Below are 225624 nucleotides of genomic sequence, written 5' to 3'. Positions count from 1 at the left end.
TAGCATTTCGGTTTCGGGACGAGGGATCAACACATCTGGTGTAACAATAAAATCTCGGCCATAAAACTCCTTTTTACCTGTTAAATAGGCAATCGGAATGTTGTGCGAGCGCAGTTTTATGAGCTCATCGAATTTTTGCGACATTTTCGCATTGACCTCAAAATTAGGGTTTGCTAAGATCCAGGCGCGATTTTTATTCAAAATAAACTCTGCCAAAACCAAAGTATCTAGGCGAGCAGTTGCAATGTTCGCCTGTTCAAGCTTAGACTGAGCTTGTTTAAGCTTGTTCAGCAGCGTGGGCTTTGAGTTCTCGCTCATAAGCTTGTAGATTCTCGATTAAATCGTCGATATCGCCGTTTAAGGCGCCGGGAATATTACTGCGGCTAAAACCAATTCGGTGGTCGGTAATACGATCTTGAGGGAAGTTATAGGTGCGGATTTTCTCTGATCGATCGCCAGAACCGATTAAGCTGCGGCGTTCTGCTGTTAGTTTGGCTTGTTCTTCTTCGATTTTTTTGGCAAGCAAACGACTTCGCAAAACGTTCATCGCTTTATCTTTGTTTTTAAGCTGCGATTTTTCGTCTTGGCAAATTACAACTAAACCAGTAGGCAAGTGTGTGATGCGCACGGCACTATCAGTTGTGTTAACACTTTGACCACCATTACCGCCCGATCGGAATACATCAATACGCAAGTCGTTAGGATTGATCTGTACGTCGGCTTCTTCGGCTTCGGGCAATACAGCTACAGTGATTGTGCTAGTGTGGATCCGACCTTGACTTTCGGTTGCCGGCACGCGCTGCACGCGGTGAACGCCAGACTCGAATTTAAGTGTACTGTAAACGTCGGCGCCCTTAACCGCAAAAGTTACCTCTTTAAAGCCACCGGCTTCTGATGAACTTTCGTTTATGAGTTCGGTTTTAAGGCCTCGTCGCTCTGCAAAGCGTTGATACATTCTAAAAACTTCGGCCGCAAATAAACTGGCTTCGTCGCCACCTGCGCCAGCCCGAATTTCTACAATTACGTTCTTTTCATCATTTGGATCTTTGGGAGTTAGGCGCTCAAAAAGTTTATTGTCTAGGTCTTCGTATTCTTTTTCTAGTGCCGGAACTTCTTCTTTTGCAAGCTCTGCTAACTCGTCATCGCCGCGCGCTAGTTCAATTGCTTCGGCAAGTTGTTTGCTAACTTGCTCTTGCCGCAAGCCAAGCTCAATGATTTCGTCGAGTTCGTTTAAACGACGAGTTTTTTTGGCGTACTCGGGATCGCTAAATGCGTCAGGACGCGACAAAAAATCCGTAAGTTGAGTCTTTTCGGCTTGTAAATGATCTAAATTAAGATTTATTTTTCCCATTAACTCACCCCCAAATTGTTGTCAGCCTGAAGTTACTTAGTTTCGGATTCTTCGGCTTTTTTAGCTGCGCGTGCAACAGTTTTTTTAGCTTTGCTTGCAAGAGCCTCGCGGCGAGCAGCAGCAGCTTCGGCACGAGCCTTAAAGCGGTCAACACGACCCTCGGTGTCGATCAAAGATTCTTTGCCGGTAAAGAACGGGTGAGAAGCGCTACTGATGTAGACTTCTAGCAATGGGTATTCGTTGCCGTCTTCCCATTTGATGGTTTTATCGGTTTTAGCGGTAGATTTAGTTAAAAACGCAAAATTTGCGCTTGGGTCCTGCACAACAACAGGACGGTAGTCGTTAGGGTGTAGTTCTTTTTTCATAATTACCAGTATTATATCTGTTTGATCTGTAAATGTCAAAGGTTTGGTTTTAAATTGCTCGCAACACGTTTGCTGTGTCGTTTGCTCCACCAAATCGCTATAGCGATGAACGCTAAGCCTAAGCTTCCAACAAACCACTCCGAAAGTTCAATATGATAGAGCTTTAGCAGCATAATTAGGCCCAAGAAAGCGATTGCCCAGTGTGCACCGTGCTCAAGAAATATGTATTTGCTGAGGGTTTTCGCTTTTACCAAATGTATGGTCATTGCGCGCACCCAAACTGCGCCAGCGCCCAGGCCTAGCATGATCAATAGAATACTGCTTGTTAGGGCAAATGCGCCGATTACGCCATCTAATGAAAACGAAGCGTCTAAGACTTCGAGATACAAGAAAGTTGCAAATGCTGCGGCACCGACTTTATGCTTGATGTCGAGTGATTTTTTACGAGTGTTTTCGAACGTAGCGCTCAAAAGTTCCAGCCCAATATGTAGGGCAATCGCCATTACAGATGCGATTAAAACCGCCGCCTGATGTTCGGCACCAACTGTAAAGTAAATTGCTATAGCAGAAAGTAGCATTACAAAAGTAGTGATGTTGTCGAAGCGGCCCAGGCGACCCAGGAGCTTTTCCAAAAAGCCTAACCAGTGGGTCTTTTTTTCGTAATCAATAAAGTAGCTTAGTGCGATCATAATTAAGAACGTACCGCCGAAGGCGCTGATCATTGGTTCGGCTTTTGCTAACTCGATTTCATAGGCATGAGTGTCGTTGATTGCTAAGTTTATAACTTCGGTCAAACCTAAGCCGGCAGTTGCCATAACTATTAAAATTGGCGCAAAGAATCGCACCACAAACACGGCGATAAAAATACCAACCGTCATAAAAAGTTTTTGCCAAAACGGCGATAGCGTGACGATAATTTTGCTGTTAACAACGGCGTTGTCGGCGCTAAATGTGGTTTCGAGTAAAGTTAGCACTATTACAGTAAAAAGCGCTTGCCAGCCTCCAAACGCGAAAGATAGTATCCAGATTACTGCAGTTGCGGTTATTGCAAACCAGTAGATTTTTAAGAGTTCTTTTATGTTCATAGGCTAATACTATATACCAGTTTGCGGCCATAGAAAAAGCCCGCGGAAGCCGCGGCCGGAGCCAGATGTTATCTTGGCTTCCGTGGGCTTTTTCGCGGGCTGTCAGCTCTCAAGCGTTGTGACCTGAAGTGCTCGGATCACGTCCTTGCGCAGCGTGAGTGCGCTCTCGAAGGTTGCCTCCCTCAGGTCGACGACCTCCAGGATGCGACCATAGGTCACGCAGGCGAGAGCAGCACAGCCCTCGACCGAGTGATCCTGCACGAGTGTTGCCGCGTAGATCGTCCGAAGGATTCGGAAGATCCGAACGAGTTGCTGCGTGACTTCGAGCTTGGTGCTGATGTTGGAGAGTGCCTGATCGGCGTCCACGATCCTCGGAATCGGGGACTCTTCGTCGAGCCCCAGCGAGGTTTCGCGAACGATTGCACCGAGATCCGGGGGGATGGTCTGAGACAGTTCGCGAACCATGTCGCCGATTCGACGATGGTCCAGTACTGAGCTCAGAAGTTCGTGAGTGCCGTTCCTTCTGGACAGTCCACTGAGTTCTCGCCTCAGGGTGTCCATCAGCAGACCGGCGACGAGGCTTCCTTGCCTTCGGTAGATCGCCGAGTCGGACTGTGGGTCGGTCTCAGTCACGATCTTCTCCTTCCGTTGTAGGCTACAAATTTATACCACAACTTGGTTAACTACACAATACATGCGTATACTGGACACAACAGATTAAGTTTGATAGAATACATCTGTAACAAATTTTAATGAAACAGTTTGTGTAAAAATCCTCCCATAAGGGCAGCGCACAAACAAAGATAAAGGATTAATCATGGCAGTATCAGTAGATATTAAGGCCTTGCTCGCGTCTGGCGCGCATTTTGGTCACAAAACAAGCCGTTGGCACCCAAAAATGGCCAAATACATTCACAGCAAACGAGCTGGAAGCCACATTATTGATTTAACAAAAACTGTTGAAGGTCTAGAAAAAGCTCTTCCGTTTTTGACCAAAACAGCAGCCGAAGGCAAGCAAATTTTATTTGTAAGCACAAAGCGCCAAGCTCGCGATATTGTTAAACAAGCTGCGCTTGAAACCAAGATGCCTTACATCACCGAGCGTTGGATGGGCGGAATGCTTACTAACACTAAAACTGTTAACGAACGCATCAAGCATTTGAAGCAGCTTGAAACCAAAATGGCGGCGGGCGAACTTGCTGGTCGTTATAACAAGCTAGAAGTTCAGCGCTTCCAAGAGGAAATTGACAGTTTAAACTTTAAGTACGGCGGTATTAAAGAGCTTAATGGTCGCCCAGGTGCAATGTTTGTTGTAGATGTTGTCGTCGAAGAAAACGCGATCAAAGAAGCTCGTCGTCTAGATATCCCTGTTGTTGCTATTGTTGACAGTAATGCAAACCCAGACTTGATTGACTACGTTATTCCTGCAAACGACGATGCAATTAAAGGTATTCAGTTAATTGTTGACTACGTAAAACAAGCTGTTGAAGAAGGCATCGCCGGGCGCAAGAGCTCTGATAAGAAGGGTGAATAAAATGGCAAACGTATCTTTAGATGAAGTAAAACGACTTAAAGATTTAACCGGCGTTGGTTTAACCGATGCAAAACAAGCTTTGGTCGACGCTGATGGCGACTTTGACAAGGCATTGAGCGAAATGCGCAAAAAAGGCTTGACCAAAGCCGAAAAGCGCGGCGAACGTGAAGCTAGCCAAGGTTTGGTAGAAAGCTATGTTCACAGTGGCCGAATTGGCGTTTTAGTAGAAGTTAACTGCGAAACCGACTTTGTGGCTCGCACTGACGACTTTAAAAACTTGGTGCACGACCTTGCAATGCATATTGCGGCAAGCGCGCCACTTTACGTTAACATCGAAGACGTTCCGGCCGACGTTCGCGAAGCAAAAGCTGCTGAATTTACTGAAAAAGTGAAAAACGAAGGCAAGCCAGAGGCAATGGTTCCAAAAATTGTTGAAGGCATGATCACCAAACACTTTGGCGAACTTTGCTTAATGGAACAACCATTCATCAAAAACCCAGACGAAAAAGTTGGCGACTTAGTAAAAAGTCATATCTCGAAATTAGGTGAAAATATCGTTGTGCGCCGCATGGCGCGATTTGAACTTGGTGTAAGCGAATAAGACGCTTAAAAATACCTAAGAAATAACCCCCCTAACAGGGGTTATTTCTATATTTAAGCATAAGCTCTAACATTGACTTTTTAAACTACTTATGTTATTATTACATTACCGTCCAAAAAGACGGCCTGCCAATCGGCAGAACCACGTACTTTGGAGTGATCATGAACGTTCTCGCGACGAACCCCTTCGGTAACGACCCGGCATTCGGCGTCGATGCTCCTCAGATGAGTGGCATGGCGTTCCTGCTGGCCGTCTTCGGGATTCTCAGCGCCGGCTTCTTTGCGTACCGCGCTACTATGCGCGCTCTGCCCCAGGAGCTCATCGGAAGCACGTCCAAGCGGGTCTTCACCCGAGACGACTTCCTGATCAACGTGATCAACCTTTTCTTCGCAACGGTCGGTATCAACATCCTGGCCTTCGCGTTCACGATCGACGGCTACCTCAACGTGGCGCAGGTCGTGAGCATCACCACCGGCTACGCCATCGTGCACAGCCTGCTGGCGATGATCGCCTGGGTCGCAACCGCCAACCCGAAGAAGATCTGAACAAAGTACCAACACAAACCCCCATGATGGGCCTGAATTCACGAGATGCAGGAGCCCCTCAGGGGGTTTCGCATGCCAAAAAGTTTTACTTCTGTTATTATAAAATTATGTTTGATACTAAAAAATACGAAGAACGCTTGCAACTAGCTTTGTTGCATTTTGAAGACGAGATTAAAAAAATCCGCACTGGCCGCGCTAACCCTGGAATGCTTGATGGCATCATGGTAGAAGCCTACGGCGCAAAAATGCCGCTCATCCAGGTGGCGACCATAACAGTGCCAGAACCACAACTTTTGCAGATCTCGCCATTTGACATGGCGAATTTACAAGCTGTCGTTAAAGCCATTCGCGACGACCAGAGTCTTGGCTTTAATCCGTCGGATGACGGGCGAGTAGTGCGTGTAAACGTGCCGCCGCTTACCACCGAGCGTCGCCAGCAAATTGTTAAACAGCTTGGCGAAAAAGTCGAAGATTGCCGCGTGGCTATGCGCAACGTTCGTCATGATGCGCTAAAAGACGCGAAAGCACAAAAAGACGCCAAAGCAATGTCCGAAGATGATGTCAAACGAGCGGAAAAATCCCTCGACGCAGCCATGGCTAGCGCGCAAACTAAGTTAGATACTCTTGCGAAGGCCAAAGAGCAAGAAATTATGACAATTTAGGACGGTTAAAAGCCGGCCGCCAGGACAACCTTGCTAACTGTTTTGTTTTTGGCTCCCAGCAGTTATAATTGCTGTAATGGAAATTGCATTACTTATTTTTGGTTTGATTTTATTCGTGGGGCTTATTATCGTACACGAGCTTGGCCATGCTATTGCCGCTAAACGTAACGGTGTCGAGGTAGAAGAATTCGGGATTGGTTTTCCACCCCGAGCATTCGCTAAAAAGCTTAAAAATGGCGTTCTTTTTAGCATTAACTGGCTGCCGATCGGCGGCTTTGTAAAGTTAAAAGGTGAACATGACGCAGCTAGTGGCGATGGCACGTACGGCGGCGCAACTCTATGGGCGAAAACCAAAATTCTGCTTGCCGGAGTTGCGATAAACTGGCTTGTTGCAGTGTTTATCTTCACTATTTTGGCGTTGGTTGGTCTTCCTAAAGTTTTTCCAAATCAGTTTACAATCCCGTCAGACACCGTAGTAGTTAGTTCTGATGTAAAAGTAGCGGTATTGGACGATTCGCCGGCGGCAAAGGCGGGCCTGCAATCGGGTGACATTATTAAAAGTGTCGCCGGCCAAACTGTTACGTCCGAAGCTCAGCTTACAGATTTAACAAAGGCTAGCGCTGGCCAAACCGTTCCAATTGTTTATGAGCGCAAAGGCCAAATAAATGAAACGGAAGCCACACTTAATGCCGAAAAAACAGATCAAGGTTATTTGGGTGTTGCCCCAACTACGCAAACTGCGCAGCGATCTACTTGGTCGGCGCCAATTGTCGGCGTAGGGGTAACCGTTCAGTTTACCTACGAAACAATAAAGGGTTTGTTTGATGTAGTAAAAAGCTTATTTAAAGCCGATTTTGCTACAGCTGGTGCAAGCGTGGCGGGCCCGGTTGGAATTTTCGGCATCCTAAAAGATAGTAGCGAGTCAGGTATAGTTCCAGTGCTATTCTTAATAGGAGTAATTTCGCTAACACTTGCTGTTATGAACGCGCTGCCAATACCTGCACTAGACGGTGGTCGGTTGTTTGTGACTTTAGTTTTTAAAGCGTTAAATAAACCACTTACCAAAGAGCGAGAAGAAGCTTTTCAGGCAGGCGGATTTATATTCCTGATGGTTTTAATTGTGGTTGTGACAGTTGTAGATGTTAGACGATTCTTCTAAAAAATCACAAGACGTTGCGTCAAGTCCAAAACAGCGAAAGCTGGGAATTGCCGGTGCACTTTTTTGGGGAGTGTTGATTTTTACGGCCCCAGCCGTAGTACTGGCATTTATCGCCCCTTTAGTCACGCAGCTAGACATTAGCGGTAACTTTAAAAACTTCATTGCTGCGCTTATTTATGAACTCTTGCTTATAGCTGGCGTCGCAGCAGTTCTAAAGTTCTATAAATTAGATTTTAAAGCGATCGGTTTTAGTGATTTTAACCTCAAATACCTAAAGACCGCTGGCTTGGCATTTTTAGCCTACATGCCGCTTTCGATTTTGTTTTTGGGCGTGATGAGCTTGCTTTTTCCGATCAACATGGAGGAATCCCAAGATGTTGGATTTGCGAATTTGGTCGGTGCTGAATATCTACTGACATTTTTTGTATTGGTAATTTTAACGCCATTCGCCGAAGAGTTTTTATTTAGAGGCCTAATTTTTACGGGTTTTCGCAACAAACTGCCATTTTGGTTTGCTGCCGTCTTGGTGAGTGTTTTTTTTGCAGCAGCACACTGGCAACTAAATGTGGCTATAGATGTTTTCGTAATGAGTATGATCAGTTGTTTCATCCGCGAAAAAAGCGGCAGTCTGTGGCCATCTATATTTTTGCATGTATTTAAAAACTCAGTAGCTTTTTTGCTGTTGTTTGTTTTTAAGGTTAGCTAGGTGTGGTATTATGTTGACAGATATGAAATTTGTTTTAAGCTACAAACCCCAGATTCCGGCTTGCCGGTAAATTTGTTTTAAACTAGCTTTTACAACTTAATCTTGGAACTTATATGAGTGAAAAAAAATTACTTCCTAAAAAAACTGGTGATCTTTCGGACTGGTATACAACGCTAATTCAACTAGCCGACTTAGCTGATTACGGTCCAAGTAAGGGATCGATGATCATTAAGCCTTACGGATACGCGATTTGGGAGCTTGCCCAAAAAGCCTTAGACGAAAAGTTCAAGGAGCACGGCGTGGAAAACGGATATTTTCCATTGTTTATTCCAATGTCTTTCTTGGAAAAAGAAAAGAATCACGTTGAAGGTTTTTCGCCGGAGCTTGCGGTCGTAACGCATGGCGGCGGTGAAAAACTCGAAGAGCCTTTAGTGGTTCGCCCAACCAGCGAAACAATTATCAACGATTCATTTAGCAAGTGGGTGCAGTCTTGGCGTGATTTGCCGATTCTGTTTAACCAGTGGTGTAACGTGGTGCGTTGGGAAAAACGTACTATGCCCTTTTTGCGCACTAGCGAGTTTTTATGGCAAGAAGGCCACACAGCTCATGCGACTCACAGCGAGGCAATAGAAACTCAAAAATGGGCGCTGGGCGTTTATAAACAAATTTACGAAGATTATTTTGCACTTTACGGATATCAGGGTCATAAATCTACATCAGAGCGGTTTGCGGGCGCTGACGACACTTTAACTCTTGAGCATCTTATGCCAAGCGGTAAAGCACTCCAAAGCTGTACGTCGCATGATTTAGGCCAGAACTTTGCCAAAGCCTTTGATATTAGTTTTCAGAACAAAGACGGCGAACAGGCATATGTTTGGCAGACTAGCTGGGGGCTTTCCACTAGATCAATCGGTGGTTTGATTTTGGCTCATGGAGACGACAACGGATTACGACTACCTCCTAAACTTGCGCCGATCCAGATTGTTATTTTGCCTGTGATTGCAAATGATGAGCTGGTTGATTTTTCCAGGAACCTTGAGAAATCTCTTAAATCTAAAGGTCTTAGGGTAAAAGTTGATGATCGCGACGACGAGCGCCTAGGGTTTAAGATTAATAAATGGGAAGTTAAAGGTGTACCGATTCGTATAGAAGTCGGCAAGCGCGAACTTGAAAACAATCAGGTTACCGTTGTTCGTCGATGGGACGGCAAAAAAGAGACGATAACAGTTGAAGAATTCGTTCAATCTGTTGAATCCCGCTTAGACGATATTCAAAAGAATATGCTTAAAGGTGCAAAAACTTTGGTAGAGCAACGAACTAGAGTTGCTAAAAATTACGAAGAGTTCAAACAGCTTATGACTCAAGAAGACAAAGGCTTTATTGAAGTCTATTGGAACGACAATAAAGAAATTGAAGCTAAAATCAAAGAAGAAACCAAGGCGTCGAGTCGCTGTATGATCGGCGAAGGCGAGGGAACCGACTTTTACACAGGCGAACCGAGTAAAACTAAATGGGTTTTTGCGCAATCTTACTAGATGTGTACCCTGTAGGTAAGAACTTGCAACAAAAAAACTAGGTTGCTATACTGGTCAAGTTGATTGAAAAGCGGCGCAGGCCAGGATAGCCGGTTTCAATTATCTTTAAAGAGACAATTTAGGAAAGAGAGTAATATGAAGAAAGCCTATCAGATAACGGCTGCTGGTAAGTTAGATTTAGAAAAAGAGCTTGAAGAGCTTAAGGCTCGTCGCGGTGAAGTTGCACAAAAAATTGCCGATGCACGTGACTACGGTGATTTGAGTGAAAATGCTGAATATGCCGAAGCACGTAACGAACAAGGTCAACTAGAAGGCCGGATTGCTGAAATCGAAGATATTTTGCAAAACGCAAGCATAATTAAAGCTCGTACAAGCAGCACTGTCGGCGTTGGAAGCAAAGTTACGCTTAAACACGATAGCGGTAAAAAAGTTGAGTATACAGTTGTTGGATCTGTTGAAGCTGACCCGCTAGCAGGCAAAATTAGCGACGAATCTCCAATTGGCCAGGCATTATTGGGTAAAAAAGTGGGCGACAAAGCCAGCATAAAAACGCCGAGTGGCGAGGTAAGTTATAGTATCGTAGCTATTGGATAATCTATCCGACCGAAAAAACCGCCACTCTTTAAAACCAAGTGGCGGTTTTTTGTTGGAACAGATATAATAATCAAAAAGGTGAAGTAAATATGGCAACTCTAAAAGATTTTCGCGACGAACGTATACGCAAACTTGAAGACTTAAAAAAGCTCGGCGTAAATCCTTACCCTGCTCATGCCGGTCGTACTCATGAGCTTGGCTTGATTACAGATAATTTTACCGAGCTTGAAGGTAAAAAAGTTACTGTTGTGGGTAGGATTTTGAATATACGTAAGTTTGGCAAAATCGCGTTTATAGTTGCCAAAGACGCTTCGGGAACATTGCAGCTGTTTTTAAGTGCCACTAAAATTAAACCGTTAGATGCCCAAAATAGTCAGCTCGGTATGGATCAGTTGCCACTTTTGGACACTGGTGATTTTATCGAGGCCACTGGCTATGTCGGCAAAACTAAAACCGGCGAGATCTCGGTAGAAGTCGAATCTTTACGCTTGCTTACAAAAGCATTGCGTCCGTTACCAAACGCCAATGAGGGTTTTACTAACAAAGAAGAACGCTTGCGACGTCGCTACGTTGATACTAATGTTAACCAGGATGTGTACGAGCGATTTTTGCGTCGTAGTGCTTTTTGGCAGTCCACGCGTAACTTTTTGTTGAGCGAAGGTTTTGTAGAAATTAATATTCCCGTGCTCGAGAACACAACCGGTGGTGCTGATGCTAATCCGTTTGTAACGCATATGCAAGCGCTCGACCAAGAATTTTATCTACGCATTAGTCACGAACTACCGCTTAAGCGTTTACTGGTTGGCGGTTACGAAAAAGTTTTTGATATCGGGCCGCGCTTTCGCAATGAAAACTATAGCGACGAACATTTACCAGAACACATTGCAATGGAGTGGTATTGGGCCTACGCCGATTGGCAGATGGGCATGAAACTAACAGAGGCGATGGTACGAAAAGTCGCTGACGAAACTTGGGGAAAGCGACAGTTTAAGCTTGCAAACGGCCAGGAGGTTGATTTGGGTCTGGATGGCGAGGATTGGCCGCGTATTAGTTTTGTACAGATCATTAAGGATCATTACGGTCTAGATGTATTTAGTTCAACTCTGGATGAAGTTAAAGAACAGCTTAAAAAACATAAAATCGAAGTTGAAAAGACCGAAAATCGATCGCGTGGAATTGACAAGCTGTGGAAGAAAGTTCGCGTAACTTTGCCGGGTCCAGCTTTTTTGGTGGATATCCCAACCTTTTTGCAGCCTTTGGCTAAGACCCAGCCTAAACACCCCGAGCTTACTGAGCAGTTTAACTTAATTTTGGGTGGCACAGAAGTTTGCAAGGCATACACCGAGCTTAACGATCCAATCGATCAGTTGGATCGCTTTAAAGAGCAACAACAGATGCGCGATGCCGGCGACGCTGAAGCAATGATGATGGATATAGATTATGTTGAGGCGCTTGAATATGCCATGCCGCCAGCCTGCGGGTACGGAAATAGTGAACGTTTGTTTTGGATGTTAGAGGGTGTGACGGCACGTGAAGGTGTGATTTTTCCTCAGTTGCGCCGCGAAACCGATGAAGTTACAAAAGCGATCTATAGCGACATTGATTTTACCAAAGACGTTGCTGACGGTATGAGGTAATAATTACAATACGTATTGCATGAGTACCCAACTAGGAGTATTGTTACTTTTAGTTTAAAGGAATTCTCTCATGGATTTAATTGGCGCGCTAGCCGCTTTAGTTTTTTGCTCTGGATATTTTTTGATTGCACTTGAGCAGAGATTTAATACTCATAAGTCAGCCATAGCGCTGATAATGGCAGGTATTTTATGGCTACTTGCAGCAATTCAAGGTGGCGAACACTTCGATGAGGTTGTAACTCATAACGCAGTCGATGTTTTAGGCGTAGTTGCGTTCTCGCTTGCATCAATGGCGTTGATCGAAATACTAGCGCACTACAGATTCTTTGACTGGATAAGAATGCAGCTAATGAAGCTTCACCTTGACGATAAGGGTCAGTTCATTTTAATGATGGCAATGACCTTTTTCCTGTCCGGCTTTTTGGATAACATTAGTTTAACTATCTCGATGATTCTGGTGGCGCGTAAGTTCTTTCAGGGCAAAAACTTACTTATTGCAGCCGCAGCAGTTGTAATCGCGGCAAACGGTGGTGGAGCCTGGTCACCAATTGGCGATGTTACGTCGTTACTTTTGTGGATTAGCGGTAAAGTTACCGCATGGCAGCTGATATCTACTGCATTTATTCCTACTGCAGCACTTGTGGCAACGGCCGGATTTTTACTATATCGCCAGCTTAGTCCTGCCGATTTTATTGAACACGACAAAGATGAAAAAGTTACTCTTGGTTTAAGTGAGAAAGTTATTATTGGCTCAGCGCTAATAAGCTTTATTTTGCCATTGGCTTTTAACTCGATCGGGGTACAGGCGTTTATTGGGCGACTATTTGGCCTGGGTATAACTTGGGCCTTGATCGAGCTCGCGAAGTCTAAGTTTACAAAACGCGAAAGCCACATGTCTGCAAATATCGAAAAAATCATTCAATCGATTGATATTTCGTCGTTAACTTTTATCATGGGTATTTTGCTGAGCGTTGGAGCACTGACGTCTATAGGAGTGCTATCTTACTTGTCGAGTATTGCCGTAGGCGCAAATCCAAGCCACGAATGGATAGTGTTCTTAGGGTCAGTGCTTGGACTGGCATCGGGGATAGTTGATAACTCGGCACTTATGGCAATTTCTTTACAAGTATTTCCGATTACAGATCCGTCACTTTGGGGTTTGATAGCAATTACAACTGGTACGGGAGGCTCGCTGCTCATTTTTGCTAGCGCGGCTGGCGTTGTTGCAATGGGTAGTCTAAAACAGCTCGATGTAAAAACGTATTTAAAAATCGGATCTTTGCCGGCCATGGCAGGCCTCGCTGTGGCAATTATAGTTTGGATTATTCAGGATCGCATAGTTAATATGTGATATAGTTAAAGAAGAATGAGATACCATTCTTCTGAACATAGTTCTCGAGGTTGGATATCTTTGTTGCGGCGTACGGGGATCTACTTTTTACTCGCGTCGTCAAGTCTGGCGGTTATAGGCGGCTTGGTTTATAAAATTGTAATTAGTTAAAGTTAGATCAATGAGAAAGCTCGTTACTCTAGTCTTTGTGATTTTATTAACTTTGCCACAAGGGGTTTTTGCGGCAAACGTTCAAGATTTTAAAATACCGAGGTTCGAGGCCGACTATTATTTAAGCTCTGACAAAGAAGCTGTGTCGGAACTCAGGGTAGAAGAGCGGATCACGGCGATTTTTCCAAACTTTAACCAAAATCACGGAATTTTGCGAGCTATACCTGAATCGTACGATGGCCATGGGCTAGAGCTTAGCATTATTAGCGTTAAAAATGCGCAAGATCAGAACGTACCCTACGAGACATACAGTGAAAATGGTAATTTGGTTTTGCAAATCGGTGAGGCAGATACATATGTGCATGGAGAGCAGATCTACAAAATTAGTTATCTAATGCGTGGAGTTACCCTAAACTTAGATGACCATGATGAGTTATATTGGGATGTCAACGGCGATCAATGGCAGCAGCAAATGACTAATGTTGAGGCTCGGGTTCATTTAACGCCTGAGCTTGCCGCTAAGCTGCAAGACCAAAAATTTTGTTTTACTGGTAGTTTTGGAGAAACCAATCAGTTTTGCGATATAACAACGAACGACTCTTTAAGTGGTAAAACCATTACAGTAAAGAGTGATACAGCTCTTGATGCTGGCCAAACTCTAACCTTTGCGCTGCTGTTCAATTCTGATGCGTTTGTAGCTTATAAGCCAAGTGCCAAAGTTGTTCTAAGGTGGGTTGCAATCGCGGCAGTGGTTGTTCTTCCGCCGGTTATAGCACTAATTATAGTAGTACGCAATTGGCGTCGTTACGGTCGAGACCCCAAGGGAAGAGGCATTATTGTGCCGGAGTATTTGCCGCCAAAGAATATTACGGTTTTGGAGTCCAACGCACTTTTAACTGAAAGATTTGAATCAAAGGCTATCTCAGCGCAAATTATTGATCTTGCAGTTCGCCATTTTATAAAAATCTACGAAATCAAAGAGAATAAGCTGATTGGGCACAAGACAGACTACGAGATTGAATACAACAGAGATGGTGAGCTCGCAAAAGAGGAGCGCGAGGTTTTAAGTTTGATTTTTGGTAGTCAGAATCCGCGCAAAGGCGACAAAGTAAAGCTTGGTAGTATTAGTAAAACTTTGGCGACTAAAGTTCAAAAGCTTGGCAAAGATATAAATTCTAACTTGGCGACAAAAGGCTACTTTAGGGTCGCGCCTGAAAAGGCAAAAACACCGTATATTGTGGTCGGAGCTATGCTGATGGTCGTGGGTTTTGTGTTTGTTCCATGGACTATCGGATTAATTTTGGCGGGACTTATTGTAATGATTGCTAGTGGTACGATGCCGGCACGCACTGCGTTGGGTGTTGAAAAACGTGATCATTTGCTCGGCTTAAAAATGTACATGCAACTGGCCGAAGCAGAGCGAATTAAAGTTTTGCAAAGTCCCCAAGGAACTTTAACCGAAAAAGTAAACGTTGACGATAAAAAGCAATTAGTAAAACTTTACGAACGACTACTGCCATACGCAATGTTATTTGGGATTGAAAAGGAATGGGCAAAACAACTGGCGCACTTATATGAACAGGAGCCGAGCTGGTATAGTGGATCAACGACGTTTAACTCGGTGGTTTTTGCAAGTACACTTTCGAGCTTCGAGTCGGCGAGCGCTGCGAGTTTCGCGCCTCCGAGTTCTGGCGGCAGCGGCGGCTCGGGTGGGTTCTCGGGCGGCGGTGGTGGAGGTGGCGGCGGAGGGGGCTGGTAATTGTTTGTTTCGCAGCAAAATCGGAGTACTATTAGTTCAGCAAAAGGAGAGTTATGTTAGAAACCGCTCAGCAAAATATTCGTGAGGCCGCGACTCGCTTGGGGTACAGCGAACAAAAAATTCAGGCGTTGCTGGAGGCCGAAGCTGAGCATATTTTTGAAATTGAACTTAAAAATGGCAAAAAATTTACAGCCTATAGAGTGCAGCATAGTAATAAGTTGGGGCCGTTCAAGGGCGGAGTCAGGTTTCATAAACAGGTAAACTTAGATGAAGTTCGCGCACTCGCAACTTTAATGAGTTTAAAAACCGCCGCAGTTGGACTGCCGCTTGGCGGAGGCAAGGGCGGGGTTGTTGTTGACCCTAAGACTCTGAGCGCAGATGAAATCGAAGAATTATCGCGAGCTTATGCCCGGCACTTGGCGCCACATATAGGATCGGACAAAGATGTTCCGGCGCCAGATGTTAATACTAATGCGCAAATCATAGACTGGATGGTAGATGAGTTTGAGAAAACCATCGGCAAAAAAGATGCGGCAAGTTTTACGGGTAAATCAACTAAGTACGGGGGCAGCGAAGGGCGCGAAGCCGCTACTGGCTTGGGTGGTGCGATAAGCCTGCGTGAATTTTTAAAGAGCAAGAATTTGCTAAACTCGCCGCTAACGGTCGCCTTGCAAGGCTTTGGGAATGTGGGCTATTTTTTTGCGGAATCGATCAAGAAAGTCGCGCCAAATTTAAAACTTATTGCTATAGCAAACAGTAAAAACACATGGGTTAATTCCGATGGCATAAATGTTGAGGGTCGTCAAAAAAGCATACCGCAGCCAGAAGATTTAGATGATTTAAAAAATGCCAAGATTTTACCAAGCAGCGAGATTATCGGTGTGCAAGCCGATATCTTGGTTTTGGCCGCGCTTGAGGATGCAGTTACAAAAGAGAATGTCGATAAAGTTAGGGCAGATTTTATCGTTGAACTTGCAAATGGCCCGATTAGCAAGCAGGCTGAGGACACCTTAATTGAGCGTAAAAAGGTAATTTTGCCAGATGTAATTGCAAATGCTGGTGGCGTTACTGTGTCTTGCTTGGAATGGCAGCAAAACCTGGCTGGCGAGACTTGGACGGAGCTATCAGTTAACCAAAAATTAGATGAAGTCATTTCGGCAGCTACTCAAAAGACTATAAGATACGCCAGTAAAAATAATGTCAGTTTAAAGCAAGCGGCGTTTGAAATTGCGTTAAAAAAATTGCTTGACTAGTTGGTGTGCGAGGGGTGGCCACGAGATTTCGGGCCGCCCCTCGCAGGGTTTTTACGGGTAGAAGGGGAATGGGTTTCGGATCGCCGTCATGATGTGTGTGACGATCGCGAGCGGAGATACTCCGAGTTCTTTGAGGGACAGGGGGTAGGCATTACTGGATGGGTCGTCCAACAGCTCCAGCAGGTGGACTGTCAGGTTGTTGATGGTCGTGTGTACGACCTCGCCGAACCGCGGCCAGCCTTGCTGTCGAACTGCGTTGTAGTTGGCGCTCAGGTAGGCTGCCAGCTTCTCGCGCGACTGAGGTTCAAGCGCACGCTGCAGTCCATCGAGTCCTCCGCGGTTAAAGTGGAGCTCGACGTAGTTCATGAACGAATCTCCCACGAACTTGCGGAAGACGTTCACGTTCTCCTCGATGCCCTCGGCCTTTTCGGTCATTCATCCTCCCGATGTAGTACCTAAAAAAAATTATATAATTTTATTTGCAAAAAGCAAACATTTATAACACAAGCATTTTTACTTATAATAAGATGTATGAGCAAACGAGCGCGCAAAAAACCATTACTAAAAAAGCTCAATAAGTGGTGGCTCGGCTATGAATACAAGCATTCAACTTTAGCCATGCTGGTAATTATATTATTTATTCTGCTTCTAGACAGCGTATTCTTAAGCAGTATTTTTAGCTATATAGAAAGTTTTGGTTATCTTGGAGGCTTTATTGCGGGTCTACTTTCGGTGTCGTTTTTTACCGCCGCTCCAGCCATAGTTTTGATGATAGATCTTTCCAGTAAATACGAGCCGTACCTTTTGGCATTAGTAATCGCCACTGGGTCAACAGCAGGCGACTGGATTGCGCTAAAATTTTATGACGAAAAAGTTTTTGCCGAGCTACGACCATTATTCAAAAAGTTTCGAGTTCCAAGCTTGGTTAAAGTCATGCGACACCGATTTACTACGTGGATCTTATTTTTAATCGGTGCCTTTATAATTGCTACGCCAATCCCCGACGAAGTTGGCTTAAGTCTGATGGGAATTTCGCGTTTTAAGCGCCGTTATATCTTGTTCATCTGTTTTCTACTTAACATAATCGGCGTACTGGCTGTTATACTAGCAGCAAGAGCATTACGGTGATTTAATTAATATATGAATAAACAAACAGCAATTTTAGCAGCCGGCTGCTTTTGGGGAGTCCAGGCTTATTTTGATCAAGTTCCCGGGGTAATGGAAACCGAGGTTGGGTACACTGGCGGTCATACTAAAAATCCAACCTACGATCAAGTTTGTCAGCACGATACTGGACATGCTGAAGCCGTCAAAATTGACTTTGACGCTAACAAGATTAGCTATAAAGATATTTTGCGGCAATTCTTTAGAATGCACGATCCAACGCAAGTCGATGGTCAGGGCCCAGACATCGGCGATAATTATCGTAGCGCAATATTTTACATAAATGATGATCAGAAAAATGTCGCAGAACAAGTAAAAGCAATGGTTCAAAAAGATTTTAAAGTGCCCCTGGCTACCGAGATTACAAAAGCTAGTGAGTTTTATCGAGCCGAAGAATATCACCAAAAATACACCGAAAAAACTGGGCTAGGCGCTTGTCACGTGCCATACTCGGAGCTGCCAAGGTTGTAAATGATTCCTAAACTCCTTAAATCATAGTATAATTAACCCCATGCTAGACATCCGTTATATTCGCGAGCACGCCGAAGAAGTGCAAAAAAAGTCTGAACAAAAAGGCTATAAAGTAGACGTTAAACATTTACTTAAGCTAGATAGTTCGCGTCGCGAATTGAGCGCAAAAATAGAAACTCTACGCAAAAAACGTAATGAACATGCTGCTACGTTAAAACAAGGTAAGCCAACAGAGGAGCAATTAACCGAAGGCCGCGAGCTTAAGAATCAGCTTTCAAAACTCGAGGACGAATTTACAGTTTTAGATAAAGAGTTTTTGGTAGAGCTTAAAAAAGTTCCAAACATGCCGCTTGCGGACGTTCCGGTCGGCGCGAGCGAAGACGAAAACGTAATTACAAAAACCGTAGGCGAACCGACTAAATTTGATTTTGAACCTAAAAACCACAACGAAATTGGCGTGGCTAAAGGTTGGATCGACAAAGAACGTGCCGCAAAAGTTGCAGGAAGCCGCTTTGCGTATGTAAAAGGTGACCTTGTTAAGCTTCAGCGCGCAGTTGTTGACTGGGCGATTGATGTGATGACTGACGAGGTGGTTATTAAAAAAATTGTTGAGCAGAATGGCCTAAGAGTTTCGACCAAACCGTTTACGCCAGTTATGCCACCGGCGGTGATCAAAACTGACGTATACGAAGCCACTGGTCGATTAAATGCCGAGGAAACAACTTACAAACTTGCCGATGATGAAATTTGGCTGAACGCTAGCGCCGAGCACAGCATGTGCCCAATGTACATGGACGAAATCTTGCCTGAGGCCGAGTTACCGATCCGTTATATCGCATATTCAACTTCTTTTAGGCGTGAGGCTGGAACTTATGGCAAAGATATGGAAGGAATCTTCCGCTTACATCAGTTTGATAAGCTAGAAGCCGAAAGTTTTACGACCGCCGAAACCGGCCTTGAAGAGCATAAGCTCATGGTTGCAATCCAGGAGTATCTAATACAGCAACTGAAGCTGCCTTATCGCGTGGTGCAAAAATGCACCTACGATATTGGTGGACCGAACGCGACAGGTGTCGATATCGACTGCTGGCTACCCGGCCAGAACAAATATCGTGAAACTCACACCGCCGACTATATTACAGATTTTCAGGCTCGAAGCTTGCAAACTCGCGTCCGCCTAAAAAATGGCGACGTCGAGCTTGTTCATACTAACGATGCTACAGTTTTGTCGATGCGCCCACTGATTGCGATAATCGAAAACAACCAAGACAAAGATGGCAACGTAGCCGTACCGGAAGTTTTACGACCTTACATGGGCGGCAAAACTAAAATTTAAAGGGGAATATGCTAACACAAATCGAAATTACTGGGGTTAACCTAGATTTGGGCGCGGATATTAAAAAATATGCTCGCAAAAAAATTGGCTCACTCGATAAGTATTTGCCGCGACATGCTCGCAAAACCGCTCATGCAGAGGTTAAATTGCGCCAAACCAATAATCGTTTGGGCAATAAATACGAATGCGAAATTGTTGTGACCGTTCCCGATAAGCAAATTGCCGCCAAAGAATCGACAATGAATATGTTTGCCGCTGTAGATATAGTTGAACAGAAAATAAAAAATCAGTTCGTAAAGTATAAACAAGAGCATGTGGCTCATTTAAAAACTACTCATCCTAATATTTTGCGAAGATTACGAGCAAGATTTTTGGGGTAGCTGTGGCGTAGAAATGCTCAATTATGCCCCGTAATCTATTAGGCGGCTATTGTTGGCAGACCATTCCATTCAGTGCTAAATGTGGGTATACTATTAAGGATTCTTCCCTTTAACTTGGAGACAAATATGCGACAGTTTTTGACAAAAATTTTTGGAGACCCACAAGCTAAAATTTTGCGCCGTTTGCGTAAGAAGGTTGCGACGATTAATTCGTTAAGTAGTAAATACGAAAAGCTTAACGACAGCGATCTTAAAAAGCAAACTAAGGTTTTAAAAGAGCAGCTTGCCAAAAATAAAACCCTAGAAGACATTTTGCCAGACGCCTTCGCTACAGTGCGCGAGGCCTCTAGTCGCACGCTTAAAATGCGCCATTTTGACGTGCAATTAATAGGTGGAATGGCCTTGCACGAGGGCAACGTCGCAGAAATGAAAACTGGTGAAGGTAAGACTTTAGTTGCCACTTTGCCAACCTACTTAAACGCACTAACCGGTAAAGGTGTCCACGTTGTAACCGTAAACGATTACTTGGCGCAACGTGACGCTGGCTGGATGGGTCCGGTTTACGATTTTTTGGGTATGAGCGTAGCGGTGGTTATACCAGATCAGTCATTTATTTACGATCCTACGTTTGAAAACGAAGCCCACGACGACCCAAGGATGAAAAAACTTCGCCCTTGCACTCGTAAAGAAGCCTACGCCGCAGATATTACCTACGGCACAAATAACGAGTTTGGTTTTGATTATCTGCGCGACAACATGGTTAACGAAGTTGATGAGCTGCGTCAGCGCGAACTAAACTTTGCGATCGTGGATGAGGTTGACAGCATTTTAATCGATGAAGCTCGGACGCCGCTAATTATCAGCGCGCCATCCAGCGACAGTGGCAATAACTACGCAAGCTTTGCGGCGATTGCGAAAAAACTTGTACCGGCTGACTACGTTTTGGACGAAAAGCGCCACGCAGTAAACCTGACCGACGAAGGCGTAGAAAAGGTAGAGAAATTGCTTGGAATAGCTAACTTTTACGCGCCCGAGAACGTTCGCGCGGTTTATCACATGAACCAGGCGCTGCGAGCGCAAACTTTATTTAAGCGCGACAAAAACTACGTTGTAACAGTAGAAAAAGAGGTCGTAATTGTAGATGAATTTACCGGTCGTTTAATGCATGGCCGTAGGTACAACGAAGGGTTGCACCAGGCTATCGAGGCTAAAGAAGGTGTGCCAGTTTTGCAGGAAAGCATGACTTTGGCGACGATCAGCTTCCAGAACTACTTTAGACTTTACAACAAACTTTCGGGAATGACAGGAACGGCTTACACCGAGGCTGAAGAATTTCAGCAGATTTATGGTCTTGATGTGATTCAGATTCCGGCCAACAAACCCGTGATCCGCGAAGATAAAACCGACATGATTTTTAAAACCGAAGTTGGTAAGTTTAAGGCGATTGTTGAGACTGTAAAAGAGTACAATAAACTGGGGCGACCGGTGTTAATTGGATCTGTTTCGATCGAAAAGAACGAAGCTCTTAGCAAGGCGCTCACAAAAGCTGGGGTCGTACATCAAACATTGAACGCCAAAAACAACGAGAGCGAAGCCTCGATCATTGCTAAAGCTGGTCAAAGAGGTGCCGTGACTTTGGCGACTAACATTGCCGGCCGCGGAACGGATATCGTGCTTGCGCCGGAAGTTAAAGAACTAGGTGGTTTGGTCGTCATCGGGTCAGAGCGTCACGAATCGCGCCGAATTGACAATCAGTTGCGTGGACGTTGTGGTCGTCAGGGTGACCCCGGTTTGACTCAATTCTACGTTTCGACAGAAGACGATTTGATGCGAATTTTCCAGGGTGAGCGAATCCGCACACTGATGGATAGATTAGGTGTAGATGAGGAAACGCCAATTCAAAACAAAGCCGTGAGCAAAACTTTAGAGAATGCGCAAAAAAAGGTTGAAGGCTTTAACTTTGATGCTCGCAAAAACGTAGTGCAATATGACAATGTTATGAATCGTCATAGGCGCGCGGTTTACACAATCAGGCGCAATATTTTGCTGGGCGGCGATATATCTGAAGAAGTTAAGCAGATGGTTAGGGATGAAGCTAACTTTTTGGCGGCGTTTGGACCAAAAGAAAACCCAAGTTTTGCGGGAGAGTTTGAGGCTGTAATTCCGGTCGCGAATGAAATTCTCAAAAAAATGGAAGCTGCCAAAAAAGACAAAGAGCGCACAGATGTAGCCGAAGAGGAGGCCTTAAATCTTTATCAAAACAAAGAAGCCGAAGTGGGCGAAGAATTAATGCGTAAAGTTGAGCGTGAGGTTTACCTGCAAGTTTTGGATACTTTGTGGATGCGTCACCTAGAGAACATGCAACATTTACGCGAAGGAATTCACTTGCGTGGAATCGGCCAGCGCGATCCGTTGGTAGAATATCGTCAGGAATCTCAACGATTGTTTGAGGAATTACAAGGAACAAAACGCCAGGAAGTGGTGCGAGCGCTACTGCATTTAACTAAACGTGATACCGCGAGTGTTCAGGACGACAGTTTTGATACTGAGCTTACGCGTGCGGCCGAAAACTCGGTCGAGCAGGGTGTAAATGAACTTGGTAAACCACAAAAAGAGGTTAAGTTCGAAACTGCAAGCGAGTCAAAGCAGATGGTTGATGATTCTAAAAAGAAAAAGAGTGACCTTCGTAAAAAACGCAAAAAAGAACGCAAAAATCGTCACAAAAAACATTAGTTTATAGCGTCGCACATTGCGGCGCTAACGAATTTATATTGTAAAGCATAGCTTATTATTTTATAATTCATCAGATCATCCGCTTGCTGCAGAAGTTCTGCGGCGGCTCGAAGGGAGAGCAATGATCTGGGGTGCAAGATCTGACAATTTCCTCCGATTTGAGGTGATTTGTCGGCTAACCGGGGCTTTGGCATTGCCGGAGCCTGAGATTCCAGCAGTGGCGGCGCGATTGGACTTGAAGACCGACTTCGAGTCTGCCGTGGACGCTTACGTGATGGACCGCGACCTCGCGGATCTCATTCACGCCGGCAAGTACAGAGCCGAGGACTATGCTGATGTGGTGGGGAAGGCCGTTTCGCTCGGCCGCCCTCAGTTCGGCTACCGCGGCATGGTCGTACTGGACCTGTACGAGGGTCCAGACGAGAGTGATCCGTTCGGGATCGCAACCCTGACCGCTGGCGGCATTCACCTTGTGCCGCGCGGCGATGGGTTCGATACGAACAACTCGCTTCATGTGGCGGTTGTGCTCATGGCTGGTCGCGGCGATGCGGTTTTCTTCGGCGACCGGGGAGACTCCGATCCCGATCACAGCGACATCGCTGAAGCACTGTTCCGCATCATCGCCGCGTGCAACCCAGACAACGACACGCTTCGGGCTCTGGTGGCTCATCCAGACTTCGGCGTGCAGCTGTCGATTCCACACCTGATGGACGCCCTCAAAATCTGGACGATCGGCCGTGAATTCGGCACGGGTTCGTTGGATGAGGACGAGTTCGTCAAGACGGCGTTCCTGGCTCGCTTCGGCGAGCTCGCCTGGCAAGAGGAGGTCGTAGGCGCCTCGAGCAAGAATCGGGTCTGGATGTCCGAGGCCTTCTCTGACTTCCGCGTCTCAGGCCTGGATGTTCGCTATCCCGATCAGGAAAGCGGCGCCTTCGTCGATGATTAAACCGTCGTCAGTCGGTCAAAACTGACAGCGCCCGGGCAGTGTTCACTTTGCTGTCCGGGCGCATCCCAAAGTTCCCGGGCGACATCTCGCTCCAGGATGGATGTAAGAGAACTTATCAATGGGCGAAGTGCTATAAAAATGTTACGATAGTAAAAGCATTTAACTGGACTCGCCCGATGAAACACACACCCGAAGAAGTAGTTTTAAACAATGGTAGTCGTGGGCTTTTGATTCACGTTCCTAACGCCACCGTAATGAGTTTCGATTTTGAATTTAGAGCAGGCTACGATTATTGTACAAGTGAACAAATCTACGAAACTCCGCACATTATGGAGCACATGGTTCTAGGCGCAAACGAGGATTTTCCGAACTCACGTCAGTTTAACGCCGAACTCGAAAAAAACGGCGCCTACAGTAACGCTAGTACTAGCCCAGCCAGCCTACGATATAATGCCGACTGCGCCGATTTTGAATGGGACCGCGTTTTAAACTTACTGCGTCTCGCAATTACAAAGCCACTTTTTTTGCCAAGTGAATTCGACGCCGAGTACGGCAACGTTAAAGAAGAGCTAACAGGCTACCTGAATAACTATTCGCGCGTGCTATGGCAGCGGATTGGTCAAGAAAGTGGCGAACGCTTTTTTACTGATGAAGAACGCGTAAAACTAATGCCCAAAGTTAAATTAAAAGACATAAAAGAGCATTACAAACGAACTCACACAACCGATAACTTACGTTTTATAATTGTGGGAAACTTAAAAGAAGACCGCAAACAACAGATTTTAAAGTTGCTCGAAAAATGGGATTTACCACGTGGCGAGCGTTACGGATTAAAGCGTGAAGAGCTTGTGGGTGCTGTGCAACCAATTCATATTGTGCGCAAAGATGTAGAAAATATTATGTTTGGGCTAAGTATTCAGGCGAACTGGCGCTTGCCCGACAACGAACTCGATGCCATGAGTGCGTTAAATCATATGCAAACTGGGACTTTGCACTCAGCGATCTTGGGACGCGCACGCGAAAAAGGTTTGGTTTATTCAATGTGGTCAGATTTTGTAGTTAGCGACTCAGCTAGCGAATGGGACTTTGGTGGTCAGGTCAGCATAAAAAATGCGCCCAAGCTTTTTGACATTGTAAAAGAAGAAATTAATAAAGTTTTAGACGGAAGCCTTCCTCAGGCGGATATCGAAGCCGCTAAAAAGTTTGCGCTAGGCAAACATCAGATGGGTTGTCAAACAGTTAGCTCGATCGCAAGTTGGTATGCGCGTCGCTATTATTTTGATGGTTATATTGATGACTATAGTAATCGTCCGCAAGCGATTGCCGCAGTCGACAAGCCGACAATTATAAAAGCTACCGAAGATATGATTGGTGGTAAGCGTTGGGCGTTTGGCGGTCTTGGAAGTGTTTCTGAAAGCCAACTTAAAGATTTGCATAACCAGCTCGGAGGGTTATTTGAATGAAAGTAGCGATCGTCGGTTACGGAGTAGAAGGCGAGAGCGCTTATAAATATTGGGATGCCAAAGGCGCAGATATTACGATTTTCGACGAAAGCGACAACCCAAAGCTTTCTGTGCCCGATGGAGTAACTTTGATAGCCGGTAAAGGTGCACTAAGCCAACTTCATGGCTACGATATTATTATGCGAGTGCCAGCTTTGCGGCCCAGTAAGATAAAAACCGATGGTCAAATAACTTCGGCAACTCGTGAATTTTTTAAAGTTTGCCCGGCGCCAATAATTGGCGTCACGGGCACTAAAGGCAAGGGCACGACATCTACCTTAATTTATGATTTACTGCAAAAGGCTGGAATAAAAACTCACCTGGCGGGCAATATTGGTATGCCAATGTTAGATTTGTTGCCTGACATAAAAAGCGATCATGTTGTAGTTTTAGAACTGAGCAGTTTTCAACTTTGGGACTTAAATATTAGTCCGCACATTGCTGTTGTTTTGATGATAGAGCCTGAGCATCTTGATGTTCACAAAGATTTTGAAGAATACATGACCGCCAAAGCCAATATTGCAAAATGGCAAAAACCTGATGATGTTGTTATTTACAATCCTAAAAACGATGTTTCAGAGCGAATTGCAAATATGTCGGCGGGCAAAAAGATTGCTTACGGATCGATGCAGGCAGCGCATGTGAAGGGTGATGATATTTTTGTTGGCCAAACTTTTATTTGCAAGCTGGGCGACGTAAAAGTTCCCGGCAAGCACAACATAGAAAATATTTGCGCTGCCCTGACGGCTAGTTGGCAAATTGTTCAAAATGCTACTGCGCTTAAACAGGCGATTCAAGATTTTACAGGGCTGCCGCATAGGATAGAGCTGGTCCGCGAAGTGGGTGGGGTTAAATACTACGACGATAGTTTTTCGTCGGCTCCGGGCGCGGCAGTTGTAGCTGCTCAAGCTTTTAGCGAGCCAAAAGTTATGGTGTTGGGAGGTTTCGACAGAAACCTTAGCTTAGATGGAATGGCCCAACGAGTTTTAAAATCTGGTTTGAAAAAGGCTTTGTTGATCGGCCATACTTCGGCTAAATTGCAAAAAATTTTTGCCGACCAAGGCGCGACCAACAAAATTGAAGTTTTGGGCGACAAAGTTACAATGGCGCAAATTGTAAAAAAATGTAGCGAAAGCGCTCAACCTGGCGATGTGGTTATTTTGTCGCCCGGCGCGCCGAGTTTTGATATGTTCAAAGATTTTACAGACAGGGGCGAACAATTTAAGCGTGAGGTAGAATTGTTATGAATTTTGATCCAAAAAATATAACTGAATGTGTTTATTCTTCTTACGATTTTGATTTTGTTACTGGCCAACTAAACTTAAACTACAGTTTAGTCGCTGATCAGGCAAAATGGGATTTTACCGAAGTATTTATCTTTCCGAATATCGAAAATGCAAAAGACTCTAAAGTGCGCCGTGCAGTAGAAAAAGCTGCCGGTTTATTATTTTTGGCGGCCGGCCTAAGCTACTATAAAGCAGCAGCTCCGCCAGTTTTAACCGTGCTAACACCAGTAGCCGAGCAAGAGATTATATTTTTAAAGAAACTTATCAAAAATGGTTTGACTGAGTTTGCATATGTCAATAAACTTTTAAGTTCGTTAGAACCAAAGATTGTTGCCAAAAAAATTGTCGAACTTGACTCGGTAGCGCTATCCGATTTTAAAAATGGACCAATCGTGCCTGTGGGTGGTGGCAAAGATTCTATAGTCACTCTTGAAGCTTTAAAATCGGCAGGCTTTAAGCCTACTTTATTTTCAGTAAATTCTTTTGAACCGATAACTAAAACGGTAGAGACCGCTCAATTGCCTTACGTGCTTGTGACGCGCAAGATCAGCTCAGAATTAGTCAAGATTAACAGGGACGGTGGTCTTAACGGCCACGTACCGGTTACGGCTATAAATTCTTGTGCAGCGCTGATATCGGCAATTTTGAACGGTTCTGCGAGTGTGGTTTTTTCTAACGAGCGTTCGGCGTCGGTCGGAAACGTTATTTGGGAAGGCATAGACGTTAACCATCAATGGTCAAAAAGTTTAACAGCCGAAAAGCTAATTAGCGAAACTATCAGGCAGGTTGTTTCGCCTAATATTAAATATTTTTCGCTACTTAGGCCGTTTTCGGAACTACGCGTGGTTAGAAAGTTTTCTGAACTTTTAAAATACCATAGTGTTTTTACAAGTTGTAATCGTGCGTTTTTTCTAGATCCTGCGCGACGTCGAACTTGGTGTGGTGAGTGCGATAAATGCCGATTCGTGTTTTTAATGCTGGCGCCGTATATGTCGGATCGTCAGTTAGAAAGCATTTTTAAAAAGAATTTATTTGACGACGAAACTCAGCTTGATGGTTTTAGGGAATTATTAGGGATAAAAGGCCATAAGCCACTGGAGTGTGTGGGCGAGATAGAAGAATCACGCACGGCGTTACTATTGGCTGCCAAAAAGTCCGATTGGCAGAATACACCAGTTGTAGTTAATATGTTGGCCGAAATACCGGAATCAGCTCTACCGACAAAGTCTCAGCAGGAGTATGTGTTTTCTAAGAGCAAAAACCACCTAGTACCTACCGAATTTGACGCTGCCGCTGATTTTATAGATTAGCGTATAATTATTTTATGGACGAGATCGAAAAACAGGCCGCCGAGCTTTTAAAAAATATTGACATTGCTTTTAAAAAGCTTGATTTAAATGAACGTCAGATCGAGTTAGAGGAGCTGCGCGAACTAATTGCTGAGCCAGATTTTTGGCAAGATAACTTAAAAGCGCAAGAAGTTACTAAGCGATTGGCAAAAATTAAGGATCAAATTGAACCATGGGTCAAGCTTAAAAACGACGTGCAAGAAATCGTGGAGCTTGCAAAAGAAGATGACCAAACGATAAAACAAGAACTTAAACAGCAACTTGTGTCTGCACAAACAGACTATAAAAAATTACAGTTCACTTTGCAGTTTTCAGGCAAATATGATGATCGTGATGCAATTTTGCGTTTGAGTGCCGGTGCTGGCGGAACAGATGCCCAAGACTGGACGCAAATGCTCGAACGCATGTATTTGCGTTGGGGTGAGCATTCAGGTATGAAGACTGAACTAATCGAAGAATCGCCCGGCGAAGAGGCTGGTTTAAAAAGCGCAACTATAAGTGTTAGTGGGCCTTATGCTTACGGAAAACTAAAAGGCGAACACGGCGTTCATAGATTAGTGCGTTTGAGCCCATTTAACTCTGATAATTTACGCCAGACAAGTTTTGCGTTAGTTGAGGTCTTGCCCCAGATCGACACCCCCGAAGAAGTCCATATCGACGATTCCGATCTTAGGATAGATGTTTATAGATCTGGCGGCAAAGGTGGTCAAAGTGTTAATACAACTGATAGCGCAGTGAGAGTTACACACATCCCAACTGGAATTGTTGTCGCAATCCAAAACGAGCGCAGCCAGTTGCAAAACAAAGACACTGCACTTAAAATTCTGCGCTCCAAGCTTGCTCAACTACAGATCGAACAGCATAATAAAAAGCTCAATGAGCTTAAAGGTCCGACAAAATCTGCCGAATGGGGGGCGCAGATTCGTAATTATGTCCTACATCCGTACACGTTGGTGAAAGACACTCGTAACGGCCACGAAGAACGGGATGCTCAAAAAGTCTTGGATGGCGAGATCGACGGGTTTATTGAGGCATATTTAAATCTGGGTTAGTAAGTCAGGCGAGAATTTAAAATCGTAATACATTAGTGTTTTTTAATGTATACTAATTATATCTTATGACTTACGCTCCAGAATCAGTAGGAAGCATCATGGCCACAAAATTGCCTACATGTGGTTTGGGTGACTCAAGAACAGATATTATAAAAATGCTTTCGGGCAAAAAGTGGGACAGTACTCACAACGTTTATGTTGTAGATTCTAAGAATAAATTGCGCGGTGTTGTGCACATGTGGGCGCTTTTTAGGGCTGGACCAGCAACAAAAGCTAGCGAAATCATGTTGCCGGCAAGCTATACTCTAAACCCTAAAGATGATCAGGAAAAAGCCGTCTACCACGCGATAAAAGAGGATGTAATTTCGATCCCAGTAGTCGATAATCAAGGCCAACTTATGGGCGTCGTGACGGCTCACAGCATAATCGATGTCATGCATGACGAGCATGTCGAGGATACCTTAATCACGGCAGGTATTCGCAGTAAAGGTTCTGGCATTATCAAGCTCGCGACAGAGCGAACTTTCAGAGTGGTTAAGTCGCGAGCTCCTTGGCTACTTTTTGGCTTATCGGTGGGCTTGGGGTTGGGTTTTATAACCAGTTTGTTCGAAGAGTCGCTTAAAACCAATGTTGCTATTGCGTTCTTCGTGCCGGTAATAGCATATATCGCTGATTCGGTAGGAACGCAGTCTGAAACCATTGCAATCAGAGCGATAGCCACTTTAAAAATTGACTTTAGAATGTACTTGTTACGCGAACTTTCAGTAGGAATTGTTCTTGGTGCGATGGTTGGAGTCTTGGGCGGAGTGGGCGCTAGTTTAATCGCGCACTCATTGCAGGTTGGTATTGTTGTTGCAACGGCCTTGTTTTTGGCAAGCTCAATTGCTGCAGTTTTGGCAACAATTATTCCTATTATATTTAAGAGGCTCGGTAAAGATCCGGCCCTTGGGAGCGGCCCTTTGGCGACGGCCTTTCAAGATGCGATTAGCGTTACTGTCTATTTGCTACTGGCGCTTTGGCTGCTATAAAGTTTACGCTTAAGCTAAGCAGGTGATACAATAATTACTAATGATTTTGTTAGACAGGGTAACTAAGGTATTCGGCAAAGATAGCAAGCAGCCGGCAATAAGTAGGGTGAGCTTGCATATTGAGCCAAAAGAATTCGTGATTATAGTTGGTACTAGTGGCGCCGGCAAGTCTACTTTGCTCAAACTTTTGACCCGCGAAGAAAAGCCAACTAGCGGTAAAATTGTGGTTGGGGGAATAGACTACGATACCTTGCGCGATCGCGATGTGCCACTTTTGCGTCGCAAAATAGGGGTGGTTTTTCAGGATTTTAAGCTACTGAGCCAACGCACTGTCTTTGAAAATGTTGCTTTTGCGCTAGAAATTGCCGGTATGAGTAATCGTGAAATCAAAAACACAGTGCCTAAGGTGATCGAATTGGTAGGCCTAAAGGGTAAAGAAGATAAATTTCCGGGTGAACTCTCGGGTGGTGAGCGACAACGCGTTGCTATTGCACGCGCGGTTGTGCGGCAACCTAAAATCCTGCTTGCTGACGAACCGACTGGCAATCTTGACCCTAAGCACAGCTGGGATATTGTTCGACTACTAGAGAAAATTAATCGATACGGGACTACTGTAATTTTAACTACGCACAATCAAGAAATAGTAAATAAATTAAAGCGCCGTGTTATTACAATGGACTATGGCAAAGTTGTGGCTGATGTCGCTCAAGGCGCTTACCAACAGGGTAAATAATGAAAAGAAGCTGGATCACATTTTTAAGAATTTGCAGGTATGGCTTTAGTAGCTTTACACGTAACGCATGGTTGAGTACGGCAGCGACAATCGTAATGGTCGTAACTTTAATGATTTTACTTACAACTTTTACTGCGCGTATGGTCTTTAACGACACTTTGAGTAAAATTCGGGAAAAAATTGATGTTTCAGTTTATTTGTCTGACGAAATAACAGACGAGCAGCGTGATAATTTTGTTGCTGCTATTAAAGGGCTGGAAATCGTCACAAACGTTGACTATATAAGCAAAGCTCAAGCTCGCGACGTTTTTAAAGATCAAAACAAGGCCTACTTTGAGCAACTTGAAGCTCTGGGCGAACTGGGCGAAACTAATCCTTTCCCTGCAAGTTTACGTATTTATACAAATGATCCAGATCGACTGGATGAAATTAGCACACTAGTTAATAGTGTGGATTATACACCACTTCAGTCTGAGCCAGCTTCTATTTCGGGTGAGCGCCGGGCGGCTATAGATACAATTGCACGGGCGGCTAAGTTTTCGGAGATTGCCGGAATAGTGGCTTTGGTTGTGTTTGTTACGCTTTCAATTATGATAATTTTTAACACAATCCGTATGGCGATCTTCAATCGTCGTGACGAGATCGAAATTATGAAATTAATCGGTGCGAGCAAAAACTTTATTCGAGGTCCGTTCATCGTAGAGGCATCGCTATATGGCGTGTTTGCTGCAATAATTACAATAGTTTTAATGTACGGTGTGCTCCTAACTGTGGGACCCAACTTAACAAACTACGACATTGAGGTATCTCATACTTTGGCAGTTTTTGCTAACTGGCCAATTGTGATTTTCTCGGCCTTGTTAGGTGTGGGCATTATGATTGGCGTTATATCATCCTTCTTGGCGATAAGACGGTACTTAAAGCTTTAGTATGAGTGAATATCGTGGTGAAACGGGGATGTCCGATCGCGATAGGGCGATGATGGCGATCGATTCAAAGCCGCAGAATACTGGTTTTGATTTATTTCTTTAGTTCGACAGATTGCACTAAATAGTTCAAGTCGTTCGGGTGGCTTGACGTTCTTTAGATAAAAAGGATATGCTTAAACTGTGAATAGAAGATTTTTTATGCAAAAAATTTGGGCATTGTTTTTATTCGCCCTAGTCTTAAGTACTGTAGTACCAGTAAAAATGGTGGCAGCTGACAGCTTTGATGAGCAGATTAAGGCGTTAGAAAATGAAATTTCCGGTTACCAGGCGGAAGCTGGCCGTTTGCGTGAGACGTCGGACACACTGCAAAACGAAATCGGTGCATTGCAAGCCGAGCGAAACACGATTCAAAAACAGATTGAACTCAACGAAGCAGAGCTTGCCCGTTTACAAAACGAAATAGTTTTAACTGAGCAGCGTTTGCAGAATCAGATGAAGCTTTTAGCTGGCAATTTGCGATCGATGTACCTTGAGAGCTCAATTTCGCCACTCGAAATAGTCGCATCCTCAAAAAGTATTTCTGATTTTATTGATAAACAAGAATATCGCGAACAAATTAGGGCACAGGTTCAAAAAAATATCTCTAGTATTAGGGATCTACGTACTCAGTTAGACGGCCAAAAAGTTGCGGTTGAGCAGAAACTAGAAGACCAAAAAAAGCAAAAAGAGACACTTGTCGCGAAGGAACAGCAACAAGCACAGCTTTTGGCCCAAACTCAAGGCCAAGAGGCAGCATACCAGGAGCTTAGTAAGGAACGTAACTCTAGGATCGCCGAGCTTCGTGCTCAACAGGCGGCCGCCAACCGTAAAAATGTGGGTGGTAACATTGTTGCCGGGGATCCTGGCCGTGGTGGATATCCATCGGTTTGGCATAATGCTCCGATCGACAGCTTAGTGGATAGCTGGGGGATGTATAACCGCGAGTGCGTAAGCTATACCGCCTGGAAAGTCTATCAATCAGGGCGCTACATGCCTTATTGGGGTGGTCGTGGTAACGCTAACCAATGGCCATCTAGTGCAGCAGCCGACGGAATTGCAACTGGTAGCACGCCAAAGGCCGGAGCCGTGGCAATAAGTATGAGCGGTCCTTACGGCCACGCAATGTATGTTGAAGCCGTTCTTGATGGAGGCGCCAGTATTTACGTTAGTCAATATAACTATGGTTGGGCTGGTGAATACAGCGAAATGACATTATCTTCTTCGGGATTAGTCTACATATACTTCTAAAAAAATGTAAACGCGTGGTAGTATAGACACAGTTATTATAAACATTTTGGGAGCTTGAAGTGCAGCAAAAGGGCAAAAAATTGCGTGTGCCGAGATTCGTTTCGACATTAAAAAACACAAAAGTGGGCGTGGGCACGCTTGTAGTCGTAGTCCTTTTGGTTGCCTTTGGCGGCTTTATTGCTGGCACAAGAAGTTCCGAAATCGCAGCATTTATTGGCTTAAAACAAAGAACCGAAGTTATAGATTTCTCTAGTTTACAGAATGTCTACGAAGCATTAAGTAGCCAGTTTGATGGAAATATAGACAAACAAGCACTGATAGATGGCGCCAAAAAAGGATTAGTCGAGGCGGCTGGCGACCCATATACAGTATTTTTTACCGACAAAGAAGCTTCAGAATTTTTGCAAGAACTTGACGGAAGGTTCTCGGGGATTGGCGCTGAATTAGGTAAAAAAGATGATTTTATTACAATAGTATCCACGTTGGACGAATCGCCGGCTTTAAGGAGTGGTTTGCAACCGGGTGACTTTATAGTTAAGGTCAACGACCAAGACACAACTGGTTGGTCGATTGAAAAAGCTGTTTCACAGATTCGCGGCGAAAAGGGCACAACTGTAAAACTGACGGTTTTACGCGATCAACAGGTTAAAGATTTTTCGATTGTGCGTGAGGAAATTGTAAACCCTAGCGTAAAATATGAGATCACTCCAGATAACATTGGGTATCTAAGGATCTCGCGGTTCTCGGATTCAGATACGTTTAGGCTGGCTACGAAAGCAGCTAAAGAGTTTAAAGAAGCTGGCGTAAAGGGTGTGGTGCTTGATTTACGGGGTAACGGTGGCGGGTACTTGGGGGCTGCACAAGATATTTCGGGGCTCTGGCTGAAAGACAAAGTTGTAGTCGAAGAAAGAACCGGCGACAAGATTGTAGAGACTCTAAAAACTGATGGCAGCGCGATTTTATCTGGCGTGCCAACCGTAGTGCTAATCGATGGTGGAAGTGCCAGTGCTAGCGAAATTGTAGCTGGCGCACTAAACGACTACGATGCAGCTGTATTGCTTGGGACAAAAACATTTGGCAAGGGAAGTGTACAAACGATCGAGCCTATTGACGGCGGCGGACAGCTAAAAGTGACTGTTGCAAAATGGTACACTCCAAATGGTCGCAACATTAACAAAGAGGGAATCGAACCAGACGTAGTGGTAGAAGCCGGTGAAGACTTGACGAATGATGCACAAAAGTCGGCTGCATTTGAAAAGCTCCGCTAACTTAGCTAAACTGTAGGTAGTATGAACCCAAAAAAGAAGATTTTACTTGTAGAGGATGATAAAGCCCTAGCCTCGGTATATGTTTCCCGTTTGGAACTTGAAGGATTCGATGTACGGCATGTAGTTAATGGCGAAGAAGCGCTTTCGGCCGCGATAGAATATAAGCCAGACTTGATTGTGCTTGACGCTATGATGCCAAAGATCAGTGGTTTTGATGTGCTAGATATTTTGCGCAACACGCCAGAAACAAGCAATGTCCGCATTATTATGCTCACTGCGTTGAGCCAAGAAAAAGACAAGGAAATGGCCGAGAAACTCGGAGCCGATGATTACTTGGTGAAGTCTCAGGTTGTAATTGGTGATGTTGTAGATAGAATTAAACATCATCTAGGCATGAGTCTGTAATTTAGTAAACATAAGCTCATTGCATAATTGGCTTTTTTGTGTTACCGTAAATTTATTAGCAAAAATAAAAAAGAGATACAAAAATGAGTGAATTTGTTCCATTCGATCCTAACGACGAGCGTTTTAAACTTGAACCAAAGCCTGGATCTGGCGAGGAGGCAGAAGTTAGCAAGGAAGTCGAAGGTGAAGCGGATCTAGACCAGTCACACGCCGAAGAACTTGGGGCCGGAGGTGAGCAGCAAGAAGATCGACGAGAAGCTGACAGCAAGAATTATTCGTTTGAGAATGGCGTTCTACATGGTGAGGCAGCACCACCCCAAACTGCGCAGCGCATTGTTAACGAACCAGGTGGAATGCTTGGCGGGCAACCTAACCCTTACGCCGAGTCACCAAAGCCAACCGCAAACAGCACGGGAGTAATCGGAGCACCTACTGAATCTTCTTTACCTAATCAGCGTTGGACAGGAGGAGTAATAGGTGAGCAGGGAGCCGCACCAACAAGAAAAGTTGGCCCCAACACCCCAGGTGGAATAATCGGAAACTAACAAAAAACTCCCGAAAAATCGGGAGTTTTTATTTTTAACCAAAGACTTTTATTTAACAATCACTTGAGTGCGAGTGGTTGTTTTGCCTGTAAAGCGTTTGGTCTTTACTTTTGCAAAGCTTACAACGCCAGCTTTTGCGGCATGAATAGTAAAGTTACGAGCCATAAAAGTGCCAGGACCAGCAATTTTGGTCTGACCAACTTGACGAACCAAAACTTCGCCTTCGTTTACTTTTTGGCCGCCAAAGCGTTTAACACCAAGCCGTTGGCCGGGTGAATCGTGTACGTTCTTACTGGTTGCACCTGCTTTTACATGTGCCATGGGGTGTTACTCCTTAACTGATAAAACTAGCAATTCGCGGGCGACGATTTGGTCGGCGCGGTGGTAGATTAACTCTCCATTGCTAGAATGTTGAAATCTTAAACGATTATAGCCCAAACTCTCGAGGTGGTCAAGTGCTGGCAGGTGTTTAAATGATTTTCCATCAAACCAGGCTGGTACCGCAATGCAATGGCGCGATCCAGGTTTTAGCTGTGGACGCAAATTTTTTAAAAATTTCTCTGTTATTAGATTACAATTGCCGATAATTTCGCGGAGTTTCTCGGGCTTTGGTAATCCGGAAAGTGGTTGACCTAAGTAGGTTTCGCAAACCACATTTGTAAAATTAAAATCGCGCCATTCAAACTTCGTAGCATCTCCAACCTGAAGTTTGCCTAACATTTGTTTTATTTCGTATGATTTTTTAAGCCAATCCAAGTTTTCGGCGGTGTAGTCAATCATTTTTTGACTTAAATCTGTGCCTGCGACTTCAAATCCGGCAAGTAAAGCTTCTTGTAGGACTACGCCTGTGCCGCAAAAAGGGTCTAAAATCTTAGCGTTTTTTTGATCTCCAACTGCCAAGTTAACCATTGTCTGGGCAAGTTTAGGAGGTAGCATGCCTACGAATGCGTCACGTTTTGGCCTGCCAAAGTCGCGACGAGCGTAATCATCCACGTCTTGGACGGATACAGTCTTGGCGACAACTGTTTTGTAGTCATCTTTAATTAGACATAATTCAATACCAAGGTTACTTGTTAGTTGGTTGTGTAAAACCTGTGCGCTATTTAAAGCAGATCCAGCGCCGGGTATAAACCTTAGGCTGTGGCCGTTTTTACGTGCGATTTTTTTGAGTTCTAAGCCGGTCCTAAAAACTTGCTGCGAGTTAGCATTAATATCGTAAATACTAATACCAAGTTTGATCTTGCCGTTTTCTGGCATAGTGGCAACGTAGTTTAAAAAGTTTTTAATTAGTAGATCGCTAATTCGCCGCCAATCAGTGGATTGAAACTCATCTATTTGCTCGGCAACTTTAAGAGTTCCACCAAGCCTCGCAATGTTAATTTCATTGTTTACAAAAGCAGCCTGTTTTCCTACAGGGGTGACGTCGCTATAAATACTTTCGAGTTCTGCGATTCCGATTTTAGGTTGACGGCCGAGAAGTGCTATCATGTCTACAGTATAACTTTTTTACATGCGATCTCATAAAAAATTCAATTGGAAACTTTGGTTAAACTTATTCACGCTAGGGGCGCTAGTATTTTTGATCGTGTTTGCCTGGCCGGACATTGTTGACGCACTTCATAAGTCGCAAGGATTGAATATTTGGCCCCTCTTGGCGATGATTCCAATAAATATTGCTTTTTACTTTGGTCTGTCTGAATTTTTCTACCACTTTTTTTTGGTTCTTCGCTGTAGGGTCCAGCGCAGGATTTTGTTACCTGCGGTAGCGGAGCTGAACTTTGTTAACCATGTTTTTCCCAGCGGCGGGTTATCTGGTTTTTCGTATTTTACTTGGCGTCTAAAACCTTACGATGTGTCGACGGCTCGATCGACTTTGGCGCAAATCGGTAGGTTTGCATTCGGTTTTATAGTTCATATTATTTTAATGTTCATTTCGCTATTTTTGCTGGCGGCCGACGGTAAAGCTAATGCACTGGTTATTATAATCATAACTGTAGTTGTGGTGTCGCTAATGGGCCTGACGGGTCTAATAATATTCGTTATAGGTCAGCGTGATCGAATTATAAACTTTACAAAGACATTGGCAAATTTTATAAACCACATCTTACATAAGTTCGGAAAACGTCCCGAGGTTGTGCGAATCAAGAAAGTTGAACAAACCTTTCTTGAGCTACACGAAGATTACGTTATGATCAAAAATAATATTCTAGAAATGCGCGCTGCTGCATTTTGGATGGCGCTTGCAATATTTTTTGAGATGGCTCTGTTGTATGCGGTTTTTGTAGCACATGGGCAATGGGTTAATCCGGGGGTGGTGGTTGTGGCTTTGGTAATCTCGAGTGTGGCTGGCTTGATCGCTGCCTTGCCGGGGGGCTTGGGCGTTTTTGAGCCACTTATGACTGCTCTTTTTGTAAGTATGGGCATTTCGCCCGGATTAGCACTAAGCGTTACTCTGATTTTTAGGATAATAACTTTAGCATTAACATTGATTATGGGCTACCCAACGTATCAATTGGCGATAAACAGGTATGGAAAAACAGATCTACAGCGTAAGTGATTTAATAAGCGTAGTTAATCAGACGCTTGAGTTTGCTTACCCGACCGTGATAGTGGAAGGCGAAGTGGCATCATTTAAGGTTAGCAAAAATAAATTTGTGTTTTTTGACATTAAAGACAATGACGGCGTCATAGGCTGCTTTATGATGATTTACAGCTTAAGAATCCCGTTAGAAGATGGAATGAAAGTTAGACTAATTGCTCAGCCTAAGCTTACGCCTTGGGGAAAGTTTAGCTTATCTGTGCGCGAGGTCTTGCCAGTTGGCGAAGGGACTATAAAACGCGCATTCGAGATTCTTAAGGCAAAATTGCAAAGCGAGGGTTTGTTTGACTCATCGCGGAAACGCATTTTGCCAAAAATTCCAGGTCGCGTCGGCGTTATTGCATCGTCGGAATCGTCAGGCTACGCAGATTTCATTAAAATTATTAACCATCGGTGGCGTGGAATTCAGATTGAGGTTGCAGATGTGCAGGTTCAGGGTGTCGGTGCAGGTCAACAGATTATTAAAGCGATCGACTATTTTAATCAGCAGCCAAATTTAGTAGAAGTTCTAGTAATTATAAGGGGCGGGGGAAGCGCTGAGGACCTGGCTGTCTTCAACGAGGAGCCGCTTGTGCGAACGATTGCGGCAAGCCGTATTCCAACCTTAGTAGGTGTGGGGCACGAAACAGATACAAGTTTATGTGACTTAGTGGCTGATCTGCGGGCTGCCACTCCGAGCAATGCAGCGCAGCTCTTGACGCCCGATCGCGAGGCCGTGCTTCGTGAACTTAGCCAGCGCGAGCAAAGATTCTTGAGCCATATCCAAAGCTCGTTGCAAGCAAAAAAACTAAGAGCGTTGCAGGCGGTCGGGTTGATGTTTTCGAGTATTGACCAGACTCTAGAGCTGCGAATGCACCAGCTGCAAATGGCAAGCAGACTATTAAACCAGGTTAATCCTAGTGCGGTGCTAAGGCGGGGTTATTCCTTGGTTAGGCAAAACGGCGCCTTGCTAAAGAGTGGCTTAAAACTTAAAAAGGGCGACGAGCTGGTGATTGAACTTAGCGATACAATAATTAATGTAGGAGTGCAAGATGTCAAAAAATCTTAATGATCAATTTAAGGAACTTGACGAACTTTTAGCGTGGTTCGAGCGTCCTGACCTAGATGTAGAAGAAGCGCTAGCTAAATTCGAAGAAGGCGTTAAGCTGACCGACGAAATAAAAAAGCGAATAAGCGAGGCTGAGAACAAAATAACAATCTTAAAAGAAAAGTTCGCCGAGTAATGCTTTTGGCTCTGGTTGGTTTAGTAATTTTCATATTTTTTGGATTGGTGGTTTTTTTTGGTGCACCGTACGTACCGACGCATAAAAAGGTTTTGATCGAGATGTTCGACGAGCTGGCCCTTAAAAGAGGCAGCACTTTTGTAGATTTAGGCTCTGGCGACGGCAAGCTTTTAAAATTAGCTGCCCAAAAAGGATATAAAGCAGTCGGTTACGAAATAAATCCAATTTTGTGCGTTATAAGCTGGGTGCGTTGTTGGCGATATCGCGATGTAGTAAAAATTTATTTGCGCAATTTTTGGATCAGTGATTTACCGAAGCAAACAGATGTAGTTTTTGTGTTTTTGGCTGATATATTTATGCAAAAATTCAAGCAAAGAATGATTGATCAATCTAAAATTTTGAAGAAACCAATTCTAGTCGTGAGTAATGGATTTAAAATTCCGGGCACAAAGCCCGTCGGGTCGATAAAATCTCTGCAGATCTATAAAATAGGTTAGGCTTTACAAAAAACCCTAGAGTTTCTACTATATAAACATATGCATAACCAGAACGGTTCTCAGGTTTTACTTGTAATGACGATTGTTCTTTCTGTTTTGACTGTGGGTTTTGGCGGTTTTAGTGTTTGGGCATATCTAAATTATCAGGAACAAAAAAATAATGTAGACGGCATTGTGGCTGAATCCGTCGTCTTGGCACAAGAGCAACAAAAGGCGACCGATGAAGCAGGTTTTGTCGAAAGAGAAAAGCTTCCGACAAGGCAATTCGTTGGTCCGGCTGATCTCGGTCAAGTTACTTTTGATTTTCCTAAGACGTGGAGCTTATATATAGAGGCGGATGGCTCGGCGGGAACAGGTTATAATGCTTACTTTCACCCTGGTGCGGTTTCTAACCCAACCAGACAACAGCCATATGCACTGCGTGTAGTTATTTTAAATTCTACTTACGAAAACTCGCTTGCGGCTTTTCAGCAAGGGGTGCAGGACGGCACACTAAAAGCCTCGGCCATAACTGTTAACGGTCAGGTGGGCACACGATTTGATGGTAAGCTAGGTCAGAGTAACGGGTCGCTGGTCCTGCTTAAATCACGCGATAAATCAATCGAAATCTTTACAGAATCAGATGCATTTTTAGGCGATTTTAACAATATAATTTTGCCCTCACTTAAGTTTAATCCGTAGTGCTTGTGCTTAGCTGATTTTGTTTTGTTACACTGGTATTAATGAAAGGTGAACGGGTAGATTTAGTTGTTGCAGTAGCGCATGAGCTAAAAGCGCCGTTAGCTTTAATTAGGCATTTGTCGTACGACCTAAAAGAAACAGACCTCAGCCAAAACCAAAAGCAGGCAATAGAAAGAATAATAATTACTGCCGAGAGGAGTTTGCGCCTAGCGAGTCAGTTGACGAATAGTAGTCGTCTAGAAAACATAAGAAATCTGGATCTAATAAATACTCTTGAGCCTACCAACGTGCAGCTAGTTTGCGAGCAGGCTCTAAACGAAATGTTACCATTTGCGGCGAAGTTTGATCAGAAGCTGCATTTAATTAAGCGCAGATCTAGCAATCTGGCTTTGGCAAATAGGGAAGTTCTGCATGATGTAATCGTGAATCTACTGGATAACTCGGTGCGTCACAATCCACAGGGTGGCCTAGTTGAGCTGAGTATAGCTGAGACTAATGGTTTAGTCAGATTAAATGTTAAAGACAATGGACCTGGTATCGATGCGGTTGAGTTTAAAAGCGTGAGCAATACTATTGGTGAGCGACCGCAGCCATTTAGTGCTAGGCCAGGCACTAGCGGGCTAGGGCTATATGTCGCTGGTCGGCTTACGGCGGCAATGGGTGGCAGGCTGAGCTTAGGCAAGGCAAGGCAAGGTGCTAGTTTTTTTGTGGACCTCTTGCAGTCTAACCAGATGAGCTTTATTTATGAGTAGAATTCTGCTAGTCGAGGATGATATTTGGTCCAAAGATTGCTACGAAGGTTGGCTGCAAAATCACGATTGTGTTTGGGCAGGTGACGCCCAGCTGGCATTGAATAAGCTTGATGAGTCACAGATCGATCTGATTATTTTGGACATGTTTTTGCCAAATTCTAACGGGGTGCAGCTTTTAAATATTTTGGCGTCATATGATGACTTTTTAAAAATTCCTGTGATAATTTTAAGTACTTCGCCACCTAGTAAAAAAACCCTAAAGGCCTACGGCGTTAAAGACGTTTTAGATAAAACAACAATTACCAAAGTTGACTTTGTAAAGGCGGTGAATAATGCGCTACTTTAGGACCGAAGCGATAATATTGCGGCGCACAAATTATGGGGAAGCTGATAGAATTTTGAGCATTATTACTCCTGATCGCGGCAAAATCAGTGTGATTGCAAAGGGTGCGCGAAGGCCAAAGAGCAAACTAGCGGGCGGACTAGAGTTATTTGCAGTTTGTGATATTAACACAATTGAGGGTCGGGGTGATTTGGCGGTCGTAACTGGGGCGCAGATAAAACAATTTTATGGCGCAAAGATTCTGCAGGATTACGATCGAATGCAGTTTGCATACGAAATTTTAAAACAAATTAACAAAGCCAGCGAGACCGTGACAAGTCCGGAGTTTTACCAACTTTTAAAATCATCATTAGCATCACTAGAGGATTTAAGAATTAGCCATGGCTTAGTCGAGGTCTGGTTTAAGTTGAATCTAGGCCATTTGTTAGGCGAAGGAGTCAACTTAGAAACTGATTCGGATGGTGAATTGCTTAGTTCGGATCAAAAATATGACTATGATCAGTCAACAGTTACATTTTTTAAGAATTCCAACGGGAGATTTACAGGAGATCACATTAAATTTTTGCGACTAGCTCAGCAATATTCGCCACCAACATTACACAGAATTAGCGGCGTTGCGCAAATATTAAAAGATGTAAGTCTAATTTTTTACGGCAGCTCGTAAAGGGTGGAAAGCGGATAGGGCGCGGGGGCATTTAAAGTTGCAACTTTGGCGCTGCTTAGGTTAGAAAGATGTAAAAGATTATCTCGAGGGACCCCAGCTTCTTCTGCTGCTGCGCGGGCGCGATCCATGGACATGGCGGACATCGTCGGACTAAACGCGTAACAGATTCCGATTGTTCTCTGCGAGAAGTAAGTCAGGATAGGTTTTGCAGGATGTTCATCGGGGACCGCACCAACAATTTGGTCGACTTCATCCATTGTTTCTACTGGTAGGTGACCGTTTCTAACTCTCTGCACCTCTGTTGCTGTGCAAACAAGTGCAGCTTCGTAAATTTGTCTAACATCTGGCGATAACGTATCAATAAGCGAAATGGCAGCACGCATATCGGCCGACGCCGCTCCGACCGATTCAACCGTGGCAACCTGTAGGTTGGCTTCGGCTCGTAATTGCAGAGCTTGGGCGACTGCCGCACAGTTCTCGGGTGACCTGGCGTCCTCTAGGTTGATATGATCCAAAAATTTTAATGCAACTGTTAAATTCCCTCTCTTTAACGCATCTCGCGCTTTTTTGGCGTTATCAGGGTTGAATTTTGGTTTTTCTGGTTGATTCGGCCGTGCCGGAGAAACTTCAGGATTTTGACTCATACATACCTCGTGTTGATATTCTTACGCCTTTTGGTATAAAAATCAATGAGATTTACAGATGATTCTGGTATAATATTAAAAAGTATGAGCAAACAAGAGGTTACACTAGATTCTTTGGTTAGTCTTGCAAAAAGGCGAGGCTTTGTTTTTCAGGCTTCCGAAATTTACGGTGGATTAGCAGGGTTTTGGGATTTGGGGCCTTACGGCGTAGAGCTAGCCAATAACTTAAAAGCGTTTTGGTGGCAAAAATTTGTGCGCGAAAATCGCAATATTCATGGTATTGATGGTGCGATTATCCAAAATACAAAGCTTTGGAAGGCTAGTGGACATATTGATGGTTTTAATGATCCACTTGTAGAAGATTTAGTTACAAAAAAACGCTATCGCGCTGATCATTTGGCCGGTGTCGATACGAATGACATTGAAAAACTCAATGAGCTGCTAAAGGGCAAAAAGTCGCCAGACGGTAACCCTTTGGGCGAAGTGCGAACTTTTAACATGATGTTCAAGACGTATGTAGGTGCGCTTGAAGACGACGAGAGTGTGGCCTATTTGCGACCAGAAACAGCTGGAGCAATTTTTACAAATTACGAACTTGTGCGTGAGACCACTCGTAGCAAACTGCCTTTTGGTGTAGCCCAAATTGGTAAGGGTTTTCGTAACGAAATCAGCCCGCGAGAATTTTTGTTCCGTGTGCGAGAATTTGACATGATGGAAATGGAATACTTCACAAAGCCAGCAATGGCCGAAGCTGATTTGGATAAATGGAAAGAATTTTGTTGGAACTTTTTGGTAGAAGCGGGCGTTAAAAGAGAAAAAATGGTTTGGCATCAACACGGCGAAGACGAGCGTGCTCATTATGCTGCTGATAGTTGGGATATTCAATATGAGTTTTTTGGCGGTGAACCGCGAGAGCTTTGGGGTATTGCTAACCGAACAGACTTCGACTTAAAGGCGCACACAAAGGCAAGTGGCAAAGACTTGAGTTACTTTGACCCAGAAACAAACGAGCGCTATATGCCCTATGTTATCGAACCTGCGATCGGGCTGGGCCGTTTAATGACTGCAGTTCTCGATAGCGCCTACTGTGAGGAAAAAGTTGGCGACGAAACACGAATTGTACTCAAATTTAAGCCCGAAATCGCACCTGTGAAAGTTGCTGTTTTACCGTTGAGCAAAAAGCCAGAACTACAAGCCTTATCTGATAAAGTGTATAAACAAATTGTTCAGTCTACTGGTTGGAACGTTGAATACGATGAGACGCAAAGTATCGGTAAACGCTATCGCAGGCAAGACGAAATTGGCACGCCGTACTGTGTGACGATTGATTTTGAAAGTCTAAAAGACGACAGTGTGACCGTGCGCGAACGCGACACAATGAAACAGACTCGCGTTAAAATTAAGGATTTGCAAAGTGCCCTCGTTCTTTGAAACGTTAGGCAGAATCGTTAGTGGAAAGCCGGCCTTTGTTCCGGAAGATAGTTTACAGCCGCAAAATCCGCAAATCGCAGGCGGGATACCTGGTCAGGGCTCAACGCAAGCTGAACAACATATTCAAAGTGGGCCGAAGGTAATTAAAAAAGCGCATATTACCGAGGTTGAGTGCTACAACAACGGTGCAGGTTTTGAATGTTGGGCGTCGGTTCACAACGGTTCAAATGATAGGCTTGACCTAAACCAGCTAGAATTCTTGGGGCAAAGTACTGACTTGCAGACAATTTTAATGCCGGGCGAAGAGCGAAAGTTTAAAATTTACCAAGGTCCACATATTAGAAGTGCTAGTCAAACAGTTTGCAACTTAGAGTATATTGACTCAGTTGGTGATTATTTTGTAGCTAATCATAATGTTGAATTTCGTCAACTAGCAGATGGCACACATGAGGTAGATAGGATAAAATTTGTGCAAATCTGGGACAAGTAATGAGTGCTCGCACAGACGATCTTATTGATAAACTTCAAAAATTAGCAGATAGATCACCCGAGGATTTGCAGGTCTTGCAGAAGTTCTTTAGAACTGGCGAAGGTCAATATGCTGAGGGTGATGTCTTTATCGGTGTGCGAATGCCGAAAATTCGACTGGCTTGTAAAAAATATTCTGATCTAAAAATAAGTGAAATAGATGAGCTTTTGGAGTGTCCAGTCCACGAAGTTAGGATGGCTGCTTTGATAATTATGACGAACCAAGCGGCTAGTAAAAAAACACCTGAGTCTCAAAAAAAGAGTTTATTTGATCTATATTTGAAGCGAACAGACAAAATCGATAACTGGGATTTAGTTGACGTAAGTTGTCGCGATGTGGTTGGTGGATTCCTGGAGAATAAGCCGCGCGCTATTTTATATAAACTGGCAAAGTCAAAGAGTTTATGGGAGCGTCGAATTTCCATTGTCAGTACCTGGGCATTTATTAGAAAAGGCGACTTGGACGATACCTTTAGGATCAGCGAGATGTTGCTTGGCGATTCACATGATTTGATTCACAAAGCCACCGGTTGGATGTTACGAGAAGCAGGCAAAAAAGATCGCGATCAGCTCCTGGATTTTTTAGATAAACACTCTTCGGTAATGCCACGCACAGCTTTAAGGTACGCAATCGAGCATTTGAGTGTGGAGCAACGAATGCATTTTATGGCCCAAAAGGCCCAAAAAAGGACTAATAATGCCTAAACTTTCGGCTGGAATCTTGCTTTACAGGTGGACTAAAAACAAGCCAGAAGTTTTTCTGGTCCACCCAGGTGGTCCATTTTGGGCTAAAAAAGATACTGGCGCTTGGTCTATTCCAAAGGGTGAACATACAGAGAGTGAAGACTCGTTGCTTGCCGCGAAAAGAGAATTTAAAGAAGAAACTGGACGCAATTGCCCGGAAGGTGAGTATTTATTACTGGGCGAAGTTAAATATGGCAACAAAAAAGTTACAGCTTGGTTTACTGAGAATGACTTTGATAAAGATATAAGAAGTAATTTTTTTGAGATGGAATGGCCATTAAAGTCCGGTGAAAAACAACGCTTTCCAGAGGTAGACAGAGCTGGGTGGTTTAGTCTAGACGTTGCCCGCAGGAAACTGGTTAAGGGACAGACACCGTTCGTAGATATGCTTGCTGAGCAAGTTACGCAAAATCAGACGAGTTTATTTTAGTTTATTGTAAAATTTTTTGATTCTTGAGTATTTGCAAGAATGTCGTGCAAAAAGAAAACTTCGTAGTCAGATGTTGAGCCAAAATTGCGAATAAGGTAATTGCTAAAGGTACTTGGAGTTAGTGATTGTACTCTGTGGGCAAGCCTCGCAACAGCGGTAAATTCGCGTTGTTGAGTAGAACTTATGGTAGTAAACGGCTGACCCAAGTGAGCCATATGTTGAAAGGCTGACGTTATATGTAAGAACTCTTGAGGCGACCCCAAAAGTGTATCGAGCGCGTGATCGTTTGCGGCCAAGAAAACCGGACTCGAGTTAACTAGTTGCGAAGGAGTAATTTTAAATCTTTTTAAGAGTTGCAAAACGCTACTCCATTCGCGAAGTACTTCTGATTCTAGTTTACTTTTTGGCTTTAGTTGAAAATCGCTCATTGCCATGCCGACGTCGTAGTTGACGACTAATCCGTTATTCGATAATCCACCAAGGGCAAACTTTAAACTGCTAGGTTTGACCTTATCTAAAAGATAAATTGTATAGCAGTCCGGGGGCAGAATATTAAGCTCACCTGGGGTTATAAAATAGATACTGGCGGCCGTCGTTTCTTGTGGGGGCTTGGCGACAAAGGTCATCTTTTGCATATGCAAAATAGCATGAGTTAGTCGTAAAATCTCTTCGGCGTTTAGTGTGCTTGCACGCTGCTTGTGGATATTTCGCATTAGGTTAAGCCACTGTTTACGCACCACGCTCATGGTATTGGTGGGGGATTTACACACAATAAGCGCGGTGCCTAAATATTGGCGAACCTCGAGATGGCGCGCAACGTCGGATGCAATGCTAGTTGCTGGGTATTGGGGTGTGTGGCGAAGTTCGTAGTAATGGTTCACGGTATTCCTTTATATGATTAGATGTTTTTGCCTAAAACTAAAATGCTGCGTTTTGGTAACAATTATGTGATCATGCAAAGGGACCCCTAAAAGTTGACCCGCAGCAATTAATTGATTGGTTAACTCACAGTCTTTTGGGCTTGGATTGACATCGTTTGATGGGTGGTTATGCGCGACTATTACATAAGCGGCCCTATCAACTATAGGGTCCGAGAATATCTCTCGTGGATGCGCCAAAACTGTGTCGAGCGTGCCGATCGTAATAGTGCGTTGAGCGATCAAACGGTGGCCGCCGTCCATGCTTAAGCAAATAAAATGCTCCTGAGTTTTATCTCGGATTTCACCCAAACGACTAACAATTTCGGAAACAGTTTGCAGAGCAAGGTTGTCACGAACTAGGTGGCGTTTGGCGATTTCGAGCGAGGCCAGAATTCGGCTTGCGTGCGCCAAACTAACCCCAGTAAGTGCAGTTAACGAACTCATATTAAAATTGTGTACGCCGGTTTTAAGGACTTTCTGAATACTTCGGGCGATTGTGCCAACGTCGGCCTGGCCGTTTCCGCTACCTATTATGACTTCGAGTAACTCGAAGTCCGACAATGCGTGTGGCCCCTTGCGTTGCATTTTTTCGCGCGGTCGTTCGTGAAGTGGAATCTGTTGCATCCGTAATGCTTTTGACATGGCACGAGTCTATCAGACGCTGGGGTAAAAAATAAAGTAAATTCTGTAAAAGTTTTCCACAGACTAGTTTGTGGGTACAAATTCATTTGTCTCTAACATAAGGAGTGCGACGTCACACCACATGTTTTGCAAGTAGCTCCCGTGCTCGACTTTGGAATCTCGACCTTCGTGAGTCATGTGTCCGACCGCGACCGGACAACCCATGCGCGGTTCAATGTGAGCCATAAGATGCTTTGCTGGCAGTTCGTGATTAAACTTAATCTTAAGGTTCTTGTCTATGTCCCAGCAATTGGGCGATAACGCGATCTCGCCGTTGTAAATTTTCTTAATAGTTTGCGGGCTAGGGAACAGACTCTCTGCCTCGGTCATGTTTACGAGTTCGCGTAACAGATCAGCTTCGTCGGAATCATGTAAAAAGGCTAAAGGTTCAATTGCCTCAAAAGCATCACAAATAACGCGACAAGTTTGTAGTGCCGGAAGCTCAAGCGGGCGCAGCGCATTTTTTATACTTGTCATGTAAAGCAGAGTTAAAGCAAGCCCAATACTTTTATTGCGGATCATTTTTGCCTCAAAAGCGCTGTTGGTCTGCTCAAAAGTAGGTTTTATGGGTAGGTTTTCGTACGGCCAATCCTGGTTATAACGCCAGCTAACAAAGTTATGATTGTTAAAAACTGCTTGAGCCGATCTCTGCTGAACAGGGTTGTCGGTATGAAATGTGTCTTTAATCGAGTTAACTAGAATGCCCTCATACGTGTTGTATGCGCTAATAAAATCCTCTGGCGGATTCGTAAAAAGTTCGGATCGCTCTGGTCTGTTGTTGAAATTGTCGAATATTAAGTTGGTAGTCGGACGATAGGCTTTTAAATGAAGTTCACGTTTGGCGGTTCTTTGCTCACTGTGGTTGACTGATTTTTCCATAATAATCTGAATATGGATCTTCGAGGCCACATCTGTTAAACTGTTCTTCAAAATGGAAAACAATATTATTCATCAAAAGCTCGAGGCGCTAGGGCTGACACGCGACGAGATTAAGATATTCTTGAGCTTGGTTAGCGCGCCCCGAACACCGCTTGAGTTAAGTCGTGAAACGGGAATCGCCAGATCAAACGTTTACAGAATTGTCGATGTTTTAGCTGAAAAAGGCTTGGTTGGTCAGTTGACAACTAGTAACGATAAGCTTATCTCGGCCGCCTCGATTGAAAACTTGGAGCTCCTAGTTGTTGACCAAGAAGCAAAAGCGAGCCAGTTTCGTAGTAATTTTTTAGATCTAAATAGTTTGCTTGCAAGTTTTAAAAGCAAAGACGAAGGATTCGAGGTTAAAACTTTTAGCGGAATCGGCGGGCTTAAACAAATGCTTTGGAACGAACTTCACGCTACAAGTGAGGTTCTGTTATTCTCTGGTAAAACTCTTAATGCGCCGCTTGGAAAAGTCTGGGCTGAAAAGTTTCGAAACGAAGTTGTAATGCGTAAAATCCATTTGCGTAGTATAGAAAATATAGGAGTTAACCCGTTTGAGCTTTCTGACGACCCAGGGTATACAAAGTTTTACCGCGCCAAGTATATTTCTAAAGAAGTTTTGAATATTCAGGCCGAGCTGTCGATTTACGATAATACGATCGCGATTTATAATTCGTTCGGCCACGGCTTACATCTGGGGACAGAAGTGAAAAATCCATTTTTAGCCGCTTTTATGCGTCAGGTTTTTGAAAATTATTGGCATTTAGCTAAAACTGACAACGTTTTGTAAAAATTGATTAATATTTGCTGATATAATAGTTAAAGATGAAAAAAGACGAGGGTTTGCTTTTAAAGTTTCCGGGGCACTTTTTGTGGGGCGCAGCAAGTGCGGCACATCAGGTTGAGGGGTCAAACCATAATCAGTGGACTGTTTGGGAACTCGAACACGCTAAAATCCTGGCCGAGACAGCTAAATACCAGGCTAATTATTTGCCAAAGTGGGATCAAATTAAAGCTGATGCCACAAATCCGGCGAACTATGTCTCAGGCAAGGCAACAGATCATTATAACCGTTACCAAGAGGATTTTGCTTTAATAAAAAAGCTCAACATGAATGCTTGGCGCTTTAGTATTGAGTGGTCTCGTGTAGAGCCAGAAGAAGGTGCTTGGAACGCTGAAGCAATTGAACATTACCGCGTTTATCTAAAAAAGCTTGCAGCTATAGGAGTGGAACCAATTGTAACTCTGTGGCATTGGACTGTGCCGGTTTGGTTCGAGCAAAAAGGTGGCTTTACAAAACGTAGCAATATTGGCTATTTTTTACGGTTTGCCGAAAAAGTATTTGATGAACTTGGTCAAAATTTTCGGTATGTTATTACCTTGAACGAACCCGAAGTCTACGCCGCCAAGAGCTTTTTACTCGGGGAGTGGCCACCGCAACGGCGGAGCAAGACCGAGGCTTTGGTAGTTTTGCTGAACTTAATTTCGGTTCATAAAAAAGTTTACAAGGCCGCAAAAAAGAAAGGTCGCAAATATTTAATTAGCATTGCTAAAAATACGGCACATCACTACGCCGGAGACGATGCAGTTTTGTCGCAAACCACTGCCAAAGTTATGTCTTGGGTGGAAGACGGATTCTTGTTAGGGCGTATTAAAAAGTATCTGGATTTTATCGGCTTAAACTACTATTTTTCCAATCGTTACTATGGCTACAGGCAGCATAATGAAAACCTGCGTCGAAGTGATTTGGGCTGGGATATGCGCCCTGCCGATATCGAGATTGTTTTAAAACAACTTTATGATCAGTACAACCTGCCAATCATTATCACAGAAAATGGCTTGGCCGACCATGACGATGAATTTAGGAAATGGTGGCTGAGCCAGACGCTAATGGCCATGCATCGTGCGATTCAATCGGGGGTAAGGTTAGAAGGTTATTTACATTGGAGCTTGACCGACAACTTTGAGTGGTCCAGTGGTTTTTGGCCTCGATTTGGACTTGCCGAAGTCGATTACAAAACGAAAAAACGCACACTTAGACCAAGTGCAATCTGGTTTGGAAAAATCATTAAACAGATTAGGGGCTAAAAATGCAAAAAGTTGGCATGAAAGTCGTTGTAATTGGTGGTGGAACGGGTAGCTTTGCCGTTTTGAGCGGTTTAAAAAACTATTGCCGTGACATAACAGCGCTGGTTAGTATGGTTGACGATGGTGGGTCTACGGGGGAACTACGCGACGAACTTGGTGTTTTGCCTCCAGGCGATGTGCGCCAATGCCTAGTAGCGCTATCTGAAGATCCGAGTGTTACTCGCGAACTTTTTAACTATCGATTTGAGGACGGTAAGCTGAGCGGACATTCGTTTGGAAACTTGTTTTTAACAGCTCTCGAAAAGGTGACCGGTAATTTTGCTGAAGCTGTAGAAACCGCTAGTGAAGTTTTAAAGATCTCTGGCCGAGTTTTGCCAATGACTTTAGACAACGTGCATTTAGCGGTCAAACTAGACGATGGGACGCTTGTAAAAGGTGAGCATGCCGTCGACACCACAGATCTACGAAGGTTTGCGCCAAATCCGTGGTTGATACTTGAGCCAAACGCTGTTATAAATCCGGATGCAGATAAAGCAATTCGTGAAGCTGATTTAGTAGTAATTGCGCCGGGTGACTTATATACGTCTGTTGGAGCGGCATTAATTATTAAGGGAGTCAATCAGGCGCTCGAGGAAACAAAAGCAAAGGTTGTTTACGTATGTAACTTAGTTACGAAACCTGGCCAAACTACAGGCATGGGAGTTTACGAGCATGCCTCGGAAATTGAGCGATTTTGTGGTCGCAACCTTGATTTTGTACTATACAACACGTCTAAACCTGACGAAAATGTTTTTGAAAAATACGAGCGAGAAGGGGAGTTGCTGATTACTCCGCCCGCAAAAACCCAAAAAACCAACTATCTGGTTAAAGGCAGTGATCTGATTTTTAAGGGTGACATAAAACTTAAAAAAGGCGATAGGCTTGCAAAAACTCGGTCGTTTATAAGGCATGATCCGGATAGGGTTGCGCGCGCACTAATGAAAATATATTTTAGCTGATGAAAAAATGGTATTTAGATTTAGACGATACGCTTTACCGTACAACCTACGGATACAGCGAAATGTGTCGAGCGGTTTCGAAGCTTTACGATATTAAGTTGATGACATTTGCCATTAGAATGTTACGTCACCGCGTGAAGGGCGGAGGTAGCGCGCGTGGATATTTGCGTTTTTTTAAAACTTTGCAGTCGTTCGGGATCGATCCAACAGAGGCTCGCGAGCTTATTTTTAAAGAGCTAATCGGGAAAGATTTTTTGTACGATGATGCGCGTGAATTTTTAAGTTGGCTAGATAAACATGACTCAAAGCCTACGATTGTTACTTTTGGGGATCCAGAAACTCAAGAATTTAAAATCTCACTTTTGCCCGAACTGGCAGAGTTCGAAAAAGTGATCGTGCAACAGCCCAAGCAGATTTACTTGAATAATTTGCCACAACATGATGCAATAATAGTTGATGACAAACCTGTACTCGACTTGCCGACATGGTGTAGCGGGGTTTTGCTTGTCCGTAAACTTCCGGCAAAAGATTATAATGGACAGATAGTTAAGTCCCTAAAGGAGCTAATTAATGAGTAGCATAACAAAAGCGATTATTCCCGTCGCGGGTTACGGAACACGTCGACTGCCAATTACTAAGGCAGTAGAAAAGTGCATGTTGCCGATCGGAAATCGACCACTGGTTGACTACGTAGTTGAAGATTGTCTAAAAGCTGGAATTACTGACATTATTTTTGTTGTAAGCGAGCAGTTTGAGCAGCTGCAAAACTATTACGGCCGAAATCAGCTTTTAGAAGAATACCTAAAAGCCAAAGGCAAAACCGAGCAACTTCAAGAAGTTAAGCATTTGGCCAAAAAGGCAAACTTCCATTATGTGGTTCAGGATCAGCACCAGCCTTATGGTACTGCTGTTCCGGTTTCTCTTTGTGCCCACCTTATCAAAAAAAATGAACAGGTTTTAGTACTTATGGGTGATGATTTTATTTATCGTGCCGACGGTCGGTCGGAAGTCGCCGAACTAATTAAGGCTGCAGATGAATCAGGCGTTGGTGCTGGACTACTTGCCGTAAATGTTCCCCGCGATGACGTATTCCGTTATGGTGTGATCGAGACCGACGGCGAAAACGGTGTTAGCTTTTTTAAGCGCGTTATAGAACAGCCAAAAGTCGAAGATGCTCCCACGACCTTGATTAATATTAGTAAATATTTGTTTGACTACGAACTTATGGAGTGCGCAAAGCAAGTAATGCAGAATGCTCCAGCAGCAAACGGCGAGTACCAAATAACCGAAGCGTTAAATATGTACATTTCTAGCGGTAATAAAATGGTAGTTGTCCCGGCAAAAGGTGACTATATGGACGGGGGAACTGTCGAGGGTTGGCTTGCTGCTAATAACCGTGTAGTTGGCAAAGAATAAAAAATACTGAGCAAATTAAGAACTACTCGTAACGGGGTAGTTTTTAATTTGTCAAAAATAGTTTCCCACAGAACTGTGGATAAAACGCCTGCGTGGAGTGGACCCTGTGATTTATTTGAAATAAAGTACTTGCAGTGGGTAATGGTGGGTAGTAAACTTATGTCAGTGGGTAGCAGTGGGTAAGCCACCAAGCAATAACAAAAACCACTATTAAAAAAATGGCAACGGTAGACTACTTCGAACGCAAGCTGGATGATAAGCGAAGGCTGACAATTCCAGCCGAGCTTAGAGATGAGCTTGCAAGTGGAGTGGTTCTTACCAGAGGGTTCGATAAATATTTGCACCTGTACCCAAAATCGGTATGGGACGAATTGGTCGAGCCTGCATTAAACGGCGACATCTTAGATCAAAAGGTGGCTGATTTGAACGTACAGTTTCGTATGGGCAAAACATCAGCTGACCTTGATGCTAAGCAGGGTCGTATTAGTATCGAGCAGCATTTGCTAGATTTTTCGGGGATTACTCGTGATGTCGTAGCAGTCCGTGCTGGACGTTACTGGCGTTTAATGGCTAAGTAGGCACCTTAAAAATTCGGTGACACACACGCCAATGGCTTTTAAAACTACCGGAGTTTCTCCGTAGTCAGCTATTTGGCAGCCAGTGAGTGGGCCGAGGGCATTCCACTTAGCAAGCCCTAGCACCTTTCCCCTCCAAAAAACACCTCCCAAAAAACTCCACCTCACATAAGTCTCTCAAAGTTAATGGCTTTAACGGCGTTTCATTTTGAAATACCACCACAACAACTCCATTAACACACATTACAAAAACAAAAACATTTTACAAAAACAAAAACGCTGGCTGTCAAATAGGTGACTACGATATGAAAAAAATACCACCACAACAACTCCAACATGAACCGGTTTTATTACAAGCCGTGCTTGACGTACTCAAGCCGCAAAAAGGGGAGCGATACCTCGATTTAACGGCTGGCTATGGCGGGCATGCTAAAGCTGTAATCAATTTAATTGGTGCGGCTAATTTAGCTACGTTGGTTGATCGAGACGAAACGTCGATTAAAGCTTTGCAAGAGTTAAAGCAAGCTGGCGCCAACCTAATCAAAAGCGATTACGGAACGGCAGCCGAGCAGCTGCACGAGCAAGGTGAACAAGTCGACTTAATTTTAATCGATCTTGGTGTTTCGTCACCACAGCTAGACATACCCGAGCGCGGTTTTAGTTTTATGCGCGATGGACCACTAGATATGCGGATGGACCAACAAAATGGTTTATCGGCGGCCGAGTACCTTAACCAAATAAACCAAGATGAGCTTACGCAAATTTTGAGAGAATATGGCGAGGAACCCAAGGCAAAACAAGTGGCCCAGGCAATAATTGCCAATCGTCCATTTGCGACTACGGCTGAACTTGCGGGTGTTGTCGCAGATGTTTATCGTGGCCGAAGAGGTAAAACTCATCCGGCGACGCGCACATTTCAAGCAATCCGGATCGCGGTTAACGACGAGCTAGGACAGCTAAAAAAAGTGTTACCACTTATACCTGATTTATTAAAACCGGGTGGTAGGGTAGCAATAATTAGCTTCCATAGCCTAGAAGACCGTTTGGTTAAACGCTTCTTTAAAGAGCAGGCGGAATCTGGATATGAAGCCACACTTTCCCTAATTACCAAGCGACCAATTAGTGGGGCAACCGAAGATGTTTACAATCCACGTTCTCGTAGTGCAAAACTGCGAGGCGCTGTAAAAATAAAAAACAAAAGGGAATAACCTATGCCTATCAAGGTTCAGGGTACTTCTCGCCGATTTAAGGTTGCTGTAAGGCACCTTGAGCAGGCGCGCTAAAACCAAAAAAAAGACTAGTGTAGACGGTTAATAATCGTCTACACTAGGCCAGGATTTTAGCTCAAAATAAAAAGAAACAAAAATGTATCAGTACAATAATTCAGCAGCAATGCAGGGCCAAATTGCCGGCGGCAGATCATGGCGACGCAATCAAAATACGGTTAGGTTCAAGCCAAGCAAACGGCTAGGGCCCGTTAGTCATACGGTACTAGTGGCACTGATGCTTGCTGTGTTAGGCTTAATTTACCTTACGCAAATTACCAAAACAAGTACGTACGGATACGAGATAAACGATCTTAACAATCAAAAAGAACAGCTTTTAAGCGAACAGCGCGATCTCGAAGTTGAGACGGCAAGGTTGCAGGCGTTAGAGCGAGTTTCGCAAAGTGGCGTCGCTGCTCAGCTCGGTTCTCCAGCTCAAACTGATTTTGCACGAACTAATTAATTCCAATGGAAAAAACAGATGTAACTTTACATAGCCGGGTGCGGATTTTAATGGCTCTCATGTTTTTACTGGGAGCTATTTTTGTTGTGCGGCTTTTTTATGTTCAAGTTATCAGACACGACTATTACGAAGCCGAAGCCCTAAAAGAGCACACGGCCAAATTCTCGATTGCAGCGAGTAGAGGTGAGATTTATGCAAAAGATGGCTATGACAAGATAGCCCCACTCGTTTTAAATGAACCGAGCTATACTGTTTTCGCTGATCCACGATATGTGAAAGATGAGACGAAAGCTGCTGAGGTTTTGCGCAGAATCGCTGGCGGTAATTTAGTGGAGGGCTTTGAAGAAAGTTTGAAGAACAAGGATCGACAGTATGTTGTTTTAGCGAAGTTGTTGAACAAACAACAGGCTGATTTACTTAAAAAAGAGGAGTTAGCTGGAATTGGGCTTCAAGAAAGCGAAAAACGAACTTATCTTGAGGGAACGTTGGCGGCTCAGGTCTTGGGGTTTGTAAATGGAGAAGGTAAGGGGCAATACGGAATAGAACAAGGTTATAACGATCAACTTGCCGGAGTGGCAGGGCAGCTCAAGGCGATTACAGATGTGAATGGGATTCCGATCTCAGTTGGTGCGAATACAGTTCAGACACCAGCGCAAGATGGTGAAGACGTGGTCCTAAGTATAGATCGCAATATTCAATCATACGTAGAGAAGGCTTTAAAAGCGGGGCTGGAGCGGGTTCATGCTACAAAAGGGAGTGCTGTTGTAATTAACCCAAATAATGGACAAATCATGGCAATGGCAAGCTTGCCGACCTACAACCCAGGTGAATATCAAAAAGTCACAGATTACAACGCTTTTCAAAATCCGACGATCTCAGATCCGTACGAGCCGGGATCTGTAACTAAAACGTTTACAGTTGCCATGGGCCTTAACGAAGGTGTTATCCAGCCCGACACAACCTATGTGAATACTGGCTCGACAAAAGTCGCAGACGCAACAATCAAGAACCTTGGTAACGAACTTTTGGGTAATGTTAAGATGCTTGATGCGCTGCGATATTCTTACAACACTGGCATGGTACACATTTTGCGATTACTTGGTGGTGGCGACATTAATGATCAGGCAAAGGATAAATTTTATCAGTACTTAACAGATCGTTTTTTACTAAATGAGATTACTGGAATCCCCCTGGCCTTTGAGGCGGCTGGGCAGGTTATTTCACCTGACGACGAGCAAGGTGGTCCAGTTCGATATGCGAACATGACTTTTGGCCAGGGTATGACGATGACTATGCTGCAGGCAGTTTCAACATTCTCGGCACTAGTTAATGGCGGAACATATTACTCACCCCAGATTATTAGCGGAGTAGTGAATGAAAAGGGTGATGTAGTTGCTAAAGAGCCTATCGTGAAGAAAACAGGTGTGATTAGCGCAGATGCTTCCGAAAAGTTGCGAATGATGACTCACGAGATTAGGGCGGGAAGTTTGGGTAAGCTAGATAGACCGGGATATACAACAGGCGGCAAAACAGGGACTGCGCAGGTTTATGATCCAACGACCGGACAGTATAGCAAAACGAAAACCATCGGGGGGTATCTAGGCTATGGTGGTCAAAATCGGCCAGAATATGTGATAATGATAAGAGTGGATGATTCGGATCTCGGTGATTTCGCCGGCACTCAAGGTGCGGCGCCAATTTTTACCGATATCTCAAACTGGCTGCTAGATTATCTAAAAATTCAACCAAGGGGCTAAAATATGTACTCAATTCCGGCCGAGATTATTAACGAGGTAACAAGCTTGTTACTACTGGCGTTTATTGGCTTTGCCGTTAGTATGTTGGCGACTCCTATTTACACATTTTTTGCTTATAAATTTAAGTTTTGGAAAGTGCAGCGCACAACAAGCACTACGGGCGAGAAGGCAGCCGTTTTTGCAAAGCTACATGCCGAAAAGCATCAGCGGCACATTCCGACCATGGCTGGAATGGTGTTCGTTGCAGTCGTTGCTTTGATGACTCTTGCTTTTAATCTGAATAGGGCAGAAACATGGTTGCCACTTGCGGCGCTTATCGGGGGTGGAATCGTAGGCTTGATTGACGATGTTATTAATATCCGCGGTCTTGGCGGTGGTGTGCGTGGTTTACGGAGTGGTGTAAAATTTTTGCTAATCGCTTTGGTTGCAGCAGTTGCTGCTTGGTTTTTTTACTACAAGCTTGGGTTTACAAGTGTCCATATTCCGTATTTGCCGTTCGAGCTTGAGCTTGGCTGGCTGATTATACCTATATTTATTTTTGTGGTTGTTGCAATGGGTAATGCCGTAAACATCAGTGACGGCTTAGATGGCTTGGCTGGTGGACTAGCGGCAATCAGTTTTGGAACTTTTGGGATAATTGCAATGTTTCAGGGGCAGTCATACTTGGCTGCTTTTTGTTTTACAGTTGTGGGTGCGCTTACGGCTTACTTGTGGTTTAATATATATCCAGCCCGGTTTTTTATGGGGGATGTAGGGTCCTTTGCTTTAGGCACGGCATTGGGTGTTGTGGCAATGTTAACAAACACCTTGTTTTTACTGCCGATTATTGGTTTAGTCTTTGTGATCGAAGCCGGTTCAAGCTCGATTCAGCTACTAAGCAAAAAGTTTTTGGGAAGAAAGGTTTTTATATCTGCGCCCATTCACCACCACCTTGAGGCGACCGGTTGGCCAGAGACAAAAATTACGATGCGATTTTGGTTACTAGCGCAAATTTGTGCAGCAATCGGTTTGATTATATTTTTGACAGGCGGGTACGTTTAGGATGAACCCAAGCAGGGGAGGGCGGATCACTAGGTTTGTAGATGAGTTTGAGGGGATACGCAAACATCGTCCAGATATGCCATTAATCCTTTTCATCTGTACCTTGGTCCTTTTAGGGCTGATCGTTATTTATTCGATCAGCCCAGCGCTAATTGCGAGGATTAGCTCAAGTGAAACCGAGATTAGTCAACATTATTTTTTGTTTAGGCAATTAATTTACATTGCAATTGGCGGTGCGGCGTTTGCAATTGCTGCCTTTGTGCCGCTTGGCTGGTGGCGTAAAAATAGCCTAAACATTTTAATCGTAGGAATAATCTTAGGCACGTTGCCATTTCTACTTCAGGCAACCCCGTTAGCCCTTTGCGTTAATGGTGCTTGTCGTTGGCTTGATCTTGGGATAATTAGCTTTCAGCCAGCCGAGGTCATGAAGCTTGCGTTGCTAGTTTTCTTAGCCAGTTTTTTGGCCGCCAGAGTTGCACAGGGCGAATTAAACGACATTAAGCAAACTTTTGTTCCGTTGAGTGTTTTGCTAATCACTTCGACGATCGTTATTGTTGGTTTGCAAAAAGACTTGGGAACCGGCCTAACGTTATTTGCGATTGCGCTGATCATGCTTTTTATGGCTGGCGTCAAGCTAAAGTTTTTCGCAATGCTAATCGGTTTGGTGGTCGGGCTGGGTGTAATATTTATCTTGTTGGCTCCGCATCGAATGGAGCGAATCCTGACATATTTTAACCACAGTAGCTCTACTACGACTGACATGGGGTATCATGAAAATCAAGCGTTGATTGCGATCGGCAGCGGAGGTATGACTGGTAAGGGTTTAGGACGAAGCATTCAGGCGTTCGGTTATTTGCCCGAGGCGGCTAACGACTCAATTTTTGCAATTTTAGCCGAGAAGTTTGGATTTTTAGGGACAGTGGCGGTGCTAGGCCTCTTTGGTGGGATGTTCTGGCGGATGCTAAAAATTATGGATCAAACTTCGCAACTTTTCCCCAAGCTAGTAATTGCCGGCACCTTTGGTTGGGTGTTCTCGCATAGTATTATAAATGTGGGTGCAATGTTAGGAATTTTCCCGCTAACCGGCATAACATTACCGTTTGTAAGTTTTGGTGGCACAAGCTTGCTGTGTATGTTGGCCGCGCTTGGTTTAGTAATTCAGATTTCCAGATACACCAGACACAACCCAACTCAGTCAACACAAGGAGGAACTGATGACAATTTTGGCGGCCGGCGGCGGATCGGGCGGGCACGTAACACCGGTTTTAGCGGTACTGCGTGAGCTTAAAAAGCACGATAAAAACTTAAAAGCTTATTTTATAACCGACAAAGCTTTTGGACAGCAAGCCACGGGTATTATTGATACTCTTAATTTTAAAGTTCCAGTCAAAAAAATAAATGCCGGTAAGTTTCGCCGCTTTCATTCTGTGAGCGTATGGAAACAAATCTTCAATTTACCTATGACTTTTAAAAACATTGGAGATGTTTTCGTAACCGGTGTGGGATTATTACAGAGTGTTAGGTATTTACGAAAAGTTAAGCCCGATGTAGTTTTTACAAAAGGTGGCTTTGTTTGCTTGCCTGTGGGCTTAGCGGCGTCATTTTTAAAGATCCCTTTAGTTATTCATGATTCGGATTCATTGCCGGGTTTAACCAATAAACTGTTAGCAAAGCATGCGACAATAATTGCAACCGGTGCGCCGGTGGAAAACTACCCTTACCCCAGGGAAAAAACGCATTACGTTGGCGTTCCAGTAAGCGCTGCTTTTAGGCCAGTTACGCAGCAAGAAAAAGAAAAATGCAGATCCGTTTTAGGCATGGTAGATATTAAAAAGCCACTTGTAGTTGTGACTGGCGGAGGTTTGGGGGCGCGCAACTTAAATCGAGCGATCGTCAGTGTGGCTGAACCGTTGCTTAAAAAATGTTCCATTTTACATATAACAGGACAATCGAATTACAACGAAGTCATGCAACGCGCCCCTGAGAGCGCCGACTATGTTGTAAAGCCCTTTATAAACGGTTTGGCTTTGGCGTTTGGTGGCGCTGACGTGGTTGTCACACGTGCGGGCGCAACGACTACTAGTGAACTGGCAGCTATGGCAAAGCCGACTATAATCGTTCCAAACCCATATTTAACGGGCGGTCATCAGATCAAAAATGCTGAAGTTTTTGCCAAAGCTGGCGCTGCGATTGTGGTACAAGAGGATAAAATCGTAATGAATCCTGTCATCTTAAAGCTTGCAATCGAAAAGATTATTGATGACAAAAAAACAATGAACGATTTGTCCAAAGCTATTTATAAGTTTGCGAAGCCCGATTCTGCAATCGATATGGCCGAGTTGATCGTAAGTGCTGCATATAAAAATAAAGAGCGAGCCTAGCTAAATGAAGTGGTGGTTTAAAAAACAACAACCTAGGCAGCCCAATCTTATGGATGGGCAAAATGGCTATGTATTCAGACGCAGTAGAACTTTAACTGGTAGTACTTCCGAAAAGGTTGCTCCTACTGCCGAAAAAACCGGTCAGTTAAAAACTGATCGCCTTAAGAGCCATGAACGCAAAGCAAGACTTAAAACGTTCGCTAAATCAGCAGCATCATGGGCGGGAGTTTTTGCGATTTTAATGTATATGTTCGCAATGTATATCAAGAATCCGCAGATTGTTTTCGCGCCAGCCAGTAACATGCCGAATGTTGACGTTTATAAAAAAACAATAAACGATTTCATGGCCAAAACACCGCTACAGCATTTCGGTTTTACGATTTCCCAAGATGAAGTTAACGAATACGTCAAAAGCGCTCACAGCGAAGTTGATGATGTGTATGTTAATCGTAATTGGTATGGAGGGAACTTAGAGTTTGATCTTGAGTTCAGAAAGCCCTTGATTGTTTGGAAGGCTGGCAATCAGAACTTTTACGTAGACAAAGATGGTGAGGCTTTTATTTACAATCATTTCGAGGAACCTGGTTTGGTTGTTACGGATCAATCCGGCATAAGACCTGATGAGGGCGGCGGAGCGGTTGCCTCATCGCGTTTTATCAGGTTTTTAGGGCAACTTATTGGAGCTGTCGAGAGCTATGAATTGGGCAAGGTTACAGAGGTTGTAATCCCGCCATCTACGCGTGAGATTCATCTAAAGCTTGAGGGCAGGGAATATGCTATAAAAACGCACATCGACCGCGATCCGGTGGAGCAGGCTGAAGATATATATAATGCTATTAAGTATTTCGACGCAAAGGGAATCAAGCCTCAGTATCTCGATGTTCGCGTTGCGCATAAGGCATATTACAAATAGACACTACTCTCTCACTCTCTTTAGTTCGATTTTTGTTCTATTAATTTTTTCATGATCAACATCGCTAGAAAATATTTTTGATACTTATATTTAAAATAGAAAGTTTTGAGGCAGGGAATCAGGGTGGGGAGGTTGTGTGAAAAAATGTCTAAAAATGACAACAAAATGCATATTTTTAACATAGCCTGTGGAAAAGTCAAAATAACGCATACCTTATACCTAGATCCATTTATTAATCGGTAAACCTGATCGCATGACGCATAAGCAAAGGTTGTTTAGTAGAGTTTACATGAGTTTTATAGATATATTAGATACCCTACCTCTTAAAAGATGAATAAGTACATGTTTTTGATTTATACATGTAGTGTCGTAAAAGATATATTGTGCGACATAACATCTATCCCGATTATGCTTCCTGCATTACCTATAATCCCGTCTTTTTCACTGTTTTTTTCTTTAGTTTTTTAATTTGCCTACCTCTTCATTTTGCAGTAGATTTATTTCAATTAGCATATAAATAATAACTTCGTTACGGCCATGCATAATTTCCAATAGCCATGTTCGATTTTTGTTCTAGTGGTAGATAATTTTAGTAGGTTCAAATACGATTAGATGTCAAGTATCCGCAAGCTTCGCACGATTTAAAAGGGGATTCGCGTTCGGTCCGTCCGACAAACGCTTTTTACTCCTCGCCTGCTTTGATGATGACTAGGGCGAGTTCACTCTAATCAAGTTACCTTTTTAGCGCAGACTCAAAGACGAACTGTCATTGTGGGGCTCGGGGCCGGTTGTAACTTCACTCCCCTGTTTGCTCTTACTACGCTTTCTGCGTCGGCGCCGCTTTTTGCTGGCGCTTTCGGGCTCACTGGCGGCGGCAGTAAGCGCAGGTTCGCTCTGTGGTGCGGGTTGCTCTGCAGGTTTAGCTTGTTCTATTTTTGTTTCGTTAACTATCGGTAGTGGCTTAACCTCATCTGGCTTAGGCTCCTTCGGCTTGTTACTCGCGGTAACCGCCTGCTGATTATGGGTCGGATTAACATTCTGTTGGATCTCCGCTACAACGTCGTTAACGGGTCGTGCGTAATTTTGCCTGGTATTTTGAACAATCTGCTCGGTAAAGTTGGTTTGTGCTGGCGGCAATGTTAAAGTGCGAGCCGAGAACGAGGGTGTTTTTTCGCCGTTTATTACCATAGTAATTACAAAGTGCCGGTTTGCCATTTGCATGATGTCTTCAGGTAAAAATTGCGGCGCAAACTGTTTTCCCAGAATCTGAGAGTCATCTGGACTTACGCGGAAAGAAATGGTTGTTCCCACGTTACCAAATACTGCGTCGCGAACGGTTTCGCCCATTTGGCTGATGTACTGGTTGGCTACGGTCAAGTTAAGGCCGTACTTGCGTGCCTCGCTTAAAATAGTGGCAAACGAATCGGTCGCAAAGTTCTGGAACTCATCTACGTATAAATAGAACGGTCTGCGATCTTCGATGAGAGGAATATCGCTGCGGCTCATCGCAGCCAACTGAATCTTAGTCACAAGGAAAGACCCTAAGATTCCGGCGTTGTCTTCACCGATCAGACCTTTAGAAAGGTTAACCACCAAAATCTTGCCCTCGTCCATAATTTTGCGAATGTTAAATGTACTTTTTGGCTGACCAATGATATTACGAATAATTGGGTTGGCAGTGAAAGCTCCAACTTTGTTTAATACTGGGCTTATAGCTTCGGCTAAGAATTTGTCGTTCCAGCTAGCAAACTCAACATTCCAGAACTGACGAACCACAGTATCTTGGCAATTTTCTACTACAGCCTTGCGGAATTTTTTATCGGTTAGCATTCGGGTGATATCGAGGAGTGTTGTATTTGGGTAATCAAGCAAAGCTAAAATCGTGTAACGCAAAATATATTCCAAGCGCGGCCCCCAACTGTCGCCGAACATGCGTTTAAGGACGCCAATAACTTCGGAGCTGATATGGCTCTTCATGTTTGGATCGCTTACCTCCATTGGGTTGAAACCAATCGGGAACTGCATGTCGGCCGGGTTAAAGTAAACCACATCTTTTATGCGTGACGGTGGAATGAACTTAAGATTTGCCATTGCAAAATCACCGTGCGGGTCAATAATTGCATATCCTTGATTATGGAAAATATCACTTAGCGCCAAAAGCTCGAGCATTCCCGATTTACCGGTTCCAGTTTGACCAATTATATAAGCGTGCCTGCCTCGATCGCCTCGGAATAATCCAAATTGCTGGTTAATTCCTCTGAAGTTTGTTAAGCCGAATGCGCTTATCTCGTTATCTCTGTCCGTGCCAAGTATAATTGGTAGTTTTGCCGGTGGCTCGGCCGTTTTTGAGCTAGCCCAAACGATGTTCGGCGTCTCTACTGTTGTGTGCGGTAGGTGGTAAACGCTAGCGAGCTCTTCAATGTTTAAGATGTAGCCTTTGTCTATGAAAAAGCGCGCTCGGAATTTATCTATGCCCTCTTGGCCATACGCTGCACCTTTAATCTGAAATCCATTAAGGTTGGTGCTATTAAATTGCTTGAATGTTCCAACAATTGCCTGCATGCGTAGTTTTGCTGTTTTTTCGGTATTTCCCAGATATAAAATTCGCATTTTAACTTGGTAGCCAAGTTTTACGCTTTTCTTTTCGATTTCACTGATTCGGCTTTTGTCGCGTTCGCTAATCTCGGGTGCACTTGAATCTTTGGCCTCGGGCGGCTTAAAGAAGGCCTGGAGTAGTCCTAGTAGTAAGTGACCAACTCCGCTGTTAGCCTTCCCTTTTAGTTTATTGGCAAAACGGGTTGACTTAAAATGCCATCCATCTGACACTGGCCGAGCTAAAACCTGGATCCATATTTCTTCATTCTGTTCTTCGAGTTTGGCTAAGGTTGCTGTTACGGCAGCAAGCGGGTCAACTTCGAAGCTTTGAAAAGTCTTGATTGGTAACGCCTCGTTATCTGTTAAGGCTAACTCGGCCGAGTAAATTACCGGCTGTAAAATCTCGCGCTCAGTATAATCGCTGTCTGCTTTGTGGATCTGTACAGTTGGATACTGTGCGTAGATTTGGCCTTCTAGAAAGTTTTGCAAGTGAGTTGGCACCCAGACGTAAAACCTGATCTGCTTATCGATTGATGCAATTTCAAAACTAATATGTTCTTGGAGCCCACCTTGACTCAGTAGTTCCTTTTTATCACGCAAAATGCCATGTAAACTGGCGAACATCTGTTCGGCGGCTAATTCTTTTTTGTCGTTTGTTCGTGGAATTTCAAGAATCAATAGAGTATGTTCAGTATCGGCAACTGTTTTAGCGCGCAAATTATTGCGGAACGCAAGGTATGCAAAAACTGCGGCTATCGGAAGCCAAATATACCATTTGCTCAGAATTTCTAGTAAGAATGGGCCCATTTAATCTCTATTGTCTCTTATGTTGGCCGCAGGTGCAAATATTTGGGCTTACAATTTTTAGGCCAAGCCGTAGGTCGCTTTAGCGGTGCGCTTGAATTGCTTTTTACCCTGCAAGTTCAAAAGAATTGTAGTTTCTTTAACTTGTCGGTGTTTCAAAACGCGCTTAACGATTTCGTCGCGGTGAAGCGGGTTGCCTTCTTTTTTAAGAACGTCGACAATAATATCGGCGACTGTTCCTTTAGAATAACCCCAGTCTTTTAGGGCGTAAATTCCGCGACCGATCAAAACAAAGCGACTATCTTTGATTAGTTCGTTGTGAATCGCCTGAGTGGTAACATCTTTACGGCGGAAATCAGAACCTTTAATAGCCTTTGCGATCTCGTTAAAGTGCATAGGCTTGTCGTTTTCTTGTAGAATCACAAAAATCTTATCGCGAATGTTCTTTGGGTTTACACTTGGCCATTGAGTAAGACCCCACTTGCCCTTTAGGTTCGCAAGCTGTTTACTTAAACTAGCAAGCGCTTTAACGTGGCTTGGATGATCATGCGAAAGCTTTTCGTGTAGAGAATCGACCGTCACCGGAGAACCAGATTCTTTAATGGTTTTGATGATTTCGTCAACGTTCTTTTTAATTTTATCACTGTCGTGGAACTCACTTAAACCTACGCCCTGATGATAGCGATCATTCTCTTCTACTAAAGTTAGGCGTGGCGAAAGAGCTGCAATGAATGCAACATGTGCGCGGTCAAGTTCAGTGTCATTTTTGGTTACTAGGGCGCTAAGGTCATTTACCTTTGCAACTCGACCCAAGTCATGTAAGTGGCGAATAAATTGCTTTTCAAGCTCAGGAATCTGAGGAAGGTTACTCTCGGCAGCCATTTTTAGGCGGATCATAATAGCCTTCTCTAGTTGGCGAACGCGTTCGCGAGTAATGCCAAGTAGTTCGCCGACTTGTTCTAGGGTTTCTTTGCGATCGAATAAACCAAAACGACGCGAGATAATTTCGCGTTCACGGTCACGCTCGATCGTATTTAGGATGCCTTTGATAGACGCTGCTAAATCGACGGTGGCGGTTTCGGTAGATGAGTCGTGCATAATTTTTAGCTTCCCTAGTTTTTGGAGTTATTTATAAATATTTTGACATAAAATTTGATTTTAGTCAACATTATTCAATGTATATGTAAATTATAGCATTAATTAGACTATAAAGACATATTATACTGTGATACTGCTTATGTCTTGTGGATAACTAATATTGTTAAGGTCTTTATAAAAAAGAGGCCCCTGACCTCCCACGCAACATGTGCGCCGAGAGGCCAGGGGTGTATTTGGGGGCGACCCCGCCACCACGATGGTAGGCGGGCGGCGAGGTCGCCCTTGGTCGCTGCGGCCTAAGCGCGCATATGCGACCGGGGAACGGCACAACCGGCTACGGGGGCGGAGCCGTGAGATGTGCCGTGCGACACGGAGGAGGAGCGCGTCGCGAAGTTGGATTGCTGGAGCGGGGCTACACCCTGTGGGGTGCTTTGACTAGGGGGGTTATTTCCTGGTCTTTCCCCGTTCCAGCAGGATTGTGAGGCGCCGGGCGCGAGACTGTTGCTCATCGGCCGATTTACAAGTAAAAGCAATGCTGCAGCTCCATGCGCCTACAAAGTCGTGAGCTCTCCGTGTCACGACACCTGTCTGGTCAGACCCCGATGGGCCACCTACCAAACTTGGATAAACTCATTATTACATGTTTTTTAATATTATGCAAGCATTTTTATGAACGAACACGTCGTTTTCGTGCGGCTTTTGCGGGTGCTTTGCTCAGAATCTCCTGACAATCTTTTAAGGTCAGTTTTTTTGGATCTTGGTCTTTCGGAACCTTAATGTTCTTTTTCCCATCTGTTACGTATGGTCCAAATCGCCCGTTCAAAACTTTAATCCCCTGCTCATCAAAAACATGGATGGTCATTTTCGCCTTCTTGTCAGCATCGGCTTTTAATAATTCTTTTGCGGTTTTTAGGTCAATCTCGAGAGGGTCATTGCCTTTAATCGAAACATAGCTGCTACCAACTTTTATGTATGGTCCAAATCGCCCATTGTTAGCTTCGATATCTTTGCCGTCATCAGTTTGCCCAACAATTCGCGGTAATTTAAACAGCTCTAAAGCTTGCTCTAAAGTTATACTGTCGATAGTTTTACCAGCTGGGATCCCTGCAAACTTAGGTTTTTCTTCATCTTCGGCTGCGCCAATTTGTACCATAGGCCCAAAGCGCCCAAATCGTGCGCTTACTGGCTTACCGGTTTTGGGGTCTTTACCAAGAGGGCGCGATTGCATTGCCTCTGCTCTGCTAATGTCGCCGGATTTTTCTACGGTAGAATGAAACGGGTCGTAGAATTTTTGCAACATTGCCTGCCAGGCTAGTTTGCCCTCGGCTACGTCGTCGAACTTTTGTTCTACATCTTTTGTAAAGTCGTAGTCGATCGTATGCGGGAAATTTTTTACCAAAAAGTCAGTTACTACGTTGCCGATGTCGGTTGGCACTAATTTACCCTTGTCGGTTGGAATTGGCTCTGAGGCTTGGCGACGAGCCAGTGTAAAATGGCCGACCTTTTCGGAGGTGAGCTCGGTTTTTACTTGCTCCTCGGGTCCGGTATTCTCAGGCGCTTGATCGTTCGTGCTCAAAAACAAGCTTCCGAGAGCTTTGGGCGAAGCCTTGACCTTTGCAAGGGCTAATCTAACAACCTCTCGCTCACCACCCATTACGTCTGCTTTCTCTACGTAGCCGCGGGTTTGAATTGTGCTGATTGTTGGCGCGTACGTACTTGGGCGACCAATTCCTAGTTCTTCAAGTTTACGCACTAGGCTGGCCTCCGTATATCGCGAAGGAGCGCGTGAATAGGTTTGCTCGGCTGCAGCGCCCACTAGTATTAAAGGGTCTCCCTTGGCTACATCTGGCAATATGCCGTCTTCTTTTTTGCTCCCATAAACTTTTAAGAATCCAGCAAAGATTACGACTTCACCTTTTGCTTCTAGTTGATCCTTTGTTTTGCTGGCCGCAATTTTAATTGTGGTTTTCTCGACTTTTGCAGCGGCCATTTGACTAGCAACCGCACGGCGCCAAATTAACTGATAAAGCTTTTTTTGCTGAGAGTCTTTACCAACCTCTGTACGCTCAAAGTGCGTAGGGCGAATTGCCTCGTGGGCTTCTTGTGCACCGGCGGATTTTGTTGAGTACTTGCGAACTTGCAAATAATCTGGTCCAAACTCTTTTTTGATAAGTTCACTCATGGCGCCAATCGCCAAGCTGCTCAAGTTAAAAGAGTCGGTACGCATGTAAGTAATGTGACCTTCTTCGTAAAGGCGCTGCGCTAGCATCATGGTTTGCTTTGGGCTAAAACCGAGTTTGCGCGATGCTTCCTGTTGTAGTGTGCTGGTCGTAAAAGGTGCACTGGGGCTGCGTGTGCCTGGGGACTTTTCGATATCTGCGATAGTGCAGTCGCTCTCGGCCAAGTCAGTCAAAAACTTTTTAGCAGAGTCTTCGGTTTTGTATTTTGCTGCGCTTTCGGCTTTTAGTTCAGTGCCGTCTTTTAGATCAAAAACCGCACTCGCTTTGAATGCGCTTTCGGCTTTAAAGTTGATTATTTCGTTTTCGCGCTCCGATATTAAGCGAACCGCAACAGATTGCACGCGACCTGCACTCAGGCCTGGTCGGACTTTTCGCCACAAAACTGGACTAAGCTCGTATCCTACAATTCGGTCTAAAATTCTGCGTGCTTGTTGTGCGTCAACTAAATCTTTATCGAGCTCGCGCGGATTTTTAACCGCATTCTCGATTGCTGGTTTTGTGATTTCGTGGAATACAATGCGTTTTGTTTGAGCTGGCTTTAGCTTTAAAACTTCGCTTAGATGCCAAGCAATCGCCTCTCCTTCGCGGTCTTCATCCGATGCGAGCCAAACCGTTTCGGCTGATTTTGCTGCGCGCTTAAGTTCGGCGACTGTCTTTTTTTTGTCAGGGCTGACTTCGTAGGTGGGTTCAAATTTATGAGCAATATCTACGCTCATCCCCTTTTTTGGCAGATCACGGATGTGTCCAAAGCTACTTTTTACTTCAAAATCGCTACCTAAATATTTGGCGATGGTTTTTGCTTTGGCTGGTGACTCTACGATAACTAGATTTTTGCTCATAATGTTTGTGCTTAATGTTCTGAATATAGCTTAGTGATCTACATTACGCAAAATTAAAAATATTGCAAGTGTTCGTGCGGACTATCATAGATTTCCTGTAACCCATTTGCCTGCGCTAATCGACTTAATTTGGCCTGATATTTCTAGCATTGTTAGCGCTTGGTTAAGCTCCGCGGCACTAAGGCTGCTTTGTTTTTGAAGGTGTTCCGTTTGGTTAACTCCAGATGTGATGAGCTTTAGTATAATCTGTTCTTGAGGGTTTGAACCGACTGGTAGTGTTGTTTGAATAAGTTTTTTGAATCCAATTGCACTTAGAATATCGGCGGTTTCGGTTATGGCCACAGCTCCTTTTTTAATAAGGTTGTTACAACCCTCGCTCATTACGCTATTGATGTTGCCCGGAAGCGCCATGACCACTCTGCCCTGCCGCCGAGCAAACTCGGCTGTATGCATTGTGCCGCTTTTTGCGCCTGCCTCTATCACTAAAACTCCGTCAGCTATGCCAGATACAATTTGACTGCGCTGCACAAAACTCGATTTGTATGGGTGCGAATCTGGTTCGTATTTTGTAAGTAAACAGCCGCCATTTTCAACAATCCTATCTGCGAGTTTTGCGTTTCCCGATGGATAAATTCTATTTAAGCCGGATGGAAGTATAGCGATCGTTGTTCCGCCGGCATCTAGCGCCGCCTTATGGGCGATCGCATCAATTCCATAAGCTAGGCCGCTTACAATTACTATGCCCCGCTTTGCTAGTTCGTAAGCAAATTTATACGCAAATTCGGTGCCGTAATCTGTTGGTTTGCGTGTTCCGACTATAGAAACTGTTTTCACCCTATTTTTAGGTAAATTACCACTAAAATATAAGCTTTTTGGAAAACCTGCAATATTTGTTATGATCTGTAAGTATTCGCTCTGATCTGGTAAAACGCTATTGCTAATCATGATGATTTATGTAAAAAAGTATTGACATTTTAGCCTAGGCGTGTTAAATTAACACACGGTAAGCCTGTAAGGGCGAAACCGCACCTTATACCCCCAAAATTCTAACACTCTCTCCCCAGAGAGTTAAATGTTAGATTGCATACAACGTGCGTCTAAAGTTTTCTACCCTCCACTTTAAACGCAATTATAAGCGTTGTGTGCAAGCTAATCCCTTTAACCGGCGGACCTCTTGATTATGTGAGGTGGGTCACGCTAATGCCCGAAACGGGTGGGTTGAAGGGTAAAACGGCGCCAGGTGATGCCCACCCTTACCTGGCGCTTTTTTATTGCCTAAAGCTAGGGGTTTACACTAGTTTGCTCAAATTTATTCGTAACAAAATTGTTGATCATTTTTTTAGCTGAGTGCGCAATATCGGGCATTTTTTTCAACTCTTCACGAGTAAAATGTCCCAACACAAAATCAGCAGCGTCGGTTTTAGCTGTAAAATCGTTAGCTATCCCAATGCGCACCCTGGCGAAATCGGGCCCAAGTTGAGCTATTAAGCTTTTGATTCCGTTGTTGCCGGCGTCGCTGCCCTGATTACGAGTCCTGATTGCGCCAAACGGTAATGCGAGCTCATCATGTACCGCTAAAATGTTGCGCGCGTCTACTTTGTAAAAATTTTTTACAGCTATAACTGCATCGCCACTTAGGTTGTAGTATGTTTTAGGCTTTAACAAAATAACTTTTTCGCCACCTATATTGACTTCGGCGACAAATGATTTGAATTTGGGTCTGTCGTGCCAGTCGTCTGTTAGCGAATCTAATATAGCAAAACCCACGTTATGGCGAGTCCCATTAAAGTGTTCGCCAATGTTTCCTAAGCCAACTACAATCTTCATTATTTAAAGTATGCCATACTTTGCACAGAAGTTGTTCTTTAATTTTTGCTGGCTTATTTTTCGCTTTCGAGGCGTTCTTTCTTTTCTTCACGGAAGCTGAATTTTATCGATGTGCCTGTATAATCGTAGGCTTCACGAATTGCGTGCTCAAGGTAGCGCTTATAGCTCCAATGTAAGAACTTTAAGTGGCTGCCGTAAATTACGAACCAAGGTGGATTGACATCTGTCTGCACCATATAGCGCAACTTTGGATGAGTGTTTTTTAGCCCAGCTGGTGGGTGCTTTTCGATGCATTTTTGAAGAATTTTATTAAGCTCGCTGGTCTTGCGTTTGGTTTTTCGACGTTCGTAAATATCTAGTGCAAGGTCAAAGATTTTAGACACGTTTTGACCTGTTACGGCGCTAGTAAACAATAATGTGACCCACGGTGCAAACTGAAAGTTGTTAATTAGTTGCTTGGCAATTTCATCGCGGCTAAAAGGAGTCTTCTCTTCGTAGGTATCCCACTTACTAACTACTAAAATTAGGCCTTTGCCTGATTCCTTAATCATTCCGGCGAGTTTTTGATCAAGTGAAACGTGAAGATCGTTGACGTCAACTAAAAGCAAGCAAACATCGGCTTCCTCAATCGCTTGCAAGGTTCTAAGCACGCTGAACTTTTCGATTCCGGTTTCGATTTTACCGCTGCGACGAATGCCAGCTGTATCTAGAATTTCGATGTCTTGAGTTTTGTAGCGGGTGCGAACGCGGTTAATATCGCGGGTTGTGCCAGCAACGTTTGCCACGATCGCCTCTTGCTTGCCGCCCAAGGTGTTGAACAGATAAGATTTACCAACGTTTGGGCGACCAATAAACGCAATTCGCAAAATGTCGTCACGCGGGGTGTCTTTTGCCGTGGGGATATTCTTGGCAATTTCGTCTAACAGGGCACTAACTCCCCTGTTATGTTCGGCGCTGGTGCGGTTAATTTGCTTGATGCCAAGGCGCAAAAATTCTTCGGTTGGCAAAGATTCTTTTTTGTCGACTTTGTTTAGAATTAAAATTACGGGTTTGCGCGATTTTAAGGCTTTTTTTGCCACGCTTCGGTCGTCGTCGCTTGGCGGAATAGTGCTGTCTACGACAACTAAAATAAGATCTGCTGCCTCAGTTGCCTCGGTAATCTGCTCTTGGATACTTGCTTCGAACTCGTCAGACGGATCTTTCAAGCCGGCGGTGTCTACTAGCCAAAAGTTTTGACCATTATGCTCGACAATTCCAACGACTTTGTCGCGAGTTGTGCCGGCCTCGCGCGCAACAACTGCTTGCTGAAACCCAACCATTCTGTTAAACAGACTGGATTTTCCTACGTTAGTTTGGCCGACAACGGCAACAGTTGGTAATTTTTTACTCATAATTTCTATCTTTTATAATACATTATTCAAGCGCAGCACGCCTGCAGATCTAAATGATTATACAATAAAAAATAGTTTGTTTCAATTAGAGTGGACGGAACATGCCAAAGTGCAACGAATTAGAGTATCTTTGAGTTTTGGATTTGTTTTGAATGGGTTTGTCATTGGGTGGAGTTTAGCTTGTTTAGTCTAAAATGTAAACAGAACCAAATGTAGATATTAAGACGCCCCGGTCCAGTAGAATTGTCGCTGGATCGGGGAAGTCCGACTTAAAATTATTGTTCTATCTCTAGAATTTGCTTGCCATTTAACTGATCTAGCGAGTATTTTCCAAATGTTTTACGGCGCAGGCTTATAACCGTATAACCCAAGGCCAAAAAAGTCCGCCGTATTTGCCGGTTGCGGCCTTCGTGCATTGTAACTTGCCACGAGGTTTCATCTCCGTCGGTTAAACGCTCAAGCAAAAGCTTACTTTTGCCGTCGGGTAGATCTATGCCGATATCGCTGATCATCTGACGATGTAATGGTTCTAGTGGTTTGCTTAACTGAACATCGTAAGTTTTAACTTTTTTAAAACTCGGGTGTGTTAGCTGATGTGCCAGATCGCCGTTGTTAGTAAGTAGAATCAAGCCCGAAGAATCTTTATCTAGGCGACCCACGGTTTTTAGGTGATCGTACTTTTGTGGAAGCAGGCTGTAAATTGTTGGAACGTCGCCTTGCTGTCGCCGACTGCAGACGTAACCAACTGGCTTATCCATTAATACGTAAAGATAATTAGTTTTTACGCTATCGACCTTTTTGCCGTCGACCGTGACCTTGTCGCCGGCGTAAACGCGACTACCGAGCTCCGCTTTTTCGCCGTTAATTAAAACTTTGCCTTTTGCAATTAAATCATCGGCGGCTCGCCTACCAATTGCTAGGTGTGTGGCAATAAATTTATTTGCTCGTTGTGGAACGTCGTTTTGAGGATTCATTAATTTATTGCCTAGCAGGTGGGGCTATATCTGGACGCGTTGGCGCGGGCGCTATTGCTGGGCGACTCGTTGGGGCTTGAACTGGTTGCCAGGTTGCGCTTGGGGCAGAAACTGTTGGTTGAGTTGGCGGAACGCTACTAGACGTAGGCTGTTGCAACTGTTCATTAGATGGCTCAGCTGGTTGAATAGCTGGCTGCGGTTGAGTCGGAGCAAAAAAATCTCCGGCCTGCTGAATCTGGTCGTTTACGATTTGTTTTTCTTGATCAGTTGTACTGATCTGTGGAACTACTCCACCGCCTGCTTCTTTAGCTAGTTCGCGATTTAAAAGTTCGTTAATGTCAATTTTTTGCGACGGATCATTAATTGGCTGGATTATACGCTGTTTTGCAGCTGGCCTGGCAGGAGTAGTAGACATTGCGGGCGGCATTGTGTGTGGCTGAATTGGTTGAGCCTGATAAGGCTGTGGGGCTACCGGTTGCTGGACTGGTGACGGAGTAACAGCTACCTGCGGAGCCGGAGCTGCTGGATTTGGGTACATGCTTGGCGCAACTGCTGTTGGCTGGGCCTGAGGAGTTCCTGCAGGAGCAGCTGGAGCAGCAGGTTTATCTCCAAGTACGTCGTGGACAGTCTTAACTACATCCTCAATTCCCACTTGCGATTTTACTAAGTAGCGGTCAGCGCCAATTCGTTCGCCGCGCGCCCGCTGTTCCTCGCTGCTTAGAGCGGTCATCATGATAACTTTAATGTTGCGCGTCTCGGTTGTGGATTTTAGAATATCCAACATATCAAAACCGCTAATCTTTGGCATCATTACATCTGAAATAATAAGTGCAGGATGCTCTTTTATTGCAATCGCTAGAGCTTCTTCGCCATCGCTCGCAGTCACAATATCGTAGCCTTCTGCAAGTAAGCGTACCCCGTAAATTTCGCGTAGGCTTTTATCGTCTTCAACAAGTAAAATTTTGGTCATCTAAAATCATTGTACGAGACAAATATCAAAAATTCCAGTGCTTCTTATGCTTGATAACGTTTGTTTTATGAAGTAGTTTTATAAAATATGTCCGTAGAAGGCCTACACCAGGTTGAAAGATTTAAACAATATTATAAAACTCGCTTTACCTCCAAGCAGATGGTCCAGCGTGCTGCTGAATTTGACTTTTCGATTTTCTCGCAGGATCGCGGCGAAGTCACTCAGCCTACTTACGAATACAAAACATACGAGCGTTTATTTGCGCTAGGGATCGCGGAGTTTACAGGTTACGTTGATCCAACAGGAGAAATTGCGGCGATGGGCGGAATCATGACTGGGCCAGATCCAGAGGCCGAAGAATCGATGCTGCAAAATCTGAAACATGACACAGCTTATATGTGGGTTTTGGCGACTAGCCCCAAGTTTTCTGGCAACGGCTTAGGCGGTCAAGTTCTAAAAGATTCAATTGAGATCGCAAAAAAGGCTGGTAAAACAAAGATGATTACAACCGTGCATCCAAATAACTATAATTCTCTTTCGGCTTTTTTTAAAAATGGTTTTGTAGCGGTTGGAAGGGTTTGCAATTATTACAACATGACAGGCTCTGATGGAGAACGTTTAATTTTAATGAATGGCGATTTAGATAACGATCAGTGGGCTGATCAGATTACAGGACCCTACTCCGTATCTGTGGCGATTCCTGATTTTACGCTAGAGAAAATGGATGAAATCGAGTCCACGATTAACTTCTTTGGGTTTGAAATGGGCATGGCTAGCCGCGGTTGTTTTCGCCTTAACGAAAACACGGTTAGTTTGAAACCTTATAGGTACCTGGGCGATATCGTAGAAGTTGCAAAGCTCATTTACCCTTACGAATCCTTTGCGGAAGCTTATCTAAGTGCGCTGTCTCAGATCAAGAACATGAACTTGTTTGATAGAATCACTTTGGCTAATTTGCAGGCTTTTAGCGAAAGGATGAACGTTGGGGGGCAACCTGAGTCGCCGTTATTTGCAATACATAAAAGTCAAACTCATAAGCTTTTTATGCAATGGCTTTCAGATTACCGGTCGCACTATTTAAAATCTCCAACTAAGATCGATGATTTTGAAAGCAGTTTAGAAGCAGCTACAATGCAAAACGATTTACCTCTGGTTGAATTAATTTACATTTATTTAAGTGTCGAAAATAGTGTCGTGTTGAATCTTTTGGATATCAAAAAAACAAATCACGAGTACGCTCCGCCGCAGTTTGATGCTTATATTAAGATTGGCAATCGGCCTAACAATATGCGTGAGCGTGCTATTTTTAAAGATGCTTCAAAAGAGCTGCTTAGGCGGAACTTGCTAATGCACGCGGCGCTGGAGGCGACGATCCCTAAAACTGCTAAAGAAAAGATTAGGATGTTTGCCGCATCATTTAAAACCTAAACCAGTGGCACTGTTTTCGTTGCCTGCCCTTTTACTGCAGCCGCTTGCTCGTTGGCCATTCTTGGTAACCTTACGGTAAAAGTGCTGCCTTTGCCATACGTGCTCTCAACAGTTACATGACCATTATTAGCCTCAACTAACTGTCTGGCTATAAAAAGACCTAATCCAGTGCCGCCGATTTCGCGGGTATCAGTGTTATCGACGCGGTAGAATTTTTGGAACAGATGTACTGTATCTTCGGGTGGGATTCCAATACCAGTGTCGGTGATGCTAATTGCAACGTTTTGTTGGTCGCCAGTAACATCTACAGTTACGGATCCTTCTTTTGTGTATTTTATACCGTTGTCTACCAGGTTATTTAAAACTTCACGCATTTGGTCCGGATCAGCATAAACAAAGTATGCCGGCTGAACTTTTGTATCTATCACTTTGCCAGGCGTGTAAACTAAGCTTATATTCTTATCTTTTGCTTTCTGCTCTAAGCCTTCTACGATCTCTCGGGTAAAACTTATTATGTCCAGAACTGTCGGTTTAGTTTGCAGGCGGCCGTCTTCGGCGCGCGATACTGTGAGTAAATCTTGGAATAACCGGCCGAGGTGCTGCGTTGATTCGTACGCTTTTTGCAAGTAGCTTCGAGCTTTATCATCGATCACAGCGGTTTGCGGGTTCATGGCCAAACCTAAGTACCCCTCGATTGCCGCAACGGGCGTGCGCATTTCGTGGCTCGCAGTGCTGATAAATTCGGCACGTTGTCGCTCTTGCTCTTTTTCTTGTGTAATATCCCTAAAAACTAAAATCGCCCCTTCTGCACTCTGGTTGCCACTAACCGGTGAAACCAAAAGAGACATGCGCGCCGTTTTGCCGCTTTTTGTTAGTAGGCCGAAGTCATTGCTCGACATCGGCTTGTTAGATGCTAAAACTTGTTTAACTGGCGATAATTGTTCTTCGATCGGTTTGCCTTTTAAGTCTACAAGTTTTATCAGTGATCTGTAATCAAGCCCAATCGCATCTTGTTTACTCCAGCCTAAGATTGCTTGCGCGGATGGGTTTATAAGTTGAACCAGACCCGCCTTGTCTACTGCCACAACTCCATCGCCGATCGAATTTATCACAATTTCAGACTTGTTGGCCACCTGTGAAAGTTGTTGAGCAAGCGCATTGTAAGCTTTTTGGTTTGTTGGCTGCCCTGTTTCGGCGTGCCACAGTACAAAACTAGTTATCAGAGGTGCTTCGGCGATTAAAATGAGTTTAATAATTTGCTCTAGATCTGGTATTTCGCCGCCAAAAAATATCTCCCAAACTACACCGGCATTTGCAACAAAAAGCATTATTAGCCAAATCTGCCAGCCAAACATTGCGGCAAAAACCGCAACTAATAGCCACAACGCAATAAAAGCCGAATTCGAGCCACCGCTAAGAACAATTAGCGACGCTGTAGTCGCTGCAATTAACAGATAATTGGCCAATGCCATTCCAAAATGATACTTTTGTTGCTTTTGAACAATTAGCCCGGCCAGACTAACTAAAGTGCTGACACAGGCAAACCAAAAAGCCAGATCTGGAATCTGCAGCCAGGAACTTGTGCCAGCTCCTGGGGCAAAATGCGCTAAAAAATAAAGACAAACTAAAACTAACGAAACAAAAAAAGTGGCTTCGCAGATCCGTTTGTACCAAAACGGAGTGATTTCGCTTTTAAACGCGGCTATAATCACGCCCTCCCATTGCGCTTGTGGTTATTATGACTTAGATTCTAGGCTATCGCAAGCACTAATTTACGGTATTTATTGGCTTGCCACTCAAGCAAGATTCGAGTTTGCGGTGATGATCTCGGCGTCTTTGATGCGCTCGATGATTACACTATCATCGCTAGGCGTATCATCATACATTTGCACGCCCAGAGCTTGCAGCTTCTGTTTTGATGGTTCGTCTAAGTCAATTCGGTCGGGAAAAACTATTTTCATGCGTCAATTATATCCAAATCACTAACAATGTGAAATCTATCAACGGGTAGTTTACTAGTATTCCCAAAAATCACCGTCGTGAACAACTTTGATTTTGTTGCCGCTAACCAGGATCGCAGATTGATCGTTTATTCCGTACAGCTTATTTGCGATCGTAGCGGCATATTCTCTGTTACCTTTGTCGCTAACTTCGGTGGGAGTATGTGGTGATAGCTCGAAGTCTACTAGGTTTAATCCAGTTAAATCTTTGAGACCAGGAATATTGCGGTCACCATGATCGACAGACGCCGCGGCAATACTAGGTGTAGCCAAAATTGATCCAGCGCTTGAACCAACGTAGATTTTGCGGTCGATATTCTGCTTTAACCACTCGCCAAAACCAGAGTCGCGCGTTTGTTTTAATAAGTGAAAAGTGTTTCCACCAGATACAAAAATTATATCGGATTTGTTTAACCGACTTCGCCAATCATTTTCAGCAGCCGATGGATCTACAAAATCAATCTGATCAAACCCAAACTTACGCAAGTTATCAACTTGTTCTAAAAACCACGGGCCATTGGGCTCGGCATTGGCTGCAGTTGGCACAAAGGCTACCTTTTTGCCGCCCTGCCCTACTAGCTTGTTAAGTTCATCGGCAATTTTTTGGGTCGTGATGCCGCCGGAAGTGAGTAAAAGCTTCATAGATATATTGTACCTCTTTGCGGCCGAAAATATGATTTGTGTAACAATCCGCTGGCTTGTATCGTATGTAGGTTATGCAACAAAAAGATGAAGCCGAGCTCATAGCTCAAAGTTTAAGCGGCGATTCAGTTAGTTACGGCGAATTGGTCGACCGTTATAAAAACGCAATTTATCATCATTGTTTTGCAATTCTGCGCAGCGAGGACGCTGCCGAAGATATGGCTCAAGAAACTTTTATTGCAGCCTATTACAAACTAAAATCCTATAAAACAGATTACAAATTTAGCACCTGGCTTTTTAAAATTTCGACCAACAAATGCCTTGACCTCCTTAGGCGGCGAAAATACGAAGTTTTAGCAGATAACGAAGTATTTGCAACGATCGCGGCAAAGCAACCCGGCCCCGAAAAGTTAGCCCAATATGACGAGTTACATAGAGCTGTGCATAAATTAAAACCCCGGTATAAGGCGGCAATAAGTTTACACTACTGGCAAGGCCTGGGCTATGAGGAAATCGCCCTAGCGCTTTCTGCTCCAGTAGGTTCGGTTAAAGGGTGGATTAACAGAGCTAAGCGTGAACTAAAAAAGGAGTTGTCATGAAGGACATCGAAAATCTTTTAAAATCTAGCGCAAAACCCCAGCGACCGCTAAGCGCAGATTTTACTAACAAAATAGTTAACCACATTGCAGATCACCCCAAGCTGACTTGGCGTGAGCAATTTATGGAGAATTTTATGGAAAAAGTTTTAACTAAGCCGGCGATTGCCGTTGCAGCGTTTGTTTTTACAGTTCTTGCGGCAGGAACCTCTTACGCTACGGTTGCGGGCTGGCCAGCGATTAACGCGTTTTTTAACGGTGAAACACCTACAAGTGACGGACGAATCGTCGAAGTAAAAGCCGACAACTGTTACTTTCAGAATGCTTTTAATGTAGTTACTGGCGATAAAACTAACGATACGTTTTTCTACAAAGTTAAAAATGATTCTAAGTTAACAAACGAAGATGTCGTTAAAATCGTTAAGGGTAATTGTCAGCTAGAAGCTCAGATACAAGTTGACGGCAAAGCGATTGACGAAGCCCTGGCACGCAACCCACTTAACAAGGATAAAGTTGTTGGTGGCGCGTTCAGTGAAGTTGTTGCTGTATCTGAAAATAGCATCACATTAAAATCTGAAATGGGGACGACTATTGATGGCAAAGATGAAGTTAAAGTGTTCGAACAGACCTTTAATAACATCGCACCAGACGTATTTGTTTACGACAGCCCGCACCAAATTGGCATGCAAGGTTTGAAGGTCGGAGACAAAGTTACTTACAAGTATCGTGCAAGCGGTAAGGCTTTGACTCACTCGGAGAGCACCCCACCTTGGGATGTTAACCCAGATGAGCAAGTGATTGTTGTAATCCAGAAAACCCCGGATGCAATGGCCGAAGGCATGAAGTTCCAAAGGTATAACGGCCGCGAGTTTGAACAGGTTATACCCTGCGATCACACCGCAAACGGTTTTTGTACTGTTAGCGAGTACTATCAGCACAAACAATAATCTGCGTGCCGGTTGACAGCCCACCAACCGACAAGATTGCATAAAATAGCCCGACAAAAGTTGGGCTATTTTTTTGTAACTTCGGCGGCACGAAATTTGGTAATTTGAGCGATTAAATCATAAGGAACTGGCTTGGTTAACGGAAACCTTGCTGAGCCTTTTGACGTTACGTAAGGCTTAAGTTGTTCGACGAATTTTGCAGTCCCTGATGGAGTAGGATAAAAACCGATATGCTCTTTGAATGCTCCAAAATGAACCAGATGTTTTTTATTTAAATCAAAGGTCGCGAGGCCATAACTTATAGTCTCGGTGGCGTTTGGTTCGGCTTTATGAATAGTTTGGCGGATTTTCTGTAAAACCGTTTGCACGTCGGGTGAAAAACTTTTTATATAGTCGTCAATGTTTTTGTATGTGATCATGATTTGATTCTAACTCATTTATTTATAGGTATTTCAAACCAAAACGTACTACCCTTTCCTTCTTTGGAGGTAAAACCAATTGTTCCACCTTGCTGCTCTATAAAATATTTGGCGATTGCAAGTCCCACACCCGAGGCGTTGGGCTCAACTTTAAAGGCGTTCGAAGCTCTAAAAAAGCTTTCAAAAATATTGTAAGTCTCTCTACGATAGTTAGTTCAGCGTATGCTAGATTTTTTGTTGTTTTTATGGTATAAATTAGTTATTCGTCCAAACGTCGAAAGGCCGCAACATGAAGCTGTTCGAGTTGGTTGGAGATGCCTGGAGCTGGTTCTGGGGTGATCTGCTTGACCGCGTGCCGTTCCGCTCATTGCCGAACGTCCGTGTCTGGCTCATTCTGCTCTGGCTCGGGCCGTGGTTTTCCCCGATCAAAAACGCGCTGAGCGGCGAGCTCACCGTGCTGGACAAGATCGCCATGGTGGTCTTCCCTATTCTCGCTCTGAGCGTCGCCGTCCGCTGGATCCACACGGTTCGCAAGCGCCGCAAGCTGGTTACTGAGTACCTGGCCGACCTCACCAAGATGAGGGACGTCAGCCACACGGCCGGTTTTGTGAACTGGCTGAGCTCAGACGAGGCTAACCGCTGGTTCCACCGCAAGTTCCCCCGCGCCTCGCTCAACCGATTCATGCCGGAACGCGGTGTCTACGGCGTTCCGACCCAGGCGCTCGCCGAACGTGTCGCAACCTACGTGGTCTTCTGTCAAGAACGGGAGCTGCGCAGGCTGAGTCGCGCGGCGGCCAAGCAAGACAAGTAAGACGAACACTGACATCCGTCGGTCACCCGGGCTGCTCATGCAGTGGTCCGGGTTTGTTCGTTTAAACAAAAATAGCTCGCCACATGATTCGGGCGAGCTATTTACTTTATTAGAGTTTAGTTTATTGTTGGCTGACCTTTGCCGGTTTCAATCAACTCACGCAGGCTGGTGCTAATGTAAAAGCTCCATGCGCCTTTGCAGTCGTTAAAGCAGGCTAATTTTGGCGTAAGGCCGATATGCTCAAAACTTAGTTCAGTTTTGTCGCCTTTAGGAGTAATTTCGAAAACGATATCCGTTCCCCTCCACTCTTCCTTGTCAGACACAAAGTTAATTTGGCTGTCGGTTGTGTGCCAAACTACTTTTTTGCCAGGTTCGAAAACCGTAATTTTGTGGCTGCTAATATGATGCGGCAGCATTTTAAATGTAAACTCGCCACCTAGCTTGTCGGTATCGCCTTCGATTGTATTAGCCCACCACTTGCGCGGTTGAGTGATCGCTTCAAAAACTTCTTCAGGAGTTTTATCGACTGTAAATGATGTTTTAAAATCTTGCATTATTTTTCGTGCTTCGCCTCTGATTTAGTTTGCGCTTCGCCAACGTTGGGCTCACCCTTACCAGTTTCGATCAAGTCTTTTAGACTACCAAGGATGTAGTTTCCCCAACCTTCAGAACAGGCACCGTAGCATTCGTATTTTGGTGTCAAGCCAAAGTGGGTAAATTTAACTTCTGTTTTGTCACCTTTTTCGTTAATTTCGAAAACAATTTCGTCGCCCGTCCACTCTTTTTCGTCTTTTACAAAACTAAAGTGGTTGTAAAGTACGTGCCAAACTACTTTTTTGCTTGGCTGTAAATCTGCCACCTTAAGTACGCAGTTATGTAGGTCTTTGTAGTGGTAGTAAAAAACAGCGCCTTGTTTGTCAGTATCGCCTTCTACCTCTTGAGACCACCAGTCACGAACATTAGTAATTGCTTTGTAAACTTCGCTTGCAGGCTTGTTTACATTGATTGTTAGTGTAAAGTTTTGATCATTCATAAAGTAAATTATAACATAAAGTGATTGCATAATGCAAGTACTTTTGTTATAATATGATTATGAAAAAGCGAACAACCAGCGGCTGCCCAGTTGCGTTATCGTTAGACATGCTTGGTGACAAGTGGAGTTTAGTAATCTTGCGCGACATCGTGCTTGGTGGTAAAAGCCACTTTCGCGAACTTTTAGGATCGCCCGAAAAGATTTCGACCAATATTTTAAGCTCTCGCCTGGATTCACTAGTCAAAGATGGTTTTTTAACTAGGCACGATGATCCGGCCAATAAGAGCGCTGCAATTTATAAACCGACCCAAAAATCCATCGATCTATTGCCAATGCTCTTTGAATTTATGAACTGGGGAGTTAAATACACCGATGCCGATGTTACGCTCCCGGGTGTGAAAGTGGTATTAGAGCAGCCCGAAGCCGTCAAAGCTGGGGTTTTGGCGCGATACGCAGACGTTTTAGCTTAGTTCTTGTAATTATGTAACATGACGCATATCTTTATATGTGCTTTTAAAAAAGTCGTTTGCGAATTATGTAAAATATTGGTGCGAGTGAACCTGTGACAGCCAAAGCTAAACAGGCTGTCGCCATGCCCAAAATGGTTTGCCAGTTCACTACAACCACCGCATTGCTTAACTGACTAAGGGCAAAATACTGGCCTGTGAGTCCAATAAAAACTGCCAGTGCAGCCATTACAACGCCGATTACTACTGCAACTACAGCTTCAAGCGATATGGTTTTGTAAATTTGGGCATTGGTCGCCCCGAGTAATCTTAGGCTTTTTACGTATTTTGCACGTTCTGTGCTCGCCATTAAAGACGAGTTAAACAAAACGATTGCTCCGTAAATTCCAATTATCGAAAGAGTTAAAATGAGCCCTGTTTGCCCGGCTTGCAAGTTTTGGTTTTTTTGTTGCTGTGCCCACTGCTGCTTCGCTAGCATTTGGCCTCCATTTTGTTCGGCCAAGCTTTGAATCTGTTCGATTGAGTTCGCATTCACTAGTAACTGCCGAGGATTTTTATCAGCGATATTAGATAAATCCAAAAATGCCTCTGGTCCACCTGCGAAATGCTTCTGTGCAATTGCTGCAACTGTAAGTGTTAGTTTGTCGCCGTTATCAAGCCAAATATCCACTTGGTCGCCAACGTTTTTTTCGAGATCGGGCGTAACGATTACGGTACTTTTACTTAAGTCGGCTAGAGACCCAGATGAAATCGAAATGTTCAAGTTTTGCTCGATTTGGCTTGGGTCGATTGCCTTGGCGTCAAGTTCCTCTAATCCATCCTCGGTTAAGGAGTAAATAGTAGTAGAAGCTACCGGTGCCACCGTAACGCTGGGCAAAGATTGCATTTGTAAAATCGCATTGTCAGAAAATCCGGCTGAGCTGTTTGCAGTAATTATGTACTGTGATTTTATATCGCTCGCATTGCGATCTGTTTGCGCGGCTATAATAGTATTTGTCGCACTTTGAAAACAAATAAAAAGTCCCATCAATAAAACTACAGGGATTGCGAGCGAAACCGTACGCCTAATTGATGTCAATGAATTTTCGCATGCTAACGTAGCTAACGCGTTTTGGCTATTTTTTATTGGCAGAGTGATAATTTTAACGATGGGGCGAGCGAGCAAGGGCGCGAATAAAATAATCACCAAAACTGGCATCATAAGAAGCCCTAGGTAAATTTGTGGAATTGCAGCTATATGAGGTTGTAAAACCGCCACCCAAGCTAATGCCGCTACTGTGCAAACTAAAATCACCCAAGCCCAAATTATCCTTGATTTGCTAATTGGTTTTGAATTTGTAGATGCATCTTGCAAGGCTGCTATGGGCGATGTTGATCCGGCTTGGCGTGATGACCTATAAGCCCCGGCAATTGCTATGCAGACACCTAATACAACCGCGGCAATAATTGGCAAAATATTAATATTTATTGAGAACCAGCTTGGAGTGATATTGCTAACTACTAGCCAGTTTGAAAAAACTGGCGCGACCAAAATTCCTACAACTGTGCCTGCTACCGCGCACACTACCCCTAGCAAGAACGTTTCAAAAATAACCATTGTGCGAACTTGTTGTGGCGTGGCACCGAGTGCTCGTAAGGTCGCGAACTCCTGCTGGCGACTTATTCCAGTAAAGGCGAAAGTCGAGGCTATACTACAGAGTGCCAGAAAAATTGCGAAACCGCCAGAAATTCCCAACAAAATCTGAACTGATAAAATTTGTTTTTTGCCTTGCTCAGAACTAAGATCTGCCAAACTTTTGTCTGCGCCTGTTAAAACTCTGGCATCTTGGCCTACTATTTGTTGCAAATGCGATACGCCCGCATCAGAAACTATTGCACTGACTTGTGGCGATATTTTTTGCGCTTGATTGTCGCTAAAGAATATCGGCGATTCGAAGTCTACTTTGTTGACCAAGCCGCTAACTGTGTAGAGCTCCGGCCCTACTTCTGTTAACACCTCTAAAGTGTCGCCAACTTTTGCAAGGTTATCTTGCACGACGATCTCACGCAACTCGTCGGGAGCCTCGCCGGCTACAAGTTTATAAGGTCCAAATTCAGCTGACGCCCATCCATGCCCTATCTGGTTAGTTGAGCCTTTAAGTTGCGCGGCGAAAGTTCGGTCTAGCTCTATGCTCCCGTCAGATTCAAGCTTTTTTACGACCGCATCCGGCAAGAATAACTTATCTGGCGTAATGGAATATTCTTGGCCGTTTGCCAAAATTTTTAATGTTGGATTAGGGTAGATAACCGTGGCTGCATTGGCGAATCTTTGTGGCTGCGAAGGCGATTTATTGAAGGTTGTCGCTAAGGCTAAAAAAACTACGATCAAAAGTGCAATACTCAGACTCAAAATCACACACATCCCTGCGAACGAACCTACGCGTCCGCGTAAGGTTTGGCGAGCGATGGCGAGCATTATTTAATCTCCAGCTCGGCCAAATGTTTTGCTACTTCATGAGCTTTGGGGTTTTTAAGCTCGCCAGCAAGTTTGCCATCGGCTAAAAAAATTACTTTATCTGCATAAGATGCGGCATTGGGGTCGTGTGTAACCATAATGATTGTCTGGCCGTTTTGTGCGATATGTTTTAGTAACTGCAAAACGTCGCGACCACTGGCAATGTCTAGGGCGCCTGTGGGCTCATCGGCAAAAATCACCTTTGGCTTAGCAATTAAGGCGCGCGCAATTGCAACTCTTTGCTGCTGGCCGCCCGATAGTTCACCGGGTTTGTGGTCAGATCGCTCAGCTAGGCCGACATTTTGCAATGCTTGCAATGTCTCCAGCCGGGAAGGCTTAATACCAGCCAAGCGCAGCGGAAGCGCGACGTTTTGTTGGGCAGAAAGCGAGGGCAATAAGTTAAAAGACTGGAAGATAAATCCAACTTGATCGCGTCGCAAAAGAGTTAGCTGGTGCTCGTTTAAGCTCGTCAGTTCTGTATTGTCAAATAAAATTGAGCCGCTCGTTGGTTGATCTAGCCCCGCAGCACACTGAAGCATTGTGCTTTTGCCGGAGCCCGACGGACCCATTATTGCCGTAAAGCTGCCTGTTAAAAAATCTAAATTAACGTCGCTAAGTGCCGTAACGACATTCGAATCTTGACCGTATTTTTTGGTTACGTGCTTTAAGCTTATTAAGTATTTATTTTTTTGCATCTGTCTAGACTATATCAAATATAAGCTGGGCGTGCGATGCTCGATTTGATCTGGTGATTAGTCTTTTTTCGCAACAGCGCAAATATTTTCGATCATCTGCTCCCAAACTTGGCGTGGAAATGCTCCATGTCCAACACCTTTTAATACTACGAGCTTTGCGTCGGGTATCGCTTTGGCTGTGGCGATGCCACCCCTCAGACGTATCATTGGGTCAACGTCGCCGTGTATAACGAGTGCAGGTATTCGAAGATTGCGTAAGGCTTTTGTTCGATCTGGCGCCGCAAGCATGGCCGATTGCTGTCGTAACTTGCCGGCTGGGTCGTATGCCCTGCGGTAGCTTTCGGCACCAACTCGCCGAAGCCAAGCTTCATCCAGAGGATAGTTTTTTTCAGGAGTACCAAGCAACTTGAAGACGGCAACTTGGCGGTCGGCGGCTTCGGTTTCATTGTGTAACGGTTGCGCAAATAGGCCGCCTATTTTAATACTAAAACGTATTTTAGCTCGGCCAATCTTAGCGGACGGCGACGACATAATGCTAGTAAGTGAGCGAACTCGGTTGGGGTAGCTAATTGCGATCTGCTGAGCGATCATACCGCCTAGCGACCCGCCGACAATATGCGCCGATCGCCAGCCGAGCTGGTCGAGTACTGCCACTGCATCCGTGGCCATATCTTCTAGCGAGTAGCTTGCCGCTTTCTTTGGTCTCCAGATCATATCAAAAAGTTTTGGCTCGCCGAGTTCTGTTAGGTGTGTTGAAAAACCAACGTCTCGGTTATCCATGCGTACTACTTGAAAGCCGCGCGAGACTAACTCCTTACAGAAGTCGTCATGCCACATAAGCATTTGCATGCCGATACCCATAATTAACAACAGCGGTTCGCCTGAGTCGCCAAAAACTTCATAGGCAAGCGTCACCTTGCCATTTTTGGCCTTACCTGAACGTACGGTGATCTGGGATGAATTATTTTGCATATTTTCCTTGTGATTTATTGACATATGAGGGAGTATACCACGATTGTTCACATTTGTACAGTTGAAAAGTAAACAATGTGTGTGTTATAATTTCAGCATGACAAAAGAATCAGACGCATATAGTCAGCTCGGTTATTACATACACCAAGTTGTTAATCTTATCGACAAAAAGGGCGACCAACTTTTTAAGAAAAATATTGGCATTAGTTTGCAGCAGTTCAGCTTGCTCCGTCTCTTTGAGCAGGGCGACGGCAAACTTCCATCGCAACAGGTAATTGCCGAACATCTTGGCATTAACAAAAGCGCAGTAAGCCGCCACATTGAGATCGCTAGTAAAAAAGGCTGGATAGCCGTAGAGGTGTCAAGGGAATCGCGTAGACAAAACGCGTTAGCACTCACGGGTGAAGGCAAAAGGTTGCTTGCGGCATCGAAAAAACTTATTGAGACATCCGAAATACAGGGCTTCGGTGACCTACCGACTGCAGACATCGAAGCGACTCTACGCGTCTTGAAATCGCTACATCAAAAGCTTACAGAGGACAAAGCTTCTTAGTAATTGCCGCCCTTGTCACAAGCGCGATCTGATTACCGGATGAGTTAAAAATAGCTCCAGGAACAGATTCTGGAGCTTCTTTATTTGTGTCTAAATGGTGACCTCACGGGGAATCGAACCCCGATTGCAAGGATGAGAACCTTGTGTCCTAACCGTTAGACGATGAGGCCGCGTAAAACAGGTTGATTTTATCATTTTTAGGGGTCGGTTGTCCAGGCTTAAACCGGGTTACATCTTACGCAAGGTATCGCTATTGTTGGTCCTTATCCGCGGCAGTGGTTGGGTCGTGTCGTCGTCAATCTTAGGAAAGGTCACGGTTTGCCGCTCTTCGTTCAGTCGATGTTTGCCACCTTCTTCTGCGTCTGACGGGTATCTAGTGTTGATTGGCATTTCTTGTGTGGTTGTACCGAGTGCGCGGTTGGCTTGTGATTTTTTTGCATCGTCGATTTCCCCGGTTTGCGGAATTCTAAAGACTTCTTTGGTTGGATCAACCGATTCGTCAACAATGCGTGGTATAACCTCGGTAGCTGCGTTGTTAATCGCATGCCGCCCGGCTTTACGAGTTTTGCGTTCGTCCCACCAGCCTAAAACTTTGTCAGCACTCTGCTCGCTTAAAATTAGGTAAAGCAAGTTTCGCCCGCCGGCTGGTCGCTCGGTTTCGGTTTTTGGGGTACCCGAGTAGTCTTGAAGGTAGTCAGGCGTTAAAATATTATCGTGTCGCATTTTTTCTTGATCGTACGATTCCATATGCGCCATGTGATCTTGCTCCTATTACACTACTCTTGTCATGCTTTTAATTATTTCGATTAGCTTTCGCGGAGTAATGTCGGCTTTAATTAGGTAGCCGTCGGCTTTGCTCTCCATGGCAAGTCTGGATTCTTTGTCCTGGCTAAAGTTTGTTAGAACCAAAATGCGCGAATTGGGCACCTTGTCTGTGTCTCCGCGCAAAACTTTTAACACTTCGGTCCCCTGCTTTTCGGGCAGTAAGATGTCTAGCAAAATTAAGTCGTAAGTGTTTTTTAACGCCTCGTCTACACCCAGTTGACCGCTAGTAACGAGTTTTACGTCGTATCCACTTTTACGTAGGCTGCGTGCGTACATGTCACCAATAAAGGGGTCGTCTTCGATGCATAAAATTGTTTTTATTGTTGTATCCATTCTACCTCCGGATCATCGCGTGGTTTTTAATCCAACCTTCTGGGCGCTGTGTTATATCTGCATTATGGCCTGTTTTTAATTTGTCCGCAACGCTGGCATATGTTGGTAAAAGTACCCCAAAAGTGCTACCCTGGCCCTCGACTGATCGTACCCAGATTTTGCCACCATGCATTTCGACTATAGCCTTGCAAATGTACAAGCCAAGACCAGTACCTCCTATCGCTTGGCTACTTCGGTGTGATCTGTAAAAGCGGCTGAACAAATTACCAACAATTGCAGCCGGAATGCCTATACCATGATCTTGAACTGTGAACTCAACTTCGCTGTCTTTTTGTGCGGCGCTGATCAAAACCTCGCCACCTTCTGGGCTGTACTTTATAGCGTTGTCTACCAAGTTTGTTATTACCTCGCCTAGGCTGCCGCGATCGGCTGCGATCGTTGGTAGATTTGCAGGGATTTGGAACTTGAGCAATTTCCGCTGGGTCCGGGCACGCAAGTTCAAGTCGGGGGTTAATCCTGCGATGATTTCGCTTAATTTTTCTTCCTGCGGGCTAAACGCAAGCTGCTTTCGGTCAAAGCGTGACACGTTCAGAATATTATTCACGTTGCCCGATAATCTTTCGGCCGAAACTTCTAGTCGTTCAAGTAAGAGTTTTTGCTCAGCATCGAGCCTGTCGCCAAGTTCCTGCGAAAAAACGTCAAGATAGCCGCGAATTACCGTAATTGGTCCGCGCAATTCGTGGGCGGCCAGAGCAATAAAATCCATGTCTTCTTGATCGTTTTTGTATACGTTTGTGCGGTCAAAGGTCACAATTATCGCCTCAAGTCCAGTCGGGTCTCCTTTTTGGTAATAAGTTGCTACGTCGAAAATTCGTTGTTCGGGCTCACCTGGCAATTTGTCGGCCACGCGCAACCACAGTCGCGAATCGCGAACTTTATTTGCTTGAGCAGTTGACACCCAGTCTGCTAAAGTGTCGTTTTGCTCAAAATGCAGATCTATTGTTAATTTGCCTTCTGGAGTTTTACTAACAGGGGCGAGTTGATTGGCGTATATAACGGTTCCGTCGCTACCAAGCGCGATTACACCGCATGGTAAAACGTCTAAAATTTCTTTAAAAACCGCAGTTTCATTTTGTTGCTCATCATGTTTTTTTGGTGACGCCACGGCCAGTTCGTAAACAGTCTGAACTAAAGCTTTTAATCCCGTTTGTTCATCTGCTTTTGTTAGCTTGGGCGGCTCTGTAATTACAGGGTCTTGACTAACGTGTGCCACAGCTTTGCTTAGTTTGCCAAAAGGTTGGCTTAAAACAGTTACGACCAAAGGCGTAGCGAGCAAATTTATCACCGCTAAAACCATAAATGTCATGCCGAAGTCAGCGTGGGTGATGTTGCTTAGCGCAAATGCAGCTAAAAAAGCCAGGCTTAATTGCAAAACAGTTACGATTAAAATCGCTTTTTGCCTGAATTTTTTAAAGTAGTCGTGGATTTTTACTGCCATGTTACATCTTTATCTGGGTCGGTTACAGTTATCCAAATTTGGCCTTCATTAAAAACGATTGACTGACCTAGTTTGTCGTAAAAACTAATAGGTGCTTTTTGGTTGGGCTTGTTCCAGAAACCTTCAATTATCTGGCCATCTTGAAAAAAGTAAGCTTGACCAGTCCCAACCGTTGCCATTTGTTCGCGGTACCCATCCTCGAATGCAATGCTGGACGGAACTTTCATGACAACAACAACTTTTGGTGCAATGCGCCCAGCTTCCCGGTCTTCGTGTGGCTCGCCAGTTCCAAATGAACGCAAGTACGTATTGCTGGCCGGATCATAATCATAATGAACATCGAATGTTGGCGACGAAACGTCAACGTCGATTTTTGTAACTTTTGGCGCTGGAGGAGGGCTATCTATTTTGCGTGGCCAAGCGGTGAAGCTACTGCTGGTAAATCCTTTAGATTGGTTGAGTTCATCTAGGTGATCAAAATCAGTGTAAACGTTATGTGGGGCATATCTATCTGTCGCACGCCAATAAGCTTGGGCGTTAAAAAACTGATCTATGTCTTTGTACTGCCCGTTACGAACTTCTTTTAATGCGTTTGCGCTACCGCCAATATGAGCCACAGCGGCGTCAAAACTTGCGAGCCAATCGACGTAGTATGGGCGTACGCTGCGCACAGGGCCGATTAAACTGGGGCGCTGTTCTTGGTATAAGGCCAAAAAACGTGTAATTCCACCTTCTGCAATGGCTTCAAAAACCACACCAGAATCGCGCAACCCTGATTGAGGTCGCGCATCAGGACTGTTTTCGATCATAATAGCAGTGACTTGCCGCTTAGTTAATTCTTCTGTTGCCACTTTGCCGCCGGTTAAAGGCGATCTAAAAATCTCAGGATAAACAGGCGCCTCGATTTTAGGTTGCTCGGTCATTGCAACAACTTCACCGGGCTTTAAAAGTAAAAATGCGCAGCCGCCGATAATTGCCAAACTTAAAACAAAAAGCCCCACACTTAGAGCTATTGCTGGTTTTTTGTGTGATTCTACCCAGTTTTTGAAATTTGCCCACAAATTGCTTTTGGTTTTCATTGATTTTATTGTAACAGATTGTGAATGATCATCTACTTTCAGTTTGGCTACATCTGTTGTACTATTGTCTTAATATGTCACAAGTTATTTTAAGCACCGAAACTTTAGATAGAATTCTGCCTACGGGTGAAAGAACCATCGAGGAGATTGAAGCCACCTACCCACCTCGCAATTTACCGGCAGGAGCTGAGGTTGTGCGCGTTGCACCGAGCCCAACTGGTTTTATGCACATCGGTACGCTATATATGGCGTTCATTTGCAAGCGTTTGGCGGCTCAGACTGGCGGAATTTATTATCTACGTATTGAGGATACCGACACTAAGCGCGAGGTTGAAGGTGCGCGTGAGCTCATCATAGAAATGCTCGAAAACTTTGATTTGGCGTACGACGAAGGCCCGATTATCGGCGGTGAACTTGGCGGTTATGGTCCATATTCTCAAACAAAGCGAGCCGATATTTACAAGACTTACGTTCGCAAGTTGCTTGAGCGCGGCTTAGCCTACCCTTGTTTTGCAACCCCTGAGGAACTTGAAGCTAATGCCAAAAACCAAATGGCGCAAAAGATTCGCCCTGGCTACTACGGCGAATGGGCGGTTTGGCGCGACAAACCTGAGTCTGAAGTTGTTAAGGCGCTTGATGCGGGCAAGCAATTTGTAATTCGCTTTAGGTCAACTGGCGACGTTAATAAAAGGCGCGTAGTCCACGATCTAATTAAGGGGCGCAAAGAGCTTCCTGAAAATGACAATGATATTGTGGTGCTAAAAAGAATCGGCTTACCAACTTATCATTTGGCGCATGCCGTAGATGACTTTTTGATGGGAACTACAACAATTTTGCGAACGGATGAATGGTTTCCCTCTACAACCTTGCACATGCAGCTTACCGAGGCCCTTGGACATAAGCCGTTTGTTTATGCGCACGGTGCGCCGATTCAGAAGATGGATGGCAACTCTCGCCGCAAGCTCAGCAAACGGAAAGATCCAGAAGCAAATGTCGCCTTTTTTGAACAAGAGGGCTACCCAGTTGTTGCTGTACTTGAGTATTTGTTGAATTTGGCTAACTCCAATTTTGAAGATTGGCGCCGTGCTAACCCAAACTTAGCTTACAAAGAGTTTGAATTTAAGTTGGATAAAATGCAAAAAAACTCTGGCGCTCTTTTGAGTATGGAAAAACTCGAAGACATCAGTCGTAATTATTTGGCTAGCTTAACTGCCAAGCAAGTTTTTGATTTGGTTGTAAAATGGTCGCAAAAATATGACCAAGAGCTCGAGGTTGCGCTGCTTGCCGACCCAGAATACTCTGCTAAAGTTTTGTCGATTGAGCGCGATAATGCTAAACGCAAAGATATTGGAAAGATGTCTGATTTTCGCGATGCTTACGGGTTCTTTTTTGACGATATTTTTGCTCAGGTTACCGAGTTTGACTTTGGAGGCGTTGCTCCGGCCGACGCAAAAGCTTTGATTGCTGATTTTTTGGCGAGTTATGATCCAGCCGATGATCAGCAGACTTGGTTCGAGAAGTTAAAAACTGTTGGATCTAAAAACGGATTCACCCCAGATACAAGAGAGTTTAGGCAGAATCCAGATAAGTTCAAAGGTTCAGTCGCCGAGGTCGCGATGGTACTGCGAGTAGCTTTGACGGGTCGTAATCGTAGCCCAAACCTACACGAGATGATGTTGGTTATGGGCAAAGATCGAGTCGTCGAACGTTTTAATCGCATATAACTTTTAAAATTATAATAAGCTCCCAACAAGAGAGCTTATTATCTAACCAAAAATCAATCTACGCTAAATACTAGTAGCTAGCCGCAAAACCTGTTCGGAGCTCAAATTGGCATTGCCGTCGATCGTGTAGAGCATTCCACCGTTTGACCATGCAGCCTTGTTGTTGAACGTGTAAACTGTTATTCCATGATCTTGGAAAGTTAAGTAAGTGTTGCTTTGCTTTCGAACGTAGTTGTCGAGCACCGCCTGACTATCCCAGTTGGCGGCTTTTTGTGTCAGCGTAAAACCAGCATCTCCTACATTGGATTTATAATTAATGCTTACTTCGCCTGGTGCATATGTGATTGGACCGCTAATGTCATAGCCGCTTGGCTTGTAATTTGGGAACTCCGCACTTACACCTGCGCGCGTAGACGCTACTTGCATAGAAATATTAGACAAATTTATGTACGTAAAATAGCCACCCAAAATTAGCAGCGACAAGGTGCTTGCCAAGATACTGGCAAGCTTGGGTTTTCGGGCAAATAAACTTTGTTTTTTAGCTTTTGTTTTATGGGTACTAACCTCGGCTAAACGTTCACGAATAAGATGTTCTTTAAGTTCTTTACTACTACGGTAACTGCTTGCCGTGCTTGCGGCTTGGCGAGCGAGCGCTGGATGGAAAGGTGTAGTTTGAGGTGGAATTAGATGGTCTGGCGCTGGCATTTTTGGCGGCTCAACTGGTGGTTCAACATGCATTTGCTGAACTGGTTCAATCTTAGGGCTGGCAAACTTACTAATTTGTGGACTTCGGTGAGTAGTTTGTGCGATATGTTCAACTGTATGTGCTACCTCAGGCTTTTTGATAGCTTGGCGGTGCAGAGTTTGTGACTTTAAAGGCCGTTGGTGTACGCTAGCGGCTGGCTTTTCGGTACTAGTGCGTGCAACATGTGTGTGCGCTGCTTGCCGCACTCCAAAATCGCTAAAAGATTTAGGTTGGTGAGTTTGACTACTTTGATGAGATTGATGATGGGTTGGCGCGCGATGCTCAGGTTTAGGTTGATTAATTGCGTCAGCAACCGGCATTCCGGTTACGGCATCGTACAGTCGCCCATTTATTGAAATTGTTGTTTTAGACATGCCCCTAAAATTACCCTCCACTCGCTTATTTGCGAATGTTCTACATATTATACTAAATTCATTATGCTTACGATGCAAGTACCTTACGCTTCTAATCTGTGATATAACTTTAGTAGATGATTAAAATAGATTTCTCTTCAAAAAAAGTCCAGCTTGCTCTCCGCTTCTTTACATACGGGGTGATGGCGCTGGCAACAATTATTTTAAGTTTCTTGGCAGTTTTATATGCTATGGGTTATCGGTTTAATAAAGATTTTAGTTTTGAACAAGGTGGCGTGGCGCAGTTTCGTACTACCCCAACTGGGGCAATGGTTTTTGCAGATGATGCACGCCAAGAAAACACCCCGAGTCGCGCCTATTTGAGTCCAGGTAGTCACAATATTAGTATGCAGTTAGATGGTTATCGCCACTGGAATCGTCAAGTCAGCCTGCAGCCTGGTCAGCTTTTGTGGCTGGATTACGCTAGATTTGTGCCGAACACTGTAAAAACTACAACTGTACGCGAGTTTCCTAGTGTAATAGATGGCCTGGCGTCACCTGATCGTCGCTGGATTTTAATTCAGCAGCAGCAAAACTCTCCCACCTTTACTTTGGCAGACGTTTCAAGCGAGAAAGACCCAGTTTTAACAGAGCTGACAATCCCTGAGACAAGCTTAACTAAAAAAGATGGTAATTTTGGCCAGTTTCAGATTATTGAGTGGTCGCTTGATTCACGCTACATTTTGGTCCGTCATACAAATGGCGATGTTAATGAGGTTTTACGAATTGATCGATCTAATGCAGCCGAAACTGTAAATATTGGTAATTTGTTCAGGCTTAACATTGGCGAAGTACATTTTTCGGGCAATAATGCAAATATATTGTACGCGCAGACATCTGATGTTTTGCGGCGATTAGATATTCCAGCTGGCAACGCGTCAGCTGCCTTAGTTGTAGGGACTAAAAGTTTCGTTCTTTATGGCGGTGATCATATCGCATACGTAGCAGAGCGCGAAAAAGTCGCCGGTGATCCTCAAACAAAGCAGCAGGTTGTTGGCATCTACAATGGTCAAGAAACTATTGTTAAAACCTTCGGCTTGGATGAAAAAGTTTTGATTGATTTTACGGAATATTACAGACATCAGTATTTAGCAATCGCATCTAATAATGGTAAGGTCGAGATTTTGCAGGATCCGACTGAGTCAGCTAAAGTTACTCCAGTCGAGATCACGTACAATGGCGATATAGCTTGGATGAAATTTAGCGACAACGGTCGAATGTTAGCGGCTGGTAACGCTAGCTCCTGGATCAACCACGACCTTGAACTTGCGCACACTTCCCAGGCGTCAATAGAAGGCAACGTAGCCAACCATCCTAAATGGCTCGATAGCTTCCATTTTTGGGCTCAGGCCAACGACAAACTTGTAATGATGGAATTTGATGGTCAGAACGCCAGCGAAATTACAGACGCTAGCGGAGGCCTGATCGCTAGTCTTAGCCCAAATGGAAGGTCGCTGTTTAGCTTTAAGAATAACACCTTACAGTCATCGCGGATGATTGTTGAATAACCTAGTTTGCGGTTGTATGTTTGAAGCTAGAACAGCCATCCAAATAGCTGTTCGAACAGTGTCGGCGAGTTACCCGGGATGACTTCTGTCTGATTGGTTGGTTGCGATGTTTGTGCAGGTTGCACGGCTGTTGCTGGATCAGGGCTAATTTGCTCACCATAAATTAGTAGTCGTTTTAATGCTGTGCCAGGAGGAGTGCAGGTTATCAGCGTAGCCATCGGTTTGTCGTAACCAATTTGTAAAGCCGAAATCTCATCTGGGTTGATAATTTTCTTCTCGGTCACTTTATATGTGTAGCGAACGCCTTGGTAGTGCATAAAAAAGGTGTCGCCCGGCATCAGGTTATCAGCCAAAAGAAGCGCAAACTTAAAGTCTCCGCCGGCAAAAACATCGTTACTGGAGTGCCCTAGATAGCTTCCGTTGCCTCGTTGTCCTGGCACCGAGTTAGCGCCCGGTAAATTGTAGTGCACTACCCCCTCTTGCAGCGCATCTTGCACCGCATTTTCCTCGAGTGAGTCCACGCCATAAACGACCGGAACGTCAACATTAATTTTGGGGATTATCAGTCGTGGCTCTGGCCCAACCTCAAAACTCGCAGCCGGATTTGTCACTACTACACTTTGTCCTTCAAGCTCGCCAGGACTGACGTAAGCTCTGACTTGTGCAAAAAGTAATCCGTTAAATTGAATTAGTAAAAATATAAAGCCAACGGCAACGGCGGTGATAATTGGCCAAAAATGGTGGCTTTTTTTAAAGTTTTGCGCGCGCTCTTTAACCTTATTTTTAATATCAGCTTTAAGTGATTGAGTTCGACTCAGCTTGGGCTCTACCCCGCCTACAATTGGCTGATTTGCTAGCGGTTGTTGTTGCTGCTGCGCATAGTATCGTCTGTAGTATTCCTGATAGTATTCTTGCCAAGCAGAGTGGTACTTGGTCCAGTCAAAGTTTTCGGTGTGAGTCTGAGCGTAAGGATTAGGTTTTTGCTCAGTAGTCTGATTTGGTTCGCCGTGCTGGTTATAAATTTGACTAATTTGCTGCCTTGCAACATCGGCGGCTTGCGTATGATTAAGGTCATTGCCGTTGCTAGCCGGGTGGCCGCCCGTTGCTGGAGCTAAATTTTTATCTTGATTATTCATTGCAAATTAAACCCACTTGAGGTTAGTATATAATTTTTTGGGCGTTTAACAAAAGGCTTTTGGGGTGGCACTGGAGTTAACATATTGGATCTGTTATAATAGTCTAGTCCTAGGGCGAGTGGCGGAATTGGTAGACGCGCTGGACTCAAAATCCAGTTCCCTTAAAGAGTGTGGGTTCGATTCCCACCTCGCCCACCATGTAAAAAGTCCCTAGCGAAAGTTGGGATTTTTTATTTTGTGTAATCGTAACTCGCAATTATCTCCAACCCAAAAGCCCCACGCGTTAAGTAGTGGTTGACTGCAAATGGTGGATATTTAGTAAACAACTCACCTTCTTTTGCCATTCTATAAAGTTCATCTGCGCTTACCCATTTAACATCTGGATGTTCGGCTGAGCTTGTCGCTTCGCCGCCAATAATTTTGGCTGTAAAAACTGGCCCACTAACATTTAACTCCGGCAAAATACTCTGATAAATTCCAATTACGCCAGTTAGCTCAACATCATATCCTGTTTCTTCTTTAGCTTCGCGAACCGCTGCTTCAAAAAGGGTTTCGTGCGCGTCTACATGACCGCCGGGGATGTTATATAAGCCTTCTCGCCCTGGTTTGCTTTCTTGAACAAGCAAAAACTTGTCGTCTTTAATAATTAAAATATCTACAATTGCGTGGTCGATTTTTGCCATAGCTTTTATATAACCTTATTTTTGCAAAAAATCCAAATAAGTTTTTGACCGTGCTAAGTTTACAATTATGCTAACCATGTGACCAAACCGATTTGTTTTTAGAATCACATTTGCACCACCTTTTTTTAAATCGCGCGCTAAAGCTATTCCGCGGTCATACGGAATTACATGATCGTTTTTGGCCACATACAATAAAACATCTTTGTCTTTTAATTTTTCAGATTGATATGCAGAGCTTATTGTCGCCCAGGCTGAATGCAGCTGAATCTTACTAACCCCATCTTTGATTAGCTCGTCTTTAAAATCTTTGTTGGTTCGATCCCAGCTCCAAACTGTGTCGCCCAACCAGTCGCCGGCTAAGTTTAAAATTACCTTACTTACTTTTGGCGATTTTTTGGCCACTAAACTCGCGATCAAAGTTCCATAACTTGTTCCGAAAGTCGCAATTTGAGTGGCACTCTTGTTCTCTTCGATCTTTCTTAAGCTATCATCTAAAATCGCTTTGGCATTTTTTAGCGTGGCTTCTATATTAGGCGTCAAAACACCACTCTCATACTCGTAAGCAATAACTTTAAACCCGGCGTTCACCAGTTTTTTTATAGGATAATTGTAGGTTTTTAGTTCGCCGCGCCAACCAATATAAAATAATACTAACTTATCGCCACTGCCTAATTGCTTTACGCTAAAAATCACTTGGCTTCAGTTTCCTCGGGGGCGCCCGTCGAACCAAAGAGCTGTGGATTGTGATACTTGAAATTGCTAAGCAGACGATGTAAATAGCCTTTACCATTCTTCAGATATCGGTAGCCTGCGATAGAAACTACTAACGCACCAAGTGCATCTAGAACTATATCGTCCATTGTATCTTGGTTGGCGTGTTGGGCGTTTGTTCCCAAAAAAGTATCACTAAAATATTCGGCGATCTCCCAAATTGCACCACTGGCAACGCCAAAGCAAAATGCAAAAAGTGCCAAAAGTTTAAGCGACATTTTAATCTTTTTTTGCTCGTGCAGGGTGTATAAAACCATAAACCCTAAGAAACCAAAAACTATACCCGACACTCCGTGCATAGCGTCATCCCACCAGGGCCAAAATGCGTATAAATGTGAAATCGTACCGGCGTAAATACAACTAAATAAAAAGATGATTGCTACAAAATGGAACTCAACCGGTAGTGCGACTTTGTAGCCGCGCTCAAATAAAAAGTGTGGTACGTAGGTGGCGACCAATAAGATTGCAACTAAAAATGCTTTTCCTGGAGCACCGGTTGCAAGCATAACTACAAAAGCTGCAAACAAAAACAGTCGTATGACTATGATCAGTGTGCGTTGCACATGGTCAAGCTTTGAATACGATATACTTTGTTTTGCAAAGCTGCTTTTGCGGGAGAACATATCCCTTAACATAGTTGCCATTATGACAAATTTTATTTTATAAGTGAAGTAGTAATTGCCTGTAGTACTTTGCCTGGGTGGTGCGTAATGTAGGTAGCTGCCCTTGCGGCAACCGTTCCGCGCCAGATCATCATGGCGTCTTCCCATGGGGTACTAGTGACTTCGCCACCTTGAGCAACGACCATTTGATTATTGTGAAAAACTACCAGAGCCGCTTGGTAAGTAATCGTAAACTTATGCAAAGATTCGGCCAAATTTGTAAGCTGCATGCTAAATAAAATGGTTTTCGGGTAATAGACGGATTGAAAAAGCTTTTGTAACTGGGCCAAAGTTAAAATTAAAGTGACTTTGGGATTTTGCAAAAGTTCGGGCCAACTTGATTTTACTAAGTCGGCTGCGTCGCGCGTTACTATATTTTGCTTGTCTGGGAAGGCTTGCAAGAGTTGCTCATAAACGATCGCCGTTTCGGAGTTTCGCCCAGCGTCGCCAATATATAAAACTGTGTCAGCCCAAGCGGCTGCGGCTTTTAAGGCTGGCAGTCCATCTTTCGATATTCCACCGCTAATATTTGTTGGCACAAAAACGCAGTCTAAGCTGCTTATATTTTTTTTGAGGCTATCTGGCAGCGCGACTTTGCATTCGCCTATTCCGGCGCTAACCGCATCTTTGTGTGCCTGTGCTACGGCCGCAAAGCCATGTGCATTGCCGCCGATAATCAAAAGTTTGCCAGCGAGCGCTTTTTGCTCGGGCTTATCCCATTCAATGTCGGGAAAAATAGCTTTATCGGCCGGTTGTTTGCGCCAGTAGTCAAAGTCCATTATGCAAGCAACTCGTGTGTCGCCGCAACAACTTTTACATCTTTACCAATCATCAAGTCATTATCGTCAAAGTCAAAATTGCAAACCAGCTTTTCGCCATTTAAAACTTGCGGCAACCAGTGTTTGTCGTCGTCCCACATTTGGTCGTACGGAATCTCGCTAATTTTAAACCATTTTGGCGCCATTTCTTCGGTCTCAGTCGGCTCGCCCTGCCAATCGCGAACTACAAAAACGTGGCTAATAATGGTACCGTCGGCAAAGCTCGGCACAATAAAAGTATGGTGCGCGACCTTTTCTAGGTTACGTGGCGTAACATTAATCTCTTCTTGTGTCTCACGTATTGCGGCTTGTTCTACTGTTTCGCCAGGTTCAACCTTGCCGCCAACACCATTCCATTTGCCCGCGCCAAAACCGCGTTTTTTCATAGCTAATAAAACTTGATCATCTTTTAGCAAAAATACAATCGTGGTTTGTTTCATTAAATATCCAAAGTTATGCTAACCGGACAATGATCGCTGCCCATGACGTCTGCGTGAATCTCGGCTTTTTTAACATGTTTTTTTAAGCTTTCCGAGACCATCAAGTAGTCGATGCGCCATCCAACATTATTTGCACGTGCATTACCCCAGTGCGTCCACCAACTGTAGTGGCCGTTACCTTGGGTGAAAATACGGAAAGTGTCAACAAAGCCGGCCTTTACAAAGTTGTCAAAGCCCTCTCGTTCTTCGGGTGTAAAACCTTTTTTACCTTCGTTTGGTTTTGGCCGAGCTAAATCGTCGGGAGTGTGAGCTACGTTTAAATCGCCACAAAAAATTACTGGCTTGGTTTTTTCAAGATTTTTGCAGTGCTCTAAAAATGCTGGATCCCAATGCTCATGGCGCAGCGGTACGCGACTCAAGTCATCTTTGGCATTTGGCGTATAAACTGTCACAACGTAAAATTTTTCGAATTCTGCGGTAATTACACGGCCTTCGGTTGAAGAATCACGCTCAACATGATCTTTTAAGTTGTATTTTTTAGCGATTTCTTCTGGAAATCCAAAGGCTACGCTAAGTGGCTGGGTTTTACTAAAAACTGCCGTGCCGGAGTATCCCTTTTTTTCGGCTGAATTCCAGGTTTCAATGTAGCCTGGCAAGTCAACCTCAACCTGGTCTTTTTGAGCCTTTGTTTCTTGTAGGCACAAAATGTCGGGTTTGTGCTCGTCTACAAATTTTACAAAATCACCTTTACGCAAAACTGCGCGAATTCCATTTACGTTCCATGAATATACTGTTGTCATATTGCTATTTTAACCCGTTTTGGGTAAAGTTTGCTACACTTAATCTCATGAAACTTAAATATACTCGAATTTTGGTGAAAATTTCGGGCGAGCAACTTGCTGGCGCCGATGGCTCAGGAATAAACAAAAAGATTGCAAAAAGGATCGCTGCCGAAGTTGCCCAGGCAATCTCGGTGGGTACTGAAGTTGTGATTATGGTGGGCGGTGGTAATTTTATTCGTGGAGCTCAGATCGAAGGGTCCGGAATAAAGCGCGTGACGGGCGATTTTATGGGAATGCTAGCAACCTTGATTAATGCAATCGCGCTGAATGATATTTTCGCTGAAAACAGCGTTCCGTCGAGGATTTTAACAAGCATTGTCGCTGACCAAGTCGCCGACCAATACACTCAGCGCCGCGCACTTCATCAGCTTACAAAAGGTCGCGTGGTTATTTTAGGTGGTGGCGTTGCTCGCCCTTACCTAACTACTGATACAGCCGCTTTAAACTTGGCACTCGAACTTGACTGCGACCTTGTGTGTAAGATCACAAAAGTCGATGGAGTCTACGACAGAGATCCTGTAAGGTTTGCTGACGCTAAGCTCATTCCGGAGCTAAGTTTTACAAAAGCAGTAGAAGACGAAAATATTCGTGTCATGGATAAAGCTGCGCTTGCACTAGCGCTTGAGTATAAAATGCCAATCGTAGTTTGTGATCTTGACCAGCATGACAATCTTAAAAAAGTCGCTTTAGGCGAAAAAATTGGTACGTTGATTTCTTGATTTTGTAGTCTTTCGGGCGTAGAATCCTTGCAGATTTATGTCACGGCCAGAATCCGAAGTCTCTTTTTACAAAGAGCAAGCTTTAAGTGTGTTTGAACCCTCGCCCGAGGTTGTTAAAGCCGTTGATGGTATTGTGAACCAAATGGAGGCCGAGGCGCGTGCTGCCGGCAAGGAACCTAACGGTAAATATAGGTATATCGAGAGGCTTAGTAGAGGTATTGACCGTAATCCAAGAACAGGTGTTAAATACGCGCTGTTTACTGATCCGGATCGCCAAGAAGTTAACTCGGATACTGAGGCAATTTTGGTGCCGGGACCATTTGCAACAGACCTAAAAACCATGGTTTTGATTGGCGAGATGACCCGTAGAATCGCCAAGTTCGCCGATTGCCGTGATAGGTTTGGCAGAGTTTTACCGGTTATCATGTTTTCGGCACCGGTTGCAGACGCAGGAGTTAGGCTAAACTCTAGCCAGGTCAGACAGGTAAAAATGGGCAATTTTAGACCAATTGCCGAAAAATACCTCGAAACTACCGAAGAATTTATCCCCGGCCTAGAAAAAGTTCATATTATGGGTGTCTCGTTTGGCGGCGGCATGGTACCGGTTTTAGCGAACCTTGCGGTCGAATCAGGCAAACAAGTCGGCGGACTTATCATGGGCGTGCCTGGCAATATGAAACAAGGTCGCGGAATCATCGACCTAACGCAATGCTTTGCCAGTGAGGGTGCTGCCATGTCTCCCTACTTAAACAATCATCGGCAAGGTGTTTTTAGAAAAACCGAAGTTGCCGGTGTCGGTGCAATGATCCGCCAGGCTAGCAACAACTTGGCATTACTACAGGGCTTGGCAGCTGGAAGCTTTTTTGAAGATCTTAGTGTTTTTAATAAACGTTGCCCTAACGTGCCCTCGTACATGTTTTTTACCGACGGCGACACAGTAGCTAGAACCGAATATGCAACTGATAAATTAGGTGCTTTCACCAACCTGAACGCTGCTACTTTGCCAACCCGCGAAAGGCATGGTGTTGTTTACAATCAGCACATTTTGGGCCAGGCTATTTTAACTGCTCTATCCAAGTGATCTTAAAACTCGTTTGTTTTCTCGCTCGGTGTCGCGTTTTTTAATCGTTTGGCGTTTGTCGTACTGTTTTTTACCCTTACCAATTGCGATTTTAAGTTTTATGAAGTTTGTTTTTGTGCTCATACTTAAAGGCACTACTGTACTGCCTTGATTCTTTGCGGCAATGATTTGTGCAATCTCGCGTTTTTTTGCTAGTAACTTGCGCGGACGGGTGTCGACGGCGGTTGTTGATTTGCCTGGCTCGGTGTGAATTACCGAAAAACTAGCGTTAGTAAGCCAAAGTTCGCCATCTTTTACGTTTACGTAACTACCTTTTAGGGTTACACGATTGTTGCGGGCAGCTTTAACCTCTGGGCCGGTTAAAACTATGCCCACGCTAAATTCGTCGCTCAATGCGTAATCAAACCGAGCGCGGCGGTTGTCAATTATATTGGCGGTTGATTTAGCTTTCTTCTTCATCTGATGTAAGTATATCTTAAAATAAAAAAATCCTCGATACCGAGGTGAATAATTTTAGGCTCGTTTCCGCGAGCGCCTAGGCGGGTGCCAGGGCGCTCGCGGCCAACGAGGAGACTTAGTTTGTGGGCCACTGACCCGCGGCCTTGAGCTCGTCAATGACGAGCCCGCCGATCATGGGGACCGGGCACGCGGACGGATCCGCGAAGACCTGGAAGATCGTGTAGCGGCCGTTGTCGACCGTCACGCCCTGCTCCATCAGCTGGGCGCTGTAGAGCTTCCAGCTGATGTTGCGGGGGTTCGCGGTGTCGACCTTGCCGAACCATGCGGCGAACTGCTCGTCACGGTGACCGTTGAAGTCGAAGGTGATGATGAAGCTGTTCTTGCCTTTGGGGGTAATCGTGGCGTCGATCGAGAACGTCAGGTTGCTAGCTCCCATCTGCAGCCACTCTCCGTTGTGGAAGTTGCTGCTCTGCAGGGGGATGTTCTCGCAGTTCTCGATGCCTGCCGGCGCCGGGCTCGGGTTGAGTGCGGCGTACGGCGTAGCGACCACGGGGGTCGACTGGACGGGCTCGTTGGCGGTGTCGGCGCAGGCGGCCACGAGGGCAGCCGAGGCCAGCAACATGCCAACGTTGCGGATGATCCGGTTCACAATGTCTCCTCAGATGGGAAGTTTCTGTCGAAGAGTAGGGTTACCCTCCAACGTGATAAATACTATAACATGTTTATGTTAAAAAAGCAATGATTATGTACATAAATACACCTCTGTTAGCAAATAATTATGATCTGTTAAATAATTTCATGGGCTTTTGCGCCCGCAGTGACCCTTTTTATGGGGTTTGCGGGCGCAGCCTTTTAGCTTTCGAGCAGTTCGTACAGCACAGTTCCGACGCCTTCTGGGTACTCCGGTGTCATGCAGTGACCGTGACGCGGAACCTTGCTGAGGATCCGGCGCGAATACATCGTACCGGATGCCAGCATCCAGCGACCACTTGCATTCGCGGTGTTGATCCGGTCGTCGTACTCCCCTGGAGCGCTGACGAAGATCACCCGGCGAACCTTGCCGACGAGCTCGCCCGGTTGAACCGGTTCGAAGCTGCGCAGGTACTCCATCATGCCGAACGCCATTGGCGACGTCAGATGAGTGCTTCGTTCGTATGCGGCCTGGCTGGCCGGCATGCGACTGGCGTCGGTGGTTATCCAGTTGATCGAAGCCCTCTGACCGAGCTGCATCAGTGCGGTGAGGCCGGGGCCACCGTGCATGATCGATCCGATGATCGTCTGCCACGGCCGCACGTTGGAAGGGCTCGCCGGGCCAGCGTTGATGACCCAGGTGTCGATCGTTGCTCCGCGGCGCAGAGCTCCCAGAACGATTGGCGCACCCATCGACTCACTGTAGACGACCTCGGGTCCGTGTTCTCGGATGAAGTCTCGCACAGCCAGCTCGGCCTGCGCTCCGTCGAAGCGACCAGGCGCGTACTGGATACCAGCGGTCGCGTAGGGTCGGGTCCAGGGGGCCAGGATCTCGTGCAGGGACTGCGAGTTGCCGTTGTAGCCCGGCACGAAGAATAGATCCGCGTGTCCGTTGGACGATCGGAAGATCGTCGGCCGCGTCGGCGTAACGAAGTCCGCCATGCCTACGCCGTTACTGACGAAAAGCAGACAGATGACCGCACCGACAGCTACCCCGATCCTCCCAACCGGGTTTACTCGCCCGAACATCATGCACGCGTGGTATAGTCCCACGACGCCAAGTCCGGCGAGTTGCATGCCCAGAATTGTTCTCTGGGCTGTGCTCCAAAGCATGGAGCCACCTCCAATGTAGGACAAAGCTAAAAGGTACTCTTAGAGCTTACATACTATATAATATTTTGCACAAAAAGTATAGGTTATTTAGAGGCGAACTTTTTATAAAGATCAGTGATTGTTTGGCTGTAAGTTTGCTCTGAAAACTGATCTTTATTGACTTTCGCGGCCTCAGCTAGGGCTTTGATTTTGCTTGGATCTTCAACTAATTCTTTAATCGCTCGTGCAAGTTGCTTTGGTTGGTCGCCAGACAAATACCCAGCTTTTTTAAGGCTGTCGTTTAAGTTTGGGTCGCAGTAAAGCACTCCCCTGTCTCTGCTCAGTGCTTCGGCGATAATCATTGGCTGGTTGTCGTAGCCGCTTGATGAGATCACGACTAAGCTGTCTTTATCCATAATTGTGACCGTTTGATCTTGCGTTAAACGTCCATGGAATTTTATATTTTTTGCTCCCTCGGCCAATAGCTTGGCTTTTTCGAGTAGCGCACCCTCGCCAATGATATCGACAAAAAACGGTATTTTAGTTAACTTGTTTGCAATTAAAACTGCTTCGATAAATTCTAAAATCCTCTTCTCTGGCTCTATGCGCGATGGCCAAACAAACCGAACCACTTCTGGTAGAGGTCTTGGTGCGAGCTTACTGATTGCTGTAACCGGGTTAGGAACCACAAAACCAGGTTTTTGGTCGCGCTCAGGATTTAGTGCTTCGAACATATGCTTTGATGGGCAAATTAAAACGTCAGCTCGCTTGTTAACCACTGTTCGGATACTACGCAGGGCGCGCGAAGCACTGTCCTCGCCCGGAATGCTGTCGACCATTTTTAGGTCTGTTCCAAACAAAAATCTGTAAAAAATTTGAATAACTTTTGCTTGGAGTCGCGGAATCGGATAAGCGGTTTTCCAGGAGTAAGTGTGTGAAGTATAAAAAACAGGAATTCCCAGCTCGTTGCCTGCCCACATCGCGGTCTGCGCTAGACCAAATTCGGTTTGAATATGAATAACATCAATTTTGCGCTTTGAAAATTCTTTTAACAAAAAGCTTTTTAACTTTTCCGATGGCGATACTACCGGGAAACCTAGGCCCGGCATATTCCTACTGGTCACTCTAATAACGTGACTATCGTCAGTGGGCTCTGCTTTATCGTACTTTGCTGTAAATACAAAAACCTCGTTACCGCTGTTTTCGAGCGCTTTACGCTGATTAACCGTGGAAGTCTGTAAACCCCCAAGGCTAGGTAAATAAAAGTCTGTAACTAAGGCTATTTTCATACGCTTTGGCTATATTATAATATACAATACAAGATATGCGTATTGTTCTTGCATGCGATTTATACTGGCCGGCGATTAACGGAATAGCAACTTTTACCCGAAACTTAGCTAAGGGTCTGTCAGCGCGTGGCCATGAAGTTTTGGTGATCGCACCTTCGCAGGATGGTAAAAAATTTGTCGAAACTGACGACAACTACCAGATTGCGCGAACAACTTCTATCCCCTTCCCGTTTTTTCCCAATTACCGCATGGTTTTGAATCCTCAGCCAGAGGTTAAAAAAATAATTACGGACTTTAAACCTGACCTCGTTCATATCCAAACTCCGCTCGGACTGGGTTTAGCGGCTCGTAATTCAGCTCGAAAACTTAATATTCCTGTCGTCGCCACTAATCACGCGATGCCCGAGAACGTCCAAGACAATCTTAAGCAAATGAGGTTGATGGCGCCCTTTGCTGAACCGCTTGCAAGTTTAGTTAAAGAGTACGGTTTGCGTTTTCATAGTAACGTTGACTATATAACTATGCCAACCCAGGCTGCCGTTAAAATGTTTTTAGATGAAAAAGAGTTCAAGATGCCGCTCGAGGCAGTTTCTAACGGAATTGATTTGAGTCGCTTTTCGCCTGGCGAGGTAAAGGCGCAGTTTAAGAGTTACTTCGGAATCCCAAAAAATAAACCAATAATTTTATATGTTGGTCGCGTTGACGGAGAAAAACACATTAGCACCTTAGTGCGTGCTATGCCAAAAGTTTTGGCCGAGATAGATGCACACTTGGTGATTGTTGGACATGGTAATGATGCCGAAAACCTGCGCGAGCTTATTCGCGAATTCGACCTACTTAGTAATGTAACAATGACTGGCCGAGTTGACGACGAAGACTTGGCGCCACTTTACAGATGCGGAACTGTTTTCGTAATGCCCTCACCTGCCGAACTTCAGTGCTTAACTTTGCTTGAGGCTATGGCGACCGGTTTGCCATCGGTTGCAGTTAACGCCGGTGCCCTGCACGAACTTTGCCAAGATGGCCTGAATGGTTATTTGTGTAAACCTGATGATTCTAAAAGTATGTCTACAAAAATCATAGCGATCTTAAAAGACGAAAAACTTCAATCTAATATGGGGGTTCAGGCACTTAGAATTGCCAAAACTCATGATCTGGAATTTACCCTAACTCGATTCGAAGAAATTTACGCCGAGGTTTTAAAAAACTACAAGCCACGTAAACCGTTTTCGGCTAAGTTAAGAAGTTTCGTATCGAGCTAGCAGCTTCGGTTGGCGCCTCGTGATGAATCAGGTGCCCAGCTTTAAAAACAACCAACTGGGCGTCAGGAATTATTTTTACTAAGTTGTGCTGACTTCTTAAGGGTGCAATTTTATCAAGCTCGCCTGCGATCATTAGTGTTGGAACCTTAATGACGTCAGCTTTGTCGCTCGCAGTATTTTTTGTGCTGGCTTCAAAAGCTTCACGCAAAGTGTCGCGATCTTGAAAAGTACTAAAGTATTTTAAATGATTTTCGTGGATAAATTTGCGCAGCGCTTTATCTTTGGTAGTTGTCATCAATAAACTGGCGCCAAATATGACGATTTTGCTTCGTAGCATTTTTTCGCCCATTTTTTGTGGTAGTTTTTGCCCTAGCCAATAATATAAAACTGCAATCTTAGTGGCTACTTTTTGCGGGCCCTTTAGCGGGGGTTCGGCGATAGCGTTAATCAAAATCAATTTGCTGATTGCGTTTGGGTTTTTTGCTGCAAAATGGCTGACTATAATTGATCCAAACGAGTGACCCAATAAAAAGGGCTGTTCGGGCGCTACTCGTTTGATAAATTCTTTTAAAAAGTCGCAGTAACCGTTTATTGTATGTGGCTTGTTTTTAAGCGGAGTCGATTCGCCAAAGCCAGGGAGATCAGGGATGATTATTTTAAAGTCCGGCAAACGGTCGATTATCAGCTGCAAGCCATGATGCGTCCCCCTAAAACCGTGGATCATAACCAAGGTCTTAGGCTTATCGGCATTAAAAACCCAATACTTGACAGTGCTTCCAAAGATGTTGATCTGATTTTTCATGGGGCGTTTAATTGTTCGCGAACTTTCTCCCAGATACTAGCATCCCCGTTTACTTTGCGCCAGTACCACCATTCGCCGCCCCAAAGACTAATGTCCGGACTGCCGATGCGTCGCCCAAAATCAAACGACTTAGGAATTTGGTCTACGCTCATGGATCGGTTTTGTTCTTCGATGCTTAAGTTCTTAGTTTCTTCGGGTCCCCACGGCTCCATCTGTAATTCGTGGATAAAAATGTCGCGATTTTTGGTTAGTTTAATTACTTCAGCTCGTAATCGGTGATACCAAATTGGAGTCGGGTACAAAATATAACCATTTGGCACGGTTTTGTCGTTCCAGAGCCAGCGATAAACTGAGTAGCCGTATTTGTCTGGCACCGGTTGGTTTACCGGTATGCCATGCTGGTCGCTTAGACTCATGTAAATAGGGTGGTTTGGATCCCATTGTTTTACAAAATTAAACTCTTCTATTAAACGCTCTCGATCGGGCTCGCGGCAAGTTCCAAACCAATTGTTTACCGCTTCGTTTTCTAGTTGATAACTTTCGAGTGCAGGGTGATTTTTGTACCGGTTAACCACGATTTCCATGTAGGCATAAAGAGCTTGCTTCCACTCGTGGCCGCCTAGTAAATGTGCCCAACCGGGTTCGTGGCATTCTGGCCAGCGCGGCTGACGCATACCTATAGACAAACTCACTTTTGCGCCGCGCTTTGCTGCTTCGTCCATTTGCCAATCTAGTGCGCTAAAATCGAACTCACCGCGTTTTGGCTCGTGTGCACTCCAGTAACTAACTAGCCTAAAATTGCGTATTTTTAGATCATCTAAAAGCGCCAGGTAATTTTCGCGCCAGTCAAGATCATACTCTTCGGCTCGTTCTTTGACGAAACTTACGCCATATCTTGGGTTTTTTACAGGAGTAAAGACAAACGCATACAACAATGCGAAAATTACAAAAATTGTGCCTAAAATTGCCAAAATAACTGCAACAACTCTAACCCATTTTTGCTTAGTAAATTTTACTGGTTTTGGTTTTTTCATTTGATTATATTCTAGCAAACCGTTAGCGGTTTGGGGAGTTTCGGCTTCTTAAACCACCTGACGAATGCTATACTAAGAGTAAATGAAAATCGGAATTTTTACCGATACATACCATCCGTCAATCAACGGGGTAGTGTCGGTTGTAGATATCTTGCGCCATAACTTTACCCTATTGGGTCATGAGGTGTTTGTGTTTGCGCCGGGCGAAGGCTTACGAATCGAACAGACAGCCGACGTTCATGTTTACAAATTTCCCACTTTTAAGGGCGGTCTTTTCAACGATTTAAACACGCCGCTGTTTTTTCCGCCAATGCTTTTAAATGATATTAAAAAGCTTGATCTTGATGTGATTCACTTTTTGACACCCGGCCAGGTTGGCTTAATGGGGCTTTACGCAGCGCATGAGCTAAAAATTCCGGTTGTCAGTGAGTATTGCACCGATCTGTTTGAGTACGTTGAACACTATCCTTTTGCGTTGCCAGTTTTGATTACCGCGCTTTTGCTTTTGCCACTGGCAATCCCCATGACCAAAGATCAGTTATTTGAGCTTTATCGATCCAGTAGGCCGCGCCTCGGTATTGGCAAATGGAATAAAAGCCTGATTCGTGACTTAATGACAATCCTTCACAGTAGTTGCAATACGGTGATCGTGCATTCCAAAAAGAGCGCGCGCCAGTTGGCATCTTGGCAAAAAGATGAATTTAATTATCGAACTTATTTGATCCCTACAGGTGTAGATCCATTGCCTAAGGCAAACCAGACAGAGCGAGATGAATTTTGCAAAAAGTATAAAATTTCTCCAACTGACGAGGTTGTAATTTATGTAGGGCGCTTAAGTCAGGAAAAAAATTTAGATCTGTTGATCGACATGATGCCTGATTTAATCAAAAAGCGTCCAAATGCTAAGCTGATTTTTGTAGGTGATTTTGATTACCGCGAGACGCTCGAGAGAAATGCTAAGAAATCTAATAATGCTAGAATAATTTTTACCGGCAGAATGCCACGCGAAAAACTCGGAATTCCGCTAAGTATTGCAAAGGTCTTTGCTTTCCCGTCGCTCAGTGACACTCAGGGGCTAGTCTTACACGAGGCTGCATTGGCGGGCGTGCCAATTGTAATGTGCGATCCGTTAGTGAGCGAGGTCGTTAAAAATGGCGAGAATGGCTTTTACTGTAAAAACAACGCCAAGGATATGGCCAACAAGATTGCAGCAATCTTAAATGATGACAAGTTGCAAAAAAGCATGTCTGCGAAGGGTAAAATTATTGCTGGCAGGTTATCCGAAAAAGCTCAAGCTAAAAAGATTATTGATCTATACAAAAAGATTAGCTAGTAGTTGTAGCGGATTCTAGGTCGAGTGGGCGCATTTGCGGTTGATGGCCGATTGCCATTGTGATCGCTTTTTTAGCCATCTTAGATGTCACAAAAAATGGAGCCGAAACCTCAATCTGTGCCATAACTTCGGCAGGGATGTTGTGCTCTCTACCCCAAGCTCCCGGCTTCTCCCATTCGTAGCCGTAATTTACACCACTCATTGATTCTGCCACCGCATCTTTAGGCGCGTCCATTTCCCAGGGACGGCTAGCTGATTCTACTGCCATACTACTCCTTTAAAAAAGACGCCGTGAGCGCCCAATTGTTTTTACTCGCGAATAATAGCTGGTGGAGAGCTCACGCCGAAGCGGAACTCCCCACAAACATACTAATAGTCTATGCCCTCGTTTGCAAGAGTTATTAATAAATCTTAGAATGTCAGAATGAACAAAAATATTTTTAAGAAAATTCTTGGCGGTGTGATTATTGTTATGGCTCTGGCTGCTATTATATTTGTCGCTAGTCAGATATTAGCGCAAAAATGGGACTGGTTGATTGTTATAATCCCTGCGGTGGGGATTGCAATCGCAGGGATTATGCTAGTTGTGGATTATAAATTCAGCGATGCTATGGAATCAATCAAAGATGTTTTGGGTTTTTAAGTCTAACTGCAGGGCTGCTCAATATCACGAATGATTATGAGCAGCCCTGTTTTGATGATTGTCAGATCCGGCTTTCGTCAGATCCTCGTACCATCAGCGCTGGCCACTGCCACCGCGCCGGCGGTTCGAGCTGTCGGTGCCGCTCCGCAGGTGTGAGCTCTGCTGCTGTCGCTGCTGACTCCTCCCGCTGCGGTACAGCGAGGAACCCGCGTCGAAGGTCTTCTTCGGAACGCCGCCGCTCGTGCTGCCAGCCCCGAAGATCATGCCGATGATCCCGAGTCCCGCTGCCGCCTGGCGTACGCGATCCTTGCCAGCCTTGGCCATTTAGCCACAACCTAACCCCCAGTGAGCTACTTACAAAGTATCTTAATAGTCTATGCCCTCGTTTGCAAGGTATTTTTCGTCAAAATGATGTTTTATTTTTACCATGTTTGTAACAATATCGGTTTTTGGTAATAATTCTTTAGGGAAATTTCTGCCTGTTAGGCATAGACTTGTGTTCGCCTGGCGCGCGTCGATTAGTTTTTCTAAATGTTTTGCGGTAAGTAAGCCATCTTTTACGGCGTTGTTGATCTCATCGCAAATTACAAGGTTAAATTCTCCACTTTTTACGCTTTTAAGTGCGAATTCGTAAGTTTGTAACGCTGCGTTCCTATGGTCGTCATTACTCACCTGTTTTGCGCTGAGCGCTCCGGCGTTATAAAAACCTTTTCCACCTTTGTAGAACACTAATTGATCGCCCATAACGGGTATGATTTTGTTGAAAAACTTGTGCTCGCCTACTTCCCAGTGTTTAATAAACTGCACAAAAGCAACACGCCAATCTGTGCCGAGGGCGCGACACATCAAGCCAATGCTAGCGCTGGTTTTGCCTTTGCTGTCGCCAGTGTAAACTACCACAACGCTGGGTTTGGTTTTGTAATTCTTAAATTCTTTATCTGTTTCTAGGGCCATTGTTGTATTATAAAAGACTTTGTTCAAATGCCGAAAAGGGATCGTACCAGCCTTGACTCACCAAAAACGCTTGTAGTTTATGATCTAGTCCTGTTGCAATAAAAATTCCGACAAGAATAAAAATTATACCAATCGCCTTTTTAAACCACCCGTTGGGGTTGCTTGCCCAGTTTAGTTTTGTAACTAATTTTTGTCCCAGCAAAGAAATCAATAGCAAGACAGCGCTCAAACCGGCTGCATAAGCTACTAAATAAGTAAGTCCAACTGCGAACGTCGACGGCAAAACTGCCGCCACAATAAAAGCGTAGGTTGGGCTGCAACTTGCGAAAACCGGTCCAAGCGCCACACCTGTTAGGATGTCGCCTAAAAGACCACGTTTCTTACCTGCCTTGCCTAGTAATTTATTGCCGGTAAGGTTTAATTTTGCGCCTAAAGTCTCCCATAATTTTGGCCACAGCATGATCAATCCCAGAGAAATAATAATAACTCCAGATGCAACTTGCCAGACTTGGGTTGGAACGCTAAGTAGACTGGTGCTGAATTTCAATAATAAAGTAAAAATCACGATCGAAGCGCCCAGGCTGAGAGTGATTATGAATGGCTTTACGATTTTGCGCTCGCTCTGAACTAAGGAACCACCTACGATTACTGGTAAAAAAGACAAAATACAGGGTGCTAAAACAGTCATTACCCCGGCTACAAATGACAAAATTATCAACTGAATCATTCGATTCCCAGAGCATTTAGCACTGATGTTAACGCCGGATTATCGTACGCAACATGTTTTTTAATCAGACTGCCATCTGGATTAACTTGAACAATTGTGGTTTGAATTGTAACGCCGTATTTTTTCTTTAATTCGGTGGCAGTGTCGTAGTCTACTTTAAAAATTGCTATGTTTTCTGGGACGCCACTTTGTTCAATTGATTTTTCAAGAGCGCGACACTGTGGGCACCACGGTGCGTAAAAGAAGATTAAGTTTGTCTTAGCCTTGGATGTGGCCAATGTCTCGGCGCTGTAGTTTTGATACGTGCCGGCTTGCACTGGTGTAATGGCTTGATCTGGCTGAGTCGTAGGCTGGGCTGTTTGGATTGTGCTGTTAGTGGTGTCTTGTTGATTTGCGGACGGTTGATCTTGGGTCATGAAAAGTAAAACCCAAAGACTTATTAGAATAATTGCTCCAACAATTCCGACCACCCACCAGATCTTGCTTTTGTCCATTATTTTTCTTCTTTTGTGCTGTGTTTCGCTTTTTTAGCTTCTTCTAGAGCTTCGTCGATTTTTGGCTTATCGAAACCTATAATGATTGTATCGTTAATAGTAATGACTGGAGTAACGGCTTGACCGACTTTTTCCATAATAAACTCTAAGGCTTCTCTATCTTGGCTTATGTCTTTATCGGTGAATTTTAAGCCAAGTTTTTCAAAATATTCAGCGGCCAAATGACAATATGCGCAAGTTGGACTACTGTACATAACAATTGTTGGGGTCATAGTTAAACTCCTTAATATTTAAAGTATACATTATAATTTCGGAATACGGTAAGTACCCGCGGGTGCCGCTCCAATCATGCTGGAACGGCACCCAATTGTGCTAGGAGCGCGGCATGCGCTGTGCTCCTAGTGAGAACGCCCGCATTGCAGACGAGAAACCCTCACTACGGTACTCGAGCTCGATCGGCCGCATCGCCCTATGTTCGTCGCGAACCACCCCGACAAACGTGTCGTTCGTGATCATCGCGATCACTTTGTCGAGGCGCCAGTTCTCGTAGGCTCGCTTGAGGCCACGCGGCTGCTCGTTGTCGGCGAAACGCAGTGATCTCAGGAGCATGAATCCTCTGATGTTCGCCGGTCGGATCTCGTTCGACAGGTATAGAGTCGCTCTGAGGCCGGCTCCTTTGATCTCACGTCGAAGACCGGGAGTCGTGGTCGTGCTGATCTTGGCTTGTCCCAGGCGGACCTGGTCAGCTTGCCACTCGGCTACCTCGTTCGACCAGAGGTTCAGCTCCAGAGAGATCTCCACGCAGAATCGCCCGAGACCCTCCCATGTCTTAGCCGTAGCAAACCGGTCTAAAAGCCAGTTAACGATTTTCATTTCTCTCCCGCCTTTAGCGTCGGTTGGCGGCGTTCAAAGCTTTAGTGACCGCTTCGGCGTGATCGGTTGTCTCGATCTTGTAACCGAAGGTAACGGTACTCCCGCTTATGCTGAAAACCCCGTAGGTTTCCAGCGCCGACAGGATGGCGGTGACCTGGGCTCGCAATGTTGGATCCTGAACGCCATTGATGGTCAGGGTTGCCCACTTGCGTGTCACAGGATTGCTGCCACCCTCCTGCGGCTCGTTGGTCTGCATACCGATGATGATCGTCAGCCCGAACGGATTAGTTACGGCTACGTTCGCGGTTTTAAACGCTGCCGCCGACTTCCGACCGAGTTGGGCTGTCCACAAGTAGTGGGCTCGCACCTGACTGGCCAGCGCGTTCGCGTGCTCGTCGATCAAACCAGCAAGCGTGGTCGGATTGACCATTTAAGCCTCCTGCCCTCGAGTACTTACCTCTGCATACTGCAGTTTGTATATTATAAAATAAAAAACGGTAAAACTAAAACGTACCGAGGGGTTTACAGTAAATCATTCCTTGGTATACTGGGGGTAACTGATGAAAATGCCATTTGACACTATTGCTGAATATGCTTCCAAGGGATTTGCCCGTGTTTAATGCATTAACTTTTTTTGGAGCAGAGGGTGGTGTTCCGCTCGCTGCGCAGACAATTTTTAGTATCGGTAGCTTTAATGTTACTAATTCGATGTTATTCGGCGTAATTACGGGTGCGGCCGTTGTGTTGATTTTACTTGCAGCTGTTAAAAAAAGCCACCTAAAACCAACCAGTATGTTTAGTTTTACATTAGAAACTATTGCTGAATTTATCTTAAATACAGCTGAAGAGGGCTTTAATAGTCGTAAAAAGGCTTTAAAACATTTGCCGTTTCTGTTAAGCCTATTTTGTTTTATCTTACTGGCGAACCTTTCTGGACTAATCCCGGGAGTCGGTACGATTGTTGTGAACACCGAACATGGCGAAGTTTCGCTACTTCGCGCATTCACTACTGACCTTAATGGCACCATTGCTTTAGCGGTACTCTCGATTGGCTTAGTTCAGTTTTACGCGCTAAAAGAGCTCGGGATTTTAGGTCATTTAAAAAATTACTTTACAAACAAACCGTACAACCCGATCAACCTTTTTATGGGGTTGATCGAAGTTATGGGAGAATTTATTCGAATTATTACATTAAGCATGCGTTTATTTGGTGTTATTTATGCCGGCGAAGTTCTGCTTCATGTAATTGGGCAATTGGCTGGAGCCTTTGGATGGGCTGCTACAGTTCCTGTTTACTTCTTGGAGCTTTTCTTTAGTGCTATTCAGGCTTATATTTTTGTTATGCTCACGACTGCTTATCTAAACATGGCTACAAGTAGTCATGGCGAGCACTCTGAGCATGAGTCAGATCATTCCAAACCTGCTAAGTTAAAAACTGCGGCAGCGAATGAAAGTTAAGTAAAAACAAGGAGTAATATGGAAGTTGATCCACAATTAATTAAAGGTTTAACAATTGCACTAGGTGCGGCAGGTCCGGCTATCGGCGTTGCTTTAATCGGTATGACTGCAGTTAAGGCTGTTGGTCGCAACCCAGAAGTTCAAGGTAAGATACTTTCAACTGCCTTTATTATGGCCGGTTTGGTTGACGCCGTGCTTGCGTTCGTATTGTTAGTCGTATTTACCACAAGCTAAGGAGTTAAGCGGTGAATATTATCACCTTTTTTGCACATAACGGCGAAGTTCATGAGGCTTTAGCGGAAGCTACTGCCCCAGTTGTTTCTAATCCAGAAGTTCAACATACAGTAGCTGAAGCAACTCACGCTACTCAAGAAGCGGCTGGCGGCTTGTCGGCTTTGGGCTTGGACCTTCAGGCTTTTTTGTTTCAGCTAATATCTTTTACAATTGTATTTTTGCTTTTGCGGCAATTTGTATTCAAAAAAGTTATCACAGTTCTCGAAGATCGTCGAAAAACGGTCGAAGATAGCATTAAGCATGCTGCCGAGACCGAGGAAAAGCTTAAGACCGCCGAAGATAAAATCGCTAAGATGCTTAAAGAGGCTCGCGTACAAGCTGACGAAGTTGTTGCAAACGGACAAAAAGAGTCCGCGCAACTTTTAGAAGCTGCTGAAAGTAAGGCTGCAAAACGTGCCGAGACGATCGTGGCTCAGGCTAAAACTCAAATGGATAACGAAATTGCTAAGGCTCGCCAAGAACTCAAAAGCGAAACCGCTAAGTTAGTGGCAGTGGCTTCAGCAAAAGTTATCGGTGAAAAACTGGATGACAAAAAAGACGCCGGTATTATTGAGCGCGCCCTTGCCGAGGAGCGTGGCTAATGAAAATATCTCGTCGACGTTTAGCTAAAGAGGTTGTGAGAGCTTTACAAAGCACCCCTGAACACAAAGGAGAGCTGATCCAACAACTAGCTGCTCACCTTTTGGTTAACAAAAAAGCCAACCAGGCGGATCTGTTAATGCTTGACATAGCAAATGAACTCGAAGAGTCCCAAGGTCAGCTTGTGGCGACAGTGAGTTCGGCTCGTCCGCTCTCGGACGCTAGCAAAGTTGCAGTAGTCGCCAAGCTTAAAAAACAGACTGGCGCCAAAAATGTTGAGCTAAACGAAGAGCTAAAACCGGAGCTAATTGGCGGGATTGTCGTTCGCACCCCAAAATACGAACTTGATTCAAGTGTAAAAAGGCAGCTTAATCAAATTGCCGCTAAAGGAGTTAATTAATGATTAATGTAAAAGAATTGTCGGCTGAGCTGCAGGCTTCGATCGAAGGCTTAAAGCAGCAAAAAGGCCTAGAAGAGGTTGGAATTATCACTCGCATCGGTGACGGTGTGGCCTGGGTTTATGGCTTAACTGCTTGTGGCTTTAACGAAGTGCTCGAGATTGAAGGTTCTGACGGTTCAACTGTTAGTGCTTTTGCCCTAAACTTAATGGAGGACGAGATCGGAGCTGTAATTTTAGGCAACGATGCGCTTGTGTCGGCTGGTGCAAAAGTAAAACTCAGCGGCTCGGTACTTAAAGTCCCTGTTGGGCCAGAGCTTTTGGGTCGTGTTGTAGACCCGCTTGGTCGTCCGCTTGACGGAGCTGGCCCTGTTAAGGCTAAGGAACAAGGCCTTGTCGAACGTTCTGCTCCAGGAGTGATTGCACGCAAAAGCGTACATGAACCTTTGATGACTGGAATTTTGTCGATCGATGCCACCACCCCTATTGGCCGCGGGCAACGCGAGCTTATTATTGGCGACCGCCAAACCGGAAAGACTGCGATTGCAATTGACACGATGATCAATCAGGCTAAACAAAAAACTGGCGTTATAAACGTTTACGTTGCAATTGGTCAAAAAATGAGTAAGGTTAGCCGCCTTGTAGAACGCTTGAAGGCTGAAGGCGTTATGGATCAAACCATCGTGGTCGCCACTAGCCCGTCTGATCCGGCTTCGCTTTTATATTTGGCGCCCTATGCCGGAACCGCTATGGCAGAATATTTCCGCGACAACAAACAGCACGCGTTAATAATTTACGATGATTTAAGTAAGCATGCGGCAGCTTACCGCCAAATGTCACTGCTTCTTCGCCGCCCGCCAGGACGCGAAGCCTACCCCGGTGACGTTTTTTACTTGCACTCTCGCCTACTTGAGCGATCAGCAAAACTTAGCGATAAACTTGGTGCGGGCTCGCTTACTGCTTTGCCGATTATCGAAACTCAAGCTGGCGACATTAGCGCCTACATCCCGACTAACGTAATCTCGATTACCGACGGTCAGATCTTTTTGGAAGGCTCGCTATTCTACCAAGGTATTCGCCCAGCCATCTCGGTTGGTTTGTCGGTTTCGCGTGTGGGTGGCGCTGCACAAACTAAGGCTGTTAAATCTGTCTCGGGTGGCCTTAAGTTGTCGCTTGCGCAGTTCCGTGAGCTAGCCGCCTTTGCGCAGTTCAGTACTGATCTTGATGCTGAAACTAAGCAACGTATCGAGCGCGGGCAACGCTTGACCGAATTATTAAAGCAAAAACAGTACCAACCTTTGAGTGTCGCTGAACAAACTGCAAGCCTAATTGCAGCTGATGGCGGCGCGTTTGACGCATGTCCTACTGATCGTATTAAAGACGCTCAGGCTTCCCTACTTTCTAAATTACACGCAGATCATAAAAAAATGATGGACGAGCTCGATAAGGGCGATAAGCCATCTGATGATGTAAAAGAAAAGATCATGAAGCTTGGGCGTCAAATCGCCGAGAGCTTTGCTGAAGGGGCAACAAAATAAACCATGGCTTCGGTCCAGCAAATTAAACGTCGAATTACTTCGGTAAAAAGTACTCGCCAAATTACCAAGGCGATGCAACTTGTTGCTGCAAGTAAGCTGCGACGTGCGCAAACTGCTGCAGAACAGCCTCGCGTTTATAGTGAAACCGCGCGCCACCTGCTAGCTCAGTTAAAACAGCAGACTGATCAAAACGCCCACGCTTTTTTTAAGGAGCGTCCAATCAAAAACCGCACTTTGATAGTTATAACAAGTGATCGCGGTTTAGCCGGAGCATATAATTCGAATGTACTTAAGAAACTGGTAGAACAGCTTAAAAAAGACAGTGCCTCGGGTGTTAAGACTAAGTTGTTTTTGGTAGGTCGTCAGGCTGCTAAGTTTGTTGCGCGCCTAAAAGACATAGAAGTTTCTGGCGTTTTTCAGGATGTAACCGAGGCTGCGCATCGCAATGAACTTCGTGCTTTAATTTCGGGTGCTTTCGACGCTTTTAACGCTGATCAAACGGATTCAGTCGAGATTGTATATACTCATTTTATAAGCACCGTCACTCAACAAGTTCGCATTAAGCAGTTGTTGCCTATCACAAAACCCGAAACCGAAGAAAAATTTACGCCTATTGAATTTGAGCCGTCGGTTGGTTTTGTGCTCGATCAAACCGTTCTGCGACTTATCGAGGTTCAAGTTTTTCAAGCTATGCTAGACGGTTTTGCTTCGGAGCATTCAATGCGAATGCTGGCTATGAAAAATGCCACCGACAATGCCGGAGAACTTGCAGACGATCTGACCTTGGTATACAACAACGCCCGCCAAGCTGGAATTACCCAAGAACTTGCCGAAATCACCGGTGGTGCCGAGGCTATGAAATAATGGAACGAAAACATAGAGCATCGTCCGAGGGTTTTGGATTTGTTCAGCTCGAACCATTACCAGAAGATGAAAAGCCAAAGATTAGCGAAGCTAGACCGAAAGATGAGTCACCAAGAAGGCCCTTAGGTAAAGAAGCAATTGACCAAACGAACAAGGAGAAAAATAATGAATAAATCAGCAGACGGAAGAGTTGCGCAGATTGTGGGAGTGGTTGTTGACGTAGAATTTAAAAAAGGCGAACTTCCGGCAATTAATGACGCTCTAAAAACTAGTGTAGCCGACAGAGAACTAATTTTAGAAGTTGCCCAGCACTTAAGCGAGTCAACCGTTCGCACGATCGCTTTAGGTGGAACAGATGGTTTAAAACGCGGCGATAAAGTTGAACAAACTGGCGCTCCGATTAGCGTTCCGGTTGGCGCGCAAACTTTGGGTCGCATGTTTGATGTAACTGGCAATCCGATCGACGGTAAAGACGGTAAATTCAGCACTGTGGCACCAATACACAAACAGCCACCCGCCTTTGTTGATCAATCTGGTAAAACCGAGATTCTTGAGACCGGTATTAAAGTTATCGATCTAATCTGCCCAATTACTAAAGGTGGTAAGGTCGGGCTTTTTGGTGGTGCTGGTGTTGGTAAAACTGTTATCGTAAAAGAACTAATTAACAACATTGCTAAATTCCACAGTGGTCAATCAGTTTTTGCTGGTGTTGGTGAGCGAACCCGCGAGGGCAACGACCTTTACTACGAGATGGAAGAAGCTAATGTGCTCGATAAAACCGCGATGGTATTTGGCCAGATGAACGAGCCGCCAGGTGCGCGTTTGCGCGTTGCTTTGAGCGGTTTAACAATGGCCGAGGAATTCCGCGATCAAGGTAAAGATGTGCTTTTGTTTATCGACAACATCTTCCGCTTTACCCAGGCCGGATCAGAGGTTTCTGCCCTGCTTGGTCGTTTGCCGAGCGCTGTGGGTTATCAGCCGAACTTACAGCAAGAAATGGGTGCTTTGCAAGAGCGAATTACCTCTACTAAAAAAGGTTCAATTACCTCGATCCAGGCTGTTTACGTACCAGCCGACGACTTAACTGACCCAGCGCCAGCTACTACATTCTCTCACCTTGATTCGACTATTGTTTTGAATCGCGCCTTGACCGAAATTGGTATTTATCCTGCGGTTGACCCACTCGATAGCAACTCGACAATCCTTGACCCAGAAGTCGTTGGTGAAGAGCACTACACAATCGCACGCGAAGTTCAGGCAACTTTACAGCGCTACAAAGATTTGCAAGATATTATTGCAATCTTGGGCATGGAAGAATTAAGCGAAGAAGACAAAAAAACTGTAGCCCGTGCCCGCCGTTTGCAACGGTTCTTGAGTCAGCCAATGCACGTTGCCGAAATTTTTACCGGCGACCCAGGCGTTTACGTTAAGCTAAAAGACACCTTGCGATCTTTCCGCGAAATTTTAGATGGTAAGCACGACGACAAACCAGAAAGCGCCTTTTACATGAAGGGCAGCATCGACGAGGTTAAATAATGCGTTTGCAGCTTGTAACGCTCGACGGTGTTAAGTTTGATAAAGATGTTTATCAAGTGATTTTGCCGACAGCAACGGGGGCGATTGCCGTTTTTGATAACCACGAGCCGCTAGTAACTGTGGCTGTGCCGGGTGTAATCACGATTGTAGATAAAGCGGGAGACTCCGCTCAGGTTTACGAGCATTTTGCGTCCGAAGGCGGGATCGTCGAAATTAAGTCGCACGAGCTTAGAATTTTGGTTGACGAAGCCCTCCACAGCAGCGAAATAATCGAAGAAGAATCACGCAAGGCTCTAGAGCTAGCTCAAAAATTAAAAGATGAGGCTAAAGATCGGATTTCGCTAGCTCACGCTCAGACTTTAGTTGATCGCGAAACACTACGCCTTAAAGTGGCCGAGCTTCGCAGACATCGTCGGATAAAATAAACCTTTACGACACGGGCAGCTAGTGATATAATTCATTCGATAAAATCGTACGGCAAACGTACGCTTCTTGACTCACTACGCCCTTTTGGTCGCAAAGCCAACCAGCTGATGCTTGCTTTGCGGCTAAAATAGGAATTAACGATGTTCGAAAAAGTTAAAAAAAGTCTTGCGTCACGTTTTCATGATGTTGTTAAATATAAAAAACAATGGCTCTGGCCCGATCTTGGTGCAGGGTTAACAGTTGGGATAGTGGCTTTGCCATTGTCGTTGGCTTTAGCGATTGCGGTTGGCGTACCTCCGATATTGGGTCTTTATACAGCTGCAGTTGCGGGCTTAAGCTCGGCTTTTTTTGCGGGTTCGCCGTATAGTGTATCGGGTCCGGCAGCTGCAATGGTACCAATTTTAGCAGTTGCGATCCAAGAGCATGGCCTAAACAACCTACCTTTTATTACGATTTTGGCAGGTATATTTTTGGGCATTTTTGCAGTCTTAGGGATCGGCAAACTTATTCGTAAAATTCCCGAGCCTATCGTGCTTGGTTTTACAATCGGTGTGGCGGTTGTGATTTTTATGGGCCAACTAAACAGCTTTTTAGGGTTAACGGGCCTAGCTGGTCACGACGAATTTGTTGGTAAGGTTTATGAAACACTTAGTCACATTGGCGCTACTAACCTGGCCTCCCTTGCCATTGGCGCACTAACTCTTTTAGCAATTGTGTTTTTGCCGAAGGTTCCAGTTATTGGTAAAATCCCATCAACTCTTATAGCTGTAACAGGCGCAACCGTGGCAGTGGCTACACTACCGTTTCTTAATGGCGTTGCAACCTTGGGTAGCGTGTACGGTGCTTTACAGCTTGGTCTACCTCCGTTTATTGGTGGTGATTTGGACTTTTCAAAACTGTTAGATTTTAATTTATGGCCTGCCGCTCTCGAGATTGCCGCACTGATTGCCATAGAGAGCTTGCTCTGCGCTTTAGTTGCTGACCGCATCACTAAAAGTAGTCACCGCTCAGGACAAGAGCTTGCAGCGCAAGGGATAGCTAATATTAGCTCGGCCCTATTCGGCGGAATCCCAGCTACCGCCGTTATCGCCCGCACTGGCACTAACATTAAAAACGGTGCAAAAAGCCGCCTTGCATCTATAATCCACGCCTTGGTTGTGATTATATTCTTAGTGGCGCTCGCTCCTGTTGCGGCACTTATTCCCTTGACTGCTTTAAGTGCCGTACTGATTGTTACGGCCTACAAAATTGCCGAGATTAAAGAAGTTCGTCACTTCGTCTTAACAAAAGGCTGGCGCCTCGCTACTGTTCTACTTACCACAATGATCTTAACGATCTTTATTGATTTAGTAGTTGGTGTAGGTACCGGCTTGATTGCTTACTTTATTTTGATTGTCGCGCCTAATCTGCTTGATTCAGAGCTTGGTCACAGAATCAAAAGACAGTTTGCGTTCGCCAAGGTTAAAATCAAACGCTAGAGCTCGCTGCTGTTTAGCTGCTCGTTAAAGTATTGTTCGTAATTAAAATCCGAAGGCATATCAGTCTGTAAGTCGCCACTTTGATTTTGGTACTTGTCTATGTTGTTGTAGATATCTTGAAGCTCGGCGTCGAGATCGGCATTTGCAGGTGCACTTGTTGAGTCTGATGGACTAAAGTTTTCAAGGTTTGGAGCTGGGTTTACTAAAGAATCTAAGTAAGAAACTGCAATCGACACTGCGATCGCCAAGGCAATTGCCCCAATATTAGCGCCCCAATTTATATTATGGCCATGTAAGCCGGCTTTGTGCGCGTGGTCAATCTGCGCGTATCTTTTTGCGATTATAGATGAAACTCCTAGCGAGACGCCAACGCTCACAAAGAGCGAGACGATCATAGCTGCCATAGTAATTAAAGCGATATTAAGACCGATAAGTAATCCGTAGACTATACTAACAGTAAAAGATGCCACTGTGGCCACCGCCATCGCTACAGAAATTGCACCCCAAACTTCGCTGACTTTACCTTTACTAATTACCCAGCTGTGCTTTAATCCCGCGATTGGACCCATGTCAGAATTAACAACAGGAAAAGGTGACATTGTAAACCTACCAGTCAAATAAAAAACCCCTGGAATAAACGCAAGGACGAACAAAACTATAAGAACTGCGCCAACTCCGTCTGGCAGAAACGCAAAGATCATTAACGGTAAAAATACTCCTAAAAACACCGCTGCAAAGACCACTAACGACTGCACAAGCATTGGCCACATTCTTCTAATGGCTACGCCGAAAACCTGTTTAGCACCTGGCTTTTCGTTGTTGATAATGGTTTTACTAACATACGCAATTTGAAGGGCCTGCATAAACGCCACTAAAATGGTTAAGATTGCTAAGCACGTTAGCCCTAGCGTTATTGCGATTGGTTTGGCGTAAATCAGTGCGTTTGCGGCGTCTAAAGGAACTGGCGCCATGGTATAAAGCGCTTCCGCTGCTTTTTCTGCTCCGCCAACAAAGTCCGCAAAGATTCCAAAGGCCGAAACTAAAATTGCACCTATGGCTATTGCACCAACAGCAATTACTCCAACTATTACAAGAACTTGAATTCCAAGAATCTTCCAGATTGAGCTTTTACCATTTGACCAAAGAGTTTTTAAGGTCGGCAGTACAATTTTAAAAGGATTACTCTCGTAACCATTGCTAGCAGCGCCGGTAGACGCTGGTGTGTGTTGTGATTCCATATTTACCCCTTACTTGACACTAGCTTATCAAATAGAGATCGCTTATGCTAGATTTTTGCTAAAATCTGACGAACTTCATCTATATTTTTTGTTTCCATTAGCGAAACGCGCAAATCGACCGCGCCGTCAAAGTCACGAACGTAAATCTTAAAGAACCGTTTTAGTGGTGCAAAAGGCATCTTACGGCCCTGCCAAGTTTTTTCATATAAATCCAAGTGGAATTTCAGTAATTCTAAAAGTTCTTGTCTGCTATGCTCGGTGGGTAACTCCTCGAAGCAATATGGGTTTGTAAAAACGCCACGTCCGATCATTATTCCATCCACCCCAGTTTTTTTGGCGAGCTCAATACCGTGCTGCTTGCTTAAGACATCGCCATTACCAATTATTAAAGTTTGCGGAGCTATTTTGTCTCTCATTTTTACGGCTTTGGCAATTTCGTCCCAGTCTGCTGGTGGAATGCTCATATCTTTTTGGATACGCCCATGAACGGTTAGCGCCGCAAGATCTTGGTTTAATAAAAAGCTGATCCATTCTTCGGTTTTGCGAGTTTTAAAACCTATGCGAGTTTTTACGCTTACTGGCAAACCACCTTCCTTTGCTGCGGCGATGAGTTTAGCGGCCAGCTCAGGGTTCTCGATCAAGGCCGAGCACGCGCCGGTTTTTACAACATCCTTTGCTGGACACCCCATGTTAATATCAATCCCGGCAAATCCCATTTTGGCTAAATTTTTGGCCATAAATGCGTAGTGCTCTGGGTTTGTGCCCCAAATTTGCGCGACCATTGGCTGTTCGTCAGAAGTAAACAACAGTCTGGTTTCAGTGCTTTTGCGTCCAAACTCACTATAAAACGCCGCAGTGTTTGTGAACTCGGTAAAGTAAACATCTGGCGGAGCTGCTTTTGCTACAACATGTCTAAAAACCGTGTCTGTTACGGCGTCCATTGGTGCGAGCACAAAAAAAGGCTTCGGTAAATTTTGCCAGAAGTTCATGTTATGAATATTATAAAATAAATACAGCATAATTTCAATAAAAGATGGCCCGCGCTTGTGTCAAACAAAACGCGGGCCGGGAGTCACTTGGGGCAGTTCAGGGTCCTACATCTCATGGAGTGGTGGTGCATCGTGCTGCCGCACTTCAGTCTGTAGTCTTGGTTGTAGCAGGAATCGCTATGCTGGTGTTCCTGCATCCCACAATTCTGAACGTAGCAGCCGGCTCCGTGGACGTGGTTGTCCTGACCCTTACCCCAGCGTGGATCGCGGGGCATTTTTACCTCCATCCAGTTGACATCTAGCGCTAATAGCGGTGTTGGCAGCTGACATTGAGTGACTGTACTTATCCATCCACTCCCCTTTCGGTAAGCGAGGATGGTTTACATTATTATAACCTATAAATATTTACTTAAGGATCTATTAAACTCTTTTCAAATTCCAAAATGCCTTTGTAAGTTGGCTCAAACTTTGACGTATCTACAAAATCCAAATTTATAATTTTTTGCCAAATTGCAGTAATTAGCTTTTTAAAGTTTTCAAGTTCAAGCTCATCGAAGTTGAATTCAAGCTTGTATAGATCACCGCTTTCCGATGGTTCCACAAATTCCAACACACCTTGGTTAACTTTGTAACCTGCGAAGTCGCGGGATTCCTCGACCAAAATTTTATAGAACATGAGCTGCTGTTTGTATTTATGTAATTTTATTTTGTCGAAGTCAGTTTTGCCCTGCCAGCTAGTCATGCCTTTACCAGTCTTGTAATCCGTTACGACTACGGCTTTAGCTGTTTTGTCGATTTCCATTAAATCGATTGCGCCGGTTAGTTTAGCGCCATTAACCAGAATATTTTGGCTGTAAAAGTTGCGCTCCGCTTTTTGATTAACCTTAAAAGTATGGTAATTTTTTGCCAAATAAGCTTGTAGAACTGCACTACCCTTTTCAAGCTGCTGTTCAAACGTGGATTCCCCAAGACGTGACTGTTGAAGTTGAATTTCGAAATCGTGCAGAATGTCTTCGATCGGGCGTTGTTCTCCGGTCGCGGCTAAGTGAGTGTGCGCGCGTTGCAAAACCGCGTGAATAGCCTGTCCAAAGACCTGGCTTGGGGTCATCGCCTGCGGGAAGCGCAATAAATTTTGCAGCAAAAACGCTTGTGGTCCCCCACGAGTGACATCTATAAAATTATTTAAGTGAGTTGCACTAAGTTTGTACTTTTCCAGCACTGGTGCAAGTAAATCTTGTTGAGTTGCGTGATCGGCGCCAAGCCAGCGTTGTTCCCAGCCCGGGGTTAATAAGGAGAACTCAGCTTTCTCGTCGTCTGTGTGTTGGCAGCATTCTAAGGTATTCTGGTGCAAAAATTCCGCCAATGAACTCTGTTTACCGTTGCCATCGGCCGCGTACCAGCTAAGGTTTAAGTGGTGTTTAGCTCTAGTCATTGCCACAAAGAAAAGCCGAAGCGAATCATCGTAGCTGGTGCCTGCGGGTTTGATCGGCATATTATGCGGAAAGTTTACGCTACTGTTTCGGTGGCGTGTTTTTCGTCCCCAAATTTCATCTTGGCAGTTAATTACGTAAACCGTGTCAAACTCCAAGCCCTTTGATTTATGTGCGGTCATTAAAGTTACGTTGTTTTTAGTCTCTGAATGCTGCCCACTGCTTATAATCTGTGTGCCAGTTTTTTGATGTAAGCCCATTAGATCTACCAAGTTAGCTAGGTTGAGATCCGAAGTTGGGCGATAGTTCTTTGTTGCGCGGCGCAGGGTCCGTAGATCGGCTAGCAGTTTTAGATATTCCGCGGGGTGTTGGGTGAGTTGTTGCTCGTTAAAATAGTGCGCTCGGTAAGGTGAAATGTAGTCTTCGGTTAGAGTTTGGCGGTCTGGCTCTATATCATTGTCATCGGGGACCTGAATTTCCTGAGCTCCTATTAAAATGTCTAACATTTTATCAAGTGGCTCGTGAAGCGATTGGTGTGACGATACGATCAAAAATTCGGCAATTTCTTTCAATTTGCCATCAGACTCTAGCATTATCTCGAGCCAGAAACGTTTTTGTTTGTATGCGTCTATCGACAGCTTCCAGAGCTCGGTTGTTTTCAAGTTCCAAAAATCATAGCTTAAGAGCTCGGGCAAGTGTGACTCCACCAGGTCAAAACGCTGTTCTGCTAAATGTACAACGGTTTCAGCTAGGTTGAGTAGTTCGCGGATTTGAGGCTGGTCCAAAATGTTATCGCGACGCTCGTAGGTAATATTAATGTTTTGAGCGCGCAAAAATGGAACAAGCCTGACTAGCTGTTTGTGATTGCGAGCTAAAACGGCAATCTCGTTTGGCTCAGTGCCGCTTTTGATTCTTTGGGCAATACTTTCGGCGACCCATCTAAGTTCGGCGTCAGGGCTGGTAAAATCGTGAATTTGCGTAATCGTAGGGTTGGTGTTGTGTGCGTTAAGCTCTTTATTTATATTCTGCAAAGTGGTCTCAAGGCGATTATTGCCCTGTTTAATAACTGTTCGTGCATGACCTAAAATTTGCGTTGTCGATCGGTAGTTGTCGGTTAAAGTTATGATTTTTACGTTGCGCCAGCGATTAGTAAAGTCAATAATGTTACTGAGCTCTGCTCCCTGAAATGCGTAAATTGCTTGGTCATCATCGCCTACTGCCAAAATGTTTGGGCGACCTTCGTTAACTGGGCTATCGGCTAAGGTTTCTAGTAATCGGAGCTGGGCACCGTTTGTGTCCTGGAACTCGTCGACCATGATGTATAGATATTGCTCTTGTAAGGCGAATCTGAGCTCTGGGTTTTGCTCCAAGGTGTGGCCTACGTTGCTGACCATGTCATCAAAATCGAACAGTTGGTTTTCGACCATTTTTTTGCGATATTCGTCGTAAATTTTTGCCAGAGCATGTAGTTTTTTATTTTGTTTGCGATCTTTTAAAACCAACTTTCCCTGGCCGTTTTTTTCGCACCAAGAATTGCGCCAAGCAGTAATTGCTGTGGTCTTACCAGTAGCCAGAGCCTGATCATAGGCTGCAGCTAAGCTGTTGTAGCAAAGTGTGGCTAGATCGCCAAAACCATAAAGTTTTTCGGTACGTTCCGGGGTTAAATTCTGGAGCTCTTGCATGAGCTTTTCGATCAGTGGAAAATCTTTCTTGCTAAGACGTTTATCTTGAAATATTTGGGTGATTTTTGGTTCAGCTTTATCGCACCATGTGTCGTTGCTGTTTAAGATCGCCGCCAGCTCGTCGGGTAAAAGCCCTGCTTTTTTTAAGTGCGAGATTGCTTGCTGAACGTCTTTAATTGCCGCGAACTCGCCGTTAATGGTCTTGGATAACGGGTTACTGTGAGATAGTTGACTAAAGATTTCTTCGAGTAGCTCATAGCTTGTCATGTCATCGGCAGGCGTAAAGTTAGCCCCACCATAAAAATATTCAGGGTTTTGGTTAATAATTTCTGTTCCAAAGCTATGGAAGGTATGAATAGCTACACGATTACCCTCAGATCCCATAATTTTGACCAAGCGTTGTTGCATGGCCACCGCCGCAGATTCTGTAAAAGTTAAGCATAAAATGTTGCTAGGCAGTGCGTCGGTGTTCTTAACAATTGCTGCCGCTCGCATGCTTAAAAGCTGAGTTTTACCTGTGCCAGGGCCGGCAACTACTAAAACTGGTCCCTCAATGGTTTCAACAGCTTCGCGCTGAGCAGGATTTAACGCCTTTAACAATTGGTCGAATTGTGACATGGCATACATTGTAACCTTTATGGGTGTGTTTACAAAGCTTGTTAGTTTCTAAAAATCTGAGAAAGCTCAAGCTCTTGATCTTCTTTATTGTATTTAATGTTTAGCTTTGCAGCCTCCAAAACCTTTTGAATATTAGATTTCGTAGCTATGTTTCGCCATCCGATTCTGCCAATTAAGAGCTTTGAAGCGTCGTAAATTTCTAGCTCATCCGGTAAGTGTATATTTAAACTAGTTAGGTGCCTATGTGCCTTATTTGCAAAATCAATGCCGTTCAACCACTCTAAAGTTTCCTTGCAGTCTGATAGCTCTTCGGTCAATTTTAAGCGATGCTTTGAGGAAGCTCGAAACAAGCTACTTAAGCCCAAAGAAGTGCTATTTTTTCTACCACTTTCACCGAAAGCGTAGTATCCGTAGGTGTCCATCAATGTATTCTCAAGATTGGACAGAATTATTCGACCAACAACTATAAAAAGTGGCGTTAGTTTTTGTTCAAGTATCTCGGCACTCAAAGTCAACTTAAGAGTGCTTGTAATCAGCTCTTCTTTTGTTGGATTAAAATTAATATTCGGGTCATCGTGTATTTTTGCACTTAGATCAAGGGTATTCAACAAATCTAGATTTTGCCAAGGCTGTTCATCTACTTTGGCAAGTGCTTCGAAAATTTTCTTGTTACCGTGGAATAAAGTTTTGTTTTCTGACATCAGTTGTAGAAGTGCGACCGCAACGGAAGGATCGTCTGTGTTAATTCGCTGCTCGGTTAGATCATTCTTAATACTCTGGGCCTCTTCCGTATAAAGATCTATATCAAAGTGAATCAGGCCTGGAGCGAACGCACGACCATGTATAAAGTAATCCAGCCTACTTACTAACCCTCGGTCTGTCATAAACTGAACTAAGGCGTCGTAAAAAAGATGTTCATATAAATGAGCTAAATCAGTTGAGCCGCAGATTTTTACTAAAGTTGTTTTTAACATAGTCCCTGCCTTTACGTGGCTTAACAAGGTTAAAATAATACTAGATATTTTTGGGTATAGTGTCAATTGCGTAAGTCTAATTTACATAATTTATAAATACTATTGCATTAGCTGGGTTTGTGGCGTTATGCTATTAACAAGATATTGGAGGTTTTATGAATCAAATTGAGGAAAAACTCAATGACCTGTTTACTAAAACGGTAACTGCTAAATTGCCGGACTCTGGCAAGAGTATTTTAGTTAAGGCTATGCCTTGGCTTGCGTTGGTTGGTGGCGTGCTGTCGCTACTTGGCGCATGGGGTCTGTTCCAGCTTGCTACCTTTGCAAACCAGTGGACTAACGTTGCAAACGAACTTAGCACTTCTTATGGGTACGGGGTAACAACTCAAAACGTTAGTTGGCTAATTTGGGTTAGTCTGGTTGTGATTGTAGTTGAGGCAGTGATGCTGCTTGCTGCGTTTTCGCCCCTTAAAAATCACAAAAAGCTTGGTTGGGATTTAGTTTATTGGACTTCGCTGATTAACGTTGTTTATGCAGTGCTCTACATTTTTGTAGACTTTAACTTCTTTTCACTTCTATTCTCTTTGCTAGCATCGGCAATTGGTTTATACCTTTTGTTTCAGATACGAAGTTACTACTTGGGTGGTTCAGCCGCACCTAAGAAGTCTGGTAAGTAGTTTTACGGCAGCTTAACGCGTAAAACAAAAATTTTAAAGAACGCCCTAAAAATGGGGCGTTCTTTATATTTTGCCGCAGTATTATATAATAGTATTAAATGAACCAAGAATTGCTTGATGAAATCACTATCGAGCGGCAATGCCGTAAGTATTTTGACGTTGAACTGGAAGTCAAAGAGCTCATTGCCCGCGCGATCCCAACAAGCGCCACGTCTAAGGGCACTATCTTTAAGGCTGGTGGTCAAGTGTATTTATTTATGACTTCGCAAGGGATCCAACTTTTAGATGACGTGCGTAAAATTGTGCAACGTATGGGGTGCGAAGCTGCGGAATTTTTGCCCCTACATGGCGAAGCTGAGTATTTTGATCGCATTGCGCGCGAAAAGTTTAAGGCTATGTTCCCGGGTAAGCCAATTGTGAGCGATGACGATTTGCGCTATTACCGTAACCTGACTCCTTATAACCCAGCGTTAGTTAGGATCAGCAAGATCCGTGGCGAGCTTCGCGGTTTTGACGCGCGAAGCCATGTTTGGCGAAAAGTTAAGGATTACAGCTACAGTAAAATCTCGCCAAAACACTCCTGATAATTTTAGAGCTATAAGGCCCGCAAGCGCGAGCCCTATGCCACCACATTAGTACCTGTTTCCGGTTGAGTAGTAAGCGCAATCAGAGTTTACGGCTGCAACGTAACCGTCGCCACTCGATGCTATATCGGGTCGGTTAAGGTAAATCAACTTAATATCGCTACAGAGCTCATCGAAGGTGTTTTTACCGACAACACCATCGCGGGTTAAGAGTCCAAAAGCCTGGTATGCCACGACTTTGGCGTAAGTTTTGTCACCAAAAACCCCATCCACATCAAGACGTGGCTTAGATGAATACCTAAACGCGTCATTTGCCGTATTTAACATCCTTTGTAGATATTTTACGCAAATACCCCTACTACCTTTACGCAAAGTATATGGCTGTTCACAGCTAGCCGCCGAAGCCTGCGCAGGCATAGTGATTGCTCCCAGGCTAAGAACAGTAGCTAGAGCTGCCATCCCAAGAGTAATTTTTTTGAAAAAATCGTGCATAGATGCCCTTCCTTTTTATTTAACACACAAACATACATTATACATAAGCTTTATAATTTAATAATAAGTTACCTGCCCCACCCCTTGGCGAAAAGCCACAAATTTAGTATAATTACCCCGTTATCCCAATATATTGGGGAGTCGCCAAGTGGTAAGGCACCAGGTTTTGGTCCTGGCATTCGGGGGTTCGAATCCCTCCTCCCCAGCCATGAAATTATGAGAAAGACTACAGATTGAACTGTAGTCTTTTTTGCATCGAAAAAGTTCGAATCCCTTTTGCCCTAAAGGATAAGCAGTATCACAAATTGTGCTGGTTGTAAAATGCGAATAACAGGAGTAGATTAGATATAGTGTATTGTGCGGTGAGGCACTATGAAATAAAAACCGCGGAGGGCGTTATGCTAGAGACATTTTTGTCGGCCATTCATGCAAAGAAGCTTGTCGAAATTGTGTTCGGCTCCAAAGACGAGGGGGCAAAAAAACGAATTTGTGTTCCTTTTGATTTTGGTCCATCGAGAAGAAATTTAAGTCCAAATCCAGATCGGTACCATTTCTATGACCTCAACAGTCCGAACGGAAATCATACCCTTTCAATTACGCCCGATCAACTAGTAAGTATATCTGTTTTAGATGACACTTTTGAGCCAGGACAATATGTGACATGGCAACCCAATTGGTTTATTGGTCGAGATTGGGGCCAACACTCTTAGGCTGCGATGAAGCTTACAAAATTATTCATTCTAAACTACAAAAGCGCCAAGAATGTACAGCTTGAGTTAAAGGACGGGCAGCCAGTTACTATGATTGGCGCTAATGACTGCGGCAAATCAACCATTCTAAATGGCATGCGCCTCTTCTTTGATGAAAATTCCAAAGTCTACTTCGATGGAGACAGTACCAAAAAGCGTACATTATCAAATACGCCTTTGACAGAAGAAGAATTTACAAGCGTTTTCACAGATATTGGAATCCCAGAACCTGATGCGTATGACCGAACACAAGTATGTTTGGTTGCAGAGTTCGTGATAGATAAAGACTACAAAGATGATGAGCTAGATAAACTGTCGCGACATGCACAATTCTTGCTGAGTGACAAAGCTATTGGTGACAAGCTCTATGTTATGCGCGTCATCACTTCCACCGGTGCTAAAGATGAATACTTTGCGCTTACTGAGGATAGCTTGGATAAAGAGGGACAGCCCCTGGCGTTGTGGTTAAAAACAGCAGCAGACCTTACCGCAATCCAAAAAGCAAAAGGTATCGATAATGCCTCCATACTAAACCGGAATAATACCGGCAAGCCCACTAACACCGAGCGCGTTCAAGCAATATACTCAAGCGACACAACTCAGCCAACCTGGGCAAGATTTGACTACAAGAAAGACCGTATCCTGTTTCCGGAGTACAGATATCTTGACTGGAATATCACTACTGACGAACTAAACCAACTAACTGCAGATGTGATCAGCCCTATAGTCAAGGCAGCGCTCGAAGAAATCATCAACGATGTAACCACGAAGAAAGAAGCAATTAACGCTAAAGCCAACACATCCCTGGAGAGCATATTCGAGAAATATAAAGCTTCCTTGCCTGCAAGCCTATCCGGTCTTAGTACTAATGTGGATATTAAAGTAAATCATGCTGTCACGGAATTGTTCGTCAATAAAACCACGAGCGATAAAGCTATCCATATCGATGAACAAGGGGACGGAATTCGACGCCAAATCTGGTTCGGCTTAATTAAGGCAAGAGCAGACGAAGCAATCAAAGAAGATGGTGAAAAACGTTATATCTGGTGTTTTGATGAGCCAGAAACTCACCTGTATCCAGTTGCTCAGCGTGAGTTAGCGGAAATACTAAGCAGCATGGCGGCCAACTCATTTCAAATAGTAGTTAGTACGCATTCCACCCTCTTTGTTGATAGAACTGCATTGCGCGATATAAATAAGGTTTCATTACAAGACGGATACACCGTGATTGAATCAACGAACAGCACGGAAGATATCTTTGATAGTCTTGGCGTTAGAAATAGCGATTTTCTTTTTTATGACAAATTTATTGCTGTTGAAGGTCCGACGGAATATGGAATTTTTGACTATTTTTACAAGTTAGTTTACGGGCACTCAATGCTGAGCGATGGTATTCAGCTTTTAAATTTGCGCAGTAAAGATAACTCCGGTAATTTTGAACAGCTCGTTAATGATATCTTTAAAGACTTCCGGAAGCTGGACGCAAATGTAGTATACGTTTTTGATCGAGATTCAGGTAAATCCGAAAGTAATAAAGTTTTCCTGCTCGGCGCTATCAGTGATTTCGAGGACGAGCTTCCTAATGGCATATGGATACAAATATTAAAGGATATATGTGGCGTATCTATAACGGGTACCGAAATTGACGCCATGCGTGCAAACATAGATGTTAGTACAGCGAGCACAAAGCTTCATAAGCAGCTTGGAGATTTTGTCGCGGCAGATAATCAAGATCAAACACGCATCAATTTTCTACCCAGAAAAGGTGACGAGCTGGCAGGTGTGCTTCAGGCGGTAATAACCGATAAGTCTGATATACCTGAAACAATAAAGAAAATATTTGAAAAAGTCAGAGAGAAATAAACTAATGAACGAAATTATTTGTCCCCACTGTAAAAAAGCTTTTAAAGTAGATGAAGCAGGTTTTGCCGACATCTTAAAGCAAGTACGCGATCATGAGTTTGAACGTGAGCTTTTCGACCGCATTGAGATGATGGAGAAAGATAAGGAAAACGCTGTCAAACTTGCGGAAGCTAATACTAAAAATGAACTGCAAACAGAAGTATCCAAGAAGGACGCCGAGCTCGCAGAACTTAAAGCTCAACGCGACTCATTGGTAAATGAGCTTAAGGCCGAGAAGGATGCTGAAATAGCTCGTCTCCAAGCAATGGTTGAATCTGCTGAGACTGAGAGAAGACTCGCAGTTACTGAGGCGGTCAATAAGGTCGAGAAGGAGCGCGACGAACTAGCCCACGAACTCAAGCACAAAGACACCGAAAAACAATTGCTTGAAACCTCCCTCAAGGAAAAGTTTACCGCTGAGCTCAAAACTAAAGACGACATCATCAAGCTCAAAGATGAAGAAATTGAACTGCGCAAAGATATGAAAGCTAGACTCTCGACCAAGATGGTTGGTGAGACTTTAGAACAACACTGTGAAACCGAGTTCAACAAATTACGCGCCACTGGTTTTCAGAACGCTTATTTTGAGAAAGACAATGACGCAAAATCCGGTAGCAAGGGTGACTACATCTATCGTGAAACCGATGAAGCTGGCAATGAAGTCATCTCTATTATGTTTGAAATGAAAAACGAGGGCGACGAAACTGCTACGAAGCACAAAAACGAAGACTTTTTGCGTGAACTTGACAAAGATCGGATTGAAAAGAAATGCGAGTACGCCGTGCTCGTATCTTTACTTGAAGCTGATAGCGAGTTCTACAATTCTGGTATCGTCGATATGTCGCACAGGTTCCCGAAGATGTATGTTATCCGTCCTCAATTCTTTATTCCTATAATCACATTGCTGCGTAACGCGGCGATGAACTCCCTCAAATACAAATCAGAACTTGCTCTGGTTAAAGCCCAAAACATCGACATCACCAACTTTGAAGAGAATATGAACCAGTTCAAAGAAGGGTTTGCCCGTAATTACGATCTTGCCAGCCGTAAGTTTAAAACGGCCATTGATGAAATAGATAAGACAATCGATCATCTGCAAAAGACGAAAGATGCCTTACTATCTTCGGAGAATAACCTCCGACTTGCCAATAATAAGGCTGAAGATTTGACCATTAAACGGCTTACTCGCGGCAATCCTACTATGGCCGCAAAGTTCGCCGAATTGGATGAAGAGCCTAGATCCTAGCTCTATGTCTCGCGGCCTTCTTCACTATTAAGTCTGGCGAGTAGTTCATAGAAATCGATAAGCCCGTCACCAATCTCTTTTGCTTCTTCAGGCGTGTATGTTCGGCTGTTTTGTTTCTCCAAAATCAGACGAAGTTCCTCGTATTTCTCGTCGCTAATATCAAACATATAAAGCTCCGAAAAATATGATACAAAAAGTTATATTACCGTACCGTATGCCCAGCCAGATATTATACAAATCGTCAACTTTATGGTTGGCGATTTTATTTTGATCCTCGTTGATTTCTTCCATAGGTTCTCCGGTGTTTTGATATACTGTTCTTTATAAATTAGATCGGATTTTAATGAACACATTGATTATTGGTGGCAGTCGGGGCATTGGCTGGGAGCTTGCAAAAATCTACTCTACAAAGGGTGAAAAAGTTACTGTAACTGGGCGCAAAAAGCCTGAACATTCTGCAGAGCATATAACCTTTAAAGAGCTCGACTTGTCGAACCCGAGCTATATTAATGACATTGACTCCTTTGTGGCTCACGCAGAAAATGTTGATCGGCTTATATTCTCGCCTGGATACTACCAAGAAGGAACTGTCACCGACCTCGCCGAGCACGAAATTCTTGATATGATTCAAGTCTGTGGCAGCAGTTTCATATTTGTCGCTCGTGCAATCTTGAAAAAACAAAATAAACTGCAGGAAGCTATCGTTATTACGTCGTCTAGCCAGTGGACTCCGCGAAAACTCGAGCCTATTTACAATTTTGCAAAAGCAGGTGTAGCGCACTTTGCTCATGGTCTCTCCCTGGATGAACGAGTTGAAAAGGTACTCGTCGCAGGCCCTACTGGTACGAAAACAGCGTTTCATAAAGGACGAGACGTGGATATGTCCACCTACCACGAACCGGAATGGGTGGCGCAGCAAATATTTGATTACTCGCAAGATGACTATGGCTATAAGTTTATAAAGATTCTTCGCGATCCTGCATCGGTTGAGGTTGCGGATAAACGATAAGCTACTGCACGCGGCGGACGGGAAAGTTTGGAATCCATCCGCTCTCCCCAGCCAAGCATAAGTAAGTGCGATGGAAGACTTCTAAGAGGTCTTCCATCCGCCGGAGCAGTGCCTCTGTGCAAATATAGGCAGAGCGTCTCTGGTGTTAACAAAACTAGAGCACTTTTTGAAGGTAGAGGAAGATTTCAAGGCCAAAGACATGAGTTATCTGCCTACGAAAAACCGATAAGAATTGTCACCCCGCCGAGTTTTATATTCAATAAAACGGCCAGGCATGTTCACTTAGTTCGATTAATTTACCACGTACTATTTGCTATTTTCGTCCAACTCACCTATACTCCACTTCATGGCTACAAACCACAACCAAACTATGGACATGATGATGTCTCCACGCACTTCGCGGAGCTTATCCTGCATGTCCTAAAATAATTAACCAACGACAAGCAGCCTCCGCGAAAGCGGAGGTTTTTATTTGTCTAAAAATAAGGAGTAAACGATGACGAACGTAGTAGGAACAATCATAACTGACTGTGCGGATGGGTCGGCCAGAACGCGCCAAGAGCTCAGGTTTAATACGCTTTTTGGCGTAAAACCAACGTTCCTGGGTGTGGGGTCGTACTCACCAATCGAAGCTGCAGGCAACTTGCTTGAGCAGCTGGATGTACTTACAAAGTTCCCGCTTGCCGACAAGAATCGCCAAAATATTGTGCTGGTGAATGTTGCGCCCCGCGCCGAAGACATCAAACAAAAGTGGGATAACGGCACGCCGTTCTGCTATTTTCGTATCGACAATACACTAGTAGTCAGTACCTACGAAGGGCACTGTCTGGCATTAGTCCGTGACTTAGGTATTGCCGGTGAAGTTGAGCTTCTGGACGTGCCGACCGTGACCGCGGCTGCGGTTACGTGGGGTGATCTTTTGGCTGCGGAAGCGAAAAAGATCAACCACTCCCAGTTCCGGAGTTTGGAATTCCTGCCGCTTGCCGCCTACTGGCTATGGAAAGGTAGGTCTGTGCCATCAAAGAAACGATCGCTGGCAGAATTACCCAGCCCTCACAACCAAGTATGGCAGATCGATAACTTCGACAACGTAAAAACAACACTCTTGCCCGAAGATATTGATTTTGAACAAGGCAAACAGGTCGTATTACATAATGGACAGGAGGCAACTTGCTACCGCAGGCTTGCTGACGTACCCAACGGCGTTACTGCTTTAACGATTGGTAGCTCAGGCTATGGGCTACATCGTTTTCTGGAGGTAGTTATAGGAGGTTGTGGCAAGGCAGCAAGCGCGCACAGCTTTAGTATAGGCTCGTCAATCTTAAGATAAAATGGAGACATGCGGATTTTTTTCTTTCACTGCAAGGTATGATCTGAACGAGATAGTAAACGGCTTGGCGACAAGTATTGGTCGCCTGAAGATAAAGCCTATGTAAGTCGGCCGCCATTGATAAAGTAGTCGCCTTTTTTGAGGACGAAAAGTGCCCTACAAAACTTTCGGGACGGCGAAGCGATCGTAGTCGGGACGTAAAGTCTCATCCCAAAGGTTCGACTATAACCATCATCCTAGCCAAAGTATTACTGTAATGGGCTGCAATACCTAAGCAAGGCTTTTGATGTCGTTGATCTCGCCAAAGCGATCGACAAGTTTTTTGGTGTTCGCTGGGCGTTTTGGCTGACTCCTGTCTGGACCCATCGCAAAGAAGGCGACCAATAAGCCAATGATTATAGCCACTACTGTCACTATACTGATTGGGGATACGGAACCAAGGGTACTATACGCAACCACGAGCCCTATGCCAAAACTGACGGCGAGCGTTGGCAACACTGCTCGGAGCACAAAACGAGAGAGCGCACGGTTGATCTTTAGCCTATCGCCATCTGCGGGCGGCACATCTGACCAAGACACAGTGCGTAAAGCGTCAATCATAGCTTCTGCAGCCAGGAATATTTGCTTAAAATCTTCTTGCAGGCACAATGGATATGCCGCCAGTATGTACAGTCTGTTGCCGGTTATAGCGATATCGAATGTCGGTGCATATTGCAGTAAGGTATCGACGAATTCGTCGGTAAGGATTGTTTTTGTAACTGCTTCTTTGTAGACACCTGGAGTATAAACGGCAAAGTAATCGTCTAATAACTCATTACCTGTCGTTGTGCGCTGGCCGGCATCGAATCGTACCGGGCGACCAAAATAGCCACTGGCCTCGTGGTCGAGTAGCGCACATATTGCAACTTGCGGCACAGTGTGTGGTAGCGTAATGGCCGCAAACGTACAGTATTCGTAAACCTCGCCAGGCGAAAAACGAATGGTCGCTACACTAAAAGGCGTTTGCGCATAACTACCGTCAAAGCGGTTTAGGACTACAGCGCCGAGCGGCCGAGCATCGCTGCTAAATTCATTCATAACAGGCTCGTTGCCATCATAATCGGCTTTGGGCGCGTAGGTTAGGTTGTTGCGTTTGGCAAATATACGGAGCTCGTCCGTCGATGCGGGTTTTAGCGCTCCCAAGTCGTTAAAGCCCGTAGGCCGTTTTGATATGTCTGAAAAGTCGAAAACTGACTGTTTGATTTTGCTCATACTATAAGTGTATCAAAAGTTTATAGCACGTATCTTACGACCGGCCTCACGTTCAAATCCTTCTCCCCTTTTGACGTGAGTCTGACATATCTGCCCAATCCTGTTAAATGCTGGTACTATTGTCCCCATGAGTAGCGGTATATTGACTTACAATGGTCAAATTTACTATGAGGTTGCTGGTTTTGGCGAACCGATTGTTTTTGTTCACGGCTTTACGCTCGATCACACAATGTGGAGCCCGCAAGTCGAGTTCTTTAGCAAAAGCCATCAAGTCATCACCTATGATGCTCGTGGATTTGGAAAGTCTAGCTTGCCTAACGGCCTCTACGATCATACTGCCGACCTGCGCGCCCTGCTTGATCATTTGGGTATAGAGCAGGCTCACTTTGTCGGATTGTCTATGGGGGGACGTATCGCTATTAACTTTTCTCTTGCGCATCTTAAGATGGTGAAAACTTTGACGCTTATGGATTCTGCCCTCGATGGCTATAAGAGCGAAGTTGATTGGAACGTTTACGTTAAAGAACAAGGACCTGAGAAGGCAAAGAAAAACTGGCTTAATCACGAGGTCTTCACAATGACGCAAAGGCGACCAGAAGTAGTCGCCGCCTTGGGTGCAATTGTCGAAGGTTATTCCGGTTGGCACTGGCTGCATCGCGATCCGCAAAACCCCGCCAGCACCCATGCGCGTGATCGTTTGCACGAAATCACTAAGCCGACGCTTGTTATAGTGGGCGAAGGTGATCTGACTTACTTTCATAATATTGCCGATGTGTTAGCAGCTGGCATTCCTGGTTCGCGAAAAGCAATCGTGCCAAATGCCGGACACATGGTAAATATGGAGGCGTCCGACGCGACCAACGCCTTACTTGCCGACTTCATTGCCAAATTCTAGCTTGTAAAGCTTGTTCTAAGTGGGGGTGTGATAAAAAAAGAACAAAGCCCATGATTAAGTTCATGGGCTTTGTGGGCATAAAGCAGCCTTTGCTTTCTGTGATCATCATCTCGGTTATCGATTTAGTGGCTTTTTGGATTACTATTCGAAAGACCTATCATCTTCCATACTCCGAGAATCTCGCCCAAAATTTTATGAGCACTGTCAAACATGTACTGACGATTGGCGCACAACAGCAATTTAGCTGGGTAACATTGCTATATCCTGCTTCTTTGGCGCTTACTACCGCGGGCTTTACCATTATGATTCTTGTTCGCAGACAGCAAGTAGCTCCGCCAAAACACGAGTCCAGTGAAGTTCTTCCTGGATAATGGCTCGCCACTCCTGCGAAGTCACTCCCACATCCCCGGTAGGGTATTCCGAGGGTGAACTTGATTTGAGACATGAAAATATCTTGCCTGTCATCAGTTCGGCTATGCTACAATTAGTTCATACAGTTCATTAAATAATTGTGCTAACTTAAAGGTATGATTGAAAAACAACTGCTTAATTCCCTCTTAGGCAAGATACGCCATGGTGGCGTTGGCGTAACGTATTGGGACGGCGATTCGTTCACTTTTGGTCCGACAGAGCCATACTTTCATTTGCATATAAAAAGCCCCAAAGTAATTAGAGCAATTTTTAAAAATATGTCATTGGGCTTTGGTGAGTCATACAGCGATGGATCGATCGAGGTCACCGGCGACCTTAGAAACATTGCACGCTTGGTGGCTGAAAACCAGAAAGCCTTCGCTGCACTAAGTAAAGCGCTGCGTAAGGTAACAGTTCGTAAGAATATTCAGAGCAAACAGAAATCATACATTGCTCATCACTACGACCTGGGCAACGATTTTTATAAGCTGTGGCTCGATAAAAGCCTTACATATAGTTGCGCATATTTTAAAACCGAGAACGACACACTCGAAACCGCGCAGGCTCGAAAAGTTGATTACATCTTACGGAAGTTGCAACTACAAAAGGGCTCAACGTTGCTCGATATTGGCTCGGGCTGGGGTACTCTTCTTATTACTGCAGCAAAAAAATACGGAATTGTTGGACACGGTGTCACGTTAAGTGAAGAACAGCTTGCACACGCGCGCGAAGCGGCAGAGCAAGCAAAGGTGTCAGACAGGGTTACGTTTGAACTCGCAAATTACCAAGAGTTACCTAGCCGTGGTCTTATGTTCGACCGAATTGTTAGCGTTGGTATGTTCGAGCATGTTGGCCAGGGTAACCACAATGACTACTACCGCGCTATCGATGCAATGCTAAAACCTGAAGGCGTTTCTTTACTCCACACCATAACTCAGCAGACCGAATTGCCTGTTGATCCGTGGATAGATAAATATATTTTCCCTGGCGGATATCTTCCTTCAAATCGTGAAATTGTGCAAGCGTTTCCGGCCTATAATTTTCGACTTATCGACTACGAAAATTTGCGCATTCATTACGCAATGACATTAGAAGAATGGATGAAGCGGTATGAAACGCATCGCCCGGTGGTTATTAAAAAGTTTGATGAGCGTTTTTACAGGACTTGGCACCTTTGGTTGGCGAGTTCGGCAGCCGGATTTCGGTATGGCGAGCTTGATTTGGGCCAGTACGTTTTTACAAAAGGACCACAAAATAACCTACCTCTGACGCGCGATTTTTTGTATTCTTAGATATGCCATTCGGGCGGGAGAAGACTACCGATCGGCTATTTGCTCTAACAGCTGCGGCCAATCTTGAATTTGCCCGGTTGAGGCCCCGGTGCGGACAATGACTGTATTGTTGGCTGGTGACACGTAGATAAATTGTCCGTACTTACCGCGGGCGTAAAAATCGTAGGAACCATCACTTTTTCGATTACCCCACCAGTAGTAACCATAGGCGTTGCTGTCGTGCCACCCCTGAAAATAGCTGTCGGGCTTTTCTTCCATAAAGGTCGAATCGACGACCCATGCTTCAGGGATGACCTGGCTGCCATTTATGATGCCTTTTTGCAAATAAAGCAGGCCGAATCTGGCAAAATCACGGCTTCGGGCATTAAATCCGACTGCCGACTGAGCGAAGCTGCCTGTCTTGCTGTCAAGGCTCCACGAAGCTGCATACTCCATCCCGGCCGGCCTCCACAAAACTTCTTCCGTAAATTGTGCCAGTTTTTTACCTGTGGCGCGCTCCAAAATCATCCCCAGAACTTGCGGTTGAATGTCGTTATAATGCATGTGTACGCCTGGTGTTTCTGCCGAACGAAAATAATCCAAAACAAGTTGCTTTAACCGAGGCGACCAGTAGAACTTGGTATCGTCGCCTGTTAACCCTCCTTTGTCGTCGTAGGCGTTGCCGGCTGTCATGGTAAGTAGGTCGCGTATAGTCATATCGCCCGAGATATCATCTTTCAGCTCGGGCAAGTATTCCACAACGCTGTCATTCACACTGTTAATGAATCCATCTCGAATGGCGATACCGGTAAGCGCCGACATGAACGATTTAGCTGCCGACATTGAGGTGTGGATCGTATCTGCCGTGGTGCCTTGTGCATATGCCTCATAAACGATTTGCCCGTTACGGACGACAATGAATGAACTAGTATCACTGTCGGCCAAAAATTTCTCCATATTCGGACCAATTTGCTCGGTTGCGCCGTCACGATAATAGGACACTGCGGCCCATGCGGTAGCCTGCCCATCATTACCCGTCGTTGGAAGCGCCCCTATATGCGTTGGATCATTGGCAATGTCGGCTCTTGGGAACACGTCTCGCCAATCGGTCACTTGCGAGTCACCGTTAAAGATAACGCGCCGCAAATATTCAGGTGTCATGTAGTTTGGTGCAAACAGTTGCCAAGCCAAAAACAGCAACGTGATCACTCCAAATATCAAAAGGCTAGCCCGTATTGGTTGCTGGCGCAATAATCTTTTAGCTTGGTTGTTAGTCATGCTCGTTAAAAATACATTGTAGAGCTATTTAATTAATGAGTGCTTAGCCTAGGTCTGACTTCTTGAAAGCTTCAAAAGTTGTGCCCGGAACAAACACAAACAGTTTCATATCATCATTGAAAACTGCTTGAGCACCGCACTTATTGGAGATGCTGTCTAAAATTGTATAGATGTCTTCTGCGGGTCCTTTTCGTAGCTCCATAGAACCATCATCGTCCAGTTTGTAATCGTAAGGTTTGACTTGGCTTACAGCTTCGTCGAATTCTTGCTGTGTTGGGGCACGGCCACTCCTATCCAATACCGATGCTTCGTCGAGGTAACTTTTAATTTTTGTATTTGAGCTTGGAAAAACATGTAAGTAGTTTGACATGACAGTAGTGTAACATACTAAGCAAAGGCTTAATACGACCGACATCTTCAACTCAACTAGTCGCCACAAGAACTCTCGTGTAGTGGCACTAGATTGTTAAAACGTGCCTGAATCTGTTCTTTTGTCGGTTCTTGTTCTTGTGCGAATATAACGACATTGCCAATTAGGTTATTTATACGGCTCAATTCTTCCTCCGATTTATCAGAAGGATGCTCATCTGCAACTCCCCCGTGTGCGTACGCTTTTTTAAAAAACCAGTCCAAGGGGTTGAATGATGTTTCCTCGCCGTGCCCAATGTTACTCTGCTTGCCGAAGAATGTTTCAAGGTCCGACTCAATAAACTTGCCCCAATCTTTCTGTTGGTAGTTATTTTTGTCGCCAACATAAATGTAGAACTTTGCGCTCTCGGGCGCAGCAGGCAATAGCTTGCCATATATTTTTACCTCGCTAGGTATGAGGCCGGCATCATAACGCCATCCCAATAGTTCGTCGCTGCCACCAATAAAATTCCAGCCAAAATATTTAAGGAACTCGCCGCCCGTCATACCATTCCAATGTACGTGAGTTAGTTGGTCTGTCTTATCGTGAAAATCAATTGGTGTTCCACCAACTGCGGCGCTACAGGCAGCAGATGCGCCTGTCACTTTTTGAAACTCGTCCTCGGAAAAGTCTACCGCCTTGCTATCAACCAAAACCTGTGTACGGAAATGATAGTGTTGAAAAGTGGGCTTTCTAATGTGCTCGGGAGTTGAAGCGTATAAATAGCCGTATAAACCGCCCACAAGTATAAATACGCCGACCATGCCTGCAGCAACATAGAATATGATTTTTTTCTTTTTAGAGCGCTTTATTTCTTTATGCTCTTGAAGATCATGACTCTCACTCATATTAGCTCCTTAAATATTGTCACTTGGCCTTGTGTGGAACGGATTGCCAGAGATAGCCTGCATTATAGCAGGGCTAAAACGCTTTTTGATGTGACAGCGATCACAGACATCATCTTGAAGTGGTCGTAACCTTACATCTCGACAAACTGCTCCACTATTTCCTCGCTAGGTCGCACATCTCCATAATTCCTATAAAAAGTCGCTAACGTGGCCTCGTGTTGTCCGTCTTTGTGGCCCCACATACAGTCGCTTACTAATGTTACCTCGTAGTCGAGCTCGCTGGCGTCGCGCGCGCTTGCTTCGCAACACACATTTGTAACTGCCCCTACGATTAAGATTGATTCAATGTTTCGCGCCTGAAGCTGATCGTGAAGATCTGATTTACCTGGAAAAAACGCGCTCGCGCCGCGCTTTGTTGCAAATATATCCCCGGTTTGCGTTTCCAGTTCGTGCCATATTGTGCGAGCCTTCCCCTTTTCTGCTCCTTCTTCTTCGTACATGGCCGCCAGCTCGTCACCATATATTGCGCGGAATTTTTTAGATGCATTGCCAATTGGCGTAGTTACCCAAGCCACGGTTCCGCCAGCTGCCTTAAGCGCTTTTGCCAGTTTATTGATTTGTGGTACAAACGTCTTGATTTCGTCGTCTACCCGCGTTACCGTTCCTGTGTCTAAATCAACCACAACAAGTGCGGTTTTAGTTGGATTGAGCTCTGGGAAAGCGTGCAGCTGGCCGCGTCTGGCAACAACCTTGTCTACGATAGATTGTTTAATCCCACTGGGGTGAACCTGGTTTTTTTGAGACATAAAAATATCCCCTCCATTTTTGTTTATTGTAGTTTTTTATTTTAGCCTCTCACAGCTGACCTTAGTATAGCGATCGTAAAAATGTGTGGATAGTGTAGTATTGACAGCGAAAGTCCTGGGAATGGCTATGGGCGGTTTTTTACAATACTGCCACTGCCTTTTTGATTATAATTATCAACATAATATTGAGGAGTCTTATGATTTTAGTTACTGCAGCCACAGGACGCCCAGGCTTAACTGTTGTTAAAGAGCTGTCACGCAATAATATTGCTGCTCGGGCTTTGTATCGCACTGTCGAAAAAGCAAACGTTTTAGATAATCTGCCAGGTATTGAACCTGTCGAAGGCGACATGATGATGCCGCACACGCTCGGTAATGCTCTAAAAGATATTGACGTAGTTTTAATGATTTCTGGAGCTGGGCCAGAACTGCTTGAAACGCAGATTACGTTTATTGATGCTTGCAAGGCGGCAGGCGTTAAACACATTGTTAAATTTAGTGGCGAAGATTCTATTGTTGGATTTGATGCCGAAAAGTTCCGATCTACGCGTAATCACGCTCAAATTGAGCGATATCTTATGGCATCAGGTATGGCCTGGACTATTTTGCGTCCTTCTCAGTTTATGGAGGTATATCTCGAAGAAGTCCCAACAATCGTGGCCGAGGACGCCGTAATTTTGCCTGCCGGTAATGTTACCATGGCACCCGTTGCCCTTGTTGATGTCGCAAAGATTGCAAGCGCGATTCTACAAGATTATAAACGGCACGCCTCGCAGATTTATAAAATTACCGGCCCCGAGGCGCTTACTATTGCACAAATTTGCAGTGATATTTCAGAAGCACTTGGTCGCACAATTACTTATGTTGATTGTAGTATCGAAGAAAAAATAGAGCGTTGGCTAAAGCTTGGTTATCCAGAAGTGCGTGCACGTGTGTTTGCGCAGCTTTGGGCAGAGAGGAAAGCCAAAGGTATTTCTAAGACGTATCTTGGGACGCATGACTGGTTTAACATACCTCCGACAACTATGAAACAATTTGCAAGCGATAATGCCGCCGCGTTTAAGGGTGAGGTTGGCATTCAAATGACGGCGGGGATAAAGTGAATCTTGGTGTAGTACATCGGCTTGTTGAGCCACGTTAATAACAACGGAGGATATATGAAAAAAGAACTATTGTTTGGGGGAGTCGGTCTGCTGGCTGGCATTGGCATAACCTGGGTTGTTGCTACAGTCTCGGTGAATAATAATTATACTAGCATGATGAACGCTATGGGCATACATACTCGAACAGACGTGCAAGGAATGATGGATAACGACGACATGACAATGAGCGAAATGTCGGTTGGCTTGCAAGGTAAAACTGGTGACGACTTCGACAAGGCGTTCTTAAGTGGCATGATTGCCCATCACCAAGGGGCAATAGAAATGGCCAGGCTGGTTCGGGCGAATACAAAGCACGACGAGCTAAAAGTTATGGCTGACGATATTCTGACTGCTCAATCTAAAGAAATCGATCAAATGCAAACTTGGCAAACTGACTGGGGCTATAAAATCACTCCGCAAAGCCACCAAATGGGCCACTAGACATCACTTAGTGTTCGCTAAAAAATTGCCAGATAACGCTCGTTGCATCGAGTGCCTTGAAAGGCGGATCCAGTTCTATTAGCTTCCGGCCTACTGGCTTTTGTTCAGCTCCACCTGGCCACTGATGTCCTGCACCATCTATGGTGACGAGCGTTACATCTCGTCCTTCGGCGCAACTGGACTGCGAAGTCCTAACCTGTTCAGAAATGGTATCGGTTGGTGGTTTGCAGCTATCAACTTCGCGCCACATAGCTATGAGGTCTGGTATAGAAGGTCCTGTAGTATTGGCAGGCCTGTCGCCGGTTCCTGCATTGTTACGTTTCCCGGGGCCGCCGCTATATGGAAAGGTTTCATCGTCTGCGCCATGTATATGAATTACGGAGGTTGGGTTTGGCGCCGGACATTCGCCGAGCATGTCAGTTGAGACTGGTGCTATGGCGGCAAAAATATCAGTATCACATGCCATACGGTATGCCAGGGCGCCACCATTTGAGGTGCCGGTAGCGTAAATTCGTGACGAATCTATAGAGACCTTTGAGGAAATATCGGAAACAACCGAAGTAATAAAAGCCACATCGTTAATATGATCTTTGGCTGGTGGACCACAGCAGTCACTACTTACCGACCATGATCGCTTGATACCATCCGGATAGACTACAACAAACTTTTCAGCATCTGCCTTTGCATCCCAGCCGTAGTCTTCTTCGGCTTGCTGTCCGGTTCCCAAAGCCCCGTGCAGCATTACAACGAGCGGAACCTGGCCCGCCGGCAACGAAGCGGGTACGTATAGACGATACGTGCGTTGTAGTCCATCTACAGTTAGTGTATAAGCCGTTGCCCCTGGCTTTAGTTGATGATTATTCCGAAATATTATAAAAGCGATTGATGCCGCGATGGCTAAAACTAATAAGATTAACGCGTAAATCAAATAACGTTTTTTGGTTTTTTTGTTTTTATTAACCTTTGATGCCGACTGTTTAATACTCACGGCCCGATTATATCTTTATTACAGTAAAGCGCAACATACACGTGTACATAATTAAGTTGGCTGTATAATTATGTCATGTCCAGCCAAAATTCTCTTGGCGTTGTTAGCTACGACAGCCCCTCGACTCGAAGAACTGATTACCTTTACCGGATATCATTAAAATGCCTTGTTCAGAATGAAAAAGGCGAAGTTTTGGTTGTGAAAGAAACTGGTCGCGATTGGTGGGACTTACCCGGTGGCGGTATGGATCATGGTGAAAATATTAAATCTACCATTGCCCGCGAAATGAAAGAAGAAGTTAATCTTTTAGGAGACTTTGATTTTAGGATTATAAGCGTGGATGAACCCGCGCATCTAAGTGAGCACAACTTTTGGCAGCTACGCCTGGTTTTTGCGGTGAACCCGCAGAAAATGTCGTTTATCGCCGGTGATGATGGTGACGAAATAGCTTTTAAAAATCCTGCGGAATTCAAAGAGTCGGCATCAGAGGTTGAGCGACGGATTTATAAGTATAACTTGATCGCGAGTGGAAAATAGTCAGACTTAGCTTCCCACTAGAGTCAACACAAAAAACCAAGCCTGTATAATATGCGCATGGATATTAAAGATAAAGTCAGATTATTTTTTGAAAATTACCCATCGCAGTCGTTTGACAAGCGAGAGTTATTGTTGCGCGCGGATGATCCTATACAATCAGTCTTTTACCTAGTCGATGGTCGTGTTAGCCAGTATGATATTGCGCCAAACGGCAACGAAGTTGTAGTTAATGTGTTTAAGCCCGGGGCGTTTTTCCCGATGTCCTCGGCTATTAATGAGGTTAAAAACTATTACTTTTTTGAAGCAAGCCTAAAAACGACTGTACGCGTTGCGCCAAAAGCCGACGTTGTTCGCTTTTTGCATAATGAACCTGATATTTTATTCGATCTGTTGGCTCGCGTGTATCGTGGCGTTGACGGCGTGTTAAGGCGCATGACTCACCTAATGGGTGGCAGCGCTCGAAGTCGACTTATATTCGAACTACTTAACGTCGCCTACCGCTTTGGCGAGCCGCAAATCGATGGCTCAGTGTTGATCAATCTTAACGAGAATGACCTTGCTCGCCACTCCGGCCTAGTGCGTGAGACCGTCAGCCGACGCATTCAAGAACTAAAAGTAGCAGGTCTTATAAAGGTTGCTAATGGTGGAATTTTAATTAATGATTTGCGGCGACTCGAGGCCGCCTTGGGCGAGGAATTATAAACGGATTTAATAAAAACGCGTAAACATCGCGAGCGCCATTGCTAAAGTGAGTAGAATCCACGCAAGCGTGTCGATATCGCGTGCCACTAATCTTTTTATGAGGGCACGACCTCGCTCGCCAATCGGTAAATCTGCGGCGTTGAGTCGTAACCAGCTCCAATTTACCAGCAACAAGCCGACGAAACAAAAAATACAGAGTATGCAAAGCGCGTTAATAACATAAATACTCTGTGTTAAAAACCACAAGGCAAAACCCAGCGTAAATAAAGATAGTGCATGTATGCTTAGTCGTAACTTTTTGGGCAAAACCCCGCCGCTCAACCCCACTAGCGCAGTGGCAGCAAAAATTGTAAACAAGGTCATGCACATTAATGAGTTTGGGAACCCAAAAACAGAACTTTGCCAGGCGCTCAACACATCTGAGCAACTAAATATACTACCTAAGTCGCAAGCCAAAATCGCATCTTTGTTTTTAAGCAGCTGTATTTTTTCGGTTGTTTGCAAAAAGGCGGCTATTGCGCCAATGACGCCTCCGGTTGTCATAATGCCGTATATTGTTCTTGGTTTAATCATGGGTTTAAATTATATACACAAACTTGTTGTGTGCCTGTGACTAAAATCACAGCCTATGAGTGTGAAATTAGCTACGCTTTATCGGGCTATTTCATACAATTAAGATATGAGGGTATAATAAGCGTAAGATTTATGAAAAGTGACCAATATATTCTGACGGTTAACGGAGGTTCATCTAGTGTTAAGCTCGGCCTATTTTTGGCCGATCGTAAAATCCTAGAAGCCACAGTCGAAAATATTGGATCCTCGGCAAGTTTAGTAACTTCCAGCGCGAAAAAGCTGGTCACTGCAAATAATCACTTAGACGCAGTTAAGTTATTAACCAGTTGGCTTGAGCCCCAGGTGAATTTTGGCAGTATTGTCGCGGTTGGTCATAGAATTGTGAATGGCGGGCCAAGCTATTACCAAGCGCAAATTGCAACGAACAACGTACTAAAGGAATTGCAAAAACTTACAGCTTTTAGCCCCGATCACTTACCGACGGAGTTAGAGCTTGTTAAGGTTTTTCAAAGTTTACTGCCGCAAGCTCTGCAGGTGCTTTGTTTTGATACAGCGTTTTACCACGACTTACCATCACGCTCACGAATTTTGCCGATCCCCCGCCATCTCGAAGCGAAAGGCATACGGCGTTATGGTTTTCATGGTTTGTCGTACGCCTATATTTTAGAAGAACTCCGGCGTGTTGAGGGCGAAAACATTGCAGATGGAAGGGTTATAATTGCTCATTTAGGTAACGGTGCTAGCCTCACGGCTTTGGAAAACTCAAAACCGATTGATACTACAATGAGCATGACGCCAGCTTCGGGCATTCCAATGAGCACTCGTTCGGGTGATCTTGATCCGGGCTTAGCTTTATATCTCTCCCGAGCTGAAGGATACGATGCTAAAAGATTTAGCCGTATGGTCAACTTTGAATCGGGACTACTGGGTATCTCGGAGACGACGGCAGATATGAAAAAATTGCTCGAGATTGAGGCCGAAGATAGTCGCGCTAAAGACGCCGTAGAAATATTTTGCTACCAAGTCAAAAAAAGTATAGGTGGTTTTGCGGCGGCACTTGGTGGACTCGACACACTTGTGTTTACTGGCGGTATCGGCGAAAATGCTCCAAAAATTAGATCGAGGATATGTGAAGAGCTTGGTTTTATAGGTGTCACACTAGACGAAGCTCGCAACCGGCAAAATGCACGCTTAATATCGGTTGACGGCGCAAAAGTCGGCGCATACGTGATTCATACCGAAGAATCGGTTACTATTGCGCGCGAAGCCAGCCAACTTTTAAAGATGAAAGGCGCTCATGAACCCCAATAACCCATTAGACGCTAAGACGCTTTATAATATTGACGCCTATTGGCGCGCTGCAAATTACTTGTCTGTCGGGCAAATTTACTTATGTGACAATCCGCTTCTTAAGCAACCATTAAGGCTTGAGCACATAAAAAAGTTGCTGTTAGGACATTGGGGTACTACTCCTGGTCAGAACTTTATCTATGCTCATTTAAACCGAGTAATTAAAGAGCGCGACTTGAATATGATTTATATCTCGGGTCCGGGTCACGGCGGTCCGGCGGTGGTCGGCAACGTGTACCTAGAGGGAACGTTTACCGACTATTATCCTAAAGTTACACAGGATGAAGCTGGGCTTAAAAAATTGTTCCAGATGTTTTCGTTCCCGGGTGGTTTGTCTAGTCATGTTTCGCCGCAAGTGCCTGGCTCAATTCATGAGGGCGGCGAGCTTGGATACTCGCTAAGTCATGCCTTTGGTGCGGTATTCGATAACCCTGATCTAATTACTGCTTGTGTCGTTGGAGATGGCGAGGCTGAAACCGGACCGCTGGCTACCGCTTGGCATTCAAATAAATTTATTAATCCAAAAACTGACGGCGCCGTGCTGCCTATTTTGCACCTCAACGGCTACAAAATTAGTAACCCAACAATATTGGCGCGGATTGATCGCGACGAATTAGATCAATTGTTTAGGGGTTATGGCTGGACTCCGTATTTTGTGGAGGGCGATGACCCAATGCAGATGCACCAGCTTATGGCGTCTAAACTCGATGAAGTTGTCAAAGAAATCAAGCAGATCCAAGCTGAAGCCCGCGAAGGTAACGATATGACCCGACCTCGTTGGCCGATGATTATTCTTAATTCTCCAAAAGGTTGGACTGGTCCAAAAACCATCGATGGCAAGCAAGTCGAGAATAATTTCCGTTCTCATCAAGTTCCGCTTACTGTTGATACTGATCATCCTGAAAACCTGGTTGTTTTGGAGCAGTGGCTCAAAAGTTATAAACCAGAAGAACTGTTTGATCAAAACGGTAAATTACTACCAGAGCTGGCTGAACTTGCGCCAACTGGTAAGTATCGCATGGGAGCCAATCCGCATGCAAACGGTGGCGGTTTCTTGCGTGAACTTGATCTGCCTGACTTTCGTGATTACGCGGTTAAGTTGGAACACCGAAGCGCTACTAACGAAGGTAATGTTCATGCGTTAGGTCCATTCTTGCGTGACGTTGTTAAACAAAATCAAACGCATCATAACTTTAGAATATTCGGTCCAGACGAACTTGTCTCTAATCGGCTCGAAGCTGTTTTTGAAGTGACCGATCGGCAGTGGTCGGCTGAAATAAAACCAACCGATGAGCACTTAGCGGCAAGTGGCTCTGTGCTGGATTCTATGCTTAGTGAGCACCAGGATCAGGGATGGCTAGAAGGCTATCTTTTAACAGGTAGGCACGGTATTTTCCATAGCTATGAGGCCTTTATTCGCATTGTCGACTCCATGGTTAATCAACATGCTAAGTGGATTAAAATGAGCAACGAACTGCCATGGCGTCACCCGATAGCTTCGTTAAATTACCTGTTAACCTCGCATGTTTGGCGGCAAGACCATAACGGATTTACACATCAAGACCCTGGTTTTATCGATCACTTGCTTAATAAAAAAGCCTCGATGGTGCGCATTTACCTGCCGCCGGATGCAAATACCTTGCTTTCTACGATTGACCACTGTTTGAAGAGTCGTAATTATATAAATCTGACTATTACCGGCAAACACAACAGCCCTCAATGGCTCACGATGGATGAGGCGATTGATCATTGCACGAAAGGCGCAAGTGTTTGGGATTGGGCGAGCAATGATGACGGTTCGGAACCAGATCTAGTAATGGCTTGCGCTGGCGATGTTCCTACGTTAGAAACACTTGCAGCCGTATCTATTCTCCGCGAGCATTTGCCGCAGCTTAAAATTCGCGTTGTAAACGTGGTTGATCTTATGAGATTGCAACCCGATACAGAGCACCCCCACGGACTTAGCGATGCCGACTACGACACACTCTTCACAAAGAACAAACAGATCATTTTTGCGTTCCACGGATACCCATGGGTGGTTCATCGCTTAACCTACCGCCGTGCCAACCGCAACTTGCACGTGCGCGGTTATAAAGAGGAAGGCACTATTACGACTGCGTTCGACATGACGGTGCGTAACGATATGGATCGTTTTCGTTTGGTAATTGACGCCATAGACTATGCTGGTATTACAGGGGAAGGGGCTCAGGAACTCAAACAGCTCATGCAGAAAAAGCTGCTTGAGCATGCGGATTATATAAAAATACATGGGATAGATATGCCTGAGGTTCGTGATTGGCAGTGGAATAACTAGAACAACCCCTAGGTTTATTGTCTAGCGGAGTCGCATGCTATAATTTTGTTATGATTAAGCTTACTAAGTTTGTCGCGTCAGTATTGATTACCTTCTCTGCCGCAGCGATCGGCAGTGTGGCTACGTCGGCCAACATTCCTACTTGGTATGCCACGCTCGCCAAACCTTTTTTTAGTCCACCTAACTGGCTTTTTGCTCCTGTATGGACAATTTTGTATTTACTGATGGGGTTGAGCTTGTATCTTGTATGGACCGCACCGTACAAAAAACCAAAAAAATTAGCCTTTATTATTTTTGGGTTTCAACTTGCGCTTAACGTTCTGTGGTCGTTGGTGTTCTTTGGATTGCAAGCACCCTGGGCAGGTGTAGTAGTCATTATTTTGCTTCTTGCCGCGATCATCGGTAATATTTATGTATTTTGGCCAATTAGCAAGTCGGCAGCTTACATGCTATTCCCATATGTTCTATGGGTTAGTTTTGCAACTTTATTAAACATTGCAGTTGCTCTTTTAAACTAGGGTAACGTCAAACCCAAGGCATAAGCCTTATTGTTATGATTTTATAAAGCTTGTAAGATTAAAGTTATGGAACAACGCGGTTTTGCTTTGATTGAGATTTTGATTATTGTAGTTATTTTTGTTCTTATCGGTGCTGGAGCTTGGTGGATTTTGAGCAAAAATAATGTTTTGAGTCCAGATTCAAAGGGTTACGTCGAATGGAGTTTTGGTGGCGAAAACTGGCAAGCTTCGGGCAATCCGCCAGCTTGTGAGGAACCGCTCACTTTAAACTCGCCAGTTGATCCGAATAAGGTCGACTCCGTTTTATTGCCGGGACAAGTGCGCGGCGGCGATTTTAAACCGCATGGAGGCCTTGCCGTGGGCAACGCCACGGATAATCAGTTAGATGTGCATACGGTTCGCGATGGATATTTGTATCGAGCCTCTCGATACATTCAAGACGGCGAAGTGCAGTATTTGTTTGATTTCATCGACTCATGTGGAGTTATGTTTAGGTTTGATCACCTAGCTACGTTAACGCCACAATTTGTGACCTACGCAAATCAACTGCCTGAGCCCCAGGTTGATGATAGTAGGACGTTCAATGTGAACGAGCGCCTTTTATTAAAAAAGACACCTTAATTGCGACCGAGGTTGGTATAAAAAAAGACAAGAATGTGTTTTTTGACCTAGGAGTTTACGACCTGCGCCAACGCAATGCTGCCTCAAAAACCGACCTTTATAAAACCGACCAGTTACGCATATCAGATAAAGAACAGTCATTTTACGCTACTTGCTGGTTTGACTATTTAACCGAACCGGCCCGGCAGATAATCAAGGCTTTGTCAGATCGCAGCGGGGGCCGCGAAGGAGAAAGCGATTATTGTATCGGGGTGCGATAATCGCCAAGTTTTTCCGCTACCGTCGCGCTATTTTGTGCCCGTGCTTGTTGGTATTAAAAAGTACAGCAACTTGTAGGCAAAACTGCACTTAGATAATATAATTTTAACAATGCTAACAAACTTAGGATTGTTTTTTTGTGGATACTTATAACAGTGTTAGTCAGTCCGCCAGCCAGGCTTTAACCAAAGCGTATTCAACTTCATTTGGAATTGCAATTAAGCTTTTACCAAGAGCAATGCGCCGGCATATATACAATATTTATGGGCTCGTTAGACTGGCCGACGAAATTGTCGATACATATCGTGGCGCCGATATGCTCGAACTTTTAAACGATCTCGAGCATGAGACATATATATCGACAACTCGCCAATACAGCCCCAATTTAATTGTTAACTCATTTGCTCTATCTGCCAAAAAGTTTGGTATAGACAAGCAAATTGTCGAGCCATTTTTTGCCAGTATGCGTATGGATGTAGATAAAACTGGCGCTTATTCTAAAACTCAGTATCAAAAATATATTCACGGCTCGGCCGAGGTTGTCGGTTTAATGTGTTTGCGAGTTTTTTGCAATGGCGACGATAAACACTATTACGAACTTTTGCCATACGCACAAAGTTTAGGTGCGGCATTTCAAAAGGTTAATTTTTTACGCGACATTAAACAGGACGTCAGTGAGCTGCATCGGTCTTATTTCCCCGGGGTGAATTTGAGTAGAATTACTGAAGAACAAAAGGATCAGATAATTGCCGATATTAAAAAAGATTTTAAAAATGCACACATAGGTCTGCTTAAATTGCCACGCAAAGTGAGACCAGCGGTCATGACAGCCTATAATTATTATTTAGCTTTATTGAATAAGATTGAATCTAGCCCGGTCGAAAAACTGTTAAGTGAGCGAATTAGAATTCCCGATCACAGCAAGATTTCACTACTTGTAACAACAATGGTTAAAGAAAACTTCAGGCGTGTCTAAAAAAATTATAATAATCGGTGCCGGAATTGGCGGTTTGGGTTTGGCCGCCTTGCTAGCCAAAAGGGGTTATGAGATTGAAGTTTTTGAAGCTCTGGATCGTGCAGGTGGCCGTGCAGGCTTGCTTAAGGAAAAAGGTTTTACATTCGACACTGGGCCGTCGTGGTATTTAATGCCGGAAGTTTTTGAGCGTTATTTTAGTTTTTTTGGTCACTCGGCTGATGAACTTTTAAATTTGCAACGCCTGACTCCGGCTTATAAGGTCTTTTACGAAAACAATGCACCACTTACGGTTACCGGCGATTTAAAACAGGACAGCGAAATGTTTGAAGGCGTTGAACAAGGAGCGGGTGCGAGCCTTGAGAACTACGTTCAGTCTGCCGAACAAACATACAAAATAGCGCTACAACATTTTTTGTACAATGACTTTACAGATAAGAAGACGCTCGCACACCCTACGATCCTAAAAAATGCACACAGATTAGCTTATTTGGCGACCACGACTTTAAACGACTACGCGTCGAAATTTGTTAATAGCCAGCCCTTGCAACAAATCTTGGAATATCCAATGGTTTTTCTGGGGACTTCCCCATTTAAAGCTCCGGCAATCTACAGCTTAATGAGCTACTTAGATTTTAAACAAGGTGTTTTTTACCCAAAAAACGGAATTTATTCGCTAATAGCAGCGATCGAACGACTTGCTTTGCAAAACGGGGCGAAGTTAAATTACAATTCGCCAATCTCTGAAATAATTGTCGAGGACAAAATGGCCATTGGCGTAAGGCTTAAAAATGGCAAAATTTTTAACGCCGACCTAGTTGTTAGCAATGCTGACCTTCATTTTACCGAAACAGTCGCTTTGCCTAAAAACTCCCAAAGTTACCCTGAAAGTTATTGGCAGAACCGCGAGGCCGGCCCTTCTGCGCTGCTGATGTACTTGGGCGTAAAAGGAGACTTGCCACAATTACAGCACCATAACTTGTTTTTTACAAACGAATGGCGTCAAAACTTCGATCATATTTTTAATCAAAAAACGTGGCCAAAAAATGCCTCTATGTACATTTGCAAACCAACTCAAACCGACAGATCGCTGGCGCCAAAAAATCACGAGAACGTTTTTGTTCTCGTACCACTGCCTGCCAAAGCGAGCAACGAAAACATTGAAAAATTCGCCGACATATACCTAGGCAAAATCGCTAAAGTAGTTGACGTTCCCGATTTTAAAAAAAGAATTGTATTTAAAAGACTATTCGGTCCGGGCGATTTTGCTGCAAAATTCAACGCTTGGAACGGTACTGCTCTGGGTATGGCCCACACTTTAGGACAAAGCGCAATTTTTAGGCCAAGTATAAAAAGCAAGAAGCTCAACAATTTGTTTTATGTTGGTGGCGGCACTTTGCCTGGTATCGGTTTGCCAATGTGCTTAATCAGCGCTGAGCTCGTGGCAGATCGAATTGCTAAGGAGTTTGCGTGAGATTTATCTACCTTTTGACGTTAAGCATAGTTTTAGTTAATTTTTTGTTGATAGATTATAGATTAAAACTGGCCTTTTTTAACAACCCCAGACGCACTGCAATCGTAATTCTGTTAAGTGTACTACTACTTGCAGTTTGGGACATTTTAGGAATAAAACTCGGCATATTTTTTGAAGGGCCATCATGGTTTACAACTGGTATATTTTTGCTTCCACACTTCCCTGTCGAAGAAGTTCTGTTTTTAATAAATCTATCTTACATATCGCTAGTTAGTTATAGATTTTTGGAGCAAAAATGGCAACGTACTTAATAATATGTCTTCCCTTTTTACTGACGTTGGCAGTACTAGTTTTTTATACTCGCAAACTGATAAATTGGAAGGTGGTCCTCGTCGCACTTGTCGTACTACTTTTGCTAACAATAATCTTTGACAGCTTAATAATTTACGCAAACATTGTGAATTATGATATTAGTAAAATCTTAGGTGTGTTTATCGGATTAGCGCCACTCGAAGACTTTAGTTACACGATCTTTGCCCTGTTCTTTGTAGTCTGTACATGGAAAATTTTAGAGGTTAAATTTAAAATATGAACCTAAAACAAATAATACTCTCATCGCGACCGATCTCTTGGGTAAACACGGCCTACCCATTTTTTGCCGGCTACTTATTTGCAACTGGAGGATTTAACTGGCTACTAGTAATTGTCACATTATACTTTTTGGTTCCATACAATCTATTAATGTATGGACTAAACGACATTTTTGATTATGAGTCCGACATCCGCAACCCCCGAAAAGGCGGCATAGAAGGCGCAATTTTAAACAAAAAGCTTCATAAAACTGTGTTTTGGGTCGCTATTGCATCCAACTTACCTTTTATTCTGGCGTTATTTTTTATGGGCGACTTACTTTCCAATTTTACTCTGGTAGTTTTGCTATTTTTTGTCATAGCCTATAGCGTACCGGGCCTACGTTTTAAAGAAAGACCTATTCTGGACTCGATTACCTCGAGCATACATTTTGTTGGCCCGCTGGTGTACGCCGCAATCTTAGTAGGTGACTTTACGGAGTTCTTGCCATTTATAATCGCCTTCTTTTTGTGGGGTGTAGCCAGTCATGCTTTTGGGGCAGTCCAAGATATTTTGCCGGACAGGCAAGCTAAAATCGCCTCAATCGCAACCGTCTTTGGTGCAAAAAACACAGTAAGGCTGGTTGTGGCTTTTTACGCACTTGCCGCCTTTTTAACAATTATTCAAGGCGGACTTGCTATAGTCGTAGGCTTGGTTAGCTTAATTTATTTATTTAACGCGTTGCCGTTTGTGAATCTAAGTGATAAAAGCTCCGAATCGGCTAATCGTGGTTGGCGTAGATTCATTTGGCTCAATATGCTTACGGGAGCCGTAATTACTGTAATTTTGCTGTATTCAGTTTCGGGGCTATAGCAGACTAGTCTCTTTAAACAATTAGCTGCTTTAATAGAAGAAAATCGTTGTATTCTTGGTCCGGCGAGCCAAAGTGTCCTTCGTCGCAGATAATTAGCCTGCCACCCAGCTTGTCAAAAAGCACCCTTCCTTGTTTGTCATCGCAGCCGTACGGATCGTCAATAGAATTTATAAAGTAAAACTGTTTAGAATTTTGCTTAATTTTATTCCAGTTGTAAGTTTTTTGCAGAACAGGCTCTGGGTTTGCATTTGGCGGCGTGGAATAGCCTGCCACTAAAATAGCTTGTTTAACCGGAGACTCTATACGCTCAAGGAGGCTTAAAATAAGCGGCGCTCCACCGGAGTGACCAATCAAAACTGTACTTTCGTTGATTGTGTGTTTGGCCAAAACTTTTGGGGCAAAGGTTTCTATAGATTCTTGATTAATCTCGGGGTAAAACGGAACTTCAACTTCGTAGCCGTTTGCCGTGAGTTGTTCGGCTAACCATGGGTACCAGCAAACATCGGGGCGGCCGCCAGTTCCGTGGAAAATAATAGCTCTTTGGTGCATGTGCTAATTATATCTTAGACTTGTGTTTTGCTGCTATAATTCCCGAACATCACAAATAAATGATCTGTCGAATGTTACAATAAACCTTATGAATCCCCAATCTCTTGCTGTACAACGAACATTTTTAACTCTTTTATTCTGTAACACCTTGGCAGCTTCGTTGATCTGGGGTGTTAATACGCTATTTTTGTTAGACGCTGGACTTTCTAATTTTGAGGCTTTCGCGGCTAATGCATTTTTCACTGTCGGAATGGTACTATTCGAAGTCCCAACTGGAGTAATTGCCGACCTCAAAGGCAGACGTCTCTCGTTTTTACTTGGTTCAGCAACTCTAGTAGTTTCAACGCTTTTGTATGTTTGGCTATGGCAAATTGCAGCACCGTTTTGGGCATGGGCTGCCGTTTCAGTATTTTTAGGCTTAGGTTTTACCTTTTTTTCGGGCGCCGTAGAGGCTTGGTTGGTTGACGCTTTAAATGCAACCGATTTTAGAGGTAAGGTAGATACGATTTTTGCCAAGGGTCAAATTGTAACTGGAATAGCGATGCTGCTTGGTTCATTCGGTGGAGGCCTAATTGCTCAGCTCAGCAACTTAGGGGTACCATACGTTCTGCGTGCGTTAATCTTGGCAGTTACCTTTGTTCTGGCCCTAATGTTAATGCGCGATTTGGGATTCAAGCCTGTTAAAAGTGAACGCCCTCTTAAAGAAGTTAAAAGGATCCTAAACGATTCTATTAAATATGGAATAAAGGTTCCTCAAGTTCGCTGGGTAATGTTAACTGCTCCGTTTGTAATGGGTGTGTCTATCTACGGCTTTTATGCATTGCAGCCGTATCTGTTAGAGCTATGGGGTGACCAAGAGGCGTATGCAATCGCCGGGCTCGCAGCAGCAATTTTAGCCGGTGCTCAAATTGCTGGCGGGTTGCTTGCAACTCAGTTATGGCGGTTTTTTAGCCGGCGAACAACAATTTTAGTGACAGGAATTACTCTAAGTGCCGTGGTCTTGGTTTTAATCGGCCTAATAACCAATTTTTGGGCAGCAATTGGCCTAGTTGTTTTATGGGGGCTCGCGTTTGCCTCCACCATTCCTGCGCGCCAAGCCTACATAAATGGCCTTATTCCGTCAAAGCAGCGTGCCACGGTTTTGTCTTTCGACTCTTTATTGGGCTCTGGCGGTGGCGTTGTAGCTCAACCATTGCTTGGTAAAGCCGCAGATATTTGGAGTTACTCTACTTCATACATACTTGCCGGCGGAATTATTGCGTTAGCGGTTCCGTTTGCAATATTAGCGCGTAAATCTGCTAAAAAAGGTGAGGCAAAAATAGCAGACCAAATTAGTCGCGGAGAAGATCCAGCCAAGGCGCAGTAGATTGCTTATTAACTACACTAAATACTTTTGCTATACTAACCATAAGCAGTAAAAAAGAAGGAAATATGGCAAAAAACCAATCGTCCAATTTAGGATTAAAAGTAGTTAATGTTGTGCTGATCGGGGTTGGTATCTACTTGATCATCATGGGGGTAATACAGAACGAATCTCAAGGTTGGCAAGCTTTCTGGCTTACACTTGGCCTCGTACTTCAGGTTACTGGCACTATTGGCTTTAGCAAAATAAAATAGCCATCGTAGCTAGTTATGAATCTCTCTAAACTCCCTCAAAGATCGCCGATTGGCCACAAAGGCACCTTTGGAACGGTTGCTGTTTTTGGGGGTTACAAAACTGATCAGAGCGTGATGTTTGGCGGAACAGTTTTAGCTGCGACTGCCGCGCTTAAAGCCGGTGCTGGTAAAGTCACGCTTGTAATGCCGCAGAATATACTGCCAGTGGCGATCGAAATGCTACCTCAAGCAGTTGGCGAATCGATGAGCGAACAATCTCATCCTAAAGCGCAATGCTTTTTGGTTGGTCCTTGCTTGGGGCGCGAAAAAACTCAGCGCACTTTACTTCAGAATTTGCTAAGCAAAAATGTGCCTATGGTGATTGACGCCGACGCACTTAGTATTATTGCCGAAAATCCCGAAGGGTGGCCGGCTAAAACCGACGCAATTCTAACCCCGCACATTGGCGAATTTGAACGTTTGACTAAGACGTTTGGAATCGATACTAATACAAGTGTGCAGTCTCGGGCAGCTAAGCTTGCGCAAAAGCTCGGTGTAGTGTTTGTGGTTAAAAATTCTACTACAACTGTTTGCAGCGGCGAGCAAACTTGGCAACTTGATAAACCCAACCCGGCCTTAGCTACTGCCGGAAGCGGCGATGTTTTGTCGGGTTTAATTGCCGGCCTGGTTGCTCAGTTCTACCCTAAGCAGCTCGATTTGTTCGAGTGCGCGCAATTAGGAGTTGCTTTGCATAGCCAGGCGGGTGAGCTTTGGAGCAAGCTACATGGCGACCAAGGACTTATTCTTGCGGAACTTATTGATTTAGTTCCTGAAGCGGCCGCGAGACTGCGATAGATTTATTACAGGGAAACAAACCCAAGAACTTATTACCTAACAGCTGCTTCAAGCTCGGCAATATCAATTTTGTGCATTCCCATCATTGCTTGCATGGCTTTGTTTGCCTTGGTCTTGTCAGGATGACTGAGTAGCTCGCCTAAACGAGTTGGTATAATTTGCCAGCTTACGCCAAATTTGTCTTTGCACCAGCCGCATTGTTCCGATTCGGGTACTGCAGATAGTTTTTCCCAGTAATAATCAACTTCAGCTTGGTCTTTGCAGGTAACGATAAACGACACAGCCTCGCTAATTTTAAAGGCTGGACCTCCATCTAAACATGTGAAACGCATACCGTCTAATTCAAACTCACCGTTGATCACTTTGCCGGCCATACCTTTAAAATGCTCGTCTAAGGATTCATCAGGATATTTGTCCATGCGAATGATTTTGGAATTTTTAAATACACTTAGGTAGTAGTTCACAGCCTCTTCAGCGTTCATATTGAACCATAGGCATGGTATGATTTTTTGCATTTATTCCCTTACTAGTTTTCTTATCGCTGCTATGGTTGGCGGTGGACTGCAGGTTTCCCGCGCAGCCCACCTATAGATGGATACCAGTTGTCGCGAGCGATTAGCTCGTGAAGGATTGGAACGCCGAGAGCGCCTCGCTAGCGTTAGCCACATCGGCTATCGCCTTTTGCGCCGCGCCTCGCAGCTGCGGAGGGAGCTCCTCCAGTGCAGCGAGTTCGGTGAGGCTCACACCGGTCATATCGAGTAGACCAGCGTTTTGAACCCTCACCTTTCCCTTCTGGTGTTTCACCATATTAATAATTTAGCATAAAATTTTTACTGATTTTTAAAAAAGGCGCGGCCGTCTTTTACGGCAAGCTGTAAATCCTGCAAAGCTTCTTCGCGTTTTGTTGAACTTTTGTTAATCCATTCTTGATCAGCGCCAGTATGCGTGTCGTGTTTTGCTCCCCAAATGGCAAAATCGATAATTAAAGGAATTAGGTCGATTCCTTTTTGAGTTAAACTGTACTCCTCTTTGCGCTTGTCGGTTTGTGAGCGTTTTTTTGTCAGAATCCCGTGGGCTTGCAATGCCGCCAAACGACGAGCCAGAGGTGCTTCTGCGATTGCTTCTTCTGAGGCTAAAAATTCGCCGTATGTTTTTTTGCCGAAATAAACGATGTCACGCACTATTAGAAGCGACCAAGGGTCCCCGATGGCTTCGAGTGTGTAGTTGATTGCGCAGTCAGATTTTCTATCCAATCGTTTCATGTTCTGAGTATAACATATTTGCTTCCATTATGGAAGTATGTTAGTATGCCCCTATGGATAAAAACCGGCCTGAAAATAACTTGCGCACGTGGCTTGGGCTTGCTGTCTTAGCTTTGCCTACCTTGGTGCTAGCTGTCGAAACAAGTGTCACTTACCTGGCACTACCCTATTTGAGTAAAGACTTGAACGCTACAGGTATCGAACAGCTTTGGATCGTAGACATTTATGGTTTCGTGCTCGCCAGTCTGCTTATTACCATGGGCAACCTGGGTGATCGCATCGGTCGTCGCAAACTTTTACTGATTGGGGCTATGTTTTTTGCAATGGCATCAGCCTTGGCAGCCTTTGCGCCCACTGTAGGATTGCTGATTTTCGCTAGGGTGCTTATGGGAATCGCTGGCGCCACGCTAATGCCATCGACTTTAGCGCTAATTAGTAACTTATTTACAGATAAAAAACAGCGCTCGATGGCGATTGGGGTATGGATGAGCTGCTTCATGGTCGGCATGATCATAGGGCCGTTACTGGGCGGTTATTTTATTGAGAAATTTTACTGGGGATCGGTATTTTTATTGGCAATTCCACCAATGATTACTTTGCTAATTGCAGGTCCTTTTTTACTTCCTGAGTTTAAGACACATAAAGGTAAGTCAACAGACCTTATTAGCGTCGGGCTTTCCTTATTAACAATCATGCCGTTAGTTTTTGGCTTAAAAAATCTCGCCTTTCAAGAACTGGGAATGTACTCGCTTCTTGGGATAGTTGTTGGGATAATTTTTGGCTTTACATTTGTACGCAGACAAAAAATAATTGATCACCCGCTTTTGGACGTTTCACTATTTAAAAACCTTACATTTAGTACCGTCGTATTTGTTATGCTTGTAGTCGCTGTACTTATGGGTGGCACTGCACTTCTTTTGAATCAGTATTTGCAGTTAGTCCAGGGCTTCTCGCCCCTTATAACGGGACTCTGGGGAGTGCCTCAAGCGGTCGGAATGCTTTTTGCATCAATAATAACTCCTATTTTGGCGCAACGCATAAGGCAAGAGACTTTAATAGTAGTCGGCTTGGTAATCGCGGCGCTTGGCTTTATGTTGATATTCATAAGTCCTGTTGGTTGGTTTCCTTTGGCGATAGCTGGATTTGTCCTAGCGACGATAGGTGTTGCCCCGACGCTAGTTCTTGGCACAGGCATCATTTTGAGCGCAGTCAGCCCCGAGAAGTCTGGTTCGGCGGCGGCAATTTCAGAGACGAGCAACCAACTGGGTGTGGCTCTTGGTGTGGCGCTTATAGGTAGCTTAGCTGCAGTGATTTTTAGCAATCAAATTTCTGTCCCGGGCGGCTCCGGTCTGGATGCTATATCTATAATCAATAGTTCCGCGCAGCATGATGTTATAGTTGCCGCTCAGAACGCCTTTGCTAAAAGTTTTAGCACGGTTGCTGCAATCGGAGCGGCGATATTTGCGGGTCTCGCCGTTCTAGTACATTTTATATATAAGAACAAGGAGAAATAATATGAATTTTGTCACCTCAAAAGATGGCACAAAAATCGCCTACGAAAAAGTTGGGTCGGGCTCGCCACTTGTTCTGGTTGGCGGGGGGCTGTGTGACCGAAAAACAAGTTCATGCGGTACGCCGTTAGCGGCTTTGCTAGCCTCAAATTTTACGGTTTACTGCTATGACAGGCGCGGCCGTGGTGACAGTGGCGGCGGCAATACTGAGCCCTATTCGGTGCAATGTGAAATTGACGATCTTAAAGCACTTGTTGCGAAGATCGGTGAACCAGTATATCTTTACGGAATGTCTTCTGGCGGGTTTTTGTCGATGAAAGCTATTGCTGCAGGTCTTGCTGTTAATAAACTTGTTGTTTATGAGCCACCATTCAGTACTCAAAGCGATGAAATAAATCAGTGGAAGCGCTATGTTATAGATGTTAAAAAGCATATAGCTAAGAGACAATACTCCGAGGCGGCTACTTTATTTATGAAAACTGCCGGGATGCCAAGCTTTATGGTTAAGATCATCAAATTAACACCAATTTGGAAAAAAGTAGTTAAGCTGGCTCCGACTCTGGCCTATGACGCTGAAATTGTAAAGGATAGAGTTTTGCCAACAAAAGATTGGCTGGTTAATATTCCGACAACTGTTATCGATGGCGGTAAAAGCCCTGTTAGTTTGCGTGAATCGGCAAAAAAACTAGCGCAGATTTTACCCCAAGCGGCGTATTTAACTTTGCTGGGTCAAACTCACAACGTTAACCCTAAGCCACTAGCATTAGCGATAACAAACAGTTTAAAATAAGGTTAACGAAAGGAACATAATGAGCATTAAAGAATTAATCGTCGCTCTTCCCACGGATGATCGCGCTAAGGCGTTTGAGTTTTATAAATCACTAGGATTTAAGTTGGCACGCAACCCAGAAAGTAACGAGCTTCCCGAGCCGCTTGAATTGAGATTGACTAGTAATACAGTTCTTATGTTAGTTCCGCGCGATGGATTTGCATTTGTGACCCATGGAAATCAGGTGGCAGCGAACGGTGTGTCCGAAGTCATGCAAACTTTTATGGTGGATGAAAAGGCCACCGTTGACGATATGATTGCAAAAGCTAAAAAAGCTGGCGCTACGATTGTAATTGAACCGAGTCAGCAGTTTATGGGCTACGCCGGCCAATTTAAAGATCTTGACGGTCATCTGTGGATGGTGGTGAATCAGTAGTTTCAGTATTTGTAATATAATCCAAAGGAGTCTTTATGAAAGGATTTTCCCAAAATATTGAAAGTCTAACTCAAGAAAACACTGATTTTCGTCGAGTTTTATATACAGGCAAAAACATGCAGCTTGTACTTATGAGCTTGGGTCCAAGCGAAGAAATCGGCTTCGAAGTTCACCCTGACAACGATCAGTTCTTAAGGTTTGAGTCCGGTGATGGCAAAGTTATGATAGATGACACAGAGTACAATGTCACTGACGGTGTTGCAGTTATTGTGCCAGCTGGCGCCAAACATAATGTTGTAAACACCTCCGACACGAACGCTCTTAAACTTTACACGATTTACTCACCGCCACACCATAAAGACGGAATAGTAAGACAAACCAAAGCACTTGCCGAAGCCAACGAAGAAGAATTTGACGGCAAAACTAGCGAATAAGCTTGCTAGATTTTACCCAAAACCATGTGAGTCGCCTGCGGACTCTGGCTAACCCCAAGATTTTTAAAATCTACTTGCCGATCGTTTAGGTGATCAAAGAGCTTTAAACCGTTTTTTAACAAAACTGGCGCCACGTGTAAATAAAATTCATCGTACCAGCCACCTTCAATGCAGGCTGCGATTGTTCCACCGCCGCCCATAACCCAAACGTCTTTGCCGTTGGCAGCTTTTACTGCCCGCTTAATAGTTTCTTCAAGCCCATCAGTAACGTAGGTAAAACCATCTTTTTGTTCGTTAATCGGTTTGTTAGTTGCTACGAATGCGGGAATTTCAAAAGGTGTTTTGCCACCCCAAGCGTCATCGATCGCAGTCACGTAAGTGTTCCCGCCCACTACAACCGCGCCCATATTTTTATGAATAGTTGCAAGTACTGCTTCATCTACTTCTGTTTTGGCGCTAAAAAGCCAATCGTGTAGTCGTTCGCCGCCTTTGCCTAATGGGTGTTCAGCGCTAATGCTTGGCCCAGCAACGAATCCGTCGAGTGACATTGTAATTTCAAGAATAATTTTGCTCATAGATCCACTTTAGCAGATGAGGCTTTAAAAAATAAGCGCCTTGTCAGGGCGCTTATCGGCTTAGTGAGTGCTTATGGGCGCACTAGACTTTGTATTCTTTGGTGATTGTATAACCAGAGAAGCAATAATCAGAGCAATAATCAAAAAGATTGAGGCCCAAAAGAATGCTTGCTGGTATCCGTGCATCGTGGCGATTACTGGGGCTTGCCCAGCAGCTAAACCTGCATTAGCCGTGGCGCTCGCAACAACCGCCAAAACCGCAACGCCCAAGGCGGCGCCTACCTGATTAGATGTGTTAATCAAACCTGATGCGAGTCCAGCCTGTTCAGGAGGAACTCCTGCGGTTGCCGAAATCGTTATGGACACAAACGACAAGCCCATACCTACTCCCATAAGAACGAAAGCTGGTAGTAAATGTAGCCAGTATGAAGATTCGGCAGTTAAGAAGCTTAAAATAAACATTGCAAGGGCAACCAGGCCAGCCCCAACAATTAACAAGGGTTTAATTCCAAATCGGCCGATTAGCTTTGGAGCATGAGTCGAAACAACGCCAATTAATATAGGAATCGGCAAAAAGCACAAACCGCTTAAAATTGGCGAATAGTTTAAAATGTTCTGCACAAAAAGCGAAGCAAAAAAGAACAATCCAAGGCCGCCAGCTACAAAAGTCAGCATAACCAGGTTTGCGCCCGTGATGTTGCGCTGCTTAAAAATGGCCAGTGGGATTAGAGGGTGTTTAGCGCGAGTTTCGTTCCAGATAAATAGTGCTATCATTGCTGCGCTCGCAACTAATGGAGTAATAACGGCAGAGCTAAACCAACCTGACTCTGGAGCCTGGGTTAATCCAAACACCAAAGTCATTAAACCCAGCGTAATTAAAACTGCGCCTGGTAAATCCAAATGCTTGCTGGCTGTGCCTTTTTGATCGACTGGGACATATTTTAAAATACCCAAGATCGTAATAATTCCAACTGGAACATTGACAAAGAAGCACCATTCCCAGCCTAAGGTTTGTGTGATTAGGCCGCCCAAAAACACGCCTACTGCCGCGCCACCCGATCCAACTATGCTCCAAATGCTCAATGCTTTGTTGCGCTCTTCTTCTTTGGCGAAAGTTGTCAGCAAGATCGACAAGGCCGCCGGCGACATAAACGCTGCAGTTAGACCCTGTAGAGCGCGCAGAACAATTAGAGTCGTTGAGTCCTGAGTTAAGCCGAGTAGCAGGGATAAGGCTGTAAAGCCGATCATTCCACCTACCAGTACTTTGCGGCGGCCAAATAAGTCGGCAGTTCGACCGCCGAGCATCAAAAAGCCACCAAAGGTCAGAATGTAGGCTGTAATCACCCACTGTAACGAACTAGTGTCAAAATTAAGCGCCTGTTTTATTGCCGGCAGCGCTACGTTTATGATTGCACTGTCTAGAACTACTAAAAACTGCGACAACGCAAGTAGTAGTAAGACCATCTTAGGTTTTTCTTTCATGTATGTCCCCGTATAGTTTGTAATCACGATTATTGTAAACGTCGATAGTTGAGGTTGTCAACTATCTAGGTTATGAAGTAAAATAATGACATGAATAACGGCGAAGACAACATCTATTGGCTTTTAATACAGCTAGCAAATCGTGCACGTCATGATTTTGCGCGTATTAGCGAGGGTGTCTATGGTCTTACTACTGCTCAAATGCAAACCCTTTGCTTGTTGCCAGCTGACAGCGCTATTCCCATGAACGTGCTTTCGTGCCAAATGTCTTGCGACGCCTCTAATGTTACAGGTATCGCCGATCGACTCGAAGCTCAAGGGTTAGTGGAGCGTAAAGATGATCCTAATGATAGGCGGATTAAAATGCTGAGTGTAACTACAAAAGGCCGTACTCTGCGGCAGCGAATTCTGCGTGACCTTTCATTAGCGCAACCGAGCGGTTTGACGAATTTGACCGCTCAAGAACGCGAACAGTTTTTAAGACTTTTAGATAAAGCTCTAGCTCCACCTAGTTCTAGCTAACGTTTTGTTGTTCTCGCAGACTCGTTTACTGTTTCTCTACATAATTGCGTAGAGAGTCTAGTCGTACGTCCCACTGCTTCTCTATTTGCACAATAAACGCAGCGGCTTGTTCGAGTGTTTGCTTCTCGAGTTCAACTTGAGTATCGCGACCCTTGTGGCTAAGCCTTATAAGCTTGGCGTCGGCAAGAACCTGCAGATGCTTGCGGATCGCTTGCCGACTTATTTTAAGTCCCTCGGAAACTGACGTAATTGTGTACGATGTACCATTCGACAGTCGTTGAACAATCTCGAGTCTGGTCGGGTCGCCCAAAGCATTAAATACCTGTGCGGCAACCATCATTATCCTTGATTTAAGGTGTTTTCTAGTTTGCCCATCATGCCCGTCCAGCCATCTTGCATCATATCGAGCGCAGCTTTTGCGGATTCGGCTGGCAATTTGGCAAAGCCGGATTCTTTTAATGTAACTTTCGTGCCGTCTGTAGTTTCATCAATGAAAAACTCTACCAAAGTGTTGGTCTGTTTTAAAACGTCGCCAGTTACCGCCACTCCACCTGGAACCCAACGGTATGCAAAATACTCAAAAGGTTTAGCGGCTTCAATGTAAATCCGGGTTTTAAAATCACCAAAGCGCAAAAACGGGCGCTCGCCTGGCTCAAATCCGGCTTCTTCTACAGCGTCTGGGAACCAGTTGATGATTTGTTTTGGATCTGCGATGGCGTTGTATACTTTGTCTCGCTTAGCTTTAACAATAATTTCTTTAACAATTTCGTTCTTCATATTCATCCTAAATTTTATTACCTAAACTTATATTACTACATTTATAAAAAATATGCAACCAAAAAGTTGCATTTTGTTTTTGCGTAATATATGCTGCAATTGTAAGTAGTAAAGAGGGATAAGATGCACAAAGATAAAATTGTAGTTATATATGGTGGCGCAGGCGCGCTTGGCAGCACTGCTGCGCGAGTTTTTGCACGGGAAGGTGCGCAAGTTTTTTTAGCAGATCATAGTCAAGAGAAGCTAGATAAAGTCGCAGGTGAAATTACTGCCGCGGGCGGTAAAGTCGAGACTGCGGTGGTTGATGTTTTAGACGAAAAGGCGGTTGCGGTTCACGCAAAAAGCATCGCTCAAAAAGCGGGTCATATAGATATAATGTTTAATGCAGTTGGGCTTATGCATGATCAAGGCACCCAACTTGCAGACCTAAGCTGGGAAGAGTTTATTCGTCCGGTTGACGGCTTTTTGAAAGCTCAATTTAACACCAGTAAAGCTGCTGCTCCGCACATGGGCGGCGAACGGCAAGGTGTAATAATTAATATGTCTGAACCAGGTTCCAAGTTAGCGCTTGCGGGCATTTTAGGTCACGCAGTTGCCAGCTCTGGCAAAGAAGTGTTTACGCGTGTTCTTGCGGCCGAACTTGGTCCAAAAAATATTCGCGTGGTTTGTGTTCGTCCGCACGCAATGAGCGATGCAATCGCGGCAGGTTCTTACACTAAGGAAGTGTTTAAGGGTATGGCTGACTCGGCTGGAATGACACCCGAAGCTTTTGCGAACTCAATGGCTCAAGGTACATTGGTTAACCACTTGCCTACTTTGTCTGAAGTTGCAGAAACTGTGTCCTTTTTGGCGTCTGACAACGCACGAGCAATTACCGCTACAACAATTAACATGAGCGGCGGTTTTGTTACAGAATAATATTGCTAGTCTTTTAAGATATTTACTATCAAGTCACGACTAGGAACTGGTAGTTCAGGCTGCGACGCCAAGATTTGAGCCGCACCCTGAATTGTTCCCCAAAAAATCAAAGCGAGTTCTAACGGATCGCCTTGTTTGATCTGCCCATCTGCCTGGCCAAGTTTAATCATATCAGCACTTTTTGTTAGAAGCTGCTGTCTGATTTTTATGAAGTCCTTTGGTAGAAACTCTTTGCGTATCGGCTGATTCATTAAGACGTACAGATTTCGTGGGATTGATTTTTCGAGAGCTTCGAGTGTTAATTTTGCAATAGAATCAAAAGCTTGAATTGGCGAACTTTCTTGCTCCAGAATTTCTAGTGCAGATCTGAGCCCGCCCATAGCAATTTTTAAATGTGTTTCAAGCAGTGCTTGTTTGCTTGGAAAGTAATGAAACAAAAGTCCAGTACTTATGTTTAGTTCTTTGGCCAAGCTGCGAATAGTAGTACTTCCATATCCGTTTTTAACAAACAGTTCTAGGCTGTGTTCAATTATTCTTTGTTTAGTTAGTTCGGACTTCATCACTATTTTTTAGAGCAGATTTGCTTGAGCCAAACGTAAAGCGCAGGTGAGCCTGCAACCACAATGTAGGTCAAGTAAATCCAAGGGAATTGTTCCACGTAAAAGCCGTACGCGCTAACTTGGAGCGGGTTTGGAATCAGCACGAAGTAGATTAAGTCTAGTGGTACTGAAATTGCCAACCAAAATAGCCCCAATTGCCAAGCTTGCTTGATTGTTGGATTCACAATTTTTTTAAAGTAAATCCAGGCAAAACCAACCCAAACGAAAATGTTAAGAATTGGATATAGTTTTTCAGCCAATGTGTAGGCCGGGTCATTGCGAATATCAAATGGATCGGATGTAGGCACGCCCATAATAGCCGCTAAGATCAAGTACAGTCCAAAGGCTAGAATTGTTATTGCGATATAGGCAGCCAAGAATGTCCAAGCGCCACGACCAAAATTAAATTTAGTTGATGTATTTTTCATATTACCTTTCTTGTGTTTTTGAACATATGTTCAATATTCATATTCTATCATTGTAAAGTGTAGTTTTATAGTCACGCGAAAGCTCTATTAACTATGTTAAAATAGGCTTAAACAGGGGGTAATATGAGTGATAAAATTTTTGGTTTGATTCTGCCGGGCGTTTTTGTGCTGGCATGGATTATGGCGCTTAGCGGATCAGATGCTCCTGGAGCAATTGCAAACGAAACTATTGCCGAAGGCTACATACGCTGGATGTTATATTTTGCTGGTTTTGTTTTTGCAAGTTCGTTTGTAATGCACTCGTTTTTTGCAAAACGTACAGCTAGCTCAATTGGCTGGAAAACTAACGGCTTTCAATACGAAATCTCTTTCGTGTCGCTGGGTTTAGGTTTGGCCTGTTTTTACGCTACGTATCACGGTTTGCAGGCGTGGATCGCAGTTTCCATCCCAATAATCACCTTTTTGTTTTTAGCTGGTCTAAATCATTTGCGTGAAATTTTTGCTAAAAAGAACTTCGCTCCAAATAATACCTTTATTTTAGTTTGGGATTTTGGAATGCCAGTTTCGCTTGCGGTGCTACTTTTAACGCTGATCTAGTATTATTAATCTATGACAATTACTAATCACGTTTTAGCTGGTGCTATTATAGGCTTGACCATCACCAACCCTTTTGTCGCAGTCGTGCTGGCTTTCGCCTCGCACTTTTTTATGGATGCTCTTCCCCACTTTGGCTACGCAGGCCAAAAGGGTTACGGCGAGGCGCTAAAACATAAAATGTCGTTCGTGGTGGCCACACTTACACTGCTTACAACCTTAATCGTGGTAGGTCTAATTGTCGCCAACGCCGAGTGGTTCGCATTGCTAACGGGGCTAATCGCTGCATCGCCAGATGCAGTCGGTATTTATAACTGGCTCGCTTACGAAAAACAAGATAGGCAAGCTCATGGAATTTTACGTGTTTTCCATGTTAAGTTTCATCGCGCAATTCAGTGGTGCGAGCGGCCATGGGGCGTTATTGTAGAGGTTGCGGTATTTGTTATTTTATTTTCCACTCTTATCAAGCTGATTTACGTATAAACACACGAACCTTGGGCTATTGACTCCTCTTGTAGGTTTTTTCGGCAAATTCTTTAAAACCCAACATGTCGCGTTTTTGTTGCTCTTTTATAGATGAGCTACCGAGCATTCCGAAAATTTTACCCATAAGGCCTTTGAAGGTAAATGTTTGGTCCGATGTATATTCGGTGATTGAATCCGAGATTTTAGTAAAACGCGCAACTGCATCAAGATCAACTGTCGGATTTTTCATTTCAACCTTCAGCTCGTTTGGTAGGTCTCGTTTTGTGACTTTAGCGTCAAATTCCATAATCCTATCACCGCTTTTGAAAGCCAATTTGTACGTGGATCCAATCTCGCCAGGTTTTCCACTACCTGGCTTAAAGCTTGCTAAATCAACCATCCATTTTGGGTTATTCTGCGGATCTGCCAATAATTTTGCCAATTGAGCTTGCGGTACTGCGACCTGAGTTTTTATAACATTACGCATCCTAGGCCTTTTTATAATGCAACAAAACGTTGCCCGAATTAAAGCTTTTAGTGTCTAATAGTTTCATACCTGACCTCTTTACTCCGTCGAACAAAAGTTTGCCAGCACCTAAAACTACTAGGGTTACTACAAAAAAGTATTCGTCAATCAAGCCCTGCTCGGCAAGTTGCTGTACGATTGTTCCACTTCCAAAGATCACAATATCTGCACCGTCACCTTTTTTAAGCTTTTTAATTTCTTCGATCAAATTGTCGTGATGAATCTCGGTGTTTGCCCAATCGGTATTTTTTAAGCTTTTAGAAAACACAATTTTAGTCATGTTCGTTAGTTCGTCGGCCATCATTTTTTGGCCAGGGTGAGCATTTGGGTCCATTGCAACATGCGGCCAAAAATCTTCAAACATCTCAAAAGTTCGACCGCCAAAAAGTACTGTGTCGGGGTTCATTTTGTCGTGCAGAGTTTTGTCTACCTCTGGGTCTTGAACAAACCAGTCAATTTCGTCGTGGGTCCCGGCAAAAAATCCATCTAAGGTTACCCGGTTGAACATTACAATTTTACGCATATTAATCTCCTTAAGCTTATTCTACAGTTTTATAAAATTTTCTAAAGTGTTTTCAAAGGCTTTTTGATCAGCATTCCAAAGTTCGGAATGGTTACCAGTTTCGGTGATCCAAATAGTTTTTGGTCCTTGGTAAGTGTTGGCAAGCTCTTGGGTTTGGGTGTAGTTTACGATTTTATCCTGCTTGCTGTGCATAAACAAAATTGGTACATCTGATCGCGACGATAAGCCCGTGATTGGAGTTCGGCTGTCGTCAAATCCTCCACGTAGCTTGACCAAATTTATTAACATCTGGCTAAACCACTTTGGCATTGACTTCGCCTCTGGAGCCTCGCTAATTAAGCGCTCAAAACTAAACATTGGATTTTCAGCGATTACGCCGCTCACGTTGTCAAGTTGCGGCAATGCAGCCAAAACGGACGTTGCGCCCATCGACGATCCCATTACGTAGACCTTTTCGTGATTTTCGGCCAAAAGATTATATGCGGCTGCAATATCTTGCGATTCGCGGTATCCGTAGGTTAAACCTTGGCCTGGGCAGGGTGCTTCGCCGTGGCAGCTCATGTCAAATGTTAAAACATCCAAACCTTGGTTTAAAAAGAATCCAATATGTTTCGTGTCTTCGCGTCGATCGCTGCCGCCGCTGTGAACTAATAAGATTGCGCCTTTCGCCTGCCCTTTACTGTTGTCGTTGGTTTTTATCAGCCAGCCAGGCAAGCTATAATCACCGGTCACAATGTTGACTTCGCTAAAAGCAAACTGTTTTGTTTGGCGCAGATTGCCGCAGTTCTCACCCCAAATTACTTGAGCGTCAGTTGGACAAAATGCTAGATCTTTTTTGAGTCCTAAAAATTGTGGTGACAAAATCTGGCCAGACGCACCCCAGATTCCTGCAAACATAAAAAGAACAAACAAAGTGACTAGACCTATTCCGCTAAACAATAGCCATTTTTTAAGGCTGATTTTTTTAAGTTTCCCTAATATCATAAGTGTCCTGCTTAATTTGACAGACAAATAATATCATTGCAAAGTAAAAAATAATTGTAAAAACCCGCCTATAAAAATGTAGCGCCGACTTGGTCGTGATAAAACTCGGTGGTTTTTTGCGTAATGCTTTTGGGCGTTTTCCCCGAAAAGGTTTTTATGTCTCGAATAAAATGGGATTGATCATGAAAGTCCAAAGCGAAGGCAATATCCGACAACAGTTCATATTCTCCTGAGTCCATCATTTGCATGGCTCTATTGAACCTGCGAATCCTAATGTATTGAACAGGTGGCAATCCAATAAACTGTTGGAACTTTTTTTGTAGTTGACGCTCAGAAATATTAAACGTATCTGTTAGATCCGCTACTGAAACTTGGCTTAAGTTGCTATCGATAAAATCGGTGATTTGCGAAATTTCGCTGTCCTGTTGAACGCTTTGACTGAGGTTTTGCAAAAAATCAGTCAAAATTTTTATAACTTGATCATTATTTTTTGCACTTTGCAATTGCACAATCGGTGAATTATTAAACTTTTTTAAGTCTAAAAAATTGTTTGTGAGCTTTGCGGCATTGATTTTAAATAGTGATTTTAGACTAAATGGTTTTAGTAAAACCTGAAAAGTCGTAAAGTGACTTGTTTTAAAGGTCATTTTGCTAAGCTCGGTTACTTGACCGTATAAAAAAAGTTCTGGCAAGTCAGTTAGTACGCCTTGACTGGTCTGCAGTGATTCGATCGAATTTGCATGAAATACGATCCCAGGTAGCCCGTTAGGACAAATATTTATTTGTGGGCTAGGATTATCGCCAGTAAACTCGGCAATTCTTATGCAGTCTATAAAATTACTTAACGAAGTCGTCGGTTTTAAAGTTTTAAAATTCAGACTACTCATGATTTTGTAATTTTCGTGTGGTTATAGCTTGGTCTATTAAGTAGTATATCAGGTGATCGATGTCGGCTGTCAGAATATGGATGTCCAACAATAATCTTAACGGGCACAAAACAATTATTCCACACATACTCAATTAATGACATCCATTGTTTTGCCTAATTAATTATTGATATACTAGCCAAAAAGGAAGCTTTAGCTTTTATGGATAAAAAATGATTGGTGTAGTGACATTGCAGCGTCTGTGGGCTAAAAGTTTTATGCGCTACGTAGTAATTGGCGGCACTGCTTATATAACCGAAATCGCTAGCCTAATGCTTTTAACCACTGTTTTTGACTTGTCGTCAGTAATTGCGGTGGCTATCAGCTTTTGGGTTGGCTTTATAGTTGCCTTCACTCTGCAAAAGATCGTGACTTTTAATAATTACGACAAAACCGTTAAAGGGCTTGCTAGACAAGTTGTTGGCTACGGAGCCTTGGTGGCCTGGAACTATGCTTTTACTTTAAGTGTGGTAGGTTTTGTCGGGGACAGATTGCCGGTATATGTTAGCCGGACTTTGTGTATTGTAGTGATAACCTGTTGGAATTTTTTAATTTATCGCAAGCTTTTCAAGCAGACCCAGAGCGATGAACAAGAAGTATAATTTTTTAAAGAACTTTGTTTTACCAGCACTTTATGCTGGCGGTGGCTTAGCTGTGCTTATTTGTACGACAATTTTGTGGGCAAGTTTAGGTGCGCAACTTAATAGTCAAAATGCTGATCAACTAGTTAATTCATACCTGTTTGAAAGTCCAGATACTTTTAAAGAGGCGTTTGTGCCTTACCAACATTCGTTTTTATTTAAGTGGCCATTGTTTTTATTTGCTAAAATTTTAGGTTTTACAAACCTTGCGTTCCTGCTGGTTACTCTAATGAGTGTGCTTTTAACTGTAATTGCGTTGGCGTACCTTATATATAGGATCGAAAATCGCATGCTCGTTTTTGGCACGCTTTGTCTGGCCTTGGCATCTACCCTAATTTTAGTTCCTGCTCAACCTTACGATGGCGCACTTTTGCCAGTTAATATGGCTATGATCACTACCCGAAATCTTGAGTATGTACTATATATTTTGTCAATTGTTTTGATTTTGCGCGGAACTTATAAAAAATCGAGTTTTTGGTTTGGTGTTGTGTTGCTATCAATTTTATTTGCAAGTGATCGTCTTTTTGTAAGTATAAGTCTGGGTGGTGCGCTTTTGGCTACGGTTTGCTACTGGGTAATGCACGCTAGGCCGATGATGCGAATCGCTATTCGCTGGCTGCTTGCAACTGTCGCGGCCATAGTTGTTGCCACTATAATTTTATGGGTTCTCCAGTTGTTTACAGATATATCACATACCGGCATAAGCCCGTATGGGTTTATAACTGACTTTAAGGAATTAGCGCGCGGTGTAATTTATGTCTTTGTGGCTTTATCTGTTAACTTTGGCGTGTTGCCTGCTAGTGATCCACGAATTTTAGCTGACATAATGGGGCAAGTTTGGCGCAGCGCAGGGTCGATCTACATCGCAAGTTACATTGTTAACTTTTTAATTTTCATAGCGGCTATATGGGCAATGGCGGTTGTATTTTGGCGTAGTTTTAAAGTTAAAATTGACCCAAAAACGTACGCATTGCCTGTGATTTTAGTCTGGACGCTTGTTGCAGCGATCGGATCATATATTGTAAGTGACCACTACTTCCCGGTGGACTTTAGATATTTAGGAATTGCTCTTTTTGCTGGTTTTGTGGCGCTTGCTAGTGTTTTGAGCCGGCGCACGCTTAACCCTAAAATTGTAGTTATAACCGGAATTATAATCTTAGCCGGAATTATAATTGCTCTACCTACGTCTGTAAAAACCTATCGCAGTGAACAACAAGCGTTAAACCCAGTAGCAACTTATAATAAAAGAATTGTCAGCGCACTAAAATCTTATAAAGTTGACGTTTTGGTCGGCAATTACTGGCGTGTTGTTCCGATCAGGCTTTTAAGCAATGAAAATCAGGCGATCTTACCGCTTATGGACTGTACTCAGCCGCGTGATTTACTATCGAGCAAAAATTGGCAAAAAGATCTAAAAGAGAGTTCTTTTGCGTATATTCTGTCGTTAGAAAGCCCGCTCGCGGACGCTCCTTCGTGTGGACTCGACACGATTACCGAAGTTTATGGTCGCCCGAGCAAAAGTGTGGTAATTAATGGAACGGTCGATAAGCCTAAAGAGCTGCTGTTGCTGTATAACAATGGAATTACCAATGGCCCGCATGTTGGACAGGACGCGGCTACAATCAAGCCAATTTTATTGAGTGACTTTAACGATGCTTTTTGCTCGGCATCAACGACTTTGCAAGTGGTAGCCCATCAAGATGATGATTTACTTTTTATGAATCCGGCCACGTTCGACGATATAAAATCTGGGCATTGCGTAAGAACTATTTATTTAACCGCCGGGGATGCTGGCGCTGACCAGTTTTATTGGCTGCGGCGCGAAGAAGGTGCAATAGCTGCTTATTCAACTATGCTCGGCGTGAGTCCTAGATCTTGGTCGACGCATATTATAAAACTGGGAGATCAACAATTTATTAGAGCCGCGACAAGCAAAGATAACCCGAATGTTTCTTTGATTTTTATGCGCTTGCCAGATGGTAATGTCAATGGACAGGGTTTCAAGTCTTCTGAGCAACAAAGTCTAGCTAAGCTTGATCGCGGGGTCATCTCAACTGTTAAATCTGTGGATAAACAATCTGTTTACTCGCTGGATGATTTAACGAATGCACTTGGTCGGTTAATGCAATTCTACTCTCCTTCGATTGTTCGGTTGCAATCAACCGATAAAAATGCCACGCCACCTGATCACAGCGACCATCTTGAGTCGGGAAAAATAGCCACTACAGCTTTTGAAAAGTATAAATCAGAATACGGTGAGACCGCCGCCCAGTTCTATGTCGGCTACCCTGTTGCATCAAAACCCGAAAACGTTATTGACCAGACGTTAACGGATAAATCTACAATATTTAGATCATATTCTGCCTTTGATTCTTCGGTTTGCGCAAAATCTACTCCTGAGTGTCAATTTGCGCCAATCTACCAAACGTACCTTAGGCGGAGCTATTCAAATTAAAGTGCAGAGCGAGTAGATCGGCTTTCGTAAAAAGAAACGCGTGTAATGATAATTTCTTTGAAGCCGCGTGGCGGCCGAGGGCTTGGTGCCTCGGCCGCCACGGGTTGTTGGAGGAGTGTGATCAGCTGCTCGAGCTGTCGCTTGTGGCGACGAACTCGTGGATCGTCGGTTCGATCGCGTAGTCCGGGGCCCACGGCGGCCGGAGCCAGTAGCGGCGCCGGTCGAAACGGGTTCCCAGCCAGAACACGATGAGCGGAGCGGTGATCATCCAGGCCGCTGCCAGGACGCAGATCCACAGGAACGGCGTGATCATGCGCTTGCGGACCCAGGCGAACGGCGCCAGGATCCATCGCACGTAGCGGAGCCCGCCGATGAAGATCGGGCTGCGCTGCTTCTTGCGCCCGTAAAGGCCCCAGCCCATGTAGTGCTGGATGCCCTGCCGGGTGCTGAAGTGGTAGTACGGCGCCTTGTCGCGGGTGATCACGCCCGAGTCGACCAGGTTGCGGTCGCTGCGGAGCTTGGTGTTGATCCACCACGGCTTGATGACCAGCAGGTAGAAGGCGAACCACGCCATCGCCAGCAGGAAGTAGCCCTTGCTGGTGAGGTCGTAGCGCACCCAGTAGTACATGCTGCCCAGCGCGATCAGACCGACCGGCCACAGGAACGACAGGCTGCGCGACTGCTGTCGTCGCGCCTTGCCCCAGTCGAACACGTACTTCTCGTCGTTCTCGCCGCGCTTGTCGTTGTAGTCGTCGATCTTCGCCTGGCTGAACCCCAGGTCGAACTTGGCGACGAACAGCGTCGACACCGATCGGATGCCGGTGATGGCGTAAGAGACGATCGCGATGAACACGAGCGTCGCAGCCCATCGGCCGTACTCCGAATCCACGGCGTCGCCGAACACAGCGCGCGGGATCTTGCCCAGGAAGTCGAGGCACGTGGCCGCTGCTCCCTGGATCCAGTTCCCGATGTCCTCGATGAGAGGCATCTGCACTCCATTTCGATTGTCAGGCGCACGTAAAACATGCGCTCCTCCATGACCGACTAACTATAGCATAATTTTACTTAATGTAAATGTTGTTAACTGAGGCGCTCAAGTACTCCCCTGCGCTTAACTATGTTCTTATAGTCCCATTGAATATCTTTTGCCTTTTTAAGCCAGGCTGCCAGCTCGTCCACTTTTATCTTGTCTAAGTTTTCATAACGCACTTCTGCCGCCTTAAAACTGCCCTCGGGCTGTAAACTGGGTTCGTTAAAGGACTGACCGCTCCAAAACAAAAGTCTTACGCAGTTCTTTAGGGAATCATAACCGACAATAGGGTTACCGTTTAAGAACCAAACCGGCGCTCCGTGCCATAATTTATTTTCAGCATCTGGCAAGTCTTTAAAAAAGCTCTGGATTTCAGTGCTAAGCAAGTCGCAAATTTCTCGACGACCAGCTGGCAAATTTCTGTTAAACTCTAATATATCTCTGTTCATGGGCTCCTTACGTTAAACTGGTTTCTTTTTTAAACAAGTAGCCGGTGTAAAGAAGGAATAGCTGCGGAATTACACCCATCACTCCGATCAGAACATACAAAAAGCCGCCATTTAGCTCACCCACTAGAGGCAAGCCGATGGTGCCGCCGAATGAGCCCACGAAGCCCAGAATCAGGTAAATATATAGCCATTTCATGGATTTTGCATAAGCAATCGTAACATTTTTGCTAATTTGTCGAGCGACTCCTGCGCTGAAACCAACAAACATTGTAAAAAGCCACATACTTGCGAGCGCAAAGTCAAAGAAGGGTTCAAAACTTTGTTGACCTGGATGTGGAGCGAGAACGGCGGCTGCAATAACTGCAACCGAAACCAAGCCCAGCCATTTAAGTGATGTAAAAAAGTTATTAATTTTAAGCAGGCCGGCGTATTTGCGTAAGCCAAAGTAGATTAATCCAAAGCTGGCGGTAACAAGCGCAAGGATGCCGCCATATCTAAATAGCAAGAGATTACCCAGGCCGAGCAGCTCAATTATCACGTAATGCGAAAAAACTACGCTCAAAAGCAAAATGCCCATGCAAATAAGTACAAAAGCATTTTTAAATTCTTGCTTAAAATTGCTTAGCGCCGAAAAATAAAGCCACGCGATGCCGATATGAAGAGTTACGAAAAATAGTGGTACCATTAGTAAAAAGCCGTTTTGCCAGGGAACTAGCCCGAGCACTGGCAAAATCAAGGCGCTGACCGCATTAAAAAATGACAAAAGAACAATTACAATGACTTGCGTAAGCGTTGCGGTGCTGGTTTTTTCAGGCGATTTTAAATAGTTATCTATCGTTTCGGGTGTGAGTTTGCGCAGCGGATCCTTGGTTATTAGGTAATCGCGCAGTTCGTTTTCGAGTGATTGCAGGCGAAGTTGATTACTTGGATCAAGCGGTGACTGACCATCCCACTGCGCCGTAACTTCGCGTAAAGACTCCAGCATTTGATCGACCGCCTCTGGGCTTGAGCCTAGTTTTGCCAGCTGTAAAATTCTCTCAACTTGCTGTTTGGTCGGGTTTGGCGCTACTGCATCAGAATACATACTAAGTTTAGTTTAACGCATTACTTTGTATGCGCCAAAGTTGAAAAAAGCTTTAACTTATAAGCATTAGTACTGTAGAATAGGGGTATGTGCTTAGTTGGTTTCAATAATGAGTAGACTACCTACTCCAGGTTCAGATAACGGTACGTGGGGAAGTGTTTTAAACGACTTTCTTTTGGTGTCGCTCAATTCTGATGGAACTTTGCGGCCTTCCGCAGTCTCCAATAAGGCCGATGATAGTGCAGTTGTTCATAATACAGGTAGCGAAACTGTCGCCGGTGTTAAAACTTTTTCTTCGTCCCCTATTGTCCCAACTCCAACCACCGCTACTCAGGCCGCAAACAAAGACTACGTAGATAACGTTGCAAGTAGCGGAGCTCCTGATGCCACAACCAGTACAAATGGTCTGGTTAGACTAGCCGGCGACTTGGGCGGAGTAGGAACGACGGCAGCCGCTCCTCTCATCTCGGCGGGCGCTGTAACTGGCGCAAAAATTGCCAACTCTACGATTACAGATACTAATATCTCGGGTAGTGCGAATATTGCTCAAAGTAAGGTCGCCAGCTTAACAACTGATCTTGCCGGAAAACAACCGCTCGACTCTGACCTTACTGATATAGCGGCGCTTACTCCGACTAACGACGATGTCATTCAGCGAAAGGCTGGCGCTTGGGCTAGTCGCACGCCTGCTCAACTTAAGACCGACTTAGCTCTAACTAAGAGCGACGTTGGACTAGGAAATGTCGACAACACAAGTGATGCCAATAAGCCGATTAGCACCGCTACCCAAACAGCATTGAATCTAAAGGCTGATACTTCAAGCGTGATGTTGCTTGCGGGCGAAAACGCAGGAACAGTTACAAGCAATGCTACAACTAATGGATTTGCGCGTATTGATCTTAACTACACAGCATCGGGCTCAACTCCTGACTCTATGGCTTTTTATTACAACGGCATTCGTACGGGTTACCATAACGAAAAGGGCGAACTTAGGTCGCGTGCAGCCGCAGATAACTCAGTTCCGTTTAGAGTACAGCAACGATCCAATACTCAAAGCGCTAATCTTACTGAATGGACGCAGTCTGATAACACGGTTTTAGCATCGGTTAGTGCTAGCGGTGTAATTTCGGCGCCAAACGTTGATCGCAAAGTAAGCTATGGGGCGTCTCAGCCATCAAATCCGACTACCGGCGACCTCTGGATTCAACCCTAAGTCATGGCAACACCTCAGGTATGGAACGGCACGAGTTGGGTTGCGCTTACTAAGAACAAAACTGCGTATTGGAGTGGGTCTGCTTGGGTAGAGCCCAGTGATATTAAATATTGGAACGGCAGCTCGTGGGTGACGATTTTTGGCAGCGCAGCAGTGATTGCCTTTAGAACAAGCGGAAGTAACAACGCCCTCACTGTAAGTAGCTTAGATGTTCCGATTCCCGGAACTGTTCAAACAGGCGATCTTTTGGTTTTGGTTGTCTCGCAGACCTCGAACTCCGCAACCTTATTTAATGCAATTACTGGCTGGACAAAAGTTGGTGAGCAGCGAGCTGGAACTTCAGCGTTTACGATAGGTGTGTTTACACGTATCGCCCAGGTCGGCGACGCTGGCACTAATGTGACATCTACCTCGGTTTCGTCTGCAAACTACTCGGGTCAGGTTAGAGCATATAGTGGCGTTAACCAAACTACTCCACTCGACGCAACCACGGTGTTTTCTCAGTTAGACTCGACGAGCACTTCTGTGACAGCGCCCGCGATTACTGTTGCCACAACGGGGGCAATGTTAGTAACAGTGCACGGACTTCCAACTACTGCTGGTACAACTTTAACCGCGGCTGACTGGACTGAACCCACAGGCTTTGGTGACGAAGTTACGGTTTGTACAGCTTCAGGTTCTGCTAACAACGCGGCTATTGCTTGTTACGATAGGATAACTCCGGGAACTGGATCGCAAGGTCCCTTTACCGCAACATCCACTCAAGCTCGACGTTGGGCAACCGCAACGCTTGCTCTGCGTCCAGCTTAAATTATTTAGTTTCCCCGGCTTTTTCGTACGCACTAGACAACTGTCGGTAGTACTTTGACGTCATCGCCAAAAGCGAAATCACTAAACCAATCAGTCCAGTTACGCAAAACACTAAGGCTATTCCGCGTGCTGGACCAGATCCAAACCATCCACCAATGAGCTCTACGCCGGCACCGACAGTCATGAACGGAATAAAAATGAACTGTGCGATCGGACCGATTAAAAATGCGGTTAATGGTGACGCCGATTGTTCGATGCTTTGGGCGAAACCAAATACACGACCCTGGCGTTCGAGTGGAACTACACGTTGCAAGAGCGTTTGTTCCGACGCTTCAATGACCGGAGCTAACAGCAAGTACACAAACATTCCTGCCGAAAGCAAAATAATAGACGGCTGAATTGTAAACACGCTCGAGATAGCCCAAATTGCTATGTTTGCCAAAAGTAAAGTTCGCAGCGGATTTTTACCTAGGCCCTTTTTAGCAACTAAAATTCCGCCAGCGATAAAGGCCACGCTAATCGCTCCCCATAATAATCCCCAAACCTGAACAGAAACCATAGAAAGTCCGTAAGCGTCCATTAGTGGCATGAATACGCCGCCTAAAAAGTTGTTGAAAGTGCTGAAAATGATAAGTGCCATTAAGCCAGGTATCGCAACGACTACTCTAAATGTGCCTTTTATGTCGACCTTTTTGCTTGGCAACTCACCATCTCCAATTAGGTGCGCAACGCCTTTTTCGGGGATTTTAACGCTTAGCAAATGAATAAAAGCGGCGATCGTCAGGGTGATCGAAAGTGCCAAGACCGACCATAAACCCCAAAACCCAATCATAAAACCGCTTATTACCGAAACTACCAAAAAAGAAATGCCTGTCGATGCGCCGACTAATCCGTTGGCTTTATCGCGTCGATCTGCAGGAATTAAAATTGTTACCAAAGTTGGCAAGGCTATTGTTCGCAAGTTGCCTGCCATTACGCCAAGCAAAAGTGAGATTATCAGCGCCCACAACCAAAAACTTTCGATGTGCTTAAAAGTTCCTTCTGGTGCAAGCGCGAACACAACTGTTGCTATCATGTAGAAAACTAACGAAACCAAGCTCGATGCCAGCATAATTTGCTTCTTTTTGTGGTGGTCAACTAGGCTGCCAAGCCAAAAGCCTGACAGCGCAGTAACTACAAGGTAAATTCCTGATACAATTGCGGTTGCAAAAACCGACTGAGTTTCTAGATAGGCAAAAAACGTCACTGCAAACCAAACCGTCATGTTGGTGAATGTTGGCGATTATTACGTTAATTAAAACTTGATAGAAGCTTTTTTGCGACTGCATCCTGACTATTATGAACTTAGGCTGATTTTTGTGCAAGCAACTCTAGTTATTTAAAGGTTGGACCGGTAGTTGCTGATCACAAGTATTGTTATTTGGTCGGTTGTTGAAGCGGTCGTTGATCCAAGCGATTACATTAGGATAAATTACTTCGGGAATTTGCATATGTTGAACATTTGCAACCCATAATGAATTTAGGTTTCCACCGGCGTTGCAGGCGCGTTGAATGTATAGTGCTGTGGCTCCCGGCTCGATCACTAAATCTGTCGTGCTCTCAGCCACCATTAAGGGCTGGCTTGGCTCTAGCGTTGGTGCAGTTTGGGCTTGAGCCATTTCACTCCAGGCTGGGACATCTGTGGGACTTGTGGCAAAGAACTGTTGCTTCAGGCTATTCCTAATTAATCCGTCCAGAGTTGCATCATCAATACATTGATCGGCTATTTTTTGATAGTTTTTGTCGCCCACTTTTGTGGTAAGCTGATCTGCCGATAGCTGATCATTGGCAGTTGGCCAAGATGTTAGGATTTCTGGCCCGATGACCCAATCTAAAACGTTATTGTCTTGCTGATCTAACATGACCGAAAGTTCGGCAGCTGGTGCGGATGCAACTGTTCCCGCTAAATTAAGTTCAGGTGCGTAACTTTTTGCCATGCTGCCCGTAAACAACGACGAGTGCCCACCTTGCGAGTGGCCCCAAACGGCAAATGTGTTGCCCGCGTTCGATCCACTTAAATTACGAGCTGCACGCACACTATTTAAGACATCGTGAGCTTCACCGGCGCCAACTAGGTACTGCTCGATTCCATCTGTGCCAAGTCCTGCGTAATCGGTTGCCGTTACAATCCAGCCGTTTTCAAGCATCTGGTTGACCCAGGAAATATTCTGCATCGGATCCTGCGATCTTGTTGGAGCGCATGCCTCCCCCATTCCTAATGTGCCGTGAGCCCAGGCTACAATCGGCCTATTCTGCCCTTGATTGTTCGGAACGAAAATCATACCCGAGCTAAAGGTATTGTTGCCGTTGGAATCCTGAGTTCGATATAAGACTCGTGTAGCCGTCCCGCCCGAAATTTGTAGATCCATTGGTTCTTGCCTAACGATCTCGCCTAATTCACCTTGAAGCGGCAATCCATCGGTTTTATAAAACGGTGCAAGTTGAGCCTGTAAAATAGCAATTTTTGCGTTTTTAAAAATCGCCACGCCGATTGCAAAAACTAAAACTAAGCCAATTACTACAAGAACAATTTTTATAAGAATTTTCCAGAATGGTTTCGCAGTACTTAAAGTTTTCATTGTGTAGTTACTCTGCTCCTAAATTAAAATTATCAAATGCTTTATTGCCGAATTTAGCCTTAATTATGCCTTGCAATTCTTGTTTTGAATAAACACGTATGGGGTCACTTGTGGTTAAGTAATTTTGCAGTTTTAAGTATGCATTTTTAAGCACGGCGATCTGCGCTGCAGACAATTTTTCTCCAGGTTTGACTTGAGCAGACACAGAGCTTATGTCGTCTAAAACTGATTCGATCTTAGATGGTTGCGAAGCGAAGGAGGCTAAAAAAGTTACCATTTCGATTTCTGAAACTTGATTACTTTGTTGAGGCTGATTGATTACATTTAGCAAACTCGCTTTGTAACCGGCGATTAAAAACGCAAAAGCTCCAGCTGTGAACGGAATAATGGTAAGACTGAAATCTAAATACCAATCGGCTTCGGTTAAAAACAACCTAACAATTAAAAAGTGAAGTCCGCCAAAAGCTAAAATATAAAATGCAACTGTTAGCCACTCTACCGCGCTTTTGTAAGCAACCGACATTTTTGGCAGAATCTGCAAGCCCAGCATGCCAGCAAAAAATACAAAAACCACGTTACAAACAGTAACGGACTGGAAAACGTCAAACACCAATTCGCTAGCGCCGGTGCTTACATGTGGCAAAAATGAGATCATAAGACTAGTTGAGATTGCCACTGCAACACCTAAAGTAACAGATGACCAAACTGATTTTACGCCAAGGATTTTTGCGAATTTTCGCATAGCCAGCAACACGAAGACTGCGCTAAAAACGTAAATTGTTGCAACACCACCAGATTCTAGCCAGAAAACTGCATTTAAAATATTAACCACTGGAATCTGAATTTGCGCGACTGCAAAGATTCCGAGCCCAACACACAACATGACGTATGCTTTTTTAACTTCATCTGTAAAAAGTTTTATGGTGCGTACGAAAAACGGGATTGCGAACACACTTAGCAATGAGGTTACTAAAGCCAGACTCACTGTAAACCTAAATCCGGGTCGGTAATCCGCCAACAAGAAACCGGCAGCAGAGCCGACCGCCATAGAACCAAATATGGCTGCAAACAAGTAAAGTCGCAAATCTTGAGCTTGAGCAATAAGCATAAGCTAATTATAACCCACCGTTCGTAACTTGTTAATTTGGCGAAGTTAAGGAAAGATCGTCGACGTAAAAGTATTGCCCTGCAGAGATTGCGTTGGCGTAAACAATGTAAGCTAAGCTATTGCCGGACTCTTTTGTGGTATATGTCTGGCTAACCCGCTGCCAATCAGTACTACTTGCAGTAATAGTTTGGCTCACCTCACCTGCCATGGCCCAGTTTGGTCGCCACTCACGTAGACGTAATGTGATTTTTTGGCCAACGTACCCGGGTTTTATCCATACGCTTTGAGTGTATCCGATGTTTGCGGTAGTGCTGGCAATTATTTTAGGGCTGTCGTTAAAGCCACTGGATAAATTGTTTGCGCCAGTGCTGGCCGAAACTTTTACGGACGCGCTGCCGCTGTGAGCTTGCTCAGTGGAACGGTCAATATTTACGTAGTTGCTACTGCCGTATTTACCCGTCCAGCCTGTTAGGTTGGTTTCTACGCCAACATTGCTAACCCATTCTGTGGGGGTTGGTACTGGGGCTGTGGATTTCGTGAATTGCATGCTCCAAATTGTACTGCCATACTCGCACACATCCTTGATCCATAGAAAATCTGGTCCGCACACAAACCTAATTCCTAATGTTCCATTTTGGGCGTTATAATTGCCGGCTAAAATTCCTAACCTGCGCACACGGAATTCGGATGGAGGCGTTGTGTTAGCGGTTGGTGTAAAGCCTTGACCGCCAGCTGCACTCAACACGTGCATTAGGCCGTTAACTTTGCCGTAAGCTTCTAAGCCGTGCGCATGGTGCCCAACATTTAAGATATATTTCCCGCCTTGATTGTCGGCGCGCGGACTGTATTTTTGGGCCAAGTAATCAATGGCTGCACAAACTGTTAGGTTTGGGCCCTCGGTTGAGTTTGTGTAAGGAGGGCGGTGCCCGTAAGTGATTATGAAGTCGACGTTTGCATCGCTTTGAGCTTGCTGCATTAGTATATCGGCTTTGACTTTCCAATCTTCGATCGCGCCCGGCCACGGCTCGGGGTACGAAATAAATCTTACCTTGCCACTGTCAAACCAGCCCCAGTCTTCGCCTAGACAGGTGTTCACGACACTACCTTGATCGCCACCACAACCCGGGTTGCTAGTCTTTGTTTCGGTGTCGTTAGGTACTGTTTGTGCGTTTGTTATGTAACTTCGGCCTTTGTAGTTTGCGAGGCTATCGCGTGGAGTTCCTGCAGGTGCCTCGGGCTTGGCCTCGGCGTACTCATGGTTACCCCAAGCGGGTTGAAAAGCCGCAAAATGCGACCAAACTTCTTGATCGGTGTAGTATGAGTTAACTGCTTCTACGCCACAACCATCCAGAACCGATATATCACCACCATGCGTAACGACATTTGGTTGCTGATTAGTAATTAGTTGGTGCATGGCTGGCATATAGCTAAAGCAGTGAGAGCTCACTGTGTCGCCCACATCCACCCAGCTAAAATCACCAGTTGACCGTGTTTTAAAGGCGTGGTCTAGGCCGCTTTCGCCGATTTTATAATGATACTCGGTGTTGTCATTTAGGCCGCTAATTTTAACTTCGTAGAATGGACCGGTTGTGTCCCATGGGCTAATTGCCGATTGATAGGCTGTGGCTTGTTGACCGTAGTTGGAGTCTAGACCATAAAAAAAGGCGGTTTCAGATCCGCGCCAGTTAAAAATCACTTCGCCTGCATTTTCGCCATAAGAAAAGTGGATTTCGTCTACGCTATCAGTAGTTGCAAGCGCCCTGACTGGAGTCTCGAAGGCAAAATTGCTTGCCACTATAGTTACTGCAACCACAATAACGCCCACTCTTTTTAGCAGGTTCCTTACAATCATTGCCCCTCCTGAGAGTTATTTTGATATCTTAACTATATACTATTTTTCGTTCGATTTTTACAAAACCTGTCGCATAACCATAAATTTTATGTAAAATGGTTTTATGCAAATCGCCGCCAGAATCCGGGCGGCTTTAACTTGAAGGGTATAAATGGAACAAACATCTATCACGCCGAGCGCGACAACCGAAACTACTGAAAATGCTGCACCCGTGGAGCGTGAGCAGACAGATATATTTAACTGGGCTAACAACCTTTTTATGTACAAAGACAACCTAAAAATTGAGTTGTTCTTGCTTAGTAAAAACAATGTTTTGTATCGGACTCAGCATAAACCTGAGGTAGGCAAACAGTTGATTCCCCTACTCTTAGACAATATTTTAGAGTTTGTTATGACTGGCGCAGGCGAAGGCTTAGTCGTGCGCGGTTTCGAAGAGGCAGAAGAGGAAGATAACGTTTTACAAAGAACTCAGCTCGATAATATCGAAAAGATGGTTGAGGCGATGCGCTGGCTTGGTGGCCAAGAACATGAAATGGAAATGTTCAACGAAGACGATCACGACTTGCGTCGTATGCGCGGCTTGATCGCACGTTGCAGTCATCCCGAAATGGAGAAATCTTTTTACGTAATTAAGTCGCTCTCCGCGGCTAATGTTGTTAAAGGCATTGGCGGTTGGACTATCGGTGCACAAACTTTTGAAGCACTTGATCCGGGCGCCGCGTTGCGGATTCCGGCTGATAACCAGATTCTATTACTCGAGCAGGACGTCTATGTTTTTAATCAAAGCAAGCTTGAGCGTTTATTTAATTATAATGCTAAAAAGAATGCGATTGCCGAAAAGAAAGTCGATGAAATTAACGCCAACTTCACTTTAAGCTTTGCAGACGAGCTTGATCTTCAGACCATGGTTAAAGCTAGTAAAACGCTGATCAACAAATTGCAAAAAATTGATCCGCAGTCTGTGAAGCAAGAAGATCTCTTGAATCACGCCGAAGAACTCGGTGTTGAGCTTATGACTGATGATTCGGGCGCCATTATCATCATGGATGTTAAAGACCTTAATAAATTTGTGAATCTATTAAACGATGACTACGTTGAGTCTAGTATGACGGGTAGGCGTTACGAGATTAAAAGTAAAAAGATTTTAGAGCCAGAATCTGACGAAAAATAGTGGTATTTTTGAGAAAACTTAACTAAACTTATATATGTAAGTTAAGTAACTAAAACAAATACCATGCGCTCAACGAGCGAATCCAATATCAGTAGCAAATCAGCGGCAAAAAGGCGTAAAAACGTTCTTTTTGGCTTGCTCAGTGCGGCAGTAGTGGTGGCAATTTTGCTACTGACGTTTGATGTTTACCGCAAATCTACCAGTATGGATGTGCTTTTTAGCGTTTATAAAAATCTGGCAGAGCAAGTCTCGAACAATCCTGCAAGTATCGAACAGGTTGCCCAGCTAGATACGACCACGTTGGATGATCCGACTTTGCAAGTTCAGGAACTGGGCAACAGTAATCAAGATGCAACTTTAGCGATCGGCCCGGCGGGTTCACAGGGAGTACCAGGGCTGGATGGCATCAATGGAGTAGATGGCGAGGATGGAGATGACGGGTTGGATGGAACCGATGGAACCGATGGAATTGCCGGAATTCAAGGACCTCAAGGAATCCAAGGTGTTCAGGGTGTAGCTGGCGCGCAAGGACCCGCTGGCCAAGATGGAACAAACGGCGTAGCCTCTTGTCCCAATGGCTCATGTGTCTCGCTCCAAGTTTCGCCCACCACTCAGGAATCTGGCTATGTTTATGTAAATGGAGTAGTTGCTAGCAGCTTTCAAGGAAACGGTTCAAGCTTAACTTCTTTGAGCGCGGGTAATTTAGTAGGTACTGTCGCCAATGGATTGCTTAGTTCGAGTGTTACATTACAGGGCAACAACTTCAACGGCAATAGTCAGCTGGTGCAAACAAATGGTAGCGGCGAATTGCCAGTTCTTTCGGGCGCAAACTTGACCAGTATTAATGCATCTCAGATCACCACAGGAACTTTGTCTAATTTAAGATTAAACTCAACCGTGACCGTTCAAGGCAACACATTTAATGGTGTCAATCAGCTTGTGCAGCTAGATGGCTCAGGTGCATTACCTGCGGTTTCGGGCGCCAATCTTACTAACCTACCTGTTGGGTGTACTGACTGTGTTGATCTGCAAGCCGTTACGCCCGGCACCCCTCAAACTGGTCACATAAATGTTAGCGGAACAGTAATCGCCGGTAATTTTGTTGGGGTTGGCAGTAGTCTAACGGGATTGAATGCTAGTAATATTAGCAGTGGTACCTTGAATGATTCTAGGCTGAGCTCAAATGTTACTACGCAGGGCAATACTTTTAACGGCACGAGCCAATTGGTTCAAACCACCGCGGGCGGGGTTTTGCCTGTAATCTCCGGTGAGAACCTTACTAATCTTAATGCTTCTAGTTTGGCAACGGGTACTGTTGGCGACGCAAGGTTGAGCACTAATGTGACATTGCAGGGAAATAGCTTTAACGCCGCCGGACAACTTGTTCAGCTCGATGGATCTGGTTTGCTCCCCGCCCTCAATGGATCCGCATTAACTAGCTTAAATGCGAGCAATATTTCTAGCGGAACTTTAGCGGATGCACGCCTGAGTAGTAACGTTGCGCTTCTTAGTCGAGATTCTCAAGTATTTACTGGTGATAATACGATTTTCAGGAACGATACCAACGGAACCAACGCTTTCACTGTTCAAAACTCATCCAGCACTAACGTGTTTAATGTAGACACTTCTGCCAATAGAACACAGACGACAAACGCAGAAGTCTCTTCTGGGTTGACTGTGGGTGCTTCGGGAACTGCGATTACACAGATTAGGTACTATGCGCCGACTATTAATCCTGCAAACGTTCCAGCAGCATCCACTAGCGAGCAAACATTTACCGTAAATGGATTGACCACAGACGACACGGTTATTGTAAACAAACCCTCGTTAACTAACGGTTGTGGAATGATTGGAGCCAGAGTGAGTGCAGCTAACACCTTGGCAATTTCGTGGGTGAATGTTTTAGGTATTTTGGGTTGCGATCCTCCATCTGAGGTTTATAAAGTTATGGCCTTTAGAGCTACTTAAGTGGGTACCTGAGGCTTGCCGGTTACCACCAACATTATTTACTTAGCCTTGTTTTAAGATTATTTAATGCTCTTGCAACCGTTTGCCTCCACTCATAAATGCAGTAAACTACGCCCGCGGCAAATAGTGCACCAATTACCCAAAACACTGTTGAATTTTGTGATGGCACCGAAGGAATGTCTTTAACGCTGGGTAAGTTTGTGCTGGCTCCTAAAATCTTACGACAGCGGTTTGTATCCGTGTTTCTTTCCTGGCCTTCTGGGCAAGGTTTTGGCTGCGTGCTGGCGGCCGCAATTGTTCTGCATCTGTTAGTGTTCGAGTTGCGTTCTTGTCCAGGAGCGCATGGCGTAATTACAGGTTGTGATTGAGTGCTTTTGCAGCGATTGGTCTCGGGGTTACGTATTTTACCGGGTTCGCATTGGGCTAAATGTTGCTCTGTGGCTTCCGCTAGGACTAGTAGCTTGTTCGGGTGATTTGGCGTCGGCGTTTGCGTTTGTTTCCAAGCACCGTCAATAAACGACCACGAGATGTCCGAACCCAAGTTATCCGCATACTTTACTGATTGTTCGCTGGTTTGTGTAACCAACCAAACAGTTACACTATTTGAGTTTGTTAACGAAAGTTTTGTCTCCGAGTTATAAAAAGCTATATACTGATCTGGAGCAATTTGAAGATCGGGCAAATTAAACTGCTTTGTGCTGTTTTCGAGTTTTAGAGCACAGCCTAGTAAATGGATTGGCTTGTCTGTTGGGTTGTGTATTTCAATGAACTCTGCGCCCGAATCTTCACCCGTGGGGTTGGGCAGGATCTCGCTCAAAACTATACCATCGCAAAGATTATTAGCTTCTGTCTCCGGCTCTGTAGTTTCTGGGGATGGTTCTGGCTCAGGTTCTTCTTCTGGCTCGGTCTGAGGATTATTTTGAGCGAACGCAGCTTTTGGTGTGGTGGGTGTGATTTGGGTGCTAAAAGAGTTGTTGCTAAAAACCCTGTTTATAGAGTAGTCGTGGCTAATCGCTTTTGGCTCGTGCCACCATCCGCTAATTGCGGTTGCTTTAGCCCAACTAACTTGATCTATTAGTGACCCACTTTGATCAACCAACCTTAGATATCCACCACTGGTTTTAGGAAAAATATCCTTTTGAGTTGACCCGTTAAAAAACATATCCGCCAAATCTTGCAGGTAGCATTTGTAGGTTATTAAAAATAAACTTTTCGCCTGGACCTGGCCTTGTAAGGTAGCCACGTGGCGCACTGTGAGACCAGACTCGGTCACGAATTCCAATTTTATTCCTGTTAGATCAAGCGCGTAATCGCTTGGATTATAAAGCTCCACGAACTCTAATTTGCCGGCGTCGTATTCGCTTTCTAGGCAGCTCGCGGGTCGTTCACCAACTTTATCGCTACCAGTTTGAAACTCGCTAATTAAAAGACTGGGCTCTGATTGTGCGGTCGCTGGTTCAGTTAAAGCCAAACTTAAAAATACAAATAAAAATACTACGGCAGCTCTGGTCATGTCGTTAAACTTTTTGGTTAGTTTTGTGATAGCCGTATTTTGTTAAAGGTTGCCTCGGCTGTCAATGCCAATTTTTAAATTGTGGAAAACTATTCCAAGACACTACTTTTGTAAAAGTTGAATTTTGTAGCGCGCCATAAGAATAAAGTTAAGATTACGATAACTGTATAGCTAAAAATCAGCGAGAGGACATTAAAGTGTACCTCACCTTTTGCGAATGGTATGCTTGCTATCCAGTCGACGATACTGGTCATATATTTTAATATCCAGAATGCCGGTAAGCCTAAAATCTCCGCAAAATTTGGTACCAATATTCCTGAGATCCCAGCCAAAAATATAAACAGCATCGCGGGGGGTATGAGAGGTAGAATCATCACATTCGCAAAAAGTGCCAGTGGTGAATATTGGCCAAAATAAAGCAGGATAATTGGCAACGTTACAATCTGGGCGCACAGAGTACCAACGAAAATTTCGCGTAAAATGCCAGGATCTTTGTTGCGCCAAAAGAACGAATTGACGAGTGGTGCTAAAATAATAACCCCTGCAAATGACCCAAACGATAAGTACCAGCCTAAGTCGCCGTTAATTGAACCGGGATTTAATAATAGGGTTGTTGCGGCTACAAATGGTAGCAAAACTAGCGGATGAATATTGCGTCCATAATACCAGGCCGCTAAACACAGGCCTGTCACAATTGCAGCTCTACTCATACTTGGGCTAAAGCCGGTCATTAAAACAAATCCGATTATCATAGCGGAGGTTACTAGCACCGACAATCGTTTAGAGATATTTAAAAAACTTTTGCGAGCAAACCTTACCAAAATTGTAAGATTGTAGCCACTTGCTACGACGACATGTGTTAACCCGAGGAGCTTAAGTTTTTCATTCAAGTCGTGTGGAAGCTCATTCTGCTGCCCAAGCAGATAACCCAACCCAAGGTCTACCTGTGGCGATGGTATCGCTATGCGAACTGCATCCGCGAACCAATCTCGGGCGATGCGCGCTAAGTCACCCGGCACAGGTTGCTCTACCTTTATAATTTTGGCTTTGAAGATTGAGGCCGGAATATTGCCAAATCCGTGGTCAAGTTTGCCTTGTGCTGCTATAAAATCACCACGTTTTATTAAGTTGCCATCGCGCGTACTTAGCCAAATTACACCGCTTAAATTTTGACCCGCTGCCGATACTTGGGTAAGTTTAATCTGTTGCTCATCTTTTTCGTTCTTGGAAACATCTTCGGATACAATGCCAGTTACTAAGACCTGTTTTCCGTATATAGGTTGATATTTTTCAATCTGATTAGATTGAAAGTTGTTCACTGCCATTCCTAAAAGCAAGCCGCCAGCAAAAGCCAATGGCAACAGTAGGACGAACCTAAACGCAACACATACTATACAACCCAATATGCCAATAACCACGATCAACAGATTAATTTCGACGTTTACAAAACACGAAAGCGCAGCGCCGCAAATTACTCCCCAGCTCATGGCCGCAATTTGCCATGAAGCATGAGTGGTTGTTTTCATCCTGACTCGACTGGCAAAACCTGATCTGGACATCCTTGTAAAACATTTTTCAAAGCTGTGTATTCGGCCGACGTAACCCAGAGTAAGTACTTAGTCTTAACTGCGATCTGCCTGGCAACGTAAGCGCACCTATAATTTTTATTGGGTGGTAGCCAGCTAGCTGCGTCGCTATCACTTTTCTGCTGGTTCAATTTACCATCTACCGCTAGTAAATTTAGCGAATCGTTAGCAAGTTCCTGGCGTTTTTGAGCACTTAAGTCCTGGGCGCCTTTTTGCCACGCATCAGATAAGGCTACTACGTGGTCTATCTGAACGAGCTGACTTGTCGCCTCGCCTTTCGTAAAGTCTATCTGCTTTTCAGAGTACGGATCATGTAACTTCCCTGACAAAACAGTACATCCATCTTGATCAAATTTAGATTCTGTTAGATCACGCTTTAAAACTAGATTTCTGACATCGCATCCATCTAAGCTGTCCCAGCCATCACCAAACTGATCACGTGAGTAATCAGTTTTTGGTGCGCGCCCTTTGACTTGCAGTTTTTCTAGAGCTACCAGCGCATTCTCGCTATTTATTGATATTTGTTCGCTCTCAACCTTACTTTGCGGAGGCTGATTGCTGAAAAACAGGCCCAGGCAAATAGCTAAAACTGCAATAATTATGGTAAAAGTTCTACGCTGTTTTTCTTTCACAAGCACATGATTGACTAAGTTGGGGTTGTTTGTCAAATAAAATAGCAGGAGTTAACGTTGTAATTTATTTACAAAGCAGAGTTTATCTTTTAGTATTAATACATAAGCATAATAAAAGGAAAATTATGAAAAGCTTTTTAGCATCAACTTACGACACTACTTTATACAACGACGGCTACCTTGATAGCTCGTATTATGCAGCTCCAAGCTACAGCCCAGTGGGAACGATTTTTTACCTCGCGTTCATTATCTTTATGATTGTCTCAGTATGGAAGGTGTTCGTGAAAGCTGGCAAACCTGGCTGGGCTTCGATCGTTCCTTTTTATAACATCTGGGTTTTACTTGAGGTAGCCAATCGACCAGGATGGTGGTTAATCCTTTATTTCATCCCACTGGTTAACATCGTTATCCACTTCATCGTCTCCATTGATGTAGCAAAGGCCTTCGGCAAAGATGGCGCCTTTGGATTCTTCCTTATCGGAATATTCGGCTTCATCGGCTACCCGATCATCGCATTTGGAAAAGCCAGCTACAAAAAAATAGCAAGATAAACAAGAAGCGCTCTGTTTGCCAGAGAGCCTTTAATTAAAAAGACCACCGATTACTCAGTGGTCTTTTGTTTAAACACTTTCGCTTATCGCAACTAAGGTCCAATCTATTTGAGCCTCGTCACTTATTAGCCGAAATTTCGACGCACCATCTGTGACATCGAAAATCCTCAAGCTCCTCTCCCCTTTTTTTATCAGGTATTGTAAACCCGATTCATTGAAAGTGTAGGTACTACCTTGGTACTCCATGCGCTTTGGGTAAGTGCTTAAGCCCTTGCGATTTCGGAAATACCATCCGGTTATATTAACTTTTTCGTTTAATGTTCGCTTTTGCATAATGCAACCTCTTGTCTTTATAGTTTTGTAAAAACAAGCCTTGGCCGAAGCCTCAGCGAACGGATTTTATTTTTTAATGCTCGCTCCGTAAAAGATTGCTTAAACCGTTCGATCGCAATCCCAATCAGAGTCAAACTTGTAACCAAAGGTTCGGTATACCCTTGGTGCAAAGTACCGCCTAGTAGCGGCATAATTTGTAAAAGTCTGCATGTAAGAAGATGATCCCCCACCAGCACACACATGACTGCTCTAATTATAGCGCTAGCTTTTTGCAGCGTATAGACTTGACGTTTTTATTACGTCAGTGAGGGAAGCTGTTAATGAGCAGTACTTAGTCGGTCATAGTTTTGGTGGTCTAGTTTGTTTAGAATTTTTTGCGCAGTAACAGTGATATTAAAAAAGTCGTATTGTATGAACCAGGTGTATCAGTAGATGGATCAATATCGATGGACTGGATGGGTGCATACGAGCAAAAACTTAAGCAAGACAAGCCTCTCGAAGCGTTTATTGTTTTTATTAGGGCAATGGATCCGATGGCACGCTTAAACCCAAGTTGGGTGCTCAAGATGTTATTACCGCGTATTATGCAGAAAGATGATCTAAGCGAGATCATTACTCAGTTACCCGCTAACCTATTGGAACACAAAGAAGTTGCCAAACTAGACAGTACGCATTCTAATTATAAACAGATCAAAGCGAAAGCGTTGATACTTTTTGGCGGCAAAAGTCCTAAAAGTACAAAGCAAGCGCTTGAAAAGTTACGCAATGTAATGAGCGACTCGGATCTAAAAGAGTTCAAAGGGCTGGATCACTTCGGAATAAATAAAGGCGAGCCTGCTCTTATTGCCGAAGCAGTGCGAAATTTTTTTAGCGCTGACTAAACGCAGTTCGTGGAAGTATCACGGTGCTACTTTTTGCTAGCCACACGCCCACTGTTTTTAGCGAGTTTTTCTTTGGCGTTAATGTAGCCAAGCCACGGAACAACAACCAAGCAAACCAATGCAGTAATCACCAAAGACCCTACGGTCCACGAAAATTGTGGTCCGTAAAATAGCTGCGCACGAAATGTGCCAATTGCGTTGTATTCTTGAACTAAAATTGGTTGGCTCGAGCTTGATCCGCTAGTAAAAATCTTCATCTCGTGGAACACAAGTCCGTCGTAATTGCGCGATTCTGCAATTGCGGTGATTCTTTCGGTAACTATCTTGCCGTTTTGATCAGTTGTAGCCAAAAAGCTTGCAAGTTGGCCTGTTTGTTTGGTTTTACGATTTAAACCCTCGAAACTGATACGTAGTTGCTTATTTACAACTGGTTTACCGGCTTGCTCTACGTTGATAGTAAAACTCTTTGGATTCATCGCTACAAAAAACTGTGGACCAACGCTAATTGAATAGTCGTCTGAGGCGACTTGTTTTTGTGGAATAAGCGAAAACAAGCCAAAGCCAAGGTTACCTACTAGCAAAAGTACGACTATCCCAGTTAGGATTTGTTTTAATGTTATTTTATCCATTTATGTCCAATCAAAAATTATTTTACCGTCTACAGTAAATTGTATACCGCTGCCTTGGCTTTGAACAGCGTATGCGAATGCAAGTCCTCGGGTGCGTTAAGTGACTACAAGGTGTTAGTTATCGAATCCATCAGTTCTTTAAAAGTTTTGCCGCTGGCTAAAATTAAACCGGCAATTACAATAATTATTCCAGATGTAGTCAATGTGATTAAAGACCAATCGCCTTGCAATATGCGACCCCAAAGGCTCGCGTAAACTAAAGTCGCGCCAATTAAAATCAGCAGCGTACCAAAAATAAATTTTATGACTTTGGTTTTCATAATAGGGTTGCTCGGAGTTTACTCTAGGTTGCTTAGATTGTCTATGGCACGAGCGAGTATTTTTGATTAATTGTGAAGTAGCTGTTATTATTGCATTCACTGCGGTAAAATGTAGTAATAGCCGTCAATTCGGCTAAACGAGCCAAAAGCTCGTATGCTGTGCAAGCCAAAAAAGCGTCCGTAAGGGCGTTTTTTTGTTAGGAAAAGTGGCGGAGGGAGAGGGATTCGAACCCTCGAGAGTATGCTGTGCAAGCTGTTCTCTAACAGATCCTCGGTCTGTCCTCGTAAACCACTTGAGTACCCCTCCATATACTCGACGTCACGCCGAGATCACAGCATATCTTATATGCTCTGATCTCAGCACGATATCAGTATCACTGGTCGCTTGCCCCTTTCTGGTTGAAAATAATTTCCCAGCCAGACGCATGTCCAATTCGCGTTGCCCAAGGGTTTTTAATGCGCCATTCCTCTATCGCTATAACAGCTTCGTCAATGTTTAGAATGCCTTTATCTTTGACTATGCGCCCTGACGACGAGGGATTAGGGATTTGCTGTGTTGTCGATTCGCTTATGGCTGCTTTGCCTCTTTGCGTCAACTTTATGCCTACAATCTTGCTTCTGGGGTTTTCTGCATCTTCGTAAACTTTGGTAACGAACTCATGGTATACCAGCTTTTGTGTAATACTGTTTGTCCAGCTGCGGTTTGTATCTTTAGACAAATTTTCGCGATGATTCCGCGTGATAAGGTCAGCAAAATAGACGGTGTCCGTAGTTGGCTTTTCGCCAAAAACTTTACCTTTTAAAATCTCAATCGCCGCTCCTCGTGAAATCTTCGTACTACTACTCATACCATCCAATATACTCACACTGATATGGCATGTCAACAACAATATCACTGTGCATAAGCAATTTGGGCTAGTAAAAATAACAGATGTATGTTATAATTTTTATAAATTACTTTCGGCGCTAAGGTAGGCGCGTTTTTTATGGCTCAAGATCAATCGAAAATTCGAAATATTGCTATTATTGCCCACGTTGACCACGGTAAAACAACCTTGGTAGATGGGTTACTTAAACAATCTAAAACTTTCCGCGACAACCAAGCCGAGATGAGCCAAGAGCTTATCATGGATAGCGGCGATCAAGAACGCGAGCGCGGCATTACAATTACGGCAAAAGTTACAGCCGTGCAGCATGGTGATTATCGCATTAACATCATTGATACTCCCGGGCACGCTGACTTTAGCGGTGAGGTTGAACGTACGCTTAATATGGCCGACGGCTGTTTGCTTATTGTTGACGCCCAAGAAGGTCCAATGCCACAAACTAAGTTTGTACTTGGCAAGGCACTAGCGAGCGGCCTAAAACCAATTGTTATCATCAACAAAATCGACAAGCCAGGCAGCCGTGTTGCCGAAGTTGAAGACGAACTTGCTGATCTGTTTTTGGAACTCGCGGTACACGAAGACCAGCTTCACTACCCTATCTACTATGCTATCGGTCGCGCCGGCAAATCTTGGAGTGCCATGCCTGCCAATCCAGACGAAGATGCTGATCTAGAACCGATTTTCGATGCTGTCATAGAGAAAATCCCAGCCCCAGTCATCGATGCCAACAAGCCATTTCAGATGCTTGTTACGGCACTGGCGTGGGACACCTACAAGGGTAAATACGCTATTGGCCGTATCACTCGTGGTCATGTAAAATCTGGCGATCAGGTTGTGGTTTGTAAAAAAGACGGCAGCCAAGTTAAGGGCAAAGTAGAACTCGTATTCATGAGCCATGGTGTTAGTCGCTTTGAAGTACCGGAAGGCGTTGCTGGAGACATTGTGCAGCTTACCGGTATGCCAAATGTGCAGATTGGCGAGACCGTTGCCGATGCTGTAGCGCCTGAGGCTCTGCCGATTATAGAGGTTGAAGCTCCTACTCTAGAGGTATTTCTTGGACCAAACACCAGTCCGTTTAAGGGCCTAGAAGGTCAATTCAACACAAGTCGTCAGATTGGTGAGCGCTTAAACAAAGAGCTCGAAACTAACGTAGGTTTGCGTGTAACAGATGCAGGAATTGGCTTTAAGGTGGCAGGGCGTGGTGAGCTACATGTGAGTGTCCTTATAGAAACCATGCGCCGCGAAGGCTTTGAATTTGAAGTTGGTCGCCCACAAGTTGTGACAAAAGAAGAAAACGGCCAAACCCTTGAGCCTGTAGAAGAACTAATTATCGAGGTTCCTGCTGAACATGTGGGTTCTGTGCAGATGGAGCTTGGTGCTCGACGCGCTGCGTTAAAAGAACAGTTTAGTTCTAGCTCAAAAGGTGTAACTAAGCTTGTTTACGAACTACCTACGCGCGCGCTTTTGGGCCTTCGTAACATTTTAATTACTCAAACCAAGGGTACGATCGTTATGAATAGCCTTATGGTAGGCTATCAGCCGCTTGGTGCTCCGCTGCAGCAATTGCGCAACGGTGCGTTAATCGCTTACGAAAACGGTACCACTACACCATACGCGCTAGAAATGGCCGAGGCCCGTGGCGAACTCTACGTTGGCGCTGGCGAAAAAGTATACGCTGGTCAAATAGTAGGTCTTAACAACCGTGGCGACGACCTAGAAGTTAACGTTTGTAAAACCAAACACCTTACCAACATGCGCAGCAGTTCGTCCGACGGCGTAGTTCAGTTAACGCCGTTCACAAAACTAAGCCTAGAACAATGCCTAGATTTCATCGAAAACGATGAGCTGCTAGAAGTTACCCCTAAAAACCTACGCCTACGCAAGCGAGAGCTTAACCCGAACATGCGTAAGCGGCAGCCTAGATAACTCATTAAAAAGAGCCTCAACAGTCGAGGCTCTTTTTAATTGGAGGTTTCAGCGCGCGCGAATTAGTATTTTTCAACAAAAGTCAGCGCGTAACCCTTACGACCGGCGCGTCCAGCACGACCAACACGGTGTGTATAATCGTCGTAACTGTTTGGAGTTGTGTAGTTGATCACGTGTGTGATGTCGGCTACGTCAATACCACGAGCAGCGACGTCGGTTGCAACAAGCACTGTAACTTCGTTGTTTTTAAAGCGTTTTAGTGCACGCAGGCGTTGACCTTGACTTTTACCACCGTGCAATGACTCAACACTGAATCCACGGTTGTAAAGTTCTTGGCTTAGCTTTTCCACGTTGCGTTGAGTCTCGTCAAACACCAAAGTTTTAGAAACATGCTCTTTGCTCAAGATGTCGTGAAGCTTTTCTAACTTGTCGTTTTTAGTGTGATGCACGACGTTTTGCTCGACGTTATCACTTGTTGCACTTGTACGAACCGATACCTTAACGGGCTCTGTCATAAAGGTGTTAATTAGGCTTTCGATTTTCGCATCCATAGTTGCCGAAAAGAACAACGACTGACGAACTTCAGAAACCTCACCAAGCAACATACGTATGTCGTTGATGAAACCCATATCAACCATACGGTCAACCTCATCTAGCACCACAATAGTGAACTTAGAAAGGTCAATGTTGCCGCGGTTAAAGTGGTCTTTTAGCCGACCCGGCGTACCAATTACGATATTAGGGTTGTTTTGCAAGTCGCGAGTCTGGCGGTACATAGGAGCACCACCAATAACCAAAGCCCCACGTAGGCCACTGCCTTTAGCGAATGAACGGCATTCTTCCTCGATCTGCATAGCAAGCTCACGAGTTGGAGCCAAGATCAAGGCCTTAGCTTGCGGGTACTCCATAAGCTGGTTGATAACAGGCAACGCAAAAGCGGTGGTCTTACCCGTACCAGTGTTAGCAATACCAATAACGTCTTTGCCATCAAGGCCGAACGGAATTGCCTGATCTTGAATTTTCGAAGGAGTTGTAAAACCCTTGATCTCAATATTCTTTTTGATCAATGGGTTAATATTAAAGTCTGCAAAGCTGTGCTTTGGAACATAAACTTCTTCCTCGACTTGTTTAGCAGCTTTAATAAACCTGCTTGGGTCGATATATTGTTTGTTGGCGCCATTGCGACGACCGCCACCTTGGCTATAACCACCACGGCGCGGGCCACCACTATTACCACCAAATTTACTGCGGCCACCGTTAAAACGGCTTCGGCCAGAATTAAAATAAGACATTAAAATGAATCCTTATTGTTTTAGTTGTTTACTTCGATTGCTGCAATGAAATCGAGTAAAAAGGTCAACTAACCCGGATTCATTAAAACAATACTGCTATATTAGCACAAAAATAGACCAAGGTCAATGTACAGGATATTTACTGTCCAACCCCACAAACCAATCTTTTATGATGTTCTCATCTGTTATACCGTGCGATTTTAGACCGTCAACAATGTCGTCTACCATCCCTCCGGGGCCAGAAACGTAAAATAAGCTGTTTGCCATGTCGCAGTGTTGGCTGATAAATCCTAGATCGAGTCGCTTTTCTATTTGGTAGATAACTTTGAATTCTGGGTGCAAACTTTGCCACTCGTCAAATTCTTGTTTAAAAACCAGTTCCTCAGGGTCGCGGTTGGCATATATTAAGGTTGATGGGATTTGTTTACCACTTAAAACACGGTCAGCTAGGATTGCTCGATATGGGGTTACGCCGATCCCGGCCGCTAAAAACACTGTATGCAAACTGGTCTCGCGCCAAATAAAATCACCGTTTATGCTATTGGCGATAACTTGGTCGCCGGCATCTAATTTGTGAAGCTCATTTTTAAAATCGCTACCGCTGCTTGCTGTAGTTATTCGAATAGACTCTTCGCTAGGCGCCGAGGATATCGTAAAACGTCGTTCTGTGGAGTCTAAGATTTGTGGAAATTCTAACTTAATAGATTGTCCTGCGATCCAATCTTGCTGGGTATCAGGCTCAAAAAAGTAAGAATAAACCCGCTTAGTCTCAGATTTTTTGTGAACGAATTTTAGCCTCATTTAGGCTATGTTATCACCTATCGAAGAAGGAACCAATACACCAAAAAGCCTGCAATCGCCAAAACCAAGATTATCAACAGCCAAACCATGACCGACGATTTTTTGCCTGTTCCAACGGTTGCTGTATCTGGATTTAGCGGGGTATTAGAACTGCCTGTCGACATTGGCATTGGTCCAACAGGGGTTACGGGCGGTTCAACTGGAGTTGGATCGGTTGGCGGTGTCGCTGGCGGAGGTGTTGTTGGCTGAGTGTTTGAATCTGGCTTATTTTCGGGTTCCATTGTAAAATCCTTGTTTATATAATTAATATAGCATAAGGGCTATGCAAACTAATACTAATTTTATTTTACTTTGTTGCGGAATTGTCGGGCCAATCATTTTCATGACGGCCTGCTTGATAATTGGGCAAGCAATCCCCGGTTATAGCGCCAGTAGCGACTTTATTAGCTTTATGACAGTTGGCAGCCACGGATGGATGGAGCGACTCAACGAAACAGTAAGTAGTGCTTTGGTGATTATTTTTGCTCTAGCTTTAATCGCAAAGCACAGACGACTTGGCATGGTAACACTTTTGGCCGGCGTAACTGGTGTAGCAACGGCACTCTTCCCTACTAGCACAGAATTCTGGCCGGGTATGTTACATAGACTTTTTGCTGGCGCACTTTTTATATCGTTATTTGGCTTAATAATTTTATCTTTAAAGTTTATAAAATCTCAAAAATGGAAGTTTTTTAGTTTAGGCATAATCTTTGTGACTTTTTTAAGTATCCTGCCTGCGGTGATTTTTAACCCAGGTTTTAAGGGGGTACTGCAAAGAGTCGCAGTTTTTTCTGTCCAGATTTGGGTAATGTGTTTCGCACTTTATTTTGTTAAAAAATCTTTAAAACAGCAGTCCGCCGAGCTTGTTAATCAGCAGTAATACCGTCATAATAAAGATATGAAGCAGCTTAAACTTGAAATCGACAACCTTACCTTTATTCGCTTTTTAGTAATTGCTACCGGCTTTTTATTGGGGCTGTTTTTGCTATACAAATTGCTACCTGCATTAACCATTATTTTAGTTGCGTTTGTCCTGATGTTGGCGCTTAACCCATCTGTGCACGCCCTTAGTAGATACATGCCAAAACAAAATCGAATTTATGCTACTGCAATCGTATTTTTGGTGCTCCTTGGAATAATTTCGCTGTTCTTTTATATCGTTTTGCCACCCATGATCGAGCAAACGACTAATTTTATTTCTAGTTTGCCAAACTACGTCTCGGCAATTAGTCAAAACCAAGGTCCTGTAGCCGAACTCATAGCCAGGTATGAGCTTCAGGATGAACTTGCGAGCTTGGCGCAAAACCTAAAAGGTCAGGTGTTTAACGTAGCAGGCGGTTTGGGTGTTTCGGTTATAACCGGGGTAACCAGTATATTTGGTGGCTTAGCTCTTTTTGTAACAGTTTTAGTTCTTACGTTTTTGATGTTAATCGAAGCTCCACGCTGGGCTGAACGAGCGTGGTCTCTCTATGTAGACAAACAAAAACTTGCCATGCACAAAGAAGTTATTGCTAGCATGTACAAAGTTGTAGGCAGTTACGTTAATGGTCAGGTCCTGGTGGCGTTTATAAGCGGGGTATTCTCGCTGGTTGCTTTGGTGATTATTGTCACAGTCTTTGGTTTGTCGCCTGGAATCGCATTACCGATGGCCGGCGTGGTGTTCATGACGAGTCTTATTCCGATGATTGGCGCCACTGTTGGATCAATCATCATTCTGCTTGTCCTGCTTCTAAATGGTAGCGTGGGTGCAGCTGTCAGCTTTTTAGTTTACTTTGTAGTCTATCAGCAGATCGAGAACAACTTTATTCAGCCGATCGTGCAGTCGCGCACAGTCGCTTTAAGTGCTCTTGGGGTGTTTGTCGCGGTTATCCTAGGATTTGCATTGCTTGGCCCACTCGGTGGTATTCTGGCGATTCCGCTTGCAGGCTGTTTACGAATTTTAGTTTTGCATTACCTAAAACACAAACATAAAGCCGCCATTTCTTCCGAGGATTTCAAACTTAAAGACTAAGGAGCTGTATGCCTCCGCAGCAGTTTAACGACCAGGATTCCCCTAGCCAGGCACCGCCACCAAGATTTGGCCCTATGCCTGACCAGCCCATTATTAATGATGTATCGCAGAGTCAGTCTAAATCTGATCAGCCAAAGAAACGAAAAACGTGGCTAATTATATTGGCTGTAGCTTTGATTGTGGCTTTACTTGGAGTGCTTGCCTACTTTTTTATATCTAAAATAATGAAACCTGCCGAGCCTTCTGCGACAGCTGTTCAAGAATACTCCCCATCTGTCATTAGTATGATTAAGGGCAGTGAAAGTTGGAAAAATGGACGATTTGAAGTTATGGGTGGGCATGGTTTACCAACTGTAAAAGGTAGTTTTATAAAAACCACCTCAGGTCAGTTCTACACCGTTGCTGACGTTAATGCTCAGGAGGTAGAGAGTTCTGTAGCTCAGCTGGATGAAATCGCTCCAAATCACGCGCCAATCTATACAGGTAATGAATATCAAGTCAACACCCTTGGTTTAATCAACCAGATAGGTTACGGTATGGACAAAAATGTTTTAGATTTTTTAGAAGATCTACTAACTGAGCTCGGCGAACCAACGAAATCCCCAGAGTTTGTTGGTTGCCAGGCGGACCTTAACAATTATTACGGCAAAGCTGGTAACTATTTGAATACCTTAAAACCAAATTATGTTTACAATGAAAAATACCAATCGTATCAATGGAGTTTGGATACAACCGAACTCTTTAAAAATTTGGCAGTTAAAACCCAATCGCCAGCTTGCTACGAGTTCTTGGACAAAATTTTAACCAGTAACGTTGATAACGCGAATCTCGCTGGCACTCAGCTGATATTTGAGGTGACGGAAGAAAGTGCAGACGGCGCTACGTTTAAAATGTTTGCTGCTCCGGCTTCACCTTCTGAAGAATATGAGTTTATCTTTAAGATCACAATCTCGGATGTGAACAAAGCTGAAACCCCCAAGAGTTACCTTTCTGATCCCGATACAATCTTTGGTCGGGGCAGTGCATTTGCATTAACTATCAGTGAGTGTGACGGTCTGCCGGTAATTGCAACGGTAAGTAACTCTTCTCCAGTTTTTATTACTCCCGATAATGCGAATTATAAGGGGCCGCAGATCCGTGACTTAGGCTACTATTGCACTGCCGCTGAGGCCGCAAAGGACGGCTACTTTCCGGTTACTAACTAGCCCGTTGCCAGATTGATCCCATCGGCGTATCTCGAACAGTCAGGTTCTGGTTCTCGAGTTTATCGCGCAACTTATCACTCGAAGCAAAATCTCTGTTTGCTCTAGCTTGTTCACGATCTTTAATTAACCGTTTTTGCTCATCAGTTATGTCTTCACTTTCAAGCAGATTCAACCCAAGTACACGATCTAGAAACTTCAAAAAATCAACAAAACTTTCTGCTGCGCTTGGATCAATAAGACCCGTGTCTGCACCATTTTGTAGATCGCTCAAAGCCGCGAGGGCTTGCGGCGTATGGAGATCGTCGCTCAGTTCCTCTAGCACAACCTGCCTTACTTGATCAAAGTCGGCCGCCTGTACGCTGCCGCCATCCTTAAGTTGATAACGCAGATCTGCAAAAGCTTGCAGGCCTAATCGGCGTTGTTGAGCTGCCTTTAGTCCGCCCAAAGTAAAGTTAGAGTGAGTGCGATAGTGGCTCTGCAAGTAAAGCATCCTAAGATCTAACGGACTAAAACCTTGTCGGATAATGTCTTGCAGAGTGATACTATTGCCCAAGCTTTTGGATATTTTCGATCCATCAATATTTAAAAAACTGCCGTGTAGCCAATATTTAGCAAAAGGTTTGCCGGTTGCGGCTTCGGACTGTGCGATCTCGTTTGTGTGATGAACGGGAATATGATCTATTCCGCCAGCGTGAATATCTAAAGTGTCACCCAAAAATTCCATAGCAATTGCCGAGCATTCAATATGCCAGCCCGGAAACCCTTTCCCCCAAGGACTATCCCATTCCATGTCACGCTTCACGCCTTCTGGAGTGAACTTCCATAATGCAAAGTCCGAAGGTTGGCGCTTTTGCGGGTTGGCCTCTACGCGAGCCCCCTCTTTTAAGCTGTCTAAGTTTAGTCGGGCTAGTTTGCCATAATCGTTAACTTTGCTCGTGTCAAAATATACACCATCATCAATCGCGTAAGTGTAGCCCTTTTCTTGTAGCGCCTTTACGAGATCAATTTGAGCTTGAATATGTCTTGTTGCCGGCTCTAGGTGAGTTGGCTGCTCGATATTTAGTTCTTTTAGTCCTTTTTCAAAGTCTTCGGTGTAGAACTTAGCTATCTGCCACGCGGTCTTACCTTCACGTCGAGCGCCTTTTTCTAGTTTGTCCTCGCCTTCGTCGGCATCGCTAACTAAGTGGCCAACATCGGTGATATTCATTACCCAGTTAATTTTGTAGCCGTTTTCTTTTAGTACGCGCTGCAACGTGTCCCATCGAACGTAAGCAATCCAGTTGCCTATCTGTGGATAATCGTAAACGGTCGGTCCACAAGTATATAAACTAACCTGTTCGGGGCTTTGTGGAGTAAATTCTTCGAGTTTTTTTGTGAGTGTGTTATAAAGTTGCATCTTAACCTCTTTAAATTAATTATAGAGTATTTGAGCAACGCAACACCTAGACATCGAGTGATTATTTGTTGGCATCGTGATCCTTTAAGGCCTTGTCTACTGCGCCAATTAGCTCAATTTTAATCTCTTCGTAATTACCGTAAACCCTAAAGCCGGCCGCATAAGGATGACCACCGCCACCAAAAAATTTGGCTACGGTTTCGGCGATTTTGGCATCGGCATTTGCTCGAAGCTTACCAGTTATCTTACCGTCAGGATAGCTTTTGAATGCCACAGCCAAACGCACGCCTTCAACTAATCTCATTTCGTCTAAAACCAAAACAGATGGATTATACTGATCGCTGTACTCTTCAATTTCGTCCCATGGAATATGAACCAAGGCCAGAGCGCCGTTCGCGTGGTATTCAATCCGTTGGATCAGTTTGCCTTTGTATTCTAAAATCTCTGGGGACTTTTTCATAAAGTCACGACGCCGGTTTTCTATGTCGCTGATCTTTGCGCCCTTTTCCATTAGCTTCGCAACTGTAAAAACGCTATTCGCCGTAGTGCCTTCGCTGGCTAAGCCGAGTGAATCAGACATAATTGAGACCAACATACTTTCGCACGCATCAGATGGCAGCGGCCAGCTTAGCTTTTCGGCTAGGTCAAAAATAATTTCGCTAGTAGCTACAGCTTTAGAGTTGTTGACTTCGGTAAAGTCAAACGGTAGATCACTCTCAGTCAGGTGATGATCGATTACAACTATCGGATGTTTAGTAAGTTGCGCGAGATTTTCGGGGACAATTGCGCGCTCAAGCAAGGTTGCACTGCTAGTATCAACGATTATGCTAAGGTCAAAGTTTGTTGGAAAGTCGCTAACTACCCTGTCCCAACCAGTTGCATAACGTAGATACTTTGGAATTTCTACTGGGCAGTACATTTGGACTTTTTTGCCCATTTCGCTCAGGATTCCCTCTAGGGCAAGTGAGCTGCCTAAACTGTCTCCGTCTGGATTTTCAGCTTGAATAACCAACACGCTGGTCGAGTTTTTAATATGATCATCGATTTTGTTTAGGGCTTCTTGGTTCATCAAGACTATTCTAACAGATAATGTCGTTTTCGTCGTGAGTGGCGCCCGGGGTTGTGCCCCAGGCGCCACTCGACTGTCACTTAGGCAGCCACGCCAGCTCGAGAGTGTAGCGCGGTCCTTTTGTGAGCATAACCTCTTTATCAAAAGTTTACAATTTGGGTTTTTATGATAAAGTATATGTATCGTCTCAAAGGAGAGGACCATGTGGTTCAGACGAAAAGAGCAAGGGCCCACGAGGGTCGAAACTTCCCCCTGGATTCCGATTGAAGAGCACATAGAGGAGTTACTCCTCGAGGCTCGCAATCGCAGGACCGCGGTGGTTTCGGACTTCAATGGTGTCGATGTCGTCGTCCACCCGAACTCGACTCACGAGGAGGCCATGGCTCAGTACCGCCAGGGTCGAGAAACCAGAGATCTGGAGCAGCGGGTTCGCCAGTCGATACCTAAGGCTCTGGCGATCTCGGATCTTCTCGATGAGTTCCACAAACTCCACCTGATCGATCGCGAGCTTCTGCTGAACTGGCTGGTCAGATTCGGTCAGGCCTGGCATGTTGGCACGACTGTGGACAGCCGCGCCATCGCTCGGCGTCTTCTGGAAACGGGTCTCTACAATGAGATCCGTGTGCCCGAAGGCATACCCAACAACCGTCAAGAACACGCCGATCTGCTGATCGGACAGGCAATCGCCTGGCTTCAAGACGGTCGTGGGTTCGAAGAGGTCTTCCCGACCGTGGTCGAGCGCTGGCGCGATCGCTGGTAACGGGCACGGCCCTGCAGATGTCCCCGTCGGCTATGTCGGCGGGGACTTTACATTACATACTCTGCCTGCCTTCCAAGGCGTGGCTTAAAGTAATTTGGTCTGCATACTCAAGATCGACTCCAACCGGTAGGCCGCGTGCAAGCCGAGTAATCCTGACCTTATCGCCAATGTGTCGCTGTAAATATAGTGCCGTCGACTCACCTTCTACGCTGGCGTTCATCGCTAAAATAAGCTCGCTTATGCCGTCGTCATCAATTCGTTTTAATAGCTCCGGGATCTTTAATTGCTCAGGGCCAACCCCGTCAATCGGAGAAATAACGCCGCCCAAAACATGGTAAGTACCTTTGAACTGACCAGTTCGCTCTAAAGCCACAACGTCTAGCGGCTCTTCGACTACCGCAACAATGGTTTTATCTCGGCCAGGATCACTATACAAAGGTGAAAGCTCTTGCCCCTTTTCGATTAACACAAAAGTCTTAGGGCAGTAAGAAACACCGCTATGCAAACCCGACATTGCATCTGCTAGTTTTTGTGAAACTCCCGGTTCGCGCCGCAACAAAGCATAGGCATAGCGTTCTGCGGTGCGCTGCCCCACTCCTGGTAGCGCACCTAGCTCGTCGATTAGTTTTGTTAAGGCCTTTGGCAAGATCGCGGACATTAAAGGCCCAAGTTACCCAAACTTCCCATAAGTGGTTTCATTTTTTCGGCGGCAACTTGCTGAGATCGACTAATTGCCTCTTTTACTGCGGTAGCTATCCATCGTTCCAGCTCTGCAATGTCTTCTAGATCGACGCGCTCAGGGTCGATTTTGACTTCTTTAATTTTTTGCTCACCGGTAATGCGGACTAAAACTGCTCCATCGCCTGCTTCGACTTCGATAACTTCGTTTGCAAGCTCTTTTTGAGCTTTTTTGATTTTCATAATTGCTTTAGCTTGGTTAAACATTTACAACTCCTAATTAACAGCTTTCATCAGGTTATATTATCTATCAAATACTCTAAAACGCAAAGCCTCGGTAGCATTATCGTTAACCAGAACCGAAGTCGCAACTGGTGCCGGTAAAGTTGCCACGCTATTTATCTGAGATTCGGCGATAATCCACTTGCCGTTTTGTAGATTAACCTCGGCAGGATTCACCACTGTTGTGTTTGGTCTGTTTGATGCCTCAATTTGATAGAGTTTTTTGTCTATTTCGGGTACAACCACGAATACAAGCTGATCTTCTGGCATCTTGCTCAACTCGTTTTGCGCCAGGAACAGATCACTATTGAATGTTTGTTGGGCGCTCTCGCTGTACAGCATTCCAAAAGTGTAACGTTGGTCGTTAAATTGTATAACCGTAAGTAGTAATAAAGACAGAGGAATTAACCCAAAAACTCGGGCATATGGATTGAGCGGGAAGATCTTATACCAATAACTGATTATAGGCTGGACTCCAATTGCAATTACGATGAATGATGGAATCATTAGAACAGTCAGATTGTTGGGGTTAAAGCCCATAATTGGTATTAGCAAAGCAGCCCAAATTAACAGTAAATATGTTCTGATCGCATGAAAATCGCGCAGAATTCGAACGATTCCGGCAACCAAGAATAGTGCTGCCGCCAAGCTGACTAATGGTGTTACAAATTCGCCAAAGCTAATATTAAACGGATTTACAAAATTGCTTGCCGCCTGGACGAGATTTTGGAAGAACTGAACTGGTCCAGGTAAATCTTGCGGTATAGCTACCAAAGTCCAGATTTGGGAAATGTCCCTGTACAAACCCCATCCTAAAGGCACGAGTGTTAATGCAAAAATAAGTGTTCCTAGCGTTAGGTGAAACTTGCTGCTGCGCCTAATTAAGTATCGTAAATGCGGTTGAGCAAAAGATGCAATAATTGCGGCGGCAAACAGATAAATCATAAACGGACTGTAAAGCGAAAGCGCGGCTGTAAATGCTAAAACAACCTTCCAGCGTTTCCAGTGTTTGGTTTGTTGTGATATGTAAGTGGCTGAGAGCAGGACTAGGGCTGAAAAAAACGCAATCGTAATAAAAGGTGCGCCCAAACGTGCCGTACCAATAAACCATCCAGAGGTCAGCATTAGTAAGCTGCTAATTAGTGCAACATTCGACGGCATCCATCGACGTAAAACCAAAGCTGTAAATATAGCCGTTAAAATTCCAAACAACATGGATGGCAAGCGGACTCCGAATGGCGTCACTCCCAAGAGTTCTACGCTTGCTTTTTGCAGCAAATGATAAGGTAGGTCAACGATTGCAGTTGGCAGCTCGTTAAGTTTCAGATCTGTAGAAGTTATTAGGCTTTGAGTTTCGGTGGTACTTAAGCCAGGTGGAATCAACCCGCTAAAAAGTAAAATATAAAGCGCTACAACTAGGGCTAAAAAACCATACCCCAGTTGAAAACGGTATTTGTAGAATGTCCATTCTGAAACAGGAAGGATTTTCATATTGCTTTAGGTTTAGTATAGCGTACGTTGCTGTATGGTGTTAGCTTTATTTTTTTGGTTTTTATGTTATAGTTAGTTTAAGTCACCTACAAAAGGAGGACCACGTGAACGTGTGGCCAAAATGCAGCGTGCTTGTCCGAGGGGGTCAATCGCTGAGCGCTGATCAGCGGCGGAGCATCATCAATGCGCTCCAGCAGTTCTTCGCGAACTACGAGTACTCCAGTATCAATCAGGCGGACGCTGCAGACTATCCGGTCGACCTGTTCGACGCTGGAATCCTGCTGACGCTACAGAAGATGCATGGAGCTGCCCCGTTCGGCAGTGGCACGCTTCACATCTCTGTCATCGCCCAGGGTTCTCGGATCGAGATCAAGGCGGGCGTTGAGATGCCCGAGACGATGTACTTCCAGGCTCGCAAAGTCCACCGGTACAGCTTCGCTCAGGTATCGCTGCTGGTCTCGCGCGTCGAGGACGTGATCGCCGAGGCGCTCGGAGAGTGCTGCGGTCAGCGTACTCGGCTGGGCGATTTCTCAAACTCTTAGTTGAAGGTGGTGAGCCCTCGTTCATTCGCAGATAGTGGCGAACTGAACGAGGGCTTCGTTATAGAATTTATTGATGGTGTTGTTTGTCTAGCGTCATAAATCGCAAACGTTCTGGGTGGAAGTAAAGCTCAACTTTGCCAGTGGGACCATTACGATGCTTAGCCAAAATCAGGTCTGTAACGTTTTGGCGTTCAGTCTCTGGGTTGTAATAGGCTTCGCGGTAAATAAAGGCTACGATGTCAGCGTCTTGCTCGATGGATCCAGATTCACGTAAGTCGCTAAGCTGGGGCACTGGTGGTGTGCGGGTTTCGACAGAACGCGAAAGCTGACTTAGTGCGATCACCGGCACGTTAAGTTCGCGGGCAACCAATTTTAAGCCTCGCGAGATTTCGCTCACCTCTTGCACGCGGTTATCGCCGCTGCGGCCGCTACCCGACATAAGTTGTAAGTAGTCGATAATAATCAAGCCAAGCGGATGTTCATGCGCTGCTCGGCGAGCTTTGGTACGGAGCTCAAGAACGCTCAAGCCTGGCGTATCGTCAATGTAAATTGGCGCTTCGGCCATCTCTCCCATGGCGTGACTGATTTTTTCAAAATCTTCATCGGTTAACTTACCAGTGCGAATGTTCCAGGCGTCTACCCCGGCTGCGTCGGCCAACATACGGTCAACCAACTGTTCCTTACTCATCTCGAGGTTAAAGAACAAAACTGACTTTTTTTCGATCGTGGCAACGTTATACGCTAAGTTTGTGACGAGGGTTGTTTTACCCATGGCTGGTCGAGCGGCTAAAATTACAAGATCGCTGCGCTGCAAGCCGGCGGTCAGGTTGTCAAGGTCGCGAAACCCAGTTCGCACGCCGCGCAGTCCGTCTTTGTTACTATGAAGCTCTTCGATTCGATCAAAGCTTTCAGTTAAGATTTGCTCTAAACTTGCTAATTCCTGACGCAGAGTCTTGTCGGAAACCGCAAAAAGCTCGGCCTCGGCTTGCTCTAAAAGCTCGCCAGTGTTTTTACTTTCGTCAAAACCAAGTTCGGCGATTGCACCCGAAGCAGTGATCAATCTACGGCGCATGGCATTCTGCGAGATAATTTCGGCATAACTTTCGGCGTGTGCGGCTGTTGGTACTTGGTTGCTGAGTTCTGTTAAATACTCGGTCCCACCAGCACTCTCAAGTTCGTCTTTCTTTTTGAGTTCATTAGAAAGCGTTAATAGATCCACTGGTTTGTGGCGTTCGTAAAGACCAATCATCGCCCCAAAAATCAGCTCATGGCGTGGATCATAAAAATCGTCAGCATGAATTTTATCACTAACGCGCGTCAAAACTTCTTCGTCAATTAAAACCGCGCCGAGCAAGCTAATCTCTGCATCGAGGTTTTGAGGCTGAATCTTTCCCTGTGTCGGTTGTTTTTTGTTCTTAAAATCCTGTTTTTTAAAATCGGCCATCTATGAGTTCCCGTCCAAATTTACAATTTCACCGCCACCCATAATATCAGCCACGCTCATAACTGTCGGGTCATCACTCGTAATAGGCATAGACGCTTCTTTGTTGAGTGATGTCGTTACCTCTATGTCGCCGTTAAAAATCTCGGTAACAATTTGGCTAATTACCATCTTTTGTTTAACGTCATCAAGTTTTTTGCGATGTAATTGCCACTTAAAAGCTAGAGTTAATTTTTGATTCTGCGCGTCAAAAAGCGGTACCGCGTGTTTCAAAACCGAGTGCAGGGGTATGTTAACTTTTTTAACGGCATCGGTAATTTGCTGCCATTGCTCAGCGGTAATGTCATCTAGCTTTATGGTTTTGGCGGTAGCGTCTCGTTGGTTGTTATTCTTGTCTGAAGTTAGTTTTATCTGTGGCGCAGTTGGTCGTTTTTGATCTGGTTCCGCTTGTGCTGGTTGCGGTGTCTCGTTAGCTTTAGGCTTTTCAATTTTTTCGATCGTTTGCAAAACAGCTGGCGTAACCTGCGTTGCCATTGTTTTTGCGGGCTTACCTTGCTTGCCCTGAGCTGCGAAACTTAGCAAAATCGCTAGCATTTTCAATCGCGGGTTGTACGCTCGTGGCACGTCGAGTAGTTTATCGAGTAAATCATAAAGCTGCGGGTGGCTTGTTGCTTGGTTGGTGATCTGTTTCGACAACTGATTGACGAAAGCCGCTGGAGCAACTCCTTGCGCGTCAATATCGTCTAAGATCTGTCCCAAAGTCAAGTGATCACCTGTTAGCAAGCAATTTAAAACAGATTGAACCGCACTGTTCGCAGCCAGACCCAGAGCCTGCTCGATACTTTGTGCCGTAATGTCGTCATCTGTAATGTTTGAAATTTGATCAAGAAGACTTATGCTATCACGGAAAGATCCGCCGCCATGCTCGGCGATAATCTGAAGAGCATCGTCTGTGATCTTGATGCCTTCTTTTTGAGCTATGTTTTTTAAGTGTCCAATAACCTTTGCTCGGTCTACCAACCTAAACGCGAAGCGCTGTGTACGGCTAATTATGGTCGCAGGCAGTTTGTGGGATTCGGTGGTCGCTAAAATAAATACCACATGTTCGGGGGGTTCCTCAAGAGTTTTTAGCAAGGCGTTAAAACTCTCCCCTGTTAGCATGTGGACTTCGTCAATTATGTAAACTTTGTAAGGAGCGTTTACAGGTGCAATATGAACTTTTTCGCGTAGCTCACGTATGTCGTCAATTCGGCGGTTACTTGCGGCGTCTATCTCAATAATATCTAGTTGAGTTTTGTCAGAGTATGGCAACTTGTTAATTTCATGAGCCAAAATACGCGCCACGCTCGTTTTGCCGGTTCCACGAGGGCCTGTAAATAAATAAGCATGACTAATACGGCCAGATTTTATGGCGTTGCCTAGCGTTTCGGTAATGTGCTCTTGGCCAATAACTTCGGCTAGTGAGCGCGAACGGTATTTACGATAAAGCGCTTGTCCCATTTCCCCTCGATCTTATTGCTTTTAGTATAAGCTAACCGCGCATGCGACGCCAGCTATTATTGAAGTCTGCTCGGTTTTGTTGCTCCAACGCAAACAGATCGTGTTAACCAAGCAAAACCCGTCATGATCGGTGACTCTGTACTACAGAGCTGCTTCAATCGCCGCCCACTCAGCTTCGCGGTTGTCCTCTGGTACAATAATGCTAACTTGGTCGCCTTGTTTGGCTTTAAAGTAAGTAACGCTTGCTAGCAAAACCTTGTAGTCGCGGCCCGCGGCTTCAACTACAAAAGCGCCATCGCGCTGGAGTAGAGTGCCGATGATTTGTTTGCGCGCAACTGGACCGATCTGTTTGTACAAAAAGCCACCATCTTCGGTGATTGTGAGCTTTAATATATCGCCTTCAACCAACTTAGATTTGCTGGCGTAGTTTGCTGGTACTGGGTAAGATTTACCGTCGGCATCAAGCATGGTTTGGCCATCAAAGACCCCTTCGATAATTTTACCAGCTGCTTCGGTCGTGTTCGCAGTGTGGGCAATTGGATCTTCACCCACTAAGCTTACTAAAAGTTCTTTAGCGGCTGCTAAATTTGTTTCGGCGTCCTGGATCAAAGATCTTAGTCTTTTGATCTGTTTTTCAGGTAACTCAGTCATAAAATTTCTAATCCTATTTGTTTCAGTTTTTACACCACTTAACGGCAGCATAACATTATACAGTAATCTGGTCAATCGCAAAAATAGTAACAGATTAAACTTTGGCCATTTTTTGTAGATAGTCAGTGATTACGGGTGCGATGTGGTCTAGAGATTGGACATCAATCCACTCTGATTCACTATGATGACCCCCGCCGACCGGCCAAGTGACTATGCAGCCAGTTCCTTTGTCAATAAAGTACCGGGCGCTACTTCCTCCTGAGCTTACAAACCCTTTGTTTTCTATCCCGGTAACTTTTTTAACACTTTTTGCAAATTGAATATAGTGCGGATCGCTTTCGTCATGGAAGAGCGCTTCGGTGCTAAAAAATATTTCGTATTGGGCGTCGTATTTTTGGCAGATTTTTTCGATTGCAGATTTTAATCTGTCGCGCTCAGTGGCGCTTACGGCTCTAAACTCGAACATCGCGGTAGCTTCGGCCGGAATTTGATTGTAGGCCACACCAATTTTACCCGATTCTAGGCCGCTTAAGTTTAAAGTGTTAGTTAACTTGCCAGCGTCAGCAAATAGGTCCTTAACTTCTTTTAAGAGCTCAATCAGCCGCATCGAGGCACTATTAACTAGCCATGGTCGTGATCCGTGACCAGTTTTGTCTTTGATCTTTACTGTGTAAGCTGTGATCCCTTTAGCGGCTTTCTCAAGCTGCCAATTTTCGGCGCCATCGAATAAGATCGCCTGATCTGTTGGGAAATAACCTTCTCCGATTAAGTCTTCGATTCCTCTATCAGGCCCCTCTTCGTCGCTGCTTAACATTATTCCAAAATCGTAGTCCAGCAAATTATCTTTTAGGCTTTCGGCTGCCAAAATATATCCGGCAATGGCGGATTTCATGTCCCAAACGCCGCGGCCAATAATCTTGTCGCCAGCAATCTGCATTTTAAACATATCGTCGCTAGCCGGAACTACATCAATATGGCCCGCTAGCATAACTTTTGGAGTTTTCGTTTTTTGAGTAGTGGCAACCAACGCCTCATAGCCGTCGAAGCTAGTGCGATAAATCTGCATACCAATTTTTTTAAGGCGCTCTTCAACAACATCCATGGCCAGCTTTGTGCCATCGCGGTCGCCAGTGACTGATTTAGCGCCTACTAATTTATCTAGAAGCGACTGAGCTTCGTTCATTCTGTTCAACCTTTACTTGTGACTTAGGATTTTGTAAAAAATTGTTTAAAACCGAAACATATTCCGTAAACGAACTTGTTTCTATGTACTCATTTGGACTGTGTGAACCTTCACCGTACAAGCCAAATTCTACGACATCGATGTTTTTGGCTGCAAAATGCCGCCCATCGCTGCCGCCCGGTCTACTTTTGTAGCTCACAGGGCTGCCAGTTACCTTCTGAAGTGCACTACTTAACCCCTGTACGTACGGATTCAACTCTTCTACATGCACTGATGGCTCAAAATTCACAAACTGTAATAGTTCGGCCTCTGGGTGGATGCTTTTGACAAAATCTTTTACACTTTGTTTGTCTTTAAAATTTGGATCCTCTTGTGTGAATCTAAAGTCGATTTTAACTTTTGCTTTGTCGGGTACTTTATTATAGGTTTCATTTTCGGTGCTAATCGTCGCAATGTTAGCTGTGGTTGTCCAGGTTTCAGCCTTTGGCGTTGGGTAACATTTAAGAATGCCTGTAACAAATTCACTTGCTTTTACTATTGCATTGCTGCCGTGCCAGAGGTGGGCGCCATGAGCAGATTCACCCTTAAAACCAACTTCAATCCAACAAATGCCGCGCGCTGCGTTGTAAATTGTGTTTTTTGTGTTGTTGTATTCACCAAGGATAACGAAATCTGCTTCAAGACCGTTTTTTAGATAGTAATTCACGCCATCCTGACCGCCAACTTCCTCATCGCTTACTATTTGTAGACCTAAGTTGTACGGTACATTGTTTACTGCTTGCTTAAAGACTTGTGCGAGTGCAATTGCAGTCCCTTTCATGTCGAGAACGCCGCGGCCGTAAATTCGACCGTCTTTTACAGCTACTTTAAATGAACTTGGATCAGCAGGAACAACATCGACATGAGCGTTTAGCAAAATATCAAACTTTGCAGTCCTATTGCCTTTGTAGGCAAGCAAGCTCGGCACACCGTTACTTTGGTGTTTTTCGATTGTTACATTAGGCACATCTTTAATGAGGTCCCCTATAAAATCTACGGCGTTGTGCAACGCCTGCTTGTTGCTGGCAACTGATTCAATTGCAACTAACTGCGATAGTAATTCAACAAATTTTTCTTGTGACATATTGCTCCATAAAAATAGCCGCTATTTGCGGCTGGCTTACAATTTTGAGGGATATTTTAAGCTGTAGCCGCGTTACGAGGCATGCGAATTTCGAGAACAAAGAAACAGCTTTTCATCGAGCCTATTATACTATTGCTTTTGGGTTTTATCAATAACCTCGCAAGTGCTAAAACCGAGCCGACTGATTTTAAATACAAAAACAGCCCCATTGGGGCTGCGTTTTGCATCTGGCCGATTGCCTAAAAGTCTTAGGCTACTTCTACAGTAGCACCAGCTTCTTCTAGAGCTTTTTTAGCTGCGTCAGCTTCGTCTTTGCTAACTTTGTCTTTGATAACGCTTGGAGCGCCGTCAACTAGACCTTTAGCTTCGCCTAAACCTTGACCTGTTAGTTCTTTAACAGCTTTGATTACAGCAACTTTTTGTGCGCCTGCATCTTTAAGAGTTACAGTGAACTCGGTTTTTTCGTCTGCAGCGGCAGCAGCTTCGCCAGCAACTGGCATAGCCATAGCTACTGCTGGAGCAGCTGCGCTAACACCCCAGTATTCTTCTAGGAATTTAACAAATTTGCTAATTTCTAGTGCGCTCATTTTGTCTAGTTCAGCAACTAGTTTTTCGAATTCTTTTGGTACTTCTACCACTTTGTTTTCATCTGCCATGTTATGGTCTCCTTAGTTATTTTGAGAATTTTAAGTCTCAGTTTGCGCGATCTTTAATTATATTTTCGCAGCACTTGCGGGTCAAAAAATATGTTTTTTAACATATTTTTCGCTTCCGAGGTGCTTTAAAAATAGTAATTAAAATCTCTCGACTTATCATTTGTGAAAATCCTTTAGATCTTCGGTTGGTCGTAGATCAAAAGCGCTGAATATTTATTTTCAAGGAACATCGGAAGCGCAGAATGTGTTATAGAACACATTCAAGAACCGCAGTTCCGAGGAAAAAATATTCAAAAGCTTTTGCGAATTACTGATTAATTTTCCAAAGCTTCTGCGCGAGCGTTCAAAACGTTTAGCACGCCACGAACGTTGCCGGCCAAAACATTGACGAAACCACTGAGTGGTGCGGCCAATGTGCCAACAAGCATTCCGCGAAGTTGATCTTTGCTCGGAAGATCCGCCAAAGCCTTTACGTCTGCTTGGTCGAGTACGACACCAGTGGCATCGATACCGCCTAACAGTTGTAGGGCTTCGTGGTCTTTAGCAAATTTAGCTAACACCTGTGCGGGTGCAACTTCGTCTTCGCTGCTTACGGCGTAAAGCAATTGACCTTTTAGGGCGCCTGCTTCAACGTTTTTTAGGTTCTCGGTTTGGCTAAGAGCGATGCGCACAAGTCGGTTTTTAACAACTTTAATTGTAACGCCAGCTTCGCGAGCCGAGCGACGCAGAGTTTGGAGTTCTTTTACAGAAAGACCCTGGTAAGCTGCAAAAGCTGTAAGTTTAGCGCTAGCTAAAAGTTCAGCAAGTTCAGCTACCTGAGTTTCTTTTGTCTGACGTGAAATCGCCATAGTCGTTAAACTCCTGTTATTTTATTTGTGATCGGCCAGATTGTTAAAATGCTTGAGAAACAAAAAAGTCTTTGATTCTCGCATTACCAAAGACTTTAAAACGTAAAAATGATTTTTGTGTCATTCCTCGGTAGCGGATTAAGCTTTGTGGGCAGCTACTGTCTGTGGCAATGTTCCTCTTAAATATACAGGAATATTGTGTGTAAGTCAACGATATTAACCACCGCGATTTAGACGTATGTTGTGTGTAGACTTTTGACAAAAACATTCTTTACCTGTATAAACAAAGTGTGAATAAATTTTATCAATCAGTGGTGCGCGGACAGATGGCGATTATTAGCCTCATTTTTGCGTATCCTCGTGGTTGAGCCGTTCACTTTAGTTAATCAGATTATCGGAACCGAGCTCAATCGCTCGGTTTTTTAATTCTGGTTGGCCGGCCTAAGGAGCAGCTCAACTGGCCGATGTTGCTCCTTAGGCGGGTCTGTGTGACCCGCGATGGCTAACTTGAACTGCCATCGAACTACAAGTGCTTGAGGAGTTAAGTTGGACACCGTCGACGCTACTCTCGACGAGATTGTCGCACGCCTGGATCTGATCGTACCTGCCGACCGCGACCCTAAGAAGATGCTGTCGCTGGGTGTGATCAACGAGCTGGCGACCATGCTCGAGCGCCTGCGCTACCTGTTGCAGGACGAGCCGAGTAATCGCGAGCGTGCTGCAATCGGTCGCCTGATCCAGCGGATCAACACGATCTCGCGGCCGCCGACCCCTGATGAGACGTCGGACCGGCCGAATGCTGAGCAGGTCATCAGCTTCTCGAACCCCAGCAAGCTCGAAAAGCCTAGCACCGACTCCCCAGACGCTGCCCTGGTTCGCAAGCCCTACGGAGGCAATCCGTGGCGTGCGTTGGGCGCGGATGGTCACCTGTAGTCCGACTCACATCCGGCGACCCCGGCACTGAGTCAATTTGGCTGCCGCCCTCTTGCGATCCAAGAGTGGCGGTGGCCTACAACACCCAGGAGAAAGATATGGAATTTTTTAGATCAGATAGATTAAAACAAGTCAGAGACTCAATCGTCGAAACGACCGCTATTAGACGCGAGCAGTTTCGCGAGGTTAATTATTTTCGTGATTCTCCAACTGAGATTCGTTTGCGATTTATCGCGGCAGACCCGCAGTATTATTCACGACCTAGTATGGATGATGTAGAAAATCTGGCTGCTTTCGAGAATCATTTAGCTGCACGTGAGCTCATAGATGAACTAGACGCCAAGCGAGCCGCGGCAATAGCAAAGCTGCCTTCAATTGAAAAAGGCGCTTCGGTTGCTGAGCGTTTTATTAGCTTTTTCGAAGAGCGCGATTTTAAAACGTTGGATCTTGACCGAACTAACCACCCAGGTGGTAATTGGGATGCGGCCGATAGTATGCAAACCGAGCTCGAACAGTTGCTTGCTGTTTTAGATCTTCATATGAGTAGTGATGAAGAGTTTCAGTTTAATGTCGACACGTACGATCTTGCACCCGAAAATTGCACAATGTACTTTCATGCAATTAGTCCTGAGGCACTTGAGGCTGGATTGATCTGTATGACTCGCAACACCTTAAAAGCTGAGATTTATGATAATTTAACTAAAGATACAATTTTTATTAAAAAGCGCTCAGAGTATATTTACGATTTAAATAAATTAAATCCGCTAGTCAGCGAGCTTATTAAAAGAAAAATCAAAGGTCATATTTCGAGGAACTCGTATATGGTTGAGGAAGGCTACTTTAAGTTTGTAAACGATACGGTCGAGGAGCGCCCTGAGGCGATCGAGCTTATTCACTCGAATCTATTTGTTTACCGAGAGAAATGGCACGACGAACCGTCTGAGCCGCAAATGCCCGAGGCGTTAAAAAGAACGCGAACAAGTAGCTACTATGACGAGGTGCAAACATTGGAATACCCAGAACTGGTTCAGGCTTGGCTCGAGGCTCGCGAAAGCGAGCGCAAAGAGTCACTCGTAAGTTAGGCGGTTTTTTGTTGGTAGACTTGCCAAATCAAGTTGTGAATTTCGCTCTCAGATCTCATTTGCGTGTCGTTCCTCATGCAGTCAATTTTTACAAATTGTTTTGGATAAAGTTCGCAAAGTTGTTTGTACGTTTCGTTTGCGGTATGTAGATAGGTGGCATCTGCTTCGTGAATGTCGCGTTTCTTTTTTGTGTATGTGCGTTCTTGTTTTTTGTCTACGTTTGCTTGGGCAACGGCACCAGGTACATCTAGAACAATTACGCAATCGGGGCGCGGAATTTTTAAAATCTCGTGCTCAAGCTCGTCGAGCCATTCAAAAAGCTTAATGCGCTCACTAGCGTCTTTTATTTTTGCGCCCTGCAAGCCCATGTTTGAGCTGGTAAAACGATTCGCTAAAACAGTTTTGCCCACACTAAGCGCCTCTTTGATTCCTGCCTTGGCTTCGTAGCGATCAAGCGCATAAAAAAGAGAAGCCTCTTTAGCAGCTACGTCTTCTTTGCTGCCGTATGCTCCGTTTAAATACCTAGTCACAAAATAAGAAGATGGTTCGTCATAACGCGGAAAATCTACAGTTTCCAAGTCCAAACCTTCTTTTACCATGCGCTCTTTCAAAAGCTCAAACTGTGTACCCTTGCCTGATCCGTCTGTGCCGTCAATTACGATAAATTTTCCTGCCATTATTTCCCCAGAATGTTATTAGGATCTTCTCTATTAAAAAATACGTGACTGTCCTTTAAAAGATAAACGTTTTTGATTCCAGCCGCAATCATTTCATTCCAGCAAGGTTCGCAGCACCACCAATGGCCCCATAAATATAAATCTGCACCAGCTAAATTATTTCCGTTTTCTATAGCATTTTTTATTGCCTGCGGTTCTCCGTGATTTTTAGGATGACACCCTTCGCAAAGCTCGTAACCTTCGCCTGTCGGGATGTTGAGTTTTCGGCGCATACACTCGTTAAATTTATGATAATCCGATCCGTTGGCTCCAATCCCCAAAACCACACCATCCCTGACTATGACGCTGGCATTTTTTAAGCTGTCGTCTTTGCTATTTTTTAAGGCAAAATCTTTAGCCATTTCTAAATATTCGTTATGTTCCAGATAAATAATTTCTCGACCATCGGGAATATAGGGCATATTTATGCCAAGCGTGCCACTAGTTTGTTTCATGAATGTATATTACCATATACGTAATGGAGGGAAAGCAATGGCAGTTTTTGATGATATTTATAAAAATATCTTGTCTGAAATTATCGATAACGGCGTAGAAGAGGTTAACCAGCGTACTGGTCATAAAACCAAGTCTTTGCCGGGCGTTTCTTTCTCTATTGACGTTCAAAAGCAAGGCTTTCCAATTTTGGCCGTGCGGGCGGTGCCATTAAAACTATTCATCGCAGAACAGGTTTGGTTTATCTCGGGATCGCGCAAGCCCGCTGATTTTTTGCGTGATTTTACGGGGATCTGGGACGATTTCACGAATCCAAATGATGTCGTAACCGTAGCTTATGGATACAGATGGCGTCGCCACTTTGGCCGTGATCAGCTAGGAAAATTAATTCAGTTGCTCGAAAAAGATCCAAGCTCTCGTCATGGCGTGGTTGTAACCTGGGATCCAAGTGATGACGGCTTGGGTGGTGCCAAAAAAAGTAATGTACCTTGCCCATATACTTTTACGGTTAACATAATTGGTGGTAGGCTCAATTTGCATAATATCGTGCGGTCAAACGATATGATTTTAGGATTCCCTCACGACGTGGCAGGATTTGCATTATTGTTGGCTATTTTGGCGCAGCGCCTGGGGGTAAAACCTGGCGTGTACACTCACTCAATTTCTAATGCGCACGTTTATGATATTCATTATGATGCAGCAAAAGAAATGATCAATCGAAAAGTTAAACAAAAAAATATCATAGTAAAATTACCTAAAAACAGTTTTGAACGCGCCGAAAAAAAGGACGTAAAGTTAGTTGATGAAATCATGTCTGATTTTAAAAAGCAGTATACCCCAAACGAGCCGATTAAAGGTTTAAAGATAGTTCTATAGGAGAAACATGGCCATACTTACCAAACCCACAATTTTGAAAAGATTAAAAGACGGCGATTTGTCGTTCGCGCCAAGCTTAGATCAGTTTCAGCTTCATCCGCACTCGATCGATTTGCGTTTAGGTTTTACATTTCTGGTACCAAAATCCTGGAAAGCCACTCCTGGTGGCCGTGAATCTATAAGCTTGGATCCGTTTGCCGAGGAGACTAATAAATTTGACGTTATTGAGCTCGAGAAAGGTCAGTTTTTCGATCTGCTGCCAGGCGAACACGTTACGGTCTCGACACTAGAATCTGTCAAAATCCCTAACGATTTACTAGCGATTTTATACCCGCGATCAAGCACAAATCGCCGTGGTTTAGCAGTTGATTTAAGCGGCTTGATTGACGCTGGCTACGAGGGTCAGTTGATTATTCCAATTCGCAACAATACAAAATCACAAACAATCCGCCTTTATCCTGGTGAGCGAATTTGCCAAATTACACTCGAAGAGCTCGAGGCGCCAGTTGAACCTAGACCAAGCCGTTATCATAAAAAAGATATTATTGACGGCGAGCTAATAGGTGCGCTACCAAAAGAGAAGGAAATTGAAATTGATTTGATTAAACGTGGCGAGATTATGCAGCTTAAGCAGGAGCACGCGATATGAAGGTAAGCCTTTTGGTTGCAATGTCTGCTGATGGTAGGATTGGCGCCGATAAAAATCACCTAGCTACAGCATGGACAACCCACGCCGACAAAGTGTTTTTTACCAAAAAAACTAAAGAAATCGGCACGCTGGTAATGGGTTTAAATACTTTTAAAACTTTTGGTGTTGGTCTTAAAGGCCGACGATTAATTGTTTTGAGCGACGAAGCTCATGAGCCAGTCGATGGGGTTGAATTTGTAAACTCAGGCTTTGAAGATTTAGTAGAACGCCTTAAGAACGAAGGCGTACAGTCCCTAGCAATCTGCGGCGGTTCGTATGTGTATAGTAAGTTTATTGAGCTTAATTTGGTTGATGAAATTTTTATAAACGTAATGCCAACTTTTTTGGGTGATGGTATTCCGTTTATTAAGATGGCTGACATTAAAAAGTTACGGCTTGTGCAAGCCACAACTTTAAAAGACGATACGGTTCAACTACATTACCTAGTCGAAGCTTAAACCAATAGCTCATTCCAGTCGCTGATTTCGTGGTGTGGTTCACTAGCCTCTAGTGGCGCGCGATCGTAAACTTCACCATGATGCGACGGAAAAAATAGAATGGTTTCAACCCCGGCGTTACGACCGCATAAAATATCCGTATCTTTGTCGCCGATGTAAACTATTTTTTCGCTAGGTTGGTGTCCAAGTTTTTTAAGTGCGTACAAGACGCCATCTGGCTGCGGTTTGCGGTTTTCTACATCTGTGCCGGCTACAATTACATCGAATTTTTCATCCAAAAGTTTTTGTTTAATAACAGGTTCAAGCAAAGGCCGATCCATTGTAGTGAAAATACCTAAAATTTTGCCCTTAGATCTAAGATTGGACAGCATTTCTTCTGCGCCCCTATGGAACGGTGCATGCGGAATTCGTTCGTTGCACAGTCTATACGCCAGACTTGTAAACTCAGGTAGATCTTTTGGATCCAATCCTAGGTTGACGATGTGCTTCCAGTCGTGTGTTTGAGCGGCAATCTCTTTATCGGTTAGGCCCGATATTCCAAATTCTTTTAAGGCGTCTCTGTAGATCTCTAGCCAAATTTTTGAGGTATCGGTTAGGGTTCCGTCTAAATCAAACAAATATACATCGTAATTAGTCATTTTAATCCCATCGAGATTTTAGGTTATTTAATAGGTCATACGCCTGTTGAGCTAGATCGTCTAAGTTGCCTTCGTTTCTGATAATTACATCAGCTTCTATCTCGTTTCTAGATGATTCGGTTGGGTCTTGAACTTTATCCTTAGCTTGCGGCCGTACAATCTCTATAATTTTGCCACCATGTTTTCGTACTATCTCAGCGTCACTCGGGTACCGTACCCCATTTATAATCACTAAATTCGTGTCTTTGTCGCGTAGTTCTATCCTCCTAAAAATCTCGTCATACCAGATTGTTTTGCTGGCTTTGGCTACAAGATATGCACCTACCCACTGCAAAAGTGGACGGTAAGTCTCTTTGTTGGCAGTTGTGATCGTGGTATTTAGTAGACTTGGATTTTTGCTGACATGGTCTAAATAAATCCAAAGTTTTTCATATAGAGCTGAGTTTTCTAGTTGGTCGCGCTTGGTGATTGCAAGTTGATTCCACGTCAAGTCAAAGTGCGTATACTCACTGATCGCGTCGGGAAGCCAAATCAGCGCTTGGTTTGCGAGCTCAAGTTTATTTTTAAAAGTTTCAAATTCTAACTCGGCCTTTAAGGCCTGGTTAAACGCCGTAGCGATTTCGCCTACAACATGCCAAGTTTCATAAATTGTGTGGCTTGGCTCCGCGGCGGCCAAAAAGTCCGAAAAGGTGGTTTTACCGCTGCCAATTGCTCCAGTTATGCCAATTAAAATACTCATGCTATAAGCATAACAGAACTTAGGCAGCTAGATTATAGTCGTCTTTTTTGTCTAAAGGAAAATTGATAATTTCGTCGTCTTCAGCTTCGGCTGGGCGCGGTTTTTCGTCAGGTTCACCAGAATCAGCGAGTACTGAAGCCATTGCTCCAAGTACTCTCTGATATTCGGTGTCTAAGCCGTCTCGTCTTTTGTTTAGCTCCACAGCCCGGCCGCCCATGGAAGGACCACGGCGCTCAGCGTTTGGAACATAGCCAATTCCGTCGCTAAACTCTGCGCTAACATTGTAGCCTCCGTGGCGGTTAGGGTCCCTATTA

General features: G+C 44.5%; 244 protein-coding genes, 4 tRNA genes and 1 other annotated feature (2 of these 249 cut by a window edge). Of the genes, 130 read left to right on the top strand and 118 right to left on the bottom strand.

Annotation, left to right across the window (positions count from 1 at the left end):
• The 5 genes from prmC to VLA77_04840 form a co-directional block, all read right to left on the bottom strand.
• Positions 1 to 318: the 5' portion of a peptide chain release factor N(5)-glutamine methyltransferase gene (prmC, locus tag VLA77_04860; protein ID HSE29887.1), read on the bottom strand. 522 nt of this gene lie to the left of the window's left edge; only the first 318 of its 840 coding nucleotides appear in the window; it begins with the start codon at positions 316 to 318; the stop codon falls past the left edge of the window.
• On the bottom strand, positions 278 to 1351 hold the full coding sequence (prfA, locus tag VLA77_04855; GenBank protein HSE29886.1) for a peptide chain release factor 1: 1074 nt from the start codon (positions 1349 to 1351) through the stop codon (positions 278 to 280). The genes prmC and prfA overlap by 41 nt, the downstream gene beginning before the upstream one ends.
• Positions 1352 to 1383: 32 nt before the next feature.
• Positions 1384 to 1716 carry a type B 50S ribosomal protein L31 gene (locus VLA77_04850; GenBank protein HSE29885.1) on the bottom strand — a complete coding sequence of 111 codons (333 nt, stop codon included), beginning with the start codon at positions 1714 to 1716 and terminating at the stop codon, positions 1384 to 1386.
• A 35-nt stretch (positions 1717 to 1751) separates the two neighbouring features.
• Positions 1752 to 2801, bottom strand: a complete 1050-nt coding sequence (locus VLA77_04845; GenBank protein ID HSE29884.1) for a DUF475 domain-containing protein — start codon at positions 2799 to 2801, stop codon at positions 1752 to 1754.
• A 102-nt stretch (positions 2802 to 2903) separates the two neighbouring features.
• Positions 2904 to 3434 (bottom strand): hypothetical protein, encoded by a 531-nt coding sequence (locus VLA77_04840; GenBank protein ID HSE29883.1) that lies wholly within the window; start codon positions 3432 to 3434, stop codon positions 2904 to 2906.
• Between the two features lie 184 nt (positions 3435 to 3618).
• Between VLA77_04840 and rpsB the strand changes: the two genes are divergently transcribed.
• Positions 3619 to 4335: a 30S ribosomal protein S2 gene (rpsB, locus tag VLA77_04835; GenBank protein ID HSE29882.1), complete on the top strand. Its 717-nt coding sequence runs from the start codon at positions 3619 to 3621 to the stop codon at positions 4333 to 4335.
• Between the two features lies 1 nt (position 4336).
• Positions 4337 to 4936, top strand: a complete 600-nt coding sequence (locus VLA77_04830) for a translation elongation factor Ts (protein HSE29881.1) — start codon at positions 4337 to 4339, stop codon at positions 4934 to 4936.
• 89 nt (positions 4937 to 5025) lie between these two features.
• Here VLA77_04830 and VLA77_04825 read toward each other — a convergent pair whose 3' ends face one another.
• Positions 5026 to 5523: a hypothetical protein gene (locus tag VLA77_04825; GenBank protein HSE29880.1), complete on the bottom strand. Its 498-nt coding sequence runs from the start codon at positions 5521 to 5523 to the stop codon at positions 5026 to 5028.
• Positions 5524 to 5588: 65 nt separating this feature from the next.
• Here VLA77_04825 and frr point away from each other — a divergent pair, with 65 nt between their 5' ends.
• From frr to VLA77_04780, 9 genes are all read left to right on the top strand, one after another.
• Entirely contained in the window at positions 5589 to 6143 is a 555-nt protein-coding gene (gene frr, locus VLA77_04820) for a ribosome recycling factor (GenBank protein ID HSE29879.1), read from the top strand.
• Between the two features lie 76 nt (positions 6144 to 6219).
• The gene (locus tag VLA77_04815) at positions 6220 to 7302 is read left to right on the top strand and encodes a M50 family metallopeptidase (protein ID HSE29878.1); all 1083 of its coding nucleotides are present in this window, start codon (positions 6220 to 6222) and stop codon (positions 7300 to 7302) included.
• A complete protein-coding gene (locus tag VLA77_04810; protein HSE29877.1) occupies positions 7283 to 8008 on the top strand; it encodes a type II CAAX endopeptidase family protein in 726 nt (241 codons plus the stop codon). Before VLA77_04815 ends, VLA77_04810 begins: the two co-directional genes overlap by 20 nt.
• Positions 8009 to 8121: 113 nt before the next feature.
• Positions 8122 to 9543, top strand: coding sequence for a proline--tRNA ligase (gene proS / locus VLA77_04805; protein HSE29876.1), 1422 nt, complete (start codon positions 8122 to 8124; stop codon positions 9541 to 9543).
• 135 nt (positions 9544 to 9678) lie between these two features.
• Positions 9679 to 10137 carry a transcription elongation factor GreA gene (greA, locus tag VLA77_04800; GenBank protein ID HSE29875.1) on the top strand — a complete coding sequence of 153 codons (459 nt, stop codon included), beginning with the start codon at positions 9679 to 9681 and terminating at the stop codon, positions 10135 to 10137.
• Positions 10138 to 10226: 89 nt separating this feature from the next.
• Positions 10227 to 11774, top strand: a complete 1548-nt coding sequence (locus tag VLA77_04795; protein ID HSE29874.1) for a lysine--tRNA ligase — start codon at positions 10227 to 10229, stop codon at positions 11772 to 11774.
• Between the two features lie 70 nt (positions 11775 to 11844).
• Complete coding sequence (gene nhaD, locus VLA77_04790; GenBank protein ID HSE29873.1) at positions 11845 to 13125, top strand: sodium:proton antiporter NhaD; 1281 nt, start codon at positions 11845 to 11847, stop codon at positions 13123 to 13125.
• A 160-nt stretch (positions 13126 to 13285) separates the two neighbouring features.
• Positions 13286 to 15034 (top strand): DUF2207 domain-containing protein, encoded by a 1749-nt coding sequence (locus VLA77_04785; GenBank protein HSE29872.1) that lies wholly within the window; start codon positions 13286 to 13288, stop codon positions 15032 to 15034.
• A gap of 53 nt (positions 15035 to 15087) precedes the next feature.
• Positions 15088 to 16287, top strand: a complete 1200-nt coding sequence (locus tag VLA77_04780) for a Glu/Leu/Phe/Val dehydrogenase (protein ID HSE29871.1) — start codon at positions 15088 to 15090, stop codon at positions 16285 to 16287.
• A 51-nt stretch (positions 16288 to 16338) separates the two neighbouring features.
• Here VLA77_04780 and VLA77_04775 read toward each other — a convergent pair whose 3' ends face one another.
• Positions 16339 to 16722 carry a hypothetical protein gene (locus VLA77_04775; GenBank protein ID HSE29870.1) on the bottom strand — a complete coding sequence of 128 codons (384 nt, stop codon included), beginning with the start codon at positions 16720 to 16722 and terminating at the stop codon, positions 16339 to 16341.
• A gap of 96 nt (positions 16723 to 16818) precedes the next feature.
• Between VLA77_04775 and VLA77_04770 the strand changes: the two genes are divergently transcribed.
• From VLA77_04770 to VLA77_04690, 17 genes are all read left to right on the top strand, one after another.
• The gene (locus tag VLA77_04770) at positions 16819 to 17415 is read left to right on the top strand and encodes a hypothetical protein (GenBank protein ID HSE29869.1); all 597 of its coding nucleotides are present in this window, start codon (positions 16819 to 16821) and stop codon (positions 17413 to 17415) included.
• A 12-nt stretch (positions 17416 to 17427) separates the two neighbouring features.
• Positions 17428 to 17922: a peptide-methionine (S)-S-oxide reductase MsrA gene (gene msrA / locus VLA77_04765; GenBank protein ID HSE29868.1), complete on the top strand. Its 495-nt coding sequence runs from the start codon at positions 17428 to 17430 to the stop codon at positions 17920 to 17922.
• Positions 17923 to 17962: 40 nt separating this feature from the next.
• Positions 17963 to 19258, top strand: coding sequence for a serine--tRNA ligase (gene serS, locus VLA77_04760; protein HSE29867.1), 1296 nt, complete (start codon positions 17963 to 17965; stop codon positions 19256 to 19258).
• Positions 19259 to 19266: 8 nt separating this feature from the next.
• Positions 19267 to 19638: a ribosome-associated translation inhibitor RaiA gene (raiA, locus tag VLA77_04755; GenBank protein HSE29866.1), complete on the top strand. Its 372-nt coding sequence runs from the start codon at positions 19267 to 19269 to the stop codon at positions 19636 to 19638.
• A 126-nt stretch (positions 19639 to 19764) separates the two neighbouring features.
• Positions 19765 to 22371 carry a preprotein translocase subunit SecA gene (gene secA, locus VLA77_04750; protein ID HSE29865.1) on the top strand — a complete coding sequence of 869 codons (2607 nt, stop codon included), beginning with the start codon at positions 19765 to 19767 and terminating at the stop codon, positions 22369 to 22371.
• 121 nt (positions 22372 to 22492) lie between these two features.
• On the top strand, positions 22493 to 23317 hold the full coding sequence (locus VLA77_04745) for a hypothetical protein (GenBank protein HSE29864.1): 825 nt from the start codon (positions 22493 to 22495) through the stop codon (positions 23315 to 23317).
• A gap of 176 nt (positions 23318 to 23493) precedes the next feature.
• Positions 23494 to 24780, top strand: coding sequence for an insulinase family protein (locus VLA77_04740; protein ID HSE29863.1), 1287 nt, complete (start codon positions 23494 to 23496; stop codon positions 24778 to 24780).
• Positions 24777 to 26066 (top strand): UDP-N-acetylmuramoyl-L-alanine--D-glutamate ligase, encoded by a 1290-nt coding sequence (gene murD, locus VLA77_04735; protein HSE29862.1) that lies wholly within the window; start codon positions 24777 to 24779, stop codon positions 26064 to 26066. The genes VLA77_04740 and murD overlap by 4 nt, the downstream gene beginning before the upstream one ends.
• Positions 26063 to 27415, top strand: a complete 1353-nt coding sequence (locus tag VLA77_04730) for a hypothetical protein (protein ID HSE29861.1) — start codon at positions 26063 to 26065, stop codon at positions 27413 to 27415. The genes murD and VLA77_04730 overlap by 4 nt, the downstream gene beginning before the upstream one ends.
• 14 nt (positions 27416 to 27429) lie before the next feature.
• Entirely contained in the window at positions 27430 to 28506 is a 1077-nt protein-coding gene (gene prfB / locus VLA77_04725; GenBank protein ID HSE29860.1) for a peptide chain release factor 2, read from the top strand.
• A 65-nt stretch (positions 28507 to 28571) separates the two neighbouring features.
• On the top strand, positions 28572 to 29534 hold the full coding sequence (locus VLA77_04720) for a magnesium transporter (protein ID HSE29859.1): 963 nt from the start codon (positions 28572 to 28574) through the stop codon (positions 29532 to 29534).
• Positions 29535 to 29574: 40 nt separating this feature from the next.
• Complete coding sequence (ftsE, locus tag VLA77_04715; protein ID HSE29858.1) at positions 29575 to 30267, top strand: cell division ATP-binding protein FtsE; 693 nt, start codon at positions 29575 to 29577, stop codon at positions 30265 to 30267.
• Complete coding sequence (locus VLA77_04710) at positions 30267 to 31196, top strand: permease-like cell division protein FtsX (protein HSE29857.1); 930 nt, start codon at positions 30267 to 30269, stop codon at positions 31194 to 31196. The genes ftsE and VLA77_04710 overlap by 1 nt, the downstream gene beginning before the upstream one ends.
• A gap of 198 nt (positions 31197 to 31394) precedes the next feature.
• Complete coding sequence (locus VLA77_04705) at positions 31395 to 32483, top strand: CHAP domain-containing protein (protein HSE29856.1); 1089 nt, start codon at positions 31395 to 31397, stop codon at positions 32481 to 32483.
• Between the two features lie 59 nt (positions 32484 to 32542).
• Positions 32543 to 33751, top strand: a complete 1209-nt coding sequence (locus VLA77_04700) for a S41 family peptidase (protein HSE29855.1) — start codon at positions 32543 to 32545, stop codon at positions 33749 to 33751.
• Positions 33752 to 33772: 21 nt separating this feature from the next.
• Positions 33773 to 34156, top strand: coding sequence for a response regulator (locus tag VLA77_04695; protein HSE29854.1), 384 nt, complete (start codon positions 33773 to 33775; stop codon positions 34154 to 34156).
• An 83-nt stretch (positions 34157 to 34239) separates the two neighbouring features.
• On the top strand, positions 34240 to 34701 hold the full coding sequence (locus VLA77_04690) for a hypothetical protein (protein HSE29853.1): 462 nt from the start codon (positions 34240 to 34242) through the stop codon (positions 34699 to 34701).
• A 48-nt stretch (positions 34702 to 34749) separates the two neighbouring features.
• Here VLA77_04690 and VLA77_04685 read toward each other — a convergent pair whose 3' ends face one another.
• Together VLA77_04685 and VLA77_04680 are read right to left on the bottom strand one after the other, a co-directional pair.
• Positions 34750 to 35022, bottom strand: a complete 273-nt coding sequence (locus VLA77_04685; protein HSE29852.1) for a 50S ribosomal protein L27 — start codon at positions 35020 to 35022, stop codon at positions 34750 to 34752.
• A 6-nt stretch (positions 35023 to 35028) separates the two neighbouring features.
• Positions 35029 to 36189 carry a methyltransferase domain-containing protein gene (locus tag VLA77_04680; GenBank protein ID HSE29851.1) on the bottom strand — a complete coding sequence of 387 codons (1161 nt, stop codon included), beginning with the start codon at positions 36187 to 36189 and terminating at the stop codon, positions 35029 to 35031.
• A gap of 22 nt (positions 36190 to 36211) precedes the next feature.
• Here VLA77_04680 and VLA77_04675 point away from each other — a divergent pair, with 22 nt between their 5' ends.
• From VLA77_04675 to recO, 8 genes are read left to right on the top strand one after another with little or no spacing between them, the layout of a single operon-like run.
• Entirely contained in the window at positions 36212 to 37258 is a 1047-nt protein-coding gene (locus tag VLA77_04675) for a lysylphosphatidylglycerol synthase transmembrane domain-containing protein (GenBank protein ID HSE29850.1), read from the top strand.
• The gene (xseA, locus tag VLA77_04670) at positions 37230 to 38348 is read left to right on the top strand and encodes an exodeoxyribonuclease VII large subunit (protein HSE29849.1); all 1119 of its coding nucleotides are present in this window, start codon (positions 37230 to 37232) and stop codon (positions 38346 to 38348) included. Before VLA77_04675 ends, xseA begins: the two co-directional genes overlap by 29 nt.
• Positions 38332 to 38523, top strand: coding sequence for an exodeoxyribonuclease VII small subunit (gene xseB, locus VLA77_04665; protein ID HSE29848.1), 192 nt, complete (start codon positions 38332 to 38334; stop codon positions 38521 to 38523). Before xseA ends, xseB begins: the two co-directional genes overlap by 17 nt.
• Entirely contained in the window at positions 38523 to 39020 is a 498-nt protein-coding gene (locus VLA77_04660) for a hypothetical protein (protein HSE29847.1), read from the top strand. The genes xseB and VLA77_04660 overlap by 1 nt, the downstream gene beginning before the upstream one ends.
• 39 nt (positions 39021 to 39059) lie before the next feature.
• Positions 39060 to 39701, top strand: a complete 642-nt coding sequence (locus VLA77_04655) for a hypothetical protein (GenBank protein HSE29846.1) — start codon at positions 39060 to 39062, stop codon at positions 39699 to 39701.
• Positions 39702 to 39742: 41 nt separating this feature from the next.
• Complete coding sequence (locus tag VLA77_04650; protein HSE29845.1) at positions 39743 to 40453, top strand: HAMP domain-containing sensor histidine kinase; 711 nt, start codon at positions 39743 to 39745, stop codon at positions 40451 to 40453.
• The gene (locus VLA77_04645; protein ID HSE29844.1) at positions 40446 to 40799 is read left to right on the top strand and encodes a response regulator; all 354 of its coding nucleotides are present in this window, start codon (positions 40446 to 40448) and stop codon (positions 40797 to 40799) included. Before VLA77_04650 ends, VLA77_04645 begins: the two co-directional genes overlap by 8 nt.
• Positions 40786 to 41460, top strand: coding sequence for a DNA repair protein RecO (recO, locus tag VLA77_04640; protein ID HSE29843.1), 675 nt, complete (start codon positions 40786 to 40788; stop codon positions 41458 to 41460). The genes VLA77_04645 and recO overlap by 14 nt, the downstream gene beginning before the upstream one ends.
• Here the strand turns inward: recO and VLA77_04635 are convergent.
• Positions 41445 to 42104, bottom strand: a complete 660-nt coding sequence (locus VLA77_04635) for a hypothetical protein (GenBank protein ID HSE29842.1) — start codon at positions 42102 to 42104, stop codon at positions 41445 to 41447. The genes recO and VLA77_04635 overlap by 16 nt on opposite strands.
• 84 nt (positions 42105 to 42188) lie before the next feature.
• Here VLA77_04635 and VLA77_04630 point away from each other — a divergent pair, with 84 nt between their 5' ends.
• The 4 genes from VLA77_04630 to VLA77_04615 are packed head-to-tail and all read left to right on the top strand — an operon-like array spanning position 42189 to position 45237.
• Positions 42189 to 43535 (top strand): glycine--tRNA ligase, encoded by a 1347-nt coding sequence (locus tag VLA77_04630; GenBank protein HSE29841.1) that lies wholly within the window; start codon positions 42189 to 42191, stop codon positions 43533 to 43535.
• Positions 43519 to 44025: a hypothetical protein gene (locus VLA77_04625; protein ID HSE29840.1), complete on the top strand. Its 507-nt coding sequence runs from the start codon at positions 43519 to 43521 to the stop codon at positions 44023 to 44025. The genes VLA77_04630 and VLA77_04625 overlap by 17 nt, the downstream gene beginning before the upstream one ends.
• Positions 44025 to 44768: a DNA alkylation repair protein gene (locus VLA77_04620; protein HSE29839.1), complete on the top strand. Its 744-nt coding sequence runs from the start codon at positions 44025 to 44027 to the stop codon at positions 44766 to 44768. The genes VLA77_04625 and VLA77_04620 overlap by 1 nt, the downstream gene beginning before the upstream one ends.
• Positions 44761 to 45237, top strand: a complete 477-nt coding sequence (locus tag VLA77_04615) for an NUDIX domain-containing protein (protein HSE29838.1) — start codon at positions 44761 to 44763, stop codon at positions 45235 to 45237. The genes VLA77_04620 and VLA77_04615 overlap by 8 nt, the downstream gene beginning before the upstream one ends.
• On the opposite strand, the gene VLA77_04610 is transcribed toward VLA77_04615, so the two are convergent.
• The 3 genes from VLA77_04610 to VLA77_04600 all read right to left on the bottom strand — a co-directional run bounded on the left by VLA77_04610 (position 45234) and on the right by VLA77_04600 (position 47717).
• Positions 45234 to 46118, bottom strand: coding sequence for a hypothetical protein (locus VLA77_04610; protein HSE29837.1), 885 nt, complete (start codon positions 46116 to 46118; stop codon positions 45234 to 45236). The two genes, VLA77_04615 and VLA77_04610, sit on opposite strands and share 4 nt — an antisense overlap.
• 9 nt (positions 46119 to 46127) lie before the next feature.
• On the bottom strand, positions 46128 to 46799 hold the full coding sequence (gene radC, locus VLA77_04605) for a DNA repair protein RadC (protein HSE29836.1): 672 nt from the start codon (positions 46797 to 46799) through the stop codon (positions 46128 to 46130).
• A 63-nt stretch (positions 46800 to 46862) separates the two neighbouring features.
• The gene (locus VLA77_04600) at positions 46863 to 47717 is read right to left on the bottom strand and encodes a hypothetical protein (protein HSE29835.1); all 855 of its coding nucleotides are present in this window, start codon (positions 47715 to 47717) and stop codon (positions 46863 to 46865) included.
• A 52-nt stretch (positions 47718 to 47769) separates the two neighbouring features.
• On the opposite strand from VLA77_04600, the gene VLA77_04595 reads away from it, so the two are divergent.
• The 13 genes from VLA77_04595 to VLA77_04535 all read left to right on the top strand — a co-directional run bounded on the left by VLA77_04595 (position 47770) and on the right by VLA77_04535 (position 60653).
• Positions 47770 to 48546, top strand: coding sequence for a helix-turn-helix domain-containing protein (locus VLA77_04595; GenBank protein HSE29834.1), 777 nt, complete (start codon positions 47770 to 47772; stop codon positions 48544 to 48546).
• Between the two features lie 35 nt (positions 48547 to 48581).
• A complete protein-coding gene (locus VLA77_04590; GenBank protein ID HSE29833.1) occupies positions 48582 to 49844 on the top strand; it encodes a family 1 glycosylhydrolase in 1263 nt (420 codons plus the stop codon).
• 2 nt (positions 49845 to 49846) lie between these two features.
• Entirely contained in the window at positions 49847 to 50842 is a 996-nt protein-coding gene (locus VLA77_04585) for a gluconeogenesis factor YvcK family protein (protein ID HSE29832.1), read from the top strand.
• Positions 50842 to 51420 (top strand): HAD family hydrolase, encoded by a 579-nt coding sequence (locus VLA77_04580; protein ID HSE29831.1) that lies wholly within the window; start codon positions 50842 to 50844, stop codon positions 51418 to 51420. Before VLA77_04585 ends, VLA77_04580 begins: the two co-directional genes overlap by 1 nt.
• Positions 51413 to 52258 (top strand): sugar phosphate nucleotidyltransferase, encoded by an 846-nt coding sequence (locus VLA77_04575; GenBank protein ID HSE29830.1) that lies wholly within the window; start codon positions 51413 to 51415, stop codon positions 52256 to 52258. Before VLA77_04580 ends, VLA77_04575 begins: the two co-directional genes overlap by 8 nt.
• A 218-nt stretch (positions 52259 to 52476) precedes the next feature.
• Complete coding sequence (locus VLA77_04570) at positions 52477 to 52836, top strand: hypothetical protein (GenBank protein HSE29829.1); 360 nt, start codon at positions 52477 to 52479, stop codon at positions 52834 to 52836.
• 302 nt (positions 52837 to 53138) lie between these two features.
• A complete protein-coding gene (rsmH, locus tag VLA77_04565; GenBank protein HSE29828.1) occupies positions 53139 to 54041 on the top strand; it encodes a 16S rRNA (cytosine(1402)-N(4))-methyltransferase RsmH in 903 nt (300 codons plus the stop codon).
• A gap of 157 nt (positions 54042 to 54198) precedes the next feature.
• Positions 54199 to 54561: a hypothetical protein gene (locus tag VLA77_04560; protein ID HSE29827.1), complete on the top strand. Its 363-nt coding sequence runs from the start codon at positions 54199 to 54201 to the stop codon at positions 54559 to 54561.
• Between the two features lie 5 nt (positions 54562 to 54566).
• Positions 54567 to 56318, top strand: a complete 1752-nt coding sequence (locus VLA77_04555; GenBank protein HSE29826.1) for a penicillin-binding protein 2 — start codon at positions 54567 to 54569, stop codon at positions 56316 to 56318.
• A gap of 3 nt (positions 56319 to 56321) precedes the next feature.
• On the top strand, positions 56322 to 57359 hold the full coding sequence (gene mraY, locus VLA77_04550) for a phospho-N-acetylmuramoyl-pentapeptide-transferase (protein HSE29825.1): 1038 nt from the start codon (positions 56322 to 56324) through the stop codon (positions 57357 to 57359).
• 1 nt (position 57360) lies between these two features.
• Positions 57361 to 58641: a putative peptidoglycan glycosyltransferase FtsW gene (locus VLA77_04545; GenBank protein HSE29824.1), complete on the top strand. Its 1281-nt coding sequence runs from the start codon at positions 57361 to 57363 to the stop codon at positions 58639 to 58641.
• Positions 58574 to 59740 (top strand): UDP-N-acetylglucosamine--N-acetylmuramyl-(pentapeptide) pyrophosphoryl-undecaprenol N-acetylglucosamine transferase, encoded by a 1167-nt coding sequence (locus VLA77_04540; protein ID HSE29823.1) that lies wholly within the window; start codon positions 58574 to 58576, stop codon positions 59738 to 59740. The genes VLA77_04545 and VLA77_04540 overlap by 68 nt, the downstream gene beginning before the upstream one ends.
• Positions 59741 to 59744: 4 nt before the next feature.
• Positions 59745 to 60653, top strand: coding sequence for a hypothetical protein (locus tag VLA77_04535; protein HSE29822.1), 909 nt, complete (start codon positions 59745 to 59747; stop codon positions 60651 to 60653).
• 741 nt (positions 60654 to 61394) lie between these two features.
• Here VLA77_04535 and VLA77_04530 read toward each other — a convergent pair.
• The 8 genes from VLA77_04530 to VLA77_04495 all read right to left on the bottom strand — a co-directional run bounded on the left by VLA77_04530 (position 61395) and on the right by VLA77_04495 (position 73391).
• Positions 61395 to 64055 carry a type IV secretion system DNA-binding domain-containing protein gene (locus VLA77_04530; protein HSE29821.1) on the bottom strand — a complete coding sequence of 887 codons (2661 nt, stop codon included), beginning with the start codon at positions 64053 to 64055 and terminating at the stop codon, positions 61395 to 61397.
• Positions 64056 to 64112: 57 nt separating this feature from the next.
• Positions 64113 to 65150 (bottom strand): sigma factor-like helix-turn-helix DNA-binding protein, encoded by a 1038-nt coding sequence (locus VLA77_04525; GenBank protein HSE29820.1) that lies wholly within the window; start codon positions 65148 to 65150, stop codon positions 64113 to 64115.
• A 667-nt stretch (positions 65151 to 65817) separates the two neighbouring features.
• A complete protein-coding gene (topA, locus tag VLA77_04520) occupies positions 65818 to 68229 on the bottom strand; it encodes a type I DNA topoisomerase (GenBank protein ID HSE29819.1) in 2412 nt (803 codons plus the stop codon).
• A gap of 84 nt (positions 68230 to 68313) precedes the next feature.
• A complete protein-coding gene (dprA, locus tag VLA77_04515) occupies positions 68314 to 69174 on the bottom strand; it encodes a DNA-processing protein DprA (GenBank protein ID HSE29818.1) in 861 nt (286 codons plus the stop codon).
• Positions 69175 to 69510: 336 nt separating this feature from the next.
• Positions 69511 to 70056 carry an aminoacyl-tRNA hydrolase gene (pth, locus tag VLA77_04510; GenBank protein HSE29817.1) on the bottom strand — a complete coding sequence of 182 codons (546 nt, stop codon included), beginning with the start codon at positions 70054 to 70056 and terminating at the stop codon, positions 69511 to 69513.
• Between the two features lie 53 nt (positions 70057 to 70109).
• The gene (gene der / locus VLA77_04505; GenBank protein ID HSE29816.1) at positions 70110 to 71447 is read right to left on the bottom strand and encodes a ribosome biogenesis GTPase Der; all 1338 of its coding nucleotides are present in this window, start codon (positions 71445 to 71447) and stop codon (positions 70110 to 70112) included.
• 275 nt (positions 71448 to 71722) lie between these two features.
• Positions 71723 to 72421, bottom strand: a complete 699-nt coding sequence (locus VLA77_04500; protein ID HSE29815.1) for a pseudouridine synthase — start codon at positions 72419 to 72421, stop codon at positions 71723 to 71725.
• Between the two features lie 4 nt (positions 72422 to 72425).
• Positions 72426 to 73391: a response regulator gene (locus VLA77_04495; protein HSE29814.1), complete on the bottom strand. Its 966-nt coding sequence runs from the start codon at positions 73389 to 73391 to the stop codon at positions 72426 to 72428.
• Positions 73392 to 73478: 87 nt separating this feature from the next.
• Between VLA77_04495 and VLA77_04490 the strand changes: the two genes are divergently transcribed.
• A complete protein-coding gene (locus VLA77_04490) occupies positions 73479 to 74819 on the top strand; it encodes a GNAT family N-acetyltransferase (GenBank protein HSE29813.1) in 1341 nt (446 codons plus the stop codon).
• On the opposite strand, the gene VLA77_04485 is transcribed toward VLA77_04490, so the two are convergent.
• The 3 genes from VLA77_04485 to VLA77_04475 form a co-directional block, all read right to left on the bottom strand.
• Positions 74816 to 76531 carry an ATP-binding protein gene (locus VLA77_04485; GenBank protein HSE29812.1) on the bottom strand — a complete coding sequence of 572 codons (1716 nt, stop codon included), beginning with the start codon at positions 76529 to 76531 and terminating at the stop codon, positions 74816 to 74818. The genes VLA77_04490 and VLA77_04485 overlap by 4 nt on opposite strands.
• Positions 76532 to 76615: 84 nt before the next feature.
• Positions 76616 to 76780, bottom strand: coding sequence for a hypothetical protein (locus tag VLA77_04480; protein ID HSE29811.1), 165 nt, complete (start codon positions 76778 to 76780; stop codon positions 76616 to 76618).
• A gap of 54 nt (positions 76781 to 76834) precedes the next feature.
• Positions 76835 to 77461 carry a Type 1 glutamine amidotransferase-like domain-containing protein gene (locus VLA77_04475; GenBank protein HSE29810.1) on the bottom strand — a complete coding sequence of 209 codons (627 nt, stop codon included), beginning with the start codon at positions 77459 to 77461 and terminating at the stop codon, positions 76835 to 76837.
• Between the two features lie 74 nt (positions 77462 to 77535).
• Between VLA77_04475 and VLA77_04470 the strand changes: the two genes are divergently transcribed.
• Entirely contained in the window at positions 77536 to 78060 is a 525-nt protein-coding gene (locus VLA77_04470; protein ID HSE29809.1) for a sigma-70 family RNA polymerase sigma factor, read from the top strand.
• Entirely contained in the window at positions 78057 to 79004 is a 948-nt protein-coding gene (locus VLA77_04465) for a hypothetical protein (protein ID HSE29808.1), read from the top strand. Before VLA77_04470 ends, VLA77_04465 begins: the two co-directional genes overlap by 4 nt.
• Before the next feature lie 65 nt (positions 79005 to 79069).
• Here the strand turns inward: VLA77_04465 and VLA77_04460 are convergent, their stop codons facing one another.
• On the bottom strand, positions 79070 to 79423 hold the full coding sequence (locus tag VLA77_04460; GenBank protein ID HSE29807.1) for a DUF1801 domain-containing protein: 354 nt from the start codon (positions 79421 to 79423) through the stop codon (positions 79070 to 79072).
• Positions 79424 to 79712: 289 nt separating this feature from the next.
• On the opposite strand from VLA77_04460, the gene VLA77_04455 reads away from it, so the two are divergent.
• Complete coding sequence (locus VLA77_04455; protein HSE29806.1) at positions 79713 to 80234, top strand: hypothetical protein; 522 nt, start codon at positions 79713 to 79715, stop codon at positions 80232 to 80234.
• A 116-nt stretch (positions 80235 to 80350) separates the two neighbouring features.
• Here VLA77_04455 and VLA77_04450 read toward each other — a convergent pair whose 3' ends face one another.
• Complete coding sequence (locus VLA77_04450; protein HSE29805.1) at positions 80351 to 80788, bottom strand: SRPBCC domain-containing protein; 438 nt, start codon at positions 80786 to 80788, stop codon at positions 80351 to 80353.
• Complete coding sequence (locus VLA77_04445) at positions 80788 to 81267, bottom strand: SRPBCC domain-containing protein (GenBank protein ID HSE29804.1); 480 nt, start codon at positions 81265 to 81267, stop codon at positions 80788 to 80790. Before VLA77_04445 ends, VLA77_04450 begins: the two co-directional genes overlap by 1 nt.
• A gap of 59 nt (positions 81268 to 81326) precedes the next feature.
• Between VLA77_04445 and VLA77_04440 the strand changes: the two genes are divergently transcribed.
• Complete coding sequence (locus VLA77_04440) at positions 81327 to 81737, top strand: helix-turn-helix domain-containing protein (protein ID HSE29803.1); 411 nt, start codon at positions 81327 to 81329, stop codon at positions 81735 to 81737.
• 43 nt (positions 81738 to 81780) lie between these two features.
• Here VLA77_04440 and VLA77_04435 read toward each other — a convergent pair whose 3' ends face one another.
• From VLA77_04435 to VLA77_04425, 3 genes are read right to left on the bottom strand one after another with little or no spacing between them, the layout of a single operon-like run.
• The gene (locus VLA77_04435) at positions 81781 to 84189 is read right to left on the bottom strand and encodes an ABC transporter permease (GenBank protein ID HSE29802.1); all 2409 of its coding nucleotides are present in this window, start codon (positions 84187 to 84189) and stop codon (positions 81781 to 81783) included.
• Positions 84189 to 84923 (bottom strand): ABC transporter ATP-binding protein, encoded by a 735-nt coding sequence (locus VLA77_04430; protein HSE29801.1) that lies wholly within the window; start codon positions 84921 to 84923, stop codon positions 84189 to 84191. The genes VLA77_04435 and VLA77_04430 overlap by 1 nt, the downstream gene beginning before the upstream one ends.
• A 57-nt stretch (positions 84924 to 84980) precedes the next feature.
• Positions 84981 to 85919, bottom strand: coding sequence for an alpha/beta hydrolase (locus tag VLA77_04425; GenBank protein HSE29800.1), 939 nt, complete (start codon positions 85917 to 85919; stop codon positions 84981 to 84983).
• A 73-nt stretch (positions 85920 to 85992) separates the two neighbouring features.
• Between VLA77_04425 and VLA77_04420 the strand changes: the two genes are divergently transcribed.
• Positions 85993 to 86448 carry a MarR family winged helix-turn-helix transcriptional regulator gene (locus tag VLA77_04420; GenBank protein ID HSE29799.1) on the top strand — a complete coding sequence of 152 codons (456 nt, stop codon included), beginning with the start codon at positions 85993 to 85995 and terminating at the stop codon, positions 86446 to 86448.
• Positions 86449 to 86543: 95 nt separating this feature from the next.
• Here VLA77_04420 and VLA77_04415 read toward each other — a convergent pair.
• From VLA77_04415 to VLA77_04395, 5 genes are all read right to left on the bottom strand, one after another.
• Positions 86544 to 86618 (bottom strand) — tRNA-Glu (locus VLA77_04415).
• Positions 86619 to 86676: 58 nt separating this feature from the next.
• A complete protein-coding gene (locus tag VLA77_04410) occupies positions 86677 to 87195 on the bottom strand; it encodes a hypothetical protein (protein HSE29798.1) in 519 nt (172 codons plus the stop codon).
• Between the two features lie 24 nt (positions 87196 to 87219).
• Positions 87220 to 87606, bottom strand: a complete 387-nt coding sequence (locus VLA77_04405; GenBank protein ID HSE29797.1) for a response regulator — start codon at positions 87604 to 87606, stop codon at positions 87220 to 87222.
• Between the two features lies 1 nt (position 87607).
• A complete protein-coding gene (locus VLA77_04400) occupies positions 87608 to 89104 on the bottom strand; it encodes a HAMP domain-containing sensor histidine kinase (protein HSE29796.1) in 1497 nt (498 codons plus the stop codon).
• The gene (locus VLA77_04395) at positions 89095 to 90183 is read right to left on the bottom strand and encodes a DUF3048 domain-containing protein (protein ID HSE29795.1); all 1089 of its coding nucleotides are present in this window, start codon (positions 90181 to 90183) and stop codon (positions 89095 to 89097) included. Before VLA77_04395 ends, VLA77_04400 begins: the two co-directional genes overlap by 10 nt.
• A gap of 74 nt (positions 90184 to 90257) precedes the next feature.
• Here VLA77_04395 and VLA77_04390 point away from each other — a divergent pair, with 74 nt between their 5' ends.
• A complete protein-coding gene (locus VLA77_04390; GenBank protein HSE29794.1) occupies positions 90258 to 91907 on the top strand; it encodes a glutamate--tRNA ligase family protein in 1650 nt (549 codons plus the stop codon).
• Positions 91908 to 91970: 63 nt separating this feature from the next.
• On the opposite strand, the gene VLA77_04385 is transcribed toward VLA77_04390, so the two are convergent.
• The gene (locus VLA77_04385) at positions 91971 to 93026 is read right to left on the bottom strand and encodes a hypothetical protein (protein ID HSE29793.1); all 1056 of its coding nucleotides are present in this window, start codon (positions 93024 to 93026) and stop codon (positions 91971 to 91973) included.
• A 116-nt stretch (positions 93027 to 93142) separates the two neighbouring features.
• On the opposite strand from VLA77_04385, the gene VLA77_04380 reads away from it, so the two are divergent.
• Positions 93143 to 94573 (top strand): PEGA domain-containing protein, encoded by a 1431-nt coding sequence (locus VLA77_04380; GenBank protein ID HSE29792.1) that lies wholly within the window; start codon positions 93143 to 93145, stop codon positions 94571 to 94573.
• A 26-nt stretch (positions 94574 to 94599) separates the two neighbouring features.
• On the opposite strand, the gene VLA77_04375 is transcribed toward VLA77_04380, so the two are convergent.
• Positions 94600 to 95709, bottom strand: coding sequence for a sortase (locus VLA77_04375; protein HSE29791.1), 1110 nt, complete (start codon positions 95707 to 95709; stop codon positions 94600 to 94602).
• A 112-nt stretch (positions 95710 to 95821) separates the two neighbouring features.
• Here VLA77_04375 and VLA77_04370 point away from each other — a divergent pair.
• A tRNA-Leu gene (locus tag VLA77_04370) sits at positions 95822 to 95907 on the top strand.
• A gap of 32 nt (positions 95908 to 95939) precedes the next feature.
• Here VLA77_04370 and VLA77_04365 read toward each other — a convergent pair.
• Genes VLA77_04365 through VLA77_04340 form a run of 6 tightly spaced genes read right to left on the bottom strand, consistent with a single transcriptional unit; the run spans position 95940 to position 99883 of the window.
• Positions 95940 to 96392, bottom strand: a complete 453-nt coding sequence (locus VLA77_04365; protein HSE29790.1) for an NUDIX domain-containing protein — start codon at positions 96390 to 96392, stop codon at positions 95940 to 95942.
• Positions 96393 to 96407: 15 nt separating this feature from the next.
• A complete protein-coding gene (locus tag VLA77_04360) occupies positions 96408 to 97085 on the bottom strand; it encodes a prolyl oligopeptidase family serine peptidase (GenBank protein HSE29789.1) in 678 nt (225 codons plus the stop codon).
• Entirely contained in the window at positions 97082 to 97807 is a 726-nt protein-coding gene (locus VLA77_04355; GenBank protein ID HSE29788.1) for a hypothetical protein, read from the bottom strand. The genes VLA77_04360 and VLA77_04355 overlap by 4 nt, the downstream gene beginning before the upstream one ends.
• A gap of 11 nt (positions 97808 to 97818) precedes the next feature.
• Positions 97819 to 98604: a hypothetical protein gene (locus VLA77_04350; GenBank protein HSE29787.1), complete on the bottom strand. Its 786-nt coding sequence runs from the start codon at positions 98602 to 98604 to the stop codon at positions 97819 to 97821.
• Positions 98604 to 99083 (bottom strand): 8-oxo-dGTP diphosphatase, encoded by a 480-nt coding sequence (locus tag VLA77_04345; protein HSE29786.1) that lies wholly within the window; start codon positions 99081 to 99083, stop codon positions 98604 to 98606. Before VLA77_04345 ends, VLA77_04350 begins: the two co-directional genes overlap by 1 nt.
• Complete coding sequence (locus tag VLA77_04340) at positions 99083 to 99883, bottom strand: exodeoxyribonuclease III (GenBank protein HSE29785.1); 801 nt, start codon at positions 99881 to 99883, stop codon at positions 99083 to 99085. Before VLA77_04340 ends, VLA77_04345 begins: the two co-directional genes overlap by 1 nt.
• A gap of 47 nt (positions 99884 to 99930) precedes the next feature.
• Here VLA77_04340 and pyrH point away from each other — a divergent pair, with 47 nt between their 5' ends.
• The gene (pyrH, locus tag VLA77_04335) at positions 99931 to 100644 is read left to right on the top strand and encodes a UMP kinase (protein HSE29784.1); all 714 of its coding nucleotides are present in this window, start codon (positions 99931 to 99933) and stop codon (positions 100642 to 100644) included.
• Positions 100645 to 100681: 37 nt separating this feature from the next.
• Positions 100682 to 101725 carry a hypothetical protein gene (locus tag VLA77_04330; protein ID HSE29783.1) on the top strand — a complete coding sequence of 348 codons (1044 nt, stop codon included), beginning with the start codon at positions 100682 to 100684 and terminating at the stop codon, positions 101723 to 101725.
• Here VLA77_04330 and smpB read toward each other — a convergent pair.
• The 4 genes from smpB to VLA77_04310 form a co-directional block, all read right to left on the bottom strand.
• On the bottom strand, positions 101714 to 102184 hold the full coding sequence (gene smpB / locus VLA77_04325) for an SsrA-binding protein SmpB (GenBank protein ID HSE29782.1): 471 nt from the start codon (positions 102182 to 102184) through the stop codon (positions 101714 to 101716). The genes VLA77_04330 and smpB overlap by 12 nt on opposite strands.
• 115 nt (positions 102185 to 102299) lie before the next feature.
• Positions 102300 to 102833 carry a hypothetical protein gene (locus tag VLA77_04320; GenBank protein HSE29781.1) on the bottom strand — a complete coding sequence of 178 codons (534 nt, stop codon included), beginning with the start codon at positions 102831 to 102833 and terminating at the stop codon, positions 102300 to 102302.
• 203 nt (positions 102834 to 103036) lie between these two features.
• Complete coding sequence (locus VLA77_04315; protein HSE29780.1) at positions 103037 to 103816, bottom strand: hypothetical protein; 780 nt, start codon at positions 103814 to 103816, stop codon at positions 103037 to 103039.
• Positions 103817 to 104070: 254 nt separating this feature from the next.
• Entirely contained in the window at positions 104071 to 105255 is a 1185-nt protein-coding gene (locus VLA77_04310; protein ID HSE29779.1) for a glycosyltransferase, read from the bottom strand.
• Between the two features lie 35 nt (positions 105256 to 105290).
• On the opposite strand from VLA77_04310, the gene VLA77_04305 reads away from it, so the two are divergent.
• Entirely contained in the window at positions 105291 to 106517 is a 1227-nt protein-coding gene (locus VLA77_04305) for a glycosyltransferase (protein HSE29778.1), read from the top strand.
• Here VLA77_04305 and VLA77_04300 read toward each other — a convergent pair.
• Both VLA77_04300 and VLA77_04295 read right to left on the bottom strand, forming a co-directional pair.
• Positions 106489 to 107319: an alpha/beta hydrolase gene (locus VLA77_04300; protein HSE29777.1), complete on the bottom strand. Its 831-nt coding sequence runs from the start codon at positions 107317 to 107319 to the stop codon at positions 106489 to 106491. The genes VLA77_04305 and VLA77_04300 overlap by 29 nt on opposite strands.
• A complete protein-coding gene (locus VLA77_04295) occupies positions 107316 to 108353 on the bottom strand; it encodes a beta-galactosidase (protein HSE29776.1) in 1038 nt (345 codons plus the stop codon). The genes VLA77_04300 and VLA77_04295 overlap by 4 nt, the downstream gene beginning before the upstream one ends.
• Positions 108354 to 108435: 82 nt before the next feature.
• On the opposite strand from VLA77_04295, the gene VLA77_04290 reads away from it, so the two are divergent.
• Positions 108436 to 109686 carry a glycosyltransferase gene (locus VLA77_04290; protein ID HSE29775.1) on the top strand — a complete coding sequence of 417 codons (1251 nt, stop codon included), beginning with the start codon at positions 108436 to 108438 and terminating at the stop codon, positions 109684 to 109686.
• On the opposite strand, the gene VLA77_04285 is transcribed toward VLA77_04290, so the two are convergent.
• Positions 109679 to 109954 (bottom strand): hypothetical protein, encoded by a 276-nt coding sequence (locus VLA77_04285; GenBank protein ID HSE29774.1) that lies wholly within the window; start codon positions 109952 to 109954, stop codon positions 109679 to 109681. The two genes, VLA77_04290 and VLA77_04285, sit on opposite strands and share 8 nt — an antisense overlap.
• 156 nt (positions 109955 to 110110) lie before the next feature.
• Between VLA77_04285 and VLA77_04280 the strand changes: the two genes are divergently transcribed.
• The gene (locus tag VLA77_04280) at positions 110111 to 110329 is read left to right on the top strand and encodes a hypothetical protein (GenBank protein ID HSE29773.1); all 219 of its coding nucleotides are present in this window, start codon (positions 110111 to 110113) and stop codon (positions 110327 to 110329) included.
• Between the two features lie 93 nt (positions 110330 to 110422).
• On the opposite strand, the gene VLA77_04275 is transcribed toward VLA77_04280, so the two are convergent.
• The 7 genes from VLA77_04275 to VLA77_04245 form a co-directional block, all read right to left on the bottom strand.
• Positions 110423 to 110653, bottom strand: coding sequence for a hypothetical protein (locus tag VLA77_04275; GenBank protein ID HSE29772.1), 231 nt, complete (start codon positions 110651 to 110653; stop codon positions 110423 to 110425).
• A 42-nt stretch (positions 110654 to 110695) separates the two neighbouring features.
• Positions 110696 to 111283, bottom strand: a complete 588-nt coding sequence (locus VLA77_04270; protein ID HSE29771.1) for a cob(I)yrinic acid a,c-diamide adenosyltransferase — start codon at positions 111281 to 111283, stop codon at positions 110696 to 110698.
• A 7-nt stretch (positions 111284 to 111290) separates the two neighbouring features.
• Positions 111291 to 112010 (bottom strand): cytochrome c biogenesis protein CcdA, encoded by a 720-nt coding sequence (locus tag VLA77_04265; GenBank protein ID HSE29770.1) that lies wholly within the window; start codon positions 112008 to 112010, stop codon positions 111291 to 111293.
• Entirely contained in the window at positions 112007 to 112504 is a 498-nt protein-coding gene (locus VLA77_04260; protein ID HSE29769.1) for a thioredoxin domain-containing protein, read from the bottom strand. Before VLA77_04260 ends, VLA77_04265 begins: the two co-directional genes overlap by 4 nt.
• The gene (locus VLA77_04255; protein ID HSE29768.1) at positions 112504 to 112776 is read right to left on the bottom strand and encodes a glutaredoxin family protein; all 273 of its coding nucleotides are present in this window, start codon (positions 112774 to 112776) and stop codon (positions 112504 to 112506) included. The genes VLA77_04260 and VLA77_04255 overlap by 1 nt, the downstream gene beginning before the upstream one ends.
• A 100-nt stretch (positions 112777 to 112876) precedes the next feature.
• Positions 112877 to 113377 (bottom strand): hypothetical protein, encoded by a 501-nt coding sequence (locus VLA77_04250; protein HSE29767.1) that lies wholly within the window; start codon positions 113375 to 113377, stop codon positions 112877 to 112879.
• Positions 113378 to 113390: 13 nt separating this feature from the next.
• Positions 113391 to 113807 carry a hypothetical protein gene (locus VLA77_04245; protein ID HSE29766.1) on the bottom strand — a complete coding sequence of 139 codons (417 nt, stop codon included), beginning with the start codon at positions 113805 to 113807 and terminating at the stop codon, positions 113391 to 113393.
• Between the two features lie 182 nt (positions 113808 to 113989).
• Between VLA77_04245 and atpB the strand changes: the two genes are divergently transcribed.
• The 10 genes from atpB (at position 113990) to VLA77_04195 (ending at position 121947) form a co-directional block, all read left to right on the top strand.
• Entirely contained in the window at positions 113990 to 114835 is an 846-nt protein-coding gene (gene atpB / locus VLA77_04240; GenBank protein HSE29765.1) for a F0F1 ATP synthase subunit A, read from the top strand.
• Between the two features lie 18 nt (positions 114836 to 114853).
• The gene (locus VLA77_04235; GenBank protein ID HSE29764.1) at positions 114854 to 115069 is read left to right on the top strand and encodes an ATP synthase F0 subunit C; all 216 of its coding nucleotides are present in this window, start codon (positions 114854 to 114856) and stop codon (positions 115067 to 115069) included.
• An 11-nt stretch (positions 115070 to 115080) separates the two neighbouring features.
• Positions 115081 to 115710, top strand: coding sequence for a F0F1 ATP synthase subunit B (gene atpF, locus VLA77_04230; GenBank protein HSE29763.1), 630 nt, complete (start codon positions 115081 to 115083; stop codon positions 115708 to 115710).
• Positions 115710 to 116108, top strand: a complete 399-nt coding sequence (locus tag VLA77_04225; protein HSE29762.1) for a F0F1 ATP synthase subunit delta — start codon at positions 115710 to 115712, stop codon at positions 116106 to 116108. The genes atpF and VLA77_04225 overlap by 1 nt, the downstream gene beginning before the upstream one ends.
• The gene (gene atpA / locus VLA77_04220) at positions 116108 to 117643 is read left to right on the top strand and encodes a F0F1 ATP synthase subunit alpha (protein ID HSE29761.1); all 1536 of its coding nucleotides are present in this window, start codon (positions 116108 to 116110) and stop codon (positions 117641 to 117643) included. The genes VLA77_04225 and atpA overlap by 1 nt, the downstream gene beginning before the upstream one ends.
• Before the next feature lie 3 nt (positions 117644 to 117646).
• Positions 117647 to 118507 carry an ATP synthase F1 subunit gamma gene (gene atpG, locus VLA77_04215; GenBank protein HSE29760.1) on the top strand — a complete coding sequence of 287 codons (861 nt, stop codon included), beginning with the start codon at positions 117647 to 117649 and terminating at the stop codon, positions 118505 to 118507.
• On the top strand, positions 118507 to 118680 hold the full coding sequence (locus VLA77_04210; protein HSE29759.1) for a hypothetical protein: 174 nt from the start codon (positions 118507 to 118509) through the stop codon (positions 118678 to 118680). Before atpG ends, VLA77_04210 begins: the two co-directional genes overlap by 1 nt.
• A complete protein-coding gene (gene atpD / locus VLA77_04205) occupies positions 118673 to 120043 on the top strand; it encodes a F0F1 ATP synthase subunit beta (protein HSE29758.1) in 1371 nt (456 codons plus the stop codon). Before VLA77_04210 ends, atpD begins: the two co-directional genes overlap by 8 nt.
• Complete coding sequence (gene atpC / locus VLA77_04200) at positions 120043 to 120468, top strand: ATP synthase F1 subunit epsilon (protein ID HSE29757.1); 426 nt, start codon at positions 120043 to 120045, stop codon at positions 120466 to 120468. The genes atpD and atpC overlap by 1 nt, the downstream gene beginning before the upstream one ends.
• A gap of 141 nt (positions 120469 to 120609) precedes the next feature.
• Positions 120610 to 121947 (top strand): SulP family inorganic anion transporter, encoded by a 1338-nt coding sequence (locus VLA77_04195; protein HSE29756.1) that lies wholly within the window; start codon positions 120610 to 120612, stop codon positions 121945 to 121947.
• Here the strand turns inward: VLA77_04195 and VLA77_04190 are convergent.
• The 4 genes from VLA77_04190 to VLA77_04175 form a co-directional block, all read right to left on the bottom strand.
• Positions 121944 to 123185 carry a hypothetical protein gene (locus VLA77_04190; GenBank protein HSE29755.1) on the bottom strand — a complete coding sequence of 414 codons (1242 nt, stop codon included), beginning with the start codon at positions 123183 to 123185 and terminating at the stop codon, positions 121944 to 121946. The genes VLA77_04195 and VLA77_04190 overlap by 4 nt on opposite strands.
• A 47-nt stretch (positions 123186 to 123232) precedes the next feature.
• Entirely contained in the window at positions 123233 to 124174 is a 942-nt protein-coding gene (locus VLA77_04185) for a tRNA-dihydrouridine synthase (GenBank protein ID HSE29754.1), read from the bottom strand.
• A 409-nt stretch (positions 124175 to 124583) separates the two neighbouring features.
• On the bottom strand, positions 124584 to 127904 hold the full coding sequence (locus VLA77_04180) for an ATP-dependent DNA helicase (GenBank protein ID HSE29753.1): 3321 nt from the start codon (positions 127902 to 127904) through the stop codon (positions 124584 to 124586).
• Between the two features lie 41 nt (positions 127905 to 127945).
• Complete coding sequence (locus tag VLA77_04175) at positions 127946 to 128878, bottom strand: hypothetical protein (protein ID HSE29752.1); 933 nt, start codon at positions 128876 to 128878, stop codon at positions 127946 to 127948.
• A 155-nt stretch (positions 128879 to 129033) separates the two neighbouring features.
• Here VLA77_04175 and VLA77_04170 point away from each other — a divergent pair, with 155 nt between their 5' ends.
• Together VLA77_04170 and VLA77_04165 are read left to right on the top strand one after the other, a co-directional pair.
• Positions 129034 to 129555 carry a hypothetical protein gene (locus VLA77_04170; GenBank protein ID HSE29751.1) on the top strand — a complete coding sequence of 174 codons (522 nt, stop codon included), beginning with the start codon at positions 129034 to 129036 and terminating at the stop codon, positions 129553 to 129555.
• A 98-nt stretch (positions 129556 to 129653) separates the two neighbouring features.
• Positions 129654 to 130139, top strand: coding sequence for a hypothetical protein (locus tag VLA77_04165; protein HSE29750.1), 486 nt, complete (start codon positions 129654 to 129656; stop codon positions 130137 to 130139).
• 48 nt (positions 130140 to 130187) lie between these two features.
• On the opposite strand, the gene VLA77_04160 is transcribed toward VLA77_04165, so the two are convergent.
• Complete coding sequence (locus tag VLA77_04160) at positions 130188 to 130631, bottom strand: peptidoglycan-binding domain-containing protein (protein ID HSE29749.1); 444 nt, start codon at positions 130629 to 130631, stop codon at positions 130188 to 130190.
• Between the two features lie 134 nt (positions 130632 to 130765).
• Between VLA77_04160 and VLA77_04155 the strand changes: the two genes are divergently transcribed.
• From VLA77_04155 to VLA77_04140, 4 genes are all read left to right on the top strand, one after another.
• A tRNA-Gln gene (locus VLA77_04155) sits at positions 130766 to 130840 on the top strand.
• Between the two features lie 189 nt (positions 130841 to 131029).
• The gene (locus VLA77_04150) at positions 131030 to 131341 is read left to right on the top strand and encodes a hypothetical protein (protein HSE29748.1); all 312 of its coding nucleotides are present in this window, start codon (positions 131030 to 131032) and stop codon (positions 131339 to 131341) included.
• Positions 131342 to 131347: 6 nt separating this feature from the next.
• A complete protein-coding gene (locus VLA77_04145; protein HSE29747.1) occupies positions 131348 to 133243 on the top strand; it encodes an AAA family ATPase in 1896 nt (631 codons plus the stop codon).
• Between the two features lie 4 nt (positions 133244 to 133247).
• Positions 133248 to 134528 carry a DUF2130 domain-containing protein gene (locus VLA77_04140; GenBank protein ID HSE29746.1) on the top strand — a complete coding sequence of 427 codons (1281 nt, stop codon included), beginning with the start codon at positions 133248 to 133250 and terminating at the stop codon, positions 134526 to 134528.
• A 2-nt stretch (positions 134529 to 134530) separates the two neighbouring features.
• On the opposite strand, the gene VLA77_04135 is transcribed toward VLA77_04140, so the two are convergent.
• The gene (locus VLA77_04135; GenBank protein HSE29745.1) at positions 134531 to 134695 is read right to left on the bottom strand and encodes a hypothetical protein; all 165 of its coding nucleotides are present in this window, start codon (positions 134693 to 134695) and stop codon (positions 134531 to 134533) included.
• 176 nt (positions 134696 to 134871) lie between these two features.
• Between VLA77_04135 and VLA77_04130 the strand changes: the two genes are divergently transcribed.
• Both VLA77_04130 and VLA77_04125 read left to right on the top strand, forming a co-directional pair.
• On the top strand, positions 134872 to 135537 hold the full coding sequence (locus tag VLA77_04130) for an SDR family NAD(P)-dependent oxidoreductase (protein HSE29744.1): 666 nt from the start codon (positions 134872 to 134874) through the stop codon (positions 135535 to 135537).
• A 496-nt stretch (positions 135538 to 136033) separates the two neighbouring features.
• Positions 136034 to 136867, top strand: a complete 834-nt coding sequence (locus VLA77_04125; protein HSE29743.1) for a hypothetical protein — start codon at positions 136034 to 136036, stop codon at positions 136865 to 136867.
• Between the two features lie 270 nt (positions 136868 to 137137).
• On the opposite strand, the gene VLA77_04120 is transcribed toward VLA77_04125, so the two are convergent.
• A complete protein-coding gene (locus VLA77_04120) occupies positions 137138 to 138118 on the bottom strand; it encodes a hypothetical protein (GenBank protein ID HSE29742.1) in 981 nt (326 codons plus the stop codon).
• 127 nt (positions 138119 to 138245) lie between these two features.
• Here VLA77_04120 and VLA77_04115 point away from each other — a divergent pair, with 127 nt between their 5' ends.
• The 3 genes from VLA77_04115 to VLA77_04105 all read left to right on the top strand — a co-directional run bounded on the left by VLA77_04115 (position 138246) and on the right by VLA77_04105 (position 140716).
• Positions 138246 to 139013: an alpha/beta fold hydrolase gene (locus tag VLA77_04115; GenBank protein ID HSE29741.1), complete on the top strand. Its 768-nt coding sequence runs from the start codon at positions 138246 to 138248 to the stop codon at positions 139011 to 139013.
• 50 nt (positions 139014 to 139063) lie between these two features.
• Positions 139064 to 139384, top strand: a complete 321-nt coding sequence (locus VLA77_04110) for a hypothetical protein (protein HSE29740.1) — start codon at positions 139064 to 139066, stop codon at positions 139382 to 139384.
• Between the two features lie 156 nt (positions 139385 to 139540).
• Positions 139541 to 140716, top strand: a complete 1176-nt coding sequence (locus tag VLA77_04105) for a cyclopropane-fatty-acyl-phospholipid synthase family protein (GenBank protein ID HSE29739.1) — start codon at positions 139541 to 139543, stop codon at positions 140714 to 140716.
• A 24-nt stretch (positions 140717 to 140740) separates the two neighbouring features.
• Here VLA77_04105 and VLA77_04100 read toward each other — a convergent pair whose 3' ends face one another.
• The 4 genes from VLA77_04100 to VLA77_04085 all read right to left on the bottom strand — a co-directional run bounded on the left by VLA77_04100 (position 140741) and on the right by VLA77_04085 (position 144036).
• Positions 140741 to 141973 (bottom strand): serine hydrolase, encoded by a 1233-nt coding sequence (locus VLA77_04100; protein HSE29738.1) that lies wholly within the window; start codon positions 141971 to 141973, stop codon positions 140741 to 140743.
• Between the two features lie 43 nt (positions 141974 to 142016).
• Positions 142017 to 142343 (bottom strand): hypothetical protein, encoded by a 327-nt coding sequence (locus VLA77_04095; GenBank protein HSE29737.1) that lies wholly within the window; start codon positions 142341 to 142343, stop codon positions 142017 to 142019.
• Positions 142344 to 142399: 56 nt separating this feature from the next.
• Positions 142400 to 143230, bottom strand: a complete 831-nt coding sequence (locus tag VLA77_04090; GenBank protein HSE29736.1) for a hypothetical protein — start codon at positions 143228 to 143230, stop codon at positions 142400 to 142402.
• A gap of 131 nt (positions 143231 to 143361) precedes the next feature.
• The gene (locus tag VLA77_04085) at positions 143362 to 144036 is read right to left on the bottom strand and encodes an isochorismatase family cysteine hydrolase (protein HSE29735.1); all 675 of its coding nucleotides are present in this window, start codon (positions 144034 to 144036) and stop codon (positions 143362 to 143364) included.
• 197 nt (positions 144037 to 144233) lie between these two features.
• Here VLA77_04085 and VLA77_04080 point away from each other — a divergent pair, with 197 nt between their 5' ends.
• Both VLA77_04080 and VLA77_04075 read left to right on the top strand, forming a co-directional pair.
• Complete coding sequence (locus VLA77_04080) at positions 144234 to 145139, top strand: NAD(P)H-binding protein (GenBank protein ID HSE29734.1); 906 nt, start codon at positions 144234 to 144236, stop codon at positions 145137 to 145139.
• A gap of 54 nt (positions 145140 to 145193) precedes the next feature.
• The gene (locus VLA77_04075) at positions 145194 to 145619 is read left to right on the top strand and encodes a DUF305 domain-containing protein (protein ID HSE29733.1); all 426 of its coding nucleotides are present in this window, start codon (positions 145194 to 145196) and stop codon (positions 145617 to 145619) included.
• 7 nt (positions 145620 to 145626) lie between these two features.
• Here the strand turns inward: VLA77_04075 and VLA77_04070 are convergent, their stop codons facing one another.
• Complete coding sequence (locus VLA77_04070; protein ID HSE29732.1) at positions 145627 to 146607, bottom strand: PHB depolymerase family esterase; 981 nt, start codon at positions 146605 to 146607, stop codon at positions 145627 to 145629.
• A gap of 75 nt (positions 146608 to 146682) precedes the next feature.
• Here VLA77_04070 and VLA77_04065 point away from each other — a divergent pair, with 75 nt between their 5' ends.
• Entirely contained in the window at positions 146683 to 147144 is a 462-nt protein-coding gene (locus VLA77_04065) for an NUDIX hydrolase (protein ID HSE29731.1), read from the top strand.
• Between the two features lie 57 nt (positions 147145 to 147201).
• Positions 147202 to 147846, top strand: coding sequence for a Crp/Fnr family transcriptional regulator (locus VLA77_04060; GenBank protein HSE29730.1), 645 nt, complete (start codon positions 147202 to 147204; stop codon positions 147844 to 147846).
• Between the two features lie 6 nt (positions 147847 to 147852).
• Here VLA77_04060 and VLA77_04055 read toward each other — a convergent pair whose 3' ends face one another.
• The gene (locus VLA77_04055; GenBank protein HSE29729.1) at positions 147853 to 148419 is read right to left on the bottom strand and encodes a vitamin K epoxide reductase family protein; all 567 of its coding nucleotides are present in this window, start codon (positions 148417 to 148419) and stop codon (positions 147853 to 147855) included.
• 132 nt (positions 148420 to 148551) lie between these two features.
• Between VLA77_04055 and VLA77_04050 the strand changes: the two genes are divergently transcribed.
• From VLA77_04050 to VLA77_04015, 8 genes are all read left to right on the top strand, one after another.
• Positions 148552 to 149730 (top strand): acetate/propionate family kinase, encoded by a 1179-nt coding sequence (locus VLA77_04050; protein ID HSE29728.1) that lies wholly within the window; start codon positions 148552 to 148554, stop codon positions 149728 to 149730.
• Positions 149717 to 152083 carry a phosphoketolase family protein gene (locus VLA77_04045; GenBank protein ID HSE29727.1) on the top strand — a complete coding sequence of 789 codons (2367 nt, stop codon included), beginning with the start codon at positions 149717 to 149719 and terminating at the stop codon, positions 152081 to 152083. The genes VLA77_04050 and VLA77_04045 overlap by 14 nt, the downstream gene beginning before the upstream one ends.
• A 50-nt stretch (positions 152084 to 152133) precedes the next feature.
• The gene (locus VLA77_04040) at positions 152134 to 152601 is read left to right on the top strand and encodes a TspO/MBR family protein (GenBank protein HSE29726.1); all 468 of its coding nucleotides are present in this window, start codon (positions 152134 to 152136) and stop codon (positions 152599 to 152601) included.
• 66 nt (positions 152602 to 152667) lie between these two features.
• Positions 152668 to 153222: a hypothetical protein gene (locus tag VLA77_04035; protein ID HSE29725.1), complete on the top strand. Its 555-nt coding sequence runs from the start codon at positions 152668 to 152670 to the stop codon at positions 153220 to 153222.
• 397 nt (positions 153223 to 153619) lie between these two features.
• A complete protein-coding gene (locus tag VLA77_04030; protein HSE29724.1) occupies positions 153620 to 154456 on the top strand; it encodes a phytoene/squalene synthase family protein in 837 nt (278 codons plus the stop codon).
• Positions 154449 to 155927, top strand: coding sequence for a phytoene desaturase family protein (crtI, locus tag VLA77_04025; protein ID HSE29723.1), 1479 nt, complete (start codon positions 154449 to 154451; stop codon positions 155925 to 155927). Before VLA77_04030 ends, crtI begins: the two co-directional genes overlap by 8 nt.
• Positions 155924 to 156238 carry a lycopene cyclase domain-containing protein gene (locus VLA77_04020; GenBank protein ID HSE29722.1) on the top strand — a complete coding sequence of 105 codons (315 nt, stop codon included), beginning with the start codon at positions 155924 to 155926 and terminating at the stop codon, positions 156236 to 156238. The genes crtI and VLA77_04020 overlap by 4 nt, the downstream gene beginning before the upstream one ends.
• 277 nt (positions 156239 to 156515) lie before the next feature.
• A complete protein-coding gene (locus VLA77_04015) occupies positions 156516 to 157370 on the top strand; it encodes a prenyltransferase (GenBank protein ID HSE29721.1) in 855 nt (284 codons plus the stop codon).
• Between the two features lie 13 nt (positions 157371 to 157383).
• Here the strand turns inward: VLA77_04015 and VLA77_04010 are convergent, their stop codons facing one another.
• Positions 157384 to 157920, bottom strand: a complete 537-nt coding sequence (locus VLA77_04010) for an alpha/beta hydrolase (GenBank protein ID HSE29720.1) — start codon at positions 157918 to 157920, stop codon at positions 157384 to 157386.
• An 88-nt stretch (positions 157921 to 158008) separates the two neighbouring features.
• Here VLA77_04010 and VLA77_04005 point away from each other — a divergent pair, with 88 nt between their 5' ends.
• The 3 genes from VLA77_04005 (at position 158009) to VLA77_03995 (ending at position 160371) form a co-directional block, all read left to right on the top strand.
• Positions 158009 to 159286 carry an MFS transporter gene (locus VLA77_04005; GenBank protein ID HSE29719.1) on the top strand — a complete coding sequence of 426 codons (1278 nt, stop codon included), beginning with the start codon at positions 158009 to 158011 and terminating at the stop codon, positions 159284 to 159286.
• Positions 159287 to 159351: 65 nt separating this feature from the next.
• A complete protein-coding gene (locus tag VLA77_04000) occupies positions 159352 to 159537 on the top strand; it encodes a hypothetical protein (protein HSE29718.1) in 186 nt (61 codons plus the stop codon).
• 15 nt (positions 159538 to 159552) lie between these two features.
• Positions 159553 to 160371, top strand: coding sequence for an NAD(P)H-hydrate dehydratase (locus VLA77_03995; protein ID HSE29717.1), 819 nt, complete (start codon positions 159553 to 159555; stop codon positions 160369 to 160371).
• A 32-nt stretch (positions 160372 to 160403) separates the two neighbouring features.
• On the opposite strand, the gene VLA77_03990 is transcribed toward VLA77_03995, so the two are convergent.
• Together VLA77_03990 and VLA77_03985 are read right to left on the bottom strand one after the other, a co-directional pair.
• Positions 160404 to 160886 (bottom strand): VOC family protein, encoded by a 483-nt coding sequence (locus tag VLA77_03990; protein HSE29716.1) that lies wholly within the window; start codon positions 160884 to 160886, stop codon positions 160404 to 160406.
• Between the two features lie 315 nt (positions 160887 to 161201).
• A complete protein-coding gene (locus tag VLA77_03985; GenBank protein ID HSE29715.1) occupies positions 161202 to 161633 on the bottom strand; it encodes a helix-turn-helix domain-containing protein in 432 nt (143 codons plus the stop codon).
• A 53-nt stretch (positions 161634 to 161686) separates the two neighbouring features.
• Between VLA77_03985 and VLA77_03980 the strand changes: the two genes are divergently transcribed.
• The 4 genes from VLA77_03980 to VLA77_03965 are packed head-to-tail and all read left to right on the top strand — an operon-like array spanning position 161687 to position 164783.
• A complete protein-coding gene (locus VLA77_03980) occupies positions 161687 to 163147 on the top strand; it encodes an MFS transporter (protein ID HSE29714.1) in 1461 nt (486 codons plus the stop codon).
• A 1-nt stretch (position 163148) separates the two neighbouring features.
• On the top strand, positions 163149 to 163934 hold the full coding sequence (locus VLA77_03975; protein HSE29713.1) for an alpha/beta hydrolase: 786 nt from the start codon (positions 163149 to 163151) through the stop codon (positions 163932 to 163934).
• Between the two features lie 19 nt (positions 163935 to 163953).
• On the top strand, positions 163954 to 164349 hold the full coding sequence (locus VLA77_03970) for a VOC family protein (GenBank protein HSE29712.1): 396 nt from the start codon (positions 163954 to 163956) through the stop codon (positions 164347 to 164349).
• A gap of 35 nt (positions 164350 to 164384) precedes the next feature.
• Entirely contained in the window at positions 164385 to 164783 is a 399-nt protein-coding gene (locus VLA77_03965; GenBank protein HSE29711.1) for a cupin domain-containing protein, read from the top strand.
• 5 nt (positions 164784 to 164788) lie between these two features.
• Here VLA77_03965 and VLA77_03960 read toward each other — a convergent pair whose 3' ends face one another.
• Both VLA77_03960 and VLA77_03955 read right to left on the bottom strand, forming a co-directional pair.
• Positions 164789 to 165358 carry a dihydrofolate reductase family protein gene (locus VLA77_03960; protein HSE29710.1) on the bottom strand — a complete coding sequence of 190 codons (570 nt, stop codon included), beginning with the start codon at positions 165356 to 165358 and terminating at the stop codon, positions 164789 to 164791.
• A 60-nt stretch (positions 165359 to 165418) separates the two neighbouring features.
• Complete coding sequence (locus VLA77_03955) at positions 165419 to 166840, bottom strand: MFS transporter (protein ID HSE29709.1); 1422 nt, start codon at positions 166838 to 166840, stop codon at positions 165419 to 165421.
• A gap of 90 nt (positions 166841 to 166930) precedes the next feature.
• Here VLA77_03955 and VLA77_03950 point away from each other — a divergent pair, with 90 nt between their 5' ends.
• Positions 166931 to 167362: a MarR family winged helix-turn-helix transcriptional regulator gene (locus tag VLA77_03950; protein ID HSE29708.1), complete on the top strand. Its 432-nt coding sequence runs from the start codon at positions 166931 to 166933 to the stop codon at positions 167360 to 167362.
• Positions 167363 to 167387: 25 nt separating this feature from the next.
• Here VLA77_03950 and VLA77_03945 read toward each other — a convergent pair whose 3' ends face one another.
• Entirely contained in the window at positions 167388 to 167699 is a 312-nt protein-coding gene (locus VLA77_03945) for a helix-turn-helix domain-containing protein (GenBank protein ID HSE29707.1), read from the bottom strand.
• Between the two features lie 2 nt (positions 167700 to 167701).
• Positions 167702 to 168139, bottom strand: a complete 438-nt coding sequence (locus VLA77_03940) for an SRPBCC domain-containing protein (protein ID HSE29706.1) — start codon at positions 168137 to 168139, stop codon at positions 167702 to 167704.
• A 123-nt stretch (positions 168140 to 168262) separates the two neighbouring features.
• On the opposite strand from VLA77_03940, the gene VLA77_03935 reads away from it, so the two are divergent.
• Positions 168263 to 169057 carry an SDR family oxidoreductase gene (locus VLA77_03935; GenBank protein HSE29705.1) on the top strand — a complete coding sequence of 265 codons (795 nt, stop codon included), beginning with the start codon at positions 168263 to 168265 and terminating at the stop codon, positions 169055 to 169057.
• Positions 169058 to 169062: 5 nt separating this feature from the next.
• On the opposite strand, the gene VLA77_03930 is transcribed toward VLA77_03935, so the two are convergent.
• Together VLA77_03930 and VLA77_03925 are read right to left on the bottom strand one after the other, a co-directional pair.
• Positions 169063 to 169617, bottom strand: coding sequence for a TetR/AcrR family transcriptional regulator (locus tag VLA77_03930; protein HSE29704.1), 555 nt, complete (start codon positions 169615 to 169617; stop codon positions 169063 to 169065).
• Between the two features lie 2 nt (positions 169618 to 169619).
• Positions 169620 to 170084 (bottom strand): hypothetical protein, encoded by a 465-nt coding sequence (locus tag VLA77_03925; protein HSE29703.1) that lies wholly within the window; start codon positions 170082 to 170084, stop codon positions 169620 to 169622.
• A 123-nt stretch (positions 170085 to 170207) separates the two neighbouring features.
• Here VLA77_03925 and VLA77_03920 point away from each other — a divergent pair, with 123 nt between their 5' ends.
• Both VLA77_03920 and VLA77_03915 read left to right on the top strand, forming a co-directional pair.
• Complete coding sequence (locus VLA77_03920; GenBank protein ID HSE29702.1) at positions 170208 to 170681, top strand: DUF6790 family protein; 474 nt, start codon at positions 170208 to 170210, stop codon at positions 170679 to 170681.
• A 12-nt stretch (positions 170682 to 170693) separates the two neighbouring features.
• Positions 170694 to 171161 (top strand): hypothetical protein, encoded by a 468-nt coding sequence (locus VLA77_03915; GenBank protein HSE29701.1) that lies wholly within the window; start codon positions 170694 to 170696, stop codon positions 171159 to 171161.
• 16 nt (positions 171162 to 171177) lie between these two features.
• Here VLA77_03915 and VLA77_03910 read toward each other — a convergent pair whose 3' ends face one another.
• The 4 genes from VLA77_03910 to VLA77_03895 form a co-directional block, all read right to left on the bottom strand.
• The gene (locus tag VLA77_03910; protein ID HSE29700.1) at positions 171178 to 171630 is read right to left on the bottom strand and encodes an SRPBCC family protein; all 453 of its coding nucleotides are present in this window, start codon (positions 171628 to 171630) and stop codon (positions 171178 to 171180) included.
• Position 171631: 1 nt separating this feature from the next.
• Complete coding sequence (locus VLA77_03905; protein HSE29699.1) at positions 171632 to 172192, bottom strand: dihydrofolate reductase family protein; 561 nt, start codon at positions 172190 to 172192, stop codon at positions 171632 to 171634.
• Between the two features lie 21 nt (positions 172193 to 172213).
• Positions 172214 to 173176, bottom strand: coding sequence for an alpha/beta fold hydrolase (locus VLA77_03900; protein ID HSE29698.1), 963 nt, complete (start codon positions 173174 to 173176; stop codon positions 172214 to 172216).
• A 68-nt stretch (positions 173177 to 173244) separates the two neighbouring features.
• Positions 173245 to 174063 (bottom strand): AraC family transcriptional regulator, encoded by an 819-nt coding sequence (locus VLA77_03895; GenBank protein ID HSE29697.1) that lies wholly within the window; start codon positions 174061 to 174063, stop codon positions 173245 to 173247.
• Between the two features lie 212 nt (positions 174064 to 174275).
• Here VLA77_03895 and VLA77_03890 point away from each other — a divergent pair, with 212 nt between their 5' ends.
• The gene (locus VLA77_03890) at positions 174276 to 174704 is read left to right on the top strand and encodes a GtrA family protein (protein ID HSE29696.1); all 429 of its coding nucleotides are present in this window, start codon (positions 174276 to 174278) and stop codon (positions 174702 to 174704) included.
• Entirely contained in the window at positions 174688 to 177198 is a 2511-nt protein-coding gene (locus VLA77_03885) for a PIG-L family deacetylase (protein HSE29695.1), read from the top strand. Before VLA77_03890 ends, VLA77_03885 begins: the two co-directional genes overlap by 17 nt.
• Positions 177199 to 177319: 121 nt before the next feature.
• On the opposite strand, the gene VLA77_03880 is transcribed toward VLA77_03885, so the two are convergent.
• The 3 genes from VLA77_03880 to VLA77_03870 form a co-directional block, all read right to left on the bottom strand.
• Positions 177320 to 178186, bottom strand: a complete 867-nt coding sequence (locus tag VLA77_03880) for a hypothetical protein (GenBank protein HSE29694.1) — start codon at positions 178184 to 178186, stop codon at positions 177320 to 177322.
• 92 nt (positions 178187 to 178278) lie between these two features.
• Positions 178279 to 178677: a DUF1801 domain-containing protein gene (locus VLA77_03875; protein HSE29693.1), complete on the bottom strand. Its 399-nt coding sequence runs from the start codon at positions 178675 to 178677 to the stop codon at positions 178279 to 178281.
• A 7-nt stretch (positions 178678 to 178684) separates the two neighbouring features.
• Entirely contained in the window at positions 178685 to 179761 is a 1077-nt protein-coding gene (locus tag VLA77_03870; protein ID HSE29692.1) for a hypothetical protein, read from the bottom strand.
• Between the two features lie 109 nt (positions 179762 to 179870).
• Here VLA77_03870 and VLA77_03865 point away from each other — a divergent pair, with 109 nt between their 5' ends.
• Both VLA77_03865 and VLA77_03860 read left to right on the top strand, forming a co-directional pair.
• Positions 179871 to 180974: a hypothetical protein gene (locus VLA77_03865; protein HSE29691.1), complete on the top strand. Its 1104-nt coding sequence runs from the start codon at positions 179871 to 179873 to the stop codon at positions 180972 to 180974.
• A 3-nt stretch (positions 180975 to 180977) separates the two neighbouring features.
• Positions 180978 to 181784, top strand: a complete 807-nt coding sequence (locus tag VLA77_03860; protein HSE29690.1) for a hypothetical protein — start codon at positions 180978 to 180980, stop codon at positions 181782 to 181784.
• 1 nt (position 181785) lies between these two features.
• Here the strand turns inward: VLA77_03860 and VLA77_03855 are convergent, their stop codons facing one another.
• The 4 genes from VLA77_03855 to VLA77_03840 all read right to left on the bottom strand — a co-directional run bounded on the left by VLA77_03855 (position 181786) and on the right by VLA77_03840 (position 187362).
• Complete coding sequence (locus tag VLA77_03855; protein HSE29689.1) at positions 181786 to 183048, bottom strand: MFS transporter; 1263 nt, start codon at positions 183046 to 183048, stop codon at positions 181786 to 181788.
• 106 nt (positions 183049 to 183154) lie between these two features.
• Positions 183155 to 184402 (bottom strand): lipase family protein, encoded by a 1248-nt coding sequence (locus VLA77_03850; protein ID HSE29688.1) that lies wholly within the window; start codon positions 184400 to 184402, stop codon positions 183155 to 183157.
• Between the two features lie 7 nt (positions 184403 to 184409).
• On the bottom strand, positions 184410 to 185510 hold the full coding sequence (locus VLA77_03845) for a hypothetical protein (GenBank protein ID HSE29687.1): 1101 nt from the start codon (positions 185508 to 185510) through the stop codon (positions 184410 to 184412).
• A 31-nt stretch (positions 185511 to 185541) separates the two neighbouring features.
• Positions 185542 to 187362 carry a fibronectin type III domain-containing protein gene (locus VLA77_03840; protein ID HSE29686.1) on the bottom strand — a complete coding sequence of 607 codons (1821 nt, stop codon included), beginning with the start codon at positions 187360 to 187362 and terminating at the stop codon, positions 185542 to 185544.
• Between the two features lie 151 nt (positions 187363 to 187513).
• Between VLA77_03840 and VLA77_03835 the strand changes: the two genes are divergently transcribed.
• The gene (locus VLA77_03835) at positions 187514 to 188533 is read left to right on the top strand and encodes a Kiwa anti-phage protein KwaB-like domain-containing protein (GenBank protein ID HSE29685.1); all 1020 of its coding nucleotides are present in this window, start codon (positions 187514 to 187516) and stop codon (positions 188531 to 188533) included.
• 63 nt (positions 188534 to 188596) lie between these two features.
• On the top strand, positions 188597 to 190501 hold the full coding sequence (locus tag VLA77_03830; GenBank protein HSE29684.1) for a collagen-like protein: 1905 nt from the start codon (positions 188597 to 188599) through the stop codon (positions 190499 to 190501).
• Positions 190502 to 190535: 34 nt separating this feature from the next.
• Here VLA77_03830 and VLA77_03825 read toward each other — a convergent pair whose 3' ends face one another.
• The 3 genes from VLA77_03825 to VLA77_03815 form a co-directional block, all read right to left on the bottom strand.
• Entirely contained in the window at positions 190536 to 192014 is a 1479-nt protein-coding gene (locus tag VLA77_03825) for a lamin tail domain-containing protein (GenBank protein ID HSE29683.1), read from the bottom strand.
• Between the two features lie 89 nt (positions 192015 to 192103).
• On the bottom strand, positions 192104 to 193540 hold the full coding sequence (locus tag VLA77_03820; GenBank protein HSE29682.1) for a ComEC/Rec2 family competence protein: 1437 nt from the start codon (positions 193538 to 193540) through the stop codon (positions 192104 to 192106).
• A complete protein-coding gene (locus tag VLA77_03815) occupies positions 193537 to 194232 on the bottom strand; it encodes an HNH endonuclease family protein (protein HSE29681.1) in 696 nt (231 codons plus the stop codon). Before VLA77_03815 ends, VLA77_03820 begins: the two co-directional genes overlap by 4 nt.
• A 125-nt stretch (positions 194233 to 194357) precedes the next feature.
• Here VLA77_03815 and VLA77_03810 point away from each other — a divergent pair, with 125 nt between their 5' ends.
• The gene (locus VLA77_03810; GenBank protein HSE29680.1) at positions 194358 to 194783 is read left to right on the top strand and encodes a DUF5684 domain-containing protein; all 426 of its coding nucleotides are present in this window, start codon (positions 194358 to 194360) and stop codon (positions 194781 to 194783) included.
• Between the two features lie 69 nt (positions 194784 to 194852).
• On the opposite strand, the gene VLA77_03805 is transcribed toward VLA77_03810, so the two are convergent.
• A complete protein-coding gene (locus VLA77_03805; protein HSE29679.1) occupies positions 194853 to 195116 on the bottom strand; it encodes a hypothetical protein in 264 nt (87 codons plus the stop codon).
• A gap of 374 nt (positions 195117 to 195490) precedes the next feature.
• Between VLA77_03805 and VLA77_03800 the strand changes: the two genes are divergently transcribed.
• Complete coding sequence (locus tag VLA77_03800; protein HSE29678.1) at positions 195491 to 195997, top strand: hypothetical protein; 507 nt, start codon at positions 195491 to 195493, stop codon at positions 195995 to 195997.
• A gap of 26 nt (positions 195998 to 196023) precedes the next feature.
• On the opposite strand, the gene VLA77_03795 is transcribed toward VLA77_03800, so the two are convergent.
• The 4 genes from VLA77_03795 to VLA77_03780 all read right to left on the bottom strand — a co-directional run bounded on the left by VLA77_03795 (position 196024) and on the right by VLA77_03780 (position 197794).
• Positions 196024 to 196626, bottom strand: a complete 603-nt coding sequence (locus VLA77_03795; protein HSE29677.1) for a hypothetical protein — start codon at positions 196624 to 196626, stop codon at positions 196024 to 196026.
• Positions 196627 to 196730: 104 nt separating this feature from the next.
• Positions 196731 to 196946: a hypothetical protein gene (locus VLA77_03790; GenBank protein HSE29676.1), complete on the bottom strand. Its 216-nt coding sequence runs from the start codon at positions 196944 to 196946 to the stop codon at positions 196731 to 196733.
• Positions 196947 to 197153: 207 nt separating this feature from the next.
• Positions 197154 to 197253 (bottom strand) — tRNA-Leu (locus VLA77_03785).
• Positions 197254 to 197320: 67 nt separating this feature from the next.
• Positions 197321 to 197794 carry a hypothetical protein gene (locus VLA77_03780; protein HSE29675.1) on the bottom strand — a complete coding sequence of 158 codons (474 nt, stop codon included), beginning with the start codon at positions 197792 to 197794 and terminating at the stop codon, positions 197321 to 197323.
• Between the two features lie 138 nt (positions 197795 to 197932).
• On the opposite strand from VLA77_03780, the gene typA reads away from it, so the two are divergent.
• A complete protein-coding gene (gene typA / locus VLA77_03775) occupies positions 197933 to 199759 on the top strand; it encodes a translational GTPase TypA (protein HSE29674.1) in 1827 nt (608 codons plus the stop codon).
• Positions 199760 to 199821: 62 nt separating this feature from the next.
• Here the strand turns inward: typA and VLA77_03770 are convergent, their stop codons facing one another.
• From VLA77_03770 to VLA77_03760, 3 genes are all read right to left on the bottom strand, one after another.
• The gene (locus VLA77_03770) at positions 199822 to 201051 is read right to left on the bottom strand and encodes a DEAD/DEAH box helicase (protein ID HSE29673.1); all 1230 of its coding nucleotides are present in this window, start codon (positions 201049 to 201051) and stop codon (positions 199822 to 199824) included.
• A gap of 123 nt (positions 201052 to 201174) precedes the next feature.
• Positions 201175 to 201852: an FAD-dependent oxidoreductase gene (locus VLA77_03765; GenBank protein ID HSE29672.1), complete on the bottom strand. Its 678-nt coding sequence runs from the start codon at positions 201850 to 201852 to the stop codon at positions 201175 to 201177.
• 17 nt (positions 201853 to 201869) lie between these two features.
• Positions 201870 to 202133, bottom strand: coding sequence for a hypothetical protein (locus tag VLA77_03760; protein HSE29671.1), 264 nt, complete (start codon positions 202131 to 202133; stop codon positions 201870 to 201872).
• A gap of 41 nt (positions 202134 to 202174) precedes the next feature.
• On the opposite strand from VLA77_03760, the gene VLA77_03755 reads away from it, so the two are divergent.
• From VLA77_03755 to VLA77_03745, 3 genes are read left to right on the top strand one after another with little or no spacing between them, the layout of a single operon-like run.
• On the top strand, positions 202175 to 202771 hold the full coding sequence (locus VLA77_03755; protein HSE29670.1) for a DUF998 domain-containing protein: 597 nt from the start codon (positions 202175 to 202177) through the stop codon (positions 202769 to 202771).
• An 18-nt stretch (positions 202772 to 202789) separates the two neighbouring features.
• A complete protein-coding gene (locus tag VLA77_03750) occupies positions 202790 to 203902 on the top strand; it encodes an AI-2E family transporter (protein ID HSE29669.1) in 1113 nt (370 codons plus the stop codon).
• A gap of 8 nt (positions 203903 to 203910) precedes the next feature.
• The gene (locus tag VLA77_03745) at positions 203911 to 205107 is read left to right on the top strand and encodes a hypothetical protein (GenBank protein HSE29668.1); all 1197 of its coding nucleotides are present in this window, start codon (positions 203911 to 203913) and stop codon (positions 205105 to 205107) included.
• On the opposite strand, the gene cysS is transcribed toward VLA77_03745, so the two are convergent.
• Both cysS and VLA77_03735 read right to left on the bottom strand, forming a co-directional pair.
• The gene (cysS, locus tag VLA77_03740) at positions 205100 to 206503 is read right to left on the bottom strand and encodes a cysteine--tRNA ligase (protein ID HSE29667.1); all 1404 of its coding nucleotides are present in this window, start codon (positions 206501 to 206503) and stop codon (positions 205100 to 205102) included. The genes VLA77_03745 and cysS overlap by 8 nt on opposite strands.
• A 61-nt stretch (positions 206504 to 206564) precedes the next feature.
• Positions 206565 to 207572, bottom strand: coding sequence for a DHH family phosphoesterase (locus VLA77_03735; GenBank protein HSE29666.1), 1008 nt, complete (start codon positions 207570 to 207572; stop codon positions 206565 to 206567).
• 379 nt (positions 207573 to 207951) lie between these two features.
• On the opposite strand from VLA77_03735, the gene VLA77_03730 reads away from it, so the two are divergent.
• Complete coding sequence (locus VLA77_03730) at positions 207952 to 208332, top strand: hypothetical protein (protein ID HSE29665.1); 381 nt, start codon at positions 207952 to 207954, stop codon at positions 208330 to 208332.
• Between the two features lie 52 nt (positions 208333 to 208384).
• On the opposite strand, the gene recR is transcribed toward VLA77_03730, so the two are convergent.
• The 3 genes from recR to VLA77_03715 are packed head-to-tail and all read right to left on the bottom strand — an operon-like array spanning position 208385 to position 210783.
• Positions 208385 to 208990 carry a recombination mediator RecR gene (gene recR / locus VLA77_03725; GenBank protein ID HSE29664.1) on the bottom strand — a complete coding sequence of 202 codons (606 nt, stop codon included), beginning with the start codon at positions 208988 to 208990 and terminating at the stop codon, positions 208385 to 208387.
• Complete coding sequence (locus VLA77_03720) at positions 208990 to 209277, bottom strand: YbaB/EbfC family nucleoid-associated protein (GenBank protein HSE29663.1); 288 nt, start codon at positions 209275 to 209277, stop codon at positions 208990 to 208992. Before VLA77_03720 ends, recR begins: the two co-directional genes overlap by 1 nt.
• Positions 209278 to 209313: 36 nt before the next feature.
• Positions 209314 to 210783 (bottom strand): glycosyltransferase family 39 protein, encoded by a 1470-nt coding sequence (locus tag VLA77_03715; GenBank protein HSE29662.1) that lies wholly within the window; start codon positions 210781 to 210783, stop codon positions 209314 to 209316.
• A gap of 104 nt (positions 210784 to 210887) precedes the next feature.
• Here VLA77_03715 and VLA77_03710 point away from each other — a divergent pair, with 104 nt between their 5' ends.
• Complete coding sequence (locus VLA77_03710) at positions 210888 to 211325, top strand: hypothetical protein (GenBank protein HSE29661.1); 438 nt, start codon at positions 210888 to 210890, stop codon at positions 211323 to 211325.
• A 67-nt stretch (positions 211326 to 211392) separates the two neighbouring features.
• Here VLA77_03710 and dnaB read toward each other — a convergent pair whose 3' ends face one another.
• From dnaB to rplJ, 7 genes are all read right to left on the bottom strand, one after another.
• On the bottom strand, positions 211393 to 212769 hold the full coding sequence (dnaB, locus tag VLA77_03705; protein ID HSE29660.1) for a replicative DNA helicase: 1377 nt from the start codon (positions 212767 to 212769) through the stop codon (positions 211393 to 211395).
• Entirely contained in the window at positions 212770 to 214266 is a 1497-nt protein-coding gene (gene dnaX / locus VLA77_03700) for a DNA polymerase III subunit gamma/tau (protein ID HSE29659.1), read from the bottom strand.
• A gap of 141 nt (positions 214267 to 214407) precedes the next feature.
• Entirely contained in the window at positions 214408 to 214917 is a 510-nt protein-coding gene (locus tag VLA77_03695; GenBank protein HSE29658.1) for a hypothetical protein, read from the bottom strand.
• 94 nt (positions 214918 to 215011) lie between these two features.
• Positions 215012 to 216100, bottom strand: a complete 1089-nt coding sequence (locus VLA77_03690; GenBank protein HSE29657.1) for a M20 family metallopeptidase — start codon at positions 216098 to 216100, stop codon at positions 215012 to 215014.
• A complete protein-coding gene (locus tag VLA77_03685; protein HSE29656.1) occupies positions 216072 to 217223 on the bottom strand; it encodes a M20 family metallopeptidase in 1152 nt (383 codons plus the stop codon). The genes VLA77_03690 and VLA77_03685 overlap by 29 nt, the downstream gene beginning before the upstream one ends.
• Positions 217224 to 217471: 248 nt before the next feature.
• Positions 217472 to 217879: a 50S ribosomal protein L7/L12 gene (rplL, locus tag VLA77_03680; protein ID HSE29655.1), complete on the bottom strand. Its 408-nt coding sequence runs from the start codon at positions 217877 to 217879 to the stop codon at positions 217472 to 217474.
• Positions 217880 to 218193: 314 nt separating this feature from the next.
• The gene (rplJ, locus tag VLA77_03675) at positions 218194 to 218727 is read right to left on the bottom strand and encodes a 50S ribosomal protein L10 (GenBank protein HSE29654.1); all 534 of its coding nucleotides are present in this window, start codon (positions 218725 to 218727) and stop codon (positions 218194 to 218196) included.
• A gap of 52 nt (positions 218728 to 218779) precedes the next feature.
• Positions 218780 to 218913: a sequence feature (ribosomal protein L10 leader region), on the bottom strand.
• A gap of 360 nt (positions 218914 to 219273) precedes the next feature.
• On the opposite strand from rplJ, the gene VLA77_03670 reads away from it, so the two are divergent.
• Positions 219274 to 219660: a hypothetical protein gene (locus VLA77_03670; GenBank protein ID HSE29653.1), complete on the top strand. Its 387-nt coding sequence runs from the start codon at positions 219274 to 219276 to the stop codon at positions 219658 to 219660.
• Positions 219661 to 219758: 98 nt separating this feature from the next.
• A complete protein-coding gene (locus VLA77_03665; GenBank protein ID HSE29652.1) occupies positions 219759 to 220742 on the top strand; it encodes a hypothetical protein in 984 nt (327 codons plus the stop codon).
• Here the strand turns inward: VLA77_03665 and tmk are convergent.
• Positions 220739 to 221419, bottom strand: a complete 681-nt coding sequence (tmk, locus tag VLA77_03660) for a dTMP kinase (protein HSE29651.1) — start codon at positions 221417 to 221419, stop codon at positions 220739 to 220741. The two genes, VLA77_03665 and tmk, sit on opposite strands and share 4 nt — an antisense overlap.
• Positions 221419 to 221913 carry a deaminase gene (locus VLA77_03655; GenBank protein HSE29650.1) on the bottom strand — a complete coding sequence of 165 codons (495 nt, stop codon included), beginning with the start codon at positions 221911 to 221913 and terminating at the stop codon, positions 221419 to 221421. The genes tmk and VLA77_03655 overlap by 1 nt, the downstream gene beginning before the upstream one ends.
• Positions 221914 to 221950: 37 nt before the next feature.
• Between VLA77_03655 and VLA77_03650 the strand changes: the two genes are divergently transcribed.
• Genes VLA77_03650 through VLA77_03640 form a run of 3 tightly spaced genes read left to right on the top strand, consistent with a single transcriptional unit; the run spans position 221951 to position 223933 of the window.
• Positions 221951 to 222787, top strand: a complete 837-nt coding sequence (locus VLA77_03650; GenBank protein ID HSE29649.1) for a thymidylate synthase — start codon at positions 221951 to 221953, stop codon at positions 222785 to 222787.
• Between the two features lie 7 nt (positions 222788 to 222794).
• The gene (gene dcd / locus VLA77_03645; protein HSE29648.1) at positions 222795 to 223436 is read left to right on the top strand and encodes a dCTP deaminase; all 642 of its coding nucleotides are present in this window, start codon (positions 222795 to 222797) and stop codon (positions 223434 to 223436) included.
• Positions 223433 to 223933, top strand: a complete 501-nt coding sequence (locus VLA77_03640) for a dihydrofolate reductase family protein (protein ID HSE29647.1) — start codon at positions 223433 to 223435, stop codon at positions 223931 to 223933. The genes dcd and VLA77_03640 overlap by 4 nt, the downstream gene beginning before the upstream one ends.
• On the opposite strand, the gene VLA77_03635 is transcribed toward VLA77_03640, so the two are convergent.
• The 3 genes in view from VLA77_03635 to VLA77_03625 are tightly spaced (at most 19 nt apart) and all read right to left on the bottom strand, a layout consistent with a single transcriptional unit that may run on beyond the window.
• Positions 223930 to 224571: an HAD-IA family hydrolase gene (locus VLA77_03635; GenBank protein HSE29646.1), complete on the bottom strand. Its 642-nt coding sequence runs from the start codon at positions 224569 to 224571 to the stop codon at positions 223930 to 223932. The two genes, VLA77_03640 and VLA77_03635, sit on opposite strands and share 4 nt — an antisense overlap.
• Before the next feature lies 1 nt (position 224572).
• Complete coding sequence (locus VLA77_03630) at positions 224573 to 225310, bottom strand: hypothetical protein (GenBank protein ID HSE29645.1); 738 nt, start codon at positions 225308 to 225310, stop codon at positions 224573 to 224575.
• Between the two features lie 19 nt (positions 225311 to 225329).
• Positions 225330 to 225624, bottom strand: partial view of a hypothetical protein gene (locus VLA77_03625; GenBank protein HSE29644.1) — the 3' portion only. The gene runs 17 nt beyond the window's last position; only the last 295 of its 312 coding nucleotides appear in the window; the start codon falls outside the window, past its right edge; its stop codon occupies positions 225330 to 225332.

The organism is Candidatus Saccharimonadales bacterium (assembly GCA_035457485.1).
Classification (GTDB): domain Bacteria; phylum Patescibacteriota; class Saccharimonadia; order Saccharimonadales; family EFPC-124; genus DATIBO01.
The sequence above is the reverse complement of the archived record's forward strand: the minus strand, read 5'-3'. Positions and strand labels throughout refer to the sequence as shown.

What these genes read in the sequence shown, in the direction of transcription:
- prfA (HSE29886.1), bottom strand. Translation starts at nt 1,351, where the DNA reads ATGGGAAAAATAAATCTTAATTTAGATCATTTACAAGCCGAAAAGACT.
- VLA77_04850 (HSE29885.1), bottom strand. Translation starts at nt 1,716, where the DNA reads ATGAAAAAAGAACTACACCCTAACGACTACCGTCCTGTTGTTGTGCAG.
- VLA77_04845 (HSE29884.1), bottom strand. Translation starts at nt 2,801, where the DNA reads ATGAACATAAAAGAACTCTTAAAAATCTACTGGTTTGCAATAACCGCA.
- rpsB (HSE29882.1), top strand. Translation starts at nt 3,619, where the DNA reads ATGGCAGTATCAGTAGATATTAAGGCCTTGCTCGCGTCTGGCGCGCAT.
- VLA77_04830 (HSE29881.1), top strand. Translation starts at nt 4,337, where the DNA reads ATGGCAAACGTATCTTTAGATGAAGTAAAACGACTTAAAGATTTAACC.
- frr (HSE29879.1), top strand. Translation starts at nt 5,589, where the DNA reads ATGTTTGATACTAAAAAATACGAAGAACGCTTGCAACTAGCTTTGTTG.
- VLA77_04815 (HSE29878.1), top strand. Translation starts at nt 6,220, where the DNA reads ATGGAAATTGCATTACTTATTTTTGGTTTGATTTTATTCGTGGGGCTT.
- VLA77_04810 (HSE29877.1), top strand. Translation starts at nt 7,283, where the DNA reads ATGTTAGACGATTCTTCTAAAAAATCACAAGACGTTGCGTCAAGTCCA.
- proS (HSE29876.1), top strand. Translation starts at nt 8,122, where the DNA reads ATGAGTGAAAAAAAATTACTTCCTAAAAAAACTGGTGATCTTTCGGAC.
- greA (HSE29875.1), top strand. Translation starts at nt 9,679, where the DNA reads ATGAAGAAAGCCTATCAGATAACGGCTGCTGGTAAGTTAGATTTAGAA.
- VLA77_04795 (HSE29874.1), top strand. Translation starts at nt 10,227, where the DNA reads ATGGCAACTCTAAAAGATTTTCGCGACGAACGTATACGCAAACTTGAA.
- nhaD (HSE29873.1), top strand. Translation starts at nt 11,845, where the DNA reads ATGGATTTAATTGGCGCGCTAGCCGCTTTAGTTTTTTGCTCTGGATAT.
- VLA77_04785 (HSE29872.1), top strand. Translation starts at nt 13,286, where the DNA reads ATGAGAAAGCTCGTTACTCTAGTCTTTGTGATTTTATTAACTTTGCCA.
- VLA77_04780 (HSE29871.1), top strand. Translation starts at nt 15,088, where the DNA reads ATGTTAGAAACCGCTCAGCAAAATATTCGTGAGGCCGCGACTCGCTTG.
- VLA77_04775 (HSE29870.1), bottom strand. Translation starts at nt 16,722, where the DNA reads ATGACCGAAAAGGCCGAGGGCATCGAGGAGAACGTGAACGTCTTCCGC.
- VLA77_04770 (HSE29869.1), top strand. Translation starts at nt 16,819, where the DNA reads ATGAGCAAACGAGCGCGCAAAAAACCATTACTAAAAAAGCTCAATAAG.
- msrA (HSE29868.1), top strand. Translation starts at nt 17,428, where the DNA reads ATGAATAAACAAACAGCAATTTTAGCAGCCGGCTGCTTTTGGGGAGTC.
- serS (HSE29867.1), top strand. Translation starts at nt 17,963, where the DNA reads ATGCTAGACATCCGTTATATTCGCGAGCACGCCGAAGAAGTGCAAAAA.
- raiA (HSE29866.1), top strand. Translation starts at nt 19,267, where the DNA reads ATGCTAACACAAATCGAAATTACTGGGGTTAACCTAGATTTGGGCGCG.
- secA (HSE29865.1), top strand. Translation starts at nt 19,765, where the DNA reads ATGCGACAGTTTTTGACAAAAATTTTTGGAGACCCACAAGCTAAAATT.
- VLA77_04745 (HSE29864.1), top strand. Translation starts at nt 22,493, where the DNA reads ATGATCTGGGGTGCAAGATCTGACAATTTCCTCCGATTTGAGGTGATT.
- VLA77_04740 (HSE29863.1), top strand. Translation starts at nt 23,494, where the DNA reads ATGAAACACACACCCGAAGAAGTAGTTTTAAACAATGGTAGTCGTGGG.
- murD (HSE29862.1), top strand. Translation starts at nt 24,777, where the DNA reads ATGAAAGTAGCGATCGTCGGTTACGGAGTAGAAGGCGAGAGCGCTTAT.
- VLA77_04730 (HSE29861.1), top strand. Translation starts at nt 26,063, where the DNA reads ATGAATTTTGATCCAAAAAATATAACTGAATGTGTTTATTCTTCTTAC.
- prfB (HSE29860.1), top strand. Translation starts at nt 27,430, where the DNA reads ATGGACGAGATCGAAAAACAGGCCGCCGAGCTTTTAAAAAATATTGAC.
- VLA77_04720 (HSE29859.1), top strand. Translation starts at nt 28,572, where the DNA reads ATGACTTACGCTCCAGAATCAGTAGGAAGCATCATGGCCACAAAATTG.
- ftsE (HSE29858.1), top strand. Translation starts at nt 29,575, where the DNA reads ATGATTTTGTTAGACAGGGTAACTAAGGTATTCGGCAAAGATAGCAAG.
- VLA77_04710 (HSE29857.1), top strand. Translation starts at nt 30,267, where the DNA reads ATGAAAAGAAGCTGGATCACATTTTTAAGAATTTGCAGGTATGGCTTT.
- VLA77_04705 (HSE29856.1), top strand. Translation starts at nt 31,395, where the DNA reads ATGCAAAAAATTTGGGCATTGTTTTTATTCGCCCTAGTCTTAAGTACT.
- VLA77_04695 (HSE29854.1), top strand. Translation starts at nt 33,773, where the DNA reads ATGAACCCAAAAAAGAAGATTTTACTTGTAGAGGATGATAAAGCCCTA.
- VLA77_04690 (HSE29853.1), top strand. Translation starts at nt 34,240, where the DNA reads ATGAGTGAATTTGTTCCATTCGATCCTAACGACGAGCGTTTTAAACTT.
- VLA77_04685 (HSE29852.1), bottom strand. Translation starts at nt 35,022, where the DNA reads ATGGCACATGTAAAAGCAGGTGCAACCAGTAAGAACGTACACGATTCA.
- VLA77_04680 (HSE29851.1), bottom strand. Translation starts at nt 36,189, where the DNA reads ATGATAGCACTTCTCGGCCGTCAACCTAAAATCGGAATCGCAGAACTC.
- VLA77_04675 (HSE29850.1), top strand. Translation starts at nt 36,212, where the DNA reads ATGCGATCTCATAAAAAATTCAATTGGAAACTTTGGTTAAACTTATTC.
- xseA (HSE29849.1), top strand. Translation starts at nt 37,230, where the DNA reads ATGGAAAAACAGATCTACAGCGTAAGTGATTTAATAAGCGTAGTTAAT.
- xseB (HSE29848.1), top strand. Translation starts at nt 38,332, where the DNA reads ATGTCAAAAAATCTTAATGATCAATTTAAGGAACTTGACGAACTTTTA.
- VLA77_04660 (HSE29847.1), top strand. Translation starts at nt 38,523, where the DNA reads ATGCTTTTGGCTCTGGTTGGTTTAGTAATTTTCATATTTTTTGGATTG.
- VLA77_04655 (HSE29846.1), top strand. Translation starts at nt 39,060, where the DNA reads ATGCATAACCAGAACGGTTCTCAGGTTTTACTTGTAATGACGATTGTT.
- VLA77_04650 (HSE29845.1), top strand. Translation starts at nt 39,743, where the DNA reads ATGAAAGGTGAACGGGTAGATTTAGTTGTTGCAGTAGCGCATGAGCTA.
- VLA77_04645 (HSE29844.1), top strand. Translation starts at nt 40,446, where the DNA reads ATGAGTAGAATTCTGCTAGTCGAGGATGATATTTGGTCCAAAGATTGC.
- recO (HSE29843.1), top strand. Translation starts at nt 40,786, where the DNA reads ATGCGCTACTTTAGGACCGAAGCGATAATATTGCGGCGCACAAATTAT.
- VLA77_04635 (HSE29842.1), bottom strand. Translation starts at nt 42,104, where the DNA reads ATGAGTCAAAATCCTGAAGTTTCTCCGGCACGGCCGAATCAACCAGAA.
- VLA77_04630 (HSE29841.1), top strand. Translation starts at nt 42,189, where the DNA reads ATGAGCAAACAAGAGGTTACACTAGATTCTTTGGTTAGTCTTGCAAAA.
- VLA77_04620 (HSE29839.1), top strand. Translation starts at nt 44,025, where the DNA reads ATGAGTGCTCGCACAGACGATCTTATTGATAAACTTCAAAAATTAGCA.
- VLA77_04615 (HSE29838.1), top strand. Translation starts at nt 44,761, where the DNA reads ATGCCTAAACTTTCGGCTGGAATCTTGCTTTACAGGTGGACTAAAAAC.
- radC (HSE29836.1), bottom strand. Translation starts at nt 46,799, where the DNA reads ATGTCAAAAGCATTACGGATGCAACAGATTCCACTTCACGAACGACCG.
- VLA77_04600 (HSE29835.1), bottom strand. Translation starts at nt 47,717, where the DNA reads ATGGAAAAATCAGTCAACCACAGTGAGCAAAGAACCGCCAAACGTGAA.
- VLA77_04595 (HSE29834.1), top strand. Translation starts at nt 47,770, where the DNA reads ATGGAAAACAATATTATTCATCAAAAGCTCGAGGCGCTAGGGCTGACA.
- VLA77_04590 (HSE29833.1), top strand. Translation starts at nt 48,582, where the DNA reads ATGAAAAAAGACGAGGGTTTGCTTTTAAAGTTTCCGGGGCACTTTTTG.
- VLA77_04585 (HSE29832.1), top strand. Translation starts at nt 49,847, where the DNA reads ATGCAAAAAGTTGGCATGAAAGTCGTTGTAATTGGTGGTGGAACGGGT.
- VLA77_04580 (HSE29831.1), top strand. Translation starts at nt 50,842, where the DNA reads ATGAAAAAATGGTATTTAGATTTAGACGATACGCTTTACCGTACAACC.
- VLA77_04575 (HSE29830.1), top strand. Translation starts at nt 51,413, where the DNA reads ATGAGTAGCATAACAAAAGCGATTATTCCCGTCGCGGGTTACGGAACA.
- VLA77_04570 (HSE29829.1), top strand. Translation starts at nt 52,477, where the DNA reads ATGGCAACGGTAGACTACTTCGAACGCAAGCTGGATGATAAGCGAAGG.
- rsmH (HSE29828.1), top strand. Translation starts at nt 53,139, where the DNA reads ATGAAAAAAATACCACCACAACAACTCCAACATGAACCGGTTTTATTA.
- VLA77_04560 (HSE29827.1), top strand. Translation starts at nt 54,199, where the DNA reads ATGTATCAGTACAATAATTCAGCAGCAATGCAGGGCCAAATTGCCGGC.
- VLA77_04555 (HSE29826.1), top strand. Translation starts at nt 54,567, where the DNA reads ATGGAAAAAACAGATGTAACTTTACATAGCCGGGTGCGGATTTTAATG.
- mraY (HSE29825.1), top strand. Translation starts at nt 56,322, where the DNA reads ATGTACTCAATTCCGGCCGAGATTATTAACGAGGTAACAAGCTTGTTA.
- VLA77_04545 (HSE29824.1), top strand. Translation starts at nt 57,361, where the DNA reads ATGAACCCAAGCAGGGGAGGGCGGATCACTAGGTTTGTAGATGAGTTT.
- VLA77_04540 (HSE29823.1), top strand. Translation starts at nt 58,574, where the DNA reads ATGACAATTTTGGCGGCCGGCGGCGGATCGGGCGGGCACGTAACACCG.
- VLA77_04535 (HSE29822.1), top strand. Translation starts at nt 59,745, where the DNA reads ATGAAGTGGTGGTTTAAAAAACAACAACCTAGGCAGCCCAATCTTATG.
- VLA77_04530 (HSE29821.1), bottom strand. Translation starts at nt 64,055, where the DNA reads ATGGGCCCATTCTTACTAGAAATTCTGAGCAAATGGTATATTTGGCTT.
- VLA77_04525 (HSE29820.1), bottom strand. Translation starts at nt 65,150, where the DNA reads ATGCACGACTCATCTACCGAAACCGCCACCGTCGATTTAGCAGCGTCT.
- topA (HSE29819.1), bottom strand. Translation starts at nt 68,229, where the DNA reads ATGAGCAAAAATCTAGTTATCGTAGAGTCACCAGCCAAAGCAAAAACC.
- dprA (HSE29818.1), bottom strand. Translation starts at nt 69,174, where the DNA reads ATGATTAGCAATAGCGTTTTACCAGATCAGAGCGAATACTTACAGATC.
- pth (HSE29817.1), bottom strand. Translation starts at nt 70,056, where the DNA reads ATGAAGATTGTAGTTGGCTTAGGAAACATTGGCGAACACTTTAATGGG.
- der (HSE29816.1), bottom strand. Translation starts at nt 71,447, where the DNA reads ATGAGTAAAAAATTACCAACTGTTGCCGTTGTCGGCCAAACTAACGTA.
- VLA77_04500 (HSE29815.1), bottom strand. Translation starts at nt 72,421, where the DNA reads ATGAATCCTCAAAACGACGTTCCACAACGAGCAAATAAATTTATTGCC.
- VLA77_04495 (HSE29814.1), bottom strand. Translation starts at nt 73,391, where the DNA reads ATGACCAAAATTTTACTTGTTGAAGACGATAAAAGCCTACGCGAAATT.
- VLA77_04490 (HSE29813.1), top strand. Translation starts at nt 73,479, where the DNA reads ATGTCCGTAGAAGGCCTACACCAGGTTGAAAGATTTAAACAATATTAT.
- VLA77_04480 (HSE29811.1), bottom strand. Translation starts at nt 76,780, where the DNA reads ATGAAAATAGTTTTTCCCGACCGAATTGACTTAGACGAACCATCAAAA.
- VLA77_04475 (HSE29810.1), bottom strand. Translation starts at nt 77,461, where the DNA reads ATGAAGCTTTTACTCACTTCCGGCGGCATCACGACCCAAAAAATTGCC.
- VLA77_04470 (HSE29809.1), top strand. Translation starts at nt 77,536, where the DNA reads ATGCAACAAAAAGATGAAGCCGAGCTCATAGCTCAAAGTTTAAGCGGC.
- VLA77_04465 (HSE29808.1), top strand. Translation starts at nt 78,057, where the DNA reads ATGAAGGACATCGAAAATCTTTTAAAATCTAGCGCAAAACCCCAGCGA.
- VLA77_04460 (HSE29807.1), bottom strand. Translation starts at nt 79,423, where the DNA reads ATGATCACATACAAAAACATTGACGACTATATAAAAAGTTTTTCACCC.
- VLA77_04455 (HSE29806.1), top strand. Translation starts at nt 79,713, where the DNA reads ATGAAGCTGTTCGAGTTGGTTGGAGATGCCTGGAGCTGGTTCTGGGGT.
- VLA77_04450 (HSE29805.1), bottom strand. Translation starts at nt 80,788, where the DNA reads ATGCAAGATTTTAAAACATCATTTACAGTCGATAAAACTCCTGAAGAA.
- VLA77_04445 (HSE29804.1), bottom strand. Translation starts at nt 81,267, where the DNA reads ATGAATGATCAAAACTTTACACTAACAATCAATGTAAACAAGCCTGCA.
- VLA77_04440 (HSE29803.1), top strand. Translation starts at nt 81,327, where the DNA reads ATGAAAAAGCGAACAACCAGCGGCTGCCCAGTTGCGTTATCGTTAGAC.
- VLA77_04435 (HSE29802.1), bottom strand. Translation starts at nt 84,189, where the DNA reads ATGCTCGCCATCGCTCGCCAAACCTTACGCGGACGCGTAGGTTCGTTC.
- VLA77_04430 (HSE29801.1), bottom strand. Translation starts at nt 84,923, where the DNA reads ATGCAAAAAAATAAATACTTAATAAGCTTAAAGCACGTAACCAAAAAA.
- VLA77_04425 (HSE29800.1), bottom strand. Translation starts at nt 85,919, where the DNA reads ATGTCAATAAATCACAAGGAAAATATGCAAAATAATTCATCCCAGATC.
- VLA77_04420 (HSE29799.1), top strand. Translation starts at nt 85,993, where the DNA reads ATGACAAAAGAATCAGACGCATATAGTCAGCTCGGTTATTACATACAC.
- VLA77_04410 (HSE29798.1), bottom strand. Translation starts at nt 87,195, where the DNA reads ATGGAATCGTACGATCAAGAAAAAATGCGACACGATAATATTTTAACG.
- VLA77_04405 (HSE29797.1), bottom strand. Translation starts at nt 87,606, where the DNA reads ATGGATACAACAATAAAAACAATTTTATGCATCGAAGACGACCCCTTT.
- VLA77_04400 (HSE29796.1), bottom strand. Translation starts at nt 89,104, where the DNA reads ATGGCAGTAAAAATCCACGACTACTTTAAAAAATTCAGGCAAAAAGCG.
- VLA77_04395 (HSE29795.1), bottom strand. Translation starts at nt 90,183, where the DNA reads ATGAAAACCAAAAGCAATTTGTGGGCAAATTTCAAAAACTGGGTAGAA.
- VLA77_04390 (HSE29794.1), top strand. Translation starts at nt 90,258, where the DNA reads ATGTCACAAGTTATTTTAAGCACCGAAACTTTAGATAGAATTCTGCCT.
- VLA77_04385 (HSE29793.1), bottom strand. Translation starts at nt 93,026, where the DNA reads ATGTCTAAAACAACAATTTCAATAAATGGGCGACTGTACGATGCCGTA.
- VLA77_04380 (HSE29792.1), top strand. Translation starts at nt 93,143, where the DNA reads ATGATTAAAATAGATTTCTCTTCAAAAAAAGTCCAGCTTGCTCTCCGC.
- VLA77_04375 (HSE29791.1), bottom strand. Translation starts at nt 95,709, where the DNA reads ATGAATAATCAAGATAAAAATTTAGCTCCAGCAACGGGCGGCCACCCG.
- VLA77_04365 (HSE29790.1), bottom strand. Translation starts at nt 96,392, where the DNA reads ATGGCAAAAATCGACCACGCAATTGTAGATATTTTAATTATTAAAGAC.
- VLA77_04355 (HSE29788.1), bottom strand. Translation starts at nt 97,807, where the DNA reads ATGGCAACTATGTTAAGGGATATGTTCTCCCGCAAAAGCAGCTTTGCA.
- VLA77_04350 (HSE29787.1), bottom strand. Translation starts at nt 98,604, where the DNA reads ATGGACTTTGACTACTGGCGCAAACAACCGGCCGATAAAGCTATTTTT.
- VLA77_04345 (HSE29786.1), bottom strand. Translation starts at nt 99,083, where the DNA reads ATGAAACAAACCACGATTGTATTTTTGCTAAAAGATGATCAAGTTTTA.
- VLA77_04340 (HSE29785.1), bottom strand. Translation starts at nt 99,883, where the DNA reads ATGACAACAGTATATTCATGGAACGTAAATGGAATTCGCGCAGTTTTG.
- pyrH (HSE29784.1), top strand. Translation starts at nt 99,931, where the DNA reads ATGAAACTTAAATATACTCGAATTTTGGTGAAAATTTCGGGCGAGCAA.
- VLA77_04330 (HSE29783.1), top strand. Translation starts at nt 100,682, where the DNA reads ATGTCACGGCCAGAATCCGAAGTCTCTTTTTACAAAGAGCAAGCTTTA.
- smpB (HSE29782.1), bottom strand. Translation starts at nt 102,184, where the DNA reads ATGAAGAAGAAAGCTAAATCAACCGCCAATATAATTGACAACCGCCGC.
- VLA77_04315 (HSE29780.1), bottom strand. Translation starts at nt 103,816, where the DNA reads ATGGCGGACTTCGTTACGCCGACGCGGCCGACGATCTTCCGATCGTCC.
- VLA77_04310 (HSE29779.1), bottom strand. Translation starts at nt 105,255, where the DNA reads ATGAAAATAGCCTTAGTTACAGACTTTTATTTACCTAGCCTTGGGGGT.
- VLA77_04305 (HSE29778.1), top strand. Translation starts at nt 105,291, where the DNA reads ATGCGTATTGTTCTTGCATGCGATTTATACTGGCCGGCGATTAACGGA.
- VLA77_04300 (HSE29777.1), bottom strand. Translation starts at nt 107,319, where the DNA reads ATGAAAAATCAGATCAACATCTTTGGAAGCACTGTCAAGTATTGGGTT.
- VLA77_04295 (HSE29776.1), bottom strand. Translation starts at nt 108,353, where the DNA reads ATGAAAAAACCAAAACCAGTAAAATTTACTAAGCAAAAATGGGTTAGA.
- VLA77_04290 (HSE29775.1), top strand. Translation starts at nt 108,436, where the DNA reads ATGAAAATCGGAATTTTTACCGATACATACCATCCGTCAATCAACGGG.
- VLA77_04285 (HSE29774.1), bottom strand. Translation starts at nt 109,954, where the DNA reads ATGGCAGTAGAATCAGCTAGCCGTCCCTGGGAAATGGACGCGCCTAAA.
- VLA77_04280 (HSE29773.1), top strand. Translation starts at nt 110,111, where the DNA reads ATGAACAAAAATATTTTTAAGAAAATTCTTGGCGGTGTGATTATTGTT.
- VLA77_04275 (HSE29772.1), bottom strand. Translation starts at nt 110,653, where the DNA reads ATGGCCAAGGCTGGCAAGGATCGCGTACGCCAGGCGGCAGCGGGACTC.
- VLA77_04270 (HSE29771.1), bottom strand. Translation starts at nt 111,283, where the DNA reads ATGGCCCTAGAAACAGATAAAGAATTTAAGAATTACAAAACCAAACCC.
- VLA77_04265 (HSE29770.1), bottom strand. Translation starts at nt 112,010, where the DNA reads ATGATTCAGTTGATAATTTTGTCATTTGTAGCCGGGGTAATGACTGTT.
- VLA77_04260 (HSE29769.1), bottom strand. Translation starts at nt 112,504, where the DNA reads ATGGACAAAAGCAAGATCTGGTGGGTGGTCGGAATTGTTGGAGCAATT.
- VLA77_04255 (HSE29768.1), bottom strand. Translation starts at nt 112,776, where the DNA reads ATGACCCCAACAATTGTTATGTACAGTAGTCCAACTTGCGCATATTGT.
- VLA77_04250 (HSE29767.1), bottom strand. Translation starts at nt 113,377, where the DNA reads ATGAAAATCGTTAACTGGCTTTTAGACCGGTTTGCTACGGCTAAGACA.
- VLA77_04245 (HSE29766.1), bottom strand. Translation starts at nt 113,807, where the DNA reads ATGGTCAATCCGACCACGCTTGCTGGTTTGATCGACGAGCACGCGAAC.
- VLA77_04235 (HSE29764.1), top strand. Translation starts at nt 114,854, where the DNA reads ATGGAAGTTGATCCACAATTAATTAAAGGTTTAACAATTGCACTAGGT.
- VLA77_04225 (HSE29762.1), top strand. Translation starts at nt 115,710, where the DNA reads ATGAAAATATCTCGTCGACGTTTAGCTAAAGAGGTTGTGAGAGCTTTA.
- atpA (HSE29761.1), top strand. Translation starts at nt 116,108, where the DNA reads ATGATTAATGTAAAAGAATTGTCGGCTGAGCTGCAGGCTTCGATCGAA.
- atpG (HSE29760.1), top strand. Translation starts at nt 117,647, where the DNA reads ATGGCTTCGGTCCAGCAAATTAAACGTCGAATTACTTCGGTAAAAAGT.
- VLA77_04210 (HSE29759.1), top strand. Translation starts at nt 118,507, where the DNA reads ATGGAACGAAAACATAGAGCATCGTCCGAGGGTTTTGGATTTGTTCAG.
- atpD (HSE29758.1), top strand. Translation starts at nt 118,673, where the DNA reads ATGAATAAATCAGCAGACGGAAGAGTTGCGCAGATTGTGGGAGTGGTT.
- atpC (HSE29757.1), top strand. Translation starts at nt 120,043, where the DNA reads ATGCGTTTGCAGCTTGTAACGCTCGACGGTGTTAAGTTTGATAAAGAT.
- VLA77_04195 (HSE29756.1), top strand. Translation starts at nt 120,610, where the DNA reads ATGTTCGAAAAAGTTAAAAAAAGTCTTGCGTCACGTTTTCATGATGTT.
- VLA77_04190 (HSE29755.1), bottom strand. Translation starts at nt 123,185, where the DNA reads ATGGAATCACAACACACACCAGCGTCTACCGGCGCTGCTAGCAATGGT.
- VLA77_04185 (HSE29754.1), bottom strand. Translation starts at nt 124,174, where the DNA reads ATGAACTTCTGGCAAAATTTACCGAAGCCTTTTTTTGTGCTCGCACCA.
- VLA77_04180 (HSE29753.1), bottom strand. Translation starts at nt 127,904, where the DNA reads ATGTCACAATTCGACCAATTGTTAAAGGCGTTAAATCCTGCTCAGCGC.
- VLA77_04175 (HSE29752.1), bottom strand. Translation starts at nt 128,878, where the DNA reads ATGTTAAAAACAACTTTAGTAAAAATCTGCGGCTCAACTGATTTAGCT.
- VLA77_04170 (HSE29751.1), top strand. Translation starts at nt 129,034, where the DNA reads ATGAATCAAATTGAGGAAAAACTCAATGACCTGTTTACTAAAACGGTA.
- VLA77_04165 (HSE29750.1), top strand. Translation starts at nt 129,654, where the DNA reads ATGAACCAAGAATTGCTTGATGAAATCACTATCGAGCGGCAATGCCGT.
- VLA77_04160 (HSE29749.1), bottom strand. Translation starts at nt 130,631, where the DNA reads ATGCACGATTTTTTCAAAAAAATTACTCTTGGGATGGCAGCTCTAGCT.
- VLA77_04150 (HSE29748.1), top strand. Translation starts at nt 131,030, where the DNA reads ATGCTAGAGACATTTTTGTCGGCCATTCATGCAAAGAAGCTTGTCGAA.
- VLA77_04145 (HSE29747.1), top strand. Translation starts at nt 131,348, where the DNA reads ATGAAGCTTACAAAATTATTCATTCTAAACTACAAAAGCGCCAAGAAT.
- VLA77_04140 (HSE29746.1), top strand. Translation starts at nt 133,248, where the DNA reads ATGAACGAAATTATTTGTCCCCACTGTAAAAAAGCTTTTAAAGTAGAT.
- VLA77_04135 (HSE29745.1), bottom strand. Translation starts at nt 134,695, where the DNA reads ATGTTTGATATTAGCGACGAGAAATACGAGGAACTTCGTCTGATTTTG.
- VLA77_04130 (HSE29744.1), top strand. Translation starts at nt 134,872, where the DNA reads ATGAACACATTGATTATTGGTGGCAGTCGGGGCATTGGCTGGGAGCTT.
- VLA77_04125 (HSE29743.1), top strand. Translation starts at nt 136,034, where the DNA reads ATGACGAACGTAGTAGGAACAATCATAACTGACTGTGCGGATGGGTCG.
- VLA77_04120 (HSE29742.1), bottom strand. Translation starts at nt 138,118, where the DNA reads ATGAGCAAAATCAAACAGTCAGTTTTCGACTTTTCAGACATATCAAAA.
- VLA77_04115 (HSE29741.1), top strand. Translation starts at nt 138,246, where the DNA reads ATGAGTAGCGGTATATTGACTTACAATGGTCAAATTTACTATGAGGTT.
- VLA77_04110 (HSE29740.1), top strand. Translation starts at nt 139,064, where the DNA reads ATGATTAAGTTCATGGGCTTTGTGGGCATAAAGCAGCCTTTGCTTTCT.
- VLA77_04105 (HSE29739.1), top strand. Translation starts at nt 139,541, where the DNA reads ATGATTGAAAAACAACTGCTTAATTCCCTCTTAGGCAAGATACGCCAT.
- VLA77_04100 (HSE29738.1), bottom strand. Translation starts at nt 141,973, where the DNA reads ATGACTAACAACCAAGCTAAAAGATTATTGCGCCAGCAACCAATACGG.
- VLA77_04095 (HSE29737.1), bottom strand. Translation starts at nt 142,343, where the DNA reads ATGTCAAACTACTTACATGTTTTTCCAAGCTCAAATACAAAAATTAAA.
- VLA77_04090 (HSE29736.1), bottom strand. Translation starts at nt 143,230, where the DNA reads ATGAGTGAGAGTCATGATCTTCAAGAGCATAAAGAAATAAAGCGCTCT.
- VLA77_04085 (HSE29735.1), bottom strand. Translation starts at nt 144,036, where the DNA reads ATGTCTCAAAAAAACCAGGTTCACCCCAGTGGGATTAAACAATCTATC.
- VLA77_04080 (HSE29734.1), top strand. Translation starts at nt 144,234, where the DNA reads ATGATTTTAGTTACTGCAGCCACAGGACGCCCAGGCTTAACTGTTGTT.
- VLA77_04075 (HSE29733.1), top strand. Translation starts at nt 145,194, where the DNA reads ATGAAAAAAGAACTATTGTTTGGGGGAGTCGGTCTGCTGGCTGGCATT.
- VLA77_04065 (HSE29731.1), top strand. Translation starts at nt 146,683, where the DNA reads ATGTCCAGCCAAAATTCTCTTGGCGTTGTTAGCTACGACAGCCCCTCG.
- VLA77_04060 (HSE29730.1), top strand. Translation starts at nt 147,202, where the DNA reads ATGGATATTAAAGATAAAGTCAGATTATTTTTTGAAAATTACCCATCG.
- VLA77_04055 (HSE29729.1), bottom strand. Translation starts at nt 148,419, where the DNA reads ATGATTAAACCAAGAACAATATACGGCATTATGACAACCGGAGGCGTC.
- VLA77_04050 (HSE29728.1), top strand. Translation starts at nt 148,552, where the DNA reads ATGAAAAGTGACCAATATATTCTGACGGTTAACGGAGGTTCATCTAGT.
- VLA77_04045 (HSE29727.1), top strand. Translation starts at nt 149,717, where the DNA reads ATGAACCCCAATAACCCATTAGACGCTAAGACGCTTTATAATATTGAC.
- VLA77_04040 (HSE29726.1), top strand. Translation starts at nt 152,134, where the DNA reads ATGATTAAGCTTACTAAGTTTGTCGCGTCAGTATTGATTACCTTCTCT.
- VLA77_04035 (HSE29725.1), top strand. Translation starts at nt 152,668, where the DNA reads ATGGAACAACGCGGTTTTGCTTTGATTGAGATTTTGATTATTGTAGTT.
- VLA77_04015 (HSE29721.1), top strand. Translation starts at nt 156,516, where the DNA reads ATGAACCTAAAACAAATAATACTCTCATCGCGACCGATCTCTTGGGTA.
- VLA77_04010 (HSE29720.1), bottom strand. Translation starts at nt 157,920, where the DNA reads ATGCACCAAAGAGCTATTATTTTCCACGGAACTGGCGGCCGCCCCGAT.
- VLA77_04005 (HSE29719.1), top strand. Translation starts at nt 158,009, where the DNA reads ATGAATCCCCAATCTCTTGCTGTACAACGAACATTTTTAACTCTTTTA.
- VLA77_04000 (HSE29718.1), top strand. Translation starts at nt 159,352, where the DNA reads ATGGCAAAAAACCAATCGTCCAATTTAGGATTAAAAGTAGTTAATGTT.
- VLA77_03995 (HSE29717.1), top strand. Translation starts at nt 159,553, where the DNA reads ATGAATCTCTCTAAACTCCCTCAAAGATCGCCGATTGGCCACAAAGGC.
- VLA77_03990 (HSE29716.1), bottom strand. Translation starts at nt 160,886, where the DNA reads ATGCAAAAAATCATACCATGCCTATGGTTCAATATGAACGCTGAAGAG.
- VLA77_03985 (HSE29715.1), bottom strand. Translation starts at nt 161,633, where the DNA reads ATGAAACGATTGGATAGAAAATCTGACTGCGCAATCAACTACACACTC.
- VLA77_03980 (HSE29714.1), top strand. Translation starts at nt 161,687, where the DNA reads ATGGATAAAAACCGGCCTGAAAATAACTTGCGCACGTGGCTTGGGCTT.
- VLA77_03975 (HSE29713.1), top strand. Translation starts at nt 163,149, where the DNA reads ATGAATTTTGTCACCTCAAAAGATGGCACAAAAATCGCCTACGAAAAA.
- VLA77_03970 (HSE29712.1), top strand. Translation starts at nt 163,954, where the DNA reads ATGAGCATTAAAGAATTAATCGTCGCTCTTCCCACGGATGATCGCGCT.
- VLA77_03965 (HSE29711.1), top strand. Translation starts at nt 164,385, where the DNA reads ATGAAAGGATTTTCCCAAAATATTGAAAGTCTAACTCAAGAAAACACT.
- VLA77_03960 (HSE29710.1), bottom strand. Translation starts at nt 165,358, where the DNA reads ATGAGCAAAATTATTCTTGAAATTACAATGTCACTCGACGGATTCGTT.
- VLA77_03955 (HSE29709.1), bottom strand. Translation starts at nt 166,840, where the DNA reads ATGAAAGAAAAACCTAAGATGGTCTTACTACTACTTGCGTTGTCGCAG.
- VLA77_03950 (HSE29708.1), top strand. Translation starts at nt 166,931, where the DNA reads ATGAATAACGGCGAAGACAACATCTATTGGCTTTTAATACAGCTAGCA.
- VLA77_03945 (HSE29707.1), bottom strand. Translation starts at nt 167,699, where the DNA reads ATGGTTGCCGCACAGGTATTTAATGCTTTGGGCGACCCGACCAGACTC.
- VLA77_03940 (HSE29706.1), bottom strand. Translation starts at nt 168,139, where the DNA reads ATGAAGAACGAAATTGTTAAAGAAATTATTGTTAAAGCTAAGCGAGAC.
- VLA77_03935 (HSE29705.1), top strand. Translation starts at nt 168,263, where the DNA reads ATGCACAAAGATAAAATTGTAGTTATATATGGTGGCGCAGGCGCGCTT.
- VLA77_03930 (HSE29704.1), bottom strand. Translation starts at nt 169,617, where the DNA reads ATGAAGTCCGAACTAACTAAACAAAGAATAATTGAACACAGCCTAGAA.
- VLA77_03925 (HSE29703.1), bottom strand. Translation starts at nt 170,084, where the DNA reads ATGAAAAATACATCAACTAAATTTAATTTTGGTCGTGGCGCTTGGACA.
- VLA77_03920 (HSE29702.1), top strand. Translation starts at nt 170,208, where the DNA reads ATGAGTGATAAAATTTTTGGTTTGATTCTGCCGGGCGTTTTTGTGCTG.
- VLA77_03915 (HSE29701.1), top strand. Translation starts at nt 170,694, where the DNA reads ATGACAATTACTAATCACGTTTTAGCTGGTGCTATTATAGGCTTGACC.
- VLA77_03910 (HSE29700.1), bottom strand. Translation starts at nt 171,630, where the DNA reads ATGCGTAATGTTATAAAAACTCAGGTCGCAGTACCGCAAGCTCAATTG.
- VLA77_03905 (HSE29699.1), bottom strand. Translation starts at nt 172,192, where the DNA reads ATGCGTAAAATTGTAATGTTCAACCGGGTAACCTTAGATGGATTTTTT.
- VLA77_03900 (HSE29698.1), bottom strand. Translation starts at nt 173,176, where the DNA reads ATGATATTAGGGAAACTTAAAAAAATCAGCCTTAAAAAATGGCTATTG.
- VLA77_03895 (HSE29697.1), bottom strand. Translation starts at nt 174,063, where the DNA reads ATGAGTAGTCTGAATTTTAAAACTTTAAAACCGACGACTTCGTTAAGT.
- VLA77_03890 (HSE29696.1), top strand. Translation starts at nt 174,276, where the DNA reads ATGATTGGTGTAGTGACATTGCAGCGTCTGTGGGCTAAAAGTTTTATG.
- VLA77_03885 (HSE29695.1), top strand. Translation starts at nt 174,688, where the DNA reads ATGAACAAGAAGTATAATTTTTTAAAGAACTTTGTTTTACCAGCACTT.
- VLA77_03880 (HSE29694.1), bottom strand. Translation starts at nt 178,186, where the DNA reads ATGCCTCTCATCGAGGACATCGGGAACTGGATCCAGGGAGCAGCGGCC.
- VLA77_03875 (HSE29693.1), bottom strand. Translation starts at nt 178,677, where the DNA reads ATGAACAGAGATATATTAGAGTTTAACAGAAATTTGCCAGCTGGTCGT.
- VLA77_03870 (HSE29692.1), bottom strand. Translation starts at nt 179,761, where the DNA reads ATGTATTCTGATGCAGTAGCGCCAAACCCGACCAAACAGCAAGTTGAG.
- VLA77_03865 (HSE29691.1), top strand. Translation starts at nt 179,871, where the DNA reads ATGAGTAGACTACCTACTCCAGGTTCAGATAACGGTACGTGGGGAAGT.
- VLA77_03860 (HSE29690.1), top strand. Translation starts at nt 180,978, where the DNA reads ATGGCAACACCTCAGGTATGGAACGGCACGAGTTGGGTTGCGCTTACT.
- VLA77_03855 (HSE29689.1), bottom strand. Translation starts at nt 183,048, where the DNA reads ATGACGGTTTGGTTTGCAGTGACGTTTTTTGCCTATCTAGAAACTCAG.
- VLA77_03850 (HSE29688.1), bottom strand. Translation starts at nt 184,402, where the DNA reads ATGAAAACTTTAAGTACTGCGAAACCATTCTGGAAAATTCTTATAAAA.
- VLA77_03845 (HSE29687.1), bottom strand. Translation starts at nt 185,510, where the DNA reads ATGCTTATTGCTCAAGCTCAAGATTTGCGACTTTACTTGTTTGCAGCC.
- VLA77_03840 (HSE29686.1), bottom strand. Translation starts at nt 187,362, where the DNA reads ATGATTGTAAGGAACCTGCTAAAAAGAGTGGGCGTTATTGTGGTTGCA.
- VLA77_03835 (HSE29685.1), top strand. Translation starts at nt 187,514, where the DNA reads ATGGAACAAACATCTATCACGCCGAGCGCGACAACCGAAACTACTGAA.
- VLA77_03830 (HSE29684.1), top strand. Translation starts at nt 188,597, where the DNA reads ATGCGCTCAACGAGCGAATCCAATATCAGTAGCAAATCAGCGGCAAAA.
- VLA77_03825 (HSE29683.1), bottom strand. Translation starts at nt 192,014, where the DNA reads ATGACCAGAGCTGCCGTAGTATTTTTATTTGTATTTTTAAGTTTGGCT.
- VLA77_03820 (HSE29682.1), bottom strand. Translation starts at nt 193,540, where the DNA reads ATGAAAACAACCACTCATGCTTCATGGCAAATTGCGGCCATGAGCTGG.
- VLA77_03810 (HSE29680.1), top strand. Translation starts at nt 194,358, where the DNA reads ATGAAAAGCTTTTTAGCATCAACTTACGACACTACTTTATACAACGAC.
- VLA77_03805 (HSE29679.1), bottom strand. Translation starts at nt 195,116, where the DNA reads ATGCAAAAGCGAACATTAAACGAAAAAGTTAATATAACCGGATGGTAT.
- VLA77_03795 (HSE29677.1), bottom strand. Translation starts at nt 196,626, where the DNA reads ATGGATAAAATAACATTAAAACAAATCCTAACTGGGATAGTCGTACTT.
- VLA77_03790 (HSE29676.1), bottom strand. Translation starts at nt 196,946, where the DNA reads ATGAAAACCAAAGTCATAAAATTTATTTTTGGTACGCTGCTGATTTTA.
- VLA77_03780 (HSE29675.1), bottom strand. Translation starts at nt 197,794, where the DNA reads ATGAGTAGTAGTACGAAGATTTCACGAGGAGCGGCGATTGAGATTTTA.
- typA (HSE29674.1), top strand. Translation starts at nt 197,933, where the DNA reads ATGGCTCAAGATCAATCGAAAATTCGAAATATTGCTATTATTGCCCAC.
- VLA77_03770 (HSE29673.1), bottom strand. Translation starts at nt 201,051, where the DNA reads ATGTCTTATTTTAATTCTGGCCGAAGCCGTTTTAACGGTGGCCGCAGT.
- VLA77_03765 (HSE29672.1), bottom strand. Translation starts at nt 201,852, where the DNA reads ATGAGGCTAAAATTCGTTCACAAAAAATCTGAGACTAAGCGGGTTTAT.
- VLA77_03760 (HSE29671.1), bottom strand. Translation starts at nt 202,133, where the DNA reads ATGGAACCCGAAAATAAGCCAGATTCAAACACTCAGCCAACAACACCT.
- VLA77_03755 (HSE29670.1), top strand. Translation starts at nt 202,175, where the DNA reads ATGCAAACTAATACTAATTTTATTTTACTTTGTTGCGGAATTGTCGGG.
- VLA77_03750 (HSE29669.1), top strand. Translation starts at nt 202,790, where the DNA reads ATGAAGCAGCTTAAACTTGAAATCGACAACCTTACCTTTATTCGCTTT.
- VLA77_03745 (HSE29668.1), top strand. Translation starts at nt 203,911, where the DNA reads ATGCCTCCGCAGCAGTTTAACGACCAGGATTCCCCTAGCCAGGCACCG.
- cysS (HSE29667.1), bottom strand. Translation starts at nt 206,503, where the DNA reads ATGCAACTTTATAACACACTCACAAAAAAACTCGAAGAATTTACTCCA.
- VLA77_03735 (HSE29666.1), bottom strand. Translation starts at nt 207,572, where the DNA reads ATGAACCAAGAAGCCCTAAACAAAATCGATGATCATATTAAAAACTCG.
- VLA77_03730 (HSE29665.1), top strand. Translation starts at nt 207,952, where the DNA reads ATGGCTCAGTACCGCCAGGGTCGAGAAACCAGAGATCTGGAGCAGCGG.
- recR (HSE29664.1), bottom strand. Translation starts at nt 208,990, where the DNA reads ATGTCCGCGATCTTGCCAAAGGCCTTAACAAAACTAATCGACGAGCTA.
- VLA77_03720 (HSE29663.1), bottom strand. Translation starts at nt 209,277, where the DNA reads ATGTTTAACCAAGCTAAAGCAATTATGAAAATCAAAAAAGCTCAAAAA.
- VLA77_03715 (HSE29662.1), bottom strand. Translation starts at nt 210,783, where the DNA reads ATGAAAATCCTTCCTGTTTCAGAATGGACATTCTACAAATACCGTTTT.
- dnaB (HSE29660.1), bottom strand. Translation starts at nt 212,769, where the DNA reads ATGGCCGATTTTAAAAAACAGGATTTTAAGAACAAAAAACAACCGACA.
- dnaX (HSE29659.1), bottom strand. Translation starts at nt 214,266, where the DNA reads ATGGGACAAGCGCTTTATCGTAAATACCGTTCGCGCTCACTAGCCGAA.
- VLA77_03695 (HSE29658.1), bottom strand. Translation starts at nt 214,917, where the DNA reads ATGACTGAGTTACCTGAAAAACAGATCAAAAGACTAAGATCTTTGATC.
- VLA77_03690 (HSE29657.1), bottom strand. Translation starts at nt 216,100, where the DNA reads ATGAACGAAGCTCAGTCGCTTCTAGATAAATTAGTAGGCGCTAAATCA.
- VLA77_03685 (HSE29656.1), bottom strand. Translation starts at nt 217,223, where the DNA reads ATGTCACAAGAAAAATTTGTTGAATTACTATCGCAGTTAGTTGCAATT.
- rplL (HSE29655.1), bottom strand. Translation starts at nt 217,879, where the DNA reads ATGGCAGATGAAAACAAAGTGGTAGAAGTACCAAAAGAATTCGAAAAA.
- rplJ (HSE29654.1), bottom strand. Translation starts at nt 218,727, where the DNA reads ATGGCGATTTCACGTCAGACAAAAGAAACTCAGGTAGCTGAACTTGCT.
- VLA77_03665 (HSE29652.1), top strand. Translation starts at nt 219,759, where the DNA reads ATGGAATTTTTTAGATCAGATAGATTAAAACAAGTCAGAGACTCAATC.
- tmk (HSE29651.1), bottom strand. Translation starts at nt 221,419, where the DNA reads ATGGCAGGAAAATTTATCGTAATTGACGGCACAGACGGATCAGGCAAG.
- VLA77_03655 (HSE29650.1), bottom strand. Translation starts at nt 221,913, where the DNA reads ATGAAACAAACTAGTGGCACGCTTGGCATAAATATGCCCTATATTCCC.
- VLA77_03650 (HSE29649.1), top strand. Translation starts at nt 221,951, where the DNA reads ATGGCAGTTTTTGATGATATTTATAAAAATATCTTGTCTGAAATTATC.
- dcd (HSE29648.1), top strand. Translation starts at nt 222,795, where the DNA reads ATGGCCATACTTACCAAACCCACAATTTTGAAAAGATTAAAAGACGGC.
- VLA77_03640 (HSE29647.1), top strand. Translation starts at nt 223,433, where the DNA reads ATGAAGGTAAGCCTTTTGGTTGCAATGTCTGCTGATGGTAGGATTGGC.
- VLA77_03635 (HSE29646.1), bottom strand. Translation starts at nt 224,571, where the DNA reads ATGACTAATTACGATGTATATTTGTTTGATTTAGACGGAACCCTAACC.
- VLA77_03630 (HSE29645.1), bottom strand. Translation starts at nt 225,310, where the DNA reads ATGAGTATTTTAATTGGCATAACTGGAGCAATTGGCAGCGGTAAAACC.